This window comes from Klebsiella terrigena (assembly GCF_012029655.1).
Lineage (GTDB): Bacteria > Pseudomonadota > Gammaproteobacteria > Enterobacterales > Enterobacteriaceae > Klebsiella > Klebsiella terrigena.
On record NZ_CP050508.1, the window covers coordinates 1 to 227,371 of the forward strand.

The 227,371-nt window shown below is 58.1% G+C and carries 205 protein-coding genes, 2 tRNA genes, 1 other RNA gene, 2 pseudogenes and 1 other annotated feature (1 of these 211 cut by a window edge); of the genes and pseudogenes, 111 read left to right on the forward strand and 99 right to left on the reverse strand.

Annotated features, from left to right (window positions below):
- From dnaA to HCK03_RS00060, 12 genes are all read left to right on the forward strand, one after another.
- Positions 1–1,404: a chromosomal replication initiator protein DnaA gene (gene dnaA / locus HCK03_RS00005; protein WP_041143335.1), complete on the forward strand. Its 1,404-nt coding sequence runs from the start codon at positions 1–3 to the stop codon at positions 1,402–1,404.
- A gap of 4 nt (positions 1,405–1,408) precedes the next feature.
- Positions 1,409–2,509 (forward strand): DNA polymerase III subunit beta, encoded by a 1,101-nt coding sequence (dnaN, locus tag HCK03_RS00010; RefSeq protein WP_076947911.1) that lies wholly within the window; start codon positions 1,409–1,411, stop codon positions 2,507–2,509.
- Between the two features lie 139 nt (positions 2,510–2,648).
- Positions 2,649–3,722: a DNA replication/repair protein RecF gene (gene recF / locus HCK03_RS00015; protein ID WP_041143333.1), complete on the forward strand. Its 1,074-nt coding sequence runs from the start codon at positions 2,649–2,651 to the stop codon at positions 3,720–3,722.
- Between the two features lie 28 nt (positions 3,723–3,750).
- On the forward strand, positions 3,751–6,165 hold the full coding sequence (gene gyrB, locus HCK03_RS00020) for a DNA topoisomerase (ATP-hydrolyzing) subunit B (protein ID WP_041143332.1): 2,415 nt from the start codon (positions 3,751–3,753) through the stop codon (positions 6,163–6,165).
- Positions 6,166–6,375: 210 nt separating this feature from the next.
- The gene (gene yidA, locus HCK03_RS00025) at positions 6,376–7,188 is read left to right on the forward strand and encodes a sugar-phosphatase (RefSeq protein ID WP_041143331.1); all 813 of its coding nucleotides are present in this window, start codon (positions 6,376–6,378) and stop codon (positions 7,186–7,188) included.
- Between the two features lie 228 nt (positions 7,189–7,416).
- Positions 7,417–8,556 carry a BamA/TamA family outer membrane protein gene (locus HCK03_RS00030; RefSeq protein WP_228283755.1) on the forward strand — a complete coding sequence of 380 codons (1,140 nt, stop codon included), beginning with the start codon at positions 7,417–7,419 and terminating at the stop codon, positions 8,554–8,556.
- Between the two features lie 241 nt (positions 8,557–8,797).
- Positions 8,798–9,487 (forward strand): D-galactonate utilization transcriptional regulator DgoR, encoded by a 690-nt coding sequence (dgoR, locus tag HCK03_RS00035; protein WP_041143329.1) that lies wholly within the window; start codon positions 8,798–8,800, stop codon positions 9,485–9,487.
- Positions 9,484–10,359 carry a 2-dehydro-3-deoxygalactonokinase gene (locus tag HCK03_RS00040; protein ID WP_167690990.1) on the forward strand — a complete coding sequence of 292 codons (876 nt, stop codon included), beginning with the start codon at positions 9,484–9,486 and terminating at the stop codon, positions 10,357–10,359. The genes dgoR and HCK03_RS00040 overlap by 4 nt, the downstream gene beginning before the upstream one ends.
- The gene (locus tag HCK03_RS00045) at positions 10,343–10,960 is read left to right on the forward strand and encodes a 2-dehydro-3-deoxy-6-phosphogalactonate aldolase (RefSeq protein ID WP_167690991.1); all 618 of its coding nucleotides are present in this window, start codon (positions 10,343–10,345) and stop codon (positions 10,958–10,960) included. Before HCK03_RS00040 ends, HCK03_RS00045 begins: the two co-directional genes overlap by 17 nt.
- Positions 10,957–12,105, forward strand: coding sequence for a galactonate dehydratase (gene dgoD, locus HCK03_RS00050; protein ID WP_041143326.1), 1,149 nt, complete (start codon positions 10,957–10,959; stop codon positions 12,103–12,105). The genes HCK03_RS00045 and dgoD overlap by 4 nt, the downstream gene beginning before the upstream one ends.
- Positions 12,106–12,283: 178 nt before the next feature.
- The gene (locus HCK03_RS00055; protein ID WP_167690992.1) at positions 12,284–13,621 is read left to right on the forward strand and encodes an MFS transporter; all 1,338 of its coding nucleotides are present in this window, start codon (positions 12,284–12,286) and stop codon (positions 13,619–13,621) included.
- A gap of 51 nt (positions 13,622–13,672) precedes the next feature.
- The gene (locus tag HCK03_RS00060) at positions 13,673–14,899 is read left to right on the forward strand and encodes a DUF3748 domain-containing protein (RefSeq protein ID WP_167690993.1); all 1,227 of its coding nucleotides are present in this window, start codon (positions 13,673–13,675) and stop codon (positions 14,897–14,899) included.
- A 1-nt stretch (position 14,900) separates the two neighbouring features.
- On the opposite strand, the gene HCK03_RS00065 is transcribed toward HCK03_RS00060, so the two are convergent.
- Complete coding sequence (locus tag HCK03_RS00065; RefSeq protein WP_115191639.1) at positions 14,901–15,233, reverse strand: YceK/YidQ family lipoprotein; 333 nt, start codon at positions 15,231–15,233, stop codon at positions 14,901–14,903.
- A gap of 239 nt (positions 15,234–15,472) precedes the next feature.
- Positions 15,473–15,547 (forward strand) — a sequence feature (ROSE (Repression Of Heat Shock gene Expression) occurs in the 5'-region of heat shock genes and acts as an RNA thermometer to modulate expression.).
- Between HCK03_RS00065 and ibpA the strand changes: the two genes are divergently transcribed.
- From ibpA to HCK03_RS00080, 3 genes are all read left to right on the forward strand, one after another.
- Positions 15,541–15,954 (forward strand): small heat shock chaperone IbpA, encoded by a 414-nt coding sequence (ibpA, locus tag HCK03_RS00070; protein WP_041143322.1) that lies wholly within the window; start codon positions 15,541–15,543, stop codon positions 15,952–15,954. Its footprint overlaps the feature before it by 7 nt.
- A 112-nt stretch (positions 15,955–16,066) precedes the next feature.
- Positions 16,067–16,495: a small heat shock chaperone IbpB gene (gene ibpB, locus HCK03_RS00075; RefSeq protein WP_041143321.1), complete on the forward strand. Its 429-nt coding sequence runs from the start codon at positions 16,067–16,069 to the stop codon at positions 16,493–16,495.
- Positions 16,496–16,684: 189 nt separating this feature from the next.
- Positions 16,685–18,346: a putative transporter gene (locus tag HCK03_RS00080; protein WP_135183792.1), complete on the forward strand. Its 1,662-nt coding sequence runs from the start codon at positions 16,685–16,687 to the stop codon at positions 18,344–18,346.
- On the opposite strand, the gene HCK03_RS00085 is transcribed toward HCK03_RS00080, so the two are convergent.
- Positions 18,293–19,060 (reverse strand): GntR family transcriptional regulator, encoded by a 768-nt coding sequence (locus HCK03_RS00085; protein ID WP_041143319.1) that lies wholly within the window; start codon positions 19,058–19,060, stop codon positions 18,293–18,295. The genes HCK03_RS00080 and HCK03_RS00085 overlap by 54 nt on opposite strands.
- A 298-nt stretch (positions 19,061–19,358) precedes the next feature.
- Between HCK03_RS00085 and HCK03_RS00090 the strand changes: the two genes are divergently transcribed.
- The 5 genes from HCK03_RS00090 to HCK03_RS00110 all read left to right on the forward strand — a co-directional run bounded on the left by HCK03_RS00090 (position 19,359) and on the right by HCK03_RS00110 (position 23,607).
- Positions 19,359–20,981, forward strand: coding sequence for an alpha-glucoside-specific PTS transporter subunit IIBC (locus HCK03_RS00090; protein WP_041143318.1), 1,623 nt, complete (start codon positions 19,359–19,361; stop codon positions 20,979–20,981).
- The gene (locus HCK03_RS00095) at positions 20,978–22,300 is read left to right on the forward strand and encodes a 6-phospho-alpha-glucosidase (RefSeq protein WP_167690994.1); all 1,323 of its coding nucleotides are present in this window, start codon (positions 20,978–20,980) and stop codon (positions 22,298–22,300) included. The genes HCK03_RS00090 and HCK03_RS00095 overlap by 4 nt, the downstream gene beginning before the upstream one ends.
- A 107-nt stretch (positions 22,301–22,407) precedes the next feature.
- Positions 22,408–22,755, forward strand: a complete 348-nt coding sequence (locus tag HCK03_RS00100) for a YidH family protein (protein ID WP_041143316.1) — start codon at positions 22,408–22,410, stop codon at positions 22,753–22,755.
- 7 nt (positions 22,756–22,762) lie between these two features.
- A complete protein-coding gene (locus HCK03_RS00105) occupies positions 22,763–23,107 on the forward strand; it encodes a DUF202 domain-containing protein (protein WP_167690995.1) in 345 nt (114 codons plus the stop codon).
- 59 nt (positions 23,108–23,166) lie between these two features.
- The gene (locus HCK03_RS00110) at positions 23,167–23,607 is read left to right on the forward strand and encodes a radical SAM protein (protein ID WP_166793795.1); all 441 of its coding nucleotides are present in this window, start codon (positions 23,167–23,169) and stop codon (positions 23,605–23,607) included.
- A gap of 7 nt (positions 23,608–23,614) precedes the next feature.
- On the opposite strand, the gene dsdA is transcribed toward HCK03_RS00110, so the two are convergent.
- Positions 23,615–24,943 carry a D-serine ammonia-lyase gene (gene dsdA, locus HCK03_RS00115; protein ID WP_167690996.1) on the reverse strand — a complete coding sequence of 443 codons (1,329 nt, stop codon included), beginning with the start codon at positions 24,941–24,943 and terminating at the stop codon, positions 23,615–23,617.
- A gap of 17 nt (positions 24,944–24,960) precedes the next feature.
- Positions 24,961–26,298 carry a D-serine transporter DsdX gene (dsdX, locus tag HCK03_RS00120; RefSeq protein WP_167690997.1) on the reverse strand — a complete coding sequence of 446 codons (1,338 nt, stop codon included), beginning with the start codon at positions 26,296–26,298 and terminating at the stop codon, positions 24,961–24,963.
- Between the two features lie 226 nt (positions 26,299–26,524).
- Between dsdX and dsdC the strand changes: the two genes are divergently transcribed.
- Complete coding sequence (dsdC, locus tag HCK03_RS00125; protein WP_228283756.1) at positions 26,525–27,511, forward strand: DNA-binding transcriptional regulator DsdC; 987 nt, start codon at positions 26,525–26,527, stop codon at positions 27,509–27,511.
- On the opposite strand, the gene emrD is transcribed toward dsdC, so the two are convergent.
- The 4 genes from emrD to tisB form a co-directional block, all read right to left on the reverse strand.
- Positions 27,508–28,692 carry a multidrug efflux MFS transporter EmrD gene (emrD, locus tag HCK03_RS00130; protein ID WP_041143312.1) on the reverse strand — a complete coding sequence of 395 codons (1,185 nt, stop codon included), beginning with the start codon at positions 28,690–28,692 and terminating at the stop codon, positions 27,508–27,510. The genes dsdC and emrD overlap by 4 nt on opposite strands.
- 175 nt (positions 28,693–28,867) lie before the next feature.
- Positions 28,868–29,701, reverse strand: coding sequence for a DMT family transporter (locus HCK03_RS00135; protein ID WP_041143311.1), 834 nt, complete (start codon positions 29,699–29,701; stop codon positions 28,868–28,870).
- A 69-nt stretch (positions 29,702–29,770) separates the two neighbouring features.
- Entirely contained in the window at positions 29,771–30,217 is a 447-nt protein-coding gene (locus HCK03_RS00140; protein ID WP_076947897.1) for a GNAT family N-acetyltransferase, read from the reverse strand.
- A gap of 88 nt (positions 30,218–30,305) precedes the next feature.
- A complete protein-coding gene (tisB, locus tag HCK03_RS00145) occupies positions 30,306–30,395 on the reverse strand; it encodes a type I toxin-antitoxin system toxin TisB (RefSeq protein ID WP_071844867.1) in 90 nt (29 codons plus the stop codon).
- A gap of 575 nt (positions 30,396–30,970) precedes the next feature.
- Here tisB and ivbL point away from each other — a divergent pair.
- From ivbL to ilvN, 3 genes are all read left to right on the forward strand, one after another.
- Complete coding sequence (gene ivbL, locus HCK03_RS00150; protein ID WP_071844866.1) at positions 30,971–31,066, forward strand: ilvB operon leader peptide IvbL; 96 nt, start codon at positions 30,971–30,973, stop codon at positions 31,064–31,066.
- Positions 31,067–31,167: 101 nt separating this feature from the next.
- Positions 31,168–32,856: an acetolactate synthase large subunit gene (gene ilvB / locus HCK03_RS00155; protein WP_041143309.1), complete on the forward strand. Its 1,689-nt coding sequence runs from the start codon at positions 31,168–31,170 to the stop codon at positions 32,854–32,856.
- Between the two features lie 3 nt (positions 32,857–32,859).
- Positions 32,860–33,150, forward strand: a complete 291-nt coding sequence (ilvN, locus tag HCK03_RS00160; RefSeq protein WP_041143308.1) for an acetolactate synthase small subunit — start codon at positions 32,860–32,862, stop codon at positions 33,148–33,150.
- 1 nt (position 33,151) lies between these two features.
- Here ilvN and HCK03_RS00165 read toward each other — a convergent pair whose 3' ends face one another.
- Positions 33,152–33,943: a DeoR family transcriptional regulator gene (locus HCK03_RS00165; protein ID WP_041143307.1), complete on the reverse strand. Its 792-nt coding sequence runs from the start codon at positions 33,941–33,943 to the stop codon at positions 33,152–33,154.
- Between the two features lie 335 nt (positions 33,944–34,278).
- Here HCK03_RS00165 and rbsK point away from each other — a divergent pair, with 335 nt between their 5' ends.
- The 9 genes from rbsK to nepI all read left to right on the forward strand — a co-directional run bounded on the left by rbsK (position 34,279) and on the right by nepI (position 45,001).
- Positions 34,279–35,199 (forward strand): ribokinase, encoded by a 921-nt coding sequence (rbsK, locus tag HCK03_RS00170; protein ID WP_041143306.1) that lies wholly within the window; start codon positions 34,279–34,281, stop codon positions 35,197–35,199.
- A gap of 26 nt (positions 35,200–35,225) precedes the next feature.
- On the forward strand, positions 35,226–36,542 hold the full coding sequence (fucP, locus tag HCK03_RS00175; RefSeq protein ID WP_041143305.1) for an L-fucose:H+ symporter permease: 1,317 nt from the start codon (positions 35,226–35,228) through the stop codon (positions 36,540–36,542).
- A gap of 11 nt (positions 36,543–36,553) precedes the next feature.
- Entirely contained in the window at positions 36,554–37,570 is a 1,017-nt protein-coding gene (locus tag HCK03_RS00180) for an aldose 1-epimerase family protein (RefSeq protein ID WP_167690998.1), read from the forward strand.
- 82 nt (positions 37,571–37,652) lie between these two features.
- Positions 37,653–38,246 (forward strand): transcriptional regulator UhpA, encoded by a 594-nt coding sequence (gene uhpA, locus HCK03_RS00185; RefSeq protein ID WP_041143303.1) that lies wholly within the window; start codon positions 37,653–37,655, stop codon positions 38,244–38,246.
- A 17-nt stretch (positions 38,247–38,263) separates the two neighbouring features.
- Positions 38,264–39,745, forward strand: coding sequence for a signal transduction histidine-protein kinase/phosphatase UhpB (uhpB, locus tag HCK03_RS00190; RefSeq protein WP_167692377.1), 1,482 nt, complete (start codon positions 38,264–38,266; stop codon positions 39,743–39,745).
- A 9-nt stretch (positions 39,746–39,754) separates the two neighbouring features.
- On the forward strand, positions 39,755–41,083 hold the full coding sequence (gene uhpC, locus HCK03_RS00195) for an MFS transporter (protein ID WP_167690999.1): 1,329 nt from the start codon (positions 39,755–39,757) through the stop codon (positions 41,081–41,083).
- Between the two features lie 213 nt (positions 41,084–41,296).
- Positions 41,297–42,688: a hexose-6-phosphate:phosphate antiporter gene (gene uhpT / locus HCK03_RS00200; RefSeq protein WP_123552575.1), complete on the forward strand. Its 1,392-nt coding sequence runs from the start codon at positions 41,297–41,299 to the stop codon at positions 42,686–42,688.
- Between the two features lie 496 nt (positions 42,689–43,184).
- On the forward strand, positions 43,185–43,637 hold the full coding sequence (locus HCK03_RS00205; protein ID WP_041143299.1) for a DUF1198 family protein: 453 nt from the start codon (positions 43,185–43,187) through the stop codon (positions 43,635–43,637).
- A 176-nt stretch (positions 43,638–43,813) separates the two neighbouring features.
- Positions 43,814–45,001: a purine ribonucleoside efflux pump NepI gene (gene nepI / locus HCK03_RS00210; RefSeq protein WP_076947889.1), complete on the forward strand. Its 1,188-nt coding sequence runs from the start codon at positions 43,814–43,816 to the stop codon at positions 44,999–45,001.
- An 85-nt stretch (positions 45,002–45,086) separates the two neighbouring features.
- Here the strand turns inward: nepI and HCK03_RS00215 are convergent, their stop codons facing one another.
- The 4 genes from HCK03_RS00215 to HCK03_RS00230 form a co-directional block, all read right to left on the reverse strand.
- The gene (locus HCK03_RS00215; protein ID WP_041143297.1) at positions 45,087–46,472 is read right to left on the reverse strand and encodes a carbohydrate porin; all 1,386 of its coding nucleotides are present in this window, start codon (positions 46,470–46,472) and stop codon (positions 45,087–45,089) included.
- Between the two features lie 92 nt (positions 46,473–46,564).
- Positions 46,565–46,867, reverse strand: coding sequence for a PTS lactose/cellobiose transporter subunit IIA (locus tag HCK03_RS00220; RefSeq protein WP_041143296.1), 303 nt, complete (start codon positions 46,865–46,867; stop codon positions 46,565–46,567).
- A 133-nt stretch (positions 46,868–47,000) separates the two neighbouring features.
- Complete coding sequence (locus HCK03_RS00225) at positions 47,001–48,326, reverse strand: PTS sugar transporter subunit IIC (protein ID WP_041143295.1); 1,326 nt, start codon at positions 48,324–48,326, stop codon at positions 47,001–47,003.
- An 11-nt stretch (positions 48,327–48,337) separates the two neighbouring features.
- On the reverse strand, positions 48,338–48,652 hold the full coding sequence (locus HCK03_RS00230) for a PTS sugar transporter subunit IIB (protein ID WP_041143294.1): 315 nt from the start codon (positions 48,650–48,652) through the stop codon (positions 48,338–48,340).
- Between the two features lie 294 nt (positions 48,653–48,946).
- Here HCK03_RS00230 and HCK03_RS00235 point away from each other — a divergent pair, with 294 nt between their 5' ends.
- Complete coding sequence (locus HCK03_RS00235) at positions 48,947–49,888, forward strand: LacI family DNA-binding transcriptional regulator (RefSeq protein WP_041143293.1); 942 nt, start codon at positions 48,947–48,949, stop codon at positions 49,886–49,888.
- 129 nt (positions 49,889–50,017) lie between these two features.
- On the opposite strand, the gene HCK03_RS00240 is transcribed toward HCK03_RS00235, so the two are convergent.
- From HCK03_RS00240 to HCK03_RS00275, 8 genes are all read right to left on the reverse strand, one after another.
- A complete protein-coding gene (locus HCK03_RS00240) occupies positions 50,018–50,308 on the reverse strand; it encodes a YicS family protein (protein ID WP_041143292.1) in 291 nt (96 codons plus the stop codon).
- A gap of 100 nt (positions 50,309–50,408) precedes the next feature.
- The gene (locus HCK03_RS00245) at positions 50,409–51,311 is read right to left on the reverse strand and encodes an EamA family transporter (RefSeq protein ID WP_167691000.1); all 903 of its coding nucleotides are present in this window, start codon (positions 51,309–51,311) and stop codon (positions 50,409–50,411) included.
- Between the two features lie 146 nt (positions 51,312–51,457).
- Positions 51,458–52,891, reverse strand: a complete 1,434-nt coding sequence (gene murP, locus HCK03_RS00250) for a PTS N-acetylmuramic acid transporter subunit IIBC (RefSeq protein ID WP_141335156.1) — start codon at positions 52,889–52,891, stop codon at positions 51,458–51,460.
- Between the two features lie 24 nt (positions 52,892–52,915).
- Positions 52,916–53,818, reverse strand: coding sequence for an N-acetylmuramic acid 6-phosphate etherase (gene murQ / locus HCK03_RS00255; RefSeq protein ID WP_041143289.1), 903 nt, complete (start codon positions 53,816–53,818; stop codon positions 52,916–52,918).
- A gap of 163 nt (positions 53,819–53,981) precedes the next feature.
- Complete coding sequence (locus HCK03_RS00260) at positions 53,982–55,145, reverse strand: multidrug effflux MFS transporter (protein WP_115191648.1); 1,164 nt, start codon at positions 55,143–55,145, stop codon at positions 53,982–53,984.
- Positions 55,146–55,193: 48 nt separating this feature from the next.
- Positions 55,194–56,558, reverse strand: a complete 1,365-nt coding sequence (locus HCK03_RS00265) for an efflux transporter outer membrane subunit (RefSeq protein ID WP_041143288.1) — start codon at positions 56,556–56,558, stop codon at positions 55,194–55,196.
- Positions 56,559–56,561: 3 nt separating this feature from the next.
- The gene (locus HCK03_RS00270; protein ID WP_167691001.1) at positions 56,562–59,669 is read right to left on the reverse strand and encodes an efflux RND transporter permease subunit; all 3,108 of its coding nucleotides are present in this window, start codon (positions 59,667–59,669) and stop codon (positions 56,562–56,564) included.
- Complete coding sequence (locus HCK03_RS00275) at positions 59,669–60,793, reverse strand: efflux RND transporter periplasmic adaptor subunit (protein ID WP_123552569.1); 1,125 nt, start codon at positions 60,791–60,793, stop codon at positions 59,669–59,671. The genes HCK03_RS00270 and HCK03_RS00275 overlap by 1 nt, the downstream gene beginning before the upstream one ends.
- A 377-nt stretch (positions 60,794–61,170) precedes the next feature.
- On the opposite strand from HCK03_RS00275, the gene HCK03_RS00280 reads away from it, so the two are divergent.
- Positions 61,171–61,587, forward strand: a complete 417-nt coding sequence (locus HCK03_RS00280) for a GNAT family N-acetyltransferase (RefSeq protein WP_041143285.1) — start codon at positions 61,171–61,173, stop codon at positions 61,585–61,587.
- Between the two features lie 70 nt (positions 61,588–61,657).
- Here the strand turns inward: HCK03_RS00280 and HCK03_RS00285 are convergent, their stop codons facing one another.
- Positions 61,658–62,305 carry a TetR/AcrR family transcriptional regulator gene (locus tag HCK03_RS00285; RefSeq protein ID WP_041143284.1) on the reverse strand — a complete coding sequence of 216 codons (648 nt, stop codon included), beginning with the start codon at positions 62,303–62,305 and terminating at the stop codon, positions 61,658–61,660.
- 80 nt (positions 62,306–62,385) lie between these two features.
- Here HCK03_RS00285 and HCK03_RS00290 point away from each other — a divergent pair, with 80 nt between their 5' ends.
- Positions 62,386–63,879: an MDR family MFS transporter gene (locus tag HCK03_RS00290; RefSeq protein ID WP_041143283.1), complete on the forward strand. Its 1,494-nt coding sequence runs from the start codon at positions 62,386–62,388 to the stop codon at positions 63,877–63,879.
- Here HCK03_RS00290 and HCK03_RS00295 read toward each other — a convergent pair.
- Entirely contained in the window at positions 63,876–64,790 is a 915-nt protein-coding gene (locus HCK03_RS00295) for a LysR substrate-binding domain-containing protein (protein ID WP_123552568.1), read from the reverse strand. The genes HCK03_RS00290 and HCK03_RS00295 overlap by 4 nt on opposite strands.
- 102 nt (positions 64,791–64,892) lie before the next feature.
- Between HCK03_RS00295 and HCK03_RS00300 the strand changes: the two genes are divergently transcribed.
- Together HCK03_RS00300 and HCK03_RS00305 are read left to right on the forward strand one after the other, a co-directional pair.
- A complete protein-coding gene (locus HCK03_RS00300; protein WP_041143281.1) occupies positions 64,893–65,525 on the forward strand; it encodes a pyridoxamine 5'-phosphate oxidase family protein in 633 nt (210 codons plus the stop codon).
- Positions 65,518–65,988, forward strand: a complete 471-nt coding sequence (locus HCK03_RS00305) for a nuclear transport factor 2 family protein (protein ID WP_123552566.1) — start codon at positions 65,518–65,520, stop codon at positions 65,986–65,988. The genes HCK03_RS00300 and HCK03_RS00305 overlap by 8 nt, the downstream gene beginning before the upstream one ends.
- Positions 65,989–66,008: 20 nt before the next feature.
- On the opposite strand, the gene HCK03_RS00310 is transcribed toward HCK03_RS00305, so the two are convergent.
- Positions 66,009–66,545, reverse strand: a complete 537-nt coding sequence (locus tag HCK03_RS00310) for a carboxymuconolactone decarboxylase family protein (RefSeq protein WP_041143279.1) — start codon at positions 66,543–66,545, stop codon at positions 66,009–66,011.
- Positions 66,546–66,662: 117 nt separating this feature from the next.
- On the opposite strand from HCK03_RS00310, the gene HCK03_RS00315 reads away from it, so the two are divergent.
- The 4 genes from HCK03_RS00315 to HCK03_RS00330 all read left to right on the forward strand — a co-directional run bounded on the left by HCK03_RS00315 (position 66,663) and on the right by HCK03_RS00330 (position 70,556).
- Positions 66,663–67,568, forward strand: a complete 906-nt coding sequence (locus tag HCK03_RS00315; RefSeq protein ID WP_041143278.1) for an AraC family transcriptional regulator — start codon at positions 66,663–66,665, stop codon at positions 67,566–67,568.
- Positions 67,569–67,704: 136 nt separating this feature from the next.
- Positions 67,705–68,754 (forward strand): bifunctional transcriptional activator/DNA repair enzyme AdaA, encoded by a 1,050-nt coding sequence (locus tag HCK03_RS00320; RefSeq protein WP_167691002.1) that lies wholly within the window; start codon positions 67,705–67,707, stop codon positions 68,752–68,754.
- A 107-nt stretch (positions 68,755–68,861) separates the two neighbouring features.
- Positions 68,862–69,671 (forward strand): lipoprotein NlpA, encoded by an 810-nt coding sequence (gene nlpA, locus HCK03_RS00325; RefSeq protein ID WP_076946312.1) that lies wholly within the window; start codon positions 68,862–68,864, stop codon positions 69,669–69,671.
- 24 nt (positions 69,672–69,695) lie between these two features.
- Positions 69,696–70,556, forward strand: a complete 861-nt coding sequence (locus HCK03_RS00330; protein WP_167691003.1) for a DMT family transporter — start codon at positions 69,696–69,698, stop codon at positions 70,554–70,556.
- Here HCK03_RS00330 and HCK03_RS00335 read toward each other — a convergent pair.
- Entirely contained in the window at positions 70,548–71,102 is a 555-nt protein-coding gene (locus tag HCK03_RS00335; protein WP_167691004.1) for an NUDIX domain-containing protein, read from the reverse strand. The two genes, HCK03_RS00330 and HCK03_RS00335, sit on opposite strands and share 9 nt — an antisense overlap.
- 169 nt (positions 71,103–71,271) lie before the next feature.
- Here HCK03_RS00335 and HCK03_RS00340 point away from each other — a divergent pair, with 169 nt between their 5' ends.
- Positions 71,272–72,051, forward strand: coding sequence for an MBL fold metallo-hydrolase (locus tag HCK03_RS00340; protein ID WP_167691005.1), 780 nt, complete (start codon positions 71,272–71,274; stop codon positions 72,049–72,051).
- Between the two features lie 26 nt (positions 72,052–72,077).
- Positions 72,078–73,031: a GlxA family transcriptional regulator gene (locus tag HCK03_RS00345; protein WP_167691006.1), complete on the forward strand. Its 954-nt coding sequence runs from the start codon at positions 72,078–72,080 to the stop codon at positions 73,029–73,031.
- Here HCK03_RS00345 and HCK03_RS00350 read toward each other — a convergent pair.
- From HCK03_RS00350 to HCK03_RS00365, 4 genes are all read right to left on the reverse strand, one after another.
- A complete protein-coding gene (locus HCK03_RS00350; RefSeq protein WP_115191658.1) occupies positions 73,028–74,077 on the reverse strand; it encodes an NAD(P)-dependent alcohol dehydrogenase in 1,050 nt (349 codons plus the stop codon). The two genes, HCK03_RS00345 and HCK03_RS00350, sit on opposite strands and share 4 nt — an antisense overlap.
- Positions 74,078–74,599: 522 nt before the next feature.
- Positions 74,600–75,442 carry an acyltransferase family protein gene (locus HCK03_RS00355; RefSeq protein WP_167691007.1) on the reverse strand — a complete coding sequence of 281 codons (843 nt, stop codon included), beginning with the start codon at positions 75,440–75,442 and terminating at the stop codon, positions 74,600–74,602.
- 496 nt (positions 75,443–75,938) lie between these two features.
- A complete protein-coding gene (locus HCK03_RS00360; protein WP_134528196.1) occupies positions 75,939–76,238 on the reverse strand; it encodes a putative quinol monooxygenase in 300 nt (99 codons plus the stop codon).
- Between the two features lies 1 nt (position 76,239).
- Positions 76,240–77,247 carry a zinc-binding alcohol dehydrogenase family protein gene (locus tag HCK03_RS00365; RefSeq protein WP_167691008.1) on the reverse strand — a complete coding sequence of 336 codons (1,008 nt, stop codon included), beginning with the start codon at positions 77,245–77,247 and terminating at the stop codon, positions 76,240–76,242.
- A 438-nt stretch (positions 77,248–77,685) separates the two neighbouring features.
- On the opposite strand from HCK03_RS00365, the gene HCK03_RS00370 reads away from it, so the two are divergent.
- A complete protein-coding gene (locus HCK03_RS00370; RefSeq protein ID WP_167691009.1) occupies positions 77,686–78,882 on the forward strand; it encodes a porin family protein in 1,197 nt (398 codons plus the stop codon).
- 100 nt (positions 78,883–78,982) lie between these two features.
- On the opposite strand, the gene HCK03_RS00375 is transcribed toward HCK03_RS00370, so the two are convergent.
- On the reverse strand, positions 78,983–80,008 hold the full coding sequence (locus HCK03_RS00375) for a virulence RhuM family protein (protein WP_167691010.1): 1,026 nt from the start codon (positions 80,006–80,008) through the stop codon (positions 78,983–78,985).
- 126 nt (positions 80,009–80,134) lie between these two features.
- A complete protein-coding gene (locus tag HCK03_RS00380; RefSeq protein WP_115191662.1) occupies positions 80,135–80,422 on the reverse strand; it encodes a SymE family type I addiction module toxin in 288 nt (95 codons plus the stop codon).
- A gap of 125 nt (positions 80,423–80,547) precedes the next feature.
- On the opposite strand from HCK03_RS00380, the gene HCK03_RS00385 reads away from it, so the two are divergent.
- Positions 80,548–80,739, forward strand: a complete 192-nt coding sequence (locus HCK03_RS00385; protein WP_041143265.1) for a toxin-antitoxin system HicB family antitoxin — start codon at positions 80,548–80,550, stop codon at positions 80,737–80,739.
- 556 nt (positions 80,740–81,295) lie between these two features.
- Here HCK03_RS00385 and HCK03_RS00390 read toward each other — a convergent pair.
- Entirely contained in the window at positions 81,296–82,531 is a 1,236-nt protein-coding gene (locus HCK03_RS00390; protein ID WP_206110930.1) for a hypothetical protein, read from the reverse strand.
- 127 nt (positions 82,532–82,658) lie between these two features.
- Positions 82,659–82,753, reverse strand: a tRNA-Sec gene (locus tag HCK03_RS00395).
- Positions 82,754–83,204: 451 nt separating this feature from the next.
- On the opposite strand from HCK03_RS00395, the gene HCK03_RS00400 reads away from it, so the two are divergent.
- Complete coding sequence (locus HCK03_RS00400) at positions 83,205–83,942, forward strand: MurR/RpiR family transcriptional regulator (protein WP_167691011.1); 738 nt, start codon at positions 83,205–83,207, stop codon at positions 83,940–83,942.
- A gap of 87 nt (positions 83,943–84,029) precedes the next feature.
- On the opposite strand, the gene HCK03_RS00405 is transcribed toward HCK03_RS00400, so the two are convergent.
- From HCK03_RS00405 to HCK03_RS00420, 4 genes are all read right to left on the reverse strand, one after another.
- On the reverse strand, positions 84,030–85,409 hold the full coding sequence (locus tag HCK03_RS00405) for a family 4 glycosyl hydrolase (protein WP_041143256.1): 1,380 nt from the start codon (positions 85,407–85,409) through the stop codon (positions 84,030–84,032).
- 13 nt (positions 85,410–85,422) lie between these two features.
- Positions 85,423–86,982: a PTS transporter subunit EIIC gene (locus HCK03_RS00410; protein WP_041143255.1), complete on the reverse strand. Its 1,560-nt coding sequence runs from the start codon at positions 86,980–86,982 to the stop codon at positions 85,423–85,425.
- A 201-nt stretch (positions 86,983–87,183) separates the two neighbouring features.
- Positions 87,184–88,887, reverse strand: coding sequence for an AsmA family protein (locus HCK03_RS00415; RefSeq protein WP_041143254.1), 1,704 nt, complete (start codon positions 88,885–88,887; stop codon positions 87,184–87,186).
- 156 nt (positions 88,888–89,043) lie between these two features.
- Entirely contained in the window at positions 89,044–90,435 is a 1,392-nt protein-coding gene (locus tag HCK03_RS00420) for a nucleobase:cation symporter-2 family protein (protein WP_143717649.1), read from the reverse strand.
- A gap of 286 nt (positions 90,436–90,721) precedes the next feature.
- Between HCK03_RS00420 and gltS the strand changes: the two genes are divergently transcribed.
- Positions 90,722–91,924, forward strand: a complete 1,203-nt coding sequence (gene gltS, locus HCK03_RS00425) for a sodium/glutamate symporter (protein ID WP_115191666.1) — start codon at positions 90,722–90,724, stop codon at positions 91,922–91,924.
- Positions 91,925–92,033: 109 nt separating this feature from the next.
- Here gltS and glpK read toward each other — a convergent pair whose 3' ends face one another.
- Entirely contained in the window at positions 92,034–93,542 is a 1,509-nt protein-coding gene (gene glpK, locus HCK03_RS00430) for a glycerol kinase GlpK (protein ID WP_041143251.1), read from the reverse strand.
- A 21-nt stretch (positions 93,543–93,563) separates the two neighbouring features.
- Positions 93,564–94,415, reverse strand: a complete 852-nt coding sequence (locus tag HCK03_RS00435) for an MIP/aquaporin family protein (protein ID WP_041143250.1) — start codon at positions 94,413–94,415, stop codon at positions 93,564–93,566.
- A 444-nt stretch (positions 94,416–94,859) separates the two neighbouring features.
- Here HCK03_RS00435 and zapB point away from each other — a divergent pair, with 444 nt between their 5' ends.
- The 8 genes from zapB (at position 94,860) to HCK03_RS00475 (ending at position 102,936) form a co-directional block, all read left to right on the forward strand.
- Positions 94,860–95,105 (forward strand): septal ring assembly protein ZapB, encoded by a 246-nt coding sequence (zapB, locus tag HCK03_RS00440; protein ID WP_095102595.1) that lies wholly within the window; start codon positions 94,860–94,862, stop codon positions 95,103–95,105.
- Between the two features lie 156 nt (positions 95,106–95,261).
- Positions 95,262–96,251 (forward strand): sulfate ABC transporter substrate-binding protein, encoded by a 990-nt coding sequence (locus HCK03_RS00445; RefSeq protein ID WP_041143249.1) that lies wholly within the window; start codon positions 95,262–95,264, stop codon positions 96,249–96,251.
- Between the two features lie 96 nt (positions 96,252–96,347).
- On the forward strand, positions 96,348–97,109 hold the full coding sequence (locus tag HCK03_RS00450) for a CDP-diacylglycerol diphosphatase (protein WP_041143248.1): 762 nt from the start codon (positions 96,348–96,350) through the stop codon (positions 97,107–97,109).
- Between the two features lie 259 nt (positions 97,110–97,368).
- The gene (locus HCK03_RS00455; RefSeq protein ID WP_135183820.1) at positions 97,369–98,703 is read left to right on the forward strand and encodes an MFS transporter; all 1,335 of its coding nucleotides are present in this window, start codon (positions 97,369–97,371) and stop codon (positions 98,701–98,703) included.
- A gap of 10 nt (positions 98,704–98,713) precedes the next feature.
- Entirely contained in the window at positions 98,714–99,673 is a 960-nt protein-coding gene (locus HCK03_RS00460; RefSeq protein WP_123552554.1) for an aminoimidazole riboside kinase, read from the forward strand.
- Positions 99,674–99,682: 9 nt separating this feature from the next.
- Positions 99,683–100,723 carry an ADP-ribosylglycohydrolase family protein gene (locus tag HCK03_RS00465; RefSeq protein WP_167691012.1) on the forward strand — a complete coding sequence of 347 codons (1,041 nt, stop codon included), beginning with the start codon at positions 99,683–99,685 and terminating at the stop codon, positions 100,721–100,723.
- A gap of 62 nt (positions 100,724–100,785) precedes the next feature.
- Positions 100,786–101,508, forward strand: coding sequence for a GntR family transcriptional regulator (locus HCK03_RS00470; RefSeq protein ID WP_041143244.1), 723 nt, complete (start codon positions 100,786–100,788; stop codon positions 101,506–101,508).
- 123 nt (positions 101,509–101,631) lie between these two features.
- The gene (locus tag HCK03_RS00475) at positions 101,632–102,936 is read left to right on the forward strand and encodes an SLC13 family permease (RefSeq protein ID WP_041143243.1); all 1,305 of its coding nucleotides are present in this window, start codon (positions 101,632–101,634) and stop codon (positions 102,934–102,936) included.
- A 68-nt stretch (positions 102,937–103,004) separates the two neighbouring features.
- Here HCK03_RS00475 and tpiA read toward each other — a convergent pair whose 3' ends face one another.
- A complete protein-coding gene (tpiA, locus tag HCK03_RS00480; protein ID WP_041143242.1) occupies positions 103,005–103,772 on the reverse strand; it encodes a triose-phosphate isomerase in 768 nt (255 codons plus the stop codon).
- A 107-nt stretch (positions 103,773–103,879) separates the two neighbouring features.
- Positions 103,880–104,479: a DUF1454 family protein gene (locus HCK03_RS00485; protein WP_167691013.1), complete on the reverse strand. Its 600-nt coding sequence runs from the start codon at positions 104,477–104,479 to the stop codon at positions 103,880–103,882.
- Positions 104,480–104,591: 112 nt separating this feature from the next.
- Between HCK03_RS00485 and HCK03_RS00490 the strand changes: the two genes are divergently transcribed.
- Positions 104,592–105,020, forward strand: coding sequence for a DUF805 domain-containing protein (locus tag HCK03_RS00490; RefSeq protein WP_041143240.1), 429 nt, complete (start codon positions 104,592–104,594; stop codon positions 105,018–105,020).
- Here HCK03_RS00490 and fpr read toward each other — a convergent pair whose 3' ends face one another.
- The 7 genes from fpr to gmk all read right to left on the reverse strand — a co-directional run bounded on the left by fpr (position 105,021) and on the right by gmk (position 112,989).
- The gene (gene fpr, locus HCK03_RS00495) at positions 105,021–105,767 is read right to left on the reverse strand and encodes a ferredoxin--NADP(+) reductase (RefSeq protein ID WP_167691014.1); all 747 of its coding nucleotides are present in this window, start codon (positions 105,765–105,767) and stop codon (positions 105,021–105,023) included.
- A 139-nt stretch (positions 105,768–105,906) separates the two neighbouring features.
- Positions 105,907–106,917: a class II fructose-bisphosphatase gene (gene glpX, locus HCK03_RS00500; protein ID WP_041143238.1), complete on the reverse strand. Its 1,011-nt coding sequence runs from the start codon at positions 106,915–106,917 to the stop codon at positions 105,907–105,909.
- Positions 106,918–106,979: 62 nt separating this feature from the next.
- Positions 106,980–109,061, reverse strand: coding sequence for an ATP-dependent DNA helicase RecG (recG, locus tag HCK03_RS00505; protein WP_123552552.1), 2,082 nt, complete (start codon positions 109,059–109,061; stop codon positions 106,980–106,982).
- A 4-nt stretch (positions 109,062–109,065) separates the two neighbouring features.
- Positions 109,066–109,755 carry a tRNA (guanosine(18)-2'-O)-methyltransferase TrmH gene (trmH, locus tag HCK03_RS00510; protein ID WP_167691015.1) on the reverse strand — a complete coding sequence of 230 codons (690 nt, stop codon included), beginning with the start codon at positions 109,753–109,755 and terminating at the stop codon, positions 109,066–109,068.
- 138 nt (positions 109,756–109,893) lie between these two features.
- Positions 109,894–112,017: a bifunctional GTP diphosphokinase/guanosine-3',5'-bis pyrophosphate 3'-pyrophosphohydrolase gene (spoT, locus tag HCK03_RS00515; protein ID WP_041143235.1), complete on the reverse strand. Its 2,124-nt coding sequence runs from the start codon at positions 112,015–112,017 to the stop codon at positions 109,894–109,896.
- Between the two features lie 18 nt (positions 112,018–112,035).
- The gene (gene rpoZ, locus HCK03_RS00520; protein ID WP_006817787.1) at positions 112,036–112,311 is read right to left on the reverse strand and encodes a DNA-directed RNA polymerase subunit omega; all 276 of its coding nucleotides are present in this window, start codon (positions 112,309–112,311) and stop codon (positions 112,036–112,038) included.
- Positions 112,312–112,365: 54 nt separating this feature from the next.
- Positions 112,366–112,989, reverse strand: coding sequence for a guanylate kinase (gene gmk / locus HCK03_RS00525; protein ID WP_041143234.1), 624 nt, complete (start codon positions 112,987–112,989; stop codon positions 112,366–112,368).
- 258 nt (positions 112,990–113,247) lie between these two features.
- Between gmk and ligB the strand changes: the two genes are divergently transcribed.
- Positions 113,248–114,924, forward strand: coding sequence for an NAD-dependent DNA ligase LigB (gene ligB, locus HCK03_RS00530; protein ID WP_167691016.1), 1,677 nt, complete (start codon positions 113,248–113,250; stop codon positions 114,922–114,924).
- 5 nt (positions 114,925–114,929) lie between these two features.
- Here ligB and HCK03_RS00535 read toward each other — a convergent pair whose 3' ends face one another.
- On the reverse strand, positions 114,930–115,547 hold the full coding sequence (locus HCK03_RS00535) for a trimeric intracellular cation channel family protein (RefSeq protein ID WP_041143233.1): 618 nt from the start codon (positions 115,545–115,547) through the stop codon (positions 114,930–114,932).
- 276 nt (positions 115,548–115,823) lie between these two features.
- Between HCK03_RS00535 and HCK03_RS00540 the strand changes: the two genes are divergently transcribed.
- On the forward strand, positions 115,824–117,083 hold the full coding sequence (locus HCK03_RS00540; protein WP_167691017.1) for a chloride channel protein: 1,260 nt from the start codon (positions 115,824–115,826) through the stop codon (positions 117,081–117,083).
- Between the two features lie 54 nt (positions 117,084–117,137).
- Here the strand turns inward: HCK03_RS00540 and HCK03_RS00545 are convergent, their stop codons facing one another.
- The gene (locus HCK03_RS00545) at positions 117,138–118,001 is read right to left on the reverse strand and encodes a YicC/YloC family endoribonuclease (protein WP_041143231.1); all 864 of its coding nucleotides are present in this window, start codon (positions 117,999–118,001) and stop codon (positions 117,138–117,140) included.
- Positions 118,002–118,126: 125 nt separating this feature from the next.
- Here HCK03_RS00545 and rph point away from each other — a divergent pair, with 125 nt between their 5' ends.
- Positions 118,127–118,843, forward strand: a complete 717-nt coding sequence (rph, locus tag HCK03_RS00550) for a ribonuclease PH (RefSeq protein ID WP_041143230.1) — start codon at positions 118,127–118,129, stop codon at positions 118,841–118,843.
- A 73-nt stretch (positions 118,844–118,916) separates the two neighbouring features.
- Positions 118,917–119,558 carry an orotate phosphoribosyltransferase gene (pyrE, locus tag HCK03_RS00555; protein ID WP_041143229.1) on the forward strand — a complete coding sequence of 214 codons (642 nt, stop codon included), beginning with the start codon at positions 118,917–118,919 and terminating at the stop codon, positions 119,556–119,558.
- A 38-nt stretch (positions 119,559–119,596) separates the two neighbouring features.
- Here the strand turns inward: pyrE and slmA are convergent, their stop codons facing one another.
- The 3 genes from slmA to coaBC all read right to left on the reverse strand — a co-directional run bounded on the left by slmA (position 119,597) and on the right by coaBC (position 121,966).
- The gene (gene slmA / locus HCK03_RS00560) at positions 119,597–120,193 is read right to left on the reverse strand and encodes a nucleoid occlusion factor SlmA (RefSeq protein WP_076946288.1); all 597 of its coding nucleotides are present in this window, start codon (positions 120,191–120,193) and stop codon (positions 119,597–119,599) included.
- A 125-nt stretch (positions 120,194–120,318) separates the two neighbouring features.
- Positions 120,319–120,777: a dUTP diphosphatase gene (gene dut / locus HCK03_RS00565; RefSeq protein WP_167691018.1), complete on the reverse strand. Its 459-nt coding sequence runs from the start codon at positions 120,775–120,777 to the stop codon at positions 120,319–120,321.
- Entirely contained in the window at positions 120,755–121,966 is a 1,212-nt protein-coding gene (gene coaBC, locus HCK03_RS00570; RefSeq protein ID WP_167692379.1) for a bifunctional phosphopantothenoylcysteine decarboxylase/phosphopantothenate--cysteine ligase CoaBC, read from the reverse strand. Before coaBC ends, dut begins: the two co-directional genes overlap by 23 nt.
- A gap of 177 nt (positions 121,967–122,143) precedes the next feature.
- Here coaBC and radC point away from each other — a divergent pair, with 177 nt between their 5' ends.
- From radC to mutM, 4 genes are all read left to right on the forward strand, one after another.
- Positions 122,144–122,809, forward strand: a complete 666-nt coding sequence (gene radC / locus HCK03_RS00575; protein WP_041143225.1) for a RadC family protein — start codon at positions 122,144–122,146, stop codon at positions 122,807–122,809.
- A gap of 265 nt (positions 122,810–123,074) precedes the next feature.
- Positions 123,075–123,311, forward strand: coding sequence for a 50S ribosomal protein L28 (rpmB, locus tag HCK03_RS00580; RefSeq protein ID WP_002436699.1), 237 nt, complete (start codon positions 123,075–123,077; stop codon positions 123,309–123,311).
- A gap of 20 nt (positions 123,312–123,331) precedes the next feature.
- Entirely contained in the window at positions 123,332–123,499 is a 168-nt protein-coding gene (rpmG, locus tag HCK03_RS00585; RefSeq protein WP_003024094.1) for a 50S ribosomal protein L33, read from the forward strand.
- A 97-nt stretch (positions 123,500–123,596) separates the two neighbouring features.
- Positions 123,597–124,406, forward strand: a complete 810-nt coding sequence (mutM, locus tag HCK03_RS00590) for a bifunctional DNA-formamidopyrimidine glycosylase/DNA-(apurinic or apyrimidinic site) lyase (RefSeq protein WP_076946286.1) — start codon at positions 123,597–123,599, stop codon at positions 124,404–124,406.
- A 24-nt stretch (positions 124,407–124,430) separates the two neighbouring features.
- On the opposite strand, the gene coaD is transcribed toward mutM, so the two are convergent.
- The 7 genes from coaD to rfaQ all read right to left on the reverse strand — a co-directional run bounded on the left by coaD (position 124,431) and on the right by rfaQ (position 131,363).
- Complete coding sequence (coaD, locus tag HCK03_RS00595; protein ID WP_041143223.1) at positions 124,431–124,907, reverse strand: pantetheine-phosphate adenylyltransferase; 477 nt, start codon at positions 124,905–124,907, stop codon at positions 124,431–124,433.
- Between the two features lie 2 nt (positions 124,908–124,909).
- Positions 124,910–125,680 (reverse strand): glycosyltransferase family 2 protein, encoded by a 771-nt coding sequence (locus tag HCK03_RS00600; RefSeq protein WP_167691019.1) that lies wholly within the window; start codon positions 125,678–125,680, stop codon positions 124,910–124,912.
- A complete protein-coding gene (waaA, locus tag HCK03_RS00605; RefSeq protein WP_041143221.1) occupies positions 125,680–126,954 on the reverse strand; it encodes a lipid IV(A) 3-deoxy-D-manno-octulosonic acid transferase in 1,275 nt (424 codons plus the stop codon). The genes HCK03_RS00600 and waaA overlap by 1 nt, the downstream gene beginning before the upstream one ends.
- Positions 126,955–127,045: 91 nt before the next feature.
- Positions 127,046–128,035 carry a glycosyltransferase gene (locus tag HCK03_RS00610; RefSeq protein ID WP_041143220.1) on the reverse strand — a complete coding sequence of 330 codons (990 nt, stop codon included), beginning with the start codon at positions 128,033–128,035 and terminating at the stop codon, positions 127,046–127,048.
- A gap of 30 nt (positions 128,036–128,065) precedes the next feature.
- Positions 128,066–129,160 carry a glycosyltransferase gene (locus tag HCK03_RS00615; RefSeq protein WP_148250695.1) on the reverse strand — a complete coding sequence of 365 codons (1,095 nt, stop codon included), beginning with the start codon at positions 129,158–129,160 and terminating at the stop codon, positions 128,066–128,068.
- A gap of 2 nt (positions 129,161–129,162) precedes the next feature.
- The gene (locus tag HCK03_RS00620) at positions 129,163–130,290 is read right to left on the reverse strand and encodes a glycosyltransferase family 4 protein (protein ID WP_167691020.1); all 1,128 of its coding nucleotides are present in this window, start codon (positions 130,288–130,290) and stop codon (positions 129,163–129,165) included.
- Positions 130,287–131,363 carry a putative lipopolysaccharide heptosyltransferase III gene (gene rfaQ, locus HCK03_RS00625; RefSeq protein ID WP_167691021.1) on the reverse strand — a complete coding sequence of 359 codons (1,077 nt, stop codon included), beginning with the start codon at positions 131,361–131,363 and terminating at the stop codon, positions 130,287–130,289. The genes HCK03_RS00620 and rfaQ overlap by 4 nt, the downstream gene beginning before the upstream one ends.
- 111 nt (positions 131,364–131,474) lie before the next feature.
- On the opposite strand from rfaQ, the gene HCK03_RS00630 reads away from it, so the two are divergent.
- Positions 131,475–132,437, forward strand: a complete 963-nt coding sequence (locus HCK03_RS00630; protein WP_134528132.1) for a polysaccharide deacetylase family protein — start codon at positions 131,475–131,477, stop codon at positions 132,435–132,437.
- A gap of 21 nt (positions 132,438–132,458) precedes the next feature.
- Positions 132,459–133,541, forward strand: a complete 1,083-nt coding sequence (locus HCK03_RS00635; protein ID WP_041143215.1) for a glycosyltransferase family 9 protein — start codon at positions 132,459–132,461, stop codon at positions 133,539–133,541.
- Between the two features lie 26 nt (positions 133,542–133,567).
- Here the strand turns inward: HCK03_RS00635 and HCK03_RS00640 are convergent, their stop codons facing one another.
- The 5 genes from HCK03_RS00640 to rfaD all read right to left on the reverse strand — a co-directional run bounded on the left by HCK03_RS00640 (position 133,568) and on the right by rfaD (position 138,705).
- Positions 133,568–134,737, reverse strand: a complete 1,170-nt coding sequence (locus tag HCK03_RS00640) for an O-antigen ligase family protein (protein ID WP_167691022.1) — start codon at positions 134,735–134,737, stop codon at positions 133,568–133,570.
- On the reverse strand, positions 134,715–135,623 hold the full coding sequence (locus HCK03_RS00645; protein ID WP_123552539.1) for a sugar glycosyltransferase: 909 nt from the start codon (positions 135,621–135,623) through the stop codon (positions 134,715–134,717). Before HCK03_RS00645 ends, HCK03_RS00640 begins: the two co-directional genes overlap by 23 nt.
- Positions 135,623–136,594: a lipopolysaccharide heptosyltransferase RfaC gene (gene rfaC / locus HCK03_RS00650; RefSeq protein ID WP_041143212.1), complete on the reverse strand. Its 972-nt coding sequence runs from the start codon at positions 136,592–136,594 to the stop codon at positions 135,623–135,625. The genes HCK03_RS00645 and rfaC overlap by 1 nt, the downstream gene beginning before the upstream one ends.
- 3 nt (positions 136,595–136,597) lie before the next feature.
- Positions 136,598–137,656, reverse strand: a complete 1,059-nt coding sequence (gene rfaF, locus HCK03_RS00655) for an ADP-heptose--LPS heptosyltransferase RfaF (protein ID WP_135183833.1) — start codon at positions 137,654–137,656, stop codon at positions 136,598–136,600.
- Between the two features lie 83 nt (positions 137,657–137,739).
- Positions 137,740–138,705: an ADP-glyceromanno-heptose 6-epimerase gene (rfaD, locus tag HCK03_RS00660; RefSeq protein WP_041143210.1), complete on the reverse strand. Its 966-nt coding sequence runs from the start codon at positions 138,703–138,705 to the stop codon at positions 137,740–137,742.
- Between the two features lie 213 nt (positions 138,706–138,918).
- Here rfaD and kbl point away from each other — a divergent pair, with 213 nt between their 5' ends.
- The 3 genes from kbl (at position 138,919) to HCK03_RS00675 (ending at position 142,142) form a co-directional block, all read left to right on the forward strand.
- Positions 138,919–140,112: a glycine C-acetyltransferase gene (kbl, locus tag HCK03_RS00665; protein WP_167691023.1), complete on the forward strand. Its 1,194-nt coding sequence runs from the start codon at positions 138,919–138,921 to the stop codon at positions 140,110–140,112.
- A gap of 9 nt (positions 140,113–140,121) precedes the next feature.
- Entirely contained in the window at positions 140,122–141,147 is a 1,026-nt protein-coding gene (gene tdh, locus HCK03_RS00670) for an L-threonine 3-dehydrogenase (protein WP_041143208.1), read from the forward strand.
- A gap of 197 nt (positions 141,148–141,344) precedes the next feature.
- The gene (locus HCK03_RS00675) at positions 141,345–142,142 is read left to right on the forward strand and encodes a glycosyltransferase family 2 protein (RefSeq protein WP_167691024.1); all 798 of its coding nucleotides are present in this window, start codon (positions 141,345–141,347) and stop codon (positions 142,140–142,142) included.
- On the opposite strand, the gene HCK03_RS00680 is transcribed toward HCK03_RS00675, so the two are convergent.
- From HCK03_RS00680 to gpmM, 3 genes are read right to left on the reverse strand one after another with little or no spacing between them, the layout of a single operon-like run.
- Complete coding sequence (locus HCK03_RS00680) at positions 142,139–143,086, reverse strand: divergent polysaccharide deacetylase family protein (protein WP_041143206.1); 948 nt, start codon at positions 143,084–143,086, stop codon at positions 142,139–142,141. The genes HCK03_RS00675 and HCK03_RS00680 overlap by 4 nt on opposite strands.
- 3 nt (positions 143,087–143,089) lie before the next feature.
- A complete protein-coding gene (gene envC / locus HCK03_RS00685; RefSeq protein ID WP_041143205.1) occupies positions 143,090–144,361 on the reverse strand; it encodes a murein hydrolase activator EnvC in 1,272 nt (423 codons plus the stop codon).
- A 9-nt stretch (positions 144,362–144,370) separates the two neighbouring features.
- Complete coding sequence (gene gpmM / locus HCK03_RS00690) at positions 144,371–145,915, reverse strand: 2,3-bisphosphoglycerate-independent phosphoglycerate mutase (protein ID WP_041143204.1); 1,545 nt, start codon at positions 145,913–145,915, stop codon at positions 144,371–144,373.
- Between the two features lie 245 nt (positions 145,916–146,160).
- On the opposite strand from gpmM, the gene HCK03_RS00695 reads away from it, so the two are divergent.
- The 5 genes from HCK03_RS00695 (at position 146,161) to cysE (ending at position 149,397) form a co-directional block, all read left to right on the forward strand.
- Entirely contained in the window at positions 146,161–146,592 is a 432-nt protein-coding gene (locus tag HCK03_RS00695; protein WP_076946268.1) for a rhodanese-like domain-containing protein, read from the forward strand.
- A gap of 109 nt (positions 146,593–146,701) precedes the next feature.
- The gene (grxC, locus tag HCK03_RS00700) at positions 146,702–146,953 is read left to right on the forward strand and encodes a glutaredoxin 3 (RefSeq protein WP_041143202.1); all 252 of its coding nucleotides are present in this window, start codon (positions 146,702–146,704) and stop codon (positions 146,951–146,953) included.
- Between the two features lie 58 nt (positions 146,954–147,011).
- Positions 147,012–147,479: a protein-export chaperone SecB gene (secB, locus tag HCK03_RS00705; RefSeq protein ID WP_041143201.1), complete on the forward strand. Its 468-nt coding sequence runs from the start codon at positions 147,012–147,014 to the stop codon at positions 147,477–147,479.
- On the forward strand, positions 147,479–148,495 hold the full coding sequence (gene gpsA / locus HCK03_RS00710) for an NAD(P)H-dependent glycerol-3-phosphate dehydrogenase (RefSeq protein WP_041143200.1): 1,017 nt from the start codon (positions 147,479–147,481) through the stop codon (positions 148,493–148,495). The genes secB and gpsA overlap by 1 nt, the downstream gene beginning before the upstream one ends.
- Positions 148,496–148,575: 80 nt before the next feature.
- Complete coding sequence (cysE, locus tag HCK03_RS00715; protein WP_041143199.1) at positions 148,576–149,397, forward strand: serine O-acetyltransferase; 822 nt, start codon at positions 148,576–148,578, stop codon at positions 149,395–149,397.
- 182 nt (positions 149,398–149,579) lie between these two features.
- Here cysE and trmL read toward each other — a convergent pair whose 3' ends face one another.
- From trmL to HCK03_RS00740, 5 genes are all read right to left on the reverse strand, one after another.
- Positions 149,580–150,053: a tRNA (uridine(34)/cytosine(34)/5-carboxymethylaminomethyluridine(34)-2'-O)-methyltransferase TrmL gene (gene trmL, locus HCK03_RS00720; RefSeq protein WP_167691025.1), complete on the reverse strand. Its 474-nt coding sequence runs from the start codon at positions 150,051–150,053 to the stop codon at positions 149,580–149,582.
- 93 nt (positions 150,054–150,146) lie between these two features.
- Positions 150,147–151,331, reverse strand: a complete 1,185-nt coding sequence (gene lldD / locus HCK03_RS00725; protein WP_041143197.1) for an FMN-dependent L-lactate dehydrogenase LldD — start codon at positions 151,329–151,331, stop codon at positions 150,147–150,149.
- Positions 151,331–152,104: a transcriptional regulator LldR gene (lldR, locus tag HCK03_RS00730; protein ID WP_041143196.1), complete on the reverse strand. Its 774-nt coding sequence runs from the start codon at positions 152,102–152,104 to the stop codon at positions 151,331–151,333. The genes lldD and lldR overlap by 1 nt, the downstream gene beginning before the upstream one ends.
- On the reverse strand, positions 152,101–153,756 hold the full coding sequence (gene lldP, locus HCK03_RS00735; protein WP_041147484.1) for an L-lactate permease: 1,656 nt from the start codon (positions 153,754–153,756) through the stop codon (positions 152,101–152,103). Before lldP ends, lldR begins: the two co-directional genes overlap by 4 nt.
- 280 nt (positions 153,757–154,036) lie before the next feature.
- The gene (locus tag HCK03_RS00740) at positions 154,037–154,399 is read right to left on the reverse strand and encodes a YibL family ribosome-associated protein (RefSeq protein WP_041143195.1); all 363 of its coding nucleotides are present in this window, start codon (positions 154,397–154,399) and stop codon (positions 154,037–154,039) included.
- Positions 154,400–154,674: 275 nt separating this feature from the next.
- On the opposite strand from HCK03_RS00740, the gene HCK03_RS00745 reads away from it, so the two are divergent.
- Entirely contained in the window at positions 154,675–154,899 is a 225-nt protein-coding gene (locus HCK03_RS00745) for a hypothetical protein (RefSeq protein ID WP_041143194.1), read from the forward strand.
- Here HCK03_RS00745 and mtlR read toward each other — a convergent pair.
- The 3 genes from mtlR to HCK03_RS00760 all read right to left on the reverse strand — a co-directional run bounded on the left by mtlR (position 154,888) and on the right by HCK03_RS00760 (position 158,693).
- Positions 154,888–155,487 carry a mannitol operon repressor MtlR gene (gene mtlR, locus HCK03_RS00750; RefSeq protein ID WP_083708723.1) on the reverse strand — a complete coding sequence of 200 codons (600 nt, stop codon included), beginning with the start codon at positions 155,485–155,487 and terminating at the stop codon, positions 154,888–154,890. The genes HCK03_RS00745 and mtlR overlap by 12 nt on opposite strands.
- A complete protein-coding gene (gene mtlD, locus HCK03_RS00755; protein WP_076946265.1) occupies positions 155,484–156,632 on the reverse strand; it encodes a mannitol-1-phosphate 5-dehydrogenase in 1,149 nt (382 codons plus the stop codon). The genes mtlR and mtlD overlap by 4 nt, the downstream gene beginning before the upstream one ends.
- A 147-nt stretch (positions 156,633–156,779) precedes the next feature.
- Positions 156,780–158,693, reverse strand: coding sequence for a PTS mannitol transporter subunit IICBA (locus HCK03_RS00760; RefSeq protein WP_041143191.1), 1,914 nt, complete (start codon positions 158,691–158,693; stop codon positions 156,780–156,782).
- Positions 158,694–159,231: 538 nt separating this feature from the next.
- Between HCK03_RS00760 and HCK03_RS00765 the strand changes: the two genes are divergently transcribed.
- The 7 genes and pseudogenes from HCK03_RS00765 to HCK03_RS00795 all read left to right on the forward strand — a co-directional run bounded on the left by HCK03_RS00765 (position 159,232) and on the right by HCK03_RS00795 (position 165,715).
- Entirely contained in the window at positions 159,232–159,594 is a 363-nt protein-coding gene (locus HCK03_RS00765; protein WP_041143190.1) for a DUF3302 domain-containing protein, read from the forward strand.
- A 2-nt stretch (positions 159,595–159,596) separates the two neighbouring features.
- Positions 159,597–160,733 (forward strand): HlyD family secretion protein, encoded by a 1,137-nt coding sequence (locus tag HCK03_RS00770; RefSeq protein ID WP_041143189.1) that lies wholly within the window; start codon positions 159,597–159,599, stop codon positions 160,731–160,733.
- Positions 160,734–160,823: 90 nt separating this feature from the next.
- The gene (locus HCK03_RS00775) at positions 160,824–161,432 is read left to right on the forward strand and encodes a glutathione S-transferase (RefSeq protein WP_115191683.1); all 609 of its coding nucleotides are present in this window, start codon (positions 160,824–160,826) and stop codon (positions 161,430–161,432) included.
- Between the two features lie 106 nt (positions 161,433–161,538).
- Positions 161,539–162,927 carry an L-seryl-tRNA(Sec) selenium transferase gene (selA, locus tag HCK03_RS00780; RefSeq protein ID WP_134528113.1) on the forward strand — a complete coding sequence of 463 codons (1,389 nt, stop codon included), beginning with the start codon at positions 161,539–161,541 and terminating at the stop codon, positions 162,925–162,927.
- Positions 162,924–164,762, forward strand: a complete 1,839-nt coding sequence (gene selB / locus HCK03_RS00785) for a selenocysteine-specific translation elongation factor (RefSeq protein WP_167691026.1) — start codon at positions 162,924–162,926, stop codon at positions 164,760–164,762. The genes selA and selB overlap by 4 nt, the downstream gene beginning before the upstream one ends.
- Before the next feature lie 35 nt (positions 164,763–164,797).
- A pseudogene (locus tag HCK03_RS00790) lies at positions 164,798–165,085 on the forward strand (IclR family transcriptional regulator domain-containing protein); the annotation flags it as partial.
- Positions 165,086–165,226: 141 nt separating this feature from the next.
- Positions 165,227–165,715, forward strand: coding sequence for a 4Fe-4S binding protein (locus HCK03_RS00795; protein ID WP_167691027.1), 489 nt, complete (start codon positions 165,227–165,229; stop codon positions 165,713–165,715).
- 18 nt (positions 165,716–165,733) lie between these two features.
- Here the strand turns inward: HCK03_RS00795 and avtA are convergent, their stop codons facing one another.
- Both avtA and HCK03_RS00805 read right to left on the reverse strand, forming a co-directional pair.
- Positions 165,734–166,990: a valine--pyruvate transaminase gene (gene avtA, locus HCK03_RS00800; protein ID WP_041143172.1), complete on the reverse strand. Its 1,257-nt coding sequence runs from the start codon at positions 166,988–166,990 to the stop codon at positions 165,734–165,736.
- A gap of 174 nt (positions 166,991–167,164) precedes the next feature.
- Entirely contained in the window at positions 167,165–169,198 is a 2,034-nt protein-coding gene (locus HCK03_RS00805) for an alpha-amylase (RefSeq protein ID WP_141335146.1), read from the reverse strand.
- A 315-nt stretch (positions 169,199–169,513) separates the two neighbouring features.
- On the opposite strand from HCK03_RS00805, the gene HCK03_RS00810 reads away from it, so the two are divergent.
- Complete coding sequence (locus tag HCK03_RS00810; RefSeq protein ID WP_071844863.1) at positions 169,514–170,332, forward strand: protein bax; 819 nt, start codon at positions 169,514–169,516, stop codon at positions 170,330–170,332.
- Between the two features lie 64 nt (positions 170,333–170,396).
- Here HCK03_RS00810 and xylR read toward each other — a convergent pair whose 3' ends face one another.
- The 4 genes from xylR to xylF all read right to left on the reverse strand — a co-directional run bounded on the left by xylR (position 170,397) and on the right by xylF (position 175,458).
- The gene (xylR, locus tag HCK03_RS00815; protein ID WP_041143169.1) at positions 170,397–171,575 is read right to left on the reverse strand and encodes a D-xylose utilization transcriptional activator XylR; all 1,179 of its coding nucleotides are present in this window, start codon (positions 171,573–171,575) and stop codon (positions 170,397–170,399) included.
- 124 nt (positions 171,576–171,699) lie between these two features.
- Positions 171,700–172,881: a xylose ABC transporter permease XylH gene (gene xylH, locus HCK03_RS00820; RefSeq protein ID WP_041143168.1), complete on the reverse strand. Its 1,182-nt coding sequence runs from the start codon at positions 172,879–172,881 to the stop codon at positions 171,700–171,702.
- Complete coding sequence (locus HCK03_RS00825) at positions 172,859–174,400, reverse strand: xylose ABC transporter ATP-binding protein (RefSeq protein WP_041143167.1); 1,542 nt, start codon at positions 174,398–174,400, stop codon at positions 172,859–172,861. Before HCK03_RS00825 ends, xylH begins: the two co-directional genes overlap by 23 nt.
- A gap of 65 nt (positions 174,401–174,465) precedes the next feature.
- The gene (gene xylF, locus HCK03_RS00830; RefSeq protein WP_123552516.1) at positions 174,466–175,458 is read right to left on the reverse strand and encodes a D-xylose ABC transporter substrate-binding protein; all 993 of its coding nucleotides are present in this window, start codon (positions 175,456–175,458) and stop codon (positions 174,466–174,468) included.
- 372 nt (positions 175,459–175,830) lie between these two features.
- On the opposite strand from xylF, the gene xylA reads away from it, so the two are divergent.
- Both xylA and xylB read left to right on the forward strand, forming a co-directional pair.
- Positions 175,831–177,153, forward strand: a complete 1,323-nt coding sequence (xylA, locus tag HCK03_RS00835) for a xylose isomerase (protein ID WP_076946254.1) — start codon at positions 175,831–175,833, stop codon at positions 177,151–177,153.
- An 88-nt stretch (positions 177,154–177,241) separates the two neighbouring features.
- Complete coding sequence (gene xylB / locus HCK03_RS00840; protein ID WP_167691028.1) at positions 177,242–178,696, forward strand: xylulokinase; 1,455 nt, start codon at positions 177,242–177,244, stop codon at positions 178,694–178,696.
- A gap of 41 nt (positions 178,697–178,737) precedes the next feature.
- On the opposite strand, the gene HCK03_RS00845 is transcribed toward xylB, so the two are convergent.
- Positions 178,738–179,733, reverse strand: a complete 996-nt coding sequence (locus tag HCK03_RS00845; RefSeq protein WP_115191688.1) for an acyltransferase — start codon at positions 179,731–179,733, stop codon at positions 178,738–178,740.
- 179 nt (positions 179,734–179,912) lie between these two features.
- Between HCK03_RS00845 and HCK03_RS00850 the strand changes: the two genes are divergently transcribed.
- The 3 genes from HCK03_RS00850 to glyS all read left to right on the forward strand — a co-directional run bounded on the left by HCK03_RS00850 (position 179,913) and on the right by glyS (position 183,346).
- Positions 179,913–180,218, forward strand: a complete 306-nt coding sequence (locus HCK03_RS00850) for a YsaB family lipoprotein (RefSeq protein ID WP_041143162.1) — start codon at positions 179,913–179,915, stop codon at positions 180,216–180,218.
- A 137-nt stretch (positions 180,219–180,355) separates the two neighbouring features.
- Positions 180,356–181,267, forward strand: a complete 912-nt coding sequence (gene glyQ / locus HCK03_RS00855) for a glycine--tRNA ligase subunit alpha (RefSeq protein ID WP_041143161.1) — start codon at positions 180,356–180,358, stop codon at positions 181,265–181,267.
- Positions 181,268–181,276: 9 nt separating this feature from the next.
- Entirely contained in the window at positions 181,277–183,346 is a 2,070-nt protein-coding gene (glyS, locus tag HCK03_RS00860; protein ID WP_167691029.1) for a glycine--tRNA ligase subunit beta, read from the forward strand.
- A 98-nt stretch (positions 183,347–183,444) separates the two neighbouring features.
- On the opposite strand, the gene HCK03_RS00865 is transcribed toward glyS, so the two are convergent.
- Both HCK03_RS00865 and HCK03_RS00870 read right to left on the reverse strand, forming a co-directional pair.
- Positions 183,445–183,633: a hypothetical protein gene (locus HCK03_RS00865; protein WP_041143159.1), complete on the reverse strand. Its 189-nt coding sequence runs from the start codon at positions 183,631–183,633 to the stop codon at positions 183,445–183,447.
- An 87-nt stretch (positions 183,634–183,720) separates the two neighbouring features.
- Positions 183,721–183,930, reverse strand: coding sequence for a YdgH/BhsA/McbA-like domain containing protein (locus HCK03_RS00870; protein WP_041143158.1), 210 nt, complete (start codon positions 183,928–183,930; stop codon positions 183,721–183,723).
- Positions 183,931–184,328: 398 nt separating this feature from the next.
- On the opposite strand from HCK03_RS00870, the gene HCK03_RS00875 reads away from it, so the two are divergent.
- Positions 184,329–185,948, forward strand: a complete 1,620-nt coding sequence (locus HCK03_RS00875) for an ABC-F family ATP-binding cassette domain-containing protein (RefSeq protein WP_041143157.1) — start codon at positions 184,329–184,331, stop codon at positions 185,946–185,948.
- A 100-nt stretch (positions 185,949–186,048) separates the two neighbouring features.
- On the opposite strand, the gene cspE is transcribed toward HCK03_RS00875, so the two are convergent.
- The 3 genes from cspE to HCK03_RS00890 form a co-directional block, all read right to left on the reverse strand.
- Entirely contained in the window at positions 186,049–186,261 is a 213-nt protein-coding gene (gene cspE / locus HCK03_RS00880; protein WP_004868803.1) for a transcription antiterminator/RNA stability regulator CspE, read from the reverse strand.
- A gap of 261 nt (positions 186,262–186,522) precedes the next feature.
- On the reverse strand, positions 186,523–186,813 hold the full coding sequence (locus tag HCK03_RS00885) for an HTH-type transcriptional regulator (protein WP_041143156.1): 291 nt from the start codon (positions 186,811–186,813) through the stop codon (positions 186,523–186,525).
- A 244-nt stretch (positions 186,814–187,057) separates the two neighbouring features.
- Positions 187,058–188,416, reverse strand: coding sequence for an MFS transporter (locus tag HCK03_RS00890; protein WP_076946250.1), 1,359 nt, complete (start codon positions 188,414–188,416; stop codon positions 187,058–187,060).
- Between the two features lie 438 nt (positions 188,417–188,854).
- Between HCK03_RS00890 and HCK03_RS00895 the strand changes: the two genes are divergently transcribed.
- Positions 188,855–189,565, forward strand: coding sequence for a DUF3053 domain-containing protein (locus tag HCK03_RS00895; protein ID WP_041143154.1), 711 nt, complete (start codon positions 188,855–188,857; stop codon positions 189,563–189,565).
- A gap of 98 nt (positions 189,566–189,663) precedes the next feature.
- On the opposite strand, the gene ghrB is transcribed toward HCK03_RS00895, so the two are convergent.
- From ghrB to HCK03_RS00925, 6 genes are all read right to left on the reverse strand, one after another.
- Entirely contained in the window at positions 189,664–190,635 is a 972-nt protein-coding gene (gene ghrB / locus HCK03_RS00900; RefSeq protein WP_076946249.1) for a glyoxylate/hydroxypyruvate reductase GhrB, read from the reverse strand.
- Positions 190,636–190,659: 24 nt separating this feature from the next.
- Positions 190,660–191,940: an MFS transporter gene (locus HCK03_RS00905; protein WP_041143152.1), complete on the reverse strand. Its 1,281-nt coding sequence runs from the start codon at positions 191,938–191,940 to the stop codon at positions 190,660–190,662.
- A gap of 99 nt (positions 191,941–192,039) precedes the next feature.
- Entirely contained in the window at positions 192,040–192,978 is a 939-nt protein-coding gene (locus HCK03_RS00910; RefSeq protein ID WP_076946248.1) for a sugar kinase, read from the reverse strand.
- Between the two features lie 3 nt (positions 192,979–192,981).
- Entirely contained in the window at positions 192,982–193,731 is a 750-nt protein-coding gene (locus tag HCK03_RS00915) for a sugar phosphate isomerase/epimerase family protein (protein WP_076946247.1), read from the reverse strand.
- Between the two features lie 110 nt (positions 193,732–193,841).
- Positions 193,842–194,858 (reverse strand): LacI family DNA-binding transcriptional regulator, encoded by a 1,017-nt coding sequence (locus HCK03_RS00920; RefSeq protein ID WP_041143149.1) that lies wholly within the window; start codon positions 194,856–194,858, stop codon positions 193,842–193,844.
- A 114-nt stretch (positions 194,859–194,972) separates the two neighbouring features.
- Positions 194,973–195,635 (reverse strand): OmpA family lipoprotein, encoded by a 663-nt coding sequence (locus tag HCK03_RS00925; RefSeq protein ID WP_041143148.1) that lies wholly within the window; start codon positions 195,633–195,635, stop codon positions 194,973–194,975.
- A gap of 167 nt (positions 195,636–195,802) precedes the next feature.
- Between HCK03_RS00925 and HCK03_RS00930 the strand changes: the two genes are divergently transcribed.
- Positions 195,803–198,133 carry a molybdopterin guanine dinucleotide-containing S/N-oxide reductase gene (locus HCK03_RS00930; RefSeq protein WP_041143147.1) on the forward strand — a complete coding sequence of 777 codons (2,331 nt, stop codon included), beginning with the start codon at positions 195,803–195,805 and terminating at the stop codon, positions 198,131–198,133.
- Here the strand turns inward: HCK03_RS00930 and HCK03_RS00935 are convergent.
- Positions 198,096–198,542 carry an N-acetyltransferase gene (locus tag HCK03_RS00935; protein WP_041143146.1) on the reverse strand — a complete coding sequence of 149 codons (447 nt, stop codon included), beginning with the start codon at positions 198,540–198,542 and terminating at the stop codon, positions 198,096–198,098. The two genes, HCK03_RS00930 and HCK03_RS00935, sit on opposite strands and share 38 nt — an antisense overlap.
- Positions 198,520–199,101, reverse strand: coding sequence for a DNA-3-methyladenine glycosylase I (tag, locus tag HCK03_RS00940; protein WP_041143145.1), 582 nt, complete (start codon positions 199,099–199,101; stop codon positions 198,520–198,522). Before tag ends, HCK03_RS00935 begins: the two co-directional genes overlap by 23 nt.
- Positions 199,102–199,259: 158 nt before the next feature.
- Here tag and HCK03_RS00945 point away from each other — a divergent pair, with 158 nt between their 5' ends.
- The 17 genes and pseudogenes from HCK03_RS00945 to HCK03_RS01025 all read left to right on the forward strand — a co-directional run bounded on the left by HCK03_RS00945 (position 199,260) and on the right by HCK03_RS01025 (position 222,984).
- Positions 199,260–199,901 (forward strand): hypothetical protein, encoded by a 642-nt coding sequence (locus HCK03_RS00945; protein WP_041143144.1) that lies wholly within the window; start codon positions 199,260–199,262, stop codon positions 199,899–199,901.
- Between the two features lie 354 nt (positions 199,902–200,255).
- Positions 200,256–201,458 carry an L-lactate MFS transporter gene (locus tag HCK03_RS00950; RefSeq protein ID WP_041143143.1) on the forward strand — a complete coding sequence of 401 codons (1,203 nt, stop codon included), beginning with the start codon at positions 200,256–200,258 and terminating at the stop codon, positions 201,456–201,458.
- A gap of 241 nt (positions 201,459–201,699) precedes the next feature.
- Positions 201,700–203,400, forward strand: a complete 1,701-nt coding sequence (gene eptB / locus HCK03_RS00955; protein ID WP_167691030.1) for a kdo(2)-lipid A phosphoethanolamine 7''-transferase — start codon at positions 201,700–201,702, stop codon at positions 203,398–203,400.
- Between the two features lie 81 nt (positions 203,401–203,481).
- Positions 203,482–203,558 (forward strand) — tRNA-Pro (locus HCK03_RS00960).
- Between the two features lie 33 nt (positions 203,559–203,591).
- Positions 203,592–203,725: non-coding RNA, RtT sRNA (locus HCK03_RS00965), on the forward strand.
- 1,683 nt (positions 203,726–205,408) lie between these two features.
- On the forward strand, positions 205,409–207,016 hold the full coding sequence (gene dppA / locus HCK03_RS00970; protein WP_041143141.1) for a dipeptide ABC transporter periplasmic-binding protein DppA: 1,608 nt from the start codon (positions 205,409–205,411) through the stop codon (positions 207,014–207,016).
- 106 nt (positions 207,017–207,122) lie between these two features.
- Positions 207,123–208,142 (forward strand): dipeptide ABC transporter permease DppB, encoded by a 1,020-nt coding sequence (dppB, locus tag HCK03_RS00975; RefSeq protein ID WP_041143140.1) that lies wholly within the window; start codon positions 207,123–207,125, stop codon positions 208,140–208,142.
- A gap of 9 nt (positions 208,143–208,151) precedes the next feature.
- Positions 208,152–209,054: a dipeptide ABC transporter permease DppC gene (gene dppC / locus HCK03_RS00980; protein ID WP_041143139.1), complete on the forward strand. Its 903-nt coding sequence runs from the start codon at positions 208,152–208,154 to the stop codon at positions 209,052–209,054.
- Positions 209,055–209,064: 10 nt separating this feature from the next.
- Positions 209,065–210,048: a dipeptide ABC transporter ATP-binding protein gene (gene dppD, locus HCK03_RS00985; protein WP_041143138.1), complete on the forward strand. Its 984-nt coding sequence runs from the start codon at positions 209,065–209,067 to the stop codon at positions 210,046–210,048.
- Positions 210,045–211,058, forward strand: coding sequence for a dipeptide ABC transporter ATP-binding subunit DppF (gene dppF, locus HCK03_RS00990; protein ID WP_167691031.1), 1,014 nt, complete (start codon positions 210,045–210,047; stop codon positions 211,056–211,058). Before dppD ends, dppF begins: the two co-directional genes overlap by 4 nt.
- Positions 211,059–211,543: 485 nt before the next feature.
- Positions 211,544–212,116 (forward strand): cellulose biosynthesis protein BcsO, encoded by a 573-nt coding sequence (locus tag HCK03_RS00995; protein ID WP_115191693.1) that lies wholly within the window; start codon positions 211,544–211,546, stop codon positions 212,114–212,116.
- 1 nt (position 212,117) lies between these two features.
- Positions 212,118–212,910 (forward strand): annotated as a pseudogene (locus tag HCK03_RS01000) (cellulose synthase operon protein YhjQ/BcsQ).
- Between the two features lie 19 nt (positions 212,911–212,929).
- Entirely contained in the window at positions 212,930–215,041 is a 2,112-nt protein-coding gene (gene bcsA, locus HCK03_RS01005; RefSeq protein WP_167691032.1) for a UDP-forming cellulose synthase catalytic subunit, read from the forward strand.
- Positions 215,038–217,428, forward strand: a complete 2,391-nt coding sequence (gene bcsB, locus HCK03_RS01010; RefSeq protein ID WP_167691033.1) for a cellulose biosynthesis cyclic di-GMP-binding regulatory protein BcsB — start codon at positions 215,038–215,040, stop codon at positions 217,426–217,428. The genes bcsA and bcsB overlap by 4 nt, the downstream gene beginning before the upstream one ends.
- Positions 217,425–221,477, forward strand: a complete 4,053-nt coding sequence (locus tag HCK03_RS01015) for a cellulose biosynthesis protein BcsC (protein ID WP_115191696.1) — start codon at positions 217,425–217,427, stop codon at positions 221,475–221,477. The genes bcsB and HCK03_RS01015 overlap by 4 nt, the downstream gene beginning before the upstream one ends.
- A complete protein-coding gene (gene bcsD, locus HCK03_RS01020) occupies positions 221,477–221,953 on the forward strand; it encodes a cellulose biosynthesis protein BcsD (RefSeq protein ID WP_167692380.1) in 477 nt (158 codons plus the stop codon). The genes HCK03_RS01015 and bcsD overlap by 1 nt, the downstream gene beginning before the upstream one ends.
- A gap of 11 nt (positions 221,954–221,964) precedes the next feature.
- Positions 221,965–222,984: a glycosyl hydrolase family 8 gene (locus HCK03_RS01025; RefSeq protein ID WP_167691034.1), complete on the forward strand. Its 1,020-nt coding sequence runs from the start codon at positions 221,965–221,967 to the stop codon at positions 222,982–222,984.
- Positions 222,985–223,022: 38 nt separating this feature from the next.
- On the opposite strand, the gene bcsG is transcribed toward HCK03_RS01025, so the two are convergent.
- The 3 genes from bcsG to bcsE are packed head-to-tail and all read right to left on the reverse strand — an operon-like array spanning position 223,023 to position 226,449.
- Positions 223,023–224,702 (reverse strand): cellulose biosynthesis protein BcsG, encoded by a 1,680-nt coding sequence (bcsG, locus tag HCK03_RS01030; protein WP_041143130.1) that lies wholly within the window; start codon positions 224,700–224,702, stop codon positions 223,023–223,025.
- On the reverse strand, positions 224,699–224,896 hold the full coding sequence (bcsF, locus tag HCK03_RS01035) for a cellulose biosynthesis protein BcsF (RefSeq protein ID WP_041143129.1): 198 nt from the start codon (positions 224,894–224,896) through the stop codon (positions 224,699–224,701). The genes bcsG and bcsF overlap by 4 nt, the downstream gene beginning before the upstream one ends.
- Positions 224,893–226,449 (reverse strand): cellulose biosynthesis protein BcsE, encoded by a 1,557-nt coding sequence (gene bcsE, locus HCK03_RS01040; RefSeq protein ID WP_041143128.1) that lies wholly within the window; start codon positions 226,447–226,449, stop codon positions 224,893–224,895. Before bcsE ends, bcsF begins: the two co-directional genes overlap by 4 nt.
- Positions 226,450–226,617: 168 nt before the next feature.
- Between bcsE and bcsR the strand changes: the two genes are divergently transcribed.
- Together bcsR and bcsQ are read left to right on the forward strand one after the other, a co-directional pair.
- A complete protein-coding gene (gene bcsR / locus HCK03_RS01045) occupies positions 226,618–226,806 on the forward strand; it encodes a cellulose biosynthesis protein BcsR (protein ID WP_071844861.1) in 189 nt (62 codons plus the stop codon).
- 18 nt (positions 226,807–226,824) lie between these two features.
- Positions 226,825–227,371 carry the 5' portion of a cellulose biosynthesis protein BcsQ gene (bcsQ, locus tag HCK03_RS01050; RefSeq protein WP_123552502.1) on the forward strand. 194 nt of this gene lie beyond the right edge of the window, so the window shows 547 of its 741 coding nt (coding positions 1–547); its start codon is at positions 226,825–226,827; its stop codon lies off the right edge, out of view.

Here is a 227,371-nt window from a genome sequence, read left to right on the forward strand (position 1 = left end):
GTGTCACTTTCGCTTTGGCAGCAGTGTCTTGCCCGATTGCAGGATGAGTTACCAGCCACAGAATTTAGTATGTGGATACGCCCGTTGCAGGCGGAACTGAGCGATAACACGCTGGCACTGTATGCGCCAAACCGTTTTGTGCTCGATTGGGTAAGGGATAAATACCTCAATAATATCAATGGACTCCTCAATGATTTTTGCGGTGCTGATGCCCCACAGCTGCGCTTTGAAGTCGGCACTAAACCGGCGGTACAGCCGCAGCGCGGCGCGGTAAATAACGTCGCGGCAGCCGCACCGGCCGCGCAGGTTCAGATGGCGCGCGTGGCGCCGACGATCGTCCGCCCAGGCTGGGATAACGTCCCGGCGCCGGCGGAACCGACCTACCGCTCTAACGTCAACGTCAAGCATACCTTTGATAACTTTGTCGAAGGTAAGTCTAACCAGCTGGCCCGCGCGGCGGCGCGCCAGGTTGCGGATAACCCGGGCGGCGCCTACAACCCGTTATTCCTTTATGGCGGCACCGGTTTGGGTAAAACCCACCTTTTGCACGCGGTCGGTAACGGCATCGTTGCGCGCAAACCGAACGCCAAAGTGGTCTATATGCACTCCGAGCGCTTTGTTCAGGACATGGTTAAAGCCTTGCAGAACAACGCGATCGAAGAATTTAAGCGCTACTACCGCTCCGTAGACGCCCTGCTGATCGATGATATTCAGTTCTTTGCTAATAAAGAGCGCTCGCAGGAAGAGTTTTTCCACACCTTCAACGCCCTGCTGGAAGGTAACCAGCAGATCATTCTCACTTCGGATCGCTATCCGAAAGAGATCAACGGCGTTGAGGATCGTCTGAAATCACGCTTCGGCTGGGGGCTGACGGTGGCGATCGAGCCGCCTGAGCTGGAGACCCGCGTGGCGATCCTGATGAAAAAAGCGGACGAAAACGACATTCGTCTGCCGGGTGAAGTAGCCTTCTTTATTGCCAAGCGTTTACGTTCCAACGTACGTGAGCTGGAAGGGGCGCTGAACCGCGTTATCGCTAACGCCAACTTTACCGGCCGGGCGATCACCATCGATTTCGTGCGCGAAGCGCTGCGCGATCTGCTGGCGCTGCAGGAAAAGCTGGTCACCATCGACAATATTCAGAAGACGGTGGCGGAGTACTATAAAATTAAGGTGGCGGATCTGCTCTCCAAGCGCCGCTCCCGCTCGGTGGCGCGTCCTCGTCAGATGGCGATGGCGCTGGCTAAAGAGCTGACGAACCACAGTTTGCCGGAAATTGGCGACGCGTTCGGCGGCCGTGACCATACCACCGTGCTGCACGCCTGCCGTAAGATTGAGCAGCTGCGTGAAGAAAGCCACGATATCAAAGAAGATTTTTCCAATTTAATCAGAACATTATCCTCGTGACGCTATGAAATTTACCGTAGAACGTGAACATTTATTAAAACCTCTGCAACAGGTAAGCGGCCCGTTAGGTGGTCGTCCGACGCTGCCCATTCTCGGTAACCTGCTGCTTCAGGTCTCGGAAGGCGCGCTGTCGCTCACCGGTACGGACCTGGAAATGGAAATGGTGGCGCGCGTTGCGCTGATGCAACCGCATGAAACGGGCGCAACGACGGTTCCGGCACGTAAATTCTTTGATATCTGCCGTGGCCTCCCTGAAGGGGCTGAGATCGCCGTGCAGCTGGAAGGCGATCGGATGCTGGTTCGCTCCGGGCGCAGCCGCTTCTCGCTGTCGACGCTTCCTGCCGCTGATTTCCCTAATCTCGACGACTGGCAGAGCGAAGTTGAATTCACGCTGCCGCAGGCGACGATGAAGCGCCTGATTGAAGCCACCCAGTTTTCAATGGCTCACCAGGACGTTCGCTATTACTTAAACGGTATGCTGTTTGAGACCGAAGGCGACGAGCTGCGCACCGTCGCAACCGACGGGCACCGCCTGGCGGTCTGCTCTATGCCGCTGGGTGAATCGCTGCCTAACCATTCGGTGATCGTGCCGCGTAAAGGGGTGATTGAGCTGATGCGCATGCTCGACGGTGGCGATACGCCGCTGCGCGTGCAGATTGGCAGCAACAACATCCGCGCCCACGTCGGTGACTTCATCTTTACGTCGAAGCTGGTTGACGGTCGTTTCCCTGACTACCGCCGCGTGCTGCCGAAGAATCCGGATAAGCATCTGGATGCCGGCTGCGATATCCTCAAGCAGGCGTTTGCCCGGGCGGCAATTCTCTCAAACGAGAAGTTCCGCGGCGTGCGTCTCTACGTGAGCGAAAATCAGCTGAAAATCACCGCCAATAACCCGGAACAGGAAGAAGCGGAAGAGATCCTCGATGTTTCGTATTCCGGCAGCGAGATGGAAATTGGCTTTAACGTCAGCTACGTACTGGACGTGCTGAATGCGCTGAAGTGCGAAAACGTGCGTATTTTACTGACCGATTCGGTGTCGAGCGTGCAGATTGAGGATGCGGCGTCGCAATCGGCAGCCTACGTTGTCATGCCTATGCGCTTGTAAAGAATATCGGGCTATCTTACTTGCCATTTTCAACCTGGGCTGTGCTCGCCCCTGTCACGTACTTCGTGTACGCTCCAGGGTCTGTGCGCAGTCCGCGTTGAAACTGGCTGCGACGATAACGCCCTGGCTATGAGTTGATATGTCGCTATCCCGATTACTCATCAAAGACTTCCGCAATATCGAAAATGCGGATCTTGCCTTATCTCCCGGCTTTAACTTTCTGGTTGGCGCCAACGGCAGCGGCAAAACCAGCGTGCTCGAAGCCATTTATACGCTTGGTCACGGTCGGGCGTTTCGCAGTTTGCAAATTGGTCGCGTCATCCGCCATGAGCAGGAGTCATTTATCCTGCACGGGCGCTTACAGGATGGCGAGCGTGAAGTCGCCATCGGGCTGACTAAAGACAAGCTCGGCGACAGTAAGGTGCGGATCGACGGCACCGATGGTCACAAAGTGGCCGAGCTGGCGCATTTAATGCCGATGCAGCTGATTACGCCGGAAGGGTTTACTTTGCTCAACGGCGGCCCCAAATACAGAAGAGCCTTCCTTGACTGGGGATGCTTTCACAATGAAACCGGGTTTTTTACCGCCTGGAGCAACCTGAAGCGCCTGCTGAAGCAGCGCAACGCCGCGCTGCGTCAGGTTAGCCGCTATGCGCAAATTCGGCCCTGGGATCTGGAGCTGATCCCGCTGGCGGAGCAGATTAGCCGCTGGCGTGCTGACTACAGCGCCGCTATCGTCGAAGACATGGCGGATACCTGTAAGCAGTTTTTACCTGAATTCTCTCTGACCTTTTCCTTCCAGCGCGGCTGGGAAAAAGAAACGGATTACGCTGAGGTACTGGAGAGAAACTTCGAGCGTGACCGCATGCTGACCTATACCGCCCACGGCCCGCACAAAGCGGATTTCCGCATACGTGCCGATGGTGCGCCGGTCGAAGATACCTTGTCACGCGGACAGCTCAAGCTCCTGATGTGCGCGCTACGGCTGGCACAGGGCGAGTTTTTAACCCGCGAAAGCGGGAGACGCTGTCTGTATCTGATAGATGATTTTGCCTCGGAACTTGATGACGCGCGGCGCGGGCTGCTTGCCAGCCGCTTAAAAGCCACGCAGTCGCAGGTTTTCGTCAGCGCAATAAGCGCTGAGCACGTAATGGACATGTCGGACAAAAATTCGAAGATGTTCACCGTGGAAAAGGGTAAAATAACGGATTAACCCAAGATTAAATGAGCGAGAAACGTTGATGTCGAATTCTTATGACTCCTCCAGTATCAAAGTCCTGAAAGGGCTGGATGCGGTGCGTAAGCGCCCGGGTATGTATATCGGCGATACGGATGACGGCACCGGCCTGCACCATATGGTATTCGAGGTTGTGGATAACGCTATCGACGAAGCGCTCGCGGGTCACTGTAAAGATATCGTGGTGACGATCCACGCCGACAACTCCGTCTCCGTTACCGATGATGGCCGTGGCATCCCGACCGGTATTCACCCGGAAGAGGGCGTGTCCGCTGCCGAAGTCATCATGACCGTCCTGCACGCGGGCGGTAAGTTCGATGATAACTCCTATAAAGTCTCCGGCGGTCTGCACGGCGTAGGCGTTTCTGTAGTTAACGCCCTGTCGCAGAAGCTGGAACTGTTGATCCGCCGTGAAGGCAAAGTCCACCAGCAAACCTACGTGCACGGCGTGCCGCAGGCACCGCTGGCGGTTACCGGCGACACTGATGCTACCGGTACTCAGGTGCGTTTCTGGCCGAGCCACGAAACCTTCACCAACGTGATCGAATTCGAATATGAGATTCTGGCCAAACGCCTGCGCGAGCTGTCGTTCCTGAACTCCGGCGTCTCCATTCGCCTGCGCGATAAGCGTGACGGTAAAGAAGACCACTTCCACTACGAAGGCGGCATCAAGGCGTTCGTTGAGTATCTCAACAAGAACAAAACGCCAATTCACCCGAATATCTTCTATTTCTCCACCGAAAAAGACGGTATCGGCGTTGAAGTTGCGCTGCAGTGGAACGACGGCTTCCAGGAAAATATCTACTGCTTTACCAACAACATTCCGCAGCGCGACGGCGGGACGCACCTTGCGGGCTTCCGTGCGGCGATGACCCGTACCCTGAACGCCTACATGGATAAAGAAGGCTACAGCAAAAAGGCCAAAGTCAGCGCCACCGGCGACGATGCCCGCGAAGGCCTGATTGCCGTCGTTTCCGTGAAAGTACCGGATCCTAAGTTTTCCTCGCAGACCAAAGACAAGCTGGTCTCCTCCGAGGTGAAAACCGCGGTAGAGCAGCAGATGAACGAACTGCTGAACGAATACCTGCTGGAAAACCCGTCAGACGCCAAGATCGTGGTAGGCAAAATTATCGATGCCGCGCGCGCGCGCGAAGCGGCACGCCGTGCCCGTGAAATGACCCGTCGTAAAGGTGCCCTGGACCTGGCCGGTCTGCCGGGCAAGCTGGCTGACTGTCAGGAACGCGACCCGGCGCTCTCCGAACTGTACCTTGTGGAAGGGGACTCCGCGGGCGGTTCTGCCAAGCAGGGCCGTAACCGTAAAAACCAGGCTATCCTGCCGCTGAAGGGTAAAATCCTCAACGTCGAGAAGGCCCGTTTTGACAAGATGCTCTCTTCCCAGGAAGTCGCTACGCTTATCACCGCGCTGGGCTGCGGTATCGGCCGCGACGAGTACAACCCGGATAAGCTGCGCTACCACAGCATCATCATCATGACCGATGCGGACGTCGATGGTTCACACATTCGTACCCTGCTGCTGACCTTCTTCTACCGTCAGATGCCGGAAATCGTTGAGCGTGGCCACGTCTACATTGCGCAGCCGCCGCTGTACAAAGTGAAGAAAGGCAAGCAGGAACAGTACATCAAAGACGATGAAGCGATGGATCAGTACCAGATCTCCATCGCCCTGGATGGCGCCACCCTGCACACCAACGCCAGCGCCCCGGCTCTGGCTGGCGAAGCGTTAGAGAAGCTGGTTGCCGAGTTCAACGCAACGCAGAAAATGATTGGCCGCATGGAGCGTCGCTTCCCGAAAACGATGCTGAAAGAGCTTATCTATCAGCCAACGCTGAGCGAAGCTGAGCTGTCGGACGAACAGGCCGTAACCCGCTGGGTGAATAAGCTGGTGACCGATCTGAACGAAAACGAGCAGCACGGCAGCCAGTGGAAGTTTGATGTTCATGAAAACACGGAGCAGCAGCTGTTCGAGCCGATTGTTCGCGTCCGTACCCACGGCGTCGATACCGACTATCCGCTGGATCATGAGTTTGTGACCGGCGGCGAGTATCGTCGTATCTGCACCCTCGGCGAAAAGCTGCGTGGCCTGATTGAAGACGACGCGTTTATCGAACGCGGCGAACGCCGTCAGCCGGTTGCCAGCTTTGAGCAGGCGCTGGAGTGGCTGGTGAAAGAGTCCCGCCGCGGGCTCTCTATCCAGCGCTATAAAGGCCTGGGTGAAATGAACCCGGACCAGCTGTGGGAAACCACCATGGACCCGGATAGCCGCCGTATGCTGCGCGTAACCGTTAAGGATGCGATTGCCGCTGACCAGCTGTTCACCACCCTGATGGGCGACGCCGTTGAACCGCGCCGCGCATTTATCGAAGAAAACGCCCTGAAAGCGGCGAATATCGATATCTAAGCCGCAAATTCCCCGGTATAGCGCTTCGCTGACCGGGGTAAGCGTTTGATAAACCCGGAATGCACGCTCAACGGCGTCATCCGGGTTTTTTTTGGCCGGAAAAGGGGAATCCCCCTGGCCAACCCATCCCCGTTTTCCCTGGCTTCTGTTGCTGTTTTTTGAGCGGAATCGCGTTAGCATGAGTCAGGACTCATCTTACCTGGGGATCTCATGGCTATTAAACTGATTGCAATTGATATGGACGGCACGCTTCTGCTGCCAGACCATACCATCTCTCCTGCCGTTAAAACCGCGATTGCCGCGGCCCGCGCGCGCGGCGTCAACGTGGTGCTGACCACCGGTCGGCCGTATGCCGGCGTGCACAGCTACCTGAAAGAACTGCACATGGAGCAGCCGGGAGACTACTGCATCACCTACAACGGTGCGTTAGTGCAGAAGGCAAGCGACGGCAGCACTGTCGCGCAAACTGCGCTGAGCTATGATGACTACCGCTATCTGGAACAGCTTTCCCGCGACGTCGGCTCCCACTTTCATGCGCTTGACCGCAATACGCTCTATACCGCTAACCGCGATGTGAGCTACTACACGGTGCATGAATCCTACGTCGCAACCATCCCGCTGGTCTTCTGTGAAGCAGAAAATATGGATCCCAATATCCAGCTGCTGAAGGTGATGATGATTGATGAGCCGGTGATTCTGGACCAGGCCATCGCCCGTATCCCGGCTGAAGTGAAAGAGAAGTATACCGTGCTGAAAAGCGCGCCATATTTCCTCGAGATCCTCGATAAGCGGGTCAATAAAGGCACCGGCGTGAAGTCGCTGGCCGATGCGCTGAATATCAAGCAGGAAGAGATCATGGCGATTGGCGATCAGGAAAACGACATCGCGATGATTGAGTTCGCCGGCGTCGGCGTGGCGATGGATAACGCGATACCGACCGTGAAAGAAGCGGCAAACTTTATTACCAAATCAAACCTTGAAGACGGCGTGGCCTGGGCCATTGAGAAGTACGTTTTATCCTGATTTATCTTCAGGCCCGGCAAACCCGGGCCTGAGCCGCCTGTATTTTCATTTTTTAGCGTAAATTCGCACGTAACCCTCTCATTTCGAATCGAAAACTCTATATTCTCCTGCCCTTGTTTACGCAAATCTGTATCGGCTTCAAAGAGTAAAGCTGGATGGCAACTATACTCAGACACGATGCGGTTTCACTTTGTCGGCCCTGACTTTTTTCACTGGAGAGCATCGCTGTTGAGTACGCTACGCGGCGGCATTCTGTTTTGGATCACATGCTCTTTTATCGGGCAGGTGCAGGCACAGGCGCTCAGCCGTGACAAAATAGACGGTTGGCTGAAGACGCTGGGAGCCAGCGATAAATTTGATGCCGCTAAAGGTATCGACTGGGGCGTGATGCCCGGGCCGTTTTACACTCCCGAGCTGGGTCTGGGAATAGGCACCGCGGTGGTGGGTATGTACCGCCCCGATCCCAGCGATACGGCCAGCCAGAACTCAACCTTAACCCTCAGCGGCTACGCCAGCTCAACCGGCGCCTTCGGCGTCAGCGTGAAAAACTACGCTTTTTTTGCCGAAGATCGGTGGCGCGTCTTTCTTGAAGGATCGCTGGCCAACACGCCAACCTACTACTGGGGCCAGGGCTTTGCCGCCGCCGATGATGACGGCAATAAGGAAAAGTATACCGCTCAGGTCCTGACGCTGCGGCCAACCCTGTACCGACAGCTGGTGGACAACGTTTATCTGGGCGTCGGCTGGTCGCTGGCGGCACAGAACGCCGATCGGCTGGACCAAAACGATTTGCCCAAAATCGAAAGTACCCCGCAGGGGCCGTCGGTATTCAGCTCCGGCGTCAGTATCGATCTGAGCTGGGACGATCGTGATTTTGTCCCGAACCCGCGCAAGGGCCAGTATGCCAACCTGCGCTATACCCACTACGCCCCGGGGCTCGGGAGCGATACGCGGTTCGATGAGTTTCACCTGCACTACAGCCGCTACCAGGCGCTCAGCGAAAAAAGCGTGCTGGCCTGGGAGGCCGATGGCGTATTGACTCAGGGAGACGTGCCGTGGAGCATGCTGCCGCTGCTTGGCAGCGACGAACGGATGCGCGGCTATTACCAGGGGCGCTACCGCGATAAAAACGTGGTCAGCACCCAGCTTGAATATCGCCGTCAGCTGACCTGGCGTCACGGTATTGTGGCCTGGGTGGGCGCCGGCACCATGGGTCCCTCCGTGGATGAGCTAAACAACGGCCGCTGGCTACCGACGGCCGGCGTTGGCTATCGCTTTGAATTCAAACCTCGGGTCAATATTCGCCTCGACTACGGCATCGGTAAAGGCAGCAGCGGTTTCTACTTCCAGGTTGGCGAAGCCTTCTAAGCCTCTTTCCCCGCCCAGCTCTCCGTTCCACCACTCCCTTTAAGCAGCGACCAGCCGGTTCGCGCTTTTTTTATCTTATCAATTGTTCTTTTTGTGATCTAAATTGTAGTACAACATTACAACTTAGTACTACTATGCACCACGTGAGACAACGAAGAGCATCACGTTTGTACTGCAAAGATGAGGCGAAAACCGGCAGTCAGGGTAAAGTAAGGCAGAGTGTTTTCTTAGAGGACGTGCCATGAACCTGACCAAAACCGATCGCATCATCATGACGCTGGGTCGCCAGATTGTCGGCGGTAAATACGTTCCCGGCTCGGCGCTGCCGGCAGAAGCGGATCTGTGCGAAGAGTTTGAAACGTCGCGCAATATTATCCGGGAAGTGTTTCGCTCGCTGATGGCGAAGCGGCTGATTGAGATGAAGCGCTATCGCGGAGCCTTCGTTTCGCCGCGTAACCACTGGAACTACCTTGATACCGAGGTGCTGCAGTGGGTGCTGGAGAACGATTATGACCCGCGCCTGATTGGCGCGATGAGCGAAGTGCGAAACCTGGTGGAACCGGCCATCGCCCGCTGGGCGGCTGAACGCGCGACCTCCAGCGATCTGGCGCAAATTGAAGATGCGCTGAACGAGATGATTGCCAATAACCAGGACCGGGATGCGTTTAACGAAGCCGACATTCGCTATCACGAAGCGGTGCTGCAGTCGGTGCATAACCCGGTGTTACAGCAGCTGAGCGTGGCAATCAGCTCGCTGCAGCGAGCGGTATTTGAACGAACCTGGATGGGAGATGAAGGCAATATGCCGAAGACCCTCCAGGAACATAAGGCGCTGTTTGATGCCATCCGGCATCAGGATAGCGAAGCGGCGGAGCAGGCGGCGCTCACCATGATCGCCAGCTCAACACGAAGGCTGAAGGAAATCACATGACATCTCGCTACATCGCAATTGACTGGGGATCGACCAACCTGCGCGCCTGGCTTTTTCAGGGCGACAGATGCCTGGAGAGCAGGCAGTCGGAAGCTGGCGTAACCCGCCTCAACGGCAGATCCCCGGCGGCGGTGTTTAGTGAGATAACCGAAGGCTGGCGCGACGACGTCACGCCAGCGGTGATGGCGGGAATGGTCGGCAGCAACGTGGGCTGGAAAATCGCTCCTTACTTACCGGTTCCTGCCCATTTTTCCGCGATTTGCCAACAGTTAACGGCCGTTGGCGACAATATCTGGATCGTTCCCGGCCTTAGCGTCTCCCGGGACGATAACCGCAACGTGATGCGCGGCGAAGAGACGCAGCTGCTCGGCGCGCGCGCGATCGCCCCCTCATCGGTCTATGTGATGCCCGGCACCCACTGCAAATGGGTGCAGGCCGACCGCGAGCAAATTCTTGATTTTCGCACCGTGATGACCGGCGAACTGCACCATTTACTGCTGCAACACTCGCTGGTGGGCGCCGGTCTCCCACCGCAGGAAACTTCCGCTGCGGCCTTTTCTGCCGGCCTCGAGCGCGGGCTGAACTCGCCCGCCGTTTTAGCGCAGCTCTTTCAGGTTCGCGCTTCGCACGTTCTCGGCACGCTGCCGCGCGAGCACGTCAGCGAGTTTTTATCCGGTCTGCTGATTGGCGCTGAGGTTGCCACCATGAGCGAAAGCGTGATTGGCCAGCAGATTACCATCGTCGCCGGAGAGGCGTTGGCGAACCGCTACCAGCAGGCGCTGGCCACATTTGGTCGTCAGGCGACGGTCGTTTCCGGCGATACCGCATTTCAGGCAGGTATAAGGAGCATCATATATGCAGTGGCAAACTAAGCTTCCGCTGATCGCAATTCTGCGCGGCATCACGCCGGAAGAGGCGCTGGCGCACGTGGGCGCCGTTATCGACGCGGGATTCGATGCCGTCGAAATTCCGCTGAACTCGCCCCGCTGGCAGCAAAGCATTCCGGCCATCGTCGAGGCGTTTGGCGATCGGGCGCTGATTGGCGCAGGCACCGTGCTGCAGCCGGAGCAGGTTGACGAGCTGGCGAAGATGGGCTGTCGGCTGATCGTTACGCCCAACGTTCAAAGCGAAGTGATTCGCCGCGCGGTGGGCTACGGCATGACCGTCTGTCCCGGATGCGCCACCGCCACCGAGGCCTTCACCGCGCTCGATGCGGGTGCCAGAGCCCTGAAGGTGTTTCCGTCCTCCGCTTTTGGCCCGGATTACATCAAGGCGCTGAAGGCCGTTTTACCGTCAGAGGTCCCCGTTTTCGCCGTCGGTGGCGTCACGCCGGAGAACCTGGCGCAATGGATTGATGCCGGCTGTATCGGTGCCGGACTGGGGAGCGATCTTTATCGTGCCGGACAGTCCGTTGAACGCACCGCCCGCCAGGCTGCCGAATTTGTTAAAGCGTATCGAGAGGCTATGCAATGAAAATAACCAAACTGACTACTTACCGTTTACCGCCGCGGTGGATGTTCCTGAAAATTGAAACCGATGAAGGCGTCGTTGGCTGGGGCGAGCCGGTAATTGAAGGGCGCGCGCGCACCGTCGAAGCAGCGGTACATGAGCTGGGGGAGTACCTGATTGGCCAGGACCCGGCGCGTATTAACGACCTGTGGCAGGTGATGTACCGCGCCGGTTTCTATCGCGGCGGCCCTATTTTGATGAGCGCCATTGCCGGTATCGATCAGGCGCTGTGGGATATTAAAGGCAAAGTGCTGAATGCGCCGGTATGGCAGCTGATGGGCGGCCTGGTGCGGGACAAAATTAAAGCCTACAGCTGGGTTGGCGGCGATCGCCCGGCGGAAGTTATCGAGGGTATTAAAAAGCTGCGCGGAATTGGTTTTGATACCTTCAAATTAAACGGCTGCGAAGAGATGGGGGTTATTGATAATTCCCGGGCGGTAGACGCAGCGGTCAATACCGTGGCGCAAATCCGCGAAGCCTTCGGCAATGAAATTGAGTTTGGTCTTGATTTCCACGGCCGCGTCAGCGCGCCGATGGCCAAAGTCCTGATTAAAGAGCTGGAACCGTATCGTCCGCTATTTATTGAGGAACCGGTACTGGCGGAGCAGGCTGAATATTATCCAAAACTGGCGGCGCAAACGCATATTCCGCTCGCGGCGGGCGAACGTATGTTCTCACGCTTCGAATTTAAACGGGTGCTGGAAGCCGGCGGCCTGGCTATTTTGCAGCCGGACCTGTCGCACGCCGGGGGGATCACCGAATGCTATAAAATTGCCGGCATGGCCGAGGCCTATGACGTGGCGCTGGCGCCGCACTGCCCGCTGGGCCCGATCGCCCTGGCCGCCTGCCTGCACGTCGATTTCGTCGCCCGCAATGCGGTCCTCCAGGAACAAAGCATGGGCATTCACTACAACAAGGGCGCGGAGCTGCTCGACTTTGTGAAGAATAAAGAAGACTTCAATATGGAAGGCGGCTTCTTTAAACCGTTAACGAAGCCGGGGCTGGGTGTGGAAATTGATGAAGCCAGAGTGATTGAGCTCAGTAAAAATGCGCCGGACTGGCGTAATCCATTATGGCGTCATGAGGATGGCTCCGTCGCCGAATGGTAATGCGCGTCATACTTTGCACTGGTGATGCGTTGGCTGCATTTTCTTACCCCAGTCACATACTAACGTATGCTCCAGGGAGTGTGAAAAGTTGCCGCCGTTCCCCGGCACAAATTATTTAGCGCATTACGCTTAAGTTATTAATAAAAAATTCAAATAAACCCTCTGTAAATTACAGGGCATGGTGAGCGGTTTCGCTATGCCCAAAATCTGGAGACAGATTGCTATGGATATTTCAGTAACTGCTGCAAAACCCGGTCGTCGTCGTTATCTGACGCTGGTTATGATCTTTATTACCGTTGTTATTTGCTACGTTGATCGGGCTAATCTTGCCGTCGCGTCAGCGCATATTCAGGAAGAGTTTGGTATTAGCAAAACGGAAATGGGCTATATTTTTTCTGCTTTTGCCTGGCTATATACGCTGTGTCAAATTCCCGGCGGCTGGTTCCTCGACCGCGTAGGTTCGAGGATGACCTACTTTATTGCCATTTTTGGCTGGTCGGTGGCGACGCTATTTCAGGGCTTTGCTACGGGGCTGATGTCGCTGATTGGTCTGCGAGCGATTACGGGTATTTTTGAGGCCCCGGCGTTCCCGACCAACAACCGGATGGTGACCAGCTGGTTCCCGGAGCACGAGCGCGCCTCGGCGGTCGGGTTCTACACCTCCGGTCAGTTTGTGGGGCTGGCGTTCCTGACGCCGCTGCTGATCTGGATCCAGGAGCTGCTGAGCTGGCACTGGGTGTTCATCGTCACCGGCGCTATCGGTATTGTCTGGTCGTTAATTTGGTTCAAGGTCTACCAGCCTCCGCGCCTGACTAAAAGCATCAGCAAGGCCGAGCTGGACTATATTCGCGATGGCGGCGGCCTGGTGGACGGCGATGCGCCGGCCAAAAAAGAGGCGCGGCAGCCGATGACCAAAGCCGACTGGAAGCTGGTATTCCATCGCAAGCTGGTCGGCGTCTATCTCGGGCAGTTTGCCGTCACCTCCACGCTGTGGTTTTTCCTGACCTGGTTCCCGAACTACCTGACTCAGGAAAAGGGGATCACCGCGCTAAAAGCGGGCTTTATGACCACGGTTCCGTTCCTTGCCGCGTTCGTTGGCGTGCTGCTCTCGGGCTGGCTGGCGGACCGTCTGGTGCGAAAAGGCGTCTCGCTGGGCGCCGCGCGTAAAACGCCCATTATCTGTGGGCTGCTGATATCGACCTGTATTATCGGCGCGAATTACACCAACGATCCGGTGTGGATTATGACCCTGATGGCTATCGCCTTCTTTGGCAACGGCTTTGCGTCTATCACCTGGTCACTGGTGTCATCGCTGGCGCCGATGCGCCTGATTGGGCTGACCGGGGGCGTGTTTAACTTTGTCGGCGGCCTGGGCGGGATCACCGTTCCGCTGGTCATCGGCTACCTGGCACAGGGATATGGCTTTGCGCCTGCCCTGGTTTATATTGCCGTCGTGGCCCTGATTGGCGCACTTTCCTACATCGTGCTGGTGGGCGATATTAAACGTGTAGGCTAATTCTTACCGATACTATACCCTGATGCGAACGCCGTGCATCAGGGTAGCTCTATGAAACAAATCACTTTTGCCTCTCGCCATCATCAGTTGACCAATACGCGCGTCTGGACTGCGGACAGCCAGTGGCTGGTTTTTGACGTCCGTCCGTCCGGGGCCTCCTTCACCGGGGAGACGATTGAGCGGGTCAACGTCCACACCGGCGCGGTAGAGACAATCTATCGCGCGCAGCAGGGCGCCCACGTTGGCGTGGTGACCGTTCATCCAACGAAAGATGCCTACGTTTTTATTCACGGACCCGAACATCCGGATGAGAGCTGGCGGTATGATTTCCACCACCGCCGCGGCGTGGTGTCGTTTCAGGGGGAGTGCCGTAACCTCGATGCGATGGATATCACCGCTCCCTATACCGCAGGCGCGCTGCGCGGCGGCAGCCACGTCCATGTTTATAGTCCTGATGGTCAGTTGGTCAGCTTTACCTATAACGATCACGTGATGCACGAGCGCTCGCCGGCGCTGGATCTGCGCAACGTTGGGGTGGCGGCGCCCTATGGCCCGGTGGTACCGCGCGGGCAGCATCCGCGTGAGTACAGCGGCAGCCACTGGTGCGTGCTGGTCAGCCGGACGACGCCTGAACCGACGCCGGGCAGCGATGAAATCAACCGCGCTTATGAAGAGGGCTGGGTCGGTAATCACGCTCTGGCCTTTATCGGCGACACGCGATCGGCAGAGGGTGAAAAGGTCCCCGAGCTGTTTATCGTCACCCTGCCGGATAGCGAACAAGGCTGGAAGCAGCAGGGCGATGCGCCGCTGGCGGGTACCGAGACGACGCTTCCCGCGCCGCCAGCCGGCGTGATGCAGCGACGCCTGACCTTTACTCACCAGCGCCGCTATCCCGGATTAGCCACCGCGCCGCGCCACTGGGTGCGGGCTAACCCGCAGGCGACGGAGATTGCGTTTCTGATGCGCGATGATGCCGGCGTGGTTCAGCTGTGGCTGATTTCGCCGCAGGGTAGCGGCCTGCGGCAGCTCACCGCTAATCGTTCGGATATTCAGTCGGCGTTTAACTGGCACCCGTCGGGCGAATGGCTGGGATGTGTGCTGGAGAATCGGATTGCGCTTTGCCACGCGCGGTCGGGGGCGGTGACCTTTTTGACGGACGAGGGAGAAAGCGCGCCTTCAGCGGATGCGATCGTCTTTTCGCCGGATGGCAAATATCTGGCATGGATGGCGGAGGTGGACGGTTATCGTCAGCTGTGGACCACCGAAGTTACGCCTTAGATCAAGGGGTTGTCATTGATGCTGGCGGGATAACCGAATTGGTCGCCAGCGTCTCTTTTTCGCTTTTTTCTACGCGCGATTTTATCGAGCTATCGGTACGGAACATATCCCACGGCAGCAGCAGCGTATCCATCACCGCGGTGAGGGGCATATCTAGTGCCACCAGGGATTTTGTGCCCCAGTTGGCATCGCTGTTGCCCAGCATCTGCGCGCTGGCTCGCGTTCCCGGGTAGGTTCCTTCCTTGCCGCCGGTATGAGACATCACGCTGGAGCAACCGCTCAAGCCTACCATTCCGCCGAACAGGACCAGCTTTAACAGACCGCTTTTCATCATTCTTCCATTATTGTTTCGGGCATTGAGGTAACCATTTATCGGTTATATCGAGCCATCCTCTGAATGCATAGCGTTATTGCGCCGCACTGTGGCTGGCATCGCATTTTGCCTTTTGTGCTCCCCCCAGTCTAAGCAATCGTCGGCAAACTGCAAAAAAAATTGCGGCATTCGTCTTGAAAAACGCGCCGGGAAACCCATTTTAGAAACGTGGCCCGATGAGAATACGCCTGCGGGGTATTCCGGGTAATAACGACCTGTCCATGATGGAAGGTCATAAAATTCTCGCTGATTTCAGGAGCTATTTATTATGCGTAATTTCGATCTCTCTCCGCTGTATCGTTCTGCTATTGGTTTTGACCGCCTTTTTAATCTGTTAGAAAACAATCAGAGCCAGAGCAATGGCGGCTACCCTCCGTACAACGTCGAGCTGGTAGACGAAAACCATTACCGCATTGCGATCGCCGTTGCCGGCTTTGCCGAAAGCGAACTGGAGATCACCGCTCAGGACAATCTGCTGATCGTCAAAGGTGCCCACGCCGGTGAGCCGAAAGAGCGAACCTACCTCTATCAGGGCATCGCCGAGCGCAACTTTGAGCGTAAATTCCAGATCGCGGAAAACATCCACGTTCGCGGCGCAAACCTGGTGAACGGTCTGCTGTATATCGAACTGGAACGCGTGATCCCGGAAGCGGATAAACCGCGCCGTATCGAAATCAACTAATCCCGTCGGGTCGCCCGCGCGGCCCGATATTAAAACTTGCTCGCCGTCAGGGAGCACGTGCGGGTTAACCAACCCGCGGTATTCACTCGCTTCTTAGAAGGAGAAACACATTATGCGTAACTACGATTTATCCCCGCTGCTGCGTCAATGGATCGGTTTTGACAAACTGGCCAATGCGCTGCAAACCGCCGGTGAAAGCCAGAGCTTCCCCCCTTATAACATCGAAAAAAGCGACGATAACCACTATCGCATTACCCTTGCGCTGGCCGGTTTCCGTCAGGAAGATCTGGATATTCAGCTGGAAGGGACGCGCCTGAGCGTGAAAGGCACGCCGCAGCAGGCGGAAAAAGAGACCAAGTGGCTGCATCAGGGGCTGATAAGCCAGGCCTTTAGCCTCAGCTTTACGCTGGCCGAAAATATGGAAGTCTCCGGAGCCACCTTCAATAACGGTTTGTTGCATATCGATCTCACCCGCAATGAGCCGGAAGCGGTCATCCCGCAGCGGATTGCCATTAGCGAGCGTCCGGCGCTCGACAGCTAATCTGACACCCTCATCAAAGCCTCGATCCGTCGGGGCTTTTTTTTGCCCTGCAGCGTTGAAATGAGCGACAGAAATCGCCTCTACGCACTTTCGATGACCCGCTGATTATTGTGCGCCAGGCTGCATACAGGCCCGGAGGCTTGGGCCATAATCCCTGTAATTACTAATGTTATTCACAGGGAAAATACGATGAGTGATATAGCATTGACCGTCAGCGTTTTGGCGCTGGTTGCGGTTGTCGGATTGTGGATCGGCAATGTCAAAATTCGCGGCGTGGGTTTTGGCATTGGCGGCGTGCTGTTTGGCGGTATTATCGTCGGCCACTTTGTCGACCAGGCCGGCGTGACCCTCAGCGGCCCCATGCTGCACTTTATTCAGGAATTTGGCCTGATCCTCTTCGTTTACACCATCGGTATCCAGGTCGGGCCGGGGTTCTTTGCTTCTCTGCGCGTCTCGGGGCTGCGGCTCAACCTCTTTGCCATCCTCATCGTTATTCTCGGCGGCCTGGTGACCGCCGTGCTGCATAAGCTTTTTAATATTCCGCTGCCGATAGTCCTCGGTATTTTCTCCGGGGCAGTCACCAATACCCCGGCGCTGGGGGCCGGGCAGCAGATCCTGCGCGACCTTGGCGTGCCGCTCGACGTGGTAGACCAGATGGGGATGAGCTATGCCATGGCCTATCCGTTTGGTATTTGCGGCATTTTGCTCACCATGTGGCTGGTGCGCCTGTTCTTTCGCGTCAACGTCGACGAAGAGGCCCAGCAGTTTGATGAGAGCAGCGGTAACGGTCATGCGCTGCTGCAGACCATTAACGTCCGCGTAGAAAACCCTAACCTGAATAATATGGCGATTCAGGATGTGCCGATGCTCAACAGCGACAGGCTGATCTGTTCGCGTCTGAAGCGCGATGAGCTGCTGATGGTCCCGGCTCCGGGCACGCTTATCCAGACCGGCGACCTTCTGCATCTGGTGGGGCGCCCGGAGGATTTACACAATGCGCAGCTGGTTATCGGCAAGGAGGTCTCCACCTCGCTCTCTACCCGCGGTACCGATCTAAAAGTTGAACGGGTGGTGGTGACCAGCGAGAAGATCCTCGGCAAGAAAATCCGCGATCTCAACTATAAGCAGCGCTATGACGTGGTTATCTCGCGGCTTAATCGCGCCGGCGTGGAGCTGGTGGCCAGCAGCCATGCCAGCCTGCAGTTTGGCGATATTCTTAACCTGGTGGGGCGCCCGGAGGCGATTGACGCGGTTGCCGCTGAGCTGGGTAACGCGCAGCAAAAACTGCAGCAGGTGCAGATGCTGCCGGTCTTTATCGGCATTGGTTTAGGGGTGCTGCTGGGTTCTATCCCGCTGTTTATTCCCGGTTTTCCCGTTGCGCTTAAGCTGGGCCTGGCCGGTGGGCCGCTGATTATGGCGCTGATCCTCGGACGAATCGGCAGCATCGGCAAGCTGTACTGGTTTATGCCGCCCAGCGCCAACCTTGCGCTGCGCGAGCTTGGGATCGTGCTGTTTTTGGCGGTGGTTGGCCTGAAGTCGGGCGGTGATTTCATCCTGACGCTGACCCACGGCGACGGCCTGAGCTGGATAGCCTACGGTATTTTCATTACCGCCATTCCGCTGCTGACGGTCGGGGTTCTGGCGCGAATGCTGCTGAAGATGAACTATCTGACCCTCTGCGGCATGCTGGCCGGTTCAATGACCGATCCCCCGGCGCTGGCCTTCGCCAACAACCTGCACGCCACCAGCGGTGCGGCGGCGCTGTCTTATGCCACGGTCTACCCGCTGGTGATGTTTTTACGCATCATCACCCCGCAGCTCCTCGCCGTGCTGTTCTGGGGGATGAGCTAACGGGCTATCGAGGTGGACGCGGCGTAAGTGGTAGTCCACCTGATACTCGCTGGCGTTGCGAAACATAACGGAATAATTGAGAAATTCGCCGCTGTCGCTGTAGGAGAGCGAGGTGATGCGCAGCAGCGGCGTCTGCTCAGGGACATTCATCGATTTTGCCAGCTGCTTGTCCGCCAGCACCGGAGAGAGGCTCTCATAGTTACCGCTAATCGTTAGCCCGCACTCCTTCTCGATGTAGTCAAATTTTGACCCCTCGAGATGCACCAGCGACAGGTTACGAAACAGTTTGACCGGCATATAGCTGTCTTCCAGCATCAGGGACTTTCCGTCCACGTAGCGCACGCGTCGTGAGAAATAGATCCGTTCGTTAATCTGAATCCGTAGCTGGCTGGCAATCGCGGGCGGCGCGGGCATCACCTCGAAAATCAGCACCTGGCTGACCACCTCTTTCCCCTGCTGGCGCAGCACCTCGGCCAGGCCGGTCAGGTTGGTGGTTTCATGGTGCACGTCTTTGCGCGCAACGTAGGTGCCGCTACCGTGGCGACGCACCACCAGCCCCCAGTTCACCAGCAGGTCGATGGCTTTGCGAATGGTCATCCGCGCGACGCCAAACTCCTGCGCCAGCTTTTTCTCTCCCGGCAGCGGGCTGCCGATGTTGAAATCCGATGAATTGAGCCGTAAACGCAATCTTTCAGCAATAGATTTGTAGATCACCAGTAGACCTCTATTCCCGTAACAGAGGGGATTATCAAACCTCTGTTTCGTATTAAAAATCATTAAATTACATATGAATACGCTGACATTTTTGCAGGCTGGAAATGGGTAGCATTGTTGTTGTCTATGTTTTATTCAAAAAGTAGACAACATCGCCGTAATTAAAACCATGAAAGCGATCACGAATCGCACCGACATTGCATGTTGGATGACGGGTAAATTCCTATTCTCGCTTTAGGCCGATACTCAAGATTAATAAGGCCACTAACCCTACTGGTTGTTAAATGAGGATTTTAAAATGCTCAGTCAAATACAACGTTTTGGCGGCGCCATGTTTACCCCGGTTTTGCTGTTTCCGTTTGCCGGGATCGTGGTCGGGATTGCCATTATGTTGCGCAACCCGATGTTTGTCGGCGAAGCGCTCGCGGCCCCCGATAATTTATTTGCGCAAATCGTTCACATTATTGAAGAGGGCGGCTGGACGGTATTTCGTAATATGCCGCTGATTTTCGCCGTCGGCCTGCCGATTGGCCTCGCTAAACAGGCGCAGGGCCGGGCCTGCCTCGCTGTACTGGTCAGCTTCCTCACCTGGAACTACTTCATTAACGCGATGGGGATGACCTGGGGCCACTTCTTCGGCGTCGACTTTTCCGCCGAACCCACCGCCGGCAGCGGCCTGGCAATGATCGCCGGGATTAAAACGCTGGATACCAGCATCATCGGCGCGATTGTTATTTCCGGCTTCGTGACCGCGATCCATAACCGCTATTTTGATAAACCACTCCCGGTTTTCCTCGGTATTTTCCAGGGCTCCTCGTTTGTCGTCATCGTGGCATTCCTGGCGATGATCCCCTGCGCCTGGCTGACGCTGCTCGGCTGGCCGAAGGTGCAGATGGGTATTGAATCCCTGCAGGCGTTTTTACGCTCGGCCGGGGCGCTCGGGGTCTGGGTTTATATTTTCCTTGAGCGGATCCTGATCCCAACCGGCCTGCACCATTTTGTCTACGGTCCGTTTATCTTCGGCCCGGCGGTGGTGGAAGGCGGCATCCAGATGTACTGGGCGCAGCATCTGCAGGAGTTCAGTCAGAGCACCGAGCCGCTGAAGGCTCTGTTCCCGGAAGGCGGCTTCGCCCTGCACGGCAACTCGAAGGTCTTTGGCTCCGTGGGTATTGCGCTGGCGCTCTACTTTACCGCCGCCCCGGAAAACCGCGTCAAGGTTGCCGGCCTGCTGATACCGGCCACCCTGACCGCCATGCTGGTCGGTATTACCGAACCGCTGGAGTTCACCTTCTTGTTTATCTCTCCGCTGCTGTTCGCCGTGCACGCCGTGCTGGCGGCGACGATGGCGACGGTGATGTATATGTGCGGCGTGGTGGGCAATTTTGGCGGCGGTTTGCTGGATCAGTTCCTGCCGCAAAACTGGATCCCAATGTTCCATAACCACGCGTCGATGATGTTTATCCAGATAGGCATCGGGGCATGCTTTACCGGCATCTACTTCGTTATCTTCCGCGCCCTGATCCTGCGCCTCAACCTGAAAACGCCGGGACGTGAAGAGAGTGAAATCAAGCTCTACAGCAAGGCTGATTACCAGGCGGCGCGCGGTAAAACCAGCGCCGCAGGGGCGACGGACACCCGACTGGGCCAGGCCGCAGGCTTCCTGCAGGCGCTCGGCGGGGCTGGCAATATCGAGAACATCAATAACTGCGCCACCCGGCTGCGTATCACGCTGGTCGATATGGCGAAAACGCAAAGTGACGACGTCTTTAAAGCGCTGGGCGCCCACGGAGTGGTGCGGCGCGGCAACGGGATTCAGGTCATCGTTGGCCTGCACGTCCCTCAGGTTCGCGACCAGCTTGAAACCTTAATCAAAGATTCTCTACAGACCGAACAAAACACCATGACGGAGGCAGTATCATGAAAAAATTCTCAGTTGTTATCGCAGGCGGCGGCAGTACCTTTACCCCGGGCATCGTATTAATGCTGTTAGCTAACCAGGACCGTTTCCCGCTGCGGGCACTGAAATTTTATGACAACGACGGCGCGCGGCAGGAGACTATCGCCGAAGCCTGTAAAGTCATTCTCAAAGAGCAGGCGCCGGATATTGAGTTCAGCTACACCACCGACCCGCAGGCGGCCTTTACCGACGTGGATTTCGTGATGGCGCACATTCGCGTCGGTAAATATCCGATGCGTGAAAAAGATGAAAAAATCCCGCTGCGCCACGGCGTGCTGGGCCAGGAAACCTGCGGACCTGGCGGCATCGCCTACGGTATGCGCTCTATCGGCGGCGTGCTGGAGCTGGTGGACTACATGCAAAAATATTCGCCGAACGCGTGGATGCTTAACTACTCCAACCCGGCGGCCATTGTGGCAGAAGCGACCCGTCGCCTGCGCCCGAATGCGAAAATCCTCAACATTTGTGATATGCCGATCGGTATCGAAGGGCGAATGGCGCAAATCGTCGGCCTGAAAGACCGCAAGCAGATGCGCGTGCGCTACTACGGTCTTAACCACTTCGGCTGGTGGACCTCGATTGAGGATCTGCAGGGTAACGACCTGATGCCGAAACTGCATGAACATGTCGCTAAATATGGCTACGTTCCGCCGTCAAACGACCCGCATACCGAAGCGAGCTGGAACGATACCTTTGCCAAGGCAAAAGATGTGCAGGCGCTGGATCCGGACACCATGCCGAACACCTACCTGAAGTACTATCTGTTCCCGGACTATGTGGTGGCGCACTCCAACCCTGAGCGCACCCGCGCAAACGAGGTCATGGATCATCGCGAGAAAAACGTTTTCACTGCCTGCCGGGCCATTATTGCCGCCGGTAAATCCTCTGCCGGTGATTTGGAGATCGACGAGCACGCCTCGTACATCGTTGACCTCGCGGCGGCGATTGCCTTCAACACCCAGGAGCGCATGCTGCTGATTGTGCCGAATAATGGCGCTATCCATAACTTTGATGCCGACGCGATGGTCGAAATTCCGTGCCTGGTTGGTCATAACGGGCCGGAGCCGCTAACGGTGGGCGATATCCCGAACTTCCAGAAAGGGATGATGGGCCAGCAGGTGGCGGTCGAAAAACTGGTGGTTGATGCCTGGGAACATCGCTCCTACCACAAGCTGTGGCAGGCCATTACGCTGTCGAAAACCGTGCCGAGCGCCTCCGTTGCTAAGGCTATTCTTGATGACCTGATTGCGGCCAACAAAGAGTACTGGCCTGAGCTGCATTAATCCCTCCCTCTAACCGGCATCCGTTGGGTGCCGGTTTTCCCTCTTCCCCTGTTCGCGATAAATTACGCTATGCTGGTGCCTGGCCGTGGCACGAACAAGGAACCCTGATGAAAATCTCCCGCGTCGGTGAAGCGCCGGATTACCGCTTTTCACTCGCCAATGAACGCACCTTTCTCGCCTGGATCCGCACGGCGCTGGGCTTTCTCGCCGCCGGGGTCGGCCTCGATCAGCTGGCGCCCGACTTTGCCACGCCGCTGATCCGCGAGGTGCTGGCGCTGCTGCTGTGCCTGTTTGCCGGCGGCCTGGCCATTTACGGCTATCTGCGCTGGCTGAGTAATGAAAAGGCGATGCGTCTGAAGCAGGATCTGCCCTATACCAGAACGCTGCTGGCGATCAGCATTCTGCTGATGATTGTGGTCGTGGTGGTGACGGGGCTGGTGCTCTACGGTGGATAGGCGGCGGATGCGGCGGGAGCGCGACCCTGGCCTGCAGCCGGAGCGCACGTCGCTGGCCTGGTTTCGCACGCTGCTGGGCTACGGGGCGCTAATGGCGCTGGCTATCAAGCATAACTGGCACAGCGCGGGGGCGCTGTTCTGGCTGTTGATTGGCGTGCTGGCCGTGGTGGCTATTATTCTCTGGCGCTATACTCGCAGCCGCAACCTGATGGATATCAGCGAGAGCGATTTTGCACAATCCCGGGCGGTACGTGACAAATTTTTGATCTCCCTCGCAGTGCTTTCGCTGGCGTTAATGTTTGCTGTAACTCATCTACGGCAGATTGTTTTATTCATTAAGGATGTGACATGACAGGACGTTGCCACAGGAGGAGTGCCGCAGAGAGAGAGCTGAAGGTACTGGACGTCAATATTTATCGCCATCACTGCCAGAGCCCGCAGCAATATTATCACCAGCTGCGCCAGCAGGGCGTTGCAGCGATCCGCCTGGTTCCACAGCTTCAGCCGCAAGATGCCGAGGCCTGGGGAGCGTTTCTGTGCGCGGTTTTTGCTATTTGGGTACGCGAAGATATCGGCCGGATGGTGATTTTTCCCTTTGAGAGCGCCCTGCGCGGCTGGTGTGGTGAAGCGGTGCGTCCCGCCGACGCGCCGGTCACGCCTGCGTGTCGCGACTGCCCGTGGCTGAGGCTTTGCGGCGGTGATTGCCCGCCGCTGAATGCGCAAAATAGCCCAAACCCGCTGTGCGCGGGTTATCGCCAGTTTTACAGCATGAGCGCGCCCTATATGCGCGTCATGCGTGACTTACAAAGCCAGCAGCGCTCGCCCGCCGAGCTGATGCCGCTGCTGCGCTGACGGCGGGCTAGCGGCCCTTCGCCAGATACTGTGCCATTTCTTCTTCCGGCACCATGCCGCCGCCGGTGGCCCACACCAGGTGGGTGGCGTTCTGCATCTGCTTCGGGCTAAAGCCGTGCATTTGCTGGTACGCCGCGCTGGCGCACACGTGCTGCGGCCCGGCCATGCCCGCCAGCGCCGAAGGCTCGAGGCGGATATTCTCCGCCTGCGCCAGCCAGCCCAGCATGTCGTACATCGTCTGGTCGTCGAGGGTATAGAGGCCATCCAGCAGGCGCTCCATTGCCCGGCCGACGAATCCCGATGCGCGGCCAACGGCGAGCCCGTCGGCGGCGGTGAGGTTATCGATACCTAAATCCTGCACCGAAATCGCGTCGTGCAGTCCGGTATACACCCCGAGCAGCATGCAGGGAGAGTGGGTCGGTTCGGCGAAGAAGCAGCGCACGTGGTCGCCGAAGGCCAGCTTGAGGCCAAATGCCACCCCGCCAGGGCCACCGCCCACGCCGCACGGCAGATAGACGAACAGCGGATGGTCGGCATCGACCATCCGGCCCTGCTGAGCAAACTGGGCCTTCAGACGCTCGCCGGCGACGGCGTAGCCGAGGAACAGCGTGCGCGAGTTTTCGTCGTCGATAAAGAAGCAGTTAGGGTCTGACTCGGCGGCTTTACGCCCCTGCTCAACCGCTACGCCGTAATCCTGATCGTACTCCACCACCGTCACGCCGTGGCTGCGCAGCTTCGCTTTTTTCCACGCCCGGGCGTCGGCGGACATATGCACGGTGACCTTAAAGCCGATGCGCGCGCTCATGATGCCAATCGACATTCCGAGGTTCCCGGTGGAGCCGACGGCGATGCTGTACTGGCTGAAGAACTGTTTAAATTCAGGCGTGAGCAGCCTGCTGTAGTCGTCAGCAGTGGTGAGCAGACCGGCTTCAAGCGCCAGCTTTTCCGCATGGGTCAGCACCTCATAAATGCCGCCTCGCGCTTTAATTGAGCCGGAGATCGGCAGATGGCTGTCCTTTTTCAGCAGCAGCTCGCCCGCCACCGGCTGCGCAAATTCCTGCTCCAGCCGCGCCTTCATGGCCGGGATTGCCACCAGCTCGGATTCAATAATCCCGCCGGTAGCCGCGGTTTCCGGGAAAGCCTGCGCCAGATACGGCGCAAAGCGCTCGAGGCGGGCGCGGGCGTCCCGGACGTCTTCGCCGCTCAGGCCGACGTAGGGTAAACCCTCGGCCAGGGTGGTGGTTGCCGGGTTAAACCAGGCGGTTTCTTTCAGGGCAATCAGATCCTTCAGCAGCGGGAACTGGGCGATTAAAGTAGTCATGTCAGCGTTTTTCATATTACGTCTCTTGGCGCTCAGATGATGAAAGAAAGCAGGAACGTGCAGGCCAGTGCAAGTAAGGATGCGATAAATGTGGCCGTTGTATAGTATTTGAACGTCTCACTCAGGCTCGCTCCGCAGTATTGTTTGACCAGCCAGAACAGGGAATCGGTGACGATCGTGCAGCCAATTGCGCCTGAACCGATGGCAATGGCGATGATCTCCGGACTCACGCCGGGATAAAGCGGCAGCATCGGGGCAACGATGGCGGTTGCGCCCATCATCGCGACGGTGGCCGAGCCGACCGCCGCGTGCAGGATCAGCGCCACCAGCCAGGCCAGCAGGATGGGGTGCATATGCAGGTTCGACAGGATCACCGCCAGAGAGTCCGCCAGCCCGCTGGTTTTCAGTATCGCGTTGAACGCGCCACCAGCGCCGATAATCAGCAGGATATTGGCAATTGAACCAAAGCCGTTCTCGGTATGGGTTAGCAGGACGCTCATCCCGAGATTCTGACGGATGCCGAGAACGTAGTAAGCCACGAAGACGGCAATAAACATGGCGGTGATCGGGTTACCGATAAACTCCAGCAGCATGTATAGCGTGCCGCCCCTGGTCATATTCAGCTCGGCAACGGTTTTTACCAGCATCAGCGCGATAGGCAGCAGGATGGTAAAGAGCGTAGCGCCGAGCGACGGCAGCGTCTCTTCCTGACGGACTTCCAGGTTAGAAAACTCGGCGGGAACCGGCTTAAACGGCAGGCGGTTGCCGAGAAGTTTGAGGAACAGAGGACCGCCAACCAGCGAGGCCATCAGCCCGACCAGCAGGCCGTAGACGATAACCGTCCCGATATCGGCGCCGAGCTTATTGGCAACGAACAGCGCGGCCGGATGCGGCGGAACCACGCAGTGGACGGCCATCAGCGCGGTACACAGCGGAATCGCCAGCTTCAGCAGCGAGGTGTGGGTCTTTTTGGCGATGGAGAAGGCCAGCGGGATCAGCAGCACGACGCCAACTTCCACAAACAGCGTAATCCCGCAAATCAGACCCACCAGCACCATAATGACGTCAACCGATAGCCAGCGGCAGCGCTGGAGCGTCAGGCCGATACGCTCTGCAGCGCCGGAGACCTCCATCATTTTACCCAGGATGGTACCGAGGCCGACGACCGCGGCAAGGAAGCCCAGGGTTCCGCCTATTCCGCTCTCAATGGCGTTCACCATATCCAGCGGACTCATCCCCATCATTGCGCCGACAAAAAAGCTGGCCAACAGCAGCGCCAGGAAGGGGTGAAACTTCAGTTTGACGATAGTTAACACGATCAGCACGATGCTTATCAGCAGCGTGCTCACAACCCAAATCTGCGACTCCATACCCCACCTCGCCTGTGAATAATCTGCGCTTATTGAACAGAAAAACGCCACCGGCTGACAAACGATATAATTGGCTCTTCAGGTGAATTAGATTGAATCAAATGAGTGATTAACGTCTAAAAATGGCGTTATTTTGCGTTATGGGTCACTTTTACTCATCTTTAAGGCGACGGTCGGCGGCCGTTTTCTTTACAATCAGCGCTGATTACATCGGGGGAGAAGCAGGATGGATGCGCAACAAGAGAGGGGTAACCGGCTGCTCAACGGCTGGCAGCTGTCAAAGCTCTATACCTTTGAGGTGGCCGCGCGGCACGAATCTTTTGCCCTGGCGGCGGAAGAGCTGTCGTTGACGCCCAGCGCGGTGAGCCACCGCATGAACCAGCTTGAAGAGGAGCTGGGTATTCAGCTGTTTGTGCGCTCGCACCGCAAGGTGGAGCTGACCCACGAAGGCAAGCGGGTGTTCTGGGCGCTGAAGTCATCCCTCGATAGCCTCAATCAGGAGATCCTGGACATCAAAAACCAGGAGCTGTCCGGCACCCTGACGGTCTACTCGCGGCCGTCGATTGCTCAGTGTTGGCTGGTTCCGGCGCTGGGCGATTTTACCCGCCGCTATCCGTCGATCTCGCTGACCGTGCTGACCGGCAACGATAACGTCAATATGCAGCGCGCCGGCATCGACCTGGCCCTCTACTTTGACGATTTGCCGTCATCGCAGCTCAGCCACCACTTTCTGATGGACGAGGCGATTGTGCCGGTATGCAGCCCGGACTATGCCCGCCAGCACCAGCTGCAGCAGAATCCCGATAACCTCCAGCACTGCACGCTGCTGCACGATCGTCAGGCCTGGAGCAACGACTCCGGCACCGACGAGTGGTTTAGCTGGGCGCAGCAGTTTGGGATTAATATGCCGCAATCGTCGGGGATTGGCTTCGATCGTTCCGATTTAGCGGTGATAGCGGCGATGAACCACGTCGGCGTGGCGATGGGACGTAAAAGGCTGGTGCAAAAGCGGCTGGAGAGCGGGGAGCTGATCGCGCCGTTTGGCGAAATGACGCTGAAATGCCACCCGCACTACTATGTGACCACGCTTCCTGGGCGCCAGTGGCCAAAAATCGATGCCTTTATCAACTGGCTGCAGAGCCGGGTGCAGCAGGATGGGGAGTCCGGGCAGGACGCTTTGCGCCCGACCCGGAGAGCATCGCCGAAGCCCTAAACCGGCTGCTGATGGCGGCTAAAGCGCGACGCCAACGGCAGCCAGCACAGCATAATCAGCAGCCCCATCAGCATCATCAGCAATCCGAGGCTGCCCTGGCCGGTCTGCGGCATCATGGCCGATAGCCAGGCCAGGACGCCGGAGCCGATATTCTGCAGGCCGCCAACCAGCGCGCCGGCGGTACCGGCGAGGAACGGGAACGGCTCCATTGCGCCGCTGGTTGCCAGCGGAAACAGCATTCCGGCACCGAAGAAGAACAGCGCGGCCGGCACCAGCAGCGTCCAGACGGTCATGACGCCCATCAGCCCCGGGATCCACATCATAATTCCCGCGAGCAGGCAGCAAATCACCGATTGCCACATCAGCGTCGGGAAACGCTTGTTCGGACGCCCGGCGAACCAGGCGCCGAAGAAGGCTGCCGGGATCGGCAAAATAAACAGGATACTGACCGCCATGCTGCTCAAGCCCAGCACGGCGCCCATCAGCACGCCGGAGCAGGCCTCAAAAACGGCAATTCCCGCGAGGCCGCCAACCAGCATCAGCAGATAGCAGTTGAACGCGCCGTTGCCGAAAAGCGTTCTGTAGCTGGTGGAGAGGCGGGTTCGCGGCGCGCCGGCCGGGCGGGTTTCCGGCATCCAGCGCGCCATGCTGAAGGTTACCACGGCGCACAGTACCAGCAGGAAGGCGTAGCAGGCGCGCCAGCTCCAGAGGGTATTGAGGATCCCGCCAAGCAGCGGCGCCAGCAGCGGGCTGACCAGAATACCCATATTCAACAGGCTGTTGGCGTGCCTTAGCTGCGCGCCTTCGTACAGATCGCGCGGCAGGGTTCGTGCCATGACGCCGCCGACGCCGGTGCCCATGCCCTGGATCGCGCTGGCGACAATCAGCACCGTCAGGCTATGGGTGGTGATGGCAACCAGCGTCGCCAGCATAAAGATAGACATGCCGACCAGAATAACCGGGCGTCTCCCCACGCGGTCGGACAGCGGCCCGTAAAAGAGCTGCGATACGCCGTAGGTCAGCAAATAGGCCGCCATCACGCTCTGCACGGCGCCCTCGCGGGCGTTGAGCGAGACGGCCATGTCGGCAATGGCCGGAATATATATGGTCTGCGCCATCTGGCCAACGGCCACCAGCACGACCAGCATCAACAACAAATTGAAGTTCTTATGCCGTTTCATGTCGATGAATACTTTGTGAGTAGAGATAAATGAAGAATATGTGACTGGCACATACCGTAAACGATGGAGGAATCTACCACATAAAAATGACAGAACAACCACCCGGCGGCGATTGTCGGGGAATTAAAGGCAGGTTTTGTAAACAATAATCGGCAACTAATGTTGCCATGATCCGCTAAGAGAGGCGCAGCAGGATCGCGCCGGCCGCGATGCCGCAGGCGGCAGCAATGCGCAGCGGTATGACCCGCTCTTTAAGCAGCACAAAGGCGATGAGCGCGCCGAACAGAATCGAGGTTTCACGCAGCGCGGCAACCACCGCCAGCGGCGCCTGGGTCATGGCCCACAGCGCCAGACCGTAGGAGCCCATGGTGCTGATGCCTCCGAGCAGCCCCTTGTGCCAGTGCTGGCGCAGATAGCGGCTGACTTCATGCCGACGAGCGATCGTCGCCCAGCCCAGCAGGCAGCTTCCGTTCATCAAAAAGGACCACAGCGTGTAGCCCAGCGCAGAGCCGGAGAGCCTGACGCCGGTACCATCAACCAGGGTATAGCCGGCAATAAAGCAGGCGTTAATCAGCGCCAGCACCACGCCGCGGCGCGAGCTGGCGCGCCCGTTGTAGGCCATCGCCAGGATCGCCAGACAGATGACCCCGATGCCCGACCATGCCAGAGGGGAGAGGCGGTCGCCGAGGAATACGACGCTCACTATCGCCACCAGCAGCGGCGCCGTGCCGCGCATCAGCGGATAGGTCTGGCTCATGTCCGACACCTGGTAGGTTTTTGCTACCAGCACGGTGTAAACCACCTGCAGAGCGCTGGAAAGCAGCAGATACGGCGCGCTGGCGAGGGTCGGCTGCGGCGCGAAAGGCAGCAGCAGCAGGGCGATAACCGCCGCCGAACCGCTTACGCTGATGGCCGCGTACATCTTATCGCCGCTCGCTTTAACGATCGCATTCCAGCTAGCGTGCAGCAGGGCGGCGAACAGCAGAATGCAGAAAACGTTTATCGTCATCAGGACAGGGTACCGTAGGGGCGTGAGGGTGAAACTGTAACATGCACCATTTCGCCCAGCCAGAGGCGGCTACAGCGAGCAGAACAGGCGATGCGTTACCCGCGGCTCATCGTAAACCGGACGAAACCCCAGGCTTTCATAGAACGGCCACGCCGACGACGGCGCGTGGGTATTGAGGAAATCGAACCAGGTGCCGGAATGGGTGATAACCGCCACCAGCAGCTGCTGTCCGACGCCCTGGCGCCGGTAGCGCTCGCCGATGTACAGATGACGAATGCGCCCGGCCCGCGGCTGCAGGCTATAGGCGTCAGCGTTCAGCCCGCAAACACCCACCAGCTCTCCACCACGGAAGGCCCCAAGCAGCTTTTCGCCCGGCGCGTTAAAGCGGTTTTCTCCGCTCTGCCAGTTCTCCGCCAGGCGGCGCAGCATATTAAAGTGCTGGGCGAGGCTTTCGCTACGCAGGGCGAGAAAGCCGGCGTCATCCGGCGTGGTGGCAGCAATCAGCAGCGGTGGCATAAGTTTCTCCATCAGTTGGCGCAGGTGAAGGGAGACCGCCTGTAGAGGGGCGGTTTCCCGCCCCTCTCAGGTGCGACCTGAACCTGAATCAGCGGAACTGTTTCAGGACAGCATCAAGCAGTTGCAACACGGCAACCATGAGTTTCAGGATAAGAACGATAATATCCATCGTGCCCATACGCGTCTCCTCGGTAAAGGAGCACAGCCGGCTGGCGTACCTTTCCGCCGCCTGTTGCCAGCCAGGGTCTACGCCGCCTGCCTGAACACGTTGCCGTGCCCGGAAGACATTAGCGTATTTGTTGACGTAACACAGTGTGCTCTTTCAGGGTTAAGGCGCTGACGGCACCACCCGTTTCAGCCAGGACTTGATTGCGCCGGTAAACATGCGGCCCCCGAATGGCACAGAGTGAACGCTTTCAGTATAAGCATTCACTGTATAAATAAACAGTATTTTTCTCGACAAAAATCCACCGCCGATCCATACTCTATTTTATGAAAAACCCTGGCTAAAATTGCGCGAACTTCCGCGAACGCGTATACTTTTGGCGTTGACGTAATACAGTGTGCTTGCGGTTACCAGCCGCAAAAATGCTGAAAAAAACCTCGCTACGGCGGGGTTTTTTGCTTTCTGGCGCCGGGTTAAAAAATTGTGATCCTCTGCGCAAATTTCCGTGGTTGAAAATAAATCCATTGTTTAATGGCCGCAGCTGTGTTTGTATAAATTCAGTTAATTTTTCGACACAAAGGCCCCTAATGAACGCTTCCATGCTGACTTCGACCCTACTAAAAACCGCGCCTGCCGCGGTGGTCGTCGTGCGTGTGGTGGTCGTCGTCGGCAATGCGCCGTAGGGTCCGGAACAACACGATTCCAAACCCCGCCGGCGCAAACCGAGCGGGGTTTTTTTTCGACCCTCGCCCGGTAGGTCGGCTCAGAATAAAAGGACTGGAGCATGGCAAGTTCGGGCACAGCATCACAGAAAATGCGCTTTACCGGCGCGCAGTTAGTTGTTCATTTACTGGAGCGTCAGGGGATCACCACGGTCACGGGTATTCCGGGCGGCTCCATTCTTCCGGTCTACGACGCGTTAAGTCAAAGCAAGCAGATTCGCCATATTCTGGCGCGTCACGAGCAGGGGGCCGGATTTATCGCCCAGGGCATGGCGCGAACCGAGGGCAAGCCGGCGGTTTGTATGGCCTGCAGCGGCCCGGGGGCGACGAACCTGATCACCGCCATCGCCGACGCGCGTCTGGATTCAATCCCGCTGGTCTGCATTACCGGCCAGGTACCGGCCTCGATGATCGGCACCGATGCATTCCAGGAAGTCGATACCTACGGCATCTCTATCCCCATCACTAAGCACAACTATCTGGTTCGCGACATTGCCGATCTGCCGCAGGTGATAAGCGACGCTTTTCGCATTGCGCAGTCCGGGCGCCCGGGGCCGGTGTGGATAGATATTCCTAAGGACGTGCAGACCGCGACCATCGAACTGGATGCATTACCCGAGCCCGGCGTTCGCGCGGCGGCGCCTGAGTTTGACGGCGCCAGCGTACGCGAAGCGGCGGCGATGATTAATGCCGCTAAGCGCCCGGTGCTCTATCTGGGCGGCGGGGTGATTAATGCTCCGGAGCAGGTTCGCCAGCTGGCGGAAAAAGCCAACCTGCCGACCACCATGACCCTGATGGCGCTGGGCATGTTGCCAAAGGCGCACCCGCTGTCGCTCGGTATGCTCGGTATGCACGGCGCACGTAGCACCAACTTTACGCTGCAAGAAGCTGATTTACTGATTGTTTTAGGCGCACGTTTTGATGACCGGGCGATTGGTAAAACCGAGCAGTTCTGCCCGAATGCGCAGATTATTCACGTCGATATCGACCGCTCCGAGCTGGGCAAAATCAAGCAGCCGCACGTCGCAATCCAGGGCGATGTCGCCGAGGTTCTGGCGCAGCTGATCCCACAGGTTGAAGCGCAGCCGCGCAGCGAATGGCGCCAGCTGGTTGCCGATCTGCAGCGCGAGTTCCCGTGCACCATTCCGCAGCAGCAGGACCCGCTCTCTCATTACGGTTTGATCAATGCCGTTGCCGCCTGCGTGGATGACGAAGCGATTATTACCACCGACGTGGGCCAGCACCAGATGTGGACCGCGCAGGCCTATCCGCTGAATCGCCCCCGCCAGTGGCTGACCTCAGGCGGCCTCGGCACCATGGGCTTTGGCCTTCCGGCGGCGGTTGGCGCAGCCCTGGCGAACCCGCAGCGGAAGGTTATCTGCTTCTCCGGCGACGGCAGCCTGATGATGAACATTCAGGAGATGGCCACCGCCGCTGAAAATCAGCTCGACGTAAAAATCATCCTGATGAACAACGAAGCGCTGGGCCTGGTGTATCAGCAGCAGAGCCTGTTCTATCCTCAGGGCGTGTTTGCCGCCACCTATCCGGGGATGATTAACTTTATGCAGATTGCCGCCGGCTTCGGCCTGCAAACCTGCGACTTAAATCATGAAGCCGATCCGCAGGCGGCGCTGCAGGCGATAATTGACCGTCCTGGCCCGGCGCTGATTCATGTGCGAATCGATGCCGAAGAAAAAGTCTATCCGATGGTACCGCCGGGTGCGGCAAATACAGAAATGGTGGGGGAATAAACCATGCAACAGCAGACTCATGACAACGTTATTCTGGAACTCACCGTACGCAACCATCCTGGGGTCATGACCCACGTTTGCGGCCTGTTCGCCCGTCGCGCCTTCAACGTGGAAGGTATCCTCTGCCTGCCGATTCAAAACAGCAATCAGAGCCACATCTGGCTGCTGGTCAATAACGACCAGCGTCTTGAGCAGATGATCAGCCAAATCGACAAGCTGGAAGACGTAGAGAAGGTGACGCGCAATCAGTCCGATCCGTCCATGTTTAATAAAATCGCCGTCTTTTTCGAGTGAACTAGTCGCTCGTCGAATCCGGCGTGATGACTTTTACCGACCCGTTCCGGCAGTGCAGGGCGTAGTCTGCCGGCAGGGGGCGATCGCTGATCAGGACATCAAAGGCCGATAGCGGGGCGATGCTGGCGGGCGCGACCTCATCGAACAGCGCGTAGCGCGCGAGCAGGATTTTGCGTAACCCGCGATCCAGCGCCTTACGTTTAGTGGTGAGATCGTCGGGGTTAAACCAGCTCACGCCAAAATGGTCGTGCACGCCGCTGGCGGAGATAAACACCTTCCGCGGATTCAGTGAATCGAGCGCCGAGGGGTTGTTGGCATCATAAAACGCATCGCTTTTGGCCCGGTAGGTGCCGCCGCAGAGGATCGCGGTGGCGTTAGGCTTTTCATTCAGCGCCACAAACACCCGGTGCGAATAGCAGATCCCGGTAAAGGTAATGTCATCCGGGATCATGCCAATCACCAGCGGCATCTCGCTGCCGTTATCAAAAAAGACCAGGTCGTTTTCGCTGACCAGCCCGGCGGCGAGGATGGCGACGGACAAATCGTCCCGGTGGTGGGGGCTTTTGCCCGCCGGCGCAGCGCTGACCGAGGGCGATGAGGGCTTGTTCACCATCACCACGTAGCCACCCAGCAGAGTCAGCGGCAGCGGTTCGTCATTCTCGAGGCTGAGGTCCCGACGAATGGTCATCACCGACACTTCCAGCATCCGCGCGGCTTCTTTGAGATGGATGCGGTCCGTTTTCTTGAGCAGCTCCATCAGACGCCGGATACGTTCTTTTTGCTTTGTTTCCATTCACCTTCTCCGCGAGTTTGGGCGAAAATGTTCCTTTAGTAACATTATTCGTTCGTCGAAACATTCTGCATTCACACTACTATACTGTGGGCTATCAAGAATTAAAAGCGGGGAACAACGCGGCTATATAATTATAACTATTTTATTTTCAACGTCTTACTGTTGTGGTCCGTATTTGTTGTGTGACGAGCATGCGGAGCCGCTGAACGAAGATGGTTGTTAAATAAACAGCCCGTGATTCTGCAATCGCGATCCTGGTCACAAATGATACGGAAGTAACATGATAATGTTACTATAATATCATTGTTATGTGATTGTTTCTAAGGGGTAGTAAAATGGATATCGCGGTTATCGGCTCAAATATGGTGGATCTGATCACCTACACCAATCAGATGCCTAAAGAGGGAGAAACCCTCGAGGCGCCCTCTTTTAAAATTGGCTGCGGCGGTAAAGGCGCCAACCAGGCCGTCGCGGCAGCCAAGCTTAACTCCAAAGTCCTGATGCTGACCAAGGTTGGGGACGACATCTTTGCCGATAACACGATTCGTAACCTCGAGTCCTGGGGCATTAATACGACCTACGTTGAAAAAGTCCCCTGTACCAGCAGCGGCGTGGCGCCGATTTTTGTTAACGCCAACTCCAGCAACAGTATTCTGATTATTAAAGGCGCCAATAAGTTTCTCTCCCCGGAGGATATTGACCGCGCTGCCGAAGATTTAAAAAAGTGTCAGCTGATTGTTTTACAGCTTGAGGTTCAGCTGGAAACGGTTTATCACGCTATTGAGTTTGGTAAAAAACACGGCATCGAAGTCTTATTAAATCCGGCGCCGGCGCTGCGTGAATTAGATATGTCCTATGCCTGTAAATGTGATTTTTTCGTCCCTAATGAAACCGAGCTTGAAATATTAACCGGGCTCCCCGTGGATACTTACGATAATATTCGCGCCGCCGCCCGCAGCCTCGTCGAAAAAGGGCTCAACAATATTATTGTCACCATGGGCGAGAAAGGTGCGCTATGGATGACGCGCGATCGGGACGTTCACGTTCCGGCGTTTAAGGTCAGCGCGGTTGATACCAGCGGCGCCGGCGACGCCTTTATCGGCTGTTTTGCGCATTACTACGTCCAGAGCGGCGATGTTGAAGCCGCGATGAAAAAAGCCTCGCTCTTTGCCGCCTTCAGCGTCACCGGCAAAGGTACCCAATCGTCTTATCCCAGCATTGAGCAATTCAATGAATATCTGGCGTTAAACGAATAACCCTCTGCACTGTAAAAGGTAGCACTATGAACGATAAAAATATCGTTCAGATGGCCGACGGCTATCTGAATAAAACCCCTCTGTTCCAGTTTATTTTGTTATCCTGTTTATTCCCGCTATGGGGATGCGCTGCGGCATTAAATGATATTTTAATTACTCAGTTTAAAAGCGTATTTGCGCTGAGTAACTTTGCCTCGGCGCTGGTACAAAGCGCGTTTTATGGCGGTTATTTTTTAATTGCCATTCCAGCCTCGTTAGTGATTAAAAAAACCAGCTATAAGGTGGCGATTTTAACCGGCCTGACGCTTTATATCGTCGGCTGTACGCTCTTTTTCCCGGCCTCGCACATGGCAACCTACACCATGTTCCTGGCCGCGATTTTCGCCATTGCTATAGGCCTGAGCTTCCTTGAGACGGCGGCGAATACCTACAGCTCAATGATCGGGCCAAAAGCGCAGGCGACGTTGCGCCTGAATATCAGCCAGACCTTCTATCCGATTGGCGCCGCGGCCGGCATCCTGCTGGGCAAATATCTGGTCTTTTCCGATGGTGAAAGCCTCGAAAAACAGATGGCGGGCATGAACGCCGAGCAGATCCATAACTTTAAAATCCTGATGCTGGAAAACACCCTTGAGCCCTACAAGTACATGATCATGGTACTGGTGGTGGTGATGGTGCTGTTCCTGCTGACCCGCTTCCCGACCTGCAAAGTTGCGCAGACGGCGAACCATAAGCGTCCGTCGGCGCTCGACACCCTGCGCTACCTGGCGAGCAACGCCCGCTTCCGTCGCGGGATTATCGCCCAGTTCCTCTACGTGGGGATGCAGGTTACCGTCTGGTCGTTCACGATTCGCCTGGCGCTTGAGCTGGGGGATATCAACGAGCGCGATGCCTCAACCTTTATGGTCTACAGCTTCGCCTGCTTCTTTATCGGTAAGTTTATTGCCAACATCCTGATGACGCGCTTCACGCCGGAAAAAGTGCTGATTATCTACTCGGCGATCGGCGCGCTCTTCCTCGCCTACGTGGCGCTGGCGCCGAGCTTCAGCGCGGTGTACGTGGCGGTGCTGGTGAGCGTTCTGTTTGGACCCTGCTGGGCAACCATCTATGCCGGGACCCTCGATACGGTTGATAACGAGCATACCGAAATGGCCGGAGCGGTGATTGTGATGGCGATTATTGGCGCGGCGGTGGTGCCGGCGATTCAGGGCTTCGTTGCGGATACGATCCACTCCCTGCAGGTGTCGTTCCTGGTGCCGATGCTGTGCTTCATCTACGTGGGCGTCTACTTCTGGCGTGAGTGCAAAGCGCGCCGTGCGCTGACCGAAGCGACGGCCTCCTGAGGAGAATCATCATGACGACACGTTTAACCCTCTGGCGTCAGCTGTTTACCGAGCATCCTCGGGTACTGCTGGCAAACGATGCCTTTACGGTGACCGCGTTCCGTTACGCCAGCGGCGTAGAGGGCCTGCGGGTGGAGAACTCGCGCGGCCACCTGGTCATTCTGCCCTGGCTGGGGCAAATGATCTGGGATGCCGAATTCGACGGTCGCGATCTGACGATGCGCAATATGTTCAGCGAGCCGAAGCCGGCGACGGAAGTGGTGGCCACCTACGGCTGCTTCGCCTTCCACTCCGGGCTGCTGGCGAACGGCTGCCCTTCGCCGGAGGACGTACATCCGCTGCACGGCGAGATGGCCTGCGCCGCGATGGATGAAGCCTGGCTGGAGCTGGAAGAGAAGAGCCTGCGGGTGACGGGGCGCTATGAATACGTCATGGGCTTCGGTCATCACTATCGGGCGCAGCCTGCGATGGTCTTGCATAAAGAGAGCGCGCTGTTTGATATCCACATGGCGGTCACCAACCTCGCCTCCGTCGCGATGCCGCTGCAGTATATGTGCCATATGAACTATGCCTATGTCGCCGGGGCCCGCTTCAGCCAGAATATCCCCGACGACGCGCTCGCGCTGCGCGAATCGGTTCCGGCCCACGTGCAGCCGACCGAGCGGTGGCTGGCGTTCAACCGGCGTATTCTGCAGGGGGAGGCGTCGCTGGCGGCACTGAACGAGCCGCACGATTACGATCCGGAAATCGTCTTTTTCGCCGACAGGCTCGATCGCTACACCGACAGGCCTGAATTTCGCATGACGGCCCCGGATGGCACCACGTTCATCACCCGCTTCTCCAGCGCGGAGCTGAACTATGTGACCCGCTGGATCCTCTATAACGGCGATCAGCAGGTGGCGGCTTTTGCGCTACCGGCCACCTGTCGTCCCGAAGGATTTCTGGCGGCGCAGCGTAACGGCAGCCTGATCTCGCTGGCTCCGCAGCAGACCCGCGCCTTCAGCGTGACCACCGGCATCGGCGGCTGAGGCGGATAATAGTGCTCAAGGCTTGAACAGCAACGCGCTTATCGTTAAGGTAAGCGCGTTTTTTTATCCGCCAGGAAACGCCATGACCTCCATTGCCCTTATTGACGATCATCTCATCGTCCGCTCCGGTTTTGCGCAGCTGCTGGCGCTGGAAAGCGATTTCCAGGTGGTGGCGGAGTTCGGCTCCGGCCGCGAGGCGCTGGCGGGTCTGCCGGGCCGCGGCGTGCAGGTCTGCATTTGCGATATTTCGATGCCGGATATCTCGGGCCTCGAGCTGCTGAGCCAGCTGCCCAAAGGCATAGCGACCATTATGCTCTCAGTCCACGATAGCCCGGCGCTGGTGGAGCAGGCGCTGAACGCCGGCGCTCGCGGCTTTCTCTCCAAACGCTGCAGTCCGGATGAGCTGATTGCCGCCGTTCGCACGGTGGCGACCGGCGGCTGCTACCTGACGCCGGATATCGCCATGAAGCTGGCGGCCGGCCGCCAGGACCCGCTCACCAAACGCGAGCGGCAGGTGGCGGAAAAGCTGGCCCAGGGGATGGCGGTGAAAGAGATTGCCGCCGAGCTGGGGCTATCGCCAAAGACCGTCCACGTTCATCGCGCTAACCTGCTGGAAAAGCTCGGCGTCAGCAACGACGTTGAGCTGGCGCGGCGCATGTTCGATAGCTGGCAGTGAAGGCGCTATTCTCGCGACTGTTCTCGGTCGTCGGCTGCTTCTTTATCTTCTCCGCCGCGTGGTTCTGCCTGTGGAGCATCAGCCTGCACGTGGTGGCGCGCCCGGACCTCGCGGTGCTGCTCTTTCCCTTCGGTCTGCGCCTTGGCCTGATGCTGCAGTGTCCGCGCGGCTACTGGCCGGTGCTGCTGGGGGCGGAATGGCTGCTGATCTTCTGGCTGGCGCAGGAAGTGGCGCTGGCCCATCCGATAATATTGATGATCGGAGGTCTGCTGACCCTGCTGCCGGTGGCGCTGATTTCGCGCTATCGTCACCGGCGCGACTGGCTGACCCTGCTGCGCCAGGGCGGCGCGCTGATCGCCGCCGCGCTGCTGCAATCGCTGCCGTGGCTCGGCGAAGGCAGCGACGGCCTCAACGCCCTGCTGCTGACGTTGACCGGCGGCCTGACGCTGGCGCCGACCTGCCTGGTCATCTGGCACTATCTCACCAGCACCGTCTGGCGTCCGCTGGGACCCGCGCTGGTTTCGCAGCCGGTGAACTGGCGCGGGCGGCACCTGATCTGGTATCTGCTGCTGTTTATGGTCAGCCTCTGGCTGCAGCTGGGGCTGCCCGCCGAGCTCTCGCGCTTTACGCCGTTCTGCCTGGCGCTGCCGATTATCGCCCTGGCCTGGCACTACGGCTGGCAGGGGGCGCTGATTGCCGCCCTGATGAACGCGATTGCCCTTATCGCCAGCCAGACCTGGCACGACCATCCGGTGGATTTACTGCTCTCCCTGCTGGCGCAAAGCCTGACCGGCCTGCTGCTGGGGGCCGGCATTCAGCGCCTGCGTGAGCTTAATCAGTCGCTGCAAAGCGAGCTGGCGCGCAACCGCCGGCTGGCGGAGCGGCTGCTGGAAACCGAAGAGAGCGTACGCCGCGACGTGGCGCGCGAGCTGCACGACGATATCGGCCAGACCATCACCGCCATCCGCACTCAGGCCGGGATCGTCCAGCGCCTGGCGCCGGAGAACGGCGGCGTCAGGCAGAGCAGCCAGCTTATCGAGCAGCTCTCCCTGGGCGTCTATGATTCGGTGCGCCGCCTGCTGGGGCGCCTGCGCCCGCGGCAGCTGGACGATCTGACCCTTGAACAGGCGGTACGTTCGCTGATGCGCGAAATGGAGCTCGAAGATCGCGGGATAGTCAGCCACCTCGACTGGCGCATCGATGAACCCGCGTTAAGCGAAAGCCAGCGCGTCACCCTGTTCCGCGTCTGCCAGGAGGGGCTGAACAATATCGTTAAGCACGCCAGCGCCAGCGCGGTTACGCTGCAGGGCTGGCAGCAGGATGGGCGGTTGATGCTGGTGCTTGAGGATGACGGCAGCGGGCTGCCGCCGGGCACCGGACAGCACGGCTTTGGCCTGATCGGCATGCGCGAGCGCGTGACGGCGCTGGGCGGGACCTTAACCATTTCCTGCACCCACGGCACGCGCGTCTGCGTCAGCCTGCCGCTGCGCTACGCCTGAGGAACGATGATGTTCACCTTTATGAAATCCCCCCCTGACGCCGCGCCGATAGTCGATAAGCAGGCCATCGACGAACGCTATCGCTACTGGCGGCGCCATATTCTGCTGACCATCTGGCTGGGCTACGCGCTGTTCTACTTCACGCGCAAAAGCTTCAACGCCGCGGTGCCGGAAATTCTCGCCAGCAACGTGCTGACCCGCAGCGATATCGGCCTGCTGGCGACGCTGTTTTACATCACTTACGGGCTGTCTAAATTTTTCTCCGGCATCGTCAGCGACCGCTCCAACGCCCGCTACTTTATGGGCCTCGGCCTGATTGCGACCGGCGTGGTCAATATCCTGTTTGGCTTTTCCACCTCGCTATGGGCCTTTGCGCTGCTGTGGGCGCTGAACGCCTTTTTCCAGGGCTGGGGCTCGCCGGTTTGCGCGCGTCTGCTGACGTCCTGGTACTCCCGTACCGAGCGCGGCGGCTGGTGGGCGCTGTGGAACACCGCCCATAACGTCGGCGGCGCGCTGATCCCGATGGTCATCGGCGCCGCGGCGCTGCACTACGGCTGGCGCGCCGGGATGATGATTGCCGGGATGCTGGCAATCCTCGCCGGGCTGTTTCTCTGCTGGCGGCTGCGCGACCGGCCGCAGGCGGTGGGGCTGCCCGCGGTAGGCGACTGGCGTCACGATGAGCTGGAGATTGCCCAGCAACAGGAAGGGCAGGGCCTGACGCGCAGGGAGATCCTCTACAAGTACGTACTAACAAACCCCTATATCTGGCTGCTGTCGCTGTGCTACGTGCTGGTTTACGTGGTGCGGGCGGCGATTAACGACTGGGGCAATCTCTATATGTCGGAGACCCTGGGGGTCAATCTGGTGACCGCCAACTCGGCGGTAACCATGTTTGAGCTGGGCGGGTTTATCGGCGCGCTGGTGGCCGGCTGGGGTTCGGACAAGCTGTTCAACGGCAACCGCGGGCCGATGAACCTGATTTTTGCCGCCGGGATAATGCTGTCGGTAGGCGGCCTGTGGCTGATGCCGTTTGCCAGCTACGTGATGCAGGCCGCCTGCTTCTTTACCACCGGCTTCTTTGTCTTCGGCCCGCAGATGCTGATCGGCATGGCGGCGGCGGAGTGCTCACATCGGGACGCGGCGGGCGCGGCAACCGGGTTTGTCGGGCTATTTGCCTATCTGGGGGCCTCGCTCTCTGGCTGGCCGCTGGCGCAGGTGATGGACGTCTGGCACTGGAGCGGTTTTTTTGTGGTGATTACTATCGCCGCCGGCATTTCGGCGCTGCTGCTGCTGCCATTTTTAAACGCCCAGGCGCCGAGAACCGCCAGCGAAGCGTGACCTGGCTCTCCTTTTTGCCCCGAGTGTGGCAAAACTAAGAAATTTTCCCGGTTTCACCTGGACGCTGTCTCAGGCAAGCCGCACGGCCAGTTTTTACAATAGCGGTCATTCAATAGCATTTTCCCAAAATAATTCATGTTGCAGGAAGGCGGCAGGCGAGCGTCGCCAACGTACCTGAGGCCTGAGGCATCAAGGGAAAACCTGGAGTGTCCTATGCTGGCCTTTCTAAACCAGGTACGTAAACCGACCCTGGATCTGCCGCTCGACGTGCGGCGCAAGATGTGGTTTAAACCGTTCATGCAGTCCTATCTGGTGGTCTTCATCGGCTACCTGACCATGTACCTGATCCGCAAGAACTTTAACATCGCCCAGAACGACATGATCTCCACCTACGGGTTGAGCATGACCCAGCTGGGGATGATTGGTCTGGGCTTCTCCATCACCTACGGCGTGGGTAAAACGCTGGTCTCCTACTACGCCGATGGCAAGAATACCAAGCAGTTCCTGCCGTTTATGCTGATCCTCTCCGCCATCTGTATGCTCGGCTTCAGCGCCAGCATGGGCGCCGGGTCGACCAGCCTGTTCCTGATGATCGCCTTCTATGCGCTGAGCGGCTTTTTCCAGAGCACCGGCGGCTCGTGCAGCTACTCGACGATTACCAAGTGGACGCCGCGACGCAAGCGCGGATCGTACCTCGGGATGTGGAATATCTCCCACAACCTCGGCGGCGCGGGCGCGGCAGGGGTCGCGCTGTTTGGCGCCAACTACCTGTTCGACGGCCACGTCATCGGGATGTTTATCTTCCCGTCGATTATCGCGCTGGTCGTGGGCTTTATCGGCCTGCGTTTTGGCAGCGACTCCCCTGAATCCTACGGCCTCGGCAATGCCGAAGAGCTGTTCGGCGAGGAGATCAGCGAAGAGGATAAAGAAACCGAAGAGAGCGCGATGACCAAGTGGCAGATCTTCGTCGAGTACGTGCTGAAAAACAAAGTTATCTGGCTGCTGTGCTTCTCCAATATTTTCCTCTACGTGGTGCGTATCGGCATCGACCAGTGGTCAACCGTTTACGCGTTCCAGGAGCTGAAGCTGTCAAAAGAGGTGGCGATTCAGGGCTTTACCCTGTTTGAAGTCGGTGCGCTGGTCGGCACCCTGCTGTGGGGCTGGCTGTCGGATCTGGCTAACGGCCGCCGGGCGCTGGTTGCCTGCGTCGCGCTGGCGCTGATCATTGCGACGCTCGGCGTTTACCAGCATGCCAGCAATCAGTATGTCTATCTGATGTCGCTGTTTGCCCTCGGCTTTTTAGTCTTTGGCCCGCAGCTGCTGATCGGCGTCGCCGCCGTCGGTTTTGTGCCGAAAAAAGCGATTGGCGCAGCGGACGGCATCAAAGGCACCTTCGCCTACCTGATTGGCGACAGCTTCGCCAAGCTGGGCCTCGGGATGATCGCCGACGGCACGCCGGTCTTCGGCCTCACCGGCTGGGCGGGCACCTTCGCGGCGCTGGACGCGGCGGCCATTGGCTGTATCTGCCTGATGGCCATCGTGGCGGTATTTGAAGAACGTAAAATTCGCCGCGAGAAGAAGAAACAACGATTGCAGACCGCCTGAGGCTTCAGGTATGAGTAACTTTGCCCGGCCTTCCCGCCGGGCTTTTTTATGCCTGCTGTAAAGGAGTGGGCATTTAGGCCGCTCCTGACCTACAGATGGTTTTTTGATGGCTTCATCCCTATTTGGAGAAGAACTACCCGGATAGTAGACATGCGTAAAATCAACGGAAGAAATGAGTACGCTGGCAATGACATTTTCATAATCTCCCATCGTTATCAATAAAGAATGAGTCTGTGTACTGCTTGCCGTTTAGGCCATAATAGATGTTGTATTGATAACCGTTTATCCCGTTTCTCCCGTTTTTGCCAACTGCCGTTGGCGGGTCTCTTGCAGCTACCCCCTTAGTCATCCCCCGAATTTAGCCGGTTAAGGGCTCGCGTTCGCAGGCCTGGCTGCATGTCGTTTTTTCCCTTTTTTCAGTTCACTAATCTGGCGCTGCCTGCTGTCGAGACCGGATGTTTCCCGCTATGATGAGCGGCTGATTTAAGGAGAACGTATGGTCTGGATAATACTGGCAACGCTTGGCGTGGTGTTTGTGGTCGGATTTCGGGTGTTGACCTCTGATTCCCGCCGGGCGATCAAACGCTTAAACGAACGACTGGGTATCACGCCGGTTGCGATTGAGTCGATGATCGACCAGTTTGGTAAAACGGCTGGAACCGAGTTTATTCGCTACCTTGAGCGCCCCGATGAGGCCCATCTGCAGAATGCTGCGCAGGTGCTGCTAATCTGGCAGGTCTGCATTGTTGATGGCAGCGAAGAGAATCTGAATAGCTGGTACCGTCTGCTGCGTAAAGCCCGGCTTGCCGCGCCAATCACCGATGCGCAAATCCGCCTGACGCTTGGCTTTATGCGTGAAATAGAGCCCGATCCGCAGGAGCTAAACGCTTTCCAGCTGCGCTATAACCAGCTCTTCCTGCCGGAAGAGGGGGTGTTTTATCTGCATTAATATCACGAGTCATTGCGCTTCCTATTTGTCTCGTCGTTGAATTTATCCATGAATTACGCAGTGGCTATCTGACTGAGCGTGGTAATGAAAGAAAAGTTGTCAAAACGTTAAATTCGTCACAATTTTGATGATAGACTGCGCTGCTTTTCCGTACGTTTTTAGCTTCAGGTTACGTCATGACAGAACATATCCGCACCACGAGCAAATCGCAGACCAATGAAATTTCACGGCCAAACTGGTCGGCGGTTTTTGCGGTGGCCTTTTGCGTCGCCTGCCTGATAACCGTTGAGTTCCTGCCGGTGAGCCTGCTGACGCCGATGGCGCAGGATTTAGGCATTTCCGAGGGGATGGCCGGACAGTCGGTCACCACGACCGCATTTGTAGCGATGTTTGCCAGCCTGTTTATTACGACCCTTATTCGCACCACCGATCGCCGCTACGTGGTGATCCTGTTTTCCGTACTGCTGACGCTCTCCTGCCTGCTGGTCTCCTTTGCCAACAGCTTTTGGCTGCTGCTGGTAGGTCGCGCCTGCCTGGGGCTGGCGTTAGGGGGATTCTGGGCGATGTCGGCGTCGCTGACCATGCGTCTGGTTCCGATGCGGGTGGTGCCAAAAGCGCTGTCGGTTATCTTCGGAGCGGTGTCGATTGCGCTGGTGATTGCCGCGCCGCTGGGCAGTTTCCTCGGCGGTATTATCGGCTGGCGCAACGTCTTTAACGCGGCGGCGGTAATGGGCGTGCTGTGCACGATTTGGGTACTGAAGGTGCTGCCTTCGCTGCCTGGTGAAGCGCCGCATCAGCAGCAAAACATGCTGAGCCTGCTGAAGCGTCCCGGCGTAATGGCCGGGATGTGCGCTATTTTCATGGCCTTCGCCGGCCAGTTTTCCTTCTTTACCTACATTCGTCCGGTCTATATGACCCTCGCGGGCTTTGACGTTGATGGCCTGACGCTGGTGCTGCTGAGCTTTGGGATTGCCAGCTTTGTCGGGACCTCGCTGTCGTCGATGCTCCTGAAGCGCTCGGTGAAAACCGCCTTAGCGACTGCGCCTCTGGTTCTGGCGGCCAGCGCGGCGGTGCTGGTGCTGTGGGGAGAAAGTCAGATTGTGGCCTCCACGGTGGCGATTATCTGGGGCTTTGCTTTCGCCCTGATCCCGGTGGGCTGGTCAACGTGGATCACCCGTTCGCTGTCAGACCAGGCGGAAAAAGCCGGTTCGATCCAGGTTGCGGTGATTCAGCTGGCGAATACCTGCGGGGCCGCGGTTGGCGGCGTGGCGCTCGACCACCTGGGCCTGCTGTCGCCGCTGATTATCTCGGGCGCCCTGATGCTGCTGACCGGGCTGCTGGTGGCAACGAAGGTGCGGATCTAGCTGTCGTTGCCCCGGGGCGCAGCGCCGGCCGGGCAACCAAACCCGGGCCGGGCATTCATGCCGCGACCCGGGACTGCTTTCTGACTTAGAACCACGCCTCGAACATGCCGCCGACGTTCAGCGAGTCCAGCTGATCGCTGCTGGTGCCGTTGACCTTAGCGGTATGTTTATTATCCACCTGACCGCCGGTGACGTAGAAGCGCAGCATCGGCCGGAACTCAGGTCCCATCCCGATAGAGATGTTCTGCGACAGCGTCAGCTTCCAGCCCTTGTTGTCGCCACCCTGATCGTAGTCAACGCGCTGATAGCCGGCCTCCAGCCAGGTTGAATGCACGTCGTTCCAGAAATACATCGGACGAACAATCGCGCCGTAGTTTTTACGGTTATCGGTATTGTCCTTGCCGTTGTCGTAGTCATGGAAGGCCAGCAGGTATTCAACCTGCGCCTGGCGGGTGAACTTATAATTACCTTCGAAGCTGGCGTAGATAGCGGTCAGCCCGTCGGTTTTGTTATAGACGCTGTTATCCGCGTTATCGGAATAGCGCAGGATCACCTTGTTCACGCCGCTGTCGTCGCCGTTGGTGTGACTCAACAGCAGGCCGCCCTGCCAGGCATCGAGCTGCGCGTCGTTATCCACCGCTTTTGAATCAAAGCCGTAGTTGGCGTACACCTCAACGTCAATTGGGCCAGCCTTCATATTGTGGATTTTTGACGTCAGCGCGTAGTGGCCGTCATCGCCGGTTCCCGAGCCGCCGGTACAGGTGATGCGCGACGGGTTGGACTCATCGGCCATCACCTCCGGGCTACAGGACTCAACCTGTGAGACCCCCGCCACGTCAAACTGCACGCCGCCGATATCAAAGTTTTTCACCCCGGCGCCCTGGCCGTCGTGGTTCATCCAGAAGTAGTCGTTGATCCCCTGCTGCGGACGCTGGTGGAAGTCGCGACCGGCCCAGATGTAGGCGTTGGGGTTTGATTCGAGGACGTTAGTGACGCCGACGTAAGCCTTTTTCAGGTTAACTTCGTCGCTCCAGTGGTCGAACATAACGTTAATATCCCAGATAGCGCCCTGGCTGCTCTTAAAGGCTTTGGTTATCTGGAATTCGCCGCCGTTACCTTCGTTGCCGAGACGGCCGATGGCCGACGCGCCGTTGTAGGAGCCGTCGACGCCGACGAACTTCTGATCGCCGGTCTGGAACTGGGCGCCGTAGCGGGCGTAGCCGCTAAACTTCAGGCCGAATGGAATAGCCATATCCGGCGTGGCTGCGGCGGTTTGCGGGTTGGTTTCCAGATCCACCTTCTTCGCAGCGGCGGCATCCATTTTAGCCTGACGGTCGGCCAGCGCTTTATCCACGGCTTTCGCCACAATGGCATCTATTTGTTGCTGAGTAAAATCTTGCGCTAATACAGAAATTGGGCACAGTGCGGCAACGACCGCCATGGCTAATGGCAGCATTTTTACATTATTCATAATTATCTCGCTGGTAATAATTTATATATTAAGATAATAACCATCCCGCCCCGATTAATATAAGGGGTGAGTTAGAGGATGACGTTTATATATTAACGTTGGTATAAGTGAATAATTTCCTGTGAAAACTCGCGAGCCAGCAGCGAATTCATCAGATGGTCCTGCGCGTGGACCATAATCAGCGTCATCGGCTGGCGCGCCTCGCCCGCATCCTGCTCGATAAGCTGGGTCTGCATCTGGTGCGCCCGGCGGGCGTAGCCGTCGGCTTCATTAAGGAGCAGTTTAGCTTCATCAATATTACCGTGGCGGGCAGCATGAATCGCTTCGAAACATAATGAGCGTGACTGTCCCGCATTCACGATAATTTCCATTACCGCATCTTCTAATTCAATCATAATAGTTCCTGAGATCATTAACTTTATTATTTAAAGCGTACGGCGAAAATCCCTTTTCCGCATAATTCCTGATGACGGTGTTATTTTTATCGGACGCTCCGGGAAATACAGCTAAGAGCGTATTTCCCGACTATTACTGACTGACTGTTTCAGCAACCGGAACGGCAGCTTTGGCTTTTTCGACTTCAGTTTTCATTAATGAGCGTTCATAGGCGCGGAGGAATGGCAGGTAAATGACGGCTGACATCACCATGCAAATGACGCACATCACCACCGGGCTCAGGGTCCAGTTGGCGGCCCAGGAGGCGCCGATAGGGGCTGGCGTGGTCCACGGCGTCAGCGAGACCACCTGCGTCAGCCAGCCGAGACGGGTTGCGCCGTAGGCCAGCACTGCGTTGATCATCGGCACGAACACGAACGGGATAAACATCATCGGGTTCATGATAATCGGCGCCCCGAACAGAATCGGTTCGTTAATGTTGAAGAAGCTTGGCACGATGCCCATTTTGCCGATGGTCCGCAGGTGCGCCACGCGGCTGCGCAGCAGCAGGAATGCCAGCGGAAGCGTCGAGCCCACGCCGCCAATCAGCAGATAGTGGTCCCAGAAGCCCTGCAGATAAACGTGCGGTAGCGCGGCGCCAGCGGCCAGTGCCGCCTGGTTTGCCGACAGGTTCGCCATCCAGAACGGGTTCATAATCCCGGTCACAATCAGCGAGCCGTGGATCCCGGCGAACCAGAAAATCTGGCACATCAGCACGGAGAGCAGGATTGCCGGCAGGGAGTCGGAGGCCGACACCAGCGGCTCCAGCAGATGCATAATCGCCTGCGGCAGGATCATACCGGTCTGCGCTTCGATAAACAGGTTCAGCGGATGCAGCGTCCCGATCACCACCAGCACCGGGATCAGGATTTCGAACGAGCGCGCGACGCCGGTGGGCACCTCTTTCGGCAGGCGGATAGTAATATTATTCTGCTTCAGCCATGCGTAAACGCGGGTGGAGTAGATGGCGGTAATTAAGGCGGTGAAGATCCCCTGGCCTGACAGATACTGGGTGGAAATTTTGCCGTCAGCGTAGGGTGCCGCGACCAGCAGAAAGGCCATAAAGGCCAGCAGGCCGGACATCACCGGGTCGAGCTGAAACTGGCGGCCGAGGCTGGCGCCAATGCCGACGGAAATAAAGAAGGTCATGACCCCCATGCTCAGGTTAAACGGCAGCATCAGCTGCTCACGATACTGCTGTGAGAAATCCAGCCAGCCGCGGGCAAAACCGTTGGTGGTGTCGGGTGAAAAAGGAGGAAAGATAAATACCAGCATGAAAGAGCCGATGATCATAAACGGCAATGCGGCAGTGAAGCCATCGCGGATGGCGATAACGTATTTCTGCTGCCCAAGGCGTCCTGCCAGCGGAGTAATAGATTGCTCGATCACGGCAATCATGGACTGATACAGAGAACTCATTTGCACACCTCTTAATGCGCCGCTGCTATCAGCGACAGAGCATAATCCAGGACGTTATCTCCCCGCTGCATTCCGTAGTCCATGGCGTTTATCGGCTGGACCGGAATATTCAGGGAAGCGGCTTTCTCAGATAATGTTTTCAGCATGTATTTTACCTGGGGTCCGAGCAGAACCACCTGGTATTGCGGAAACTGCATGTCAAATTCGGAAACGCCGTAGGCGTCTATCTGCACAGGCAGGTTACGTTCCTTCGCCTCATCGACCATCTTCCTGACCAGCAGACTGGTGGACATTCCCGCAGAGCAGCACAGCATAATCTTGTACATCGACACTCATCCTCAATATGTAAAAAGTTATTGCGTGGATGATTTGATATCAGACGGAAACCGGTTTCCATTTATAAAAAACAGAACTGTGATAACCGTCAAGATCTACCGTGTACGGGGCTGATTAATTAGATTCGGCTCACATAATTCCGTGGTTTTTGCGATGATTTTCCATGAAACGGAAAATCGGTTTCCAAATAAAAAAGGAAACGGATATACTGCCGTTGGTTACTATTGAAGCGATTCAGGTCTAAAGATTTACAGGGATCGGCCCGACCCTGTCAGGGGAGAAAGATGTCTACAATCAACGATGTATCACGGTTAGCTGGCGTCTCAAAGGCCACAGTTTCACGCGTGCTGAGCGGCTCTCGCGGCGTCAAAGAGGCCAGTCGTCAGGCGGTACTGCAGGCGGCGGAAGAGCTCAATTACCGGCCAAATATGATTGCCCAATCATTGTTCAGCCAGAGCACGGGCTGCATCGGGGTGATTTGCGCCCAGGATAATATCAATCAAACCACCAGCTATCTGTATGCCCTGGAAAAACAGCTGAGTCAGCATCAAAAGCATCTGCTGCTGCGCTTCGCCAACACCCGCGACGGGGTGATGAACTCGCTCGAAGAGCTCAGCTGCGGCCTGTGCGACGATATCCTGATTATTGGCGCCCGCTTCCCGCTGAATATTGACCGGCCGGACGTGGCGCTGATTGACTGCCTCGAGAGCGAAGGGGCGAACAGCATTCAGTTTGACCACGCTTTTGCCGCGGAAACTGCCTGTAACTATTTGATTAGCCAGGGGCGACGCCAGATTGCGCTCATCCATCCCGAGGGGAGCGGCTTTGCCGATCAGGTGCTGCTGGGCTACAAGCATGCGCTGGAGAAAAATTTCCTGCCGTTTAATCGCAACCTGGTATTCCTCGACAGCACTTCGCCGTCGGTGGCGGTGCAGGAGCTGGTGAGCAACGCGACGACGTTGAACTTCAATGCGCTGCTGGTTGCGGACGAGCAGCAGGCGCAGCGGGTTGTCCCGCAGCTGCAGGCGTTCAGCCGCGCGGTGCCGGAAAAGGTGATGGTCTTTAGCCTGGCCGGCTCGCTACAGCTGCCGGGTATTCCGACCATTCCGGCGATTGAGTACTCGATGGATGTGATGGCGATGCGGATCGTCAGCTGGCTGACGGAAAAGACGCAAATGCTGGGCGGCAGCATGCTGCGCGGGGATCTTATTATTCCGAAAATCTAAGCTGGCCCGCGCGCGGGCGCACACAGCCGCGAGGCCATGATGAAGTCAAAAAAATACCTGCCAGTGGCGTAACTGACAGGTATTTTTATTTGCGCGGCGGGCGGCCTGCTGGCCGCGTCGCAGGCGGGATCACTGCGCCGGGCAGGTAATCTTGTCGATCGCCGCCTGGTAGTTCTTCTGGTTATTACGCTCTTTTGCCAGGGTTGCCTCACGCACGTAGGTTTGATTCTCTTTCGAGGCGAGAACCTTATTGGCAAAGTCGTTATCGCTAAGCGTTGCCGCCGGGGTGCATTTTTCCTTCACCGCTTTTAATACCAGCTGTTTTTGCTGCTCGAACTGCAGGCTTTGTAGCGGCGATTCGGCCCACGCAGCCGAGGCGCTGAGGGCGCTGACCAGGCACAACATCCAACACGCTTTCATGGCGCTTCTCCTTCAAGGGTGATACCAAACTATATGCGTAGTGCGCAAAACACGCAAATCATCTGGATTATAAATTGTTTAAAATCAGTAAATTGCTTTTCTATGCTGCCCGAACGCGCCGCCGTGAATCCAAGGCTATCAGCACCACCGATGACAGGATCAGCAGCGTGCCGAGCCAGTCCGGCAGCGTAAAGGTGATGCCCAGCAGCAGCAAAGAGAGCAGGGCGCTGCTCAGCGGCTCGGCGCAGCTGAGGATCCCCGCCTTCGCGCCGCCAATCATCTGCGCGCCGTTCAGATAAAGGCTGAAGGTCAGCGAAGTGCCGATCACCACCAGATAAAAGAAGGCCAGCAGCAGGGGGCCGTTGACCACAAAGTTGCTGCCCTGGCCGCCGTAGAACGGCAGCAGCATCGCCCCGCCGAGCAGCATGCTCCAGCCGACGATCGGCAGGGTGCCGTAGCGGGCGATAAGCGTTGACGGATAGGTGGTGTAGAAGGCGGCGGCAAAGGCCGAAGCCACCCCCCAGAAGAGCGCCGCGGGTGAAATAGAGAGCGTTGTCGGGTTGCCGTGGGTTACCAGCAGAAACGTGCCAGCCAGCGAAGTGCCGATCGCTGCCAGCACCAGCGGGCGAGGGCGCGTTTTGCGGGCCAGCGCGAACCAGGCGACGATAATCGTCGGCGACAGGAACTGCAGCACCGTCGCGGTCGCGGCGTTTGATTTTTCGATGGTCATCAGGAAGGTGTACTGCACGGTCAGCGCGCCAAACAGCGAGAAAATCAGCAGGCTGACGGCATCTTTGCGGTTTTGCAGGACGCGGAAAATTTTATCGCCGTGGACGAAAGAGAGCATCAGCAGAATCAGGCCGGCGAACAGCAGGCGCGTCATGGTCAGAAACGGTGATGACATCTGGCTTTGCTGCATAATGTACTGCGCGCAGACGCCGGAACTCCCCCATAGCACGGCGGCTATAAGTACATTCAGCATCCCTTTTTTACTGGAGCCCATCTTTCCCTCAGGTGGTATATCGCGAAAAGGGAATCATAGCATGGGCGCGTTCGGACGGCGGGGAAGGAAATGGTAGTCGCCGTCCGCATAAGCGCGGCGCAGATCGGGGAACGGCCGGCCAGGCGCCCCCTGACCAGCGCTGCGCCTTAGCTCAAATCAACGTTCTTACTGCCGAACAGCCAGGTCAGCGCAAAGCCGCACAGGTATGAGACGGCCAGCCCCGCCGCGTAGACCGCCATCCCGGCGTAGATGCCGCTGCCGGAGGTCATCAGCGGCAGCGCCACCAGGCCGGAGGGCCCAAAGACCGTATTCAGCCCCACCGGCAGGCCCAGCCACGCGATCAGGCCGAGGAAGAAGCCGCCGCAGGCGCCGCCGATGCAGGCGGTGATAAACGGCTTCATCCGCGGCAGGGTGACGCCATAGATCAGCGGTTCGCCGATACCCAGAAAGCCGGGAATAATCGCCCCTTTGATCTGGGTGCGCAGCAGCGAGCCGTGCTTTGCCCGCCAGTAGAGGGCCAGCGCGGCGCCCACCTGCCCGGCGCCGGCCATCGCCAGGATCGGGAACAGCGAGTTAAAGCCCTGCGCATCCACCAGCGCGAAATAGACCGGGACAAAGCCCTGATGGACGCCGAACATCACCGCCAGCAGGAACAGCCCCGCCAGCACCGCTGAACCGAACGGGTTACCGTTGAGGTGCAGGAACAGCCACGACATTCCGGTAAACAGCCAGCCGCCAATCGGCATGATCACCGTAAAGGTGACCGCGCCCATAATCAGCAGCGTGACCGCCGAGGTGAGGATCATATCGAGGTTGGCCGGCATGAAACGCCGCACCTGTCTTTCCACCCATGCGCCGATAATCGAGGCGATCAGCACGCCGATAATATTGCCGCGCGGGTCGATGCCGTGGCCGAAGAAGGTGGTGATCCCGGCGTAAAATCCGCTGGTTGCTTCGGGGTTGTAGCCGAGAACGAACAGCGAGGCGATAATCGCCCCGTTGACCCCGGAGCCGCCAAACGCCTTCTGGGCGTTATAGCCGATTAAGATACTCAGGAAGGTAAACATCCCTTTGCTGAAGATCTTCATATAGCCGATCAGCGCCACCAGGCTGGCGTTAGGGTGCGCATTCTCCAGGACGAAGATTTGTTCTGCCAGGGTAGCAAAGCCGAGCAGCAGGCCGACGGCGATAAAGCCGGGGATCAGCGGCGTAAAAATGGTGGCGAATTTGGCGAGAAACTTCTGTACCCCGCCGGTTTGCTTGCTCTTCAGCGCCTGTTTCTTCTCGGCGGCGACCTCCGCCAGCGACGGGGCGTCCTGCGGCGCATCCTCCAGCATGGCGTTCATCATTTCCGCCGCGGTTTGCGCTTTGCCCGGGCCAAGCACGACCTGAAACTGCTCATCGCTGACGATAACCCCCATCACGCCTTCAACCTGACGGATTGCGGCGCTATCGGCCAGCGCTTCGTCGCGCAGGGTCAGGCGCAGGCGGGTCATACAGTTACCGGCCTGCGCCACGTTTCCGGCTCCGCCGACGTGGGTAAGGATCCGCGCTATCATCTCTTTATTTATTTTTGCCATTGCAGTTTACCTGTCTGTTGGCGCTCAGGCGTTGCCCAGCGCTTTGCGGATATAGCCGCTATTTTTGGCCAGCAGCGACTGCGCTTCTTCGGCGCTAAGATCGGCAAGCACCATCACAATGGCCGTTTTGCAGTGACGGCCGCAGGCGTCCAGCGCGCGCTGGGCGGCGTCGCGATCGCACTCGGTTGCCTCCATGACGATGGAGATCTGACGCTCGATAAGCTTGGCGTTGGTGGCCTCAACGTCAACCATCAGGTTGCTGTAGACCTTGCCGACGCGGATCATTGCCCCGGTCGAAATCATATTCAGTACCAGCTTTTGCGCGGTGCCTGCCTTCAGGCGGGTTGAGCCGGTCACCACTTCCGGGCCGACGACCGGAGTGATAGCGACGTCCGCCAGCCGGGCCATCTCGCCGTGCGGATTGCAGCTGACGATAGCGACAAACGCGTTCTGGCTGTGGGCATACTCCATTGCGCCGATGACGTACGGCGTCCGTCCGCTGGCGGCGAGGCCAACCAGCACGTCGCGGTTGCTGAAATTGAGGTTCTGCAGGTCCATTGCGCCCTGCGCCTTGTTGTCTTCGACGTTTTCCACCGCGCTGAGGATGGCTTTATGCCCGCCGGCGATAATCCCGACCACCTGCTCCGGACGCGTGCCGAAGGTTGGCGGACATTCGCTGGCGTCGAGGATCCCCAGGCGACCGGAGGTGCCCGCGCCGATATAAATCAGGCGTCCGCCCGCCTGCAGCGCGGTGGCGACCTTATCGACAACCTGAGCGATCTGCGGCAAATAGGGGGTAATTGCCTCGGCCACCAGCCTGTCTTCCTGGTTAATCACCGTCAGCATTTCAACGGTAGACAGGGTGTCAATATTGGCGCTATTGGCGTTGCGCCGTTCGGTCAGCAGTTTGCTCAGGTCGATACTCATAACAAAACCTCATTATTCACGGTGGCGGGTATTCTAAGGAATTAATTATTCCATTCATGTGAAGGTTATCACGATTAGCGCACGGCAGATAATAAGATATTTGTAGGTGTGGCGGGGGATTGTGCGGTAATAAAACTGGAATATTTTATTACCGCAGGCTGGGCTAGCGTAGTGCAGCGGGTTTTTTCAGGCTCAGCAGCAGGGCCAGAAAATAGCTTATCGCCATGGCCAGGCTCATTTTCAACATGGTTTCACCGCCGAGTCCGGCGAGCGGCGCGGCGATGCCGCCAAAGACGAACATCAGCGTACCTAACAGCGCGGATGCGGTGCCCGACTGCCCGGCATCAACGGCGTTCATCGCTTCGGCCCCGGCCACGGTGCTGATGCCGCTCATAAACGACACGGTGAAGAACAGGCCGATCAGCGCCGGCAGCGGCAGCTTCAGCCAGGCGAACAGCAGCATGCCGGCGGCGCACAGCACCGCCAGCGTCAGACCCGTGCGCAGCAGGGACTCGGCCGAAAAGCGGCGCGTCAGGCGGGAGAAGATAAGCGCGGCAATAATCAGCCCAATCCCGTTCAGGCCGAACAGCAGGCTGAACTGCATGGCGCTCATGGCAAATTCACTCTGCATCACGAAGGACGACGAGCCGATATAGGAGAACAGGCCGGCCATCATAAAGGCCTGAATCAGGCAGTAGCGCATAAAGCGGCGATTTTTCAGCACCGGCGAGCCGCCCGCTTTACGCGAGGTCGCGGCGCTTTTCGGCGGCAGGGTTTCGTGGAGGATCGCCAGGCTTAACAGCAGCAGTACGCCGCCGATCGCCGCCATCGCCCAGAACAGAATGCGCCAGTCGAAGGCGGTGATAATGTAGCCGCCAAGCACCGGCGACAGAACCGGCGCAATGCCGTTGACGGTCATCAGCAGGGCAAAAAACTGCGTCAGCAGCGCGCCCTGGTAGCGGTCGCGGGCAATCGAACGCGACAGCACCGAGCCGCCCGCGCCGGCAAAGCCCTGCAAAAAGCGCCAGAGAATCAGCAGATGGATATCCTGGGTCAGGGCGCACATCGCCGAGGAGACGATAAACAGCAGCAGCGAGAGGATCAGCGGCCTGCGGCGGCCGATGCGGTCGCTGAGCGGGCCAAAAAACAGCTGGCCGAGGCCCAGCCCGAGCAGCGCGGCGGTCAGCGAGAGCTGGGTTTGCGTGCTGGTGGCGTTCAGCTGGCGGGTGATATCCGGCAGCGCCGGCAGGTAGAAGTCGGTACAGAGCGGGCCGATGCCCGAGAGCAGCCCGAGAATAACCACCCAGGAGAGAGAAATACGCGGCATAGCAGGTCCTTATGAGGATGCCGGGCCCTGCGGCCCGGCGGGAGCAGATCAGCTGGCGCCGCCTCCCAGCGACTGCCAGAGCGTAATGCGGTTTTGCAGATCGGTTTGCTGGAGGGTAATCAGCGTGGCCTGCGCCGACCACAGCGTGCGCTGCGCGGTCAGCACCGACAAATAGTTGCCGATCCCTGCCTGATAGCTGCGGGTGGCGATATCCAGCGATTTCTGCTCGGCGGCGACGTACTGCTGCTGGGCATCCAGCTGCTCGCCCAGCGTTTCCCGGCGCGCCAGGGCGTCGGCGACGTCTTTGAACGCGCTCTGAATACTTTTCTCGTAGGTGGCGATTAGCCCCTTTTTCTCCGCTTCGGCATAGCGAAGCTGCGCCAGGTTGCTGCCGCCGGTAAACAGCGGCAGGCTGATTGACGGCGCGAACGACCACACCTGCATCCCGTGGCTGAACAGCGAAGAGAGCGAATCGCTGCCGACCCCGGCGCTGGCGGTGAGCGAAATGCTCGGGAAGAAGTTGGCGCGCGCGGCGCCAATATCGGCGTTGGCGCTCTTGAGGTTGTGCTCTGCCTCCTGAATATCCGGGCGGCGCAGCAGGACTGACGAAGAGACGCCGGCGGGGATCAGGGCGATGCTGCTATCACCGAGGCTTTGCAGCGTGCCGGGCAGCAGGCTCTCAGGGACGCTTTCGCCGGCCAGCAGGTTGAGCGCGTTTTTATCCTGCGCGACCTGGGTTCGATAGCTGGCGACGCTGGCGCGCGCCTGCTGGTAAACCGCTTCGGCATCGCTGAGATCGCTGGCCGCAGCGGTGCCGACCGCCATCTGGCGGGCGACGATTTTGCGCGAGCTGTCGGCGCTGGCCATGGTTTCTTCGGCCAGCGCCAGGCTGCTGTTGTCCGCCGCGAGGGTGATCCACGCGGTAGTCAGGTCGGCTATCATCGTCAGCCGCGTATTCTGAGCGGTGAATTCGCTGGCGAGCCAGGTTTCCCGCGCCGCGCGGGTCAGGCTCTGGTTTTTGCCGAACAGATCCAGCTCGAAGCTGGAGACCGCCCCGTCGGCTTCCGCCGATGAGGTGAGGCCGCTGGCCACCGTTTTGCTGCGGGTATGGCTCAGCTCGGCGTCAACGGTGGGGAATAGCGAAGCGCGGGTTTCGCCAAACTGGGCGCGGGCGGCTTCGATATCGGCCAGCGCTTTTTGCACGTCGCGGTTGCTGTTCAGCGCGATGGTCACCACCTTTTTGAGCCGCGCGTCGTTCACCACCTGCTGCCACTGGCTGACGACCGTCGTCGCCTCGCCGTGGGCGCCGGGCAGCGTGGCGGGCACCGGCGCCGCCGGACGCTCGTAGTGCGGGTCAAGGGAGACGCAGCCTGCGCTCAGGAGCGCGATAAAAACTAACGTAAAACGAAACATAATCTACTCCTGAGAAGGACGCTGGCGGGTGAAGAACCGCTTCACCAGCACAAAGAACAGGGGAACGAAGAACACCGCCAGCAGCGTGGCGGTTAGCGTGCCGCCGATGATCCCGCTGCCGATCGCCACGCGGCTGTTGGCCCCCGCGCCGGTCGCCACCGCCAGCGGCAGCACCCCGGCGATAAACGCCAGCGAAGTCATGACGATAGGGCGCAGACGGGTTTGCGCGGCGCGGATTGCCGCCCGCGAAAGCGAATAGCCTTCATCCACCGCCGATTCGGCAAACTCAACGATCAGAATGGCGTTCTTCGACGAAAGGCCAATGGTGGTCAACAGCGCAACCTGGAAGTAGACGTCGTTATTCAGATCGCGCAGCCAGGCCGCCAGCGCCGCGCCGAGCAGGCCGAGCGGGATAACCATGATCACCGAGAACGGCACCGACCAGCTCTCATACAGCGCCGCGAGGCACAGGAACACCACCAGAATGGAGATGGCGTACAGGCTCATCGCCTGGCCGCTGGCCAGTTTTTCCTGCAGCGACATGCCGCTCCATGCCCAGGTGGTGCCCGCCGGCAGGCTGTTGGCGAGGGCTTCCATCTTATCCAGCGCCGCGCCGGAGCTGGAGCCGGCGGCGTTTTCGCCCTGGATTTCAAATGCGGCGGAGCCGTTGTAGCGCACCAGGCTTTCCGGGCCGTACTGCCAGCGGGTGGTGGCGAAGGCGGAGAACGGCGTCATGCCGTCATCGCTGCCGCGCACGAACCATTTCCCGAGATCGGCGGGGACGGCGCGAGAATCGCTATCGCCCTGGATATAGACCTTTTTCACCCGCCCGCGATCGATAAAGTCGTTGACGTAGGTGCCGCCCCAGGCGCTGGAGAGGGTGGCGGTGACGTCGCTCAGCGATAGCCCCAGCGCCACCGCTTTGTTGTTGTCGATATCCACCTGCAGCTGCGGCATCTGCGGCAGGTCGTTGGCGCGCACCGACTGCAGCTGCGGGCTCTGATTGGCCGCCGCCAGCAGCTGGCTGCGCATTTTCATCAGGCTGTCGCGATCGGTGCCGCCGCTGGCCATCAGCTCAAAGGTAAAGCCGTTGCTCTGCCCGAGGCCGTCTACCGAAGGAGGCGTCATGGCAAACAGCGAGGCGTCGCGGATGCTGCCGAGCTCTTTAGTGGCGCGCAGGGCAATGGCCTGCGCGGTGTTGGCTGCGCCCTTGCGCTGGGACCAGTTTTTCAACGACACGAAAGCCATCCCGGCGTTCTGCCCGCTGCCGCTGAAGCTGAAGCCGTCGACGGTAAAGATAACGTTGGTATTGGCCTTCTCTTTGGTCAGGAACCAGTCGGTCACCTGACGGCGAACCTCGGCGGTGCGCACGGCGGTCGCGCCTGCCGGCAGGGTGTACTGCACCATGATTTCGCCCTGATCCTCTGCCGGCAGGAAGCTGCCCGGCAGCTTCCACATCGCCAGCGCCATGACGGCGCAAATCAGCGCGAAGGCGCCCATCATCGTCGCCGAACGGCGCAGGCCGCCGAGCACGCGGCGCTGATAGCCCTGCTCCGTGCGCCCCCACAGGCGGTTAAACGCCCCGAAGAAGCCCCTGGTATGCGGCTTAGAGTGGCTCAGCAGCGCGCCGCACAGCGCCGGGGTTAAGGTCAGCGCCACCACCACGGAGAGCATCATCGCCGAGATGATGGTGACCGAGAACTGACGATAGATAACGCCGGTTGAGCCGCCGAAGAAGGCCATCGGCAGGAACACCGCCGACAGCACCAGGGCGATGGCGATCAGCGCCCCGGAAATTTCGCCCATCGACTTTTCGGTGGCTTCCCGGGCGGGAAGCCCCTCATCGCGCATAATTCGCTCGACGTTTTCCACCACCACGATGGCGTCATCCACCAGCAGGCCGATCGCCAGCACCATCGCAAACAGCGTCAGGGTATTGATGGAGTAGCCAAACAGCGCCAGCACGCCGAAGGTGCCAAGCAGCACCACCGGCACCGCCACCGCCGGGATCAGCGTGGCGCGGAAGTTCTGCAGGAACAGATACATCACGCAGACCACCAGCGCGATGGCTTCAAACAGCGTTTGAATCACATCCTCAACCGATATTTTAATAAACTCGGTGCTGTCCTTCGGATAGGCGATGTCGTAGCCCTGCGGCATCTGGCGCTGATACTCGGCAATCTTATCCTTCACCCGCGTCGCGGTATCCAGCGCGTTGGCGCCCGGCGCCATCATAACGGCGATACCGGCGCCAGGGTGGCCGTTGAGGTTCGCCGACGCGGTGTAATCTTCGCTGCCCATTTCAACCCGGGCGACGTCGCTCAGGCGGACGACCGAGCCGTCGCTCTTGCTCTTCACAATGATGTTTTTGAACTGATCGACGGTTTGCAGGCGCGACTGAGCGCGCACGGTGGCGGTAAGCTGCTGGGCGTTTGAGGACGGCAGCGCGCCGATTTTACCCGCCGAGATCTGCACGTTCTGCACTTCGATTGCCGTTTCGACATCAGAAGGCATCAGCGCATAGGAGGCCAGTTTGGTCGGGTCCATCCAGATGCGCATCGCGTATTCAGCGCCAAATACCTGCAGGCTGCCGACGCCTTCCACGCGCGCCAGCGGGTCCTGCATATTGCTCACCAGCCAGTCGGCGATATCGGAACTGGTGGCCTTGTCGGTTTTATCGTACACCGCGAGGATCAGCAGGAAGCTGCTCTGCGATTTCACCACCGTCACGCCGGACTGCTGCACTTCGCTGGGCAGCCGCGATTCGGCCTGCTGGACCTTGTTTTGCACCTGCACCTGCGCGGTGTCCGGATCGGTCCCCTGCTCGAAGGTCACGTTAATGCTCACCGAGCCGTCGGAGCTGCTGGTAGAGGTGAAATAGAGCAGGTTATCCAGCCCGGTAAGCTGCTGCTCGATAACCTGGGTCACGCTGTTTTCCAGGGTTTCGGCAGAGGCGCCGGTGTAGGTGGCGGAAATTTTCACCGACGGCGGCGCGACGTCCGGGTACTGGGCGACCGGCAGCGTGCGGATGGCGAGGATCCCGGCGAGCATAATCAGGATGGCGATGACCCAGGCGAACACCGGGCGTCGAACGAAGAAGCGGGAGAACATCAGGCGTTGCCTCCGCTGTTTTTCATTTCAACGGCTTTGACCTGCTGCCCGGCGGCCACCTTGCTGGTGCCTTCAACGATCAGCCTGTCGCCGCTCTTCAGGCCGCTCTCCACCAGCCACTTATCGCCGTAGGCTTCGCCGGTTGCGACCTCACGCTGGGCGACTTTGCCGTCGGCATCGACCACCAGCGCGGTGGCGTTACCTTTGACATCGCGGGTGATCCCCTGCTGCGGGGCGAGGATCGCATCGTCCATCACGCCCTCATCGACGCGGGCGCGGACGAACATTCCCGGCAGCAGGACGTGCTGCGGGTTGGGGAACACCGCCCGCAGCGTGACCGAGCCGGTTGATTCGTCCACCGCCACTTCGGTCAGCGTCAGGCGGCCCTTCTCGGCATAGGTGCTGCCGTCTTCGAGGATCAGGGTGACGCTGAGGGTATTGGCGTTGGTTGCCAGCGTTTGCTGGCGCAGGCGCAGCAGATCAACGCTCGATCGCGTGAGATCGACGTAAATCGTCTCCAGCCCGCGGATCGTCGCCAGGGCCGTATCCTGATCGGCAGAGACCAGCGCCCCCGGGGTCACGGAGGAGATGCCAATCCGCCCGGCAATCGGCGCGCTGACGGTGGTCCAGTTCAGGTTGATGCGGGCGCTCTCCAGCGCGGCTTTTTTCGACTCGACGCTGGCCTTGTCCTGGTTACAGGTGGACTGCGCGTCATCGGCATCCTGCAGCGACACGCCGTTGTCTTTGACCAGCTGCGTATAGCGGCGGGCCTTCTGGCAGTCGGCAACCGTCAGCGATTGCGCCTGCTTCAGGGCAGCCGCGGCTTCGTTATAGGCGGCGCGATAGCTGGCCGGGTCAATTTGATATAGCGCCTGGCCGGCTTTCACCCTGTCGCCTTCGGTAAACAGGCGCTTTTGAATGATGCCGCCCACCTGCGGGCGCACTTCGGCGCTGAGCGACGCGGTGGTGCGGCCGGTCAGTTCGCTGATAACGGAAACGGGCTGGCCTTTGAGGGTGACAACGCCGACTTCCGGCGTCATTTGCGGCCGGGCAGATGTTTGCGAATTATCGCATCCGACCAGCAGAAATAATGCTATTGCGATGGGTATGATGGTGTATTTCATTATATTTTCTCAGGATAAACGACGTCCGCCCCACTAATTAAATAGTGAGGTGATGGGTTGGGCGCTGAGGCATCTTCGGGTAAACGAAAATGGCTAAAAAGGAACTCAGACGTTCCTGTATGCTGTTATTCGACGACGGCCGCCGGAGCGGTCATTTTTTGGCTTCTCTGCAGATGAGATGGCTCCACTCCTGGTTTTTTTGTGAGAATGATCATTCTCATTTTTTGCTCATTATACGTCTCAAACGGCCAATGAAAAGGTTTTTTTGTCTAAATTTGAATCGTGAAAATTAAGGCAAAAAATAATGGAGGAAATAAGAATTTTTTGTGAAAGTAAGCACCAATAATACTCTTACATAATTTAATCAGGAGGCATTAATGGCTTTAATAATGACGACCAGCATTAACCCCGCGGATCGTGATGAGCTGCTGGCGGGTCTACGGGAATACAACCGGCGCTACCTGGACCCGGCGGAGTTTGGCGACGTGGGCGTCTATGCTCGGGACGCATCGGGCGCGATGCGGGGCGGGTTGATCGGCAAAAAAGTCGGCGGCTGGCTGAGCATTGAGTATCTGTGGGTCAGCGAAGCCTCACGCGGCAGCGGTCTGGGAAGCGAGATTATGCATGCGGCGGAAGACCTGGCGCGGGAGAGGGGCTGCAGCCACGTGCTGGTGGACACCTTCAGCTTCCAGGCGCTGCCGTTTTATCAAAAGCTCGGCTACCGGCTGCAGATGTCGCTGCCCGATTTCCCGCACCCCGGCATGGAGCGCCATTATCTCTCGAAGGCGCTGTAAGGCTGCTGCCGCCCCGGACTGCGGCGCGATGCGTCCGATCCGGGCGACAGAGGGAAAACAGCCGGGGATATCAGCCGCCAATCCCCTGCTGGATCATCGCCAGCGCGTGGCTGACGATGGTTTGCCGGGACATCGTTTTTAAGCGCGGATCGGTGCGAATGCGCGAATAGGGCACCAGCACCAGGCTAATCAGGCTGGTGAACAGCAGCTCCGGCGACAGGGCCGGGTTGAGTTTCCCCTCCTGCTGCCAGCGGCCTATGGTCTCCAGCATTCGGTGATATTTATCGTCGCCAAAGCGGGCGTGCATATGCTGGCGCAGCACCGGCATTTCGCCAATCATCTCCTGCATCCACAGCGGCGCAAACCAGTCGTTTTGCTCCGCCAGCGCGGCGAGCGCCTCGATCAGCAGGGTAAACGCGGTCAGCGGATCTTGCGGATGGGCGATAAAAATTTTGCTGATTTCGCCGCGCAGCGGCATAAAGCGCTCTTCCAGCAGCTGGTCGACTAATACTTCCCGCGAGTTGAAATAGTAATGCAGCATCGCCGGCGTGACCCCGGCCTCTTTGGCGATGGCGTTCAGCGACGTCCGGGCGATGCCCTGGCGGGCAAACAGCGCCAGCGCGATATCCATCAGCTGTTCACGGTTAGCGGTGCCCGGCTTTTTGCCGCGCGGACGGCCTGGACGGCGCGGCGCATCATGGTCTTTTTGTGCTGTCATTTCTTCACTGTCTCTTGACCTGATTCATCATTTCCCTAAATATTAATTATGCATTTAATTAATTTCAAGCGAGTGTTGCTATGACATCTGAAATCGCCGCCCGGCCGGCGCCGTCGATCCGCCTGCTGTTCAGCGCGCTGCTGCTGGTGATGCTGCTGTCGGCGCTGGATCAGACCATCGTATCGACCGCTCTGCCGACCATTGTCGGCGAACTCGGCGGGCTGGATAAGCTCTCGTGGGTGGTGACCGCCTATATCCTGAGCTCAACTATCGTGGTGCCGCTGTACGGTAAATTCGGCGATCTGTTCGGGCGAAAAATCGTGCTCCAGGTGGCGATTGTGCTGTTCCTCGTCGGCTCGGCGCTGTGCGGCCTGGCGCAGAATATGACGCAGCTGGTGCTGATGCGCGCGCTGCAGGGGCTGGGCGGCGGCGGCCTGATGGTGATCAGCATGGCGGCGGTCGCCGACGTGATCCCTCCGGCAAACCGCGGCCGCTATCAGGGCCTCTTCGGCGGCGTGTTCGGCCTGGCGACGGTCATCGGGCCGCTGATCGGCGGTTTTCTGGTGCAGCACGCCTCCTGGCGCTGGATTTTTTATATCAACCTGCCGCTGGGGCTGTTTGCTCTGCTGGTGATCGGGGCGGTGTTCCACAGCAGCAATAAGCGCAGCGCGCACCAGATCGACTGGCTGGGGGCGTTTTACCTGAGCATGGCGCTGCTGTGCATTATCCTCTTCACCTCCGAAGGCGGCAGCGTGCGGCCGTGGAATGACCCGCAGCTGTGGTGCATTCTGGCCTTTGGCGTCGTGGGAATCATTGGCTTTATTTATGAGGAACGGGTGGCCGTGGAGCCGATTATTCCGCTCTCGCTGTTCCGTAACCGCACCTTTCTGCTGTGCAGCATGATTGGTTTCGTGATCGGCATGGCGCTATTTGGCTCGGTGACCTTCCTGCCGCTCTATCTGCAGGTGGTGAAGGCGGCGACCCCGACCGAAGCCGGGCTGCAGCTGATCCCGCTAATGGGCGGCCTGCTGCTGACGTCGATCGTCAGCGGGCGGATTATCAGCCGTACCGGTAAATACCGCCTGTTCCCGATCCTCGGCACCCTGCTGGGCGTGGTGGGGATGGTGCTGCTGACCCGGATTACGATTCATTCGCCGATGTGGCAGCTGTATCTGTTTACCGGCGTGCTGGGGGCAGGCCTGGGGCTGGTGATGCAGGTGCTGGTGCTGGCGGTACAGAACGCAATGCCGGCGCAGATGTACGGCGTGGCCACCTCGGGGGTGACGCTGTTTCGCTCGATTGGCGGATCGATAGGCGTGGCGCTGTTCGGCGCGGTATTTACCCACGTGCTGCAGAATAACCTCCAGCGCCTGCTGCCGGAGGGCGCCGAGCTGCCGAGGGCGCTAAACCCGGAGGCGGTACAGAACCTGCCGACGGCGATCCGCCTTGATTATCTCGACGCCTTCGGCGCGGCCATTCACGCCGCCTTCCTGATGGCCGCCTGCATTATGGCCGTCGCCTTTGTGCTCTCGTGGCTGCTGAAAGAGGTGCCGCTGAAAAAGGCGGCACGCTAGGCGGTTCCGGCGATACGCAGCAGCGCCCGGCGCAGCGCCGGCGCGGCGAAGCTGAGGAACTTGCGTAGCTTGAGCGGGGCCAGATCCCGGCTGGTATACAGCAGGTGCACCGGCGTCGGCTCGGGTTCGACCGATTCCAGAATAAGCTGCAGCTCGCCGCGGGTCAGGCCGTCGATGGCCTGATAGTGCAGCAGCCGCGCCACGCCAACCCCGAGCCGGGCGGCGTCAGCGGCGCTTTCCGGGGTGGTGACCGACAGCACGGCGCGCAGGGTTACCAGCTGGTCAGCCGCTTCGGCGGCGCGAAACCGCCAGCCGCTGTAGGGCATCGGCGATTCAATCGCAATAATCGGCAGCCCGGCCAGCTCGCGGGGGCGCTGCGGCACGCCGTGCTTTGCCAGCAGCAGCGGCTGGGCGCAGGTGACAATGCGCATCTCCCCGAGGCGGGTGGCCACCATGCCGCTATCCGGCAGAGCGCCAATGCGCACCGCCAGATCGACATGGTCACCTATCAGGTCAGCATTACGGTCGCTGAGCAGCAAACGAACGTTAATTTGCGGGTAACGGGCGAGAAAATCGCTCACCACCGGCAAAACGTGCACGCGACCGAACATCGTCGGCGCGGCGATCACCAGCTCGCCCTTGGGCTGCAGATACTCGCCCGCCGCCTGCCGCTCGGCGTTCTCCACCTCTTCAAGGATCCGCCGCGCGGCGGCAACATACTCTACGCCGGCATCGGTTAGCGTAAGCCGGCGGGTGGTGCGGGTCAGCAGGCGTGCGCCGAGCGCGCTCTCCAGCTCGGCAATATTGCGGCTGACGGTGGTCAGCGGCGTATTCAGCGCCCGCGCCGCCGCCGACATACTGCCCAGCTCGGTAACCTTCACCAGCAGCGCCATCGCGCTTAATCGGTCCATTATTATCCCGCCTTACGGAAAGATGATTGCCAGATCACCAGTATTATCATTTGTCGCAGTAGAGTTCATGCTTTGGGCAGTGATACGAGGCGCGGAGGATGTATGACCGGTGACTTTCTTGGTATTGCCATCACCCCGGATGTGATGGACGTCCAGCATGAAATGGGCAGCGACGGGCTGTGGCAATCGCCCCACAGCCACCGCAAGGCGGACCGCTTTACCGCCAGCGAGGAAGCGATGATTACCAGCAGGGACAGCTTTTATCTGGCGACGGTTTCGCAAACCGGCTGGCCCTATATCCAGCATCGCGGCGGGCCGCCCGGCTTTCTGCATCTGCTGGATGAGACCACCCTGGCAATGGCGGATTTTAGCGGCAACCGGCAGTACATCAGCACCGGCAACCTGCGTGGAAGCGCCAGGGCGTGTCTGTTTTTGATGGATTACCCGCGCCGTGCCAGGCTGAAAATCTACGCCACCGTTGAGGTGCTGGCGGCGGATGAGGATCCCGCGCTGCTGGCCCGGGTGAAGCCGGAAAATTACCGCGGCAGCGTTGAGCGTATCTTTCGCTTTCATCTGCAGGCGTTCGACTGGAACTGTCCGCAGCACATTACGCCGCGCTACAGCGCGCAGCAGGTGGCGGAATATAGCCAGACGCTGCAGCAGCGTATTCACGACCTTGAGCAGGAGAATCAGCGCCTGCAGCAGTTAACCCGCACAGGAGAAGATGATGACTGAACAACGCCCGCCGCTGCCGCCGTTTACCCGCGAAAGCGCGACGCAAAAGGTACGTGCCGCCGAAGACGGCTGGAACAGCCGCGATGCGCAGAAGGTGGCGCTGGCCTATACCCCCGATAGCGAATGGCGCAACCGCAGCGAGTTTGTGCAGGGGCGGGCGGAAATCGTCGGCTTCCTGCAGCGCAAGTGGCGCAAAGAGCAGGAGTACCGGCTGATTAAGGAGCTGTGGGCGTGGAGCGATAACCGCATTGCGGTGCGCTTTGCCTACGAGTGGCGTGACGATAGCGGCAACTGGTTCCGCTCGTACGGCAATGAAAACTGGGAGTTCGATGAGCACGGCCTGATGCGCACGCGCTACGCCTGCATCAACGATCTGCCGATCGGCGAAAACGAACGCCTGTTTCACTGGCCCCAGGGCCGCCGGCCTGATGACCATCCGGGGCTCAGCGCTCTGGGGCTGTAAAGCAGGCGTTAACTTACGGGTTAATCGGCTTTCGGGAAATCGACAACCGTATCGTTAACCCGGTTCACCATGTTGGTGAACAGAATGGCGCTGACCGCGCTGATAATCTCGATAGTCTGCTGGTCGCTGAATCCGGCGCTGCGCAGGGCGCTGACGTCGGCTTCCGGCAGGGTACCGGTGGTGCTCACCAGGGTCTGAACGAATTTTGCCAGCGCATCGAGGTGCGCATCCTGCGGATACTCGCCGCGGCGCAGGGCGTGGATCTGCTCGCTGCTGTAGCCGGCTCTTTTGGCCATCATGGTGTGCGCCGCCAGGCAGTAATCACAGCCGGTGGCTTCGCTCACCGCCAGGTTGATAGCTTCCAGCTCTTGTGCATTCAGGCTGCCCTTACTCAGCATGGCGTTATGCGCCAGCGCCTGCTGCAGCGCCGCCGGAGAGTGGCCGCCGATGGTCAGAAAGGCATTCGGCACCTTGCCCATTGCTTTTTTAATCCCGCCAAAAATTTCTGCGGCTTTACCTGTGGCATCTTGTTCACGAATTTCAGCTAAACGGCTCATGGTTAACTCCTGTGTATTTGAGGGTATGTCGTGGCAGTGGGGACATCTTAGGCGCCGGCAGCGTGCTAGACTCGCGCTCTGCGTCTCACCTTTTTGTCTTATCGTCTCAGGAGAGGTATGGATAGTCTCAGTCATCTGCTGGCGCTGCTGGCCCCGCGCTGCGAAGTCAATCTGCACTGCCGTTTTGGCGGCCGCTGGCAGGCCGGCCATGACCAGATGCCCGGCGGCGTGGTGCCGTGGCATTTTGTCCTGCGCGGCGAAGGGCGGGTGACCGTTGGCCATCAAACCCGACATATGCGGGCGGGAGACGTTATTTTGCTGCCGCACGGCTCGCCGCACCTGATGGAAAGCCTGCTCGAATGGGGGCAGATTTTGCCGGTTGCCCACCGCTTTAACGGCACGCTGACCGAGATGCGAACCGGCAGCGACAGCGACGCGCTGGAGATGCTGTGCGGCGAGTTTTACTTTGGCCCGCACGTCAGCTGGCTGTTTGCCGAAGAGGCCGAGCTTGTGCACCTGCATACCGACGAGCGCCGGGAGTGCCCGGAGCTGGAGATCCTGCTCAACGTGCTGGTGCGGGAAAGCCTCGCCGATCGCCCCGGCGGCGGCGCCATCGTTCGCAGCCTCGGCGATACGCTATTGGTGCTGCTGCTGCGCACGCTGCTCGGCACGGAGCAGCCGCCGGGCGGTCTGCTGCGGCTGATGAGCGACGAGCGCCTGATGCCAGCGGTATTGGCGGTGCTGGCGGCGCCGGAGCAGCCGTGGACGCTGGAAACCATGGCCGCGCGGGCATTCCTGTCGCGGGCGACCTTTGCCCGTCATTTCGCCCGCGTCTATCATCTCACTCCCCAGGCGTGGCTTACCCAGCTGCGTATGGCGATGGCCGCCCGCCTGCTGCGCCTGGAGCGGCAGGCCAACCTGGACGTTATCGCCGACCGCTGCGGCTTTCAGTCGCTGGCCTCCTTCTCGAAGGCCTTCAGGAAGCTCTACGCGATGACGCCCGGCGAGTGGCGACGCCGGTAGAGCAAGGTGATGTTGCGCCCGACCGGACGCCGGTTCAGGCGAAAATAGTCGTCCGGTTTTCGGTTGTCGTCTTTAGGGCCGAAGCGCCAGAATCCTGCGCATTGACAGCAGCAATCGTTTAAAGGGGTGTTCAGCCATGCAGGTGATTGATAAAGGGTTATGCGATACCTGGTATGAGGCGCTGGTGGCCCGCTCATCCCAGTACGCCGGGCTGTTTTACGTCGGCGTGAAAACCACTGGCGTGTTCTGCATCGCCACCTGCCGCGCCCGCAAGCCAAAGCGGGAAAACGTGGAGTTTTATAGCGATTTCAAAGCCGCGCTCAGCGCCGGCTTTCGTCCGTGTAAAATTTGCCGACCGACGGAAAACGCCAGCTCTGCGCCGCCGATGGTGGAGCAGGTGATGCAGCAGCTGCGCGCCGCGCCCAAGGTGCGAATCACCGATGACCAGCTGCGTCAGCAGCACATCAGCCCGGAACGCATGCGCCGCTGGTTTAGCCAGAACTACGGCATGACGTTTCAGGCCTTCCAGCGGATGCTGCGGGTCAATACCGCCCTGCAGGAGCTACAGGGCGGGCGCAGCGCGACCGACGTGGCGTTTGATAGCGGCTACGACTCGCTCAGCGGCTTCGGCTATACCTGCAAAAAGCTCACCGGCCGGGCGCCGAGCAAAGCGGGGCGGGTTATCCTGATCCAGCGCTTTACCACCCCCATCGGGCCGATGTTTGTCTGCGCCACCGAGCGCGGGGTTTGCCTGCTGGAGTTTGTTGACCGGCGGATGCTGGAGAGCGAATTTCGCGACCTTCAGCGCCTGCTGGCGGCCAATATTATTGCCGGGGAAAACGCCCATACGCGCCAGGCGGTGGCGGAGGTCGGGGAGTATTTTGCCGGCCAGCGGCAGCGCTTTTCCCTCACTCTTGAGACGCCGGGCAGCGATTTTCAGCAGGCGGTCTGGCAGCAGCTGCGGGCGGTGCCCTACGGCACGACCGAGCATTATCAGGGGCTTGCCGAGCTGATGGGCAACCCGGGGGCGGTGCGCGCGGTGGCCAACGCCAACGGCGCCAACCGGCTGGCGCTCGTTATTCCCTGCCACCGGATTATCGGCAAAGATGGCTCACTCACCGGCTACGGCGGCGGCCTGGCGCGCAAAGAGTGGCTGCTGGCCCATGAGGCGAAATTCAGCAGATGATTTTATTTCCTGTTACTGCTTTTGATGTTTAAAAGCTGACCATAAAGCCGTTATAGTTTCGCACGAAAATAATAATGACTTTCTAATGGACTAACAGGGTGAAAACAATGAAATTGCGTTTACGGACAGCCGCCGTGGTGGTGCTGGCGGGCCTGCTGCTGGCGGGTTGCGATCGGCAAGACGGCGATGCAAAACACATTAAAGTTGGCGTGATTAACGGCGCAGAACAGGATGTGGCGGAAGTGGCGAAGAAGGTGGCGAAAGAGAAGTATGGCCTCGACGTTGAGCTGGTTGGTTTTAGCGGCTCCCTGCTACCGAACGAATCGACTAACGCCGGGGATCTGGACGCCAACGTCTTCCAGCACCGGCCGTTCCTCGAACAGGATAATAAAGCGCACGGCTATCACCTGGTGGCGGTCGGCAACACCTTCGTGTTCCCGATGGCGGGCTACTCGCGCAAGATTAAATCGGTCGCTGACCTGAAAGACGGGGCGACCATCGCCATTCCTAACGATCCGACCAACCTCGGCCGCGCGCTGCTTCTTCTGCAGCAGGAGAAGCTGATTACCCTCAAGGCCGGTACCGGGCTGCTGCCGACGGCAATCGATATCACCGCCAACCCGCACAGCCTGAAAATCATGGAGCTGGAAGGCGCGCAGCTGCCGCGGGTGATCGACGATCCCAAGGTTGATGTGGCGATTATCAGCACCACCTACCTCCAGCAGACCGGGCTCTCTCCGGTGCGCGACGGCATTTTTATCGAGGATAAAAACTCGCCCTACGTGAACATCATCGTCACCCGCGAAGATAATAAAGATGCGCAGAACGTGAAGGAGTTTATGCAGTCCTACCAGTCGCCGGAAGTGGCGAAGGCGGCGGAGACGATCTTCAACGGCGGCGCGGTGCCGGGCTGGTAATCACTCACGCAGGGAGAGCTGTATATGATTCGGCAACGTCAGGCGGATATGCTGCTGGTCGCCGCCACGCTCATCGCCGCCTGCGGGTGGATATTTTCGCGTGAAGCCATCGCCGGGATGCCGGTTTTTGCCTTCCTCGGCCTGCGCTTCTTTTTCGCCGCGCTGCTGCTGCTGCCTTTCTGTCGCGGTTTTCGCGTCGAGAAACGCCAGTGGCCGCAGATACTCATCAGCGGCCTGTGGTTTGCGCTCAACCTCTGCCTGTGGATTTATGCGGTGTCGACCACGCCGTCGCTGGGCGAGGGGGCGTTTATCATGAGCCTGTCGATGCTCTTCGTACCGCTGACCGCATGGGTGATGATGAAAACGCGCCCGGCGCGCGCTTACTGGGAGTGCCTGCCGCTGGCGATCGTCGGTCTTGCCCTGCTGAGCCTGCATATGCCGATTGCCTTCCACCCCAGCCAGGGCTGGTTTCTGCTTACCGCGCTGGTGCAGTCAATCTGGTTCTGCTACACCAGCCGCTGCGCCCGCGAGGTGCCGCTGATTCCGCTGACCGCCGTGCAGCTGGGGATCACCGGCCTGGTGGGGCTGGCAATCTCGGCGGCGGTGGAAAGCTGGGATCGGCCGTTTACCCTGCCGACGTTCGGCTGGCTGCTCGCCAGTATCGTTATCGCTACCAGCCTGCGCTTCGGCCTGCAGATGAAGGGGCAGAAGTACGCGGCGGTTGCCAGCGCGGCGATTATTATGGTGCTCGAACCGCTGCTGACGGTGATTGCCGCCGCCCTGTGGTATCACGAACAGCTGCCGCTGCAGAAGATTATCGGCGGCGTGCTGATCCTGGTCGCCCAGCTGTGGTTCCGCTGGCGCATGCTTAATCCGCTACGCTAAACCACCGCGCTGCTGCGCCATCAGGTGCAGCAGCGGCACCAGCGATAGCCCGTCCGGCATCTCGCCGCGGGCGATAAGCGCCCCGATCTCTTCGAAGGTAAACCAGCCGGTTTCCATCACCTCATCCTGATCGGCGTCCATTCCAACGTACTCCAGATCGCGGGCAAGCCAGGTAATGAACAGCTGGTCGCTGCTGCCGTAGGAGGGGTTGTAGCGGATAATCTCTTCGGCGTTTTTGGCCTGCCAGCCGGTCTCTTCGCGCAGCTCGCGCAGGGCGGCCGCGCGCGGCTCTTCGTCTTCATCGACGCCGCCTGACGGGATGGCCCACACCACCTGGTCAATCAGATAGCGGTAGTGGCGGATCAGCAGCACTTTACCCTGCTGCATTGCCACAATGCCTACCGCCGGGCGCGGGTAGTGGACGGCGTAAAAGTCGCGGCGTTCGTCGGCGGTGATGTCGATAGCCACCTTGCGCATACTGAACCACGGAGTATGGGCAATCACTTCGGCGTCGTGCATATCGTCGGCGGTCAGTCTCTTTTTCATCGGGGCCACTTGTGCAGAAAATTGAGCGTTCAGCACACCATAGCCGGCGGCAGCTGGCAAGCGGGGAAAGTTGGCCCAATCTCATCGATCATTGCCCAAATGCCCATATTGCGCCAGGCTTGTGGGACGTACGATGTTCGCCTGATTACCCCGAAGAGGCATACGCACCATGAACATCACCCACATCCGTAACGCGACACAGATTATTGAATATGCAGGTAAAAAATTCCTGATCGATCCGATGCTGGCGGATAAGGCCGCCTGGCCTGGATTTGCCGGTACCGCCCGCAGCGAGCTGCGTAACCCGCTGGTGGCGCTCCCCTTACCGCTCTCTGCCATTATTGACGTTGACGCCGTGATTGTGACCCACACCCATGAGGATCACTGGGACGCGGCGGCGATCGCCGCGATCCCCAAGGCGCTGCCGGTTTTTGTCCAGCATGATGCCGATGCCCGGCTGCTGCGCGGTCAGGGATTTAGCGATATTCGCTTGCTGTCTGAGAGCAGCGAATTTGCAGGCGTGACCCTGCTGAAAACCACCTCCGGGCAGCACGGGAGCGATCGTACCTATGCCGTGCCGGCGATGGAGGAGCGTCTGGGTGAAGCCTGCGGCGTGGTGCTGCGCCATCCGCAGGAGAAAACGCTGTGGCTGGTGGGGGACACCATCTGGCGCGATGAAATCGAAGCCGACATGATCCGCCTGCGCCCCGACGTGGTGGTGCTTAACGCCGGATATGCCCACGTCATCGGCTTTGGGCCGATCATCATGGGCAAAGAAGACGTGCTGAAAACGCACTTTACCCTGCCGGAAGCGCAGATCGTGGTGGGCCATATGGAGGCGGTGAACCACTGCCTGCTGAGCCGCCGGGAGCTGAGTGAGTACGTGGCTGACAACCAGATTGCTGGGGTGGTCAGCATCCCGCAGGATGGGGAAAGCATGGTATTTTAAGCTCCTGACAGGGAGGGGAGGCAGCGATGAAATTAACCGAAGTGGCGATTGTCGCGGTGGAAGGGTTTAGCCCGTTTCACTACTCCGTTCCCTGCATGCTGTTTGGCGATAGCGTGTCAGAAACGAAGCGTTTTAACCTGCACCTGTGCGCCGAGCTGCCGGGGCTGCTGGCCGCCCGCGACGGCTTTGCGCTTCACGCCCGGGATGATTTTACCGCCCTTGAGCGGGCGGATATTGTGGTGGTGCCGTACTGGGGCGCGGTCAATCAGCGTCCGCCGCAGGCGCTGCTCGATAGTCTGGTGCGGGCGCACGATAACGGCGCTGAAATTGTCGGTCTCTGCCTGGGAGCGTTCGTGCTGGGCTACGCCGGGCTGCTGGACGGCAGGCGAGCGGCGACCCACTGGGAGTTTGAGCAGGATTTTCAGCGCCTGTTCCCGCAGGTGCAGCTGGATATCAACGCGCTGTACGTCGATGACCGGCGAATTATCACCTCGGCGGGCACGGCGGCGGCGCTCGACTGCTGCCTGTATATTATTCGCCAGCGCTTCGGCAGCCTGGCGGCTAACCAGATTGCCCGTCGGATGATCGTTCCGCCCCATCGCGAAGGCGGCCAGGCGCAGTTTATCGCCCAGCCGGTGCCGAAAAGCACCCGCGATGCGCGCATTAACTGCCTGCTTGAGTATCTCCAGCAGCATATTCACGAAGCGCATAATCTCGATTCGCTGGCGCAGGTGGTGGCGATGAGTCGCCGCACCCTGACCCGTCATTTTGCCAAGGCCACCGGGATGAGCATTGCCGACTGGCTAACCGCCGAGCGGCTGCGGCGCAGCCAGATCCTGCTCGAAGCGGGCGAGATGCCCGTTGAGCAGGTGGCGGAAATGGTCGGGTTTCGCTCCGCCGTCACCTGGCGCCAGCAGTTTAAGTCCCGCTTTGGCGTCAGCCCGGGAGAGTGGCGGCGGACCTTTCGCCGCGGGGCTTAGCCGGCGAGGGTCGCGCTGTCGATCACGAAGCGATATTTGACGTCACCTTTCACCATTCTTTCCCACGCTTCGTTGATCTGATCCCCGCGAATAAGCTCAATATCGGCGACGATGCCGTGTTCGGCGCAGAAATCGAGCATCTCCTGGGTTTCCGGGATCCCGCCAATCATCGACCCGGCAATCGACCGGCGACGAAATATCAGGTTAAACACCTCCGGCGACGGATGCGGGGTCGCCGGTGCGCCCACCAGGGTCAGGGTACCGTCGCGTTTAAGCAGCGTGGTGAAGGCATCGAGGTTGTGTGGCGCCGCCACGGTGTTAAGAATAAAGTCGAAGCTTTTGACGTGCGCCGCCATCTCCGCCTCGTTGCGCGATACGACTACCTCGTCCGCTCCCAGCTCTTTGGCCGCGTCACGCTTGGATTCCGAGGTGGTAAAGGCCACCACGTGGGCGCCCATGGCGTGGGCCAACTTGATCCCCATGTGTCCCAGCCCGCCGATGCCGACGATGCCTACTTTTTTACCCGGCCCGACGTTCCAGTGGCGCAGCGGCGAGTAGGTGGTGATACCGGCGCAGAGCAGCGGCGCTACGGCGGCCAGCTGCTCCTGCGGGTGGCGCACGCGCAGCACGTAACGCTCGTGAACCACGATTTGCTGAGAGTAGCCGCCCAGCGTATGGCCGGGCGCATCCTGAGTGGGGCCGTTATAGGTGAGCACCATCTGGTCGCAGTAGTTTTCCAGCCCTTCCTCACACTCTTCGCACTGCTGACAGCTGTCGACCATGCAGCCGACGCCCACCAGGTCGCCCACGACGTAGCGGGTAACGTGGTCGCCGACGGCGGTGACCCGACCCACGATTTCATGCCCCGGCACGCAGGGATAGACTGTCCCGGCCCATTCGGAGCGGGCCTGGTGCAGGTCGGAGTGACAGACGCCGCAGTAGTCGATGGCGATCTGCACATCGTGCGGCCCCGGCTCGCGGCGGGAGATGGCCATCGCGGCCAGCGGCTGGCTGGCGGAATGGGTACCAATAGCGTTGATCTGCATAGCGAAACCTCTTCTGAATAAACGTGCTGAATGGGGCGGAGGGAGGTGCGTGTTTTTTGCGCGGCAACGCTAAGCGTAGCCTGGCTAGCGCCGGACGGGAGGGGAAATATGCCGGTATATATTATTTATTCGGTTACGTTATGAGCAGCTGATTGCGTTGCATTGTTGATGTGAAAACGACGGCCTGGCAGGAGGTTGGTTGCCGGCAGGCTTATGTCGTTAGAAGAAAAAAACGCCGGCTCAGCGGCGTTTTACAGGATGGAAACGTATAGGCTAGGTTCCAAGATCGTGATTAGTCGGTATATGAAGTACCGGCGGCCTGGCTCTCTTAATAAAGGACGCTAGCGCTGAACCGTATCGGATAAAGTGTTTTTCGCACAAATGGCATGAGAGATAACCCAGAATGAGGGCCACAACAAGTGAGGCGAGCTGATTGAAGAGAATGCCGTGATCTTTGAAGTAGCTCGCTATTATCTGCTGCACCGGAAAGCCCCATAAATAAACCCCGTAAGAAATATCTACTTAGGGCTTCAGGCGCAAAATGGCTTTATGTGATGAGATATAGAGCAACGTTAAGAAAATACAGGCATATGCAAAATAGGGGGCGTACATCGTGCCGTGAAAAATATAATATAGTGTTGCGAATCCTACGCAGTGGCTAATTTTTATCTCTATAGCTTCGCGATTCAGTGCCATCATTGCGCCAAATGCAAAGCAGGGAGAAAGCAAATCGACCTCAGGGTTAGGTATCACCCAAGGGAACAGCACTCTGGATGTCAAAAAGGGCTCGACCAGAATGAGGCCAAAGAGCAGGAAGGTCAGCGTTTTGGCCTTGAGCAGCCCTGTGGCGTAGAGAGAAAACAGCAGCACATAGGCAAATACCTCGTACGGGATGGTCCACAGTGAGCCATTGACGACATTTGGATACGGGTTTGTGGAAAATAATCCGGGAAGGGTAAACTGCGGAGTCATCGTCGCGATATTCCACGTATAGCTATACACCTCTGGCCGGGATAAATAATCTGTCGCCAAAAGCGAAGTGAATAACGGCCCAATAACAAACGCGGTCACCAGGCTTGATAGAATGAGCGCAGGCCAAATTCGGAAGAGGCGAGAAATCGCAAACCTGACCAAATCTCCATTATTCATCAATGAGTTAGTAACAACCAGTCCGCTCAGGAAGAAGAATATCTTTACCGCAATTGAACCTGAGTAGTCTGAAGGAATGAGGTGACTGATGAAATCACTTTTACCTGCCTGGGGTGAAATTGCGTAAGCATGACCATAAATCACCATACAAGCCGCAATAACCCTAAATAAATCTATGTTATTGCTGTCTTTTTTTAGGGCATCATAGAGTTTCAATACCACCCCTTATGCATAATATTTTATACATGACCATTCCTGAATTATTATTTTTTAATAATCAATTTGAGTTTTAAATGTGCTTAACACATGGATTAGTTATATTAATTTATTGACTATCAGCCCGTCTGTTTAGCAGGCCTTTATGATTATCATTATCGCCATGACATACACTGTCTTGTTAAGGATGCTTAGCGCGTTGGTATGTTTAAACAGTACGAAATCATATTTATTATTCGCGCAATCATATCAGAATGCTCCGAATAATAAACGTGAAAAAAGTTGCAATAAATTGATGGCTGTCACAGTTTAAATATCAGGACTGGAAGTTGGATGAAAAATATGAGTCTTTTTTTCGCTGTGGACACGGAAAATATTTTTTAATGGCGATTAATTTAGCAATGAGAAAGAGATCGGGAGTGGGGGGCGTTGCTTATAGAGGGTAATTGCGAGAGAGATTTACGGATCCCCCGGGTTGCGGGAGATCCGAGAATAATTATTCAACGGCCGTCAGATAATCCAGGCGCAGCGGCTCGGCCAGCAGGCCGTCCATCTGCGCGATAAAGTCCTGAAAATGCGGCAGGGCGATGTGTTCCTCCAGCGCCGCCTGGCCGCGCCACGACTCGCGCATATAGAAGGTATCCGGCGTATCGCGCAGCTGGAACAGGGCATAATCGACGTTGCCCGGCTCCTGGCGGGTAGGCAGCAGCAGCGCCTGCAGGGCGTGGCGCAGCGCTGCGGTTTTTCCCGGCTTCGCTTTCAGTACCGCGATGATAGAAATCACTTCCGCCGTCATCTTAAAACCCCTCCAGCACGATTTTGCCAACGGCGCGGCCGGTTTCGAGCTGCGCATGGGCTTTCTGCAGGTTCTCCGCGGTGATCGCACCGAAGTGTTCGCCGAGCGTGGTTTTAATCGTTTTATCATCAATCAGCGCGGCGACGCGGGTCAGCAGCTGATGCTGGGCAATAATATCCGACGTTTCAAACATCGAGCGGGTAAACATAAACTCCCAGTGCAGCGAGATGCTTTTGGCCTTCAGCGGCCGGGCGTCGAGGGTTTGCGGATCGTCGATCAGCGCCAGCTTGCCCTGCGGCGCAAGGGCGGTAATCAGCTGCGGATAGTGCTCTTCGGTATTGTTCAGGCTGGCGACATGGGTCACTTCCTTCACTCCGATACGGGCCAGCTCTTCGCTCAGCGGCTTATTGTGGTCAATAACCTGATGCGCGCCGGCGTCCAGCACCCATTTCTGGCTCTCCGGACGCGATGCCGTCCCGATCACCGTCATCCCGGTTAGCCTGCGAGCCAGCTGGGTAAGGATGGAGCCAACGCCGCCCGCCGCGCCGACGATCAGCAGCGTGTCGCCCGCGTTGCCGCCTTCCTGGACGCCCAGGCGGTCAAATAATAATTCCCAGGCGGTAATGGCGGTGAGCGGCAGGGCCGCCGCGGAAGCGTTATCCAGCGAGCGCGGCTTGAGGGCGACGATCCGTTCGTCCACCAGCTGAAACTCCGCGTTGCTTCCCGGGCGGCCCAGCGCGCCGGCGTACCAGACTTCATCGCCCGGTGCGAACAGGGTGACCGCATCGCCAACGGCTTTGACCGTACCAACCGCATCCCAGCCCAGCACGCGCGGCGTATCGGCATCGAATCCGGCGCGCACCTTGGTGTCCACCGGGTTAACGGAAATGGCCTTGACCTCAACCAGCAGATCATGGCCCTCAGCGGTCGGAACCGGCAGCTCGATGGCGTTTAAAAAGGGGATATTGTGGCCTTCTGCCGCTGCGCGGGTAATGGCGATTGCTTTCATATACTCTCCGGTTTTCAAATAGGTTCATCGGTTGAATGCGTCGAGGATAGACCGGCGCCGGCCGGGGAAAAACGGCCCGACGGCGATAAGAGTTATATTCAAAAAGAGAAAATCAGCTCACGGCACAAGGTTAGGACGCTATGGGCCCCGCTGTTTCATATTTGAGAATAATTTTGCGTGAACTTCAAAAATATTAATTCCTCTGGCGTTGAATAATAATATTGCGTTATAGCTCAAAGTTTATGCCTTGACTCTCACTACGCTGCGTGCGACTTTCTTTATATCAAATAATAAACAGAGTTTCATATTTGAGACAAAAATATTCTCATCGCAATATTTAGCTGAACGTTTCACTGCTGAGACAAACTAATTAAAACGACGCTATTTAGCGACGGCGGTCTTCTGTTGCTTATTAAAATATAAAGTGAGGCATGTGCTATGCGTAAAATAACGATCGCGCTGCTGCTGGGCGCGTGTACCGGAGGCTTCGCGCAGGCGGAGCAAGCAAAGCCGTTTCCGCATATCGGCTGGCGCAGCGCCGATAATCTCGCCGGGGTGGATTTCGGCGGCGCCCTGCGGGCAAACTACCGCTATGAAGACTGGCAGGGCAGTAATTATCGCAATCCGCCGCATCTGCGTTTCGATACCTTTCGTATCGACAGCAGCGGGTTTTATAATAACTATTTCTTCGACGCCGGATTCTGGTTTCAGGATCACCATAAATATGCCGTCGACCGGGCCTATGTGGGATATCGTTTAAACGATAATAATAATATTACGCTCGGTATTCCGGGTAAACCCTTTGGCCTTGAACCCTATCCGCAATTCGGCTGGTCCTACGGCATTCCCTTTTATTTAGGCTTTGGCGTTAACGCCGGTAGCGGGGTGAACTATCAATATCACGATAAAAACTGGTCGCTGGATGTAGCTTATTTCCCGTGGATGGCGCCGGAAAACCTGCGCTACGCGCCGGAGGTGGGCGATTACAGCCGCCTGAAGAACACCTTCTACCCCAGCCAGCACCAGCAGCGTAACGAGAAGCGCGATCAGGTTAACGTCCGCATCGCCCGGGAGTTTCGCGGCGGAGGCTGGAGTAACGAGCTGGGCGGCTCGCTGGCGCTGGCGCGTCTGCACAATCGCGAAACGGACGATGACGGCACCTTCTGGGCGGCAGGCCTGCACGGAATGCTGCACAACGGACCGTGGCAGCTCACGTCGCAGGTGATTCGCTATCAGTACGATCCTAAGAACCCCGCGGGCGTCAGCGACGATACGATCCTGATGGGCGGCAACGGCCTGACGCCGGCCTATCTCATCCCGGCCAAGGGTACCACCGCGTCGCTAAACCTCGCCCGCGACGTTGATGTGAAGTGGGGAGCGGTATCAAAGCTGCGTTTCTATAACGACTACAGCGTGCTGTGGAAAGACAAAAGCGGCTGGCAGGATTCGCAGATGAATACCCTTGGGGTGCAGGTATTTGCCCTGCCGGTGATGCTGTGGGTCGACCTCAGCTGGGCGAAGAACGCCAATCCCTGGGGCGGCGCGCTGAACGCTACGGGCTGGACCAGCACCGAGTCCGAGGGCAGCGGCAAATGGTATTTCCGCACTAACGTCAATATTGGGTACTACTTCTGATGAGAAGCTGGGCAGGGAGGCCCTGCTGCGACGGTACGACCGGGAGGATTAGCGCCTCTTTGATCTACTCCAGGCTGTTTGTGGCGCGTTATTTTTCACCTTATTTTTCCCACTGCCGCAAAGCGGTAATATCTTTTTCTCCCTCGGCTTCTTTTAATCGTCGCCGCTGCTCGGCAAACTGACTATATTCGGCCTGTGCCTTTTCGTCGGCTATTTTCTTACCGATTGTACCGGAGCCCTGCAGAACTTCACGATCGTTAAATTGAAGAAACTGATCGAGTTTTTCCTGCCAGTCGTGCAGAAATACCTGTTGTCGACGGCGGGCCTGGTCTTCGGCAAAATCCAGCCACATATTCACGACCCGATTAAGCTCGCTGACTTCATTCTGATTAAGGTAGTTTTTTGCTACCGTGACATCACTTTTACGCACCTCTTCACCTTTATAGCTGGTCAAACCCATATGCGGTTTATTGGCGTCAGCGCGATTTTGGATGAGTTCGGCTGCTGTATAGCCCGTACAGGCGAAATGCAGCTTATTCTGGATGGTTTGAAAAAACTGCGTCGTTTCCTTCAGCGACGGCTGGTAGTCGGCAGCTAACGCAAAGATCTCCCGCACCCGTAAATAAACCCGGCGCTCGCTGGCCCGAATATCGCGGATACGTTCAAGCATCTCATCGAAATAATCAGGTACCGCGGATGGAGCAACGGGCGGATTCTTCAACCGCTCATCGTCCATAACAAAGCCTTTGATCAGATATTCCTGCAGCGTTTGGGTGGCCCATTGGCGGAACTGAACCCCGCGAGGCGAGCGGACGCGATAGCCAACGGCGAGTATTGCTTCGAGGTTATAGTGATCTATCTCTCTGGAAACCTGACGTTTTCCTTCCCGGCGAACTATCCGGAATTTCCGGATAGTTGAGTTTTGACCAAGCTCGCCATCAGAAAAAATGTTTATCAAATGCTCATTAATGGTCCGAACATCTTTATTGTACAACTCGGCCATTGATGCTTGAGATAACCAGATTGTATCCAACTCAAAGCGGCATTCAACACGCACTCTTCCATCACCGCTGGCAAACATAATGAACTCACCTGCCGGGGGTGAAGTTAAGCGTTCCTTTGTCATATAGCCTCCGGGTTAACCTGCTTTGAGTCGTAGAGTATGTCAGAAACAGACCATAAATTTCATTAGACAGGCGAATAACCCGGAGCATCTGGGAGCGAGTACCCAAAAAGTGAAAATTTTCAGGCGTCAGGCAAGATGGAGCGTACTTTTAACGCTTTTAAGCGAATGCTGAATTTTCTGTAATTCGGCTTTGAGCATCTCTTCTTTTTCACTGAGCGCCATCAGCACAATGCAGCCGTCCATTACCTTAACCGTGACCGGCTTCCCGGTATCGAATCCCGCTTCGCGCAGCCACTTGCCGGAAAGGGTAAGACTTGGTGTACTGGTATCGCGACCATTTGGCCGATAGCCAACCAGCAGCTGGCGCTCTGTTCCGTTAACGGTGATATCTGGGGTAGAATACGAATCAGCCATAATCAACTCCTTGATAGTTGGTGAGGTTAGACGCTCCGGCTGTGTTCCCGCACAACGGAGCGTTGTTAGCACAAGAGGCTTTAGGTGGCCTCCTATATGTCGAGATTAGCTAAATAGGTGGCCTCATGTCAACCATATCGCGCGAAAAAAAACCAAAAGGCGGTGGTCAGTCCCCGCAGTTCAAAATGCGTATAGATCCGGCATTGAAGGAACAGCTTGATGCCGTGGCGGCAGAAGAGGGAGTGAGTCTCGCCAGTTGGTTGAAGGAACTGGCGAGGGAAGCGTTGAAAGCTAGAGGGATCGAGCCTAATGGGTAGATATTTATTATGGAATCAACCATCATTAAATCCAATAATATGAAATTCTGCTCCTGAAGACTTGATTGCGTTATCCGAGCTAACTAGTAGTACATCTAGTTGTCTTTTGATATTGTTATTTTGTAATTGTGTATAGTAACTTTTAGTAGTGTGAGGTTGTATAACAATTACTCGTGTTTTTAGATTGTTAGGACTTGTATGTAATGATGATAGTTTTTTTATAAATTCACCGGATTGTATTAACGTGCTTTCGTGCCAACACATTTTATTCTGTGAGTTAGTAGCTCTATCAGTGAGGTCCTGTATGAGATTTTTGCGATTTGAATATCTTAAGTTTTTAACTGCTTGGCTTAAGACTATATCATGAGCGCCTACTGATACTCTTCTTTTAACACTGCTGCTATTGGCAGCCTTGATATGAATAAGTGATATTATCACTTTGCCATTGTGTTCATCAATGTGAATAAAGTCTGCTTTTTCGCCAGCGCCATCATCACAATATAGCCAACCAGTTGGTTTCTCTGTCGTATTAAATTTTTCTGCAGTATCCCAACGACTACTCCAACGATTTTTGCATTCCTATTTTAGATAAGTCGAGTGCTTCAGATGTTAATGGTTTCTCTTGACATATATTAAAATCTTCAAAGTCGGCCCAAATAAAACCATCGTATGTAACATCTTTATAGTCAGTCTTAAACATCCATGAGTTAACGACGGCGTGCCCTGACTCATACCAGCATTTAATTAATTCAGGGTATTTTAGTATTTTTGCATAATTATTAAGGATCTCTTTTTTTTGCGTCGTAATGTATTGTTTATCAACTTCAAAACTCACTTCATAATCTTTAATTAATACTTTTACATTGATATCTCCACAATGAATGTCTTCATAAAATACTTTAAGAGAAAAGGATGTGTTTAAGGTTGGAGATATTTCAACTTTATATTTGGTGGCGATTTTTCTAATTAACTCAGTTTTAGTTAAGCTCATTTCGTAAGGAACGAAATCAGGATCGATTACCGAAAAATCATATGCATCCTTTACACCGTTTAGTTCATTAATTGGGCTTGCTAGAATTCCAATTGGGGATGTATTATTTTGGTTGTTTGAGTTTAACGTATCTAATATTTCGATAACATTTTTTTCAAATGTAGCCCAATCCTTACATGGACCTTTCCATATAGAAGATTTAAAAGGATTTAGGCCTATAGTTTTATTGGTTTTTCCTATTTCTGTTCTTACAGCTGACATCATATATGATTGGTCTTCCAGAGGATCCAAAGATTCCGCAACGCTATTTCCACCTAAAACCTTAGAATCGGCTTTAAATGTATTTTTTCCATGTATACCAAGAAGCCAAAGCATCTTAATATTATCTTCATTAATGAATAAATGATTCAGATGAGAGATCTCAACAGGATGTAAATTAGGTAAATATGAACTTTTAAAGTATTCCCTGATTGAGTCTTTCATCCCTTTGTCTGAAAAATAAAATGAAACATAGGATCCCATTGTTACCGTCAGTACAACATGATTCTCAATGTCTTGTATATCACTCCTTTTTGTCCAACTCGGGGTTTTATTAATGCAGTAAGGTGTAATTAATAAAGACGCTTCGCTAATGAATTCTGATGAAGTAGGGAATTTTTGTATTCCATCGTCATTATTAATTACGGTTTCTATAATTTCAATAACCGCTTCATGTAAGACTTTAGCTGTGTATTTTGCTTTATTGAATCCAACTAAGATGGAGAAAAAAGGCGAAAGTTGCTCTTTTTTAATATCGTGCATAACGATCTCATTAATAATCTTGTTGTTGAGTTTAAATGATTATATGAAATGCACGGGAAATAAAGTGACTCTCGTCACAAGGATGAGTGATGAAGTGTTAATTGATAAAGCCAAAATAGCTAAATTTTGGCGGAAGATCACAGGAGTTGAACCTGCCCGGGACCGCTGGCGGCCCCAACTGGATTTGAAGTCCAGCCACCTCACCGGAGATGACGATCTTCCGCGCCTCGATTGCTACATGGAGGCGGGGCGCATTATAGCTACTTTCAGTCATTTACCACATACCTAAACGCACTTTTTTACTGTTAAAACTGGACTTTACAGAACACTCCTGGGCAAACCCTTTCAAAATCCGTGGCTTACACTTTTTTACATTCTCGCGCGTTAGCGCAATATCGTCTTCAAAGGGGTTGTCGCGTCGATTTGCCCGTCCAAAAAGCCCGCAAAGATGCGGTGAACGATGCCTTATCGTTCAGAAAAGCCTGAAGCGCGGTTTTCCTGGAAGGACGACGGCGGCGTTTTTGCTTCTGGCCGCAGCCGATACGGCAGCGATGAAAGGTTTTTTTATTCCATTTATTCTAAAAAAGTAATATCTGTTTCATTGCGGTGACTCACGCCACAGACAGTTTTGCCGTTCGGTGATAGCGTACTCTGCTGCTGAGAGGAGCCCGGAATGGATTTAGAAAACATCTTTCGTGACGTTAAGCTGAGCAAAACGGAAATGACCGTCCTGCGCTTTATTCAGCACGATCCTGAACGCTGCGTGCGGGAGGGGATCCGTGCCGTCGCCGAGCGCTGTTACAGCAATCCGTCTTCGCTGGTACGCCTGGCAAAGAAGCTCAAGTTCAGCGGCTGGCTGGAGCTGGTCTATTTTATTAAATTCAATATCACCATGCCTAAGCTCGACGTTACCAACGACATCGACTATATGAGCATTCTGCCGGCGGAGCGGGTCACCTCGCTGCTGGAAAGCCTGCAGCAGCACCGCATCCTGGTCCACGGCAGCGGCTTCTCGCAGCTGATTGCGCAATATATTTATAATAAGTTTCTGGTGACCGGCGTTAACGCCAGCCTCGCGCTGTGGCCGGATTATGAAATTCTCGAACAGAAAAACGCCGCTAAATTTGACTCGATCTGGATAATTTCTAAATCCGGGCGCAGCAGTTCGGCGCTAAATTGGGTGAAGGCGCTGGAGGGTAAAGAGATTAACCTGGTCTGCTTTACCGGCGACTATCAAAGCCCGCTGGCCCAGGCGGCGGATACCGCGTTTATTATTCACGACCCGCAGAAGTTTGATGACGATATTTACTGGAGCAACCCATTTTTTGGCTACTGCATATTGGGCTTTGAGCGCTTTCTGAAGATGTGGTTTATTCAGACCGCAAAAGGCAGGACGGGCGACGCCCTCTAGACGCGGCGCTAAAGTACTCCCGGGCTGCGGCGTTGAAGCGGCAGCCCGGGCAACTAACACCCCGCGAGCGAGGGAGACAGGCGAAGATTACCGCCAGTCGGCAAACAGCTTATCGTCGAGATAGGCGTTAGCCAGCTTCTGCGCCAGCGACCAGGAGCCGACCAGCGGGTGGGCCATCAGCGCCCGTATCGCCAGCGACTTATCCCGCTGCAGGATCGCCGCCACCGCCAGCCGTTCATACTCTTTGACGCTGGCGATCATGTTCTTCTGCGCCGTCGGCACGTGCGCCGGGGTGACCGGCTTCAGGCCGTCTTTGCTCAGATCGCAGCTAATCTCAATCACGTCATCCGGGCGCAGGAAGTCGAGGGTGTCGTTGTTGGATATCGACACCACGATACGCTTGGTGGTGGTGCTGTTGACCGCCTCCAGAATATCCAGCGCTACGCCCGCATAGCCGCCGGTATCCGGCTCTTCGATAAACTGCTGCAGGGTGAGCGGCTCGCGGGTATGGAACTTCTCCTGCCGCGACTCATTCTGCATATAGCTGTTTTCCCGGCGCAGGTAGTGCTTCATCCATATATTGAACGCCGCCTCCGGATTGGCCTGTACATCAACGGTATGCAGCTCATCGCGCATATCGCGGTTGATGCGGGCGATCTGCTCCCCGCGGGTTTCGGGCGCTTCCTGAATCGCTTTTAACGCCACCTCGCGGTAGTAGTAATAGTAGAGATATTCGTTCAGCAGCTGCTTGTCGCACAGTTCTACCAGCTCGGGCGAGAAATACTGCATCGCCGTTTTACGATAGAGGTCCGGGCTGGCGATCAGGCGTTCGGTCACGTCCTCGCCGCGCACCGTGAAGTGGGTAAACCACGAGAAGTGGTTCAGGCCGTAGCACTCGACGCCAAGGTCACGCTCGTCGCAGCCGAGGATCTCCGGCAGCTCGCGAATCAGCTCCGACGGCGCATCGCAGATACCGTACACCCGGCGCTTAAAGCCGGACTTGATAATCGCCTCGGTCACCAGACCCGACGGATTGGTGAAGTTAAACAGGATCGCGTCCTCGGCGGCGTGCTCTTCGATCAGCCGGCAGTAGTCCAGAATCGCCGGTATTGAGCGCATCGCCATCGCAAAGCCGCCGGCGCCGGTGGTCTCCTGGCCTAAGGTATTATGCTCAAGCGCAATGCGCTCGTCGCGAATACGGCTTTCGTCGCCGCCGACCCGCAGGGTAGTAATGACGTAGTTGGTATGAGTCAGCGCCGCGACCGGGTCGCGGGTAATACTGAAATCAATATCCGGGCGGATAGCCTGGAAGACGTAGCGGGCGATTTCCCCGAAGACGGCCAGGTTATCAGCGGAGCTGTCGAGAAATACCACTTCCGTTAAACCAATGCGGTGCGCGTTATAAGCCAGTGATTTTGCCAGGAACGCGGAGCGAACGCCGCCCCCGCCTAATACGGTTAATTTCATAAATAACTCCTGATTAATTTTCTGCGAGCCAGCTATCAACCCGAGAACGAACCTGTCCCACCTTGACGCCATAAATAACCTGTACTTCATTTCTGTTGCGCACGACGCCATTGGCACCGGTGCTTTTTAATATATCGTCGTCAACCAGATCCATATTTTTAATCGCCACCCGCAGGCGGGTGAAGCAGTTATCAACGGAAATAATATTATCCTTACCGCCCAGGCCATTAATAATTTCATCGGTGACCGCCGACTTATCGTTCATCTTTTTACGATAGTCCGCTTTGCTATATAGCTTCACATTTTCGTCGTCTTCGCGGCCCGGGGTTTTTAAATTCAGTTTTACTACCAGGGTGCGGAAAATAACGTAGTAGACGGCAAACTGCCCGATGCCGATCAGCACGTAGCCGGGCCAGCGGGTGAGGGAAACCGGCAGCGGCAGGTTATAAATCAGGAATTCGATCAGCCCGGATGCGCCCCACGGACGAACGGTAAAGATGTCGCAAATGGCCTGCGAGGCGGCGGTTAACGTGGCGTGGATCACCCACAGCAGGGGTGAAACAAACAGGAAGGTGAACTCAATGGGCTCGGTAATCCCGGTCAGCATGGAGGTGATAATGGCGGGCAGCAGAATCGCCTTGGCCAGCATTTTCTTCTCAGGCTTCGCGGTGTGGTAAAACGCCAGCGAGGCGCCGGCCAGGCCGAAGATCGTGGTCATCCCCTGCTGGGAGAAGCGCAGGGCGTCGTTCATCACCGGGGTGAGGTCCGGATGGCGCATGTAGGCGAGGAAAATGGCCTGAGTACCGGAAACGACCTGGCCGTCAACGTTCAGCGTGCCGCCGATCTGCGTTAGCTGGAACGGCGACCACACGAAATGGTGCAGGCCGGTGGGGATGAGGAATTTTTCAAAGAAACCGTAGACGAAGACGCCCGCGACGCCGGCATTTTTCATAAACCCGGTTAACGCCGCGATACCGTGGGTCATAAACGGCCAGATCCAGGTGAAGGCGATAGCGTAGAAGATGATGACGGGCGTCATGGCCACCAGGGTCAGCTTCGCACCGCCGTACATCGACAGCGCGCCGGGTAGCTCAATGGTGGAGACTTTATTATGTACCCAGGCGATGGTGCAGCCGAGAATAATACCGAGGAACACCCCCATATCGACCACCACAAACCCTAAGATCTGCGTCTGACCGGTGCCGTAATATTCGCCGTTAATTTTTTCGGCAATGCCGTGAGTATGCTCCAGCCACGAATGGTTGGCGCCCAGAAACATGATAAAACACATGACCGAAACCAGCGCCACTTCCGTTTTTTTATCTTTTGCCAGACCGTAGCTAATACCGACGCAAAAGAGTAAACCGAGATTGCCGAATAATGGCCAGAAGGTATCGCCGAGCAGCTGCCCAAGCTGGTGTAAAAAACTGGTTTCAGAAATTAAGGTTGGGTTGGTTAATACAGAACTGAGTGCCAGAATTAAACCGATGACCGGCAAGAACAATACTGCACCGATCATCGCTCTGGAGAATTTCTGCATATTCTCCAGAGCATGTTGACGTATTGCGGACATAGTTGTTCCTTTTATTTTTGTAGGTACAGGGACTTTAATTATTTTTTTGACTTCCAGTGTTTTGGTTATAGCAATTCTGCTATTTGAAAGGAACAGGTTGCGGGAAATAGGTACAAACAGCCGCAAAATGGCAACAGGTTTCGGGGGAGGGAAATATCGTGGGCCTTCTCCCCGCAGGGAGAAGGCTGGAGGACGAGGAAATTAGGGCGCGACAGGCGCGGGCTGGGCGCCGCTCACCTCACCGCTGCGCATCACCTGCGCAACCTGCTGTTTTTCCATATTGGTTGCGCTGAGCTGACCGTTCACCGTCGGCCTGAGCGGCGCGTCGGCCAGCACGCTGCCGCTGGCGGTTAGCTGGAAATTACCGTCACCGGTAACCGGCAGCGCGGGCCAGCCCCACGCCTGCAGGACGCTTAGCGGTACGCCGCGCCCGTTCAGGCTGAGGTTAACCTGGCGCTGGGGCAGCTGCGACACCGCGGCGGTAGCCTGTAAAATACCGCGCTCGGTAAAGGCGCTAAGCTCGTTGATATTGACCGTTGAGGCGTTGGCGCTGAGCTTGAGCGACGGGCGCCGGACGTCAACGCGGTTAAAGGTGGCGGCAGCGGCGTTGAGCGTCGCGCTGCCGTTCCATACGCCCCAGCGCCGATCCTTCACCAGCTGCAGCTCGCCGCCGTAGCCGTCGAGGGCGGTGACCTGCCACGGGAACTGCGGGTCGATATCGATAACCAGGTTGCGGCTGGCGCCAAATTTCTTCAGCGTCAGGCTCTGTAACCACGTTGGCAGCGGCTCCATCCACAGCTGTTTCCAGTTTTCCGGCAGGGTATATTCCAGCCCGGCAAAAGCGGCGTCATCCAGCACCAGCGCCTTGCCGTCGCGCAGCCAGCGGCCGGAGGTGCGCACCATCCCACCTTCCCAGCGCGAGGTAAACTGACGCAGGGCGATACCCTGCGGCGAGAACTCGGCATTCAGGATAGGATCGAGGAAGTGCAGCGAGCCGTTAATGAATTCGCTGGCGTTCATCGACAGGGTTCCGTCCTCGCTCTGCCAGTCGCCGTGGCTCAGGGTCAGGTTGCGCAGGCTGAGGTCGAGACCGGTGACCGCCCAGTCGGTGCCCTGCAGGCTGGCATCGGTCACATCGAGGCGGCCAATCTGTAGCGAAGGGACGGTGGTCAGCGGGGTGAAGAAGTCAGCCAGCGCCTTATCGCTCTGCAGGCGGGTTTCATTCAGCTGCAGGTTATCGACCAGCCAGCTGCCGTCGGCGCTGCGTTTGGCGTTGCCGGTGAGCGTTCCGCGAGCGATATCGGCCCCAAGGGTGGAGAGCGTGACTTCGCCATTATCGATAGCGCCCTGAATCAGGACGTTGCTGGCCTCAACCCCGTTAAGCGTCAGCGAGCCCGCACTCATCTGAATCTGCGTTTTTTTCCCCAGCACGTTGCCCGCTTCCGGCGCCCACGGGCTGACGCCGCCGGTTACCCGCTGCGCGCTCAGGTCCCAGCCGGTCTCCGGGCTGTTAAACGCCATATTGCGCAGCTGCAGGCGGTCGGCGGCAAAAGGCAGAGAGGCGGAAGAGGGGGAGAGGTTTAACGTTCCGTCGCTGAGCACAATCTCATCGGCATGCAGCGGATCGCTGAACTGGCGGGTGCTGAAGCCGATATCCACCGTTTTGGCAACCAGCGTCGGCGGCTTGCCGTCGCGACCGAACGTCACGTTCTGCAGCTGCAGGTGGAGAGGCGAAGAGAAGTCGTGATCCATCGCATCGAAGGAGACCTGCCAGCCGGTGCCGTCGCTCAGCCAGGCGCTGGCCTGACGCGAGCCCCAGTGAGTCTGTAGCAGGAACCAGGCGGCTACGATGACGACCAGTAGAGCGGTCAGCAGCCAGAGAATCAACTTTCCAGGAAATTTCATGGTCTTACATCCTGAGCGAGGCACATAAGGCTGTTATGCCCGAATTATGCGCAATCCTCAAGACAGGAATTGTGTAATCAGATGATGTGAGGGCGCTAAGGGGGGAAGACTTCGGGCTGCCCCGGCCGCCGTGCGCGACCGGGGAGCACGGTGGGATCAGTTTTTCTCTGGCGGGAAGACCAGGTTCAGCACAATCGCCGTAATACCGCCGGCGGCGATACCGGAGGAGAGCAGGTTCTTCAGCCAGTCCGGGGCGAACTGCAGGATCAGCGGCTGCTGGGAGACGCCGAGACCGACCGCCAGCGACAGGGCGATAATCAGGATCGCCCGGCGGTTCAGCGGCTCGCGGGAGACGATACGCACGCCGGATGCGGCGATGGTGCCGAACATCACCAGCGTTGCGCCGCCGAGCACCGGCTCAGGGATATGCTGCACAAAGCCGCTCACCGCCGGGAACAGCCCGAGTACGATAAGCATCAGCGCTACCACAAAACCGACGTAGCGGCTGGCCACGCCGGTGAGCTGGATCACGCCATTATTCTGACCGAAGCAGGAGTTCGGGAAGGTATTAAATACCGCGGAGACAAACGAGTTCAGGCCGTTGGCCAGCACGCCGCCCTTCAGACGCTTCATGTACAGCGGGCCAGAAACCGGCTGCTCGGAGACGTCGGAAGTGGCGGTGATATCGCCGATAGTTTCCAGCGAGGTGATCATAAACACCAGCATCAGCGGCAGCAGCAGGTTCCAGTCGATCCCCAGGCCGTAATAGAGCGGGGTGGGCACCATAATCAGGCTGCTGTCGGCTGGCGCGGTGTTGGCAGGGAGCATATCGAGCAGCCATGCCGCCAGGTAGCCGGCCGCCATCGCGATAACCAGCGAAGCGATGCGCAGGTACGGGTTGCGCTGGCGGTTAAGAATAATGATCAACCCCAGCACGATACCCGCCAGCAGCAGGTTTTTTGGCGCGCCGAAGGTGTGGTCGGCCATCGCCGAGTAGCCGCCGCCGATGGAGGTCAGGCCGACCTGAATCAGCGACAGGCCGATAATCATCACCACCACGCCGGAGACCAGTGGGGTAATGACGCGTCGTGCAAGGTGCAGGACGCGGGAGAGAACCATTTCCGTGCAGCTGGCCAGCATCAGGGTGCCGAACAGCGCGGCCATCATCGTCGGCACGTCGGCGCCGCCGGTTTTTAGCGCGGTACCGCCCATAATCAGCGGGGCGACGAAGTTAAAGCTGGTGCCCTGGATGGAGAGCAGCCCGGAGCCTACCGGTCCCCAGGCCTTAATCTGAATAATGGATGCCACACCGGAAGCGAACAGCGACATGCTGATGATGTGCTGCGTATCCTGGGCGGGAAGACCCAGAGCCTGACAAATTAATAGCGCCGGCGTGATCACCGCAACAAACATCGCCAGCAGGTGCTGGAAGGCGGCGAACAGCGTTTGTGGAAGCGGGGGGCGGTCTTCGAGGCGGTAGATTAATTCGCTGGTTTGTTTATGCGCAACCGTTTGCGCATTTTCGGGCTCGGCGGTATTCACGGACATCACAAGCAATCCCAAGGTGGCAAAGCGGGAATTTTATCGGACTGTAGTGCAAAAGCAAACGTTTGCCAGTGTTTGAGACAAAATATTTCCGCCGCAAACATGGGGGGATAAGTCATTAACATTTTGTATGCTAAATCGCATCATCAGCAATACAAAATATGTTTCCCTGTTTTTTTATGCCAGTTTCTGCTTAAAATCCGTCCCTGATTACTCATGATGAGAAACAATCGACACCGGGAATATCGTCGCGTGTGAATGGATCATGCGCCTTTAAGGAGCTCTTTTTATGTTTCATCTCGATACCTTATCGACGCTCGTTGCCGCCACGCTGGTGCTGCTGCTGGGCAGAAAGCTCGTCCACACCGTCCCCTTCCTGAAAAAATATACTATCCCTGAGCCCGTTGCCGGCGGCCTGCTGGTGGCGCTTGCGCTGCTGGTGCTGAAAAAAAGCATGGGCTGGGAAATTGATTTCGATATGAGCCTGAAAGACCCGCTGATGCTGGCCTTTTTTGCGACCATTGGCCTGAATGCCAATCTCGCCAGCCTGCGGGCGGGCGGTAAAGTTGTGGGGACGTTCCTGATCGTGGTGGTGGGGCTGCTGCTGCTGCAAAATGCCCTCGGCATCGGGATGGCAAGGCTGCTGGGCCTCGACCCGCTGATGGGCCTGCTGGCCGGCTCCATCACGCTCTCCGGCGGCCACGGGACCGGCGCGGCGTGGAGCAAGCTGTTTGTCGAACGCTACGGTTTTGCCAACGCCACCGAAGTGGCGATGGCGTGCGCAACCTTCGGCCTGGTGCTCGGTGGGCTAATTGGCGGCCCGGTGGCGCGCTACCTGGTCAAGCACTCCTCGTCCCCGGAGGGTTCGCCGGACGATCAGGTAACACCCACCGCTTTTGAAAAGCCGGATGTTGGGCGGGTGATCACCTCGCTGGTGCTGATTGAAAGCATTGCCCTGATCGCAATCTGTCTCACGGTCGGGCGGGTGGTTGCGCAACTGCTGGCGGGGAGCGTGTTTGAGCTGCCAACCTTCGTGTGCGTCCTGTTTATCGGCGTGATCCTCAGCAACGGCCTGGCGCTGCTGGGCTTTTATCGCGTGTTTGAGCGCGCGGTATCGGTGCTGGGCAACGTTAGCCTGTCGCTGTTCCTCGCGATGGCGCTGATGAGCCTGAAGCTGTGGGAGCTGGCATCGCTGGCGCTGCCGATGCTGGCTATCCTGGTGGTACAGGCGGTGGCGATGGCGCTGTATGCGGTTTTCGTGACCTATCGAATGATGGGGAAAAACTATGATGCCGCGGTGCTGGCTGCGGGCCACTGCGGGTTTGGGCTCGGCGCGACGCCAACGGCGATTGCCAATATGCAGGCGATTACCGACCGCTTTGGGCCGTCGCATACGGCCTTCCTGGTGGTGCCGATGGTCGGCGCATTCTTTATTGATATTGTGAATGCGTTAGTGATTAAGCTGTATCTGCTGTTGCCGATTTTTGGTTAAAAAAAAGCCCGGAGGCGCTGCTGTGCGCGCGTCCGGGCGTTTAAACTTGCTGTTTGCATAAGCCGCATCCCCGGTCAGCGCCGCGCCGCCGGGGAGTTCGCTGGCGGGATTACTCTTCGTGCTCTTCCCACGCCAGGGCGCGTTTCACCGCTTTTTTCCAGCCGCTGTAGCGGAAGTTACGTTCGGTGGTTTCGATCCCCGGGCGGAACTCACGCTCGATCACCGCTTTCTCCTGCAGCTCGTCCAGGTTTTGCCAGAAGCCAACCGCCAGACCGGCCAGATAAGCCGCCCCCAGCGCCGTCACTTCACGAACTTCCGGGCGCTCTACGCGAGTGCCGAGAATATCGGACTGGAACTGCATCAGGAAGTTGTTGGCGACCGCGCCGCCGTCGACGCGCAGCGCGTGCAGACGGATACCGGAGTCAGCCTGCATCGCTTCCAGCACGTCGCGGGTCTGATAGGCGATAGACTCCAGGGTGGCGCGGATGATGTGGTTGGCATTGACCCCACGGGTCAGGCCAAAGATCGCGCCGCGAGCGTACGGGTCCCAGTACGGTGCGCCGAGGCCGGTAAACGCCGGGACCACGTACACGCCGTTGGTATCCTTCACCTTGGTGGCGAAATATTCAGAATCCAGCGCGTCGTTGATAAGCTTCATCTCGTCGCGCAGCCACTGAATAGAGGCGCCGGCCATAAATACCGCGCCCTCCAGGGCATAGTTAACTTCTCCGCGCGGGCCGCAGGCGATGGTGGTCAGCAGGCCGTGGGTAGAGGCCACCGCCTTCTCACCGGTATTCATCAGCATAAAGCAGCCGGTGCCGTAGGTGTTTTTCGCCATCCCCTCTTTGACGCACAGCTGGCCGAACAGCGCCGCCTGCTGGTCGCCCGCGATACCCGCGATAGGAATACGCGTGCCGCCTTTACCGCCGATGTTGGTCTGGCCGTATATCTCGGAGGACTTACGCACTTCCGGCAGCATGGCGCGCGGAATATCCAGCGCGTCGAGCATTTTGTCGTCCCAGTCCAGCTCATGGATGTTGAACAGCATGGTACGCGAGGCGTTGGTGTAGTCGGTGACGTGCACGCGTCCCTGGGTCATTTTCCACACCAGCCAGGTGTCCACGGTGCCAAACAGCAGCTCGCCGCGCTTAGCGCGTTCGCGCGCGCCCTCAACGTGATCGAGGATCCACTTCACTTTGGTGCCGGAGAAGTACGGGTCAACAACCAGGCCGGTGGCCTTACGGATGTACTCTTCCATGCCGTCACGCTTGAGCTGCTCGCAGATCTCGGCGGTACGGCGGCACTGCCAGACGATGGCGTTATAAATCGGCTTGCCGGTTTCACGTTCCCAGACGATGGCGGTTTCACGCTGGTTGGTGATGCCGATACCGGCGATCTCGTCGGAGCTGATATCCGCTTTCGCCAGCACTTCAACCAGCGTGGAGCTTTGCGAGGCCCAAATCTCCATCGGGTCGTGTTCAACCCAGCCTGGCTTAGGATAAATTTGTTCAAATTCACGCTGAGAAACGCTGACGATATTGGCATTGTGATCCATCACTACGGCCCGGGAGCTGGTGGTGCCCTGGTCGAGCGCAACGATATATTTTTTGTCGGTCATAGTATGAGTCTCGTAGTCAGATTACAGCGAAGCTTTGTGTTGCGTCGTAGAGGTGGAGGTGCTCTCCTTCTCCTCGACTTCGCAGATGTCGCAAGGCAGGTGGCGGCCAATCAGCTTGCGATAGCCGAACGCGCCCAGCGCGGCACCAACCACCGGCGCACACAGCGGCACCAGGAAATAGGGAATATCTTTGCCGCCGGTGAAGGCGACCTCGCCCCAGCCGGCAAGCCAGGCGAACGTTTTCGGCCCAAGATCGCGCGCCGGGTTCATCGCAAAGCCGGTCAGCGGGCCCATGGATGCGCCGATGACGGCAATTAACAGGCCAATCAGCAGCGGCGCCATCGGGCCGCGTGGGATGCCGTTGCCGTCGTCGGTCAGCGCCAGAATCACGCCCATCAGGATAGCGGTTATCACCATCTCAACCGCGAAAGCCTGCATGAAATTGATATGCGGGTTCGGATAAGTGGAGAAAATTCCTGCCAGGTCAAGACTTTCGACGCTACCGCGCACCATATTATGCGAGTGTTCGAAATCGAGGAAAAGATTGTAATAAAGCCCGTAAACTAAAGCCGCAGCGCAAAAGGCGCCAGCGAATTGCGCAACGATGAAAGGAACAACTTTACGTCCGTCAAAGCAGGCGAACAGCCACAGCGCGATGGTAACCGCCGGGTTAAGGTGAGCACCGGACACGCCCGCGGTCAGGTAAATCGCCATTGCGACGCCCAGACCCCAGATGATGCTGATTTCCCATTGACCGAAGCTGGCTCCTGCGACCTTGAGCGCAGCGACGCACCCAACGCCGAAAAAGATCAACAACCCGGTACCGAGGAACTCTGCGATGCACTGGCCTTTTAGTGTTGATGTTTGGCTCATAATCGAATCCTGAAACAAAGTGGTGATTATTGTAAGTATGAAGGTCGTCGTCGACCACGCTGCCATGTAGGCATAGTGTTAATTTATCGTTAACGAACACAAACGAGAAATATCGAACTCTAAATGTGTGTGCCAGGTCAAGAAAATGAGCGTTTTCGCGCCATAAACGCGTGTTGTAGCACATTAAAGAGCGTTTACGGACGCGCGGTACGAACCCAATGATTAACAATTGCTGCAGAAGTGCCGGGGATTAGCGCCGAATACGCCAGGTAAAGGCTGAAAAGTGTTGCAAACCGCAATCTGCGCGGGTTGTCGCTGGACAGGGAAGGCGGGGATTCATACAATCGACAGCATGACCACTGTAGTGCGCTTATTTTCGTTAAGGCGTCAACGCGTATACGAAACGGACGGTTTCTATCAACGCCTTGCAAGTTCAGGAGAGGTATGACGATGTCATTAGAAGTGTTTGAGAAGTTAGAGTCAAAAGTACAGCAGGCGATTGATACCATCACGCTGTTGCAGATGGAAATCGAAGAGCTGAAAGAAAAGAACAACACGCTGGCGCAGGAAGTTCAGGGCGCGCAGCACAGCCGCGAAGAGCTGGAGCGTGAAAACGGCCAGCTGAGAGAGCAGCAGCAGGGCTGGCAGGATCGTCTGCAGGCGCTGCTGGGCCGCATGGAAGAAGTGTAGCCCTCTCGTCCTCACCCTCTCCTGCTCGGGAGGGGGTTAGCTTTACCCCTTCGTATATTCTCTCAAGTTATAGCCAATCTTTTTTTATTCTTTAATCATTGATTCGCTTTCTGGCACGCTTAGTTCATCACAACACGACATATAGAGAGCGGTGCGATGAATAAGTGGGGCGTGGGGTTAACTCTGTTGCTGGCATCCGCCAGCGTTCTGGCAAAAGACATTCAGCTATTAAACGTATCTTACGATCCGACGCGCGAGCTGTACGAACAGTACAATAAAGCGTTTAGCGCGCACTGGAAGCAGGAAACCGGCGACAACGTGGTGATTCGTCAGTCCCACGGTGGTTCCGGGAAGCAGGCAACGTCGGTCATTAACGGCATTGAAGCCGATGTCGTCACCCTGGCGCTGGCCTATGACGTCGATGCGATTGCCGAGCGCGGCCGCATTGATAAAAACTGGCTGAAACGCCTGCCGGATAACTCCGCACCCTATACCTCCACCATCGTGTTCCTCGTGCGTAAAGGTAACCCGAAGCAAATTCATGACTGGAACGACCTGATTAAACCGGGCGTGTCGGTCATTACGCCGAACCCGAAAAGCTCCGGCGGCGCACGCTGGAACTACCTGGCGGCCTGGGGCTACGCCCTGCACCAGAATCACGGTGACCAGGCGAAAGCCCAGGCGTTCGTGAAGGCGCTGTTTAAAAACGTCGAAGTGCTGGATTCCGGCGCCCGTGGCTCAACGAATACCTTCGTTGAACGTGGGATCGGCGATGTGCTGATTGCCTGGGAAAACGAAGCGCTGCTGGCGGCAAACGAGCTGGGTAAAGACAAGTTTGAAATCGTCACCCCGAGCGAATCGATTCTGGCCGAGCCGACCGTGTCGGTCGTGGATAAGGTGGTCGATAAAAAAGGCACCCGCCAGGTGGCAGAAGCTTACCTGAAGTACCTCTACTCTCCGGAAGGTCAGGAGATCGCGGCGAAGAACTACTATCGCCCGCGCGACCCGGCCGTTGCCAGCAAATATGCCAGCGAATTCCCGAAGCTGAAGTTGTTTACTATCGACCAGGAGTTCGGCGGCTGGACCAAAGCCCAGAAGGAGCACTTCTCTAACGGCGGCACCTTCGACCAGATTAGTCAGCGTTAATCTCTCCCCTTCAACGCCCGGTTAAATAACCGGGCGTTTTCATTTGGTCATCAAATTACGCTACTCTTCCGTTTCTGGCTGAGACAGGAAAACATAATGCGAAGAGTACGATACCTTTTATTGGGGCTGCTGGTGGTGCTTGCGGCGATTGCGGCAGGCGGCTGGTACTGGCTGCACTCCGGCAACCCGGACGCGCTGCGGCGCATCGTTTTGCAGCAGTGCGTGGTCAATCAACAGCAGCAGCAAAACCCGTCCCCTTGCGCCGAGGTGAATCTGAAAGGCGGCTACGTCCTGTTTAAAGACCGCAACGGGCCGCTGCAGTATCTGCTGATGCCGACGTACCGGATTAACGGCACCGAGAGCCCGCTCCTGCTCAATCCGCTGACGCCAAACTTCTTCTGGCAGGCCTGGCAAGGCCGGGAAATTATGAGCGAACGCCGCGGCTCGCCGATACCCGATAACGCGGTTGCGCTGACGATTAACTCCCGCAGCGGGCGCACCCAGAACCATCTCCATATTCATATTTCCTGCCTGCGCCAGGACGTTCGCGCCCAGCTGGACCGCGAGGCCTCGGTGATTAGCAGCCGCTGGCTGCCGCTGCCGGGCGGTTTGCTCGGCCATGAATATCTGGCGCGCCGGGTGACCGAAGCGGAGCTTGCCCAGCGCAGCCCCTTTCTGATGCTGGCGGAAGAGGTGCCCGAGGCGCGTCAACATATGGGACGTTTCGCGCTGGCGATGGCCGAACAGAGCGACGGTTCGCTGGTGCTGCTGGCCACCGAGCGCAATTTGCTGACCCTCAACCGCGCCTCTGCGGAAGAGATTCAGGACCATAGCTGCGCGATCCTGACCTCCCGGTAATTTTCTCCCCGTCGGCGCGCCTGCCGGTATCTTATTGATTCTCATCCCGGTTGCTGCCGGGGTGCGGATCCATACGTAAAATTTATGTGAATTCGATCAAAAGATATAAAGGTATACCTTTATATCTTTTTGCGGATCGTTACACTCTCCTCATAGTCATCTTATTGGATGGCTTATCCATAAAAACGTTTTTATTTCACGTAGTGACATCATCAATTGTTCGACAGATTTGCGCTTTTGAGCGTAAAGGAATTTCAATATGAAACTTTCTATCGTGGAAAAAATCGGCTTTGGTGCAGGGGATATGGCGATAAACGTTGTCATTATTGCGATGCAGCTGCTCCTCGCTTATTTCTATACCGATATCTACGGCCTGAGCGCCGCGGATGTCGGCGTGCTGTTTGTGGTCGTACGGTTGATCGATGCCATTATCGATCCGGCAATGGGGATCCTGACCGATAAGCTTAATACGCGCTGGGGACGCTATCGTCCGTGGCTGCTGTGGTTTGCCGTGCCTTTTGGCTTTGCCGTCTATTTAATGTTTATTACCCCGGATATGGCGTATATGGCCAAGCTGGCGTGGGCCTACGGCACCTATATTCTGATGACCCTCGTCTATACCGCGATTACCATTCCCTATATTTCGATGATCGGCGTGATCACCGACGACCCCGTTGAACGCCTGAGCGCCAACGGCTATCGCTTTGTCATGACTAAGATTGCCGCGTTTTTGGTGACTATCGTGGTGCCGATGCTCGCCGTCTGGCTTGGGCAGGGCAACAAGGCGCTGGGCTACCAGTTTTCGATGGGGCTGATGGGCGCCATGGGCGCGCTGCTGTTTATCTTCTGCTTCCTTACAACCCGCGAACGCAGCGTCCCGGAAATTACCTCTCTCCCGGTCGGCAAGCAGTTTAAGTATCTGCTACGTAACGATCAGTGGATTATCCTCGGCGTGGTGATTTTACTCCTGATGTGCGGCTACGTGATCCGCGGCTCCGTCGCGGCCTACTACGCAAAATACTTCCTGAACGGCGGCGATAGCCTGATTTCGCCCTTCCTGACCACCGGCGTGGTCGCCTCGATTCTGGCAATGATCGCCACCACCTGGGTCACCCGCTTCTGGGACAAAATCAAGATGTTCCGCTATACCCAGCTTGTCACCTTCGTCCTCAGCGCGCTGATGTATTTCTGCGTCGGCCGCGAAAACCTCGTGCTGGCATTTGCCTTCTATTTCCTCATCAACTTCTTCTGCGACATGCAAATGCCGGTGTTCTGGTCATCTATCGCCGAAGCGGTGGATTACGGGGAAAAGAAAACCGGACTGCGCGTCTCCGGCCTCGCGTTTGGCGGCATTCTCTTCTTCCAGAAGTTTGGCATGGGGGTAGCGGGCGGCGTGCTGGGCTTCCTGCTGAGCCATTTTGGCTATCAGGCCGACGTTGAGCAGAGCGCCCGTTCGCTTACCGGCATTGCGCTGATGATGACGCTAATCCCGGCGCTGTTCCATCTGGCGGTGGGTCTGCTGATGAAAAAATATCTGATCAATAACCACTACTACCGCGACATTCAGCGCCAGCTGGCGCAGCGGCAGGCATAAGGAGGCGCAGATGAACGCCATGAATAAAGTCTGGGTTATCGGCGATGCTTCCGTCGATCTGGTTGCCGAAAAGCAGGACCGCTACCTGAAGTGCCCCGGCGGCGCCTCGGCGAACGTTAGCGTCTGCGTCGCCAGGCTGGGAGGGCGGTGCGGCTTTATCGGCTGCCTCGGGGACGATGAGGCGGGGCATTTCCTGCGTCAGGTTTTTCAGGATAACGCCGTGGATGTCTCCTTCCTGAGGCACGATGCGGCGCTCACCAGCGCGGTACTGATTGTCAATCTGGCATCCGACGGGGAGCGCAGCTTCACCTATCTGGTGCACCCGGGGGCCGATACCTTCGTGTCGCCGGCGGATCTGCCGGCGTTCCGCCCGCACGAGTGGTTTTACTTCAGCTCGATAGGGCTAACGGACCAGCCGGCGCGGGAGGCGTGCCTGGAAGGGGCGAAAAGAGCGCGTGAGGCCGGCGGCTACGTGCTGTTTGACGTCAATTTACGCAGCAAGATGTGGCGCGATACCGGCGAAATTCCCGCGCTGGTAGCCCGCTCCGCCGCGCTCGCCTCAATCTGCAAGGTCTCCGCCGACGAGCTCTGCCAGCTGAGCGGCGCCGCCCGCTGGCAGGATGCCCGCTACTACCTGCGCGATCTGGGCTGCGAAACCACCGTTATCTCATTAGGTGCCGAGGGCGCGCTGCTGGTGAGCCCCGAGGGCGAGCAGTGGTTTCCGGCTCCCCGCGTCGAGGTTGTCGATACCACCGGCGCCGGCGACGCTTTTGTCGGCGGCCTGCTCTACACCCTCTCGCAGGCCGATCGCTGGGACGCCGCGCTGCTGGCCACCGCTATTCGGCAGGCTAACGCCTGCGGCGCGATGGCGGTAACGGCCAAAGGGGCGATGACCGCGCTGCCGTTCCCCGACCAGCTAAACACTTTTCTCTCCAGCCACGCGCTGGAACAAGCCATGACCGTGAAATAAGGAGTCATCATGCACGTTGAGCAAAACAAAATACTGGGATGCCTGGTGGGCGCCGCCGCGGCGGACGCAATGGGTGCGGCGACGGAAGTGCGCACTCAGCAGCAAATAAAGGACTATTTTGGCGGCTGGGTCACCACCTTTCAAAAGCCGCCCGCCGACACCTTTGGCCGCTGCAACGAGGCCGGGATGTGTACCGATGATTTTATCCAGGCGAAGTACATTATGGACGCGCTGCTGCGCCATCGGCGGGAGGTCAGCGACGAGGCGATGCGCGAGGCGTTCCAGCAGTGGCTGGCTTACCCTTACTACGCCAACTTTACCGGCCCCACCACCCGGGCGGCGATGAAGGCGATATTTAACGATAACCGCGCCTCGTTGCAGGGCGAGCTGGAGGGCGAAAAGCAGTCCGTACAGATTATTAATAAGGGCAACGCCGAGGCGACGAACGGTGCGGCAATGAAGATTTGGCCTGCGGCGGTGCTGCATCCCGGCAATCTTGACGCGGCGATTGACTGCGCGCTGCAGATTTGTCGCTTTACGCATAACAACGTGCTGGCGATGTCCGGCGCGGCGGCAATGGCCGCGGCCACCAGCGAGGCGCTAAGGGCGCAGACCGATGCCGACAGCATTATCGCGGCAGGGGGTTACGGCGCGCAGCGGGGCTATCTGCTGGCCGAAGAGCGGGGCGCGATGATGGTCGCCGGGCCGTCCGTTGCCCGGCGCATTGAGCTGGCCGTGGCGATCGGTAAGCGGCATCGCCATTGGGAAACGGCGGTGGTGGAGCTTGCCGACATCATCGGCAGCGGGCTGCACGTCAGCGAAGCCGTACCGGCCGCTTTCGGCCTGTTCGCGTGTTGTCCGAATTCTGCCGTAGATGCTATTATCTCCGGCGTTAATATCGGCAATGATACTGATACCGTCGCCACCATGGTTGGGGCGATCTCCGGCGCATTCCATGGCGTGGACGCTCTTCCCGCCGATTATTTAACGACCGTGGATCGTATGAATCATTTCGATTTGGCAGAACTGGCCAGACAGATCGCAGGGTAGCGAATTCACCCTGCCGGGGACGGTAACGCGTCCCCTGCTGGCGAAGACGTGAGGTGCGTAGTTTGCAGGTTGATAAAACGAGCTTTACCCCGCTTTATAAGCAACTATTTTTTATCATCTGTCAGCGGATCCAGAACGGCTCTTTGCCTTTAGGCAGCCAGCTGCCGACGCAAAAGGAGCTGGCCCGGGAGTATCACGTCTCGCTGATCGTGGTGAAGCAGGCCTGGAGCGAGCTTATCAACGCGGGGATTATCTCCTCGCAGCGCGGGAGCGGTTCGGTGGTTTGCGCCGTGCCGGAAGGAGTCAACTACGGCCATACCTTTCGCGGAATTACCCGCGATTTACAGGATGCCAGCGTCGCCGTTGAAAACCGCATCCTCGACATCGCGCCGCGTCGGGCGCGCGACGCCCAGGCCGATGGCCTGAGCCTGCCCGCGCATCAGCACTATCTTTTTATCTCACGCATTCGCTACCTCAATAATCGCCCGTTTAACCATGAGAAGATTTATCTCGATCTGAGCTTCTTTCCCGGTCTTGAGCTCACGGCTGAAGCGTTGGAGCACACCTCGCTCTATTCGCTGCTCAACGTCACCAGCGACTCGGCGATTGAAAAAGTGGACGCCATTTTGCCCTCTGCTGAGCTGTGCGAGAAGCTGCAGGTTGCCGCCAACAAGCCGCTGCTTTCCGTGGCGCGTCAGACGTTTCAGGCCGGGCGGGATATCCCCTTCGAATACTGCCGCTACTACGTGCTGTCGGAATATTTCGGCGAAATTCACTACCACTAGCCGCGCGCTGCGCCGTGCGATAAACCCCAGCGCCGGCGGCCGGCCGATAACCCCACCATATCTGGCATTTACCTGCCTGACCCGGCGTCGTATTCTTGCTGAAAAAAACGACAGGAGACAGGTATGTCGCTCTGGCTTTCTCACCCTCTGTTCCTTCCCTCCCTGATTGTCGGCATTACCATCCTGCTGTGGGCGACCTCCCTGCTGCCGGAATTTATTACCGCGCTGCTGTTTTTCGCCGCCGCGATGATGGCAAAAATAGCGCCGCCGGAGGTTATCTTTGGCGGCTTCGCGTCATCGGCGTTCTGGCTGGTGTTCAGCGGCTTTGTCCTCGGGATCGCGATTCGTAAAACCGGCCTGGCGGACAGGGCGGCGCAGGCGCTGTCGGCCAGGCTAACGGACTCCTGGCCGCTGATGGTGGGCAGCGTGGTGCTGTTCAGCTATGCCCTGGCCTTCGTGATGCCCTCTAATATGGGGCGCATCGCGCTGCTGATGCCGATCGTCGCGGCGATGGCGAAGCGTGCCGGGATTGAGGACGGCACCCGCGCCTGGTACGGACTGGCGCTGGCGGTCGGCTTCGGCACCTTCCAGCTGTCGGCGACGATCCTGCCCGCCAACGTGCCAAATTTAGTGATGAGCGGCGCGGCGGAGGGGTCGTACGGTATTCACCTCAACTATCTGCCGTATTTGCTGCTGCACACGCCGGTGCTGGGCTGGCTGAAGGGCGCGGCGCTGGTTGCGCTGATTTGCTGGCTATTCCCCGGCAGGCCGCATCCGCCGCGGGAGCGGACGCCGCTGCCGCCGATGAGCCGGGATGAGAAGCGCCTCTCCTGGCTGCTGGCGGTGGTATTGAGCCTCTGGGTAAGCGAGAGCTGGCACGGGATTGGTCCCGCCTGGACGGGGCTGGCGGCGGCGGTGATTACGCTGCTGCCGCGGGTGGGGTTTATCAGCGGGGAAGAGTTCTCCACGGGGGTGAATATTCGCACCTGTATTTACGTCGCCGGGATCCTCGGGCTGGCGATTACCGTCACGCAGACCGGGATTGGCGGCGTGGTCGGTAACGCTTTGCTGCACGTTATGCCGCTCGATAAAGAGAGTCCTTTTACCAGCTTCCTTGCCCTCACCGGCATCACCAGCGCCCTGAACTTTATTATGACCGCCAACGGCGTACCCGCGCTGTACACCACCTTTGCGCAGAGCTTTGCCGACGCCACCGGCTTTCCGCTGCTGAGCGTCATTATGATTCAGGTCCTGGGCTATTCGACGCCGCTGCTGCCGTATCAGGCATCGCCTATCGTGGTGGCGATGGCGCTGGGCAAAGTTCCGGCGCGGTCGGGGATGCTGCTGTGTATTGCGCTGGCGGCGGTCAGCTATCTGCTGCTGCTGCCGTTGAACTACGGGTGGTATCAGCTGCTGGGGCAACTATAAAAAAACCCGGCTAGCGCTACGCTAAGCCGGGTTGCGGGTTCATCTCGCCGGGTGACCGGCGTATTGAATTACGCTTTTTTCGCTGCTTCTGCTGCTTTAACGATGACCGCGAAAGCGTCTGCTTTCAGCGATGCGCCGCCAACCAGCGCGCCGTCGATGTCCGGCTGGGTGAACAGCTCTGCGGCGTTAGATGCGTTAACGGAACCGCCGTACTGAATGATGACCTGCTCGGCCACTTTGGCGTCCGCTTTAGCAATGTGGTCGCGAATAAATTTGTGTACGGCCTGAGCCTGAGCCGGGGTAGCGGATTTGCCGGTACCGATAGCCCATACTGGCTCATAAGCGATAACCACGCCTTCGAATGCCGCTGCGCCCTGAGTTTTCAGCACGGCGTCAATCTGACGTGCGCAAACTTCTTCCGTTTTGCCCGCTTCGTTTTCAGCTTCAGTTTCACCGATGCACAGAACCGGGATCAGACCCTGTTCTTTCAGGACGGCGAATTTCTTCGCGATAAATTCGTCAGACTCTTTGTGGTAAGTACGACGCTCAGAGTGGCCGATGATGATGTATTCAGCGCCGACATCTTTCAGCATCTGGGCAGAGGTTTCACCGGTAAATGCGCCGGACTGGTTCAGGTCAACGTTCTGCGCGCCCAGGTGAATATGGCTGCCTTCTGCCGCATGCTTAGCCAGATCGATATACATTTCCGGCGGAGCGATAGCAACAGCACAGCCGGTCACGCCGGCCAGCTCGGTACGCAGGTTAGCCACCAGCTCGTTTACCATGTGGCGGCTGCCGTTCAGTTTCCAGTTACCCATCACTAAAGGATGTCGCATTTTAATTCTCCACGCTATAAGCGAATTAAGGAATATAGCCGCCCCTGGGGGCAGCATGGTCTGTCAAACAGTATAGAGTTTCGTCGTTGGAAAGGCTTTGCTTTTTGTCATTTATTATTGCTCTCCAGCGTTTCAGATAGCGCTAGCTTAATCGGTTCAACAGCGAAGGTAAGCCCCTTTTCGCCGTTGTCTGCTACCACATAGCGGATGGCGCCTTCGGTTTCGGCGAAGTAGCGTTTCCCTTTGCCCGCGGCGAGCAATTTTTGCAGCTTTTGCCCGCTTTGCGCCGGGCTTAATGTCGGGACGAAGGCACGCAGAACGGCGCTCATATACTCCTGCGCTTTCGCCTTTGCCGCTTTCTGCTCCGGCCCCTGAACGGGGAGCCAGGTAATCTGCATCGATTTGATTTTGAGCGTGCCGCGCTCCAGGGCGGTGGAGGCGTACAGGTTTTCGTTAATCTTGCTTGCCGCCCGGGTCAGGTTAGCCCGGTCGCGGCTGGAGCTAATTGCGTGAAATTCGTTGAGCTGCAGTTTGGGGTTATCGGCGTTGAATTTCTCGCGAAACTCGCTGATGGAGATATCAAAGACCGGCGCGCCGGAGAGCAAATAGGGCGCTGCGGAGGAGGATTCTGGCTCGGCGGACAGCGCCTTATGGCCGACAGATAACGCTGTCAGCCCAATCAAACATAAGGTTGCCCACTTCTTCATACCCGTCCTTCCTTTTTTTTCCTGCTGACGATTAAAACGGGAACCGTCGCGCTTGTCAAAAAGTCACCGCTTCAGGGTAAACTACGCCAATGATGATGGTAAGGAATAAAACATGACCCTACAGCAGTGGATGTTCTCAATTAAAGGGCGTATTGGACGCCGGGATTTCTGGATTTGGATCGTTATCTGGGTATTGACCATGAGCGCGCTGTTCACCCTCGCCGGGTCAAATTTGCTGAATCTACAGACCGCGGCCTTTATGCTGGTGTGCCTGCTCTGGCCAACGGCGGCGGTTACCATCAAACGGCTGCACGATCGCGGCAGGTCGGGTCTCTGGGCGCTGCTGATGGTTCTGGCGTGGATGCTGCTGGCCGGGAACTGGGCGGTGCTGCCGGGGGCCTGGCAGTGGGTTGTCGGGCGGTTTGTGCCGACGCTGATTATGGTGATGATGCTGATCGACCTGGGCGCGTTCGTCGGCACCCAGGGCGAAAATAAATTTGGTAAAGAGACGCAGGACGTTCGCTGGAAGGCGGAGTCCTGATCACCAGTAGTGTTCGGCTGTCATATGGCCCGGCCGGCGGCGCAGATGCTTGTTCATCTGCCGGGTCTCCTTCAGCAGCTGCTGGGTATCCCGCACCATCTGCGGGTTGCCGCAGAGCATCACGTGGCTATTATCTGCGTTCATTGCCAGGCCAACCGCCTCTTCCAGAGCGCCGGTTTCGATCAGGAACGGAATACGCCCCGTTAGCATGCCCGGTATGGTTTCCCGACTGACCACCGACTGGATGCGCAGCTTGCCCTTATACCGCTCCTCCAGCGCCTGCATTTGCAGCAGATAGCTAAGATCGGCGGCATAGCGCGCGGCGTGGACCAGCACCAGGTTTTTAAAGCGCTCCAGGTCCTTACCTTCTTCGAGAATTGACAGGTAGGGGCCAATGGCGGTGCCGGTGGCCAGCATCCACAGGGTGTCGCAATCCGGGACCTCTTCCAGCACGAAGAAGCCGGCGGCTTCGCTGACGATCTGCACGTCATCGCCCGGCTTCAGCGCGGCCAGGCGCGGGCTGAGTTTACCCTCCGGAACCGTCACCAGGTAGAATTCAAGATCGGGATTGCTCGGGGCGTTAACGTAGGAGTAGGCGCGCTGGACGCGCTCGCCGTCAACGTCGAGGCCCAGTTTGGCAAACTGCCCGGCGGTAAACGGATGAACAGGGGCCCGTACGTGCAAACTAAACAGCGCGTCGGTCCAGAATTCCACTTTTGTTACTTTGCCGCTAACCCAGTCCGCCATGATCTTCTCCCGTTGCGAAGCGTTGCCTTATCTTCGTTGCAGACGACAAAGATTTCCAGCCCAACGGGGCCGGAAAGCTCTATTGATCAAATAATAGCGTCAGCTTCAGCCTGCCGCTCGCGACCGCAGGCTGAATGGCTTACAGGATGTGCAGCTGGATATCCGGATCTTTGCGATCGAGATAGTGAATGGACTGGATGCGGCGAATGGTGCGTGATTTGCCGCGGATCAGCAGCGTCTCGGTGGTGGCCATATTGCCCTTGCGGGTGATGCCGTCCAGCAGGTCGCCTTTGGTGATCCCGGTAGCGGAAAAGACCACGTTATCGCTGCGTGCCATCTCGTCGAGGCGCAGCACGATACCGGCCTCAATGCCCATCTCTTTACAGCGCGCCAGCTCGTTTTCGCCGATACGGCGGTTCTCTTCGCTGTCGCCCTTGACGTGGTGGCGGGCCAGCAGGCGGCCCTGCATATCGCCGTCCAGCGCCCGGATAACCGCGGCGGAAACCACGCCTTCCGGGGCGCCGCCGATACCGTACAGCACGTCAACTTCGCTATCCGGCATGCAGGTCAGAATAGAGGCCGCCACGTCGCCGTCGGGAATGGCGAAGACGCGCACGCCCAGCTGCTGCAGCTCGGCAATCACCGCGTCATGGCGCGGCTTGGCGAGCACGGTTACCGTCAGCTCGCTGAGCGGCTTATTCAGCGCGCTTGCCACGTTATGCAGGTTTTCGGCCAGCGGCAGATTCAGGTCAATCGCCCCTTTTGCCCCCGGGCCGACAATCAGCTTTTCCATGTACATGTCCGGCGCGTTCAGGAAGCAGCCCTTGTCGCCAACCGCCATGACGGCCAGCGCGTTCGCCTGGCCCATCGCCGTCATCCGCGTGCCCTCGATCGGGTCGACGGCGATATCCACCGCGTCGCCGCTGCCGGTGCCAACCTTCTCGCCGATGTAGAGCATCGGCGCTTCATCGATTTCACCTTCGCCGATGACGATAGTGCCGTCGATATTAATCAGGTTGAGCATAATACGCATGGCGTTAACCGCGGCGCCGTCGGCGGTGTTTTTATCACCGCGGCCCAGCCACTTATAGCCCGCCAGCGCGGCGGCTTCGGTAACACGCGAAAATTCGATGGCCAGTTCTCGTTTCATAATTCACTCGTTCTGAAGGAAAATTGCGCGCGGCGCCGTCTGCTCCTGCGGGAGCAGAGGCGTCAGGCGTTGGAATAGCGTTCGGTTTCCGGCATCCAGCGCTCGATAAGCGCCTGGGCCTGCTGCGGGTAGCGTTGATGAATATGGCGGGCAATGCGCTGAACGTCGGGGATCATTGCCTTATCGCGGAGTAAATCCGCGACTTTAAATTCGGCGGTGCCGGTCTGTCGGGTGCCGAGCAGCTCGCCCGGGCCGCGGATCTCGAGGTCCTTTTGCGCGATGACGAAACCGTCGTTGCTATCGCGCAGGACCTGCAGGCGCAGCTGGGCGGTTTTCGACAGCGGCGACTTATAGAGCAGCACGCAGTGGGAGGCCACCGCGCCGCGCCCGACGCGGCCTCTGAGCTGGTGCAGCTGCGCCAGCCCCAGGCGTTCCGGGTTTTCGATAATCATCAGGCTGGCGTTAGGCACGTCCACCCCGACCTCGATAACCGTGGTGGCGATAAGCAGATGCAGCTCGCCCAGCTTAAAGGCCTGCATGACCGCCTGCTTGTCTGCCGGCTTCATCCGGCCGTGCACCAGGCCGATATTGAGCTCCGGCAGCGCCAGCTTCAGCTCTTCCCAGGTGGCTTCCGCCGCCTGGGCTTCCAGCAGGTCCGACTCTTCAATCAGCGTACAGACCCAGTAGGCCTGACGCCCTTCCTGGGTACAGGCGTTGCGCACGCGGTCGATAATATCGCTGCGGCGGGTATCCGGGATGGCCACCGTGGTGACCGGCGTACGGCCCGGCGGCAGCTCGTCGATCGTCGAGGTGTCGAGGTCGGCGTAGGCGGTCATCGCCAGGGTGCGCGGAATGGGGGTGGCGGTCATGATCAGCTGATGCGGATGGAAGCCCTGCTGCTGGCCCTTTTCCCACAGCGCGAGGCGCTGATGCACCCCGAAGCGGTGCTGTTCATCGATAATCACCAGCGCCAGGCCGCTAAACTGGACCTGCTCCTGAAAAATGGCGTGGGTGCCGACAATCATCTGCACCTGCCCGCTGGCGATGGCATCCTGCTGCGCCTGACGCGCCTTGCCTTTTTGTTTACCGGCCAGCCAGCCAACCTCAACGCCCAGCGGCGCAAACCAGCTGCGGAAGTTGGCAGCGTGCTGCTCCGCCAGCAGCTCCGTCGGCGCCATCAGCGCCACCTGCCTGCCGTGGGCGATGGCCCGCAGCGCCGCGAGGGCGGCAACCAGCGTTTTGCCGGAGCCGACGTCGCCCTGTACCAGGCGCATCATCGGCACGTCGAGCGCCATATCCCGCTCGATCTCGGCGGTCACCCGCTCCTGGGCGCCGGTTGGTTTAAAGGGCAGGGAAGCCAACAGCTTGTTTTTTAGGCCATCGTTGGCGCTGAGCGGCAGGGCGTGAAAGCGCTGGGCGCCGGCGCGAACCGCCAGCATGCTCAGGTTATGCGCCAGTAGCTCTTCCAGGATTAAGCGCTGCTGGGCCGGGTGCTTACCGGTTTCCAGCTCGCTGAGCTGGAGCGACGGCGGCGGGCGGTGCAGGGTGCGCAGCGCCTCCGGGAGACTCATCATTCCCTGCGCCAGCTCGGGCGGCAGCAGCTCGGCGATAGCGCAGGTCTCAAGGAGTTCCAGCGCCTGATCGGTCAGCTTACGCAGCGTGGCCTGTTTGATACCTTCGGTGGTGGGGTAGACCGGAGTCAGGGTCTCCTGCAGGTCGGGGGTGCTCATATCGCCCTGCACGCGGTATTCCGGGTGGATCATCTCCGCGCCGTATTTGCCGCGCTTCGCTTCGCCGTAGGCCAGCACCCGGCGGCCGGCGGCAAGGCTGTTTTTCATCGCGGCGTTGAAGTTAAAGAAGCGCATGGTGAGAATTCCGGAGCCATCGCTTATCTGACAGGTCATCATCCGGCGGCCGCCGAAGGTGATGTTGCTGTTGAGCACTTCGCCTTCAACGGTGGCGTAGACCCCCGGCAGCAGGTCACCGATTTGATAGAGCTGGGTGCGGTCTTCGTAGCGTAGCGGCAGATGCAGCAGCAGATCCTGCACGGTGTGCAGGCCGATTTTCGCCAGCTTGCTGCTCTGCGCTGCGCCAACGCCGGTTAACGTGTTGAGCGGGACAGCATCCAGCAGACGGCTTTGCATCGGTTTACCTCGCTGCCTGCATTGTGGCCCACCACGCGGCGTCGGCTTCGACTTCGCCCTGGCCGTTGACGTGGGGATAGGGAAGGCCTTTCTGTTTTGCCACTCTTGCCAGCACCGGATAGCCGCCTTCAAACAGCAGGCGCTGCTGCTCTTCTTCCGGCAGCATGCTGTTTTCGCGTTTATACATGCCTGCGTTCTGCCGCTGGCGCTGCGCTTCATAGAGAATCAGGGCGGAGGCGACGGAGACGTTGAGCGACTGCACCATGCCCGTCATCGGAATCACGATCTCCTGGTCCGCCAGCGCCAGGGCTTCCGCGGTGATGCCGGTTTTTTCCTGGCCCATCAGGATACAGGTGGGCCGGGTGTAGTCGATTTCACGAAAGTCGACGGCTTTGTCAGAAAGATGGGTGGCAAGGATTTGCATGCCCTGGCCCTTTAGGTAACCGACGGCGTCGCCAATGGTAGGGTGCGTTTTGACCTGTACCCAGCTGTTGCTGCCCGCGGCGGCGGTGACCATGGTGTGCATGCGGCTGCTGGGCCAGATAGCGTGCACTTCGTGCACGCCAACGGCGTCTGCGGTACGAACAACCGCAGAGACGTTATGAGGTTTGTGGACCTGCTCCATGCAGACCGTCAGGTCAGGCTGACGCCTGGCGAGCATCTCACAAATACGCGCATAACGCTGTGAATTCATTACACTTCATCCTTCAAATTGCCTCGGCGTGAGCCGCTGGCTCCCCGGCTTACAGCCTCGCCTTTCGGGACCAGCGCAAGCGCTGTGCAAGACGCTGGCGCGTTTTGCGACCTGGCCCGAATGATTTTGTGTATAAGGCTAGTTTCGGTTACGGGTGACTTTTATCACGTCCGGCATCACGCGAATTTTGCGCATGATATTCGCCAGATGCACGCGATCCCGCGCGGTAAGGCGAATAAAGGCGCTGTACACGCGGCCATCCTTTTCTTCCGTATTCAGGCTTTGAATATTGGAAGCGGCGGTATTGATCGCGGCCGTGAGGTTCGCCAGCGCGCCCTGGTGGTTAAACATATCCACCTTAATTTCGGTGATAAATTCCTGGGCGGTCTCTTTATCCCACTCGACGGCCATAAACTTCTCGGGCTCTTTCTGGTAGCCGCGAATGTTACGACAGGACTCGTGGTGAATGACCAGGCCTTTGCCGGGGCTGACGTGCGCGATAATCGGGTCACCGGGAATCGGGCGACAGCACTTGGCGAAGGTAATCAGCACGCCGTCGGCGCCTTTAATCGGCAGATGTCCGTGGCCTGACGACGATGAGCTTTGCGCCGGCGCGGAGACGGTCTCTCCCTGCTGCAGGTTTCTGGCAACCACTACGCTCATCGCGTTGCCGAGGCCGATTTCTGCCAGCAGATCGTCCAGCGTCGCCAGCTTCATGCGCTCAAGCTCGCGCTGAACGTTCTCTGGCGGGATTTCTGCCAGCTTGCGGCTGCCGCCGAGGGCGTGGTTGAGCAGCCGGCGGCCGAGGCTGACGGAGTCATCGCGCTTGAGGTTTTTCAACAGCTGGCGGATCTTCGCGCGCGCTTTCGAGCTGACGACAAAGTTCAGCCAGGCGGCGTTCGGACGTGCGCCCGGTGCGGTAATGATTTCTACCGTCTGGCCGCTGGAGAGCGGCTGCGACAGCGGATAGGGCTGGCGGTCAACGCGCGCGCCAACGCAGGCGTGGCCGATATCGGTATGCACCGCGTAGGCAAAGTCCACCGGCGTCGCACCGGCGGGAAGTTCGACAATGCGTCCTTCCGGGGTGAAAACGTAAATCTCATCCGGGAACAGATCGGATTTGACGCTCTCGATAAATTCAAACGAGCTGCCTGCGCTCTGCTGCAGTTCCAGCAGGCTCTGCATCCAGCGCTGGGCGCGGATTTGCGCGGTAGTGCTGCTCTCGCCGCCGTGCTCTTTATAGGCCCAGTGCGCCGCAACCCCCATTTCCGCCATCTGGTCCATGTCTTCGGTACGGATCTGTACCTCAACCGGGACGCCGTGCGGGCCGATCATCGAGGTGTGCAAAGATTGATAGCCGTTCGCTTTCGGAATGGCGATGTAATCTTTCATCCGCCCTGGACGCGGCTTGTAGAGGCTGTGCATCTGGCCAAGCACGCGGTAGCAGGTGTCGGCATCGTGGACAATCACGCGGAAGGCGTAGATATCCATGATCGAGTGAAAACGCTGCTCTTTGAGCACCATTTTGCAGTAGATGGAGTACAAATGCTTCTCGCGACCGCTGACGCGACAGGGGATCCCCGCTTCCTGTAAACGTCCTTCGATTTCGGAGAGGATCTTTTGGATCATCTCCTTACGATTGCCGCGCGCCGCTTTAACGACTTCTTTAATGACGCGATACCGATTGGGATACAGCGCTTCAAAGCCCAGCTCTTCGAGCTCGGTTTTAATGTGATGGATACCTAAACGGTGGGCCAGCGGGCTGTAGATTTCCAGCGTTTCGCGGGCGATGCGGCGGCGTTTATCCGGGCGTAGTGAGCCCAGGGTGCGCATGTTGTGGGTGCGGTCGGCAAGCTTGATGAGGATGACGCGGATATCCTGCACCATCGCCATAATCATCTTGCGAAAGTTTTCGGCCTGCGCCTCTTTCTTATCGCGGAACTTGAGCTTATCAAGTTTTGATACCCCCTCTACCAGCTCGGCAACGCTTTTACCAAAGAGCTGCTCCATGTCCTGGTAGGTGGCGGGGGTATCTTCAATCACGTCATGCAGCAGGGCGGCCATCAGCGTTTCGTGGTCGAGTTTCATCTCGGCCAGAATACAGGCTACCGCTACCGGGTGCGTGATATAGGGTTCACCGCTTGAACGTGTCTGACCCTCGTGAGCGTCACGTGCAACGAGATACGCCTGCCGAAGACGCTTGATTTGCTCTTCCGGCAGGTAGTTTTGAATCAGCTGATTCAGGCTTTCAAACAGATACAAGGGCGACCCGCTGCGTTATTAACGACGACCTTCAGCAATAGCGGTAACTGCTTGTAATTCAGCGGCTTCCTGCTCTTGCTGTTCTTGACGATCGCGCACGTCGAGGATCTGGTTGTTGATCAGACCTTCTTCGATTTCGCGCAGTGCGATAACGGTAGTTTTATCGTTTTCTTCCGCTACCAGCGGATCTTTTCCGCCAACCTGCATCTGACGAGCGCGACGCGCGGCGACCAGTACCAGGTCAAAACGGTTACCAATTTTCTCTACAGCGTCCTGAACAGTTACGCGTGCCATACTTAAAATGCTCCACAGATGAAGAAATGACTGGGCATGATACTGAATGTGGGTTCAGTCTGCCAACAGTTTGGTGATTAAAGCGCCATGTCGCTGCTTTTGGCGGCTCATGCGCAGACGTTCGGCGCGGATGATGTTTTTCAGATCGCCCAGGGCGGTATCAAAATCATCATTCACAATAAGGTAATCATATTCCGCGTAATGGCTCATTTCTGCAACAGCCTGCGCCATACGTTTCGCGATCACCTCTTCGCTGTCCTGGCCGCGGCCACGCAGGCGACGGTCAAGCTCATCTTTGGACGGCGGCAGAACAAAAATGCTGCGCGCCCCCGGCATTTTATGACGGATTTGCTGAGCGCCCTGCCAGTCGATATCGAGGAAGACATCAACGCCGGTTGCCAGTACCTGCTCGATCGCTTCGCGCGAGGTGCCGTAATAGTTGCCAAAGACTTCCGCATGCTCAAGAAATGCGTCTTTACCAATCATCGTTCTGAAATCGTCGTGATTAACAAAGAAATAGTGTTCACCGTGCACTTCGCCAGGACGCGGCGCGCGCGTGGTATGCGAAACAGAGACCTGAGAGTCGTACAGCGGTTGGGTTTTTAATAAAGCCTGAATCAGGCTGGATTTACCCGCGCCACTTGGGGCGGAAACAATATAAAGCGTGCCTTGAGCCATGAGAGTCTTTTGTATGTGATGGTCGAAAGAGAAACTACATACGAGCCTATTATACACGCCGCCGCGCTGTGACGTAGTCCCTGTCACACTTTTTCCCTCTGTTTCTTTCATTTTGCCTGCCGTTTCCCTGATTTCTCTGTGAGTTGCCGCAATCAACTACAAACCCTGGAAGCTGGATCGCGGCACGGAAAAGCCCTTATCGCCGGTGATGCCCCGGCGGCGGCAGAATGCCGGTGGGCAAATAAGGAGGGCAGCACAGTGCGAAAATGGCTTTGGGCGATAGGCATAGGGATAACGGCGGGATACGGCCAGTCGGCCTGCCCCGCGTGGACGCAGGCGCAGGCCGAACAGGAGGTCAGCCGCCTCAATCAGCAGGTTGCCGGGTGGAAAAACGACTACTGGCTGCGCGGCAGCAGCGAAGTCGCTGATGACGTCTACGATCGGCTTTTCGCCCGGTTAGTCGAGTGGCGGCGCTGTTTTGCCATCAAAACGCCAATAATCGATGATTTACCGCCGCCCCGGGGCGAGATGCGGCATCCGGTTGCCCACACCGGCGTGCGTAAGCTGGCGGAAAAAGCCGACGTGGCGCGCTGGATGCGGGGCAAAACCGATCTGTGGGTGCAGCCAAAGGTGGATGGCGTTGCGGTGACGCTGGTTTACCGCCGCGGACGGCTGGTGCAGGCCATCAGCCGGGGAGATGGGCGAGCCGGTGAAGACTGGACGGCCAAAGTGCGGCAGATTCCCGGCGTGCCGAGGGTGACGAAGGGCGCGCTGGCAAACAGCGTGCTGCAGGGGGAGCTTTTTCTGCGCCGCGCCGGACATATCCAGAAGCGGATGGGGGGAGTGAACGCCCGGGCGACGGTCGCTGGCGTCATGATGCGGCGGGATATGTCGACATCGTTAGCGGAACTGGGCGTCTTTATCTGGGCATGGCCGGATGGGCCCGAGGGGATGCATCAACGGCAGGCTCTGCTGCAGCAGGCCGGGTTTAGCGAAAGCCGCGGCTTTTCTCAACCGGTGGCGGACGTGGGGCAGGTTGCGCGCTGGCGTGAACGTTGGTTAACGTCAGCGCTACCTTTTGCTACCGATGGCGTTGTCGTACGCCTTGGGAAGGCGCCTGCCGGGCGCTTCTGGTCACCGGGGCTGGGGGATTGGGTCGCGGCGTGGAAGTATCCCCCGGCCATCCGCATCATGGAGGTGCGCGACCTTCGCTTTTACGTCGGGCGTAGCGGGAAAATTGCCGTGGTGGCAGGGCTCGAACCGCAGCAGCTGGACGATAAGCAGGTTAAGCGCGTGAGCGTAGGGTCGGTGGCCCGCTGGCAAAGCCTGGATATTGCGATTGGCGATCAGCTGCAAATCAGCCTGGCGGGACAGGGGATCCCGCGGATAGATAGCGTAGTGTGGCGAACGGCCCAGCGCAGCAAGCCTCAACCGCCTCCGGCGCATTTTAACGCCCTGACCTGCTATTTTTTCTCCCCCGAGTGCGGCGGACAGTTTCTTGCAAGGCTGGTCTGGCTGTCGTCAAAGCCCGTACTGGACCTCGGCAGCGTCGGTGAGTCCGCGTGGCGCGCCGTCCATCACACTCTCCGTATGGAGCATATTTTTTCATGGCTGGCGTTTACCCCTCAGCAGCTGCAGTCAGTCCCGGGGATCTCTGCGCGACGCGGTCAGCGGCTCTGGCACCAGTTTAACCTTGCCCGCCAGCAGCCCTTTCTGCGCTGGGTGCAGGCTCTGGGAGTGCCGGTGCCGCAGGCGGCGATGGCGGGCCTGGCCGGAGAGGGCTGGTCGCAGCTGCTGGCGCGCAGCGAAGAGCAGTGGCGGCGCCTGCCGGGAGTGGGGGATGAAAAAGCGCGTCAGCTGGTGGCCTTTCTGCGGCATCCGGACGTTGCCGCGCTGGCGCAGTGGCTCAGCGGGCAGGGTATCTCCGGGTTTTAGCCCGATCAGTGCGCGTTATGGTTGTAGTGGAAGACCGGCAGACCCAGCTTCCAGCGCAGGGCCAGCATGCGCGCAGTGAAGCCAAACAGCAGGGTGGCGATGACCACCACGTCGTGGCTGCTGACATAGTGCTGCAGGGCGATATACAGAATGGCGGCGGCAAAAGAGATCCCGGCGTACAGCTCTTTTTGAAACACCAGCGGGATGCGCTTACAGAACATATCCCGCAGCACGCCGCCGAATACGCCGGTGATGACCGCCGCGATAGAGGCGATAACCGGGCCTTCTCCCATATCGAGGGCAATCTGCGCGCCGATGATTGAAAACACCACCAGGCCGAGGGCGTCGAGGACTAAAAACAGCCGACGCAGGTGGGGCATAACCGGCGCGACAATCGTGGTGAGCACCGCGGCGACGGCAACAATGATGACGTATTCCGGGTTCTTGACCCAGCCCAGAGGATAGTGGCCGAGCAGAATATCCCGCACCGACCCGCCGCCCAGCGCGGTGGCGGTCGCAATAATGATAACGCCAAAGGTATCCATACGACGGCGTCCGGCCGCCAGAGCGCCGGTCATCGCTTCCGCGGTAATACCAATTAAATACAGAATATGAAGCAGCATAGATCCCCCACGATGAGAGCGGGCAGGTTAGCGATTTGTGCGCAGGATCACGACTGAGATTTTCTAAGGTGAACGGGTTACGCCTTTAAAAAATAATGTCTGATTCTCTCTGTGACCTTTATCGGCGGGGTTATCAGGTTTTTTATTTTAACTTTTAGATTAGAAAAAGTAATGATTAAGGTCAGGCCGATGCTGGTCAGGAATATACGCGACAAATACGTAATATTTAACTCGCTACCCTTATCATTTTATTTTCCTCTTTCAGGGCCTAAGAATATGACCGGAGTAACCGGCGAGAAAAACTACCTGCTGCGCCTGGCGGCCGTCGTTCTGACCGGGGTCCTTGCCGGTCTGTCGGGAATGGTTCTGGCGATGATTTTGCACGCTATTCAGCACCTTGCTTTTGGATACAGCCTCGATCGTCTTATCGGCACGGAGTCGTTTTTACAGGGCGTAACGGACGCCTCCTGGCCCCGACGCTTTACGGCCATTGTCGCCGGCGGCGCGATTGCCGGGTTTGGCTGGTGGCTGCTGGGCCGCTACGGTCAGAAGCGGGTGTCGATTTCCGCCGCCGTCGCCTCGCCCGCGGTGCCGATGCCGGCGGGTACGACAACCCTGCACGCCCTGTTGCAGATAGTCACCGTGGCGCTGGGCTCCCCGCTTGGTCGGGAGGTTGCTCCGCGAGAGATGGGGGCGCTGGGAGCCGGTATCGTGGCGCGCAGAATGGGCCTGCATGAAGATGAGACCCGCACGCTGATTGCCTGCGGCGCCGGTGCCGGGCTGGCGGCGGTATATAACGTGCCGCTGGCTGGCGCCCTGTTCACCCTTGAAGTGATGCTGCTGTCGTTTAGCTGGGAGAAAACGCTGGCGGCCGTGGTGACGTCAGCCGTTGCTGCCTGGACGGCAGCGCTCGGGCTGGGGGATGAGTCCCAGTACCACTTTATCTCCGGCGCGCTCCCGCACGCGTTTATGTGGTGGGCGATAATCGTCAGCCCGCTGCTTGGCGCGGCGGCGTGGCTGTTTCGTCAGGCAACCAGCGCCGCGCGTGCGCGGGTCAGGACAAACTGGCAGATGCCGCTATTTTGCCTGCTGGCGTTTACCCTCCTTGCCGGGCTGAGCCTCTATTTTCCACAGCTGCCCGGCAATGGCAAAGGCCCGATGCAGCTTGCGATCGGCGACGGGCTGGGATTGCATAGCGCGCTGGTGCTTCTGGTCCTGAAAGCGATCGTTATTCTGGCGGTGCTGCGCGGCGGTGCGGAGGGAGGACTGTTGACCCCTGGCCTGGCGGTGGGAGGCCTGGTGAGCCTGCTGCTGAGTATGCTTTGGCAGCAGCTGGTGCCCGGCGGCGACGCCGGCAGCTTTGCGCTGGTTGGGGCTGCAGCTTTTCTGGCGGCGTCAATGCAGATGCCGCTGACGGCGGTTGCGCTGGTGATGGAGTTTACCCATATGGACCATAGCTATCTGGCCCCCACGCTGCTGTGCGCTGCGGGCGCTTTTATCACCTGTCGGATACTGGACGGAAAGTACAGGTTCTGAACTGAAGGGATAAAAAAGGCTGGAAAAACCAGCCTTTAATCGAGGTGCCTGCGATTACTCGATGTTCTGAATCTGCTCGCGCATCTGCTCAATCAGCACTTTCAGCTCGATGGCAGAGTTGGTGACTTCCGCATTAATCGATTTTGACGCCAGGGTGTTCGACTCGCGGTTGAACTCCTGCATCATAAAGTCCAGGCGGCGGCCAACGGCCTCTTTTTTCTTCAGAATGTTGTAGGTCTCTTTGACATGCGCTTCCAGACGATCCAGCTCTTCGGAAACGTCGATACGCTGCGCCATCAGCACCAGCTCTTGTTCGAGACGGTTGTTTTCTAGCTGGACTTCCGCGTCTTCCAGCTTGGAGACCAGGCGCTCGCGCTGCCACTGCAGGATTTCCGGCATATGGCTGCGAACTTTGCCGACTTCGGTGCTGACGCCCTGCAGGCGCTGTTCGATAAGCGTCTTCAGCGCCTGACCTTCGGTTTCGCGGGCGACGATAAAGTCGTCCAGCGCGCCGTTCAGTGCGGTGAGAATATCGGAAGCAATGGCGTCGAGATCCTGCTCCTGAGCGGCCATGACGCCGGGCCAGCGCAGGATATCAACCGGGTTAATTTCCCCTTCGTCGCTCTGCATTTTTACCCAGTTAGCGGCGTTGACCAGCTGCTTTGCCAGATTTTCATTCAGGATAAGCTCACCCTGAGCGCTGGGATCTTGTTCAAAACGCAGGGTACATTCGATTTTGCCGCGGGTCAGACGCGCACGAATACGCTCACGCACCACGGGCTCCAGGCTACGGAACTGCTCCGGCAGACGGAAATAGGTTTCCAGGTAGCGCTGGTTTACCGAGCGCAGTTCCCACGCGGCGCTGCCCCATTCGCCCTTAATTTCACGACGGGCATAGGCGGTCATACTGCGGATCATAGACGTTCCTGTTTTTAAAGGAGAGTGGGGGGGATTATAGCTTTCAGGGCCTTATCAGGATAGGAATAAGCAAGCATTATCCGTATAATGCGCAGCCATATTCGTTTCAAGCCGGAGAGAACATCATGCGTCCAGCAGGCCGTAGCGCTAATCAGGTGCGTCCCGTAACCCTGACCCGTAACTATACCATACACGCAGAAGGCTCCGTGCTGGTCGAATTTGGTGACACCAAAGTGCTGTGCACCGCGTCGATTGATGAAGGCGTGCCGCGCTTTCTGAAAGGCCAGGGCCAGGGGTGGATCACCGCAGAGTACGGCATGCTGCCGCGCGCGACGCATACCCGTAACGCGCGTGAAGCTGCCAAAGGTAAGCAGGGCGGTCGTACCATGGAAATCCAGCGTCTTATCGCCCGCGCGCTGCGCGCTGCGGTAGACCTGAAGGCGCTTGGCGAGTTCACCATTACCCTCGATTGCGATGTGCTACAGGCCGACGGCGGCACTCGTACCGCATCAATCACCGGTGCCTGCGTGGCGCTGGCCGATGCTCTGAACAAGCTGGTCGCCGCCGGTAAGCTGAAAACCAACCCGATGAAAGGCATGGTTGCTGCCGTTTCCGTCGGCATCGTCAACGGCGAAGCGCTTTGCGATCTGGAGTACGTGGAAGATTCCGCAGCGGAAACCGATATGAACGTGGTGATGACCGAAGATGGTCGCATCATCGAGGTGCAGGGCACGGCGGAAGGCGAGCCGTTTACCCACGAAGAGCTCCTGACTCTGCTGGCGTTGGCCAGAGGGGGGATCGAATCCATTGTCACGACGCAGAAGGCGGCGTTGGAAAACTAGTTTTTAAGGCGACTGAGAAGTCGCCTTTTTTTTTGTCCGTAGATCCATAGAAAGCATGATGAGGAGCGAATCCATGAAACCATATCAGCGCCAGTTTATTGAGTTTGCGCTTAACAAGCAGGTTCTTAAGTTTGGCGAATTTACGCTGAAATCCGGGCGCAAGAGCCCCTATTTCTTCAACGCCGGCCTGTTTAACACCGGGCGCGATCTGGCACTGTTGGGCCGTTTCTATGCAGAGGCGCTGGTCGACTCCGGAATTGATTTTGACCTGCTGTTTGGCCCGGCCTACAAAGGCATTCCCATTGCGACCACCACGGCGGTTGCGCTGGCTGAACACCACGACCTGGATTTACCCTACTGCTTTAACCGCAAAGAGGCCAAAACGCACGGCGAAGGCGGCAATCTGGTTGGCAGCGCCCTGCAGGGTCGCGTCATGCTGGTCGACGATGTGATAACCGCAGGCACCGCCATTCGCGAATCGATGGAGATTATCCAGGCCAACGGGGCTGAGCTCGCCGGCGTGCTGATTTCTCTGGATCGTCAGGAACGCGGTCGCGGCGAAATTTCCGCGATTCAGGAAGTTGAGCGCGATTACGGCTGCAAGGTGATCTCTATCGTCACCCTCAAGGACCTGATTAGCTATCTGGAAGAGAAGCCGGAGATGGCCGAACATCTGGCGTCGGTACGCGCCTATCGCGAAGAGTTTGGCGTATAGGTAACAAAGCCCGGGGCGTTATGCCTCCGGGCTTCGGATTACTGCAGCTGTGAGGCGACCAGCGGCCAGCGGGCGTCAAAATCGTCCGTCGGACGATATTTAAACTCGCTGCGCACAAAGCGCGACAGCATGCCTTCACAGAACGCCAGCAGCTGGCTGGCCAGCAAAGATTCGTCGGTGACGAAGCCTTCACCTTCGCGCATTTTCTTTTCGCGCATGACCTGGCGTAGCTGAACCTCAATGCGTTCAAAGAGCTGGTTGATCCGGTCCTGCAGGCGGTCCTGTTCAAACATCAGCGCGTGGCCGGTCAGAATTCGCGTCAGCCCAGGATTACGCTCACCAAACCCAAGAATCAACAGCACGATCAGGCGCAGGCGCGCGGATGTGTCTTTCTCATCTTTTAAAATCAAATTGATGCGCGTAATCAGACTGTCTTCGATAAACTCAATCAGGCTATCGAACATGCGGGTTTTGCTGGGAAAATGACGGTACAGCGCCGCTTCGGACACGCCGACGGACGCCGCCAGTTTCGCCGTGGTAATACGTTGACTACCATCGCTGGATTCAAGCATTAGCGCCAGAGATTGAAGTATTTCCTCGCGACGATTCCTTTTCGCAGTTTGTTTTTCTGCCATGTTTTAAAATACCCCTGAAAATAAGCACTTGTCAGGCAGACATCCACAAAGCGGCCGCAAACGGTCATTTGCGGCGATGTTATTGCATTATTGCGCTTTGGAATGCGGGTTTTGTGTGGACGGGCCTATGCGCGCCCTGAGTGACCAAAGCCACCTTCGCCACGTTCGGTGGTGTCAAAATCTTCCACCAGCTTAAATTCCGCCTGTACGACGGGTACAAATACCATTTGAGCAATGCGCTCGCCGGGTTCAATAGTAAAGCTCTGCTGGCCGCGGTTCCAGACGGAAACCATCAGCTGCCCCTGATAGTCGGAATCGATAAGGCCGACCAGGTTGCCCAGCACTATGCCGTGCTTATGGCCCAGTCCGGAGCGCGGCAGGATGACCGCTGCCAGCGAGGGATCGGCGATATGAATAGCCAGGCCGGTTGGCAGCAGGGTGGTTGCGCCCGGCGCAAGCTCTACGGCGGCGTCGAGACAGGCCCGCAGGTCAAGTCCGGCAGAACCGGAGGTGGCATAGGTTGGCAGCGGAAACTCCTTGCCAACGCGCGGGTCCAGAAGCTTAACGTCGATTTTTTTCATCATAACGGGTCACGATCTCGTCGAGTAATAATTGGCCCAGGAGTTCCTTGCGCTCGTGTGGCAAGCGCTTATCTCCATCCTGCCAGAAAAGGTGTAATGCGTTGCTGTCGCTGTTAAATCCCTGATTTGGCTTAGATACATCATTGGCGCAGATCAGATCGAGATTTTTGCGGTCGCGTTTTTGCCTCGCGTATTCTTCCACATTATTCGTTTCGGCGGCAAACCCAACGACGTAAGGTCGGCTATCCGTTAGCGCAGCGACCCCGGCAACGATATCCGGGTTTTTGATCATTTTTATTGTTAATTCATCATCTTGCTTTTTGATTTTTTTCTCAGCAACGCTGATGGCGCGGTAGTCGGCGACGGCCGCACAGCCAATAAAAATATGCTGCTGCCGAACGCCGCTGTCGACCGCGGCCTGCATTTCTAACGCGGTGGTGACGTCAACCCGCTGCACGAAAGGCGGCGTCGGTAGCGAAACCGGGCCGCTGACCAGCGTGACGTTGGCGCCGCGCTTTGCCGCAGCGGCAGCGATAGCGAAGCCCATCTTACCGGAGCTTTGATTGCTGATATAGCGTACCGGATCCAGCGGCTCGCGGGTGGGGCCCGCGGTAATCATGATGTTGAGATGTTGCAAATCTTTGACAGGCGAAAAATGCGCGGCCGCCATATCGACGAGGGTCAGCGGATCCAGCATTCGGCCCGGGCCGACATCGCCACAGGCCTGGCTTCCGCTGTCCGGGCCCCAGACCAGCAGGCCGCGTGAGGCGATGACCTCAAGATTATGCTGCGTCGCGGCGGCGCGATACATCTGCTGGTTCATGGCGGGTACCACCGCGATTGGAGACGGCGTCGCGAGGCAGATAGTGGAGACCAGGTCGTTCGCCATGCCGGCAGCAACGCGGGCGATCAGATCGGCGGTTGCGGGAGCGAGGATAACCAGGTCGGCCCATTTTCCCAGCTCAATGTGGCCCATCGCGGCTTCTGCTGCCGGGTCGAGCAGGCTATCGGAAACCGGATAACCTGATACCGCCTGCAGGCTGAGTGGCGTAATGAAGGCCTTCGCGGCTTCCGTCATGGCGACCCGTACGTCGGCGCCGCGCTCGCGCAGGCGGCGTACCAGTTCAGGCGTTTTGTAGGCAGCGATGCCGCCGCTGACGCCGAGAACGATCTTTTTACCAGCCAGACTCATCATGATTTTTTCCTGTTGGAGTACACCAGAATTCGCGCATCTTACCACAATCCCGTCGGCGTCGTGTGCCTGCCTGGAATTGACTTTGCGAGCCGCTACGCACGGGTAAAAGCCGGCCGTCGGAAGCGGCGAAAGGCTATGTCACAATGCGGGGCGCACTGGAAAAGAGAGGCTGCGATGGACTTACTGGAACCCCTGCTGCCAAGGGAAAAAATGCTGCTCTACGGTATCGAAGCGCTGTCGGACGTTGAGCTGCTGGCGCTATTTTTACGTACCGGCACCCGCGAGCAGGACGTGATGACGTTTTCGCACGACCTGCTCGCGCGCTTTGGCTCGCTATACGGCCTGCTATCGGCGGACAAGGTGCAGTTTGACAAGATCGACGGCATAGGTCTCGCGAAGTTCGCCCAGCTAAAAGGCGTCGCCGAGCTGGCGCGGCGCTATTTTAGCCGACGGATAGTTGAAGAACCTTCTCTGGTAACGCCGCTGATGACGCGGGAATTTTTGCAAAGCCAGCTGATGGACGAGGAGCGGGAGATCTTTATGGTGATCTTTTTAGATAATCAGAATCGGGTATTGAAACATAGCCGGCTTTTTTCTGGTACTCTTAGCCACGTTGAGGTGCATCCGCGAGAAATTGTACGCGAAGCCATCAAAGTGAACGCCGCTGCGGTGATCCTGGCACATAATCATCCATCCGGTAGCCCCGAGCCGAGTAAGGCCGACAGGTTGATTACCGAAAGAGTGATAAAGTGTTGTGGTTTCATGGATATACGCGTGCTCGATCACCTTGTTATCGGCCGCGGTGCGTACGTATCTTTTGCGGAGCGCGGCTGGATTTAGCCCCGATCACGCGATCCTGCGGGATCTTTGTCTGTTCGGGACTTGAGCACATCGCCGAGTCAGCGTATACTACGCCACCTTTGAGAATCTCGGGTTTGGCATTTGGGCCTGGCAATCGATGGTTCACTTAGACACCCACTCTTCAGGTTGCATCAAGGCGGCATGAAGAATGACGTGTAGAACTGCGATGACCGGGCTGTAAAGCCTGACGAGGCGCCAATACCCCATACGAAGCTCGAGCTAATTTGATTTTTGGAGAATAGACATGTCCCGAGTCTGCCAAGTTACTGGCAAGCGTCCGGTGACCGGTAACAACCGTTCCCACGCACTGAACGCGACCAAACGCCGTTTCCTGCCGAACCTGCACTCTCACCGTTTCTGGGTTGAGAGCGAAAAGCGTTTTGTCACCCTGCGCGTATCTGCTAAAGGTATGCGTGTTATTGATAAGAAAGGCATCGATACAGTTCTGTCCGAACTGCGTGCCCGTGGCGAAAAGTACTAAGTACTAAGAGGAAATAAATCATGGCTAAAGGTATTCGTGAGAAAATCAAGCTGGTTTCTTCTGCTGGTACTGGTCACTTCTATACCACCACGAAGAACAAGCGTACTAAGCCGGAAAAACTGGAACTGAAAAAGTTCGATCCAGTTGTCCGTCAGCACGTTTTATACAAAGAAGCTAAAATCAAATAATTTTAGATTCGATGTAAAAAAAACCCCGCCCTGGCGGGGTTTTTTGTTTTCTGGCCATCCCCATAATAAAGACATCTGCAATACAGCCGGAGACGCTATGCCTGAACTACCTGAGGTGGAAACCAGCCGACGCGGGATTGAACCGCATCTGGTTGGCGCTACTATTCTGCACGCCGCTATCCGCAATGGACGCCTGCGCTGGCCGGTTTCTGAAGAGATCTACCGTCTGAGCGACGTGCCGGTGCTCAGCGTACGTCGACGCGCTAAATACCTGCTGCTGGAGCTGCCGGGTGGCTGGATTATCATTCACCTCGGCATGTCAGGAAGCCTGCGGATTCTGAGCGAAGAGCTGCCCGCCGAGAAGCATGACCATGTCGACCTGGTGATGAGCAACGGCAAGGTGCTGCGCTATACCGATCCTCGACGCTTTGGCGCCTGGCTCTGGACCAAAGAGCTGGAAGGGCATCCTGCGCTGGCGCATCTCGGGCCAGAGCCGCTGAGCGACGATTTCAACGGCGCTTACCTGCAGCTGAGGTGCGCGAAAAAGAAAACCGCCATTAAGCCCTGGCTGATGGATAACAAGCTGGTGGTGGGCGTCGGCAATATCTACGCCAGCGAATCGCTGTTTTCCGCCGGGATCCATCCCGACCGGCTGGCATCGTCGCTATCGCATGAAGAGTGCGAGCGGCTGGTGAAGGTGATTAAAGCCGTGCTGCTACGCTCGATTGAACAGGGCGGCACCACGCTGAAGGATTTCCTGCAAAGTGACGGTAAGCCGGGATATTTTGCCCAGGAGCTGCAGGTATACGGACGCAAAGGCGAGCCTTGTCGTACCTGCGGTACGCCGATTATCGCCAGCAAGCACGCCCAGCGGGCGACGTTTTATTGTCGCCAGTGTCAGAAGTAGGGCATCGCCCCGAAAGCGCAAAGATTAGAGCTTTTTCAGCAGCGCCTGGTGCACGTTAGCCGGCAGGAAGTGGGAAACGTCGCCCTGATGGCGCGCGACCTCCTTGACCAGCGATGAGGAGATAAACGACCACTCTTTGCACGGCATCAGGAAGACGCTTTCGAGGGTCGGCATCAGATGGCGGTTCATATGCGCCAGCTGCATCTCGTATTCGAAATCCGCCACCGCCCGCAGGCCGCGAATCAAAATGTTGGCCTGCTGCGCGCGGGCGAAATTGGCCATCAAATCACTAAAGCCAATGACCTCAACGTTGACCAGGTGCGCGGTTGACTGCTGCGCCAGCGCAATGCGTTCGTCGAGGCTGAACATCGGCTTTTTGCTCGGGCTGGCGGCAATCGCCAGCAGCACTTTGTCAAACATGCTGGCCGCGCGGGTGACGATATCGATATGACCGTTGGTGATAGGGTCGAAGGTACCCGGATAAATCGCTTTTGTGCTCATAATTACACTCTCTCCGAGTAGCCGCGGCTCAGCGCCCACAGCTCGGTGTATTTATTAAACGTATACTGCGCGTTGACCACGGCGAGCAGCCAGCCCTGTTTACCATCCAGCACGCCGCCGCGCAGCAGCAGCGTTTTCACAAATGCCCCCAGCGTATGGCCGAAGATACTCATCAGCGAGGTTTTTTTCCCCTTCTGATGGCGTTCCTGCGCCCAGGCGGTGGCGTAGGCCAGCTGCTTTTGCTGAAAGCCGGAGAAGTCGCGGCAGGTCAGATGCAGCAGGTCGCCGGTCAGTTCGATAATCTGCGCGCCTTTGGCGTCGAGAGATTCGTGTACCAGATTATTGTTATAGCGATAACCAAGGCGCGGGTACAAGCGCATCACGCGATCGGGATACCAGCCGCTGTGGCGCATAAAGCGGCCAAGGAAATAGTTCCGCCGGGCAATGCTGTAGATCGCGCCCTCTTTTGGCGCCGCCAGCGCCTGGCGCAGGGACTGTGCCAGCTCCGGGGTGACGCGCTCGTCGGTATCAATCATCAGCACATAGTCGCCGGTGGCGTAAGCCTGGGCGCGCTGGCGCTGAACGCCGTAGCCCTGCCAGTCGGTGTTGATGTAGACCTGAGCGCCCAGGCTGCGCGCCAGCTCGACGGTGCCGTCGCTGCTGCCAGAATCCAGCAGCACTATCTCATCGGCCCAGCTTACCGACGCCAGGCAGTCCGGCAGCAGATCCGCCGCGTTTTTGGCGATCATCACGACGGACAGTCGGGTCGACATTAGTGGCTCCGCTGTGGCAGATAGGGTTGCAGTAACTGTAGCAGACGGGAGAGCGCGCCCTGGTTTTGATGCAGGACTTCCACCGCGTGACGGCCGTACCACAGGCGGTAATCTTCGTCGGTCAGCAGGTTAGAAACCTGGGTGACCAGTGAATTGAGGTCGGTCACGGTGATCAGACCATCATCCTGCTGCAGCTTGGCGCAAATATCTTTGAAGTTGAAGGTGTGCGGGCCCATCAGGACCGGGATGGCGTGCGCCGCAGGCTCCAGCGGGTTATGACCGCCGCGCTCGACCAGGCTGCCGCCGACAAAGGCGAGATCGGCAATGCCGTACAGCAGCATCAGCTCACCCATGGTATCGCCAATCACCACCTGGGTGCTATTTGACGGGATTTCGCCGGTGCTGCGCAGGGTAAAGCTCATACCCGCTTTCTGCACCATCTCCCGCGCGTCGCCGAAGCGTTCAGGGTGGCGAGGGACGAGGATCAGCAGCAGGTCAGGGAAGGTTTCCAGCAGCTTTTTATGCGCCTGCAGGACGATTTGCTCTTCACCGTCGTGGGTGCTGGTGGCGATCCACACCTGGCGGTGCGGCGCCCACTGGCGGCGCAGGGTGATGGCGCGTGCGGCCAGCTCCGGCGTAACGGAAATATCAAACTTCAGGCTGCCGGTGACCGCCAGCTGGTTGCGCTTCAGCCCGAGGGCGATAAAGCGGCTGGCGTCTTCTTCATTCTGCGCGGCGATAAGCGTAATCCGGCTCAGCAGGCGGCGCATAAACTTGCCCAGTTTGGCATAGCCCTTCGCCGAGCGCTCGGAGAGGCGGGCGTTAGCGATAACCAGCGGGATTTTACGCTTGTGCAAAGCGGCGACCATATTCGGCCACAGCTCGGTTTCCATCACGATAACCAGCTTCGGCTGCACGGTGTTGAGGAAGCGGTTCATCGCGCAGGGGAGGTCGTAAGGCAGGTAGACGTGGTGAACGTCTTTGCCGAACGCGGACATCGCGCGCTCGGAGCCGGTCGGCGTCATGGTGGTGACGGTGATCGGCAGATAGGGATAACGGTGGCGCAGGGCGCGTACCAGCGGGATGGCAGCAAGCGTCTCACCCACGGAAACGGAATGCAGCAGAATCCCATCCGGTGCTACCTTGTTCTGACAAAAGCCATAACGTTCAGCCCAGCGTTTGCGGTAGGCGGGTGCCTTACGGCTGCGCAGCAGCAGTCGCAGCCAGACCAGCGGCTGAATAAGATAGAGTAGGGTGGTATAAAGCAATTCCAAGCGATTTATCCGTTTTATGTTTTAGCGGGCAAATTCTAAGCATTTAGCCCATGTAAAGCTATCCCTTTGGCGGAAACAAAGGGATTCAGCGTCAGGCCGCGTTGCGATAGCGCTTAATACGCAGGTAGCGCCGCCCAAGGCGCCAGCGTAAGCGGAACGTTCTGGCATTTTTCCAGATCAGGTGCCAGATGCCGCGGTCGAAGAACTCTTTAATGATAATATGCTTTTTTGATTCATCTTTCATGCTATCGAAGGTATGAATAATTCCCAGCCCCTCTTTCGCAATCTGCCAGCGGCAGGCGGAAATATGGCGCACCTTATCCGGATAGCGTTGGTTAATGGCGTCGAGCATCTCCAGAATCTTCATGTAGTGGCGGGCAGAGCGCATCAGCGTGTCGTCGTTATCCGGCTTGTGCGATACCGATTCTGAATGGATATAGTAATCGTAAAACTGCTCGCTGGTGTACTGCACGCGCTCGGCCGCCAGCAGCGCCTCGGTGGTCCAGGGAATATCCTGATGGCGCAGGCCCGGCTCGAAGTGAAAACGATGCTGCATGATAAATTCGCGGCGATAGATGTTCAGCCAGGTCACATGCAGGAACTTACGCGAATCCAGCGCCTGTTTTAGCCATACGTGGCCCGGCAGCACGCCGGTAGACGGCAGCCGATCCGGAGGGAGGATCGGGTGGATATCATTTTTGCTCTCGTAGACGTAGCGGCCGTTGCAGGTGGCGATATCGAGATTGCCCTGCTCCGCCATCGCCAGCAGCGTGCGGTACATGCCGGGATAGAGCTTATCGTCGATATCCGGGAAGGCCAGGTATTTACCGCTGGCTACCGCCAGGCCGGTGTTGCGCGCGACCGAGACGCCCTGGTTTTCCTGCTCCAGCACCCTGACGTTTTGTAGCCGCGCTTTCCACGCATCGATAACCGCGAGGCTGCCGTCCGTCGAGCCGTCGTTCACCAGAATCAGTTCATAGCTTTCCAGCTGCTGTTGCTCAAGGCATTCAAAGAACTGCGCAAGGAATTTTTCGCCGTTGTAGACGGCGGCCACGATGCTCAGTAAAGGCGTTTGACTCATAAATCGTTCGATCCTGGTTAAATAACGGCGTCAGGCGCGGCGCAGCTGACGGTACTGCTGACAAATCGTATCGACGCTGAACTTTTCCAGCGCGGATTGTTCGATGACAGGCGGGTTATGGTAAATGCTTTGCATCGTCTGAGCCAGCGCCGGGCCGTTGAGATCGGCGAGGCCGCGGGCTAATTCGCCGGTAAGGATCTCCGTCACGCCGCCCGGGCAGCGGGTGCTGGCAACCGGCGTGTTCAGCAGCAGCGCCTCTACGATAACGTTGCCAAAGCCTTCGCTATCCGAGCTGAGCACCAGCATCCTGGCGTGTTTAATCCACGGCAGCGGGTTTTTATGGAAGCCTTTAAATAGCACGCGATCGCCGACCTGCAGCCGCTCTGCCAGCTGGCGCAGGCGCTGCTCCTGCTCCGGCTTGCCCTGTCCCAGCAGCACCAGCGGCGCCTGGATACCGCTTTGGGCATAGGCCTCAATCAGCCGATCGTGGCGCTTGCCGGGGTGAAAACGCCCGACGTGGATAATATAGTCCCCGGCAGGCTGCTCGCCCGGTAGCTCCGCGCCGGCCCGCAGGGCGGCGATATCAAACGGATTATAAATCGTTTTCAGCTGCGCCGGGCGAATGGCGAACTGGCTAACCAGATCCTCGCCGACCGCATCGGAGACGGTCACCACGTTGCGTCCCTGATAGACGCGCTTGATTTTCTGCTGCTTCATCCAGCGATCGAAGCCGGTACGGTGGCCAAGATAGGAGGTAGAGAAGACGCCGTGCAGGCAGAACCAGACGTTACGCTGCGCGAGCGCGCGGCTGCGGGCGACGATGCGGTCGGTTTTATGCAGATTGGAGAGCACCAGATCGAAATTGCCCTGCAGCTCAGACTCGGCGATGGCCGCATCAAGCTGGCCCGCGCGGCGCGACAGCTCGGTCAGCTTGCGCCACGGCTTTCGGCAGTGGTCGCTAATCACGCGGTAATCCAGCCCTTCCGGCAGCGGGTAGTCGCAAACGTCGCGCAGTGAAAACAGCGAGACGCGCTCTCCCTGGCGCAAAAAATGTTCCGCCAGCGTGAGCACCACTTTTTCCGCTCCGCCGCCGGGCAGGCCGTCGATGACAAACAGTATGCGCATAGCTATTTTACCAGGTCCTGATAGAAAGAGAGCAGCTGCGCTGAGAGCCGCTCGCTGCTGCAGGTCATAATGCGTTCGCGCGCCCGGATGCCTTCCGCAGAGCCAAGTGCGCGGGCGGGGAGCGCGGCCACCGCCTGCTGCAGCGCCGAAATATCCAGCGCGTCGCAAACGAAACCGTTGCTGCCCTCAATAATAAACTCCGATCCGCCGCAGCCGGTGGTGGTAATCACCGGCAGGCCGCAGGCCATCGCTTCGAGGATAACGTTAGGGAACGGATCGTACAGTGTGGGCAGCAGCAGCCCGTCGGCCATCTGGTAGAAGGGCAGGGTTTCTGACTGCATGCCGAAGAAGCGTACCCGCTCCCCGCAGTTCAGCGTTTTAGCCAGCGCCTGATAGCGGCTCTGGTCTTTATCCTTGCCCACCACCAGCAGGTAGCGGTCGGTGGGGGCGATGGCGCGGATCGCCGCCTCCAGCCCCTTGCGTTCAAAGCCGGAGCCCACGTAGATCAGGCAGGTTGCCTGGAGCGGTAGGTTCCATTGGTCACGCAGCGTGATAAAGGCTTCTTCCGTTGGCGGCAGGAAGCGCTGGTTATCAATCGCGTTGTAGATAACGCGGATCTTCTCCGCCGGCAGGCCGAAGTCTGCAATAATTTCCTGTTTAATCATCTCCGCGTTGCAGATGACTCCGCGCAGGTGCGGGTCGTGATACATCTCGCGTTCAGCCTGCATGACGTAGCGGTGGTAGCGATCGGCAAACAGCAGGCGGCTTTTCCAGCCGGGCAGTATGCGCGAGCGCTGCTCCAGCCAGCGGCGATGGACGCCGTCGCCGGCGCGATACAGATCGCAGCCCGGAATACGCTCATGGCTCTGCACCAGGTCGAAATTTTCGGCCTGCCACAGCCGGCGTGCGGCGTCGGCAAAGCCGCGTTCACGGCTGATGCGTCCCCATTTGCGCGGGTTGCAGATGCGAATATTCCACTCGGGCTTCACCGGCCCCTGCCATTCGCGGGTGATGACGTTCAGCTCAAGATTACTGCTATCGAGGGCCTCCAGCGCGCGGGAAACGAAACGCTCCGCGCCGCCGTCGGGGCGATATTTCTGCCGCACCAGGGCGAGCCTGAATTTGCTCATGCCAGCACCTTTTTAGCCGCCGCAATCACCACGTCGGCGGGAATTAAATCGAGATAGCGCTCTTCTGTACCGGTATCAATGTCGTCAGGGTCGGGCAGTGGGCCAAAATCTCCGGCCCAGATGACTTCACCCTTCGCCTGCCACGGGCACCAGAAGGTCAGCTTTGACGGGCCGAACAGCGCCACTAGCGGCGTGCCGAGGGCGGCAGCCATATGCATGGGTACGGAATCAACGCCGACAAATAAGCGGGCGTGGCCGATGACCGCCGCCAGCTGACGCAGGCTCAGCTGGCCAGCAAGAGAGTGCAGGCGGGCGTCCGGGCAGCCGGCGATAATGGTCTCTACCATGCGCTTCTCTTTCGCATCGGGCCCCGACGTTAGCACCACGGCATGCCCCGCCGCCGACAGCGCGTTAATCAGCGCGCTCATCCGCTCTTCCCGCCAGCATTTAAAGAACCAGCGGGAGGTGGGTTGAATGACGATATAGTTACCCTCAAACCCCGCCGGCAGCAGCGCGCGGCTGCTCTCCCAGTCCTGTTCGCTGTAGCCCATGCGCGCCGGCGCGTCGTTAACGGCCAGGCCGAGAGGAGCCAGAATGGAGAGGTTCTGCTCCACCGTATGCAGGCTTTGATGCTGCTGGGTGGAGGCCAGGGCGGTATGGCAGAAGCGCCAGGCCGGATGGCGGCGTTTCGGGAAATCAAAGCCGATGCGCGTGGCGGCGCCGGTTAAGCGGGTAATAATGGCGCTCGGCCACTGGTCGGCAAGGTTGAGCACCATGTCGTAGCGCTGCTGGCGAAGCGTGCGGATCAGCCGCAGCTCCATTTTGAGCTGATGGCCGGTTCCCTGCTTTTTCCAGCGGCGGTCAATCGCGTAAATCTGGTTAACATCCGCGTTCGCCGCGAGCATATCCCGGGTCTCTTCATAAAGCAGCACATCAACGCTGGCCGCGGGATACTGCCGTTTGAGGGCGTGAACGAGCGGCGTGATCAGCAGCATATCGCCGTGATGGCGCAGCTTGATGACCAGGATGCGCGCCGGGTTCACGGCACCGGGAGAGCGGGTTTCAGGCGTCATTCTCTGTTCTTCATTCAGTATCAGGGTTCCGATTCTAGGGGATCAGATAGATTGAGAGAAGCGTTGTCTTGCTCTACCATGACCCGATACGTATGGTCTGAGGACGTTTTCGTGCACAATCCCGCATTTCTCATCACGATTGATACCGAGGGTGATAACCTCTGGCAAAAACATGACAGCATCACCACTGAGAATGCGCGTTATTTGCCGCGTTTTCAGCAGCTTTGCGAAAAGTATGGTTTTAAACCGGTCTATTTAACCAACTACGAGATGGCGATAGATCCATTCTATATCGAATTCGCTAAAGATGTGATTGCCCGCGGCACCGCCGAAATCGGCATGCACCTGCATGCCTGGAACAGCCCGCCGACCGACCCGCTGACCGCCGATGACTGGCGATATAAGCCCTATCTTATCGAATACAGCGATGCGGCGATGCGTGAAAAGGTCGCCTATATGACCCGCCTGCTGGAAGAGACCTTCCAGACGAAAATGGTCAGCCATCGCGCCGGACGCTGGGCGTTTGATGAGCGCTATGCGCGCCTGCTGGTGGAGCATGGCTATCAGGTCGACTGTTCGGTGACGCCCCGGGTCAACTGGAAAACGGCGAAAGGTGCCCCGCAGGGCGATGGCGGCACCGATTATCGCCGCTTCCCGCAGCACGCTTATTTCCTCGACGAGAACGACATCAGCCGGGAAGGACGCTCTTCGCTGCTGGAGGTGCCGATGAGCATCCAGTACAAACACAGCGCCCTGATGAACGGCATTAAGCAGGGCTATGACCGCCTGCGCGGCAAGGTGCGCTCGCCGTCGGTTCACTGGCTGCGGCCGATGGGCGGTAACGTTGAGACGATGAAAAAGGTCGTCGAACAAACGTTGACTCAGGGCAGCGACTACGTCGAATATATGCTCCACTCTTCTGAGTACATGCCCGGCGGCAGCCCGACGTTTAAAAACGAGCAGGATATCGAACGTTTGTATGCGGACCTCGAAAGCTTCTTCAGCTGGCTGGCGCCGCAGGTCAAAGGGATGACGTTGGCGGAGTACTACCAACACAAACAAGCATCGCGCTAAAAAGCCATAAGCAGGGATCGTATGGGTATTCTTAAACAGCTGACGCGGAAGAAAAACGCTTTCTTTCGCAAAATTAAATTTAATTTAATTAACTATCGTTACAGAAATAAGCGTGAGCGTCAGCCGTTTAATCCTGCGCAGATTCAGCGCGTTTTATTTTTACGCCTGGACGACAAGGTCGGCGATATGGTGGTGACCACCGGCTGCGCAAAGCTGCTGTCCGAGCATGGCTATCAGGTTTCCGTGCTTACCGGGCCGATATGCCGGCAAATGCTGGCCGGCGCAGACTTCCTTGAACGGGTCTATTTGTATCAACCCCGGATGGCGTTGGATGAATTACGCGCGGCAGGTTTTGACGCCGTCGTTGATTTTGATGACGTGAAAACCTACGAGCGTTTTAAATTACTCGCGGATTTAGGCGCCCGCTGCAATATCGGTTTTAATAAAGACGAATATAAGCTTTACGATTGGTCAATTGCCTTTTTCGACAGCCAGCGCCATATTTCTGCCCGCTATAAAGAGGTGGCTAGGCTATTTGGCATCGTCAATGAGCATTACCACTATCATCTCCCCGGCGATGCCGCCGAGCGGCAGAGAGTGGAGCATTTACTGGCGCAGGAAAAGGGCCGCGAGATTTGTATCGCCATAAACCCCTTCACCGCCTCAGTCGATAAGGACTTTTGCCGTCACCAGGTCGCGGATCTGATTGAGCGGCTGCACGCTCTGCCTTACAAAGTGAGCGTGGTGATGGTTGGGCATAGCGAAAAAATTCGCCAGCTGAACCTGGATACGGCGCTGTATCTCCCTGATAGCAATATTAATTCAGCGGTAGAGGTGATTCGCTGCTGCGATCTTGTTATCACTGCGGATACCGCGATCGTCCATATCGCCAGGGCATTCGATAAGCCGATGGTGGCGGTCTACAACAAGCGTAAACTCAAAGACACCGGCCTGCCGGGATACACCATCTGGGCGCCGGGATATGACAAGGCGAAGCAAGTCGTCTGCGAAGAAGTTAACGTTGCCGATATGACGATTGATGCCATCTGGCCCGTTATCAAAGTGCAGGTGGATAGCCTGGTGGTTTCCGCCGGACAGGCATAAAAAAGGGCCCCGCCAGGGCCCTTTTTTTAGCGCTTATCTTTCAGGCTACTGCTCAGCGCAATGCCCAGCGGCAGCCAGAACAGGGGCCAGGTTTCCCTGGGATTGCTGATGATAAACATCCCCTGTGAGGCCATAAAAATCAGCGCGTAGCCGAAAATCGCCAGCCCGTAGCGGCTATCCTCCCGCCGTTTACTCCACGCCCGCCACAACCCGCCGGCAATAACCGCAAACAGCAGCAGCAGGCCAATAATGCCGCCTTTCAGCAGCGAGCCGAGATAGACGCTATGGGTGGTGGTGATATGCTCGCCGCTGTAGTTCGTAAAGTCGAGGTCGTAGTCAAAACCGCGTCCCAGCCACGGCTGGCTGGAGACCTCTTCGAGGGTGTGGCGCCAGATGCTGATGCGCAGCCCGCTCTGCGTCCCGAGCTCTTCAAAGCGCGCCAGCAGCAGGTCGCCCACCGGCGTGAAGAAGAAAAGCAGGCCTAAAATTAGCGCTAATGCAGCGACAATCAGCACGTTGCGGCGCGTAAAGACATGCAGGTGCAGGGTGCAGAAAAAGGCCACCAGCAGGGCGATAATCGGGCCCCGGCTTTGGGTCAGAACCATCATGACCAGCATGATGGCCATCGGCACATACAGGAAGTGGCTGCCTTTTTCTTTGAGCAGCATGGCGCAAATGAGAATACCAATACCGCAATAGCCCGCGAGGTCGATAACGTTGGTCGGGCCGGGGTTACCCGGTGACACCGCGCGTTCGGTCAGGACCAGAGTATGGTCGATGACCATGGTCCAGATGGAAATGACCGTGATGCCGGCAACCACGCTCATCAGCGCCAGGCGTCGGGTCTGCGGGGAGCCGAGCAGAGTCGTCAGCAGCAGCAGATAGAACAGCAAATACGTCCCATGGGTCAGGGGAGAGTCGATATGCTGCGGCGTCTGGCCCCAAATGTTGCTCAGCGCATAGTAGACGAAGAATATCAGCAGCAGCGCATAAACCGGCCACTGCTGGCGCGTTTTATCCGCCAGCTGCTGGCGATGGTCTTTATTAAGCAGCGACAGCAGAAACAGCAAAATAGAGAGATGAAGAAGGTTGTTTGCCCTGGTCGATATACAAAAAATTGCGCTGAAAAACAGAAACAAAGGAAAGACAACGGTGTAACCCTGCCTGGCGTAGTTACTGATTTTTAAAGTACTCATCAAAAGAAACCTTTTCGAAAATCGTTTCCGGAACCGCGCTTTCTAAAGAGAAGTTGACGACCCGGATATGGTTTTGTTGCAGCACGTTAGCAGCGTGCGAAAAGGACGGCATGACCAGGTCATCCACCTTATTTTCCAGCCAGGAAGGGAGTTTATCCCGATCCGTTTCGTAGAATCGCGGCTGGTTGAAATTAGTCATATCCAGTCCGCTTATTAGAATCGTTTTGAACCCCAACCACATCAGAATTTGTAGCGCCCAGTAGACAACGGTTCCGGCATCAAAAATGCCGTGCCGAATATCGGTACTAAAGCAAATATCCTCGCGCTGAGGGTGAAAGCGTATCGCCTCGACCGCTTGCCAGGTCTGACGGACCTGGTTTTTCGCGACTTTAGGCCGATAAATTTTATAACAGGCATCTTCAATTAACGCCAAACGGCAGCGCAGCGCTTCGCCGTGGCGGTCGAGAATTTTTGCGATACCGTGCAGGGTGGTAAAGAGCACGAGATCGGGCTGGCTGATGACGGCGCGGATGATGTCCGGTTTTCTATCGTAAAACTCCATATCGACGATGGTATAGATAGAAAATTTAATCCTGTCAGAGAGGTGCCACGCGCCGTTAACCCCCATCACCGGAATGCTTTTCGGCAGCAGCGAAAAATCGATGCTGCGGGTGGAGGGGCCGGTTGCGGTCAGCAGCACTTCGCCGTGCATGCTGTCCTTCATCTCGCTGAGATCGACCAGCGGGACCGTTTTTCCTTTGTACTGCAGGCTGCGGATTTCACCGCCAGGCGCGCGGGTTATCTTTGCCCACGGCCACAGGTTCTCATTATGGCGAAAGGCACGCGGATGCGTGTAGCGATAGATTTGCTTAAACAAGGAGCCCATCAGGCCAGTTCCTGGGAGGTCAACAGTTGCAGAACCCGTGAGGCGCTAATATCCCCCGTGCCGCCGCCGCTTTCCGGGCGCACGACGTACTGGTTTTGCCCATAGCCGCCGATAAGACCCGGATCGGTCGGTCCGTAGAGGGTAAAATTAGGCTTATCGAGCGCGGCGGTTAAATGACTCAGGCCGGTATCGACGGAGACCACGCCGCGGGCGCCGGCCAGTACCTGGGCGACCTGCTCCAGGCTCATGCGCGGCAGCACCTCGACAAAATCATGTCCCTGCGCCAGCCGTTTGGCCCGCGCCTCTTCGTGCGGGGCGCCCCACGGCAGCTTAATCCGCAGGCCGCGGTCGGCGAGCAGCGCGATAAGCGCCCGCCAGTTCTCTTCCGGCCAGTGCTTATCATCGCGGGTGGTGGCGTGCAGGAAGACCAGATAGGGCGCGGCACCGGCCTCTTCCTGACGCAGAAAGTGGCGGGCAATCGCGTAGTCGCCCTGGGATTCTGGCCTGGCGTAGCCGAGGCTTTTGGCAAACAGCTCGCGGGTGCGCTCAACGGCGTGCTGCTGCTTAGCAATGTGGTGGCGGCGGTTATAGAACAGGCTTGCCAGCGGCTCGCGGGCCGTCTGCCAGTCCATGCCGTGCTTCACGCCGTGCGCCAGTCGGGTAACCAGCGCCGCGCTTTTCACCAGCCCCTGGGCGTCAATGATAGCGTCGTACTTCTCCGCCCGCAGCGCCTGGCGGAAGGCTTTACGCTCGGCCTTAACCGGTGCGGAAAACCAGGCCTTGCGCCAGCGGCGAATGGCCACCGGAATCACGCGGTCAACGCTTTGGTGCCAGGAGGGGATCTGGGCGAAGCCCTCCTCGACCACCCAGTCGAAGCGAATTCCGGGGAAGGCCTGCGCGGCGTCGGTCAGCGCGGGCAGCGAGTGCAGGACGTCGCCCATGGACGAGGTTTTAACGATCAGTACCCGCATCCGCTACGCTTCCTCTTTTTCGACTTCGTTCTGCAGCAGCTGATTCAGCTCCTCCAGGACGCGCTGCGGCGTAATATCGATCAGGCTCTGATGATACCCTTCTGCCGCATCTCCTTTACGCACCTTGTGGTAGCCGCTTATCAGGCGGATGGTCCGCGCCTTATGCGACAGCGGCGGCGTAAAGTCGGGGCTGCTTGGGCCATACAGCGCAACCAGCGGGCGGTTGAGCGCGGCGGCAACGTGCATCAGGCCGGAGTCGTTGCTGACAACCGCCGTGCAGGCGGCAATCAGCACCACCGCCTGTTCAAGCTGGGTTTCACCGGCCAGGTTACGGCACCATGCCTGCTGCTGCGTGCTGAGAGCGGCCAGAATATCGTTGCCCGCTTCATGGTCCTTGGCCGAACCGAAAAGCAGCACCTGATAGCCTTCATCGATCAGCTGTTTGGCCAGTTCGGCGTAGTGGTAGTGCGGCCAGCGCTTGGCTGGACCGAACTCGGCCCCGGGGCAGAAGCCGATAATGGGGCGATGGGCAGAAATACTGAAGGCGTTGCAGACCTGCGATTTCTCCCCTTCATGCACCAGCAGCTGCGGCCAGAGCAGCGGTTGCGGCAGATCTTTCGCGCAGCGCATGACGCCTTTGTCGTAGGCTAAGGCCACGTAGCGCTCAACCATCAGCGGCCACGCGTCTTTATCCAGCGTTCTGGCGTCGTTCAGCAGGCCGTAGCGCATCTCACCGCGCCAGCCGGTGCGGTGCGGGATGTTGGCGAAGAAGGGAACCAGCGCCGATTTAAACGAGTTTGGCAGCACGTAGGCGCGATCGTAGCGGCGCTCGCGCAGGCTCTGCCCAAGCTTGCGCCGTTCGCCGATCTCCAGCGCGCCGTGGCCGAGCGGCATCGGAATCGCCTCGTTGACTTCCGGCATCCGTGACAGCAGCGGACGGCACCACGCGGGCGCCATCACGTCGATGATTGCCTGGGGATAGCGCGCCTTGAGCGTGCGATAGAGACTTTGCGACATCATCATGTCGCCCACCCATGACGGGCCAATCACCAGTATTTTCATTCACTTTATCCTTCAAACGGTCTCTGCGTTGGCTACCTGCGTTCACTCCGGTCACTTGCTTTTATCAGCTCCCGGAGATTCACTTAGCTGCCCGAATGATTTTGTGAATTTGTATCGCTGTCGCGGTTGAGCCAGGCCATATATTCCGTTACGCCTTCGGCGACGGTCTTGAACGGTTTGTCATAACCCGCCGCGCGCAGGTTAGTGAGGTCTGCCTGGGTAAATGCCTGGTAGCGGCCCTTCAGTTTGTCCGGGAACGGAATGTATTCGATGCTGCCCTTCTGGTGGTATGCCAGGGTGGCATCGGCTACCGCCTGGAAGGACTCTGCCCGGCCGGTGCCGAGATTGAAAATACCGGACGCGCCGTTTTCCCAGAACCACAGGTTGACCGCCGCCACGTCGCCGACGTAGACGAAGTCGCGCTTGAAGCTATCGCTGCCTTCGAACAGTTTCGGACTTTCGCCATTATTCAGCTGGGTATTGAGGTGGAACGCCACGCTTGCCATGCTGCCTTTATGGCCTTCGCGCGGCCCGTAGACGTTGAAATAGCGGAAGCCGACGATCTGCGAGTCAACTTCCGGCAGGATCTGGCGTACGTATTCGTCAAACAGGAACTTGGAGTAGCCGTAGACGTTGAGCGGCTGCTCGTATTCGCGGGATTCGATAAAGTTGCTGGTACGGCCGCCGTAGGTGGCTGCGGAAGAGGCGTACAGGAACGGGATCTCGCGCTCCAGGCAGTAGTGAAGCAGCTCTTTAGAGTACTGATAGTTGTTGTCCATCATGTACTTGCCGTCCCACTCCGTGGTGGAGGAGCAGGCGCCTTCATGGAATACCGCTTCAATTTCGTCGCCGAACTCTTCGCCCGCCATAACCTGGATCAGGAAGTCTTCTTTATCCATGTAATCCGCGATGTTCAGGTCAACCAGGTTCACAAACTTGGTGCCATCTTTCAGATTATCTACGACCAAAATGTCGGTAATGCCTTTGTCATTCAGGGCCTTGACGATATTGCTGCCGATAAACCCTGCGCCGCCGGTAACGATGATCATAACAGTAACCTTTGAAGTATGGAGTCCAGAGATAATCCGGACATGAATGCTTCTATCATATCACCACATGAGACAGGCTTCAGCCCTTCGCAAAAAAGGTGCTGGGCGAGCGTGATTTATGCTGCAAATAATTCATTCAGGCATGCATCATCTCGTATCAGCGTATAGCTTTGGGTAATATGTGCCAAATTTTGCCGAATCTGGAGAGTTGCAATGCGTGGTGATTTTTATCAACAGTTAACCAATAGCCTGGATACCGCTCGCGCGGAGGGGTTGTTTAAAGAAGAACGCATTATCACATCGGCGCAGCAGGCGGATATCACCGTCGGCGGCAACAGCGTGATTAACTTCTGCGCCAATAACTATCTCGGCCTTGCCAACCACCCGGAGCTGATTGCCGCGGCGAAAGCCGGTATGGACAGTCACGGCTTCGGTATGGCCTCCGTGCGCTTTATTTGCGGGACCCAGGACAGCCATAAAGCGCTTGAGAAGAAGCTGGCCGAGTTCCTCGGTATGGAAGATGCGATTCTCTACTCCTCCTGCTTTGACGCCAACGGCGGCCTGTTCGAAACCCTGCTGGGCGCGGAAGACGCCATTATCTCCGATGCTCTGAACCACGCGTCGATCATCGACGGCGTGCGCCTGTGTAAAGCGAAGCGCTTCCGCTACGCCAACAACGATATGCAGGAGCTGGAAGCGCGGCTGAAAGAGGCGCGTGAGGCCGGCGCGCGGCATGTGCTGATCGCCACCGACGGCGTGTTCTCCATGGACGGCGTGATTGCCAACCTGAAAGGCGTCTGCGATCTCGCGGATAAATACGACGCGCTGGTTATGGTCGACGACTCCCACGCCGTCGGCTTTGTCGGCGAAAACGGCCGTGGCTCCCACGAATACTGCGAGGTGATGGGCCGGGTGGATATCATCACCGGCACCCTCGGTAAGGCGCTGGGCGGCGCGTCCGGCGGCTATACCGCGGCGCGCAAAGAGGTGGTTGAGTGGCTGCGCCAGCGCTCGCGCCCGTATCTGTTCTCCAACTCGCTGGCCCCGGCGATCGTCGCCGCCTCCATCAAAGTGCTGGGGATGGTGGAGTCCGGCGGCGAACTGCGCGACCGCCTGTGGTCCAACGCGCGCCTGTTCCGCGAAAAAATGACCGCTGCGGGCTTTACCCTGGCGGGCGCCGATCACGCCATCATTCCGGTGATGCTCGGCGAAGCGACCGTGGCGCAGAATTTTGCCCGCGAGCTGCAGAAAGAAGGTATTTACGTCACCGGATTCTTCTATCCGGTGGTACCAAAAGGCCAGGCGCGTATTCGCACCCAGATGTCTGCGGCGCATACCCCTGAACAAATTGAACGTGCGGTGGAAGCCTTTACCCGCATCGGCAAACAACTGGGCGTCATTGCCTGAGGGTGTGAGATGAAAGCGTTATCCAAACTGAAAGCGGAAGAAGGCATCTGGATGACCGACGTACCGGAACCGGAAGTCGGCCACAACGATCTGCTGATTAAAATCCGTAAGACCGCAATTTGCGGTACCGACGTACACATCTATAACTGGGACGAGTGGTCGCAGAAGACCATCCCGGTGCCGATGGTGGTAGGGCACGAATACGTCGGTGAAGTCGTGGGTATCGGTCAGGAAGTTCGCGGCTTTAAGCTGGGCGATCGCGTTTCCGGCGAAGGTCATATTACCTGCGGCCACTGTCGTAACTGTCGCGCCGGGCGTACTCACCTGTGCCGCAACACCATTGGGGTTGGCGTTAACCGTCCCGGCTGTTTTGCCGAGTATCTGGTGATCCCGGCCTTCAATGCTTTCAAAATTCCTGACAACATTTCTGACGATCTGGCGTCGATTTTTGACCCCTTTGGAAACGCTGTCCACACCGCGCTCTCCTTCGACCTCGTCGGCGAAGATGTGCTGGTTTCCGGCGCCGGCCCGATTGGCATCATGGCGGCGGCGGTCGCTAAGCACGTCGGCGCGCGCAACGTGGTGATCACCGACGTCAACGAATACCGTCTGGGCCTGGCGCGCAAGATGGGCGTTACCCGCGCGGTTAACGTTGCGCAGGAGAGCCTTGCCGACGTGATGGCCGAACTGGGCATGACCGAAGGGTTCGACGTGGGTCTGGAGATGTCCGGCGCGCCGCCGGCGTTTCGCACCATGCTGGACACCATGAACCACGGTGGCCGTATTGCGATGCTCGGTATTCCGCCATCCGATATGTCCATCGACTGGACCAAGGTCATCTTTAAAGGCCTGTTCATCAAAGGGATTTACGGTCGCGAGATGTTTGAAACCTGGTACAAGATGGCGGCGCTGATCCAGTCAGGTTTAGACCTGTCGCCGATTATCACCCACCGTTTCGGCATTGATGATTTCCAGCAGGGCTTTGACGCGATGCGCTCCGGCCAGTCGGGTAAAGTGATTCTGAGCTGGGATTAAAGGTCCGTTGTCCGCCGCGTTAGCAGACCGATACTCGTTTTGCTAACGCATATTCTGAGCGCCTGCGGGCGCTTTTTTTTATTTAGATTTGGATAACATTTCAAGCGTACTTCATCGTAAAAGCACTATTTCTAAATCGATTTTCGGCCTGTTCGTTTATACATTTTGTTTAATCACCGCTAAACCTTATAAACACTATGCTTAAACTCACTGTATGCCTGCTGACCTGTGATTCCGCCCGCCTGCTGCGGGAGGTTTTGCCCCCGCTATTAGAAGTGGCGGACGAGTGTATTGTCGTTGATTCAGGCAGCACGGATGCGACGCTGGATATCTGCCGGCAGTTCGGATTGCAGGTTCATCACCACGCCTATACCGCCCACGGAGCGCAGATGAACTACGCCACGGCGCTGGCCAGCCATGACTGGGTGCTGTGTATGGACAGTGACGAAATCCTTGATGCCGAGGCGGTGGCTGCCATTCTAAGGCTCAAAGCCGGGGAGGAGATCGATCCTGACTGCGCGTGGCGTCTGCCGCGCTACTGGTATGTTCTGGGGGAGGCGGTCAGAACCATTTACCCCGTTTCATCGCCGGATTACCCGGTCCGCTTATTCAACCGCACCGTGGCGGCCTTTAACGATCGCCCGGTGGACGATCGCGTCGTCGGCCACAGCCGCTCAATCAGGCTGCCCGGCCGCGTGCGTCACGATACCTTCTACTCGCTGCATGAAGTCTTTCATAAGCTCAATAGCTATACCACCCGGCTGGTGAAGCACCAGAAGATCAGGCCGTCGCTGAGCCGCGCCGCTATCAGCGCGATTGGTGCGTTTTTTAAGTGGTATCTGTTCAGCGGGGCGTGGCGTCGTGGGAAGGTAGGGCTGGTGACCGGGCTATACGCCACCTTCTACAGCTTCCTGAAATATTTTAAAGCCTGGTATGCCGAGGGGGATAAACGGGAGCCCGTGGCGGAAAAGCGCCCGGGTTCCCGATCTCTCTAGTTCGTCGGCGTATCCCAGCCCTGCCATTTCAGCTGGTAATACTGCACCAGCGCGCTCTGGCTAATGCTTTCGCTGAGGATGCTAAAGAACCGGCTGGCGTACACCGGCTCAGGCGGATGCTTCGGCTTGCAGTACTTCACGCCGCGGAACGGATTACGCGGCTTCGTTGGCGGCGCTGTCTGCGACGGCGGCGCGGTATTTGGCGTGGAGGTATCCACCTGCGGCTCGTTGAGCAGGCTGCTCGGGCGCACGAGGGTAATGTCCGACGGCAGGCTATAGACCATCTGCTGCAGCACGCGCACCGTGGTGGGGTGCGGGTGGCCGATAGCAATCGCCGAACCGTTACGCCGCGCCAGGGCGATCGCCCGGTTGAACTGAACGCGGATATCCGCTTCATTCTGCGTATCGTCGAGGAACACCTTGCGCTTAATCACCTTCACCCCGGTACCCTGCGCGGCACGCATCGCCTGGCTATTGCCGATGGTCACGCTGTCGAGGAAGTAGAGATTGTAGCGTTCCAGCGCCTGCATCACCTTCTGCATACCGAACAGGCTGGAGGTCATTGCGCTGCCCATGTGGTTGTTCAGCCCCACGGCGTACGGCACTTTGCCATAGGCTTCACGGATGATGCGCTCGATCTCCGCGCTGCTCATATCCGGGCGCAGAGTGTCTTTTTCCAGCGGCTGTTTGCTGAGCGGCGCCATCGGTAGGTGAATGAGCACCTCATGGCCGAGGCCGTGCGCTTTGGTCGCCATTTCACGGGCGTGCGGAGCATTAGGTAACACGGCGACGGAGACGGTGGCCGGCAGCGCCAGCACCTGATTTTCCGTCTGTGGACGATAGCCAAAGTCGTCAATAACAATGGAGAGTTTGCCAGCAAAAGCTGGCGCTGCGAAAGCCAGCGTACCGGCTACCGCGAGTGCAATTCTGCGAAATTGAAGCAAAACTTATCTTCCCAACCACGGCTGTGGATTGACCGCCTGACCCTGGCGACGAATTTCGAAATAGAGCGACGGACGGCCTTGACCGCCGCTGCTGCCGACGAGGGCAATTGCCTGGCCTGCCCGGACCTGAGTCCCGACGCTGACCAGCGCGCTTTGATTATAGCCGTACAGGCTCATATCGCCTTTACCGTGCTCAACGACCACCACCAGGCCGTAGCCCTGCAGCCAGTCGGCGAGGATCACCCGGCCATCGGCAATCGCTTTGACCTCGGTGCCTTCAGACGCGGCGATAACCATCCCCTTCCAACGTAGTTCACCTTGCAGCTGTTCGCCATAGCGGTGAAGCAGCGTGCCGCGAACCGGCCAGTAGGCCTGGCCGCGCGGCGAACCCAGTCCGCCGGTACGGGACATCAGCGAACGTTCGCTTTCAGATGGTTTGTAGGTGGTGCCTTTGCGGGAGGCGTCCTGCTGGCGATCGCGGACCGCCTGCGCTTCGCGGGCTTCGCGCTCCGCGCGAGCCTTAGCCGCCGCTTCTGCCTGGGCAACGCGACCGCGCAGACGCGATTCGTTGGCCCGCATTTCGCCCAGCTGCTGTTGCCCCTGCTGAATGGAGGATTCGAGGCCGGAAAGCGTCTTTTTACGCTCGTTACGCGCCTGCTCAAGCTTGGCCTGCTGCGCGCGCTGCTCGTAGACCAGCGTTTGCTGCTGGCTCTGCTTCTCTTCCAGCTCGGCTTTTTGCGCGGTGACTTCTTCACGCGTTTGCTTCAGCTGCGCGATGGTCTCCTGACGGGCCTGGTTGAGATAGCCGTAGTAGGCCTGGATACGCTGGTTGCGCTGGCCTTCTTCGCCGCTGAGGATCATCTGCATGCCGGTGTGCGGCCCCTGACGAAACGCGGCGTCCAGCTGGGCGGAGAGGTTGCGCTCCTGCGAGGCGCGCTGACGCTCCAGTTTGGCGATAGAGGCGTTCATCTCGTCAATCTGCTTGTTCAGCTGGGTCAGGGTGGCCTGGGTTTCGCGCAGCTTGCGGGCAGCGGCGGAGATGGCTTCTTCCTGGCTCTTTAGCTGAGCGAGCAGGGAAGCGCGCTGCTGTTGCTGCTGCTGTATCGCACGCTGTTTAGCGGCAATATCGGCCTGAATGGATTTTAGCTGATCGCGATCGTCCGCGTGGGCAGGTACGGCGCACAGCAATACGCCAGCGCTAAACGCGCTGGCGTAAAGAACGGATCGCACCGTGGTTGCGATCCATGTATTTGAATAAGTCGCCTTTCCCCTCATGGGGAAGGATTATTCCACGATGAACAGCGGCTTGCCAGTCATCTCTTGCGGGATTTCCATTCCCATCAGCGACAGCATGGTCGGCGCGATATCGGAAAGTTTGCCATCTGCGGCCGCTTTCACGGTTTTATCACCGACGTAGATCAGCGGTACCGGCAGGTTGGTGTGGGCAGTATGAGCCTGTCCGGTAGAAGGGTCACGCATCTGCTCAGCGTTGCCGTGATCGGCGGTGATCAGCAGCTGGCCGCCAGCGGCTTCGACTGCGTTAACCACCTGTTCGACACAGTTATCCAGCGTTTCAACGGCTTTAATCGCCGCTTCCATAACCCCGGTGTGGCCGACCATATCGCCGTTTGGATAGTTGCAGATGATGGTGTCGTACTCGCCGCCTTTGATGGCCGCAACCAGTTTTTCAGTCAGCTCGGCGGAGCTCATTTCCGGCTGCAGATCGTAGGTCGCGACTTTCGGAGAGTTGATCAAAATACGCTCTTCGCCTTTAAACGGCTCTTCGACGCCGCCGTTAAAGAAGAAGGTGACGTGCGCGTATTTTTCCGTTTCGGAGATACGCAGCTGCGTTTTATCGTTTTTGGCCATCCATTCGCCGAAGGTGTTTTCCAGAGAAGCCGGCGGGTAGGCGCAGGCGACTTTGATATCCGCGGCGTATTCGGTCAGCATCACGAAATCGAGCTTAACCGTTTTCTTACGCGCAAAGCCGTCGAAATCAGCGTTGACGAAGGCGCGGGTGATTTCACGGGCGCGGTCAGCGCGGAAGTTCATGAAAATCAGCGCATCGCCGTCTTCCATTGCCGCATCGGCCTGGCCGGCGGCGCGGATCACGGTGGCTTTAACGAACTCGTCGTTTTCATCACGGGCGTAGGCGGCCTGCAGACCGGCAACGGCGCTATCGGCCTGGAACTCGCCCTGTGCCAGGGTCATCAGGTTATACGCCTGCTCGACGCGATCCCAGCGGTTGTCGCGGTCCATCGCGTAGTAGCGACCGATAATAGAGGCCACGCGGCCTTTGCCGAGGGCGGCAAATTTATCTTCGAACTTCGCCAGCGTTTTTTCCGCACTGCGCGGCGGAGTATCGCGGCCGTCGAGGAACGCGTGCAGGTAGATTTTTTCCGCGCCGCGCTCCGCTGCCAGTTCAACCATCGCCATGATGTGGTCTTCGTGGCTGTGAACGCCGCCGGGAGACATCAGGCCCATGATGTGAACCGCTTTGCCCGCAGCCGTCGCTTTGTCTACCGCCGCGGTCAGTACCGGGTTAGCAAAGAACGTCCGCTCTTTGATTTCAACATCGAGACGGGTCAGGTCCTGGTAAACGATACGACCGGCGCCAAGGTTAACGTGGCCCACTTCGGAGTTGCCCATCTGGCGATCCGGCAGGCCCACTTCGAGACCTGAAGCATCAATCAGCAGATGAGGGCGTTTCGCCCACAGCGCGTCCATAACGGGAGTTTTTGCGCTATAAATAGCGTTATCCTGCTGCTCTTCACGGTAGCCATAGCCATCCAGAATGACCAGTACCATAGGTTTTTTAGAAACCGACATTGCGACAACCTCATGCTCAAAGACAGAAAATTTGCGTAATTTTACTACAGCTGAATCGATCAAATCACCGTAAAAGATCAAAGAAAGAGAGCGGCCGCGCCGCAGGGGAGCGGCAAGGGGGAATTTTTTTCGTGGCGTGCCGCAGAAAATGCATTACATCACGCTCACTGGCTGTATTTGCCGCAATGCACAGGTATACTCCTTGCCTGGTTTTTTTATCACTTAGTCGGGAGTTGTAACCCCCCATGCAAGAAATTATGCAATTCGTCGGCCGTCACCCCGTCCTGAGCATCGCGTGGATCGCGCTGCTGGGTGCGGTGCTGTTCACCACCTTTAAAGGGCTGACGTCGAAAATTAAAGTCATTACCCGTGGTGAAGCGACGCGTCTGATCAACAAAGAAGATGCGGTCGTTGTCGACCTGCGTCAGCGTGACGATTTCCGTAAAGGCCACATTGCCGGTTCCCTCAACCTGCTGCCGAGCGATATCAAGGCAAATAACGTGGGTGAGTTGGAAAAGCACAAAGCACAACCCATTATAGTGGTAGACGGTTCCGGTATGCAGGCGCAAGACCCTGCGAGCGCGCTGAATAAAGCCGGATTCGAGAAGGTCTTTGTACTGAAAGAAGGCATTGCCGGCTGGAGTGGTGAAAACCTTCCGCTGGTACGCGGCAAATAATTTACCCCACGCCTCTATGACGTAGCAGGGTTCCCTCCTTGCGGCTAGCCGCTGGGGGAGCGCCTTGCCTGCGGCCTAAAATCCTCAGGGTAAAAACAGGAGTGAAGTCATGGCCAATATTGATATCTATACCAAAGCGACCTGCCCGTTCTGCGTGCGTGCTAAAGCACTGTTGAACAGCAAAGGCGTGACGTTCAACGAGCTGCCGATCGATGGCAACGCGACGAAGCGTGAAGAGATGATCCAACGCAGCGGTCGGACAACGGTCCCGCAGATTTTTATTGATGAACAGCACATTGGCGGCTGTGACGACTTGTATGCGCTTGATTCACGTGGTGGACTTGATCCCCTGCTGCGCTAATTTTGCGTCCACCCAGGCCGGGTAGGCGTATTTAAGGACAACACGAAAGGGTTTTACTATGTCAGAACAAAACAGCACCGAAATGACTTTCCAGATCCAGCGTATTTATACCAAGGATATCTCCTTCGAAGCGCCGAATGCTCCGCAAGTTTTCCAGAAAGATTGGCAGCCGGAAGTTAAACTTGATCTGGATACCGCTTCCAGCCAGCTGGCTGAAGGCGTCTATGAAGTGGTGCTGCGTGTGACCGTAACCGCCGCGCTGGGCGAAGAAACCGCATTCCTGTGTGAAGTACAGCAGGGCGGCATTTTCTCCATCGAAGGCATTGACGGCAACCAGATGGCACATTGCCTCGGTGCATACTGCCCGAACATCCTGTTCCCGTATGCGCGTGAGTGCATTACCAGCCTGGTTTCTCGCGGTACCTTCCCGCAACTGAACCTTGCGCCAGTGAACTTCGATGCGCTGTTCATGAACTATCTGCAGCAGCAGGCTGGCGAAGGTGCCGAACAACATCAGGATGCCTGATGAACGAACTTAATGCTGCAATGACTGTGATCGGTGCCGGCTCTTACGGCACCGCTCTTGCCATCACCCTGGCAAGAAATGGCCATCACGTTGTGCTCTGGGGCCATGACCCTAAGCACATCGCGACGCTGCAAAACGATCGCTGCAACGCCGCTTTTCTTCCCGACGTCTCCTTCCCCGATACGCTGCATCTGGAGAGCGATCTGTCGACCGCCCTGGCCGCCAGTCGCGATATTCTGGTTGTCGTTCCGAGCCACGTCTTTGGTCAGGTTCTGCGCCAGATTAAGCCGCTGATGCGTGCCGATGCGCGCCTGGTGTGGGCGACGAAAGGTCTCGAAGCTGAAACCGGTCGCCTGCTGCAGGACGTCGCGCGGGAAGCGCTGGGGGAAGATATTCCGCTGGCGGTGATCTCCGGCCCAACCTTTGCGAAAGAGCTGGCCGCAGGGCTGCCGACGGCCATCTCCCTGGCCGCGACGGATCCGCAGTTTGCCGACGATCTCCAGCACCTGCTGCACTGCGGTAAAAGCTTCCGCGTCTATATCAATCCGGACTTTATTGGCGTCCAGCTTGGCGGCGCGGTGAAAAACGTTATCGCCATTGGTGCCGGGATGTCCGACGGTATCGGCTTTGGCGCCAATGCGCGTACCGCGCTGATTACTCGTGGTCTGGTCGAGATGTCTCGCCTGGGCGCGGCGCTGGGCGCCGATCCGGAAACCTTTATGGGGATGGCGGGTCTGGGCGATTTGGTACTGACCTGTACCGACAACCAGTCGCGTAACCGTCGCTTCGGCATGATGCTCGGTGAGGGCATGGATGTACAAAGCGCGCAGGATAAGATTGGTCAGGTGGTTGAAGGCTACCGCAATACCAAGGAAGTTCGCGTTCTGGCACAGCGTTTAGGTGTCGAAATGCCAATAACCGAGGAAATTTATCAGGTATTGTATTGCGGAAAAATTGCGCGCGAGGCAGCATTGACCCTATTAGGTCGCGCACGCAAGGACGAGCGCAGCAATTAGCCTTAAAGGAACCTTTGTCACCTCGATGACCCGGTCAGCATAGAACTGGCCGGTCATTATGCTATCGCCTGGAGTCAGCAATGCCGTGTGAAGAACTGGATATCGTCTGGAATAATATTAAAGCCGAAGCCCGGGCTTTAGCTGACTGTGAGCCGATGCTTGCCAGTTTCTACCACGCCACGCTGCTTAAGCACGAAAACCTCGGCAGCGCCCTGAGCTATATGCTGGCGAACAAGCTGGCCTCGCCGATTATGCCTGCCATCGCGATTCGTGAAGTGGTGGAAGAGGCCTATGCCGCCGACCCGGAAATGATCGCCGCCGCCGCCTGTGATATTCAGGCCGTGCGTACTCGCGACCCGGCGGTCGATAAATACTCCACGCCGCTGCTGTACCTCAAAGGATTCCACGCGCTGCAGGCCTACCGCATCGGGCACTGGCTGTGGAATCAGGGCCGGCGTGCGCTGGCCATTTTCCTGCAAAACCAGGTCTCAGTCTCCTTCCAGGTCGATATCCACCCGGCGGCGAATATTGGCCGTGGGATCATGCTCGACCACGCCACCGGCATTGTGGTTGGCGAAACGGCGGTGATCGAGAACGACGTCTCAATTCTGCAATCCGTTACCCTTGGCGGTACCGGTAAAACCAGCGGCGATCGCCATCCAAAAATCCGCGAAGGCGTGATGATTGGCGCCGGAGCCAAGATCCTCGGCAATATCGAAGTGGGACGCGGGGCCAAAATCGGCGCCGGTTCCGTCGTGCTGCAGCCGGTTCCGCCGCATACCACCGCCGCCGGCGTTCCGGCGCGCATCGTCGGCAAGCCGGAGAGCGATAAGCCGGCGATGGATATGGATCAGCACTTTAACGGCATCCACCATACGTTTGAGTACGGCGACGGGATCTAGCGTCAGGCTATCTTAGCTGCCCGCCTGAACCCGGGCGGTGCTCGCCATCCTTACGCGCTGCGTGCACGTGGCGGCGATGCGCGACCCCTTTCAATCTGACTGCGCCGATAGCGCCGGGCATTGCGGGCGGGCGACTTAACCCGCATAAAGCGCAGCGCGCCGCAGTCCGTGAATGGCTCAGCTTAGCTACGCAGCACCGCGCCCGGATACCCCAGCTGGCGCCAGGCTTCATACACCACCACCGACACCGCGTTTGACAGGTTCATGCTGCGGCTGTCCGGCATCATCGGAATACGGATTTTCTGCTGCGCCGGCAGGGCATCAAGAATGCTGGCCGGCAGACCGCGCGTTTCCGGGCCAAACAGCAAAAAATCACCGTCGTGATAGCTCACCGCGCTGTGGGCGGGCGTGCCTTTGGTGGTCAGCGCAAACAGGCGCTGCGGCCTGGCGCTGTCGACAAACGCCGCATAGTCGCGATGCCGCTGAACGGCGGTAAACTCGTGGTAATCCAGCCCGGCCCGGCGCAGACGCTTATCGTCCCAGGCGAAGCCCATCGGCTCGATGATATGCAGGTTAAAGCCGGTGTTGGCGCACAGGCGGATAATATTGCCGGTGTTCGGCGGGATCTCTGGTTCGAATAGTACAATGTTCAGCATGCTGCCCTGTCTCATTAGGCTCTTGATGGCGAGGGCAGAATAGCAGATATTTCCCCGGCCCTCATCCCTGCGGGAGAGCGCCGGGCGGGCGGATTACGCGGCGTTACCCGGCTTGAGCGCGCTGAAGGTCTGCAGCGCTTCGGCGTTTTGCACCAGCGAATCGCGGCTGATTTCGCCGATGGTTTTGGTTCCGGTCAGGGTCATCGCCACCTTCATCTCTTTCTCAATCAGGTTCAGCAAATTCGCGACCCCCTGCTTGCCGTGCGTCGCCAGGGCGTACAGATAGGCGCGGCCGAGCAGCACGCTGTCGGCGCCCAGCGCAATCATCCGCACCACGTCGAGACCGTTGCGAATCCCGCTGTCGGCAAGAATAGCGATATCGCCCTTCACCGCGTCGGCGATGGCGGGCAGCGCGCGGGCGGAGGAGAGAACGCCGTCGAGCTGGCGGCCACCGTGGTTAGAAACCACGATCCCGTCGGCGCCGAAGCGCACCGCATCGCGCGCATCCTGCGGATCGAGGATCCCCTTGATCACCATCGGGCCGTCCCAGAATTCGCGGATCCACTCCAGGTCTTTCCATGAAATAGACGGATCGAAGTTGTTGGCCAGCCAGCCGATATAGTCCTCAAGGCCGGTCGGTTTACCGAGATAGGCGGAGATATTGCCGAGGTCGTGCGGGCGGCCGTTCAGGCCAACGTCCCAGGCCCACTGCGGGTGGGTCATCGCCTGCCAGTAGCGGCGCATCGCCGCATTTGGGCCGCTCATTCCGGAGTGGGCGTCGCGATAGCGGGCTCCCGGCGTTGGCATATCCACGGTAAAGACCAGCGTGGAACAGCCCGCAGCCTTCGCGCGCTCCAGCGCGTTGCGCATAAAGCCGCGATCGCGCAGGACGTACAGCTGGAACCACATCGGCCGCTTGATGGTCGGGGCGACCTCTTCAATCGGGCACACGGAAACGGTAGAAAGGGTAAAGGGAATGCCTTTATCATCCGCCGCACCCGCCGCCTGCACTTCGCCGCGACGGGCGTACATTCCGCACAGCCCGACCGGCGCCAGCGCCACCGGCATGGAGAGCTTCTCTTTGAACAGCGTGGTTTCCAGGCTCAGGTCCGACATATTTTTCAGCACCCGCTGGCGCAGCGCCACGTCGGATAGGTCCTCAACGTTGCGACGCAGCGTGTGCTCGGCGTAGGCACCGCCGTCGATATAGTGGAACAGGAACGGCGGCAGGATACGCTGGGCGGCGGCGCGGTAGTCGCTGGCGGCTGAAATAATCATCACGAGTTCTCCCTGGAATTTTCATTGTGGTCACCGGGCAGGCGGGTAATGCGCGCCTGCCGGGCCTGGTCTTCATCAAAATGTTTAATCGTGGCGTGCACGAAGCCCAAATGGGCCATCATCGCCTGCCGCGCGCCCTCGGCGTCAGCGGCAAAAATCGCGTCCATCACGGCCTGATGCTGCTCGGTCAGGCGGGCGAAAACCGGCGGCACGAGGTACATCCGCTGGCGGCTCTCCTTGACCGACGACTGCAGGAGGTCGAAAAAGCCGCGCATGGTTTGCAGCAGCACCACGTTGTGCGACGCCTCGGCAATCGCCAGATGGAAGCGGACGTCGGCCTGGGAGGCCAGATCCGGGTCTTCGCTCTGGGTGGCTTCAAAGCACAGGCGAATTTTCTCTTTTTCAGCATCGGTTGCCCGCATCGCGGCATGCCAGGCGGTGCTGGCCTCAATGGCGTGGCGGGCTTCGAGAATATCAAAACTGTAGTCGGGGTCGTCGGCGAGCAGCGTTTTCAGCGGCTGCACGATATTCTGTTCCGACCACGCCTCGTGCTGCCAGCGGACAAAGGTTCCGCCGCCGCGCCGGCTCAGCAGGAGCCCTTCGTTAACCAGCATCGCCAGCGCCTCGCGCAGCGAGTTACGCGACACGCCGAGCTGGGCGGCCAGCTGCCTTTCGGCGGGCAGTCGCATGCCCGCCTCGAGGTTTTGTTCTTCAATCAGCTCCCGCACGCGCTGGGCTACGTCATCGGCGAGGCGCTTTGGCATCACTATCACGGGATCATCCAGGTTAAGACGTAGGCCTGCAGCGTGGTGATGACGCCGACCATACAGGTAAAGATCAGGCTATGTTTGACGGTAAAGCGGAACAGGTCGGACTCCCTGCCCACCAGGCCTACCGCCGCACAGGCGATGGCGATGGACTGCGGGGAGATCATCTTCCCGGTGACTCCGCCGGTGGTGTTGGCGGCAACCAACAGGATATCGGAGACGCCAATTTGCTGGGCCGCGGTGGCCTGCAGCGCGGCGAACAGCGCGTTCGACGAGGTATCTGAACCGGTCAGGAACACTCCCAGCCAGCCGAGGAACGGCGAGAAGAAGGTAAACGCGTGGCCGGTATGCGCCAGGGCGAGCGCCAGCGTCGACGACAGTCCGGAGTAGTTGGAGATAAACGCGAACGCCAGAACCATGCCGATGGAGTAAATCGGCAGCGCCAGCTCCTTGAGCGTGCTGCCAAAGGTGATCAGCGCGTCTTTCGGCTTCATGCGCAGCCAGACCACGGAAAGTATCGCCGCGAACAGAATGGCGGTACCGGTCGCCGACAGCCAGTCGAATTTATACACCGCGGCGTAAGGCGTCGCGGCGCTGACCACCGGCGGCATGCGCGCGACCATCTTATCGAGGAACGGTACGGAGATATTGATCACGAAGTCATACATTGCCCCGCCCGGCGCAAACAGGGCCTTGAACGGCGGGATGCTCCACAGCGTGACGGTGGCGGTCAGGAACAGGAACGGCGACCAGGCGCGAACGATCTGTCCGGCGGTGTAATGCGTGCGCGCCAGGGTTTGATCGACCTGCGCGGCGCCCATATCGCCAAAGCGGAAGATGCGCACCGGCTGCCAGCGCTTGAGGAACAGGGTCAGACAGACCAGCGACACCAGCGAGGAGATGATATCCGGCAGCTCCGGGCCAAGGAAGTTTGAGCTGAGGTATTGCGCAATCGCAAAGGAGCCGCCGGCGACCATGACCGCAGGCCAGGTCTCTTTGACGCCGCGCCAGCCGTCCATAATCGCCATAATCCAGAACAGCACGATGATCGTCAGGAACGGCAGCTGGCGTCCGACCATCTGGCCGATGGCGAAGCTGTCGATACCGGTGACCTGGCCGGCGACCAGAATGGGGATCCCCATCGCCCCGAAAGCGACCGGCGCGGTGTTAACGATCAGGCACAGGCCCGCGGCGTACAGAGGATTAAAGCCGAGGCCCACCAGCAGCGCGGCGGTAATCGCCACCGGGGCACCAAAGCCCGCCGCCCCTTCAAGGAAGGCGCCGAAGGAGAAGCCGACGATCAGCATCTGCAGGCGCTGGTCGGGGGTAATGGAGAGAATGGACGAGCGGATAATCTCGAACTGCCCGGTCTTCACCGAAATTTTGTAGACGAATACGGCGGCAATAATAATCCAGGCGATGGGCCACAGGCCGTAGAAGAAGCCGTAAACCACCGAGGTCAGCGCGCGATCGACCGGCATTTTATAGAACAGCAGCGCCACCGACAGCGCAATCGCGACGGTCCAGGTAGCGGCAACGTACCCTTTGAGCTTGAGCTTTATCAGGGCAAAAAAGAAAAACAGAATCGGTAGCGATGCGATAAAGCTTGAGAGCCAGATATTACCGGCCGGATCGTAATTTTGTTGCCAGATGCTCATGCAGGTCTCCATCGGGCCACCACGATGCTGTGCTGAGTCTGCGCTCCTTGCAGGTCACATCGTTTGTAAAATTGGCCCAGCCAATAGGGGGTTGTAGGGTTAGCGACAACGAATGGTTAACCAAATGTTATTAATGAGCAATATGGTTGTGACGAAAAATGATGGATATGTGAACTATTTGACGGTTTAAGAAATAATTGGTTGGGCCAATCGGAGCGGTGTGAAGAGGGAGCGTCTTGAGAATGGAAAATCCCCTCTCCGGGCGGAGAGGGAAGGGGGATCAGAAGGCGATTTTAGAGAAGCCGGTCATTTCCGTGAGCTTCATTTCGCGACCCAGCGCGGTCATCGGGTGCACGATAACCAGGCCACGCACGCTTTTTTTCAGCTTGCCCATATCGGCCTGCTCTTTTTTGGTGATCGCGCGGCGGTGCGGCAGGCTCATGAGCTTTTGCGCTTCTTTGCTCAGCTTCTGGCCCTGAACATCGCGCAGGCGCTCGATTTCCGCTTCAATGGTCTCTTTTTCTTTGTCCAGCTCGGCGTATTTGTCCGCAGCTTCAACCAGCGACATATCGGCCTGCTGATGACGGATGGCGTCGAGACGGTCGCTCAAACGCTTGATTTCATTCTTTTCGACTTCATTCATGGTGATTTAATCTATTAATAAAGGGGGTTCGACGCCATATAGTATGGGCTGTGAGTGCTGTTGTGGGTAGTTATTTATCGAAATCCCGCGGCTTTTCCCCGCGAAGTATCCTGCAAAGTAAATTCTAATCACTTGAATACTAAAAGTATTATTAATAAAATAGCGCTGAGTTTCGATTCTGTGAAGCTCGACGAAACATAAGCACGTTTTCCTTAACCTCGACCCTTTTTTTAGCTAATTCTTAATAAGAGTATCCTTAAGAAGAGGAGGGCATAATGGCGAAAATTGGCGACGGCGTACCGCATATTATCGATAAGACGGTTGATTTTATGGCTTCAAGCCAGGCTTTTATGGAGTATCTGAAGAAATGCCCGCGCTTGCAGCACGTGCCGCGCGATATTCCGCAAAATAAAGAGGCGCTGTTTCTCAGTCGTCTGGAGTATTACAGGCAGCTGTATCGGCCAACCTGCGATGAGCATGAGCGGGAATCAGAGCGTTAGTTTCTGAAAAGCTTTTTTTAAGCTGATTCTCGAAATCAGCTCGGTCAGAGACAGCATCATCGTTGAGCGTACAACCTGCTGGTAGCGCAGCTTCTGCATTGCCAGCAGTTCTTCATCACTCTCATCAAACAGCGGCAGAGGCGGCAGCGCGCTGACGCAGTGCAGCTCACCAAAAGGCCCGAGGATCTCGTCGTCGGTAAAACCGTACTCGTTACCGTCGTGGTTGAGCTCTTCGCGCAGGGCCATAAGCAGCTCGGCGTCTTCGTATTCGGCGCGACTAATCACCCCAAGGCCGTAAATCAGCTTCAGGCGTACGGAAAGGTCGCCCAGCGGCCCGTCGCCGTCCAGCAACGGTTCCACTGCGTATTTCACCGCGTAATCATCTTTGCGGAATACCTGAAGCACCAGGATATTAACCGCCTCAGTGAGTAGCTCGACGGCGGCGATCAGGAAGCTTCGTACGGTTTTGCCAGCATTCAGACGCTCAAGCACGCGGTTTTCAAATGCCTGTGTTTCTTCCATTATTGCCTGCATATCTGACAGGAGTAGTAGTGGGCGCGGTTCGTGCCGCGCCTGTTCGTGCCTCATTTGATGGCGTTATAGTCGTTAACGGCCTCCAGCACCACGTCGCTTGCGGCATCCAGACCGGAAATCTGTGCCAGCGCAGCCTGCGGGCCTTTCTCGGCAATCAGCGCTGCCAGCTCCTGCGCCTGCGGGTCTTCAGCGCAGCGGAAGTGCATCGCAGCGGCGATCCCCTGCACCAGGTTTCGGTGCGGCAGAGCGTATTCCAGCGTGCCGAGCAGCGGCTTAATCAGGCGGTCGCCCGCGCTGAGTTTACGCAGCGGCTGGCGGCCAACGCGCTCAACGTCATCTTTCAAATACGGGTTCTCGAAACGACCAAGAATCTTCTGGATATAGGCGGCGTGCTTCTGGGCATCAAAGCCGTAGCGTTTGATCAGTACCGCGCCGCTCTCTTCCATGGCCCCTTTGACGACGGCGCGAATTTTCTCATCGAGGATCGCGTCGCGAATCGTCTGGTGACCCGCCAGTTTTCCGAGGTAGGCGGTTATAGCATGTCCGGTGTTTAAGGTGAATAGCTTACGCTCGACAAATGCCATCAGGTTGTCGGTTAACTCCATGCCCGGAATGGCGGGCAGAGCGCCCTTAAACTGGGTTTTATCGACAATCCATTCGCTGAAGGTCTCCACGGTGACTTCCAGCGGATCGTGGGTCGCGGACGCGGACGGCGGCACAATACGGTCAACGGCGGAATCGACGAAGCCAACGTGGGCTTCAACCCAGGCTTTGTCTTCTTCGGCCAGCGCGTTAAAGACGTGGCCCTTCAGCTGGGTGGTTCCGCGTACCATATTTTCACAGGCAATGATGTTCAGCGGGGCTTCAAGCCCCTGCGCCCTGCGCTTTACCAGCCCTTTAGCAATGGCCGGGGCGATGCGCTCCAGCACGACCGGGCCGACGGCGGTGGTGACCAGGTCAACGCTGGCAATCAGCTCAACGACCTCATCGCCGATGCTGCTCACGGCGTTGACGCCGGATACGGTATCCACCTGCTCATTTTCGCCGACCACGTGAACCTGATAGCTATGACGGGCGTTAAGGGCATCCAGAACGACCTGATTCACATCGGCAAATGTTAAGGTGATTCCCGCGTCGGCCAGCAGTTTACCGATAAAGCCACGCCCGATATTACCTGCGCCAAAATGTAATGCTTTCATAGTATTAACCTTCAATTAATGTTTTTACCTGAGAGGGCTGGGGTGAGGCTTTTCCCTCACCCTAACCCTCTCTCCGCATGCGGAGAGAGGCTTGTCTCTTTCTCGTTATCCCGGACGCCGGCGTCGGCGCCGCGTCCGGGCAACGGGCTACGCTTTGTTCAGCAGCGCCAGCACTTCTTCTACGCTGGTGGTGTGCGTCAGGCGCTCAATCACCGTCTCATCGTCCAGCGCGTTGGTCAGGCTGGTGATGACCTGGATGTGTTCGTTGTTGCGGGCGGCGATGCCGATGACCAGACGGGCAATGTCATCTTCCTCTTCGCCAAAACGCACGCCCTGCGGGTACTGACAGAACACCACGCCGGTTTTCAGAACGCGATCTTTCGCTTCGATAGTGCCGTGCGGTACCGCGATGGACTCACCCAGATAGGTGGAGGTCAGCTTTTCGCGATCCAGCATCGCCTGCACGTATTCCGGTTCAACGTAGCCGCCTTTAACCAGCTGCTCACCGGCAAAGAGAATGGCTTCTTCTTTGGTCGCCGCGTGACGACCGAGGAAGATATTTTCCGCCCCGAGCCTGAACAGCTGAGTGTCGGCAGCGTCAAAGCTGTCCTTCAGGCTGCCGCGAACCTTCTCTTCGTTATCGGTATGACGCTGCGCCGCGACCAGGCGTTCGGTCAGGCTGGTGTACAGGCCGCTGTCGAGGAAGTTGGTCAGCGAAATATGCTGAGCCTGCGGTACCTGGCGCATGGCGCGTTCGGTCAGGTCGCGGTGGGTAATCACCAGGTCAACGTCAGGCGGCAGGTTGTTAATCGCACAGTTGGTGACGGAGATATTGCCCAGTCCCGCATCCTGTACTTTCTTACGCAGCACGCCTGCACCCATGGCGCTGGAACCCATACCGGCGTCGCAGGCAACGATGATTTTGCGCACGTGGCTCAGGTCGTTAGCAACATCGCCGGCGGCCAGCGGAGTCGCCGCGCCTTTGGAAGCTGACTTCATATCCTGCATACGGCGGGTGGCCGCATCGATATCATCTTCTTCTTTCACTTTGCTGGTTTTCAGCAGAATGGCGGAGACCACGAAGGAGACGGCCATAGCGGCAACAATCGCCGCGATGTTGGCAAAATAGGCACCTTTCGGCGTCATTGCCAGCACTGCCAGGATGGAGCCCGGAGAAGCCGGAGACACCAGGCCACCGTTGAGGATAGTCAGCGTGAACACGCCGGTCATACCGCCGAGGATAACGGCGAGGATCAGACGCGGATTCATCAGCACGTACGGGAAGTAAATTTCGTGAATACCGCCGAGGAAGTGGATGATTGCCGCGCCGCCTGCTGACTGCTTGGCATTACCGCGACCAAAGAACATGTACGCCAGCAGCACGCCCATCCCCGGACCCGGGTTCGCTTCAATCAGGAAGAAGATTGATTTGCCCAGCTCGTGGGACTGCTGAATGCCCAGCGGCGAGAAGATACCGTGGTTGATGGCGTTATTGAGGAACAGGATTTTCGCCGGTTCTACGAAGATAGACGCCAGCGGCAGCATGTCGTGCACCACCATGAAGTTAACGCCTGCCGCCAGTATTTTGGACAGGACTTCAACCGCAGGGCCAATGCCGAGAAACGCCAGAATCGCCAGGATCATCCCGATGATGCCGGCGGAGAAGTTGTTCACCAGCATCTCGAAGCCGGACTTAATCTTACCGTCTACCCAGCTGTCAAAATGCTTAATCGCCCAGCCGCCCAGCGGACCGGCAATCATTGCGCCGAGGAACATCGGCATATCCGCGCCGACGATCACGCCCATTGTGGTAATCGCGCCGACCACGCCGCCGCGCTCGCCGCCAATCAGCTTACCGCCGGTGTAACCGATCAGCAGCGGCAGCAGGTAGGTAATCATCGGGCCGACCAGCTTCGCCAGCGTTTCGCTTGGCAGCCATCCTGTCGGAATGAATAGGGCGGTGATGATACCCCACGCGATAAACGCGCCGATATTTGGCATCACCATATTGCTAAGGAAACGACCAAAGCTTTGCACCTTGATCTTGATATCGGATGACATAAAACACCCCTTTTTCTGTTTTGCTTATCGCGTAGGCTAAAAGCCTGAGGCTTGTTGTTAATGTGGCGGCAGAGGAAGCCGGACCCTGATTGATAAAGCGAAATCTGGCACTGAATCGGAGAACTGTCCAGTGACCGGGTCTTTGTGTGATCTGTGTCACGTGAATATAGGCGATCGCGCGGTGTATATAGTGACTCACGTCACATAATGGCTGTGCAAAAAAGCGGCTTAGGGATAATTTGGTGCCGAAAATGCGCTTTAATGTGACAAAGATCGCAATTTTGTATCTGTGAATAATTGTTTATATGTGATGTTAATCACAAAATATCGTGACTTGTTTTTAGCGCCTGTGATCTCAGACAGATTCGCCATCGTTTCATCCGTCGAAATGTAACGGCAACCCGCCTCGCGCTGGCGATCGATTTTTTGCGCCATATGGTAAAAATGAGATGCGTGAATTATGATCAAATCATCAGTCAGGGTTCTATTTGACTGTCTACACATTGATATAATTTATTAGCGTAAATTCGAGGAAAATATGTTTCTCAATTATTTTGCGCTGGGCGTTCTGATCTTCGTATTTCTGGTTATCTTTTATGGAATTATCATCCTGCATGATATTCCTTACCTGATCGCGAAGAAGCGTAACCACCCACATGCAGATGCTATTCACGTCGCCGGCTGGGTAAGCCTTTTTACCCTCCACGTTATTTGGCCGTTCCTGTGGATCTGGGCCACGCTCTATCGGCCCGAGCGCGGCTGGGGCATGCAGCATCGCCCGGACGGAAGCCTTGCAGAAACGACAGAAGAACAGGACCTGGCGCAGCTCCAGCAGCGTATTGCCGACCTTGAGAAAAGAGTCGCTGAACGCCACTCTTCCGCCCGATCCCCGGAGAAATAACCATGGATCTGCTGATTATTTTGACGTACGTGGCGCTCGCCTGGTCAATATTTAAAATATTTAAAATCCCGGTAAATAAATGGACGGTACCCACCGCAGCGCTCGGCGGGATATTTATTGTTAGTGCGCTAATCTTATTAATGAACTACAACCATCCCTATACTTTCACCGCGCAGAAGGCGGTTGTCTCTATCCCTATTACGCCCCAGGTCACCGGCGTGGTCAGCAGCGTGACGGATAAAGCGAACCAGCGGGTGAGTAAAGGCGAGGTGCTCTTCACTATCGACCCCGTGCGCTATCAGGCAAGGGTGGACAGGCTGCAGGCCGATCTGGTCACCGCGCTGCACGGTATTAACAACCTCAAGGCGCAGCTCTCGGAGGCGCAGGCCAATACCGTTCGCGTTTCCGCAGAACGTGACCGGCTTTACAAAGACTATCAGCGCTACCTGAAAGGCAGCCAGGCGCGGGTGAATCCGTTTTCTGAAAGCGACATTGATAACGCCCGCCAAAACTACCTCGCTCAGGATGCGATGGTGAAAGGCTCGGTGGCGGAACAGGCGCAGATACAAAGCCAGCTGGACAGTATGGTTGGCGGAGAGCAGTCGCAGGTCGTCAGCCTGCGGGCGCAGCTGACCGAGGCAAAATATAACCTCGATCAGACCGTTGTTCGCGCGCCGAGCAACGGCTACATCACTCAGGTGCTGATTCGTCCCGGAACCTACGCGGCGTCGCTACCGCTGCGCCCGGTGATGGTGTTTATCCCCGAACAGAAGCGGCTGATCGTAGCGCAGTTCCGGCAAAACTCGCTGCTGCGGCTGAAAAACGGCGATGACGCTGAGGTGGTCTTTAGCGCCCTGCCAGGGCAGGTCTTTCACGGCAAGCTGACCGCTATTTTACCGGTGGTGCCCGGCGGCAGCTATCAGGCGCAGGGCGCGCTGCAGTCGCTGACCATGACGCCGGGCTCCGATGGCGTTCTGGCAACGATTGAGCTCGATCCGAATGCCGACGTCGAGGCGCTCCCGGACGGTATTTTTGCCCAGGTTGCGGTCTACTCTGACCATTTCACCCACGTTTCGGTGATGCGAAAAGTCCTGCTGCGTATGACCAGCTGGATGCACTATCTCTATCTGGACCATTAAGGCGAGTCCCGGCAGGCGGGCGCGAAGTCTCCCTGCCATTTGCCTGCTCCTGAACCATACTTAGATTTTTGTTGGCGAAAGGAGCAGGCAATGAAACTGATCGGCAGCTACACCAGTCCCTTTGTGCGCAAAATTTCCGTCATACTGCTGGAAAAAGATATTCCCTTCGAGTTCGTCAATGAATTCCCCTACAGCGAGGCCAGCGGCGTCGCAAAATATAATCCGTTAGGCAAGGTCCCGGCGCTGGTCACCGATGACGGTGAGTGCTGGTTCGACTCGCCGATTATCGCGCAATATCTGGAACTGCTCGGCGTGATGCCGGATATGCTGCCGAGCGATCCGAAGGCGGCGCTGAAAATACGCCAGCTGGAGGCGCTGGCTGACGGCGTGATGGAGGCGGCGCAGGCGCTGGTGCGAGAAAAGGCGCGTCCGCCGGCGCAGCAGTCGGAAACGGAGCTGCTGCGCCAGCGCGAGAAGGTGGCCCGCGGCCTGGATGCGCTGGAGGGGTACGCGGCCGACGGCACCCTGCGCGGCGATGAGATTAACCTGGCGTCGATCTCAGCGGCCTGTGCTATCGCCTATCTTAACTTCCGCCGCGTGGCACCGGGCTGGTGCGCGACGCGGCCTCGGCTGATTGCGCTGGTTGAGGCGCTCTTTCAGCGCGCCAGCTTTGCCCGCACGGAACCGCCAAGGACTTGACCCAGGCAGGTAACAGTTTGCGCGTGCAGGCGTTACAATCGTCGCTCAATTGTTGACTCCCTCTCCCGTCGGGAGGGGGGAAAATAACCTATCGCCAGGCTCATTCATGACAACCGATACTCGTGCGCTTTACACCCAACTTCCGGCCACCGACCGTCTGCTCCGCGATCCCGCCTTTTCATCCGTGCTGGCTCAATATGGCCATGCCCAGGTTGTCGCCCTGCTGCGCCAGATGCTGGAGCAGGCGCGGCAGCATATTCGCCTGAGCCAGGCGCTGCCCGACTGGTGCGGCGACTGGGCGCGGGAGGCCGAACGGCGGCTGGCGCAAACGACGGAAAGCGCGCTGCGCCCGGTTTTCAACCTGACGGGAACGGTACTGCACACCAATTTAGGCCGCGCGATTCAGGCCGAGGCCGCGGTGGAGGCGGTTACGCAGGCGATGCGGGCGCCGGTTACTCTTGAATATAGCCTCGACGACGGCGGACGCGGCCACCGCGACCGCGCGCTGGCGGATCTGCTGTGCCGCCTGACCGGCGCGGAAGATGCCTGCATCGTCAATAACAACGCGGCGGCGGTGCTGCTGATGCTGGCAGCAACGGCCGGCGGCAAAGAGGTCGTTCTCTCGCGCGGCGAGCTGGTGGAGATTGGCGGCGCGTTTCGCATCCCTGACGTGATGCGTCAGGCGGGCTGCGTTTTACACGAGGTGGGTACCACCAACCGCACCCACGCGAAAGATTATCGCCAGGCCGTGGGGGAGAATACTGGCCTGCTGATGAAGGTGCATACCAGCAACTACAGTATTGAAGGCTTTACTAAAACCGTAGATGAGGCGGAGCTGGCGGCGGTGGGACGCGAGCTGGATATTCCGCTGGTGGTCGATCTGGGCAGCGGTTCGCTGGTGGACCTGAGCGAGTACGGCCTGCCGAAGGAGCCAATGCCGCAGGAGATGATTGCCGCCGGGGTCAGCCTGGTGAGCTTCTCCGGCGACAAGCTGCTGGGCGGCCCGCAGGCGGGGATTATCGTCGGTGAAAAGGCGATGATTGCCCGCCTGCAGCAGCACCCGCTCAAGCGCGCGCTGCGCGCCGATAAAATGACTCTTGCGGCGCTGGAGGCCACCCTGCGCCTCTACCTGCATCCGGAAACCCTCGCCGAGCGCCTGCCCACGCTGCGCCTGCTGACCCGCACCGCCGAAGCCATCCACGCTCAGGCGGAGCGCCTGCAGCCGCGGCTTGCCGCGCACTATGCTGACTTTGAGGTGCGGATAGAGCCCTGCCTGTCACAAATCGGCAGCGGCTCGCTGCCGGTGGATCGCTTGCCCGGCGCGGCGCTGACCTTCACCCCGCGCGATGGCCGGGGTAGCCGGCTGGAGGCGCTGGCAGCCCGCTGGCGGACGCTGGCGGTGCCGGTGATTGGGCGAGTTAGCGATGGCCGCCTGTGGCTGGATTTGCGCTGCCTTGAAGATGAATCGAGGTTTATGGAGATGTTATTACCATGATTATTGCTACCGCCGGACACGTTGACCACGGTAAAACCACGCTGCTGCAGGCGATTACCGGCGTGAATGCCGATCGCCTGCCGGAAGAGAAATCCCGCGGGATGACTATCGATCTGGGCTACGCCTACTGGCCGCAGCCCGATGGCCGGGTGCTGGGCTTTATCGACGTGCCGGGCCACGAAAAGTTTTTGTCCAATATGCTGGCGGGGGTGGGCGGTATTGATCACGCGCTGCTGGTGGTGGCCTGTGACGATGGCGTGATGGCGCAGACCCGCGAGCATCTGGCGATCCTGCAGCTGACGGGAAAACCGTCGTTGACCGTTGCGCTAACCAAGGCCGATCGCGTGGAGGCGCAGCGCGTGGACGAGGTGCGCGCCGACGCAGAGGCGGTGCTGGCGGAGTTTGGTTTTACGCCCGCCGCGCTGTTTGTCACCGCCGTACCGTCCGGGCGCGGAATTAGCGCCCTGCGTGAGCATCTGCTGCAGCTCTCTGAGCGCGGGTATCCGCAGAATCAGCGCTTTCGCCTGGCGATCGACCGCGCCTTTACCGTTAAGGGCGCGGGGCTGGTGGTCACCGGTACGGCGCTCAGCGGCGAAGTGAAGGTCGGCGACACGCTGTGGCTTACCGGCGTCGATAAGCCCGTGCGCGTGCGCGGTCTGCATGCGCAGAACCAGCCGGTCGAGCAGGCGTGGGCCGGCCAGCGCATTGCGCTCAATATCGTTGGCGATGCGCAAAAAGAGGCGCTAAACCGCGGCGACTGGCTGCTGTCGGTTCAGCCTCCCGAACCGTCCGAGCGGGTGATTGTCGAACTGCAGCGCCACGCGCCGCTCACCCAGTGGCAGTCGTTACATATCCATCATGCCGCCCGCCATATTACCGGCCGCGTATCGCTGCTGGAGGGGAAGCTGGCCGAGCTGGTGCTCGATAGCCCGCTGTGGCTGGCGGATAACGATCGCCTGGTGCTGCGTGATATCTCCGCCCGCAGCACCCTGGCAGGCGCCAGAGTGGTGACGCTCAATCCGCCGCGCCGCGGCAAGCGTAAGCCGGAATACCTGCAGTGGCTGCATACGCTGGCGAGCGTCGACGACGATGCCCTGGCGCTGGAGGTGCATCTTCAGCGTGATGCGGTGCGTCTCGGCGAGTTTGCGTGGGCCCGGCAGCTTAGCGAAACCGGTCTGGCTGCGCTGATGGGCCAGCCCGGCTATCTTCAGGCGGGCAGCAGCCTGCTCAGCGCCCCGCTGGCGGCGCGCTGGCAGAGCAAATTAATCGACGCGCTGACGCGCTATCACGATCAGCATCGCGATGAGCCGGGTACGGGACGCGAGCGCCTGCGGCGCATTGCCCTGCCGATGGAGGACGAAGGGCTGGTGCTGCTGCTGATTGAGCAGATGCGCGAAAGCGGGGTTATCCACAGCCACCACGGCTGGCTGCATCTGCCGGAGCACAAGGCGGGCTTTACCGATGAGCAGCAGGCCATCTGGCTCCGGGTGGTCGATCTGTTTGCCGATGAGCCCTGGTGGGTGCGCGATCTGGCAAAAGAGAGCGGCGTTGAAGAGTCCTTAATGCGTGCGGTGCTGCGCCAGGCGGCACAGCAGGGCATGATTACCGCGATCGTTAAGGATCGTTATTACCGTAACGATCGGATTGTTGAATTCGCCGGGCTGATCCGCGAGCTGGATCTCGAAAGGGGATCGACCTGCGCCGCTGATTTCCGCGATAAGCTGAACGTCGGCAGAAAGCTGGCGATCCAAATTCTCGAGTATTTTGACCGCATTGGCTTCACCCGTCGGCGCGGAAACGATCATATTCTGCGCGATAAGGCGCTGTTTCTTTGAGCCTCATCGGCTAATTCCCGGAGGAGGCGCTTGCCGCGCCCGCCGCCGGGAGTTACCGCTTAACCACCAAATTTATCGCCGTCGGGCAAAAAGCCCTGACCTCGCTGAATATTATCCACGTGGCTGCGCCGCATCTTGAAGCGCTAAACCTCTCTACCGGGGAAACCATCAACTTCTCCAGCCGCGAGGACGATCACGCCATTCTGATTTATAAGCTGGAACCGACGACCGGGATGCTGCGTACCCGCGCCTATATCGGCCAGCATATGCCGCCGCTGACGCGCAACACCATTACGGAGCTACCGGCGATGTACGACGAGCTGGGATTTACCTTGCGCGTGTAGGCAAAAAGCCGGATGTCGTTAGGCAGATGACAGATCTGGCAACAATCCCCGCCGGGATCAAAGCGAAGGCGGCTCATTTTCTGGCACTCTGACGGTAATCAACGTTATGCGGGGTGGAAAATGAACCGTTTTATCACTGCGGATTCGGCCAGATGCATCGGCTGCCATACCTGCGAAGTGGCCTGCGTGGTCTCCCATCAGCACGACCGAAACTGTTCGACCGTTTCTGCAACGCAGTTTGCGCCACGCATTCGGGTGGTAAAGAGCGGTGAGCTCTCCACGGCGACGCTGTGCCGCCAGTGCGAAGATGCGCCCTGCGCCAACGTTTGTCCGCAGGGCGCGATCCGGCGGGAAAACGCGGTGTGGCGGGTAGATCAGCGGCGCTGTATTGGCTGCAAAAGCTGCATGGTGGCCTGTCCGTACGGCGCGATGACCGTCATGATGACCGACGATGGCGTGCAGGCGCTGAAGTGCGATTTGTGCAGCCATAGCGAGGACGGCCCGGCCTGCGTGGCGGCCTGTCCGACCCAGGCGCTGCGCTGTATGACGGCGGAGGAGCTGGAGAGATTAAGCGCCGGGCGCCGTCGGCTGACGGCGCTGGCGATGTAGCGGGACGACAGCGCGCGATTACGCGTCCTGTTCGCCCCACGCGCGTTCAACTTCTTCGGCGAGAATTTTCACGCCGGCTTCAATTTTCTGCGGGTCCGGCACGTAGTTCATCCGCATGCACTGGTGGGTGTGCGGCCAGGGCTTATCAAGGCCCGGGAAGAAGTAGTCGCCCGGCACCATCAGCACGCCGCGCTTTTTCAGGCGCTGATAGAGCAGCTCGGTGGAAATCGGCAGATCCTTAAACCACAGCCAGAGGAAAATGGCGCCTTCCGGCTTATGGATCAGGCAGCGCTCCGCCGGCAGATAGCGGCGAATAATGGCGATGGTTTCCTGAACCCGCTGGTAATAGAACGGCTTAATCACCGTCTCCGACAGGCGCAGCAGATCGTTGCGCTTAATCATTTCGCACATCATCGCCGGGCCCATGCCGCCCGGAGCAAGGCTGATAATGCCGTTCATATTACTGATGGCGGTAACGATCTTCTCGTTGGCGATGATAATCCCGCAGCGGCTGCCCGGCAGACCGAGCTTGGAGAGGCTCATGCACAGCACGATATTGGGGTTCCATAGCGGCCTGGCGTCGCTGAAAATAATCCCCGGGAAGGGAACGCCGTAGGCGTTATCAATGACCAGCGGCACGCCGTGCTGATTGGCCAGCGCATCCAGCTTGATCAGCTCTTCGTCGGTAATCACGTTGCCGGTAGGGTTAGTCGGGCGGGAGACGCAAATCATCCCCGTCTCTTCCGTCACCTGCAGATGCTCAAAATCCACATGATATTTAAACTGGCCTTCGGGCAGCAGTTCGATATTCGGGCGGGTGGCGACGAACAGATCCTCTTCGAGACCCGAATCGGCGTAGCCGATATATTCCGGCGTCAGCGGGAACAGCACCTTACGGGTGGTGCCATCAGCACGGCGTCCGGCAAAGAGGTTAAATAAGTAGAAAAATGCACTCTGACTGCCGTTTGTCAGTGCAATATTCTGTGGTTCAATCTCCCAGCCGAGTTCATCACGCAGCATCTGCGCCAGCAGGCTTAGCAGTTCGCTTTTGCCCTGCGGACCGTCGTAATTACAAAGCGCATCAAGGGCTTTACCGTTAGCCAGCATGTCGGCAAGCAGGTCCTTGAAGTAGTCATTCATTTCCGGGATTTGCGCGGGATTACCGCCACCCAGCATGATTGCACCCGGCGTACGCAGGCCGTCATTAAGGTCTTCCATCAAACGGGTAATGCCCGAATGGCGGGTGAATTTGTCGCCGAAAAGTGAAAATGTCATCGCGAATAATCTGTCGGTATGTCTGGAAAGTGGGTAACCATAACGCCAGCGTTGGCGAGGTGCAAATCTGCGGAAACGGAGAGGGTTTTGTTATTGTGCTGAGTTGTCTGTTTTTTATAGCGATTTATTCTGTTGCGGCACCCTCGATAGCCGAAGGTGCCGCTTATCCGTGGGCTAGCGCTGGCCTGCCCAAACGACCATCACTTTATCATCGCCGTTTTCGCGTACAAAACCGTAGCCCTGCGGCAGGGTGAGGGTGGTTTGCTTGCCCATACCGATAGCCGGGTGGCGGGCGCGGAACTGGCCGAGCTTCTGCCAGTGCGTCACGCTAAGCGCGGCTTTGCCCGCGACGTCCTGCCAGTTCATATCCGAGCGCGTGCCCTGCAGCGGGTCTGAGCCGGTCGGGCCAAAGGGCCGCGAGGACTCATCGCCGTAGAAGATTTGTACCGCGCCAGGGGCGAGCAGCAGCAGTTCGGCCGCCGAGCTGCCGCCTTCGCGGAACAGGCGCGTATCGTGCGATGAGAGGTAGCTCAGGACGTTAAACTGCTGCAGCTTGTCCGCCATTTGCTGCCAGGTCAGGTCCATATTGGCCAGGCAATCGGCGGCCTTCGCCGCCTGATCCTGATAATCGAAGTTAATCATCGCGTCAAAACCGTGGCGATAGTAGTCGCTCTGCATGACGCCGTGGCCCCAGGCCTCGCCGGTCATCCAGAACGGCGCGTTATCCAGCGCCTTATCGGGGTTGGCCTTTTTCCACTCCGCCAGCGCCGCGGTCGCCTGGGTTTTCAGCTGCTGCCAGGCGGCCTGCTCGACGTGCTTGGCGGTATCGACGCGGAAACCGTCAATACCGTAATCACGCACCCACTGGCTGAGCCAGTGGGTCAGGTAGTCGCGCGGCGTGAATCCGGGGATCTCTTTGGCAGCGGTATCCGCTTTCTGATGATAGAAGTTCGGCAGGCCGGAAGGGGTTGTCGATTCCGTTTTCAGGTCCGGCAGGAAGGCCAGGGACATGGTCAGATCGTCAAAGCCGGGGTTGTCGTAGTCGCCGATATCGGTACGGATCCACTGTTTCCCCCACCATTTTTCCCAGCCGGCCTTATCGCTAAAGTTGATGTAATCGTTAAAGCTGTGCCAGCTCTGGCCCGGGCCGGGCTTCCAGTCGGTCCAGCGTTCGCCGAACGTCTTTTTCAGCTCATCGCCCTGCAGATACAGGGAGCCAAATTTGAACTCCTGCATATCGGCGAGCGTCGCGTAGCCGGTGTGGTTCATCACGACATCAAACAGGATGCGCATGCCGCGCTTATGGGCCTCATCGACGAGGCGACGGAGGTCGGCTTCGGTACCCATGTTGGCATCCAGCTTCGTCCAGTCCTGCGCGTAGTAGCCGTGATAGGCGTAGTGCGGGAAGTCCCCCTTGGTTCCGCCGCCAACCCAGCCGTGAATCTGCTCCAGCGGGGAGCTTATCCACAGCGCGTTGACGCCCAGCTGCTGGAGATAGTCGAGCCGGCTGGTCAGGCCCTGCAGGTCGCCGCCGTGAAAGGTGCCGATCTCCTGCATGCCGTCTTTGTGCCGCCCGTAGCTGTTGTCGTTGGCGGGGTTGCCGTTAACGAAGCGGTCGGTGAGCACGAAATAGACCGTGGCGTTATGCCAGCTAAACGGCGCGGTGGCGTCGGTTTCCGCCCGTTCGAGCAGCAGCAGGCCGTTGCTGTTGGGGGCCGGCTGGAGGGTAACCTTCCCGCCGCTCACCGTCGCGATGTTGCCGCTGTAAAAATCACGCACCTTGCTGCCTTCTGCAAAGGTCTGGCCGACGGCAATCGTCAGCGGCTGGCCCTGCCATTTCGGGCACTGGCGCAGCTGGGGCGCCGCCGCTGACGCCGTTTCGGTCTCTTTGAGGGAGATCATCAGCGTTGGCGTGCCGGAGCGGGTATCGACATCGAGGGTGTACAGGCCTTCGCGGAAAACTCGCCACTGCGCGGGCGCGCCGCGGCAGGGCTCCATGGAGAGCATTTGGTTGAGTTTTATGGTTCCGACCGGCTGCCAGCACTGTTGGTCAAAATTTATTTGCAGCGGACGTGTACCCTTCGCCACCTCGTTTTGGCTAATGAATCTGCCGGTGCCTTCTTCGGTAAAGGTGGGAAAGTCAGGGGTGGTCCAGGCGGCGAAGGCCATCCCAGGCAACAGTAGCGACGCGAGAGCAGCGAGTTTCATGCCGAAGTCCTGTAAGCGGTTTTTTGTTCAGTTTGCCCGTCCGACCGCGGGATGAACTCATCCCACTCGTGCTTTTACGGGGAGGATGAAAAGGGGTGAGTGATTCAGTTCAAAAAATAGCCAAAAAATGAGACGGCGCTAGCATTTTCGCGACCTTTTCAGCGTACGGAAACCGATTTCAGGTGACAGCTTTTCGGAATTGGACTATTTCTGTTAGTGCTCTCACTGGGTATTTTTGATACTATTCGCGATTCAATTAACGTTTTTTCGCATAAAACAAGGTGTTGGAATGCATATATCCGACCAGGAGATCTAATGATATCGATTCCCATTCGACGATATGGGGCTGCGATACTCATGTTACTTACCTGCATATTTTCAGGTAGTGTGTTGGCAACAACCCACACGGCAACAACGAGTCATAAAGCCCCGATAGTAAAGAAAAGCAGTAGTGTTAAGGTCAGCAGTAAACAAGAGTATTCTCGCAATAGTGTAAAGAGCAGTTCACTTCCTGATTTGCGAAAATACCCTTCCGGAACACCAAGGAAAAAAGCGTTTCTCCGGACAGTGATGCCTTATATTACCAAACAGAATCAGGTGATTACCGCCGATCGTAACTGGCTTGTTACCAAGCAGTATGATTCCCGCTGGTCGCCGAGCGAGCGCACGCGTCTGAAAGATATAACCTCTCGCTATAAGGTGAAATGGTCTGGCAACACGCGCCGTATTCCCTGGAATACGCTGATGGATCGCGTCGACATTATTCCTAACAGCATGGTTGCCACCATGGCGGCGGCCGAAAGCGGCTGGGGTACGTCTAAGCTGGCGCGCGTAAACAACAATCTGTTTGGTATGAAGTGTGGCGGCGGCAACTGCAGCGGTGCGATGAAAGGCTATTCTCAGTTTGATTCTGTAGAGCAGTCGGTTCAGGCCTACGTGACCAACCTGAACACGCATCCGGCGTACAAATCCTTCCGCACCTCCCGCGCGCAGCTGCGTAAAACGGACCAGGAAGTGACCGCCAGCACGATGATTCATAAGCTGAAGGGCTATTCGACCAAAGGGTCGAGCTATAACAACTATCTCTTCGCGATGTATCAGGATAACCAGCGTCTGATTGCCGCACATATGTAATGCAAACCCTATAATGAAAAATGCCCGGCGCGCTTGCCCGGGCATTTTTTTCGCTCTTTTCCCGCTACATCATCACTTCGCTGTGCCGGTCGCGGTACTCCTTCGGCGTGACGTCGTACTCTTTCTTAAACACGGAATAGAAATACTGCAGCGACGGGTAGCCGCACATCTGCGAGATTTCATTAATCGACAGCGTCGTCGAAACCAGCAGGCTGCGCGCCTTCTCCAGTTTCTCGCTGTGAATGACCGTATGAATGGTTTCGCCCACCTCCTCTTTAAAGCGCTTCTCAAGGTTCGATCGCGAGATCCCGACGGCGTCCAGCACCTGCTCAACCTTGATGCCCTTGCAGGCGTGATTGCGGATGTAGTGCATGGCCTGGATAACCGAAGGGTCGGAGAGGGAGCGGTAGTCCGTCGAGCGTCGCTCAATGACCCGCATGGGGGGAACCAGCCTGCGCTGCAGCGGCAGCGCTTCTTTATCCAGCAGGCGGTGCAGCAGCTTTGCCGCCTGATAGCCCATCTGGCGGGTGCCCTGGGCCACTGACGATAGCGCCACGCGCGACAGGTAGCGGGTCAGCTCTTCGTTATCGATGCCGATGACGCACAGCTTTTCCGGTACCGGAATATGCAGCAGCTCGCAGGCCTGCAAAACGTGGCGCGCGCGGGCGTCGGTAACGGCGATAATCCCCGTTTGCGGCGGCAGCGTTTGCAGCCAGTCCGCCAGGCGGTTCTGCGCGTGCTGCCAGTTTTCCGGCGCCGTCTCCAGCCCCTGATAAACCACGCCGCGATACTTCTCTTTTGCCACCAGCTGGCAAAATGCGTGCTCGCGCTCGACGGCCCAGCGCTTGCCGCTGGAGGTCGGCAGCCCGTAAAAGGCGAAACGATGAACCCCTTTCTCTTTCAGATGCAGGAAGGCGCTCTCAACCAGGGCGGCGTTGTCGGTAGCGATATAGTGAACCGGCGGGTAGTCCTCAGGGCGATAGTAGGAGCCGCCCACGCCGACGATCGGTACCTCGACGCCGGCCAGCAGCTTTTCAATTTCGGGATCGTCATAATCGGCGATCACCCCGTCTCCCAGCCACTCTCTGATGTTCTCTATCCTGGCGCGGAAGTCCTCTTCGATAAAAATGTCCCACTCCAGCTGCGACGCCTGTAAATATTCGCCAACGCCTTCCACAACCTGCCGATCGTAGGCCTTGTTGGCGTTGAATAACAGCGTAATACGGTGACGCTTTTCAAACATAATCTCGTTCCCTGGTCTCTCTTGCTGGCCATACAATACCGGCCAATGCCCGAACTATTACAAGCTACTTATGCGTAAATCTGGCGGTAGCGCAAATAATTCGGGCATTCTGCTGTCCAGCGCCTCAGGCGCGCCGCTTGGTGGCGGAATCCATCCACACCGCCAGCAGCAAAATGGCGCCTTTAACGATGTATTGCCAGAAGGTGGCGACGTCCATCATGCTCATGCCGTTATCCAGCGCGGACATGATAAAGGCTCCCATCACCGCCCCGGCCACGCTGCCTACGCCGCCGGCAAGGCTGGTGCCGCCGATAACGCAGGCGGCGATGGCGTCAAGTTCGGCAATGTTGCCCGCGGACGGAGAGCCGGCCCCCAGACGCGAGCTGAGGATCAGCCCGGCAATCGCCACCATCAGACCGTTAATGGCGAATACCGCCAGCTTGGTCCGCTCTACGCTGATGCCCGACAGGCGGGCGGCCTCAATGTTGCCGCCGATGGCGTAAATCCGCCGACCAAAGGCGGTGCGGGTGGCCAAAAACATACCGGCCAGCAGCAGCGCGGCGAGGATCAGCACCGGCGTAGGGACGCCGCGATAGTCGTTCAGCAGCCAGATTGCGCCGAGGACAAAAACGGCGGTAAGGGTCTGGCGGCCGACGGCAGCGGTGGAGGCGGAGGTGGTTAACCCCAGCGCCTGGCGACGCAGGCGGCCGCGCCACTGCCAGATAATAAAGGCGGCCATGCCGACAACGCCGATACCGAAGCCAATGCCGTCCGGCAGGTAGCTCTGGCCGATTTGCGACATCGCCGGGCTGGTCGGGGAGACCGTGGTGCCGTTGGTGATGCCGATCAGAATCCCGCGGAATGCCAGCATGCCGGCAAGAGTGACGATAAACGAGGGCACCTTGCGATAGGCGACCCACCACCCGTTCCAGGCACCCAGCAGCAGCCCCATCGCCAGCGTCACCACAATAGTGAGCGGCAGCGGCCAGCCGAGCCAGACGTCGAAGATGGCCGCCGCGCCGCCGAGAAGCCCCATCATTGAGCCGACGGAGAGGTCAATCTCGGCGGAAATAATCACGAAGACCATTCCCACCGCGAGGATCCCGGTAATGGCCGTCTGCCGCAGCAGGTTAGAAATATTGCGCGCGCTCAGGTAGGCGCCGTCGGTAACCCAGGTAAAGAACAGCATGATGACCACGATGGCGGCGATCATGACGAAAACCTGAAGGTTCAGGCTCTTTAATCCGGGCAGGGCGGCGGAGGCTGATGGGGCCAGTTTTATCTCAGACGGCGTGTTTTTCGACATGGTGTTCGCTCCTCAGTGCGGCTTCCATTACCTTTTCCTGGGTCAGACCCTGGTTGATTAAGTTGGCTTTCAGTTTGCCTTCGTGCATGACCAGCACCCGATCGCTGAGCCCGAGCACCTCCGGAAGCTCCGACGAGATAACGATAACGGCGATCCCCTGCTGCACCAGCTGATTAATCAGCTTGTAGATTTCGTATTTCGCGCCGATATCAATGCCGCGAGTTGGCTCATCAAGAATTAAAATACGCGGGTTCAGCAGCAGGCAGCGGGCGAGGATCGCCTTCTGCTGATTGCCGCCGCTGAGCCGGCCGATGGCCAGATCCGGCGATGAGGTTTTGATTTTTAGGCGCTGGATAGACTGCTGAATGCACAGCTGCTCCCCGGCGTCATCGAGGCTGCTTAGCGGGCCGCTAAACTGGTCCAGCGCGGCCAGGGTGATGTTCTTGCCGACCGCCATCACCGGCACGATGCCGTCTTTTTTACGATCCTCCGGCACCATAGCGATACCCTGAGCAATCGCCTGCTGGCAGTGATGAATCGCCACCGGCTGGCCGTCGATATAGATTTTTCCCTCCCAGCGGCCCGGCCAGACGCCAAACAGGCACTGGACGGCCTCGGTACGCCCGGCGCCGACCAGCCCGGCAATGCCGAGGATTTCACCGCGATGCAGCGAAAAGGAGATATCGTTTACTCGTTTAATATGGCGATTGACCGGATGCCAGGCGGTTAAATTCTCAACGCGCAAAATCTCGTCGCCGCGGGTATGCGGCTCGCTGGGGTAAAGGGCGGTCAGCTCGCGGCCGACCATCATGGTAATAACATCATCTTCGTTCATGCCGCTGGCGTCGCGGGTACCAATATGCTGGCCGTCGCGAATCACGCAGATGGTGTCGGAGATCGCTTTGACTTCGTTGAGCTTGTGGGAGATATAAATACAGGCGATGCCGTGATTTTGCAGATCGCGAATAATGTTCAGCAGGATTGCCGTTTCCTGTTCGGTTAATGAAGCGGTGGGCTCATCGAGAATCAATAAGCGCACCTGCTTGTTGAGCGCTTTGGCAATTTCAACCAGTTGCTGCTGGCCAAGACCTAAATCCCCGACGCGCGTATCGGGTGATATCGCCAAATTGACCTGAGCCAGCAGCTTCTGGCAGCGTAGGGTCATGGTTTCATAATCCAGCAGGCCGTGACGGGAAATTTCAGCGCCGAGGAAAATATTCTCCAGCACCGTGAGATGTTTTACCAGCGCGAGCTCCTGGTGAATGATGGCAATGCCCTTACGCTCGGTATCGCGAATATGGGCGGCCTGCAGGGTTTCGCCAGAGAAAATAATCTCGCCCTCATAGCTGCCGTGCGGATAAATGCCGCACAGCACCTTCATCAGGGTGGATTTTCCGGAACCATTTTCGCCACACAATGAGACAACTTCCCCGGCGTTAAGCCGCAGACTGACATTATCAACGGCCTTCACCGCGCCGAAAGATTTGGTAATGTTCTTCATTTCAAGTAACCAGGACATAGATGCTCCGCATAAGCGATATCCGGCTGGACGAGAATAACGCCCCGGTTAAGGGGCGTCGGGGGTTACAGTTCGCTCTTTTTGTGGAAACCGTCTTTAATCACCGTTTGTTCAATATTGTCTTTATTCACTTCAATTGGCGTCAGCAGACGCGACGGGACGTCTTTCAGGCCGTTGTTTAAGGTAGTGTCAGCGTGCGGCACCTTATCGTTACCGAGCTCAACGGCAATTTCTGCCGCGGTGGTGGCAAGCGTCACGATGGGCTTATAAACCGTCATCGTCTGGGTACCAGAGATAATGCGCTTCACTCCGGCGAGGTCGGCGTCCTGACCCGAGATCGCCACTTTCCCCGCCAGCCCCTGGGCGCTTAACGCCTGGATTGCCCCGCCGGCGGTGGCATCGTTTGAGGCCACGACCGCATCAATTTTGTTATTGTTGGCGGTCAGCGCGTTCTCCATTATTTTTAACGCGTTTTCCGGCAGCCAGCCGTCGACCCACTGATCGCCGACAATTTTGATTTTGCCCTGATCGATATAGGGCTTGAGCACCTTCATTTGCCCGGCGCGGAAGAGCTTGGCGTTATTATCTACAGGCGAGCCGCCCATCAGGAAATAGTTTCCCTGGGGGACTTTATCGACCAGGCTTTTGGCCTGCATTTCGCCGACTTTTTCGTTATCGAATGAAATATAGAAATCAATATCTGCGTTATTAATCATACGGTCATAGGCGAGAACTTTGATTCCCTCCTGCTTCGCTTCTTTAATAACGTTACTTAAAACCTGACCGTTGTAAGGAATAATGACAAGAACATCAACGCCGCGATTTATCATATTTTCAATTTGCGACATTTGCGTTTCTTCGTTGCCGTTGGCAGACTGTACAAATACTTTCGCGCCTAATGATTCAGCCTTGTTGACAAAAATATCGCGATCTTTCTGCCAGCGCTCCAGTCGAAGATCGTCAATGGCCATACCAATTTTAACTTCTTTAGCAATACCCGCCATGCTGGTCAGAATGAGTGAAGCGCAGAGCGTGAGGCAAAGGTTCTTTATCTTCATAATAATAATACCTTTTTGTAAAGTGCAGGATAAAACGAGCGGTAAAAGCAGACGGCCTGATACGCTGAAGATTCTTAACGGGGAAATGGGTGCTGGCAATTACCTGTGCTTATTTTGGCGTTATGAAATTTAGTTTATTTGCTGATTTATGACCGCGATCTTATTTTAATCTTTAAGGCCTCAGGGATTGTGCCGATCTTTCATTGGGATAGGCCATAAATAGCGAATAAGCCGGTTATTTTTGCGATCTGGCGCACGTTTGCGGATTCTCTTAACGGCGGTGTGAAATAACGTAATTGAGGAAAGTAAAACAGCAATTCTATATTGGCTTATGAATTATTACCCGCCGCATCCCTGAATATGGAGTTCATTATGCAGACCTATTTCGATCAACTCGATCGCGTTCGTTATGAAGGCACTAAATCCACTAACCCGCTGGCTTTCCGTCACTACAATCCGGATGAGCTGGTGCTGGGTAAACGCATGGAAGAACACCTGCGGTTTGCGGCCTGCTACTGGCATACGTTCTGCTGGAACGGGGCCGATATGTTTGGCGTCGGTTCCTTCAACCGTCCGTGGCAGCAGCCGGGCGACGCCCTGGAAATGGCAAAACGTAAAGCCGATGTCGCCTTTGAGTTTTTCCACAAGCTGAACGTCCCGTACTACTGCTTCCACGACGTTGACGTCTCCCCGGAAGGCGCGTCGCTGAAGGAGTATCTCAACAATTTCGCACAGATGGTCGATGTGCTGGCGGCAAAACAGGAGCACAGCGGCGTGAAGCTGCTGTGGGGCACCGCGAACTGCTTTACTAACCCGCGCTACGGCGCAGGTGCGGCAACTAACCCGGATCCGGAAGTGTTCAGCTGGGCGGCGACGCAGGTCGTGACCGCCATGGATGCCACCCACAAGCTGGGCGGGGAAAACTACGTCCTGTGGGGCGGCCGCGAAGGGTATGAAACGCTGCTCAATACCGACCTGCGCCAGGAGCGTGAGCAGATTGGCCGGTTTATGCAGCTGGTGGTTGAGCACAAGCATAAAATTGGCTTCCAGGGGACGCTGCTGATTGAGCCGAAGCCGCAGGAGCCGACCAAGCATCAGTACGACTACGACGCCTCCACCGTCTATGGCTTCCTCAAGCAGTTCGGCCTGGAAAAAGAGATTAAGCTGAATATCGAAGCGAACCACGCGACGCTGGCAGGCCACAGCTTCCACCACGAGATTGCCACCGCCATCGCGCTGGGCCTGTTTGGCTCCGTCGATGCCAACCGCGGCGACCCGCAGCTGGGCTGGGATACCGATCAGTTCCCGAATAGCGTGGAAGAAAATGCCCTGGTGATGTATGAAATTCTCAAGGCCGGCGGTTTCACGACCGGCGGGATGAATTTCGATGCCAAAGTACGTCGTCAAAGCACCGATAAGTACGATCTGTTCTATGGTCATATTGGGGCGATGGATACGATGGCCCTGTCGCTGAAGGTTGCAGCGCGCATGATTGAAGATGGCGAGCTGGATAAGCGCGTAGCAAAACGCTATGCCGGCTGGAACGGCGATCTGGGCCAGCAAATCCTCAAGGGGCAGATGACGCTGACGGAAATTGCTCAGCATGCCGCGCAGAATAATCTGGCACCGCAGCACCAGAGTGGACACCAGGAGCAGCTGGAAAATCTGGTGAATCACTATCTTTTTGATAAGTGATGACAATGCCCGGCGCGTCCGGGCATAGGCTATTTAGCACGCTTTTCGCGCCACGCTCAGCCGTGGCGCGCTGTTCAGGAGAGTCGGTATGTACATCGGGATTGATTTAGGTACCTCGGGCGTGAAGGCCATTTTGCTCAATGAGCAGGGTGAGGTACTGGCTTCGCACACGGAAAAGCTCAGCGTATCGCGCCCGCACCCCTTATGGTCCGAACAAGATCCCGAGCACTGGTGGCTGGCAACGGATAGCGCGATCAAAGCGTTGGGAGAGCAGCACTCCCTGCGCGACGTGAAGGCTATCGGTATCGCCGGGCAGATGCATGGCGCCACGCTGCTGGACAAGCAGCAGCGGGTGCTGCGTCCGGCCATTTTATGGAACGACGGGCGCTGCGGCGAAGAGTGCGCCCTGCTGGAAGAGCGGGTCGGGCGGTCGCGGCAGATCACCGGCAACCTGATGATGCCCGGCTTTACGGCGCCGAAGCTGCTGTGGGTTAAGCGACACGAGCCGGACGTCTTCAGCCAGGTTGATAAGGTCCTGCTGCCGAAAGACTATTTACGCCTGCGTATGACCGGCGAGTTCGCCAGCGATATGTCTGACGCTGCCGGGACGATGTGGATGGACGTGGCAAAGCGCAACTGGAGCGACGAGATGCTCGCCGCCTGCGGCCTGAGCCGCGATAACATGCCCGCGCTATTTGAAGGCAGCGAGGTGACGGGATCGCTGCGCCCGGCTATCGCCGCGGCGTGGAATATGCCGCAGGCGCTGGTGGTGGCCGGCGGCGGGGATAACGCCGCCGGTGCCGTTGGCGTGGGCATGGCGGACGCGGGACAGGCGATGCTATCGCTGGGGACCTCCGGCGTTTACTTTGCCGTCAGCGAGGGGTTTCTCAGCAAACCCGAAAGCGCGGTGCACAGCTTCTGCCACGCGCTTCCCGGGCGCTGGCATTTGATGTCGGTCATGCTCAGCGCGGCATCCTGCCTCGACTGGGCGGCTAAGCTGACCGGCCTGGGTACGGTTCCGGCGCTGATCGGCGCGGCCGAGTCCGCCGATGAGCGCGCGGGCCCGGTGTGGTTTCTACCCTATCTTTCCGGCGAGCGTACGCCGCATAACAACCCGCAGGCGAAGGGCGTCTTTTTCGGCCTGACGCATCAGCATGGCCCGGCGGAGCTGGCGCGTGCGGTGCTGGAAGGGGTGGGATATGCGCTGGCGGACGGTATGGATGCGGTCCACGCCTGCGGCATCAGGCCCGAGAGCATCACCCTGATTGGTGGAGGCGCGCGCAGCCCCTGGTGGCGGCAGATGCTGGCTGACATCAGCGGACAGCAGCTGGATTACCGTACCGGCGGCGACGTTGGACCGGCGCTGGGCGCCGCGAGACTCGCGCAGCTGGCGCTGCATCAAGGGGAGTCCTGGGCGGATCTGCTGCCCCAGCTGCCGCTTGAGCAGGCTCACCGTCCGAATAGCGAACGCGTCGCGCTCTATGCTCCGCGTCGCGAAACCTTCCGCCAGATTTATCAGCAGCTTCTCCCGCTGATGTCGTAGCGGCGATCCGCTCCCGCGCGGGAGCGGGTTTGACCGTGGCGCTAGCTCACCAGCCGACGCGTGTCGATGCGCTGCACCAGCGCCGACAGCAGCAGGCTGCCCAGCAGGGCGGCGCTAAAGATCCACAGAATATCCAGCAGCGGCCAGCGGGTGAGCTCCAGGCCGCTGGCCCGCAGCGCGTGGATAATCAGCGCATGAAAACCGTAGATCCCCAGAGAGTGGCGAGCGATGAGCGCCAGAACGGGGATTTGACGCGCGTTAAGGGTATTTTTCGCCAGCGTCAGCAGGGCTACCGCGCACACAAACACTGCCGGCCCGCAGTATAAATACCAGGTATCGCCGAAGTCGCCGCGCCACTTGAGCTCATGCAGCGTTCCGCGCGATATCACCCAGACGGCGCTGGCGAACAGCGCGGCACACAGCAGAGTCAGCCATTTTTTATCCGTCTCCATCATGCCAATCGCCCGGCCAAGCACGCCGTACAGCACGTAGTAAAAGGCATCGCCGCTGATATAGAGATTGAGCGGCAGCCATTCGATACCGCCCGCTTTTACGCTGACCATATTGGGGTTGGCGAGGATGCCGATGACCAGCATCAGCGCCAGCAGCATTTTACCGCTGGCCTGCTTAACCTGAATAAGCGGCGAGAGCAGATAGATGACGATAATCGCGAAGAAAAACCACAGGTGATAGAACACCGGCTTTTGCAGCAGGTTTCTTAGCGAGAGCTCGACGTTGATATGGGTAAACAGGGCGATGTAGAGCAGCGACACGGCGCTGTAAAACAGCACGCACAGCACGATGCGCAGAAAGTGCCGCGGCTGGGCGCTGCGTTCGCCGAAAAACAGGTACCCAGACATCATGAAGAAGAGCGGGACGCTGACGCGAGAGGCGGAGTTGAGCAGGTTGGCCATATCCCATTCCACCAGGCTGATGGCGTGGGGATGGGTGATGTACCAGGTGGTGCTGTGGATCATCACCACCATCATGCATGCGATACCGCGCAAACTCGTAATCCAGTTTATTTTTTCCTGCATCAGTACCTCAGTGGTTCCTTCTTAAACAGGGTCTGACTTCCCTGATACCGCGGTGTCGCAATGGAATATTCTGAGTTTGCCGCCGCATGCTTGTAGAGATGTGGAGAGATTCGCACAATGTCCGGGTGATTTCACGTAATCTGAACGATAACAATTTGCTAACAAGGCGGTCGAGGAAAATGGTGATGAAATGTTTCTTTTCTGGACTGCTGCTGCTTGTGCTCGCCGGCTGCAGCCAGACGCCGTCCCAGCCGCCACAAAAAGCGCAAAGAGCGCGGATTACGCCGCAAATTACCCTGAATATGGAACAGCTGTGTAAGGATCAGGCGGCAAGACGCTACAGCACCGGGACCAGGCTGGTTGACGTCAGCCATTTTGAACAGTTCCAGGGAAGCTATGAGCTGTCGGGCCATACCGAGCAGAATGAGCGCTTTATCTGTTCTTTCGATCCAGACGGGCAGTTTTTACATCTTTCTATGCGCTAAATGCCCCGCAGCTGCCGCATGATGGCGTTAATTTCCCCAATTTTGCTTAAACAACGCCGTTTCGTACTGTATATCTCGCAGCCAGCGGGTATACTGATCCCTTCCTTTAAATCCACACGTATCCAGCACGAAATAATATGCAAAAGTTTGATACCAGGACCTTCCAGGGCCTGATCCTGACCTTACAGGATTACTGGGCTCGTCAGGGCTGCACCATTGTTCAACCACTGGACATGGAAGTTGGCGCCGGCACCTCCCACCCAATGACCTGCCTGCGCGCGCTGGGGCCAGAGCCGATGGCGACTGCCTACGTGCAGCCTTCGCGTCGTCCGACCGACGGCCGCTATGGTGAAAACCCGAACCGCCTGCAGCACTACTATCAGTTCCAGGTGGTCATTAAGCCATCGCCGGACAACATCCAGGAGCTGTACCTCGGGTCTCTGAAAGAGCTGGGTATGGATCCGACTATTCATGATATCCGCTTCGTGGAAGACAACTGGGAAAACCCAACGCTGGGTGCCTGGGGTCTGGGCTGGGAAGTGTGGCTGAACGGTATGGAAGTGACGCAGTTCACCTACTTCCAGCAGGTGGGTGGTATGGAATGTAAGCCGGTCACCGGCGAGATCACCTACGGTCTGGAGCGCCTGGCGATGTACATTCAGGGCGTAGACAGCGTTTACGACCTGGTCTGGAGCGACGGCCCGCTGGGTAAAACGACCTACGGTGACGTGTTCCATCAGAACGAAGTCGAGCAATCAACCTATAACTTTGAATACGCCGACGTGGACTTCCTGTTCTCCTGCTTTGAGCAGTATGAGAAAGAAGCGCAGCAGCTGCTGGCGCTGGAAAATCCGCTGCCGCTGCCCGCCTACGAGCGCATTCTGAAGGCCGCCCATAGCTTCAACCTGCTGGATGCGCGTAAAGCCATCTCCGTCACCGAGCGTCAGCGCTATATTCTGCGCATCCGCACCCTGACGAAAGCGGTGGCAGAAGCTTACTACGCTTCCCGTGAGGCCCTTGGCTTCCCGATGTGCAACAAAAACAAATAAGAGGCGGCCATGTCTGAGAAAACTTTCCTGGTGGAGATCGGCACCGAAGAACTGCCACCAAAAGCCCTGCGCAGCCTGGCTGAGTCTTTTGCTGCGAACTTTACCGCGGAGCTGGACAGCGCTGGCCTCGCCCACGGCACCGTTGAGTGGTTTGCCGCCCCGCGTCGTCTGGCGCTGAAGGTGGCTAATCTGGCCGCTTCCCAGCCGGATCGCGAAATCGAAAAACGCGGCCCGGCGATTTCTGCGGCGTTTGACGCGGAAGGTAAACCGAGCAAAGCGGCCGAAGGCTGGGCGCGCGGCTGCGGTATCACCGTCGAGCAGGCCGAGCGTCTGGCGACCGATAAAGGCGAATGGCTGCTGTATCGCGCCCATGTGAAAGGCGAAAGCGCGGAAGCGCTGCTGCCGAACATGGTCTCGACCTCCCTCGGCAAGCTGCCTATCCCTAAACTGATGCGCTGGGGCGCGTCGGACGTGCAGTTCGTGCGCCCGGTTCACACCGTGACCCTGCTGCTTGGCGACAAAGTCGTGCCGGCGACCATTCTCGGCATCGACTCCGATCGCGTGATCCGCGGCCATCGCTTTATGGGCGAGCCGGAGTTCACCATCGATAGCGCCGAACAGTATCCGCAAATCCTGCTGGAGCGCGGTAAAGTTATTGCTGACTACGAAACGCGTAAAGCCACCATTAAAGCTGGCGCGGAAGAAGCGGCCCGCAAGATTGGCGGCAACGCCGATCTGAGCGAAAGCCTGCTGGAAGAAGTCACCTCGCTGGTGGAATGGCCGGTGGTGCTGACGGCGAAATTCGAAGAAAAATTCCTCGCGGTGCCTTCTGAAGCCCTGGTTTACACCATGAAAGGCGATCAGAAGTACTTCCCGGTTTATGCTGACGACGGCAAACTGCTGCCGAACTTCATCTTCGTGGCAAACATTGAGTCCAAAGACCCGCAGCAGATCATCTCCGGTAACGAGAAGGTTGTGCGCCCGCGTCTGGCCGATGCCGAATTCTTCTTCAACACCGACCGTAAAAAGCGCCTGGAAGATCATCTGCCGCGTCTGCAGACCGTCCTGTTCCAGCAGCAGCTGGGCACCCTGCGCGATAAAACTGACCGTATTCAGGCCCTTGCCGGCTGGATTGCGGGTCAGATTGGTGCAGACGTCAACCATGCGACCCGCGCGGGCCTGCTGTCGAAGTGCGACCTGATGACCAATATGGTCTTCGAGTTCACCGATACTCAGGGCGTGATGGGCATGCACTACGCGCGCCATGATGGCGAAGCGGAAGACGTTGCCGTGGCGCTGAACGAGCAGTATCAGCCGCGTTTTGCCGGCGACGATCTGCCGTCTAACCCGGTTGCCTGTGCGGTGGCGATTGCCGATAAGATGGATACGCTTGCCGGTATCTTCGGCATTGGTCAGCACCCGAAAGGGGACAAAGACCCGTTCGCACTGCGCCGCGCTGCGCTGGGCGTGCTGCGTATCATCGTTGAGAAGAACCTCTCTCTGGATCTGCAAACCCTCACCGAAGAAGCGGTACGTCTGTATGGCGACAAGCTGACTAACGCCAGGGTTGTTGATGAGGTTATCGACTTTATGCTCGGTCGCTTCCGTGCCTGGTACCAGGACGAAGGCTACGGCGTTGATACCATCCAGGCGGTACTGGCTCGTCGCCCGACCCGTCCGGCTGATTTCGATGCGCGCATGAAGGCGGTTTCGCACTTCCGTACGCTGGAAGAGTCCTCGGCGCTGGCGGCAGCCAACAAGCGCGTCTCCAACATCCTCGCAAAATCTGAAGAGACGCTGAACGATACCGTTCACGCCTCCGTGCTGAAAGAAACCGCAGAGATCAAGCTGGCTACCCATCTGGTCGTGCTGCGCGATAAGCTGCAGCCGTTCTTCGCCGAAGGCCGCTACCAGGAAGCGCTGATCGAGCTGGCCTCCCTGCGTGAACCGGTGGATGAGTTCTTTGAGAACGTGATGGTCAACGCCGAAGATCGGAACGTGCGCATCAACCGACTGACGCTGCTGTCCAAACTGCGCGAGCTTTTCCTGCAGGTAGCGGATATTTCTCTGCTGCAGTAAGTGCCTTTTGGCAACAAAAAAACCTGCCTTCTGGCAGGTTTTTTTATGGCGCGAAGATGCTCATGGCGCCATCTGCTCGCCTACAGGCTGGCCCTTAACTACTCCAGGTTGCCTGCCGTCAGGCTCTCTTTATCGAAAGCATGGCTGACGTTAATGCGGTTTTGATGCATCGACGTATCGATGCTGGAGCCTGCTTCCGGCGGTACGGCATGACGTTCTGCTGCCATGACGCCGGTTGATAGTGAGGCTGCCAGAAACAGGGCGGTCATCACGCTGATATTTTTCATTTTAGATTCCTTTTCATCGTGTTGTCGTTGTCGCCTGTATGCTTGATTCCGGCGGCCGGCACTCTCAAAAAGCGCCATCAATGCGACTTATTTGGTCAGTTCTGCGGTCATATGAACGCGGTTGTTGAACTGGGCGCTGGTAATTTTGTAGGACGCACCCTGCTCAGCGGCCTGGGCGGCAATTTTAGCTTCTGCACGGTCCAGGGTAGAGGCGGTGGTGCTGATGCTCTGAGCAAATGCGCCGAAGGACATCAGAGAAAGTGCGGTAACTGCAACGAAAGTTTTGATGGATTTCATGGTCGTATTCCTGTGGTTGTTTGTCTGTAATAGGGCGTTGTGCCCTGATGTGATAAATAATAGACCGATCGTCGGGTGATTAAAATCGGAACAATTTGCGCATATTGTTCAAAAAAATAGAACAAAATTTGATCGATAAATCCCGGGCGCTCATCGTTATGACCGGCGATAAATGTGTCCGTCAGTTGGCCCATCGGCGCGGCTACTTTTGCCCCGTACCGGCGCGGGCGCTGAAAAAATAATCTTGAAATGTGGGGGACGGTGTGGCTATTCTGTGTCCCGACGAATCCCTCGTCTTACTGAGAGCACACCGAAAATGGATAACCACGCCTGCTGAATTCACTCCTTGCCAGCACCATGTGCGGCAGGGGAAGTATCGATTTCATTCAGGAGTGCTTATGGCCCATTGTGCCCAATCCCCCGCTTTTATTTTGCATCAGCTCACCTGTCAGTTTGCGACGGGAGACACGCTGTTTGGCCCGCTAAATTTATCGTTAGAGACATCATTCTGCGGCCTGGTCGGCCGTAATGGCGTCGGCAAAACTCGCCTGCTTCGGCTGCTGGCGGGCGTCGACTCTCCTTCCGGCGGACATATCGAACGCTTTACCTCGCTGGCCTATGTTGCCCAACATCCGGCAATTGCTTCCAGCACTACCCTGGCCGACCTGCTGGGTTACGAGCCCATCTTCTCCGCCCTGCGGCGGCTTGAGCGCGGGGAGGGATTCGCTGACGACGTCGAGAGCCTGGAGGGTTTCTGGGATCTGCGCGAGCGTCTGAGCGCGGCGTTCGCCGATGCCGGCCTGCCGGCGTTTTCTCCCGAGCGCCTCGCCTCGTCGCTGAGCGGCGGCGAGCGGGTGAAAGCGCTGCTGTGCGGAGCCTTTCTCTCGGGCGCGGACTACTTGCTGCTGGACGAGCCGACCAACCACCTCGACGGGCAGGGCCGCGAATGGTTGTATCGGCAGCTGGAGCGCTGGCGCGGCGGGGGAATTATCGCCAGCCACGATCGTGAACTGCTGGCGCGAATGCCGCGCATCCTTGAGCTCACGCCGACGGCGCTGCGAAGCTATGGCGGGAGCTACGCCGACTATCGGCAGCAGCGCGATGCCGAACAGCAGGCCGCACGTGCCGCGCTGGAGCATGCCGCGACCGAACGCCGCCGCACCCGGGCGCGAATGCAAAAAGAGCATGATGCCAGCCAGCGGCGATCTGCGCAGACGCTGCGGGTTGTCGATACGCTGAATATTGCCTCGTTTGAACGCGTGAAGTACAAAGGCGCGGCGAAGGAGCGCCCCGGAACGCTCCATCGGCAGCATCGGGAACAAAATAGCGCGCTCAATACCGCCGTCGCTCAGGCGCACGAGCGGGTAGAAGATGAGGCATCGGTGATGTTCACTCTGCCGGGAAGTCAGATCGCCGCCGGTAAACAGGTCCTGGTGCTGGAGGATCTACGCCTGGCACACTCGGCTGCAGCGCCGCTGAGCTGGCGTCTTGATGGGCCGATGCGCGTAGCGCTGCGCGGGCCTAACGGCTGTGGAAAAACTACGTTACTGAAAACGCTGGTCGGTCTCGAGCAGCCGGTTTCTGGAGCGTGCCGACTGTCGGTTCATGCGGCGTGGCTGGATCAGCACCTGACGCAGCTGGACCTGTCGCTATCGGTTTTAACGCACCTTAATCTTGACGATACGCCGCTGGAGGAGGGCGTGCTGCGCAGCCGGCTTGCACAGCTGCAGCTGGGGGCGGATAAAATCAATCTGCCGCTGGCGGCCCTGAGCGGCGGAGAACGGCTGAAGGCGGCGCTGGCCTGCGTACTGTGGCGGCGGGACGCGACTCAGCTTCTGCTGCTCGATGAGCCGACTAACCACCTGGATTTAGCCTCAGCCCAGGCCATTGAAGCGGCGCTGGCGGGATTCCCCGGCGCGATGCTGGTGGTGTCGCATGACGAGGCGTTCCTGCAGGGGCTGAAGCTTACCCACGCTTTAGCGTGGCGAGACGGCGGCTGGCAGCTTGAGCCGTATTAAAACGAAAAAAACCGCCATGCGAAGTGGCGGTTTCCTGATATTCAGATAAAAAAAATCCCCGCCGCGAGGCAGGGATCTTGAATTCTGAGCTTATTTAAGCTTACAGGCTGGTAACGTTGCCAGCTGCCGGGCCTTTAGCGCCGCTTTCGATGGTGAAGGAAACTTTCTGACCTTCATCCAGAGATTTGTAGCCATCGTTCATGATAGCGGAGAAGTGTACGAACACATCTTTAGAACCGTCATCAGGAGTAATGAAGCCGAAACCTTTATCAGCGTTGAACCATTTTACGATACCAGTCATTTTACCGGACATAGCGAAATACCTTTAAATAATAAATTAACCTTTCGGCGATACGGTCTGGACTACAGATTTGAAGCTATAAAGGGAAAGTTCACTACCGGGGTATCTAGGATAACCGCTCAAGGACTACTCTATACTAATGCTCTGTGGTCTGTACATCAAACCTGCGAGCATTAACTCATTTTTGAGGTGCGATAGCAAACGTTTTTTTCATAGAAATTAAAACGGTCCCAAATCAGGACCGTAATCAGTGTCCAATAACATTATAGAACTTCACTCGAGAATCTGCCTTGAAAGCTTTGGGCTTGCCTGGATCAGACGCATTAACTTGAGCTCAGTCGAAGAGGGCTTGATGCGTCTTGATTCCCACTCCTGAACCATCGACACGCTGACGCCCATGGCATCGGCGAAATCGTCAATTTTCAGACCGGTCCCTTTACGGAGCAGGTCAAATTCGCTGAAAGCGGTTGGCTTGCGGGCTGGGGCGGTCGTTCGGGGCAGATCTTTGAAAACAATTTGTTCCAGGCTGCTCAGTAATTCAAATATTGGATCTTTATATTCCATTGAGAACTCCTTCCTGTCGCACAGTAAAGGGTAGGGTTTGTCGCTGCTTATTAAGAATAGTCAGGAAAAAGCGTCAAGAACGGTAACGGGGGTGATTATATGCCAGCAGGCCTTCGCTTACCGCCGGATAGCCCAGCGGCAGCGGGGGGTAAGCCGATGATTAATCATCATACGCGCGGCTTTGGAAAATATTTGTAAACGGCAGAGAAAAAGCGAGGCCAGCGGCTTCCCGCTGGCCTTGCGGTCAGGCTTTCTGCAGATTTTCAGCATCGGCCTGGGGCGGGGCAGGCTGACGCAGGCTCATTTTGTATTTAACCAGCAGGGCGAGGGCGGATAAAAACGCCGGGATCGCCAGCAGGCTGAAAATAGTCGTGAAAGAGAGCTGCGCCTGCATCAGGAATACGCCGCTGAAGGCGCCGAGAATGCCGCCAAAGCGCCCGATCCCCAGCATCCATGCGACGCCGGTGGCGCGGCCCTGAGTGGGATAAAACCCGGCCGCCAGCGCCGGCATAGAAGACTGCGCGCCGTTCATAATGCTGCCGGCGATAAATACCATCACCCCCATCAGCACCAGGCTGCCGGTGGAGAAGCCCACGAGGCAAACGAAAATACCGGTCAGCAGCCAGCCGACGGCGACGACCTTATTGGGGTTGATCTTATCCATCAGCGCGCCGAGGATCAGCACGCCAATACCGCCGCCCAGCGGGAACAGCGCGGTGATAATCGACGCCTGGCTCATGGTTGCGCCGGTTTCACGAATCAGCAGCGGCAGCCAGCTGGTCAGCAGATAGAAGATCAGCAGACCCATAAAGTAGGTCAGGCACAGCATCACGGTACCGACGAGATAGCGTGGAGAGAAAATGACCGCCAGAGCCGATTTCTCTTTAACCTGGCCGGCCTCACGCAGCTCAAACTCCACCCCTTCCGGCAGCGGCGCAATACGCCGGAGGATTGCCGCAATACGCTGTGCGGGCTGGCGCTTAACGACCATGTAGCGCGCCGATTCCGGCAGCAGGAAGATAAGCGCCACGGCGAGCAGCAGAGGCATCACGCCGCCCAGTACCAGCACGCTTTGCCAGCCGTAATGCGGGATCATCCAGGCCGAAAGAAAACCGCCCAGCGACGATCCCATCGGGAACCCAACGAACATCAGATTGACCATTAAGGCCCGGCGGCGCTCCGGCGCGTATTCGCTCATCAGCGTCGCGGCGTTCGGCATCGCGGCCCCCAGCCCCAGCCCCGTCAGAAAGCGCAGCAGCGTCAGCTGGTTCAGGCTGGTAGCGAAAGCGGTAAGCAGGCTAAAGCTGCCAAACACCACGATCGACATCAGCAGGACCTTCTTGCGGCCAATGCGGTCGGCCAGCGGCCCCGCGGTCAAGGCGCCCACCGCCAGGCCGACCAGCGCAGCGCTCATTACCGGGCCCAATGCCGATTTTTCTACGCCCCACTCCTGCACGAGGTCTGAGGCGATGAAACCGATTATCGCGGTATCGAAACCGTCCATAGCAACGGTGATAAAACATAAGGCCAGAATCATCCACTGGTACTTCGTGAACGGATGTTCATTGATAAAAGCCTGAATATCGATGGTTGTCTTATTCATACGGCATTCCTGGCAGGCAGAGCGGGGGACGAAACGGCTGTTCACGCCTCCCTCGCTGTCGTTAATCGTATTTGTGCGATAATCGAACGCAATGCCGTTAATCGCTCATTAATCAAAACACTGAACCCGACAGCAGGCAACGCGGTCCGGCCAGGAAGCGTGCGATTATCGTTCTTTTCAGGGATTTAAACGCAATGGTTGAAAATTAAGTTTAATTAAATCAATTTGTTGTATCTTAATTTTGGGATTTTGGTTATGGCGGTAATTGTGATGTGCTTAACAGACGATAGCGGTTGTCGATAAAACGCCGCCAGCGGGCTATTTCCTGCGGAAGATTGTCAGGAAAGTGTATCCTGCGAGGCTGACCTGGACTATCCTTGTCAGCGTCTGGCACGTGTGTGTCTGTTTGCGCTTTTTTTGGCTGAAAGGAGTAAAAAAATGGCGACAGGAAAGTCCTGCTCTCGCTGGTTTGCGGCTGTTGCGGCCTTATTAATGGTGGTTAGCCTGAGTGGGTGTTTTGATAAAGAAGGCGATCAGCGCAAAGCGTTCATCGACTTCCTGCAAAATACGGCTATGCGGAGCGGCGAACGTCTGCCGACGCTGACCGCCGATCAGAAAAAACAGTTCGGACCTTTTGTGTCCGATTATGCGGTGATTTACGGCTATTCGCAGCAGGTAAGTCAGGCGATGGATGCGGGTCTGCGCCCGGTGGTAGACAGCGTGAACGCGATTCGCGTCCCGCAGGACTATATCACCCAGCGTGAACCGCTGCGTCAGGCAAACGGCGCGCTCGGCGTACTGAGCCAGCAGCTGGAAAATGCCAAAATGCAGGCCGACGGTGCGCATAGCGCGCTGAAGCAGGGTGACGATCTCAAGCCGGTCTTTGACCAGGTTTACAACAAAGTGGTTACCGGCCCGGCAAATGCCCTGCAGCCGCTGATCCCTGCGGCGCAGGTCTTTACTCAGCAGCTGGTGCAGGTGGGTGATTTTGTTGCCCAGCAAAATACCCAGGTGAGCTTCGTGGCAAACGGGATCCAGTTCCCGACCTCGCAGCAGGCCAGCCAGTACAACGCATTGATTGGCCCGCTGGCGGCTCAGCACCAGGCGTTCAATCAGGCGTGGACGGCAGCCGTTAACGCGACGCGCTAGCCGCTGACCGAGCCCGGTGAAGGTGCTTATCGCGCCATCATCCGGGTTTCTTCCCGGCTGACGCGACGCTCAGCCGGGCGAGAATGTCCCTTTCCTGCCTATTTTACCTGCGGGTTCACGCAGTTCTTATCGACGTTGCCCTGCAGCGCATCAATCAGGTTATCCACCGCACAGGCCGCCATGTTGTAGCGCGTTTCATGGGTGGCGGAACCAATATGCGGCAGCGCGACGACGTTAGGCATGCTGAGCAGCGGGGAGTCCTGCGCCAGCGGCTCCTGTTCAAACACGTCGAGACCGGCGGCATGGATTTCGCCATTCTGCAACGCGGCAACCAGCGCTTTCTCATCGACGACCGGACCGCGTCCGGCGTTAATAAAGATGGCAGATGGCTTCATTTTGGCGAACTTCTCCGCATTGAACAGATGATGAGTCTCAGCGGTCAGCGGCAGGATCAGGCAGACAAAATCGGCTTCCTCAAGTAGCGTATCGAGATCGCAGTAGCGGGCGTTGAAGCGCTCTTCCGCCTGCGGATGCTGGCTGCGCGCGTTATAGAGGATCGGCATCCCGAAGCCGGCATGCGCGCGCTGGGCCAGCGCCATGCCGATGCGTCCCATGCCAACGATACCCAGCGTTTTGTGGTGCACGTCGCTACCGAACCAGTCCGGCCCGATGCTTTTGGTCCACTCACCCGCCTTCACGCGATTAGCGACTTCCACTACCCGGCGCGAGGTGCTGAGTACCAGTGCCATCACCGTATCGGCAACGGTTTCGGTCAGCACGGTGGGCGTATGCATCAGCAGGACCCTGCGGGCATTCAGCGCCGCGACGTCGAAGTTGTCGTAGCCCACGGAGACCGTTGAGGCCGCACGAAGATTGGGCATTTTCTCCAGTAACGCGGTATCAACTTTTTCGCTGGAGCCCAGCAGGCCCTCGGCCTGGGCAAACGCCTCGGCGTGCTGCGCGATGGTTTCGGCGCTCAGGTTTTTCACCCGGGTGACGGCAAAGTGTTTTTCCAGACGCTGCTGCAGGTCGTCGGGAAGCGTTTTATAGAGAATAACGGACGGCTTCATGCGGATCTCCGTAGTATTAGGATGTCAGGCGTGACGAGCGCCAAGCGGAAGTTTTTGATTATTAGCAGGCTTAACAATTAAAGTAAGCCATACCGCGACGAAAAGCGCCACTCCCATGAAAATGTACGAGGCGGACGGGCTGCCGGTCGAACCGTTCAGGTAGCCGACAAACCACGAGCCAAAGAAGGAGCCTAGCGCGCCCATGCTGTTAATCAGCGCCATCGCGCCGCCCGCTACGTTGCGCGGCAGCATCTCCGGGATGATGGCGAAGAAGGGGCCGTAGGGGGCGTACATCGCCGCGCCGGCAATCACCAGCAGGGTATAAGACGCCCAGAAGTGGTTCGCGCCGACCGCCCAGGAGCCGATAAAGGCCAGCCCGCCAATCAGCAGCAGCGGCCAGACGAACAGCTTACGGTTCTGCATTTTGTCCGAGGCCCAGGAGACGACGATCATCGCAATCGTTGCCGCGAGGTAAGGTACCGAGGAGAGCCAGCCAACCTCAACCATGCCCATGTTTTCACCGCCGCTGCGGATAATTGACGGCAGCCACAGCACGAAGCCGTACACCCCGATACTCCAGGCAAAATACTGCATGCACAGCAGCACGACGTTACGTGAGCGGAAGGCCTCGCTGTAGTTACGCACGGCTTTGATGCCCTGCTGCTCGCGTTCCAGCTGCTCCTGCAGCGCGGCTTTTTCGCTCTCGGAGAGCCAGTTCACCTGCGACGGCTTATCTTTTACCAGCACCCACCAGCAGAAGGCCCAGAGCACCGCCGGCACGCCTTCAATAATGAACATCTCGCGCCAGCCAAAGGACTGAATCAGGTAGCCGGACACCACTGACATCCACAGCACCGTGACCGGATTACCGAGGATTAAAAAGGTATTGGCGCGCGAGCGTTCGGATTTAGTAAACCAGTTGCTGATGTAAATCAGCATCGCGGGCATCACCGCGGCTTCGACGACGCCGAGAATAAAGCGGATAGCGGCCAGGGCCGGAATGTTGTGCACCATGCCGGTCAGCGAAGCGCAGGCGCCCCACAGGATCAGGCAGATAAAGATAAGTTTTCGCACGCTGCGGCGTTCAGCATAGATTGCCCCAGGGATCTGGAAGAAGAAGTAGCCGAGGAAGAAGAGGGCGCCCAGCAGCGATGAGACCCCTTTAGTGATCCCCAAATCTTCGGTAATGCCCGCCGCGGAGGCGAAGCTGAAGTTGGCACGGTCGAGATACGCCAGGCTATACGTGATAAACACGATAGGCATGATGTACCACCAGCGTTTTGTTGCATTGGTTAAGCTGTTCATAGGCTTGCCTCTGTATGTGAGGTAACACTCACCGATAGAAGGTGTCTTATGCCGCGCTGTATGTAGGGTACAGAGTGGCTACCATCGTTGCATTAAACGTTATTCGCCCAGTGCGTCGCGCGTCGGTAATCCTTCGCTGTCGCCCTGAACCTGAATCGCCAGCGAGCCGATTTTGTTCCCGCGCCGTACCGCCTGATCCAGGGTTTTGCCTTCCAGCAGGGCGCTAATGACCCCGACGGCAAAGCCATCGCCCGCGCCGACGGTATCGACGACGTTATCGACCTTAACGGCCGCGACGGCACCCTGCTCACCCGCGGCGGTTTTATACCAGGCGCCGTCGGAGCCGGTTTTGATGATCACGGCGCGCACGCCGCGGTTGAGATAGAAGTCCGCGATAGCCTCCGGCGTTTGCTGACCCGTCAGGATTGTCCCCTCCTTCAGGCCGGGTAAAACCCAGTCGGCCTGGAACGCAAGATGGTTGAGCTTCTCCACCATTTCGCCTTCGCTTTTCCACAGTACCGGGCGCAGGTTGGGGTCGAAGGAGATGGTTTTTCCCTGAGCCTTCATCGCGCCAGCGGCACGATCCAGCAGCGCATATGAACTCTCCGACAGCGCGGCGGCGACGCCGCTGAGGTGCAGATGGCGAGCGCTGGCGAAGTAATCGGGGTGGAAATCATCCGGCGACAGGTGGCTGGCCGCCGAGCCTTTGCGGAAATATTCCACAATGGGATCGGTTCCATTTTCGACTTTAGATTTCATCTGGAAGCCGGTTGCATAGCGCGGGTCCTGGGCTACGCCGCGGGCGTCAATCCCTTCTTTTGCCAGCGAATTAAGCACAAAGCGACCGAAGCTATCCTCGCCGACGCGGCTGACCCAGCCGACCTTCAGCCCCAGGCGAGCCAGGCCGGTGGCGACGTTCAGCTCGGCACCGGCGACGCGCTTGATAAAGCGTTCAACCTCCGCGAGATCCCCGGTTTGGGTCGCCACAAACATAGCCATCGCTTCGCCGATGGTAATGACATCCAGGTTGTTTTCCATGGCTTAATCCTCGCGTAAAAGATTGACATAGCGGCGGGTAACGGCCGTCAGGTCATGGCCGACCAGCGGAAATTCGATACCGCGCGGGGCATCAGCAGGCAGGTTATCCAGCAGCGCCAGCCAGCGCGGAGCGGCCTCATCGGGCGGAACGGCGCGGAACTGCTCGCGATGCGGCTGGGCCGCCTTAACGTGAATATAGCTGACGGCGGGCGCGAGATGGCGGGCGGCCTCTTCCGGCGAATCGCCGACCCACAGCCAGTTGCCCATATCAAACGTCAGCGTCACCGGCAGGTTATTGACCCGGCAGATGGCTTTAAACCGCTGCATCGGCGCCAGCTGGCCGCAATCGGTTTGGTCATTTTCCACCACCAGCGCCATCCCGCTCGCCTGCAGCGTGCTGCGCAGGGTCTCCAGCTGATGGTTATGGATGAAGTGGCCGAGGGAGAGTTTTAACCATAAGGCGTTGAGGGTTTGCGCTTCCTGCAGCAGCGCCGCGAGGTTCGGGTTAAGCGACCCGTCGGCGGCGAACAGGGCTTCCGGCGCGGAGTAGCAGACCAGCAGGCCGTGGCTTTCAATCTCCGCGGCGAGGGCCGGCAGCCGGTTCAGTTCCTCTGCGCTGAATAACTCGCGGCGGATCTCCACGCCGTCGGCGCCGGAACCGGCAATGAACGGCAGTACGGCGGACTGTCCGCCAAGCTCTCTAACGCGATCGTTGCCATAAGCGGCGGTCACGACAATGATTTTTCTGGCCATCTGACAAACTCCCGGTGGTTCTGTAGCGAATCTCTCTATTACGCTAGATGGGACCGGTTCCAAAGGAAAGGGGAGGATGTCTAATTTATGATCACCATCACGAAGGAGAGCTAACGGGAGGTCGATCCGCGGACGATCAGCTCCCCGGAAAATACCCGCTCACAGATCGGCTCATGGCTGCCTTCGATGCGGCGTACTACCTGCTCAACGGCGGCGTAGCCTATTTGCCACGTCGGCTGTTTGAGGGTGGTGATGCCGACGCCCGCCAGCTCCGCCCACTCCAGCTCGTCAAACCCGAGCAGGCCGATATCGCTTCCCCAAATCAGGTCAACGCGCTTCAGCGCGCGTGCGACCTGCAGCGTCAGGGCGCCGTTGGCGGAGATAACCGCTTTGCGCATCCCGCGATGGCCGGAGTGAAACTGGCGCAGCACGCTGTCCAGCATCGCGCCGTCGTTGAGCGGGACTTCGGCATTTTCCGCGACGATCCCGGCGTGGCGCTGAAGGGTGGTGCGAAAGGCGCTCAGCCGCTCGCGTCGCGTGTTGACGGAGCCCAGCGGCTCGCTCAGAAACAGCAGCGCCTCGAAGCCTTTTTCCACCAGATGCTCGGTGGCGGTGGTGGCGGCCTGGGTGTTATCCAGCCCGACCACGTCGCAGGCAAAATCGGGAATTTTTCGGTCGATTAGCACCATCGGCAGCGCCGACTGCTGCAGGCGATTGAGCCCCTCTTCGCGCATGCCGACGGCGTTGACCACAATCCCCTCAACCTGATAGCTGCGCAGCAGGTCGAGATAGTGCAGCTCCTGGTCCAGCTCGTTGTTAGTGTTACAGACCAGCAGGGTAAACCCTTTTTCGCGGCAGGCGGCCTCGATGCCGCTCAGCACGTTAACCGAGTAGGGGTTGGTAATATCGGCGATGATCAGGCCAATCAGCCGGGTGCGGCCGTGCTTAAGGCCGCGGGCCATCAGGCTGGGGCGATAGTTAAGTTCGGCAATCGCCTTTTCAATGCGCGCCAGCAGGTCATCGGAAAGCAGATGCTTTTCGCCGTTGAGGTAGCGTGAAATGCTGGTTTTACCGGTCTTTGCGGCTTTTGCCACATCGCTAATGGTTGCTCGCGCCGCTTTCGCCATGATGGCTTCCTTTGCTGAAATCTGGAGAACACCTTAGCGCGAAAATTCGCTATATCAAGCATTTTGCCCGGTAAGCGCGTCTTACCGGGCGCAGGAGGGAGCGATGAAACGGGATTACTGCAGCGGGCTGAGGGTAATTTCCACGCGACGGTTCTGCGCTTTGCCTTCCGCAGTGCCGTTGCTGGCGATCGGATTGGCCGGGCCCATGCCGCTGGTACGGATACGGTTTGCCGCCACGCCCTGGGTGATAAGGGCGCTGGCAACGCTATCCGCGCGCTGCTGCGAGAGGCGCATATTCAGATCCTGGCCGCCGCTGCTGTCGGTATAGCCGACCACGTTAACCGCCGTCTTTTCGTACTCTTTCAGCACCATCGCGACGCCGGTGAGCGTATTGGCTCCCGCCGGTTTGAGGTTGGCGCTGCTGCTATCAAAGGTGACGTTATTGGGCATATTCAGCACGATATTATCGCCATTTCGCGTCACGCTGACCCCGGTTCCCTGCATTTTCTCGCGCAGTTTGGCTTCCTGTACGTCCATATAGTAGCCGATGCCGCCGCCAAGCGCCGCGCCCGCCGCTGCGCCGATCAGCGCCCCTTTACCGCGGTCGTGTTTGGAAGAGGAGAGTGCGCCAATACCTGCGCCGACCAGGGAGCCGATGCCCGCGCCGACGCCGGATTTTCCTGCTTCACGTTCGCCGGTATAGGGGTTGGTTGTACAGCCAGAAATGGCCAGTGTGCCGCTAACCATAGCCGCAATCATCAGTACGCGTTTTTTCATATTATTTCCTTAATCCATTTTATTCTTTGTCACAGCGCGCGTGACGGTTGATTATGACGCCCGGATGCGGAGAAAATTCCCCGGATAACGTCTCTATTTGTAAGTAACCTTGAACGGCCGAATAACAGGCCGCCACAACACCTGCATTCGCTAACCAGGAGCTCGCTTTGCCAACCTCATCTGCAACTGAAACCATCCTCACCGCGGCCCATTGGGGACCGATGCTGGTTGAAACCGATGGTGAAAATGTCCTCTCCTCCCGCGGCGCGCTGGAAACCCCCTTCGCAAACTCTCTGCAAACCGCTGTGCGGGACCAGGTTCATAGCAAGACCCGCGTGCGCTACCCGATGGTGCGAAAAGGCTTTCTGGCCTCACCGGATAGCCCGCAGGGCGTACGCGGACAGGATGAGTTTGTCCGGGTGAGCTGGGAGCAGGCGCTGGATCTTATTCATGCCCAGCATCAGCGGATCCGCGAGAGCTACGGCCCGACGTCGATCTTTGCCGGCTCCTACGGCTGGCGTTCAAACGGCGTACTGCATAAAGCGGCGACCCTGCTACAGCGTTACATGAGCCTGGCCGGCGGCTATACCGGCCACCTCGGGGATTACTCCACCGGCGCGGCGCAGGCGATCATGCCGTACGTGGTGGGCGGAAATGAGGTGTATCAGCAGCAAACCAGCTGGCCAATGGTGCTGGAACATAGCGACGTGGTGGTGCTGTGGAGTGCTAATCCGCTGAATACACTGAAGATTGCCTGGAATGCCTCCGATGAGCAGGGAGTGACGTGGTTCGATCGGCTGCGCAAGAGCGGCAAGCGGGTGATCTGCATCGATCCTATGCGATCGGAAACCGTTGATTTCTTTGGTGAAGATATCGACTGGGTGGCCCCGCATATGGGAACGGACGTGGCGATGATGCTCGGGATCGCCTCGACTCTGGTCGAAAACGGCTGGCAGGACGATGCCTTCCTGGCGCGCTATACCAGCGGCTATGAGATTTTCGCCCGCTACCTGACCGGCGAAAGCGACGGCGTGGCGAAAACCGCCGAGTGGGCCGCAGAGATTTGCGGCGTAAGTGCGGCTAAAATCCGCGAACTGGCGAAACTGTTCCATGAAAATACGACGATGCTGATGTCCGGCTGGGGCATGCAGCGTCAGCAGTTCGGCGAGCAAAAGCACTGGATGCTGGTCACGCTGGCCGCGATGCTGGGGCAAATTGGCACCCAGGGCGGCGGTTTTGGCCTCTCCTACCATTTTGCTAACGGCGGCAATCCGACCCGGCGGGCGGCGGTACTGGCCTCCATGCAGGGCTGCGTGGCGGACGGTATTGAGGCGGTGGAAAAAATTCCGGTGGCGCGCATTGTCGAAGCGCTGGAAAACCCCGGCGCGCCCTATCAGCACAACGGCATGGACCGATGCTTCCCGGATATTCGCTTTATCTGGTGGGCGGGCGGCGCCAATTTTACCCATCATCAGGATACCAACCGCCTGATCCGCGCCTGGCAGAAGCCGGAGCTTATCGTCATTTCGGAGTGCTTCTGGACCGCTGCGGCCCGCCACGCTGATATCGTCCTGCCGGCGACGACCTCGTTTGAACGCAACGACATGACCATGACCGGCGATTACAGCAACCAGCATCTGGTGCCGATGAAGCGCGTGGTTGCGCCACGCGACGAGGCCCGGGATGACTTTGAGGTGTTTGCCGATCTCAGCGAGCGCTGGGAAGAGGGCGGCCGCGCGCGCTTTACCGAGGGGAAAAGCGATATCCAGTGGCTGGAAAGCTTCTACCGCACCGCGGCCCAGCGCGGCGCGAGCCAGCAGATTACGCTGCCGCCGTTCGAGCAGTTCTGGCAGGATAATCAGCTGATTGAGATGCCGGAAAATCCCGACAACGCCCGCTTCGCCCGCTTTGCCGCCTTCCGCGCCGATCCGCAGGCTAATCCGCTGAAAACGGCGAGCGGAAAAATCGAGATCCACTCGCCGACGATTGCCGGTTTTGCCTATCCCGACTGCCCGCCGCACCCGATGTGGCTGGCGCCGGACGAATGGCACGGCAACGCGCAGCCGGGCCAGCTGCAGGTGCTCTCCGCCCATCCGGCGCATCGTCTGCACAGCCAGCTGAATCACACGGCTCTGCGGGAGCAGTACGCGGTTGCCGGCCGCGAGCCGTTAACCATTCACCCGCTGGATGCCGAGGCGCGGCAGATTGCCGACGGCGATCTGGTGCGGGTATGGAATTCGCGCGGCCAGGTTCTGGCCGGCGCGGTGGTGACGGAGGGGATCCGCCCCGGGGTTATCTGCCTGCATGAGGGCGCCTGGCCGGATATCGACCCGCAGGTGGGGATCTGTAAAAATGGCGCGGTGAACGTGTTGACCAAAGATATTCCGACTTCGCGCCTCGGTAACGGCTGCGCCGGAAACACGGCGCTGGCGTGGCTGGAGAAATACACCGGCCCGGCGCTTACGTTAACGGCGTTTGATCCACCGGCCAACGCATAATCCACGTCGGCTGCAGGGTATCGTCCTGCCATGCGCAGTCTTCTATCCGGAAGCCCTGCGCATGGTAGAAATTCACCGCCTGTAGGTTTTTTTGGTACACCTCGAGGCTCAGCCAGGCATAGTGCCGCTTGACCTCGTCCACCAGCGCGCGGCCGATCCCCCGGCGCAGAGCCGTCGGGGCGACGAAAAGCGCGCCGACAAAGCGTGACTCCAGCACGCTGATAAAGCCTTTTATCTCATCGTCTTCTTCCCACACCCAGGTACTGGCGGCGGGAAGGTAAACGTCGCGCACGACCGCAACGCTTTCATGCCAGTATGCCTCTTTGATAAACGGATGCGCATGAATCGTGCTTTCCAGCCATAGCGCCAGCAGCGGGCCGATCTCTTTAGTTTCCCACTTGCGGATCATCCGCACCTCCGGGGTAACAGAAGCAGCTCGTGACGTGATCGTTCACCAGCCCGCAGGCCTGCATAAAGGAGTAGCAGATAGTCGAACCGACAAACTTGAAGCCGAGTTTTTTCAGCGCCTTCGACAGCGCGTCGGAGGCGGGGGTTGTCGTTGGGATTTCCGCCAGCGTAGCGGCGTGCGATATCTGCGGGTGGTTATCGACAAAGGACCAGACAAAATCGCTGAAGGAGTCGCCCTTTTCTTCCAGCGCAAGAAAGGCCCGCGCGTTGCCGATAATGGCCTGAATTTTTCCGCGATGGCGAATAATACCGGCATCCAGCAGCAGACGCTCGACGTCGGCCTCATCCATCGCGGCGACGCGAACCGGGTCGAACTGGTGAAACGCACGGCGATAGTTCTCACGTTTTTTTAGCACCGTAATCCATGAAAGCCCGGCCTGCTGGCCCTCAAGGCAGATCATTTCGAACAGCTTCCGGGCGTCTCTTTGCTCTACGCCCCATTCGCTATCGTGATACTGAATATAGAGAGGGTCCTGGCTAACCCATCCGCAACGCTGCATGTCTTTCTCCCTTAGTAATAAAACTTACGCGTTCACCTTGACGGCTGAAAGATAAAGATAATAGTTAATACAGGGATACCACTCCCAAATACAGGGGTATCAGATCCCATAAAAAACACAGCAATACTTCCGGTTTGGCTCTTTATGGAGTCGCTTTAATGATAATAAAGAAATGCAATGGCTTGTGGGGATACTTCCTCCCGGCGTGCGTATCCGTGTGGGTATCGTGCGTCAGTACGGCGAATGCCTGGCAACAGGAATATATCGCTATCGATACAAAAAGTAATACACCTGAACGCTATACGTGGGATAGCGATCACCAACCGCGCTATGAGGACATTCTGGCTGAGCGCATCAATTCAACCGGCGAGGCCGCCGGATTCGCCCTTAACCAGGCGCTGGCACCGCCGGATACCGGGCACGGCATGAGCGTGGGCTGGAACTTTACCTTAGCCAACGGCGTGACTTCAGGGCCGGTGGCAAGCCTGCGCAGCGATCTGCAGCCGCCTCCCGTTCGCCGCGCGGCGGAAAGCAGCTACGTGAACACGCTCGGCTGGCGCGTAGATTATCAGCAGCTGTGGGGTATTCATCCCTGGGCGCAGGTGAGCTACAACCAGGCGCTTTCTTCAGAGCTGCCCTGGCCAACCCGTACCCAGGACGGCGGCTGGCGGGATGTCACCTTTGGGGCGGATATGTCGCTCAATTCGCACCTTGCGGCATGGGCGGCGCTCTCGCAGGCGGATAACCTGCCAACCGGGGCAAACTATCAGTACCTGATGGGGGTCAGCGCCAATTTTTAAGCCCTCTTTCCGGACGGCTTCCGGCGACCTGCGCGCACGCCGCTGGCATAAGATCGCCGGGCGTGCCGCTCGGCTACGCTGTGGCTATTTTGCTTCTGTAATGTGAATTATGTCGTCCATATGTAGCATGTTTGGCACCACTTTTTAACTTCGCGATCACAGAACTGGCGCGGCGTGGTGAGATAGCAGGCACTAACTTATTCCCTGCCGTCGAGCCCGCGCCCGTTTCTCCATGTCATTCATTCCGGCATTTATGCATTTCATTCCGTGCTGACGGCATTTCATGCCTTTTCTCCCCTGGGATTTTGGGGACTTCGCTATTGTGGCGGCAGTTAATATTTCAGGACATCTGCCATGAACGCTACCACTACTCAATATACCCGCTGGCTCACGCTGTTCGGCACGATCGTGACGCAGTTCGCGCTCGGATCGGTTTATACCTGGAGTTTGTTCAATAGTTCTCTTTCCGCCAAGCTGGACGAGCCGGTAAGCCAGGTGGCGTTCTCCTTTGGCCTGCTGAGCCTTGGCCTGGCGCTCTCTTCCTCCGTCGCCGGTAAGCTGCAGGAACGCTTTGGCGTAAAACGCGTGACGATGGCGTCCGGCGTGCTGCTCGGGCTCGGTTTTTTCCTCACCGCCCACGCCAACAGCCTGATGATGCTGTGGCTGAGCGCCGGTCTGCTGGTGGGCCTGGCCGACGGCGCCGGCTATCTGCTGACGCTCTCCAACTGCGTGAAGTGGTTCCCCGAGCGTAAAGGGCTGATTTCCGCCTTCTCCATCGGCGCCTACGGCCTCGGCAGCCTCGGGTTTAAATTTATTGATAGCCATCTGCTGGCCACCGTCGGGCTGGAGAAGACCTTTATCATCTGGGGCGCGATTGTGCTGGTGATGATTGTTTTTGGCGCCACGCTGATGAAAGATGCGCCGAACCATACCGCCAGCACCCGCAATGGGGTGGTGGAGAATGACTTCACGCTGGCGCAGTCGATGCGTAAACCACAGTACTGGATGCTCGCGGTGATGTTCCTGACCGCCTGCATGAGCGGCCTGTACGTTATCGGCGTGGCGAAGGATATTGCGCAGGGGATGGTGCATCTGGACGTGGCGACGGCGGCGAATGCGGTGACCATTATCTCTATCGCTAACCTGAGCGGACGCCTGGTGCTGGGGATCCTGTCGGATAAAATTTCCCGCATCCGTGTGATCACTATCGGTCAGGTCGTTTCGCTGGTCGGCATGGCGGCGCTGCTGTTCGCCCCGCTGAACGCCACAACCTTCTTTGCCGCGATTGCCTGCGTGGCCTTTAACTTCGGCGGTACGATCACCGTGTTCCCGTCCCTGATCAGTGAATTCTTCGGCCTGAACAACCTGGCGAAAAACTACGGGGTGATTTATCTGGGCTTCGGTATCGGCAGCATCTGCGGGTCGCTGATTGCGTCCCTGTTCGGCGGATTCTACGTCACCTTCTGCGTGATCTTCGCGCTGCTGATTCTTTCGCTGGCGCTTTCCACGACGATCCGCCAGCCAAAAAATGAAGTTTACAGCGCTGCACACGCCTGACGGCGTGTCATTCGGCGACGGGCTACCAATTCACTAAGCTAATAATGCCAATCCGACCAGATATTTTGTAAATATTTGGTTGGATCACATTCCCTCCTGATACTTTTCCCTTCCTCTGTGGTCTACTTACCGCGCTTTGTAGAGGTTTCTCATAACCAACCTTAACGCACTCTATTAACCTGCTTGCTTATATCGCGTAAGTGAGGGGTGTTCTATCTCATCTTTTTCCAGGTTTTCTTGCATGAAATATATTAGAACGATGACGCAGCAGACGCTCAGTATATGGCTGGCGCTGTACATCGGCTGGTTTATGAACGTTGCCGTTTTTATCCGTCGCTTCGACGGTTATGCTCAGGAATTTACCTTCTGGAAAGGACTTTCCGGGCTTGTGGAACTGGTTGCGACCGTGCTGGTGACCTTCTTCCTGCTGCGTATTCTGTCGCTGACGGGACGGCGGTTATGGCGAATATTAGCCACGCTGGTGGTGCTGTTCTCCGCCGCCGCCAGCTACTATATGACCTTCCTCAACGTGGTCATCGGCTACGGTATTATTGCCTCGGTGATGACCACGGATATCGATCTTTCCCAGGAAGTGATCGGCTGGCATTTGATTCTTTGGCTGGTGCTGGTTAGCGCGCTGCCGCTGCTGTTTATCTGGAATAACCGCTGCCGCGACACCCTGCTGCGGCAGATCCGCACGCCGGGCCAGCGGGTGAAGAATATTGCCATTGTGCTGCTCGCCGGGCTGATGGTCTGGGGACCGATTCGCCTGCTTGAGGTCCGCCAGAAGAACGTTGAGCGAAATTCAGAAGTGGATATGCCGAGCTACGGCGGGGTGATTGCGAACTCCTATCTGCCCTCGAACTGGCTCTCCGCGCTGGGGCTGTACGCCTGGGCGCAGGTCGATGAATCCTCCGATAACGGCTCCCTGATTAACCCGGCGAAGAAATTCACCTACGTTGCGCCGCAGGGGCTGGATGATACTTACGTGGTGTTTATCATCGGCGAGACGACCCGTTGGGATCACATGGGGATTTTGGGCTATAGCCGCAACACCACGCTGAAGCTGGCGCAGGAGAAAAATCTCGTGGCCTTCCGCGGCTACTCCTGCGATACCGCGACCAAGCTCTCGTTACGCTGTATGTTCGTTCGCGAAGGCGGGGCGGAAGATAACCCCCAGCGTACGCTGAAAGAGCAAAACGTGTTTTCTGTTCTGCACCAGCTGGGCTTCACCGGCGATCTCTACGCCATGCAGAGCGAGATGTGGTTCTACAGCAATACGATGGTGAACACTATCGCCTATCGCGAGCAGATTGGCGCCGAGCCGCGTAACCGCGGTAAGAGCGTTGATGACATGCTGCTTATCGATGAAGTTAAGCGCTCGATGGTGAAGAACACCCACGGCAAGCACCTGATTATTCTGCATACCAAGGGTTCGCACTTTAACTATACCCAGCGCTACCCGCGCAGCTTTGCCCAGTGGAAGCCGGAGTGCGTTGGCGTGGATAGCAAATGTTCGAAAGCAGAGCTGATTAACTCCTACGATAACAGCGTGAGCTATGTCGACCACTTTATTGTTAGCGTGCTGGATCAGCTGCGCGATAAGAAAGCGATTGTCTTCTATGCCGCCGATCACGGTGAGTCGATTAACGAGCACGAGCACCTGCACGGGACGCCGCGCAAGATGGCGCCGCCGGAGCAGTTCCGCGTGCCGATGATGGTGTGGATGTCGGATAAGTATCTGGAAGCGCCCGACCATGCGGCTTCGTTTGCCCGACTCAAGCAGCAGGCGGCGATGAAGGTCCCGCGTCGTCACGTTGAGCTGTACGATACCATTATGGGCTGTCTCGGCTACACCTCGCCGGACGGCGGGATTAACGAGAATAACAACTGGTGTCGCGTTCCCGGTGCGAGCAAAGCCGTGAAGGAGCCGCAAGAGTGATGAGTTTCTCGCCGCTTGAGTGATTTTTTCATAATAAGGCATTGACGGGTGTGGGTCTCAGCAGTAAGATGCGCCCGCATTCGGTGATTGGCGCAGCCTGGTAGCGCACTTCGTTCGGGACGAAGGGGTCGGAGGTTCGAATCCTCTATCACCGACCAAATTTAAAAGCCCGCTCTTAGAGCGGGCTTTTTTACGTTTGTGGCCCGACGAGGATGAGAACCTCCGGGGGCAGAGGTTCGACTCGAGCGCAGCGAGAGAACGTTGCTTTAGCAACGGCCCGCAGGGCGAGCCACGTAGTGGCGAAGTCATCCTCTATCACCGACCAAATTTAAAAGCCCGCTCTTAGAGCGGGCTTTTTTACGTTTGTGGCCGGTGCGGATGTCAGTCAGTCAGTCAGTCAGTCAGGAGGTGTTCCGTTCACCGGACGTCTGGCAGAACATGCAGCCCCGGTGCCAGGTGACCGGGTTAAGGGGAAGATAACCGTCTTCCCCTTAACAATCCCCGCGGTCCCGCACGGAAATCGGTGCTGCGCACTGCGCTCACCTCCCGACCTGCAGCCTGCGGTCGGCTCAACTCGACCTGCTCGCCCGTTCCGGGGCTCGCTCCTGTCTCGATTCGCCTCTTGCCGCCATCCATGGCGGCCAGCCCTTGTCTTGCGGCCTCCGGTTCGCCGATTTCAGCGGGGAGCCAGGGCCCCGCTGCACGCCTTTTCTTCACTGGACGCGCAGCATCGCGGAGGGTGGGGGAGGGGGGAGATGAATGGAGGCTATGGTTACTTAACTGCATGGCATGATACGCGTTGAACGGGCTTTTTTACGTTTGTGGCCGGTGCGGATGTCAGTCAGTCAGTCAGTCAGGAGGTGTTCCGTTCACCGGACGTCTGGCAGAACATGCGGCCCCGGTGCCAGGTGACCGGGTTAAGGGGAAGATAACCGTCTTCCCCTTAACAATCCCCGCGGTCCCGCACGGAAATCGGTGCTGCGCACTGCGCTCACCTCCCGGCCTGCAGCCTGCGGTCGGCTCAACTCGACCTGCTCGCCCGTTCCGGGGCTCGCTCCTGTCTCGATTCGCCTCTTGCCGCCATCCATGGCGGCCAGCCCTTGTCTTCCGGCCTTCGGGTCGCCGATTTCAGCGGGGAGCCAGGGCTCCGCTGCACGCCTTTTCTTCACTGGACGCGCAGCATCGCGGAGGGTGGGGGAGGGGATGAGGCGATGATATGAAGTAAGAGTATGAAAGAAGGTATGAGGCGATGAGTGCTTAACTGAACGGCATGATGTGTGTTGAATGAGTTTAGCCGGTGCGGATGTTTGTCAGTCAGGAGGTGTTCCGTTCACCGGATGTCCGGCCGGGAGCCAGAGCCCCGCTGCACGCCTTTTCTTCACAGAACGCTCTGCATGGCGGAGTCAGGAAGGGTCGGTACTATGCGCGTTGAGCGGGCGCGCTATTCCAGCCGACTCGTTAAAAAGGCGCTGATCCCCGTTTCTATCCGCCTGTTTATCGTTTTGTGACATCTTCCATTGTATTTTTTTATATATGAACCGATCTTTTTTCGCGAAGCTTATGGATAATGGCAGCATTTTCCGCTGTGCGTTTTAACGTTAGCGCTATTAATCGCTCACATATTGGTCACATAGTAATAAATTTTGACCATTTGCCAGAATTGCTTATCACTACATGTTGAAAGGTATTAAGGGGTTTATGCTGGCTCATTGCCGGTAGCATAAATTTCTCTGCTGAAAATAGGCTCATGGAGTTTTTTTAATCTTTGCCTGCGGTTTCTCACCCCGGATGTAAAACCAGGTTGGCTGTATTGACGTTTTCCCATTCTGTTGACAGATTGTAGGGCATGAGGGGCATTTCATGGAGAATCCGCACTGCAACTCAGTCGTTTTTGTGAAAGGAATCCCCATCTCTCTCAGCGCCCTCGGGCACAACCGACCAGACCGGGTAAAAAATAAATAAAGGTCTGGCGGAAATATGCAAACAACATCACATCTGGAGCAGAATAATGAGTATTTCCTTGAAAAAGTCAGGGATGCTGAAGCTTGGCCTGAGCCTGGTCGCTCTGACCGTTGCCGCAAGCGTACAAGCTAAGACCCTGGTTTACTGTTCTGAAGGTTCGCCGGAAGGCTTTAACCCACAGCTATTCACCTCTGGTACCACCTATGACGCCAGCTCGGTGCCAATCTATAACCGCCTGGTGGAATTCAAAACCGGGACCACCGAAGTTATTCCTGGCCTGGCTGAAAAATGGGAAGTGAGCGAGGATGGTAAAACCTATACCTTCCACCTGCGTAAAGGCGTGAAGTGGCAGGACAATAAAGACTTTAAACCAACCCGCGATCTTAATGCCGATGACGTCGTGTTCTCATTCGATCGTCAGAAAAACGCGCAAAACCCGTACCATAAAGTCTCTGGCGGCAGCTATGAATACTTCGAAGGTATGGGCCTGCCGGACCTGATTAGCGAAGTGAAGAAAGTGGACGACAATACCGTCCAGTTCGTGCTGACTCGTCCTGAATCTCCGTTCCTCGCCGACCTGGCGATGGACTTCGCCTCTATTCTGTCAAAAGAGTATGCTGACAACATGCTGAAAGCCGGCTCGCCGGAGAAAGTGGACCTCAACCCGATTGGTACCGGTCCGTTCCAGCTGCTGCAGTACCAGAAAGATTCGCGCATCCTCTACAAAGCCTTCCCGGGCTACTGGGGCACCAAGCCGAAGATCGACCGCCTGGTCTTCTCTATCACGCCTGATGCCTCCGTGCGCTACGCCAAGCTGCAGAAAAATGAGTGCCAGATCATGCCGTACCCGAACCCGGCTGACATCGCGCGCATGAAAGAAGATAAAAACCTTACCCTGCTGGAGCAGCCGGGTCTGAACGTCGGCTACCTCTCGTTCAACACCGAGAAGAAGCCGCTGGATAATGTCAAAGTCCGTCAGGCTCTGACCTATGCGGTCAACAAAGAAGCGATCATCAAAGCCGTTTACCAGGGCGCAGGCCAGGCGGCGAAGAACCTGATTCCGCCGACCATGTGGGGCTATAACGACGACGTTAAAGACTACAGCTACGATCCGGAAAAAGCGAAAGCGCTGCTGAAAGAAGCCGGCATGGAAAAAGGCTTCACCATCGACCTGTGGGCAATGCCGGTACAGCGTCCGTACAACCCGAACGCGCGCCGTATGGCTGAGATGATTCAGGCCGACTGGGCCAAAGTTGGCGTCCAGGCCAAGATCGTGACCTACGAGTGGGGCGAATACCTCAAGCGTGCGAAAGCGGGCGAGCATCAGACCGTGATGATGGGCTGGACCGGTGATAATGGGGATCCGGATAACTTCTTCGCGACGCTGTTCAGCTGCGCGGCGGCGAAAGACGGCTCCAACTACTCCCGCTGGTGCTACAAGCCGTTTGAAGATCTGATTCAGCCGGCTCGCGCAACCGACGACCATAACAAGCGTATTGAACTCTACAAACAGGCCCAGGTAGTGATGCACGATCAGGCTCCGGCGCTGATTATCGCTCACTCCACCGTATTTGAGCCGGTGCGTAAAGAAGTCAAAGGCTACGTGGTCGATCCGTTAGGCAAACACCACTTCGAAAACGTCTCAATCGAATAATAAACAGTGTGGTCCCCCTCTCCCTTCCCGGGAGAGGGAATTGACAATTGTGAGCAATGCAGACGTCCTGTCACCAGGCAGAACGTCACTATAGAGAATCCGGGTTATGTTGCAGTTCATCCTCCGACGTTTGGGACTTGTCATCCCGACATTTATCGGTATTACCCTTCTCACCTTTGCCTTTGTGCATATGATCCCCGGTGACCCGGTGATGATTATGGCGGGCGAACGTGGTATTTCCCCTGAACGTCACGCTCAGCTGCTGGCCGAAATGGGCCTCGATAAGCCGATGTGGCAGCAGTATGTCCACTATATCTGGGGCGTGCTGCACGGCGATTTAGGCATCTCGCTGAAAAGCCGTATTCCGGTATGGGAAGAGTTTGTGCCGCGCTTTAAGGCCACGATGGAGCTGGGCGTCTGCGCGATGATTTTCGCCGTCGTCGTCGGTATTCCGGTTGGCGTACTGGCTGCGGTAAAACGCGGTTCTATCTTCGATCACACCTCCGTTGGCCTCGCGCTGACCGGCTACTCTATGCCTATCTTCTGGTGGGGCATGATGCTGATTATGCTGGTCTCGGTGCAGCTTAACTTGACGCCGGTCTCCGGGCGTATCAGCGATACCGTATTCCTTGACGATACCCTGCCGCTGACCGGCTTCATGCTGATCGATACCGCTATCTGGGGCGAACCGGGCGACTTTATCGATGCCGTGATGCATATGATCCTGCCCGCCGTGGTGCTGGGCACCATTCCGCTGGCGGTGATTGTGCGTATGACCCGCTCGTCGATGCTGGAAGTGCTGGGTGAGGACTATATCCGTACCGCGCGCGCTAAAGGCTTGACCCGGATGCGCGTCATTGTGGTCCACGCGCTGCGTAACGCGATGCTGCCGGTTGTCACGGTCATCGGTCTGCAGGTGGGCACGCTGCTGGCGGGCGCCATTCTGACCGAAACTATCTTCTCCTGGCCCGGCTTAGGGCGCTGGCTCATCGACGCGCTGCAGCGCCGCGATTATCCGGTAGTGCAGGGCGGCGTTCTGCTGGTAGCGACGATGATTATCCTCGTCAACCTGCTGGTCGATCTGCTGTACGGCGTGGTGAACCCGCGTATTCGGCATAGGAAGTAAGGGGCCATCATGTCACAAGTTACTGAAAATAAAGTTGTCGCCGCACCGGTGCCAATGACCCCGCTGCAGGAGTTCTGGCACTATTTCAAACGCAATAAGGGCGCGGTTGTCGGCCTGGTGTACGTGGCGATCATGATTATCATCGCCGTATTTGCCAACTTCCTGGCACCGTATAACCCGGCAGACCAGTTCCGCGACGTGCTGCTGGCGCCGCCGGCCTGGCAGGAAGGCGGGAGCTTCGCGCACCTGCTGGGTACCGACGACGTGGGCCGCGATATCCTGTCGCGCCTGATGTACGGCGCCCGCCTGTCGCTGCTGGTCGGCTGCCTGGTGGTCGTGCTGTCGCTGATCCTCGGCGTGGTGCTTGGCCTGGTAGCGGGCTATTTTGGCGGGGTGGCTGATTCCATCATCATGCGTATCGTCGACATCATGCTGGCGCTGCCTAGCCTGCTGCTGGCGCTGGTGCTGGTGGCTATCTTCGGCCCGTCGATTGTCAACGCCTCCCTGGCGCTCACCTTTGTCGCCCTGCCGCACTACGTGCGTCTGACCCGCGCGGCGGTGATGGTTGAGGTGAATCGCGACTACGTCACCGCTTCACGCGTGGCGGGGGCGGGAGCGCTGCGTCAGATGTTCGTCAATATTCTGCCTAACTGCCTGGCGCCGCTGATTGTTCAGGCCTCGCTGGGCTTCTCTAACGCCATTCTCGACATGGCCGCTCTTGGCTTCCTTGGCATGGGTGCGCAGCCGCCGACACCGGAGTGGGGCACCATGCTCTCCGATGTGCTGCAGTTCGCGCAGAGCGCCTGGTGGGTCGTCACCTTCCCGGGTGTCGCGATCCTGCTGACGGTGCTGGCATTTAACCTGATGGGCGACGGTCTGCGTGACGCGCTCGATCCCAAACTGAAGCAGTAAGAGGTTCGAGATGGCGTTATTGAATGTTGATAAATTATCGGTGCACTTCGGCGACGAAGGGACGCCGTTCCGCGCCGTAGACCGCGTGAGCTACAGCGTAAATCAGGGTGAAGTGGTGGGCATTGTCGGTGAATCCGGCTCCGGTAAATCGGTGAGCTCGCTGGCGATTATGGGGCTGATCGATTACCCCGGCCGGGTGATGGCGGACAAGCTGGAGTTTAACGGCCGCGATCTGAAGCGTATCTCCGAGAAAGAGCGCCGCCAGCTGGTGGGCGCCGAAGTGGCGATGATCTTCCAGGACCCGATGACCAGCCTCAACCCGTGCTATACCGTGGGCTACCAGATTATGGAAGCCATCAAGGTGCACCAGGGCGGCAATAAAAAAACGCGCGTTCAGCGGGCGATTGACCTGCTGACGCTGGTGGGCATTCCCGATCCGGCATCGCGCCTCGACGTCTATCCGCACCAGCTCTCCGGCGGGATGAGCCAGCGCGTGATGATTGCGATGGCGATTGCCTGTCGGCCCAAGCTGCTGATTGCCGATGAGCCAACCACCGCGCTGGATGTCACCATCCAGGCGCAGATCATCGAGCTGCTGCTGGATCTGCAGCAGAAAGAGAATATGGCGCTGGTGCTGATTACTCACGATCTGGCGCTGGTGGCCGAAGCGGCGCACAAAATTATCGTGATGTACGCCGGTCAGGTTGTGGAAGCCGGCGACGCGAAGGATATCTTCCGCGCGCCGCGCCATCCGTATACCCAGGCGCTGCTGCGCGCGCTGCCGGAGTTTGCCCAGGATAAGGCGCGGCTGGCGTCGCTGCCGGGCGTGGTTCCGGGGAAATATGACCGCCCGAATGGCTGCCTGCTCAATCCGCGCTGCCCGTATGCCACGGACCGCTGCCGCAGCGAAGAGCCAGAACTGAACCTGGTGGACCACGGACGTCAGTCCAAATGCCACTTCCCACTCGATGATGCCGGGAGGCCAACCCTATGAGTACCGAACAGGCCACCGCGCAACAGCTTCTGTTGCAGGCCATCGATCTGAAAAAATACTACCCGGTGAAGAAGGGGATATTTTCCCCTGAAAGGCTGGTCAAGGCGCTGGACGGCGTCTCCTTTACCCTCGAACGCGGCAAAACGCTGGCGGTGGTAGGGGAGTCAGGCTGCGGGAAATCCACCCTCGGCCGCCTGCTGACGATGATTGAAATCCCGACCGGCGGCGAACTGTACTATCAGGGACAGGATCTGCTGAAGCACGATCCCCAGGCCCAGAGCCTGCGTCGGCAGAAAATCCAGATTGTGTTCCAGAACCCGTACGGTTCGCTGAACCCGCGTAAAAAGGTGGGGCAGATTCTGGAAGAGCCGCTGCAGATCAACACGTCTCTGAGCAAGGTGGAGCGTCGCGAGAAGGCGCTGGCGATGATGGCGAAAGTGGGGCTGAAAACCGAGCACTACGATCGCTATCCGCATATGTTCTCCGGCGGCCAGCGTCAGCGTATTGCTATCGCCCGTGGTTTGATGCTCGACCCGGACGTGGTGATTGCCGATGAGCCAGTCTCCGCGCTGGACGTGTCGGTGCGCGCGCAGGTGCTGAACCTGATGATGGACCTGCAGCAGGATCTGGGGCTTTCCTACGTGTTTATCTCCCACGATCTGTCGGTTGTTGAGCACATCGCCGATGAGGTGATGGTGATGTATCTCGGGCGCTGCGTAGAGAAAGGTTCGAAAGAGCAGATCTTCAGCAACCCGCAGCATCCGTACACCCAGGCGCTGCTGTCGGCCACCCCGCGTCTGAATCCGGACGATCGCCGGGAGCGCATTAAGCTGACCGGCGAGCTGCCAAGCCCGCTGAATCCGCCGCCGGGCTGCGCGTTTAACGCCCGCTGCCGCCGTCGCTTCGGCCCGTGCACCCAGCTGCAGCCGCAGCTGAAGGAGTACGGCGGTCAGCTGGTGGCCTGCTTTGCCGTTGACCAGGACGAAAACCAGGAAAAACGCCCGGTGTAATGACCCCGCTGCTGCCGAAGGACGAAGGCTGTCGGCAGCAGCCCTATTGTCCTGCTTCCCCTTTTTGCGCCGAAAAAGGCGCCCTCTGTTCTTAGAAGAATCAGTCATTCGACTTATATATAGAACGCCATAAAAAGTCTAAAATATATAATACGGCGTCAATTTAATGCTTATTGTGCTTATCACAGATTGAAGGCCGGAATAAAAAACTGGTTATTTTCATTGGTGAGGTGAATGTGAACTGCGCCTTAAGATACCTCCTAAAAAATGGAGCTATCATTTCAGATAAGAAGTGATAGGGTAACCGCATAACTATCAGTGCATTAAAGCCACTCGAACCCATATCCAGATAAAAACCGTCGCATAGCCGATCGTCCTGATCAACTTAACTTTATGAAAAACAATAAAATACACTATGCTCTAGAAGTATAGGGTCCAAATAAAAACAGCTAAAATATAATGAATTTAAAATCATGGGGTTATCTATGAACCATTATGATGATTTGCAGCGCTTCAAGGAAAAGACTCGTACACAAAGTCTTCATTTCAAGGACCTTTCATCACAGTCAGCCGCCCGGGAGCAGGGAGATTGGGTCATTCTCAATCAGCTTGCGCCTGGGGAAAAAGAATCCTCGCTGGCAATGGGAGGATCGGTCTCGCTACCTCTGCCGCAGCAGGTCCCCGCGGATACGTTTCTGTGGGTTGAGGCTGCACCAGCGCAGGCCGCTCCCGAGCCAACTCCGCCGATCCTGACGCCAGAGCCGACGCCCGCGGCTGCTGTCGTCGTGCCGGCTGCCGTTGCGCCGTCCCCGGTTGCCCAGGCCGCTGCCCCGGCGGAGGCGGTTCCGGCGATCCCCGCTGCTGCACCAATCCCCGCCCCTGCACCGGCTACAGCGCCCGCGCCTTCAATGAGCCCGCCGCCATCCGCTGCGCCTCGTCCGCTGCCGGCCGCGGAAGGCTATGCGCACTTATTTGCGACGAAAGTCGCTGAACCTGCGGCTAAAGATAAAGATCAGCCGCTTAAATCTCTATTAGAAAGGATTGCGACATGCCGCTGATTTGCGTGTGTTCTCCAAAAGGCGGCGTAGGAAAAACGACCCTCGCAGCAAATCTGGCCTACTCGCTGGCGCGCGCGGGTAGCAAAGTCCTGGCACTGGATTTTGACGTCCAGAATGCGCTGCGCCTGCATTTTGGCGTCCCGCTTAGCGATGAGCGCGGGTACGTGGCGAAGTCGCTCGAGCTGCACGACTGGAGCCAGTGCGTGCTCAGCGCGGGCAGCAATATCTTCGTGCTGCCCTATGGTGACGTCACCGAAAAGCAACGTCAGGCGTTTGACGAACGGCTCGCCAGCGATCCGCATTTCCTGACGCGCGGGCTGTCGGCGCTGCTCAACTACCCGGGACTGATTATTATCGCCGATATGCCGCCGGGTCCCTCCGCGGCGCTGACGGCGTTAACGCCGCTGGCCGACCTGCATCTGGTGCCGCTGCTGGCGGACACCGCCTCGATGTCAACGCTATCCCATGTGGAAAAGCAGCGTTTAACCGGCGGTGAACTCAATCACAAGCTCGGACACTTTTTCGTGATAAACCAGAGCGATACTCGCCGCCAGGTGAGTCGCGACGTGGTTGCGTTAATGGAGGAGAAGCTGAGCGACCGCCTGCTGGGCATTATCCACCGTGATGAAAGCGTCGTAGAGGCAAATGCTTCCCAAAAGTCGATTCTCGACTTTAGTTCATCCTCTGCAGCCGCCTTTGATATTGAAATCATTGCAAAAAAAATCTCTGCGCTGTTGGGTATCAATATTGGCGACGGCACGGTGCACAGCCAGCCTCGCATGTCAGGGCTTTAACTTATTGCAGGGCTGCTGAATGAAAAAGTCACTTTTCTGGTTGCTGGTATTGCTGCTGTCGCCGGTTGCCGTACTGGTCGTTATCACGCCGATGGACAGCCAAAAGCAGTATCTTTTTGGTCTGCTGAGTATCGGTATTCTGTTCTTAATGGGGTTCAGTAAGAATCGCAGCATTTCCGTCATTATGGTCGTGACTTCGCTGCTGATGTCTACCCGTTATATGTATTTCCGCCTGACACAAACCCTGCATTTTAACTCCGGAATCGAAACGATTCTGGGGATGGGGCTGTTTTTGGCGGAAGTCTATATCTGGGTGATGCTGCTGCTGAACTACCTGCAAACGATCTGGCCGCTGAAGCGCGAAATCGTCCCGCTACCGGACGATATGAGCACCTGGCCGACGGTCGATATTTATATCCCCAGCTATAACGAGCCGCTCGAGGTGGTTCGCGATACGGTGCTGGCCGCGCAGTGCATTGATTATCCAGCGGATAAGATGAAAATTTATCTGCTGGATGACGGTAAGCGCAGCGAGTTTGCGGTGTTTGCCGCCGACGTTGGGGTCGGGTATATCACCCGTAACGACAACAAGCATGCCAAAGCGGGCAACCTGAACCATGCGATGACCCTGACGCAAGGCGAGCTTATCTGCGTGTTCGACTGCGACCACGTCGCCACCCGCGTCTTCCTGCAGGCCACGGTGGGCGGCTTCCTCAAGGACCCGATGCTGGCGCTGGTGCAGACGCCGCACTACTTCTACTCGCCGGACCCGTTTGAACGCAACCTCTCCGTTGGGCGCAATATTCCCAATGAAGGGATGCTGTTTTATGGCCCAATCCAGCAGGGCAACGACAACTGGAACGCGACTTTCTTCTGCGGCTCCTGCGCCGTTATTCGCCGTAAAGCGCTGGAGCAGATTGGCGGTTTTGCGGTAGAAACCGTCACCGAAGATGCCCACACCGCGCTGAAGTTTCAGCGCCTGGGCTGGAAATCGGCGTTCCTCGATATCCCGCTGGCGGCAGGTTTAGCCACCGAACGCTTAGTGGTGCACGTCATTCAGCGAACCCGCTGGGCGCGCGGTATGACGCAAATCTTCCGCCTCGATAACCCGCTCTTTGGCCGCGGGCTGACCATCCAGCAGCGCCTGTGCTATCTCAGCGCCATGCTCTACTACCAGTTTGCGCTGCCGCGCGTGGTTTTTGTTACCGCGCCGCTGGCCTATCTGCTGTTTAACCTGAATATTATCTACTCTTCGGCGAGCCTAATCGTCTCGTATGCCCTGCCGCACCTGTTCCTGGCCATCTACGTTGGCTCGAGAATGAACGGCCGCTACCGCTACAGCTTCTGGGGTGAAATTTACGACATCGTTCTGGCATTCCACCTGGTGCTGCCGACGCTGGTGACGATGGTTTTCCCCAAACGCGGCAAATTCAACGTGACCGATAAGGGCGGCCTGCTGGACGTCGGCTATTTCGACTTTACCGTGGTCAGGCCGCATCTGGTGGTGGCCTGCCTGCTGGGCGCGGGCGTCGTGGTGGGTATCGTGCGCGCCATCGGCCATGACTACTTCGGCTCCGATCCCAACGTTATCGCGCTCAACGTCGGGTGGGGGATCTACAGCCTGATCTTCCTGCTGGCGGCGATTGCGGTGGCGCGGGAAACCCGCCAGGTGCGTAAAACGATCCGTATTGATGTCGATATCCCGGTGCTCATCCACTATGCCAGCGGCATTGTCTCCCGCAGCCATACCGCCGATCTGTCGATGGGCGGCTGCCGTATCGCCGTGCCTGACGATCGCCACCTGCAGGATAAAATCGAAGAGATTGAGCTGATTCTGCAGTCAGGAGCTATCTCTATCCCGGCAGAGCAGGTCACCGCGGATGCGCGCTTTATACGCCTCAAATTTGATGAAAATATCCCGCTCTCCCTGCGCCGCGAGCTGGTGCGCGTGGTGCTGGCCCGCGCCGACGCGTGGATTAATCCGCCGCGTCCGCAGGATAAGCCGTTCCGCTCTTTCGCCACTATCCTGCGCTGCGTGTTTGAGCTCTTCTGGCTGACCTGGAAAACGCGGCGCGACCGCCGTCGGCAACCTTCCGCTGCGCAGGCCGCGCAGGAGGAGGGGCAGCTATGAAGCGATTAACGACCCTTGCGCTGCTGGCGGGAATGCTCTCAGCCCCCGCGCTGCATAGCGAAGAGGCCCCGGCCGATCCCTCGGCCCCGCTGAACTTCCCGCTGCCGGAGGCGGCGACCGATAGCGCGCCTGATGAGGGCGCGGCGCCGACGCCGGCACAAGCCGAATCGACGCAGGAGCCGGCTTCCCTGCCGGCGATGCCGCCGGTCAGCAGCCCCGCTCCGGAAGTGGTGCCGCTAACGCCGATCGTCGGCGGTAGCCTGAATCTGGCGCAAATGGGAATGCCGGACGGCATTATGCTCAGCGGCGGCCAGCTGCAGGGCGGCGCGAGCTTTACGCTGCCCTCCGATCAGGTGGTCACCCACGCTGAGCTGATGCTGGACGTCCGGGTTTCTCCGGAGATGGCCGCCCGCAACGCCACCCTGCAGCTGATGCTCAACGGCCAGCCGCTGGGTACGGTACCGCTGGGCACGGACGGCGCCGATATCTCGCACTTCCAGCTCGATATCCCGGCCGCGCTGATGGTTTCGAGCAATAATTTAAGCTTTAAGGTGAACGACGGCGACGCCATGCAGTGTCTGCTCAACGCGCGCGACACTTCCGGCATCACCGTTTTACCCGCCTCGCGCTTTAGCTGGGAAAGCCAGCCGCTGAATATCAGCAACGACCTGAGCTTCTTCCCGCGGCCGTTCTTCGACAGCATGCAGATGACCCCGGCGGATATCGCGGTCGCCTACCCGCAAAACGCGGGTGCGGATATCTTCAGCACGGCGGCGCTGCTGTCGTCATGGCTGGGCATTCAGGCGGACTATCGCGGGATTGCTTTCAACGCCCTGCGCGACCGTTTGCCGGAGCGAAACGGCATTATCATCGGCCACCCGGGCGACCAGGTGGGCGGTTTGACCCTGCCGCAAACCGACAAGCCGCTGCTGCAGGTTGTTGATAACCCCGGCAACCCGAGCTACAAGCTGCTGCTGATCGTCGGGCACAACGATGCGGCGCTGCGCGCGGCGGCCTGGCGGCTGACCCGCGGCAATATTGCGCCGCAGACCGCGAGCATGACGGTGGAGCCGCAGGCCATTCCGCTGGGTAAACCGTACGACGCCCCGCGCTGGATCCCAACCGATCGGCCGGTCAAAATCAGCGAGCTGCTGCGTAAAGATCAAAGCACCACGGTGAGCGGAGTGTGGCATGAGCCGCTGCGCGTCGCTTTCCGCGCGGCGCCGGATCTCTACCTGTGGGATGGCGAAACCATTCCTCTGCAGATTAGCTACCGCTTCCCGTCCGAAAGCTGGATCAACGAAGACAAGTCGCTGCTGAGCGTCACGCTGAACAACACCTTCCTGCACAACCTGCCGATGAACAAGCAGGGGCCGCTGGAGAAGCTGTGGCGTTACATGGGCGGCGATGCCCGCCAGGAGCGCTTTACCATCCCGCTGGCGCCTTACCTGATCTACGGGGATAACCAGCTCTCGCTCTACTTCAACGTGGTGCCGAAGGATAACGCCCCCTGCTCGGTGCTGCTGAATAACAACATCAAGAGCCGCATTACCGACGACTCATGGATTGATTTGAGCAACACGCGGCACTTCTCGCTGCTGCCGAACCTCTCCTATTTCGTCGGCGCCTCCTTCCCGTTCTCGCGGCTGGCGGACTATTCGCAAACCGTGCTGCTGCTGCCGGAGCAGCCGTCGGATACGCAGGTGGCGACCCTGTTAAACCTGGCCGCGCGTTCGGGTAACGCCACCGGCACGGCGCTGGCCAACAACCGGGTAGTGCTGGGGGTTCCTGAGGGCGGCGCGGGCCTGCAGTACCTGCGGGATCGCGACGTGCTGGCGGTCAGCGCCCTGGACCAGAAAACCTTTAACCAGCGCCTGCTGGCGGACTCTCCGTACAGTCCGGTGGATAACCAGCTCAGCGTCCGCGAGTCGGGAGGCTGGGCGAAGGTGCAGCGCTGGCTGACCGGCGACTGGACCTCCGCAAGCGTCGATGCTGACCGCTACTTCTCCTCCAGCAGCGCCTGGCGCGGCTTTATCAGCTACCGTTCGCCGTGGAATTCCCAGCGTACGGTGGTGGTGGCGATGGCCAGCAATGACGATCAGCTCGCGAGGCTGAAAAGCGACCTCGACTCGCCGCGGATCAACGCCGGCATTCGGGGCGACACGGCGGTGATCACCAGCGATAACGGCGTACGCAGCTTCCAGGTCAGCACGCCGTTCCCAAGCGGGCAGATGCCCTGGTACATGATGGCTATCTGGTACGCTAACCAGCATTCCGGCCTGCTGGCGATCCTCGGGCTTCTCGCCACATCGATAATCGGCCTGGCGTTAACCGCCATGTTTAAACGGCATGCTCGCAAGCGTTTGAGTTCGGGGGATGGCCAATGAAACGAGCGATCAAAATGAATAGCAGGGCAACCCGCAGACTATCGACCTTCTGCCTGTCAGGCGCGCTGACGCTGGGCGCATTTGGCGATGCCCTTGCCGCGAGCAACGATGCCGCGCTGCAGGCGCTTTTTGCCCAGGCCAACTACTGGCATGAAAAATCCCACGACGAACTGGCGATGGAGTCGCTGCAAAAGGTGCTGCTGGTGGATGCCAACAACACTCAGGCTCTGTACCTGATGGCGCTCTGGGCGCAGCAGGGCGGCGATCTTCAGGCGGCGGCGCAGTGGCGGGCGCGGCTGGCGAAAACCTCGCCGAACAGCGCCAGCCTGCAGGAGCTCGACAATGCCAAAAAAATGACCCAGGTGCCGCAGGGGCAGCTGAGTCTCGCCAGGCAGCAGGCGCGCAGCGGCAACGTGCCCGCCGCCCTCGCCACCTGGCGCAGCATGTTTAACGGCAACGTTCCGCCGTCGGGACTGGCGGCCGAATACTACATGACGATGGCCAGCGATAAAGCGCTCTATTCGCAGGCGATTGGCGAACTGCGCCAGTACGTGGCGCAGCATCCGCAGGAGAACGCGCCGCGCGTGGCGCTGGGTAAAGCGCTGACCTGGCGTGAGGACACCCGTCGGGAAGGGATTGCGATGCTCGAGCCGATGGCCAGCGGCAGCAAAGATGCCGACAGCGGGCTGCGCCAGGCGCTGCTGTGGCTGGGGCCGCAGTCCGGAGATCAGCAGTTTTACGACACCTGGATGCAGCGCCACCCGCAGGATACCGAGGTGCAGAACTACTATCGCCAGCGGCTCAGCGGCCAGGCGCGCGGGGAGGGGTATGCCAACCTCAACAGCGGCAATACCACCGCCGCGAAGCAGCAGTTTGAACAGGTGCTGCAAACCAACCCGCAGGATGCGGATGCGCTGGCCGGCATGGGCTATATCGCGCAGCGTAACGGCGATTTCCAGGCGGCATCGCAGTATTTGACCCGGGCGGCGGATCTCGGCGGCGATGATTCCGCCGCGCGGCGCCAGCAGGCTGCCGATGCGCTGTTCTACGGCCAATTGGCCCAGGCGCAGCAGGCCTATAAGCAGGGCAATATCAGCCAGGCGCTGGCGCTTTCCGCCCCGCTGGCCCAGCAGAGCGGGACGCAAGGCACCTCGGCAAAACTGTTCCGCGCCGACGTTCTGAGACATAACAAAGACCTGCCGCAGGCCGAGCAGACGCTGCGTTCGCTGCTCAACGAGCAGCCGCAAAACGGCCCGGCGCGGGAGAGCCTCTATTACGTTCTGCGCGAGCAGAATAAAACGGCGGAGGCGCAGGCGATGCTGCGCACCCTGCCGGAGAGCCTGCAGCAAAAACTGCAGCCGCGCGTGGTGACCGGTATGCCGGGAGATTCGCTGCGCCGGCAGGCGCAGGAGCAGGCCAGCAGCGGTAACGTGAGCGGCGCTATCGCGCTGCTGCGTCAGGGCGTATCCCGCTACCCGGATGACGCCTGGATGCGGCTTGATTTAGCCCGGCTGCTGCAAAAATCGGGCAACGAGAGCGAGGCCGCCTCGACGATGGCTGCGGCCTGGCGTCCCGGCGCCAGCAGCACCTCGCTGTACGCCGCGGCGCTTTATGCCAGCGAAAACGGCGGCTGGCAGCAGGCGCAAACGCTGCTGGGGCGTATTCCCGCCGCCAGCCAGACCAGCCAAATGCGCGATCTCCATCAGCGGGTGAACTACAACCTGCAGCTGGTGACGGCGCAGAACTACCTGGCGCAGGGCAATACGGTTGCCGCCTCCAACACTCTGCGGGCGATGGCCGCTACGCCGCCGAAATCGCCGGCGGACGTCGGCAAGCTGGCGCGGCTGCTGGCGCAGAGCGGCGATGTCACGACCGCCGTCTCGCTGGTACGCAACAATATTAGCGGCGGGATCTCGGGCAACGCCGGCGATTATGCCGATCAGGTGACGGTGCTGAATCAGGCGGGTCTGACCCGCGAAGCGCAGAACCTGCTGACCAACCCGCAGCTGCAGGCCAGCAGTACGCCGACGCAGCTGGCGAGCATTCGCAATGGCTATGTGATTAACGAAGCGGATCATCTGCGCGAGCAGGGGAACTACGCCGCGGCGTACGACAAGCTGATGGGCGCGATGCAAAGCGACCCGCAAAATACCGACCTGATGTTCGCGATGGCGCGCCTCTACCAGAGCGGCAAAATGAACAAAGAAGCCGGGGTGGTTTACGACTATCTGATGACCCGCGATACGCCGGATCAGGCGGCGCGCAGCGGGGCGATTGACGTTGCGCTCTCGTCCGGCGACAGCCGCCGTGCGGAGCAGCTCGCCGGCGGCCTGCGCCAGGATAATTCGCCGGACCGCCTGCTGCTGCTGGCGCGGGTCGAAGAGGCGCAGGGTAACCATCAGCAGGCGATGACCTATCTGCGCAGCGCGCGCGGCAAGCTGCTGGGCTTACAGAGCAGCAACAGCGCGCAAACGCCGACCGTTGGCGGCGTGCTGGCGGCGGATAACCCCTTTGTGGGCGTCTCCCGCACGCCGACGGCGACGCGGACGGCCTCCACCTACGGGCAGTATATGCCGTGGCAGGTCTCGCAGGTATCGGCCGGTGCCGGGACCTCGCTGCCGGGGATCCAGCGTCCCGACCTGCCGGTAGAAACCGCGCAGACCCGGATGCTGCGTCAGGTGGATACCATGATGGAGTCGCTGCAGGAAAAAACCGGCAGCTGGCTGCAGGGCGGCATGGAGGTGCGCGGGCGCGATGGCGAATCCGGTACCAGCAAGCTGACGGAAATGAAAACGCCGCTGACCTGGTCCTCGTCGCCGTTTGGCGATTCGCGCTTTGATTTCACGGTCACGCCGATCACGCTAAATGCCGGGACCGCGACAGGCGATGCGTGGCGGCGCTACGGCGCGAACCCGCTCTCTAACGCGGTCTCCAATATGATTAGTACCGTGACCAGCGAGCAGGCGGCGATTGCGGCGATGACGCCCGCCGAGCAGGAGACCTACTTTGCCAGCAATCCAGGGGCCTCGACGCTGAGCTCGCTGGGGACGCTGAACGCCTCAGATTTTAACGCCACGACCAGCAGCGGCATGGAGAACCTGGCGAAGCTGGGAGCCTATGATTCCGGTCAGGTTGCCAGCTATCTGGCCTCCTCCAGCCTGAAACCGAACGTCGACCAGGCCAGCGGCTCAACGGACGCGCAGAAGGCCAACGGCGTTGAGCTGGCGCTGGCGCTGAGCGGGGATAATTACCGCGTGGATATCGGCAGCACCCCGCTGGGCCAGGATCTGAACACCGTCGTCGGGGGCGTGAAGTGGTCGCCGAAGCTGACCAACTATCTGTCGCTGATCCTCACCGGCGAGCGCCGCTCGCTGACCGACAGCCTGCTCTCCTACGTCGGCCTTAAAGACTCCTACTCGGGGAAAAACTGGGGCCAGGTGACCAAAAACGGCGGTACCCTGCAGCTGAGCTACGATGACGGCGACGCCGGTTTCTACGTCGGCGGCGGGGGCTATAGCTATATTGGCGACAACGTTGCCAGCAACACCAGCGTTAATGCCAACGCCGGGGTCTATCTGCGGCCTTACCACGACGAGTATCGTCAGCTGCAAACCGGCCTGAGCATGAGCTATATGGACTACTCGAAAAACCTGAGCTACTTCACCTACGGCCAGGGGGGCTATTTCAGCCCGCAAAACTACGTGAGCGTCTCGCTGCCGGTCAACCTGACGGAGAAATACGATAACTGGACGATGAAGCTGGGCGGTTCGGTGGGCTACCAGTCCTATAGCCAGGATAAGAGCGCCTACTTCCCGACCAACTCCGAGTGGCAGCAGACGCTGGAAACCGCGGTAACGAACGGGTACGCCAAGGAAGCTTACTACTCGGCAACCTCGAAGAGCGGCATTGGCTACACCCTGCGAGCCGGTGCGGATTACAAGGTAAACAAACAGATGACCCTTGGCGGCCAGGTAGGCTATGACACCTTCGGCGATTATAACGAAAGCACCGCCGGTCTTTATATCCGCTATATGTTAGGAGATAACTGATCATGACGGAAAATAATAACGCCGAGGCGCTGGCCTGGTTTCAGCAGCAGCAGACTCCTGCCGGATGGTTCGATCTCTTGATCGTAATGGTGGATGGCATGCTCAGCAACGCGGGTGAGCTGGAGAGTCAGCCCTTTCTGCGCCAGATGGGTGAGGAACTGGCGGACAACTATCCTCTGCCGGAATCGGAGACGGTCGGCCAGCTGGAGGCCAATATCAACCAGCTGCTGAGCCGCTTCAAGTGGGGCGTGGTCAGCGTTGACGTCGGCGACGACGGGCTGCGGCTCCGCCATCGGGCGATCCCGGTCAGCCGCGACGAAGCGCGTCGCGTGCGCTGGTGTAATGCATTCTGTGCCATACTCGAAGGGCTTTATTCCCGCTGGCTGAGGGGGCAGGGCGGCGGCGCGCACGTTGTGTTGCAGCGTGAGCGGCTGTTTTCTGTGTCTGACGTTCAGTTTCTCTACTTTCATCCATAACGAGTGCACTTATGTCCTTGCGTGCTTTAGTCGCAGTCATGGTTACGACGACGATGATGGTGCTTCCCCGCGCGTGGGCAGATACCGCCTGGGAAAGCTATAAATCCCGTTTTATGATGGCCGATGGGCGAATCGTTGATACCGGCAACGGCAGCGTTTCTCATACCGAAGGGCAGGGGTTCGCCATGCTGCTGGCGGTCGCCAAAAACGATCGCCCTGCCTTTGATAAGCTGTGGCAGTGGACGGATAAAACGCTGCGTAATAAAGACAACGGGCTTTTTTACTGGCGCTACAATCCCGTCGCGCCGGACCCTATTGCGGATAAAAACGATGCGACCGACGGCGATACCCTGATCGCGTGGGCGCTGCTGCGCGCCCAGCAGCAGTGGGGTGATAAATCCTACGGCATCGCTTCAGATGCCATCACCGCGTCGCTGCTGAAGTCTACGGTCATCACCTTTGCCGGTCATCAGGTGATGCTGCCCGGTGCGAAGGGCTTCAACCGCAACGATCATGTCAACCTCAATCCCTCCTACTTTATTTTCCCCGCATGGCAGGCCTTTGCCGCGCGTACGCACCTGACGGCGTGGCGTAAGCTGCAGAGCGACGGGAAGGCGCTGCTGGGTAAAATGGCGTGGGGTAAGGCGCAGCTGCCCAGCGATTGGGTGGCGCTGAGAGCGGACGGCAGAATGGAGCCGGCAAAGGAGTGGCCGCCCCGGATGAGCTACGACGCGATTCGCATCCCGCTTTATCTCTCCTGGGCCGATCCGCAAAGCGCCCTGCTGACGCCGTGGAAAAGCTGGTTTCAGAGCTATCCGCGGCTGCAGACTCCGGCGTGGGTCAACGTCAATACCAACGACGTGGCCCCGTGGTTTATGGCCGGCGGCCTGCTGGCCGTTCGCGACCTGACCACCGGAGAAGCGCAGGACGATCCGCAGCTTAGCGCGCAGGATGACTATTACTCTGCCAGCCTGAAGATGCTGGTCTGGCTGGCGAAGAACGACCGCCGCCAGGCAGCTACCGGTGTCTGAACGGGCCGCGGGGGTGAAACCCTGCGGCCTTTTTCGTTTTACTGCGGGTACGGAACCCAGCTTCCGCCGTTCAGCTGTACGTAAGGTTTCCCCTGATACTGAATGACGATGGCGTTGGCGTTCTCCGATACCGCGGCGCTCTGCGGCAGGTTGGCGGTGTACTGCGGCCAGTTCACGTTATCCTGGGTAAACATTTTGCCGTCGAGGGCGCGAACCACCAGCTCAGAGATCGCCAGATAGCTGCTCGGCTGATCGATAACCAGCGGCGCGCCCTGGCGCGGCTCCTTCATGCCGAAGAACTTCACCGCGGCCGGAACGTTAGTAATTGACGGGCTTGGGATATCGCGCAGGCCGGAGACCTGCATTTTATCGCCCTTCAGCGCCCCGCCGTGCTCCGGCACCACCACCACCATAACTTTACGGCCCGACTTTTCCAGCCCGGTAAAGAAGTTGTCCAGTTCATCAAAGAGCTTCTGGGCGCGCACCTTGTAATCGGCCGTTTTGCTCTGGCCCGGGAAGTGGTTGCCATCGTGGAGCGGCAGAATGTTGTAGAAGGTCGCGGTGCGCGCATCGCCCTGCTTATCTTCCGTTTCCAGCCAGCGGTTCAGGGTCGCCAGATCGTCATACACCGGCGAGCCGTCGAAGGCCTGCAGGCTGACCGGCAGACCTTTCTGGTCCATCAGCGGGCTTTGCATGCCGCCCAGGCTGCGCAGCTCCTTCAGGAAGTCGCCAAACAGGCCGTTGTGGCCCAGCATCAGCTGCTGGTTGAAGCCAAGCTTCGCCAGGTTTTCAAACAGGTAGCACTCGCTGCCCGACGGCTGATACAGGTTGGAGTGCGACAGCTGGCCGCAGCTGGCGCGGAGCAGGCGAACCGCCGCCGGGCCGCTGTAGGAGGTCGCCGAGTTAAAGTTTTTGAACACGATATCAAAGTGCTTCCACAGCGGATGGTCCATCAGCCCGGCGGCTTCGATATCGGACCATGACAGGGAGCAGATATTAATCACCAGCAGATCAAACGGCTGGGCATCCGCCGGCAGCTGCTGCGGGAACGGCGTTTTACGCTTCTGCTCCGAGGCATAGAACGCATTCAGCCAGCTGGTGAGGTTGGCGGAAGTCGGCGGTTCGGTCTGCGGCGGAATATCGCCGTTAGCGGAAGCGCTGCCCGCCGCTGTTCCCCCGGCGTTGGTGGCGGTGATGACCGCGGTGGTTGCCGCCGCCGTCGTCGGCTGGCCGGCTGGCCACAGGGTAAAGGAGGGGAGCAGCGGGCTGACGGCGAGCCATATCATCATCGCCGAGACCAGCACCGTGACGCGCAGCCACTGGCTGATAAACAGCCACAGGACCAGCAGCACAAAGAAGGCGCCGACCATATTCCAGTTAATAAAGCGGGTCACCAGGTCCCAGATATAATCCGCGCTAAAGCCGGCAAGCTGGGAGCCCTGGCTGAAAATACTCTCCGGGCCGGGCAGCCAGGTGTCGTGCCAGAACAGCGCGATACCGACCGGGATCGCCACCCAGTGGCGCAGGCGGTGCAGCTTATATTTCGGCAGCGGTACCAGCAAAAAGGCGAGAAACACCAGGTTAAGCATCGGGTGGAAATTAAGATATCCCGCCCACAGCAGAGCAAACTTCACCAGAAAGTAGAAATTCCACCCGGCAAGGCCGCGCCAGTATTGCCAGAGCGGAAGCGGCGTTGCGGTAGTTTTTGGATTGGTCATTTATTCACTTTGCCTTGCTTAGCCGTCGCATCCCGGCGCAGTACGCCAGCCGGTTTAACGTAACGGGGTTTAAAGAACATCAATCGTAAGGTGGTGCGGATACGGCGCTGGTAGTGGCGCGTAAGGTAACCTAACGGGAAAAACAGCAGCGCGCAGAGCACCACCAGCTGAATAATATCGCTAAGAGACATCATGACTTTTGCTCCACGTCGGTGGACAGCCGGTGCGGCTCGGGTATCCGGCGCCAGCTGCGCCCGTCGTGGGTGGCGTTGATCGCCTCGTTTTTGCCTACCGTAATGGGCAGCGGCGTGTTCCATTTATCCGCCGTGATGCCGCGCATCAGCAAGATTTCTGCGGTGATTTGTTTATCTTCAAACCAAATCATGCGGTTAGAGAATATGTCACCGGTAGGAAGCGGGAAAATATGGTTCAGCGCCGTATCCAGATCGTTGACGCGACAAAATGAGAGAAACAGCACCAGCCGGTTGTTGCCGATGGTCATGATATCGCCCATGCGGTTGGGCTTGCAGAGCGTCAGCGCCTGCTCAACGCGCAGGCCCGGCGCCGGACGTAGCGCAACCATCACGCCTTTGCTGTCCGCAGGCAGCATGGTGTTGGCCATGATGTTATAGACCGCGGAGCAAAAGTCGTCCCACTTCTGATAGCCGCGCAGCTTGAGCGGCTGGCTCCAGGCTATAAGGGTGGCGAAGTCTTCCGGAATATGGCGGCTAAATTTCTGTTTCTGAACGCTCTCAATGAGCGTCAGGCAGCGCGACAGCGGCGCGCCGCTGGGGATGACCATATTAGCGCCGCTACTGAGTAGCAGTCGTTCATCGGTAGCGCGCAGGCAGGGAGTCTGTTCGCGGACAATGATTTTTAATGCACTTCCGCGCTGGCGGCGCAGGGTATGAATATGGCGCCCCAGCTGCTCGATCTGTACATTTTGCGTTACGCTGAACAGCAGGGTTGCCGCCTGCGCCGTTCTGGCGGCATTAAACACGGCGTCGTTGGTATCAAACAGCGTCCAGTATTCCGACAGCGCCGGGGCACCCTCAAGGACGCGTAAATTGCTTAATACGATCTTTTCATCGCTGCGCGGCTGGACGATTGTTTCTTCTTCCTGCGCCAGCCGCCATCCGGCCTGGTCTTGTAAAACAACCAGCTGCTGCTGCGCGCTCATTCCCTTTTCACTGCCCCACCAGGCAATATCAAACAGGAAGTTATCGCCCTGATAGCGGATGCTGGCGAGACCAGAAAGAGAACGATACTGATATAATAGCGGAGACAGCTGCTTATCATTATCATTACCCGAATTAAGTACTAATAAGGCACAATTGTGGTATTTGGCCCATCGCGATGACTTTTCTACCCATTTGCATAATTGTTCACTTTTAATATTTTGCCAGGCATTTTCAGCGCATAGCAGAATAAATAGATAATTGCCAGGTTCAAGCGAACAGAGTAAATCACGATGCATTTCTTCTAACCCTTCCGTGAGGTTCGGTAGGGTAAATAACACGATTTTTTCCGGGCCGTTGTGATTATCTAATGAAATGATTTTACTTGGTTTCTCACCCATTACGATCGCTGCAACCTTGCCGTCTTTAGCCTGCGCGGCCAGCGTATGGTTGAGCAGACTTACCGCATCAACATAGCGGTCAACGTTGAGCCACCATACCCCGCCAACGGGCATATGGCTGACCTCGTCCCATAATGACGAAATACCCAAAGTATATACGATATCCACGACGCCCCTCACCAGCCCTGATTTACACTGGATTAGTTTACTAGCGAAAGCGGCAGAGTAAACCTAACATTGAAATTAAAGAGCATCGGTCTTAGCATATAGAGCAATTTAAGAATGAGCCCGGTACACTTCGGTTATTATTTATGTGTTGTTTGAATGGACAGAGAAATGCCAGGAAAAGAGCCTGTAGTGCCCTCAGATGCAACGCTGGGTTATACCTTTCAAAATGATTTCCTGGCGTTAAGCCGGGCATTTTCCCTGCCTGAAATTGATTACCACGACATTTCCCGACGCGAGCAGCTAGCTGCGGCGCTGAAACGCTGGCCACTACTGGCAGAATTAGCAGAAAAAAAGTAAAAAGTAAGGACGCCGTCGATGGCTATTCTTGGATTACAGGGCATCCGTGGCGGCGTGGGCACAACGTCGATTGCCGCGTCGCTCGCCTGGGCGCTACAGCTGCTGGGGGAAACGGTACTGGTGGTTGATGCCAGTCCGGATAACATGCTGCGCTTTTTTTTCAACGTCGATGCCGACCATCGTGAAGGTTGGGCGCGCTCCTTAATTGACGGCGGCGACTGGCGCGATGCCGGTATGCGCTACACCTCCCATATTGATATTTTGCCCTTTGGTCAGCTGACGCCGGGTGAAAGAGAACATCTCGACAGGCTCTACCCGACGCTGGATCCCCTGGCCGCTATCGTGCAGCAGCTCGGCCAGCAGGGCGATCGTCGCTGGGTGCTGCTCGATTTACCCGCCGATTTTTCCCCGCTGACCCGCTCGCTGCTCGACGTCTGCGACCGTACGCTGGTGGTGGTGCATCCGGACGGCAACAGCCATATTCGCCTGCATCAGCAGGCGCTGGCGGCGAATCGCGATATTCTGATCAACGATCTGCGGGTGGGCAGCCAGCTGCAGGAAGATT

What these genes read in the sequence shown, in the direction of transcription:
- pyrE (WP_041143229.1), top strand. Translation starts at nt 118,917, where the DNA reads ATGAAACCATATCAGCGCCAGTTTATTGAGTTTGCGCTTAACAAGCAG.
- mtlR (WP_083708723.1), bottom strand. Translation starts at nt 155,487, where the DNA reads ATGAGGCACGAACAGGCGCGGCACGAACCGCGCCCACTACTACTCCTG.
- rbsK (WP_041143306.1), top strand. Translation starts at nt 34,279, where the DNA reads ATGGATATCGCGGTTATCGGCTCAAATATGGTGGATCTGATCACCTAC.
- HCK03_RS00870 (WP_041143158.1), bottom strand. Translation starts at nt 183,930, where the DNA reads ATGAAATCCATCAAAACTTTCGTTGCAGTTACCGCACTTTCTCTGATG.
- HCK03_RS00450 (WP_041143248.1), top strand. Translation starts at nt 96,348, where the DNA reads ATGCGAAGAGTACGATACCTTTTATTGGGGCTGCTGGTGGTGCTTGCG.
- HCK03_RS00915 (WP_076946247.1), bottom strand. Translation starts at nt 193,731, where the DNA reads ATGGCCAGAAAAATCATTGTCGTGACCGCCGCTTATGGCAACGATCGC.
- HCK03_RS00370 (WP_167691009.1), top strand. Translation starts at nt 77,686, where the DNA reads ATGCGTAAAATAACGATCGCGCTGCTGCTGGGCGCGTGTACCGGAGGC.
- dut (WP_167691018.1), bottom strand. Translation starts at nt 120,777, where the DNA reads ATGATGAAAAAAATCGACGTTAAGCTTCTGGACCCGCGCGTTGGCAAG.
- rpoZ (WP_006817787.1), bottom strand. Translation starts at nt 112,311, where the DNA reads ATGGCACGCGTAACTGTTCAGGACGCTGTAGAGAAAATTGGTAACCGT.
- uhpA (WP_041143303.1), top strand. Translation starts at nt 37,653, where the DNA reads ATGACCTCCATTGCCCTTATTGACGATCATCTCATCGTCCGCTCCGGT.
- HCK03_RS00305 (WP_123552566.1), top strand. Translation starts at nt 65,518, where the DNA reads ATGACTGAACAACGCCCGCCGCTGCCGCCGTTTACCCGCGAAAGCGCG.
- bcsB (WP_167691033.1), top strand. Translation starts at nt 215,038, where the DNA reads ATGAAGCGATTAACGACCCTTGCGCTGCTGGCGGGAATGCTCTCAGCC.
- HCK03_RS00095 (WP_167690994.1), top strand. Translation starts at nt 20,978, where the DNA reads ATGAAAAAATTCTCAGTTGTTATCGCAGGCGGCGGCAGTACCTTTACC.
- HCK03_RS00330 (WP_167691003.1), top strand. Translation starts at nt 69,696, where the DNA reads ATGATTCGGCAACGTCAGGCGGATATGCTGCTGGTCGCCGCCACGCTC.
- ibpA (WP_041143322.1), top strand. Translation starts at nt 15,541, where the DNA reads ATGCGTAATTTCGATCTCTCTCCGCTGTATCGTTCTGCTATTGGTTTT.
- recG (WP_123552552.1), bottom strand. Translation starts at nt 109,061, where the DNA reads ATGCAAAGCCGTCTGCTGGATGCTGTCCCGCTCAACACGTTAACCGGC.
- HCK03_RS00135 (WP_041143311.1), bottom strand. Translation starts at nt 29,701, where the DNA reads ATGACGATAAACGTTTTCTGCATTCTGCTGTTCGCCGCCCTGCTGCAC.
- tag (WP_041143145.1), bottom strand. Translation starts at nt 199,101, where the DNA reads ATGCAGCGTTGCGGATGGGTTAGCCAGGACCCTCTCTATATTCAGTAT.
- xylF (WP_123552516.1), bottom strand. Translation starts at nt 175,458, where the DNA reads ATGAAGATAAAGAACCTTTGCCTCACGCTCTGCGCTTCACTCATTCTG.
- HCK03_RS00065 (WP_115191639.1), bottom strand. Translation starts at nt 15,233, where the DNA reads ATGATGAAAAGCGGTCTGTTAAAGCTGGTCCTGTTCGGCGGAATGGTA.
- HCK03_RS00770 (WP_041143189.1), top strand. Translation starts at nt 159,597, where the DNA reads ATGGATCTGCTGATTATTTTGACGTACGTGGCGCTCGCCTGGTCAATA.
- HCK03_RS00220 (WP_041143296.1), bottom strand. Translation starts at nt 46,867, where the DNA reads ATGATTGAATTAGAAGATGCGGTAATGGAAATTATCGTGAATGCGGGA.
- dppD (WP_041143138.1), top strand. Translation starts at nt 209,065, where the DNA reads ATGGCGTTATTGAATGTTGATAAATTATCGGTGCACTTCGGCGACGAA.
- HCK03_RS00055 (WP_167690992.1), top strand. Translation starts at nt 12,284, where the DNA reads ATGGTGAGCGGTTTCGCTATGCCCAAAATCTGGAGACAGATTGCTATG.
- HCK03_RS00435 (WP_041143250.1), bottom strand. Translation starts at nt 94,415, where the DNA reads ATGAGCCAAACATCAACACTAAAAGGCCAGTGCATCGCAGAGTTCCTC.
- HCK03_RS00310 (WP_041143279.1), bottom strand. Translation starts at nt 66,545, where the DNA reads ATGAGCCGTTTAGCTGAAATTCGTGAACAAGATGCCACAGGTAAAGCC.
- eptB (WP_167691030.1), top strand. Translation starts at nt 201,700, where the DNA reads ATGAAATATATTAGAACGATGACGCAGCAGACGCTCAGTATATGGCTG.
- glpK (WP_041143251.1), bottom strand. Translation starts at nt 93,542, where the DNA reads ATGACCGACAAAAAATATATCGTTGCGCTCGACCAGGGCACCACCAGC.
- dppF (WP_167691031.1), top strand. Translation starts at nt 210,045, where the DNA reads ATGAGTACCGAACAGGCCACCGCGCAACAGCTTCTGTTGCAGGCCATC.
- fucP (WP_041143305.1), top strand. Translation starts at nt 35,226, where the DNA reads ATGAACGATAAAAATATCGTTCAGATGGCCGACGGCTATCTGAATAAA.
- gpmM (WP_041143204.1), bottom strand. Translation starts at nt 145,915, where the DNA reads ATGTCGGTTTCTAAAAAACCTATGGTACTGGTCATTCTGGATGGCTAT.
- gmk (WP_041143234.1), bottom strand. Translation starts at nt 112,989, where the DNA reads ATGGCTCAAGGCACGCTTTATATTGTTTCCGCCCCAAGTGGCGCGGGT.
- HCK03_RS00600 (WP_167691019.1), bottom strand. Translation starts at nt 125,680, where the DNA reads ATGTCGACCCGACTGTCCGTCGTGATGATCGCCAAAAACGCGGCGGAT.
- HCK03_RS00850 (WP_041143162.1), top strand. Translation starts at nt 179,913, where the DNA reads ATGGTGATGAAATGTTTCTTTTCTGGACTGCTGCTGCTTGTGCTCGCC.
- dppB (WP_041143140.1), top strand. Translation starts at nt 207,123, where the DNA reads ATGTTGCAGTTCATCCTCCGACGTTTGGGACTTGTCATCCCGACATTT.
- HCK03_RS00455 (WP_135183820.1), top strand. Translation starts at nt 97,369, where the DNA reads ATGAAACTTTCTATCGTGGAAAAAATCGGCTTTGGTGCAGGGGATATG.
- HCK03_RS00345 (WP_167691006.1), top strand. Translation starts at nt 72,078, where the DNA reads ATGAAATTAACCGAAGTGGCGATTGTCGCGGTGGAAGGGTTTAGCCCG.
- HCK03_RS00740 (WP_041143195.1), bottom strand. Translation starts at nt 154,399, where the DNA reads ATGAATGAAGTCGAAAAGAATGAAATCAAGCGTTTGAGCGACCGTCTC.
- rfaQ (WP_167691021.1), bottom strand. Translation starts at nt 131,363, where the DNA reads ATGACGCCTGAAACCCGCTCTCCCGGTGCCGTGAACCCGGCGCGCATC.
- HCK03_RS00695 (WP_076946268.1), top strand. Translation starts at nt 146,161, where the DNA reads ATGCAAGAAATTATGCAATTCGTCGGCCGTCACCCCGTCCTGAGCATC.
- ivbL (WP_071844866.1), top strand. Translation starts at nt 30,971, where the DNA reads ATGAACGCTTCCATGCTGACTTCGACCCTACTAAAAACCGCGCCTGCC.
- HCK03_RS00360 (WP_134528196.1), bottom strand. Translation starts at nt 76,238, where the DNA reads ATGACGGCGGAAGTGATTTCTATCATCGCGGTACTGAAAGCGAAGCCG.
- glpX (WP_041143238.1), bottom strand. Translation starts at nt 106,917, where the DNA reads ATGAAACGAGAACTGGCCATCGAATTTTCGCGTGTTACCGAAGCCGCC.
- HCK03_RS00460 (WP_123552554.1), top strand. Translation starts at nt 98,714, where the DNA reads ATGAACGCCATGAATAAAGTCTGGGTTATCGGCGATGCTTCCGTCGAT.
- HCK03_RS00105 (WP_167690995.1), top strand. Translation starts at nt 22,763, where the DNA reads ATGCGGCGGGAGCGCGACCCTGGCCTGCAGCCGGAGCGCACGTCGCTG.
- HCK03_RS00300 (WP_041143281.1), top strand. Translation starts at nt 64,893, where the DNA reads ATGACCGGTGACTTTCTTGGTATTGCCATCACCCCGGATGTGATGGAC.
- avtA (WP_041143172.1), bottom strand. Translation starts at nt 166,990, where the DNA reads ATGACATTTTCACTTTTCGGCGACAAATTCACCCGCCATTCGGGCATT.
- HCK03_RS00935 (WP_041143146.1), bottom strand. Translation starts at nt 198,542, where the DNA reads ATGATCCGCAAGTGGGAAACTAAAGAGATCGGCCCGCTGCTGGCGCTA.
- uhpC (WP_167690999.1), top strand. Translation starts at nt 39,755, where the DNA reads ATGTTCACCTTTATGAAATCCCCCCCTGACGCCGCGCCGATAGTCGAT.
- HCK03_RS00865 (WP_041143159.1), bottom strand. Translation starts at nt 183,633, where the DNA reads ATGAAAAATATCAGCGTGATGACCGCCCTGTTTCTGGCAGCCTCACTA.
- glyQ (WP_041143161.1), top strand. Translation starts at nt 180,356, where the DNA reads ATGCAAAAGTTTGATACCAGGACCTTCCAGGGCCTGATCCTGACCTTA.
- HCK03_RS00485 (WP_167691013.1), bottom strand. Translation starts at nt 104,479, where the DNA reads ATGAAGAAGTGGGCAACCTTATGTTTGATTGGGCTGACAGCGTTATCT.
- HCK03_RS00925 (WP_041143148.1), bottom strand. Translation starts at nt 195,635, where the DNA reads ATGAAAAAACGCGTACTGATGATTGCGGCTATGGTTAGCGGCACACTG.
- HCK03_RS00100 (WP_041143316.1), top strand. Translation starts at nt 22,408, where the DNA reads ATGAAAATCTCCCGCGTCGGTGAAGCGCCGGATTACCGCTTTTCACTC.
- HCK03_RS00765 (WP_041143190.1), top strand. Translation starts at nt 159,232, where the DNA reads ATGTTTCTCAATTATTTTGCGCTGGGCGTTCTGATCTTCGTATTTCTG.
- HCK03_RS00905 (WP_041143152.1), bottom strand. Translation starts at nt 191,940, where the DNA reads ATGAACAGCTTAACCAATGCAACAAAACGCTGGTGGTACATCATGCCT.
- slmA (WP_076946288.1), bottom strand. Translation starts at nt 120,193, where the DNA reads ATGGCAGAAAAACAAACTGCGAAAAGGAATCGTCGCGAGGAAATACTT.
- gltS (WP_115191666.1), top strand. Translation starts at nt 90,722, where the DNA reads ATGTTTCATCTCGATACCTTATCGACGCTCGTTGCCGCCACGCTGGTG.
- HCK03_RS00490 (WP_041143240.1), top strand. Translation starts at nt 104,592, where the DNA reads ATGACCCTACAGCAGTGGATGTTCTCAATTAAAGGGCGTATTGGACGC.
- HCK03_RS00405 (WP_041143256.1), bottom strand. Translation starts at nt 85,409, where the DNA reads ATGAAATTAACCGTATTAGGCGGGGGCGGCGTTCGCTCCGCGTTCCTG.
- HCK03_RS00275 (WP_123552569.1), bottom strand. Translation starts at nt 60,793, where the DNA reads ATGAAATACACCATCATACCCATCGCAATAGCATTATTTCTGCTGGTC.
- HCK03_RS00415 (WP_041143254.1), bottom strand. Translation starts at nt 88,887, where the DNA reads ATGAAATTTCCTGGAAAGTTGATTCTCTGGCTGCTGACCGCTCTACTG.
- HCK03_RS00245 (WP_167691000.1), bottom strand. Translation starts at nt 51,311, where the DNA reads ATGGGCTCCAGTAAAAAAGGGATGCTGAATGTACTTATAGCCGCCGTG.
- HCK03_RS00545 (WP_041143231.1), bottom strand. Translation starts at nt 118,001, where the DNA reads ATGATCCGCAGTATGACCGCCTATGCCCGTCGTGAAATTAAGGGCGAA.
- ghrB (WP_076946249.1), bottom strand. Translation starts at nt 190,635, where the DNA reads ATGAAGCCGTCCGTTATTCTCTATAAAACGCTTCCCGACGACCTGCAG.
- dsdC (WP_228283756.1), top strand. Translation starts at nt 26,525, where the DNA reads ATGGATGCGCAACAAGAGAGGGGTAACCGGCTGCTCAACGGCTGGCAG.
- nepI (WP_076947889.1), top strand. Translation starts at nt 43,814, where the DNA reads ATGACAGAACATATCCGCACCACGAGCAAATCGCAGACCAATGAAATT.
- rph (WP_041143230.1), top strand. Translation starts at nt 118,127, where the DNA reads ATGCGTCCAGCAGGCCGTAGCGCTAATCAGGTGCGTCCCGTAACCCTG.
- HCK03_RS00060 (WP_167690993.1), top strand. Translation starts at nt 13,673, where the DNA reads ATGAAACAAATCACTTTTGCCTCTCGCCATCATCAGTTGACCAATACG.
- tpiA (WP_041143242.1), bottom strand. Translation starts at nt 103,772, where the DNA reads ATGCGACATCCTTTAGTGATGGGTAACTGGAAACTGAACGGCAGCCGC.
- HCK03_RS00320 (WP_167691002.1), top strand. Translation starts at nt 67,705, where the DNA reads ATGCAGGTGATTGATAAAGGGTTATGCGATACCTGGTATGAGGCGCTG.
- HCK03_RS00890 (WP_076946250.1), bottom strand. Translation starts at nt 188,416, where the DNA reads ATGAATAAGACAACCATCGATATTCAGGCTTTTATCAATGAACATCCG.
- HCK03_RS00845 (WP_115191688.1), bottom strand. Translation starts at nt 179,733, where the DNA reads ATGCAGGAAAAAATAAACTGGATTACGAGTTTGCGCGGTATCGCATGC.
- trmL (WP_167691025.1), bottom strand. Translation starts at nt 150,053, where the DNA reads ATGCTGAACATTGTACTATTCGAACCAGAGATCCCGCCGAACACCGGC.
- glyS (WP_167691029.1), top strand. Translation starts at nt 181,277, where the DNA reads ATGTCTGAGAAAACTTTCCTGGTGGAGATCGGCACCGAAGAACTGCCA.
- lldD (WP_041143197.1), bottom strand. Translation starts at nt 151,331, where the DNA reads ATGATTATTTCAGCCGCCAGCGACTACCGCGCCGCCGCCCAGCGTATC.
- HCK03_RS00615 (WP_148250695.1), bottom strand. Translation starts at nt 129,160, where the DNA reads ATGCGCATACTGTTTGTCATCGACGGCCTGCCCGGCGGCGGAGCGGAA.
- HCK03_RS00350 (WP_115191658.1), bottom strand. Translation starts at nt 74,077, where the DNA reads ATGCAGATCAACGCTATTGGTACCCATTCCGCCAGCCAGCCGCTGGCC.
- rfaD (WP_041143210.1), bottom strand. Translation starts at nt 138,705, where the DNA reads ATGATCATCGTTACCGGCGGCGCAGGGTTTATCGGCAGCAATATCGTC.
- HCK03_RS00260 (WP_115191648.1), bottom strand. Translation starts at nt 55,145, where the DNA reads ATGCCGCGTATTTCTCTCTCCTGGGTGGTTATTCTCGGGCTGCTCTCG.
- HCK03_RS00240 (WP_041143292.1), bottom strand. Translation starts at nt 50,308, where the DNA reads ATGAAAGCGTGTTGGATGTTGTGCCTGGTCAGCGCCCTCAGCGCCTCG.
- HCK03_RS00795 (WP_167691027.1), top strand. Translation starts at nt 165,227, where the DNA reads ATGAACCGTTTTATCACTGCGGATTCGGCCAGATGCATCGGCTGCCAT.
- tdh (WP_041143208.1), top strand. Translation starts at nt 140,122, where the DNA reads ATGAAAGCGTTATCCAAACTGAAAGCGGAAGAAGGCATCTGGATGACC.
- kbl (WP_167691023.1), top strand. Translation starts at nt 138,919, where the DNA reads ATGCGTGGTGATTTTTATCAACAGTTAACCAATAGCCTGGATACCGCT.
- HCK03_RS00760 (WP_041143191.1), bottom strand. Translation starts at nt 158,693, where the DNA reads ATGTCATCCGATATCAAGATCAAGGTGCAAAGCTTTGGTCGTTTCCTT.
- fpr (WP_167691014.1), bottom strand. Translation starts at nt 105,767, where the DNA reads ATGGCGGACTGGGTTAGCGGCAAAGTAACAAAAGTGGAATTCTGGACC.
- grxC (WP_041143202.1), top strand. Translation starts at nt 146,702, where the DNA reads ATGGCCAATATTGATATCTATACCAAAGCGACCTGCCCGTTCTGCGTG.
- dgoR (WP_041143329.1), top strand. Translation starts at nt 8,798, where the DNA reads ATGAACCTGACCAAAACCGATCGCATCATCATGACGCTGGGTCGCCAG.
- bcsG (WP_041143130.1), bottom strand. Translation starts at nt 224,702, where the DNA reads ATGACCAATCCAAAAACTACCGCAACGCCGCTTCCGCTCTGGCAATAC.
- HCK03_RS00910 (WP_076946248.1), bottom strand. Translation starts at nt 192,978, where the DNA reads ATGGAAAACAACCTGGATGTCATTACCATCGGCGAAGCGATGGCTATG.
- rpmG (WP_003024094.1), top strand. Translation starts at nt 123,332, where the DNA reads ATGGCTAAAGGTATTCGTGAGAAAATCAAGCTGGTTTCTTCTGCTGGT.
- HCK03_RS00645 (WP_123552539.1), bottom strand. Translation starts at nt 135,623, where the DNA reads ATGGGCTCCTTGTTTAAGCAAATCTATCGCTACACGCATCCGCGTGCC.
- mtlD (WP_076946265.1), bottom strand. Translation starts at nt 156,632, where the DNA reads ATGAAAGCATTACATTTTGGCGCAGGTAATATCGGGCGTGGCTTTATC.
- HCK03_RS00180 (WP_167690998.1), top strand. Translation starts at nt 36,554, where the DNA reads ATGACGACACGTTTAACCCTCTGGCGTCAGCTGTTTACCGAGCATCCT.
- HCK03_RS00825 (WP_041143167.1), bottom strand. Translation starts at nt 174,400, where the DNA reads ATGTCCTGGTTACTTGAAATGAAGAACATTACCAAATCTTTCGGCGCG.
- HCK03_RS00340 (WP_167691005.1), top strand. Translation starts at nt 71,272, where the DNA reads ATGAACATCACCCACATCCGTAACGCGACACAGATTATTGAATATGCA.
- HCK03_RS00640 (WP_167691022.1), bottom strand. Translation starts at nt 134,737, where the DNA reads ATGAGTACTTTAAAAATCAGTAACTACGCCAGGCAGGGTTACACCGTT.
- bcsF (WP_041143129.1), bottom strand. Translation starts at nt 224,896, where the DNA reads ATGATGTCTCTTAGCGATATTATTCAGCTGGTGGTGCTCTGCGCGCTG.
- ilvN (WP_041143308.1), top strand. Translation starts at nt 32,860, where the DNA reads ATGCAACAGCAGACTCATGACAACGTTATTCTGGAACTCACCGTACGC.
- radC (WP_041143225.1), top strand. Translation starts at nt 122,144, where the DNA reads ATGGACTTACTGGAACCCCTGCTGCCAAGGGAAAAAATGCTGCTCTAC.
- HCK03_RS00745 (WP_041143194.1), top strand. Translation starts at nt 154,675, where the DNA reads ATGGCGAAAATTGGCGACGGCGTACCGCATATTATCGATAAGACGGTT.
- HCK03_RS00040 (WP_167690990.1), top strand. Translation starts at nt 9,484, where the DNA reads ATGACATCTCGCTACATCGCAATTGACTGGGGATCGACCAACCTGCGC.
- gyrB (WP_041143332.1), top strand. Translation starts at nt 3,751, where the DNA reads ATGTCGAATTCTTATGACTCCTCCAGTATCAAAGTCCTGAAAGGGCTG.
- HCK03_RS01025 (WP_167691034.1), top strand. Translation starts at nt 221,965, where the DNA reads ATGTCCTTGCGTGCTTTAGTCGCAGTCATGGTTACGACGACGATGATG.
- HCK03_RS00420 (WP_143717649.1), bottom strand. Translation starts at nt 90,435, where the DNA reads ATGTCCGTGAATACCGCCGAGCCCGAAAATGCGCAAACGGTTGCGCAT.
- HCK03_RS00635 (WP_041143215.1), top strand. Translation starts at nt 132,459, where the DNA reads ATGGGTATTCTTAAACAGCTGACGCGGAAGAAAAACGCTTTCTTTCGC.
- lldP (WP_041147484.1), bottom strand. Translation starts at nt 153,756, where the DNA reads ATGAGCATCTGGCAACAAAATTACGATCCGGCCGGTAATATCTGGCTC.
- cysE (WP_041143199.1), top strand. Translation starts at nt 148,576, where the DNA reads ATGCCGTGTGAAGAACTGGATATCGTCTGGAATAATATTAAAGCCGAA.
- xylH (WP_041143168.1), bottom strand. Translation starts at nt 172,881, where the DNA reads ATGTCGAAAAACACGCCGTCTGAGATAAAACTGGCCCCATCAGCCTCC.
- HCK03_RS00375 (WP_167691010.1), bottom strand. Translation starts at nt 80,008, where the DNA reads ATGACAAAGGAACGCTTAACTTCACCCCCGGCAGGTGAGTTCATTATG.
- nlpA (WP_076946312.1), top strand. Translation starts at nt 68,862, where the DNA reads ATGAAATTGCGTTTACGGACAGCCGCCGTGGTGGTGCTGGCGGGCCTG.
- selA (WP_134528113.1), top strand. Translation starts at nt 161,539, where the DNA reads ATGACAACCGATACTCGTGCGCTTTACACCCAACTTCCGGCCACCGAC.
- HCK03_RS00620 (WP_167691020.1), bottom strand. Translation starts at nt 130,290, where the DNA reads ATGAGCAAATTCAGGCTCGCCCTGGTGCGGCAGAAATATCGCCCCGAC.
- zapB (WP_095102595.1), top strand. Translation starts at nt 94,860, where the DNA reads ATGACGATGTCATTAGAAGTGTTTGAGAAGTTAGAGTCAAAAGTACAG.
- HCK03_RS00090 (WP_041143318.1), top strand. Translation starts at nt 19,359, where the DNA reads ATGCTCAGTCAAATACAACGTTTTGGCGGCGCCATGTTTACCCCGGTT.
- HCK03_RS00380 (WP_115191662.1), bottom strand. Translation starts at nt 80,422, where the DNA reads ATGGCTGATTCGTATTCTACCCCAGATATCACCGTTAACGGAACAGAG.
- HCK03_RS00265 (WP_041143288.1), bottom strand. Translation starts at nt 56,558, where the DNA reads ATGTTTCGTTTTACGTTAGTTTTTATCGCGCTCCTGAGCGCAGGCTGC.
- HCK03_RS00675 (WP_167691024.1), top strand. Translation starts at nt 141,345, where the DNA reads ATGCTTAAACTCACTGTATGCCTGCTGACCTGTGATTCCGCCCGCCTG.
- HCK03_RS00950 (WP_041143143.1), top strand. Translation starts at nt 200,256, where the DNA reads ATGAACGCTACCACTACTCAATATACCCGCTGGCTCACGCTGTTCGGC.
- dppA (WP_041143141.1), top strand. Translation starts at nt 205,409, where the DNA reads ATGAGTATTTCCTTGAAAAAGTCAGGGATGCTGAAGCTTGGCCTGAGC.
- dnaN (WP_076947911.1), top strand. Translation starts at nt 1,409, where the DNA reads ATGAAATTTACCGTAGAACGTGAACATTTATTAAAACCTCTGCAACAG.
- HCK03_RS00225 (WP_041143295.1), bottom strand. Translation starts at nt 48,326, where the DNA reads ATGAGTTCTCTGTATCAGTCCATGATTGCCGTGATCGAGCAATCTATT.
- HCK03_RS00885 (WP_041143156.1), bottom strand. Translation starts at nt 186,813, where the DNA reads ATGGAATATAAAGATCCAATATTTGAATTACTGAGCAGCCTGGAACAA.
- HCK03_RS00390 (WP_206110930.1), bottom strand. Translation starts at nt 82,531, where the DNA reads ATGCACGATATTAAAAAAGAGCAACTTTCGCCTTTTTTCTCCATCTTA.
- HCK03_RS00140 (WP_076947897.1), bottom strand. Translation starts at nt 30,217, where the DNA reads ATGCCACCGCTGCTGATTGCTGCCACCACGCCGGATGACGCCGGCTTT.
- HCK03_RS00335 (WP_167691004.1), bottom strand. Translation starts at nt 71,102, where the DNA reads ATGAAAAAGAGACTGACCGCCGACGATATGCACGACGCCGAAGTGATT.
- HCK03_RS00230 (WP_041143294.1), bottom strand. Translation starts at nt 48,652, where the DNA reads ATGTACAAGATTATGCTGTGCTGCTCTGCGGGAATGTCCACCAGTCTG.
- HCK03_RS00165 (WP_041143307.1), bottom strand. Translation starts at nt 33,943, where the DNA reads ATGGAAACAAAGCAAAAAGAACGTATCCGGCGTCTGATGGAGCTGCTC.
- dgoD (WP_041143326.1), top strand. Translation starts at nt 10,957, where the DNA reads ATGAAAATAACCAAACTGACTACTTACCGTTTACCGCCGCGGTGGATG.
- envC (WP_041143205.1), bottom strand. Translation starts at nt 144,361, where the DNA reads ATGAGGGGAAAGGCGACTTATTCAAATACATGGATCGCAACCACGGTG.
- HCK03_RS00810 (WP_071844863.1), top strand. Translation starts at nt 169,514, where the DNA reads ATGATATCGATTCCCATTCGACGATATGGGGCTGCGATACTCATGTTA.
- mutM (WP_076946286.1), top strand. Translation starts at nt 123,597, where the DNA reads ATGCCTGAACTACCTGAGGTGGAAACCAGCCGACGCGGGATTGAACCG.
- HCK03_RS00465 (WP_167691012.1), top strand. Translation starts at nt 99,683, where the DNA reads ATGCACGTTGAGCAAAACAAAATACTGGGATGCCTGGTGGGCGCCGCC.
- selB (WP_167691026.1), top strand. Translation starts at nt 162,924, where the DNA reads ATGATTATTGCTACCGCCGGACACGTTGACCACGGTAAAACCACGCTG.
- yidA (WP_041143331.1), top strand. Translation starts at nt 6,376, where the DNA reads ATGGCTATTAAACTGATTGCAATTGATATGGACGGCACGCTTCTGCTG.
- secB (WP_041143201.1), top strand. Translation starts at nt 147,012, where the DNA reads ATGTCAGAACAAAACAGCACCGAAATGACTTTCCAGATCCAGCGTATT.
- HCK03_RS00270 (WP_167691001.1), bottom strand. Translation starts at nt 59,669, where the DNA reads ATGTTCTCCCGCTTCTTCGTTCGACGCCCGGTGTTCGCCTGGGTCATC.
- tisB (WP_071844867.1), bottom strand. Translation starts at nt 30,395, where the DNA reads ATGGGCACGATGGATATTATCGTTCTTATCCTGAAACTCATGGTTGCC.
- HCK03_RS00280 (WP_041143285.1), top strand. Translation starts at nt 61,171, where the DNA reads ATGGCTTTAATAATGACGACCAGCATTAACCCCGCGGATCGTGATGAG.
- HCK03_RS00920 (WP_041143149.1), bottom strand. Translation starts at nt 194,858, where the DNA reads ATGGCGAAAGCGGCGCGAGCAACCATTAGCGATGTGGCAAAAGCCGCA.
- HCK03_RS00875 (WP_041143157.1), top strand. Translation starts at nt 184,329, where the DNA reads ATGGCCCATTGTGCCCAATCCCCCGCTTTTATTTTGCATCAGCTCACC.
- HCK03_RS00945 (WP_041143144.1), top strand. Translation starts at nt 199,260, where the DNA reads ATGATAATAAAGAAATGCAATGGCTTGTGGGGATACTTCCTCCCGGCG.
- HCK03_RS00315 (WP_041143278.1), top strand. Translation starts at nt 66,663, where the DNA reads ATGGATAGTCTCAGTCATCTGCTGGCGCTGCTGGCCCCGCGCTGCGAA.
- HCK03_RS00295 (WP_123552568.1), bottom strand. Translation starts at nt 64,790, where the DNA reads ATGGACCGATTAAGCGCGATGGCGCTGCTGGTGAAGGTTACCGAGCTG.
- xylB (WP_167691028.1), top strand. Translation starts at nt 177,242, where the DNA reads ATGTACATCGGGATTGATTTAGGTACCTCGGGCGTGAAGGCCATTTTG.
- uhpT (WP_123552575.1), top strand. Translation starts at nt 41,297, where the DNA reads ATGCTGGCCTTTCTAAACCAGGTACGTAAACCGACCCTGGATCTGCCG.
- cspE (WP_004868803.1), bottom strand. Translation starts at nt 186,261, where the DNA reads ATGTCCGGTAAAATGACTGGTATCGTAAAATGGTTCAACGCTGATAAA.
- HCK03_RS00045 (WP_167690991.1), top strand. Translation starts at nt 10,343, where the DNA reads ATGCAGTGGCAAACTAAGCTTCCGCTGATCGCAATTCTGCGCGGCATC.
- HCK03_RS00385 (WP_041143265.1), top strand. Translation starts at nt 80,548, where the DNA reads ATGTCAACCATATCGCGCGAAAAAAAACCAAAAGGCGGTGGTCAGTCC.
- xylR (WP_041143169.1), bottom strand. Translation starts at nt 171,575, where the DNA reads ATGTTTGAAAAGCGTCACCGTATTACGCTGTTATTCAACGCCAACAAG.
- dsdX (WP_167690997.1), bottom strand. Translation starts at nt 26,298, where the DNA reads ATGGAGTCGCAGATTTGGGTTGTGAGCACGCTGCTGATAAGCATCGTG.
- dppC (WP_041143139.1), top strand. Translation starts at nt 208,152, where the DNA reads ATGTCACAAGTTACTGAAAATAAAGTTGTCGCCGCACCGGTGCCAATG.
- HCK03_RS00235 (WP_041143293.1), top strand. Translation starts at nt 48,947, where the DNA reads ATGTCTACAATCAACGATGTATCACGGTTAGCTGGCGTCTCAAAGGCC.
- rpmB (WP_002436699.1), top strand. Translation starts at nt 123,075, where the DNA reads ATGTCCCGAGTCTGCCAAGTTACTGGCAAGCGTCCGGTGACCGGTAAC.
- HCK03_RS00285 (WP_041143284.1), bottom strand. Translation starts at nt 62,305, where the DNA reads ATGACAGCACAAAAAGACCATGATGCGCCGCGCCGTCCAGGCCGTCCG.
- HCK03_RS00995 (WP_115191693.1), top strand. Translation starts at nt 211,544, where the DNA reads ATGAACCATTATGATGATTTGCAGCGCTTCAAGGAAAAGACTCGTACA.
- trmH (WP_167691015.1), bottom strand. Translation starts at nt 109,755, where the DNA reads ATGAATTCACAGCGTTATGCGCGTATTTGTGAGATGCTCGCCAGGCGT.
- murQ (WP_041143289.1), bottom strand. Translation starts at nt 53,818, where the DNA reads ATGAGTATCGACCTGAGCAAACTGCTGACCGAACGGCGCAACGCCAAT.
- HCK03_RS00540 (WP_167691017.1), top strand. Translation starts at nt 115,824, where the DNA reads ATGACCGGAGTAACCGGCGAGAAAAACTACCTGCTGCGCCTGGCGGCC.
- HCK03_RS00215 (WP_041143297.1), bottom strand. Translation starts at nt 46,472, where the DNA reads ATGAATAATGTAAAAATGCTGCCATTAGCCATGGCGGTCGTTGCCGCA.
- emrD (WP_041143312.1), bottom strand. Translation starts at nt 28,692, where the DNA reads ATGAAACGGCATAAGAACTTCAATTTGTTGTTGATGCTGGTCGTGCTG.
- bcsR (WP_071844861.1), top strand. Translation starts at nt 226,618, where the DNA reads ATGCCAGGAAAAGAGCCTGTAGTGCCCTCAGATGCAACGCTGGGTTAT.
- HCK03_RS00290 (WP_041143283.1), top strand. Translation starts at nt 62,386, where the DNA reads ATGACATCTGAAATCGCCGCCCGGCCGGCGCCGTCGATCCGCCTGCTG.
- coaD (WP_041143223.1), bottom strand. Translation starts at nt 124,907, where the DNA reads ATGAGCACAAAAGCGATTTATCCGGGTACCTTCGACCCTATCACCAAC.
- murP (WP_141335156.1), bottom strand. Translation starts at nt 52,891, where the DNA reads ATGGCAAAAATAAATAAAGAGATGATAGCGCGGATCCTTACCCACGTC.
- HCK03_RS00365 (WP_167691008.1), bottom strand. Translation starts at nt 77,247, where the DNA reads ATGAAAGCAATCGCCATTACCCGCGCAGCGGCAGAAGGCCACAATATC.
- HCK03_RS00445 (WP_041143249.1), top strand. Translation starts at nt 95,262, where the DNA reads ATGAATAAGTGGGGCGTGGGGTTAACTCTGTTGCTGGCATCCGCCAGC.
- dsdA (WP_167690996.1), bottom strand. Translation starts at nt 24,943, where the DNA reads ATGAAAAACGCTGACATGACTACTTTAATCGCCCAGTTCCCGCTGCTG.
- HCK03_RS00805 (WP_141335146.1), bottom strand. Translation starts at nt 169,198, where the DNA reads ATGAAACTCGCTGCTCTCGCGTCGCTACTGTTGCCTGGGATGGCCTTC.
- HCK03_RS00410 (WP_041143255.1), bottom strand. Translation starts at nt 86,982, where the DNA reads ATGTCCGCAATACGTCAACATGCTCTGGAGAATATGCAGAAATTCTCC.
- recF (WP_041143333.1), top strand. Translation starts at nt 2,649, where the DNA reads ATGTCGCTATCCCGATTACTCATCAAAGACTTCCGCAATATCGAAAAT.
- HCK03_RS01015 (WP_115191696.1), top strand. Translation starts at nt 217,425, where the DNA reads ATGAAACGAGCGATCAAAATGAATAGCAGGGCAACCCGCAGACTATCG.
- ibpB (WP_041143321.1), top strand. Translation starts at nt 16,067, where the DNA reads ATGCGTAACTACGATTTATCCCCGCTGCTGCGTCAATGGATCGGTTTT.
- HCK03_RS00535 (WP_041143233.1), bottom strand. Translation starts at nt 115,547, where the DNA reads ATGCTGCTTCATATTCTGTATTTAATTGGTATTACCGCGGAAGCGATG.
- rfaC (WP_041143212.1), bottom strand. Translation starts at nt 136,594, where the DNA reads ATGCGGGTACTGATCGTTAAAACCTCGTCCATGGGCGACGTCCTGCAC.
- ilvB (WP_041143309.1), top strand. Translation starts at nt 31,168, where the DNA reads ATGGCAAGTTCGGGCACAGCATCACAGAAAATGCGCTTTACCGGCGCG.
- xylA (WP_076946254.1), top strand. Translation starts at nt 175,831, where the DNA reads ATGCAGACCTATTTCGATCAACTCGATCGCGTTCGTTATGAAGGCACT.
- HCK03_RS00400 (WP_167691011.1), top strand. Translation starts at nt 83,205, where the DNA reads ATGGATTTAGAAAACATCTTTCGTGACGTTAAGCTGAGCAAAACGGAA.
- HCK03_RS00080 (WP_135183792.1), top strand. Translation starts at nt 16,685, where the DNA reads ATGAGTGATATAGCATTGACCGTCAGCGTTTTGGCGCTGGTTGCGGTT.
- HCK03_RS00475 (WP_041143243.1), top strand. Translation starts at nt 101,632, where the DNA reads ATGTCGCTCTGGCTTTCTCACCCTCTGTTCCTTCCCTCCCTGATTGTC.
- bcsA (WP_167691032.1), top strand. Translation starts at nt 212,930, where the DNA reads ATGAAAAAGTCACTTTTCTGGTTGCTGGTATTGCTGCTGTCGCCGGTT.
- HCK03_RS00205 (WP_041143299.1), top strand. Translation starts at nt 43,185, where the DNA reads ATGGTCTGGATAATACTGGCAACGCTTGGCGTGGTGTTTGTGGTCGGA.
- coaBC (WP_167692379.1), bottom strand. Translation starts at nt 121,966, where the DNA reads ATGAGTCTGGCTGGTAAAAAGATCGTTCTCGGCGTCAGCGGCGGCATC.
- HCK03_RS00775 (WP_115191683.1), top strand. Translation starts at nt 160,824, where the DNA reads ATGAAACTGATCGGCAGCTACACCAGTCCCTTTGTGCGCAAAATTTCC.
- HCK03_RS00610 (WP_041143220.1), bottom strand. Translation starts at nt 128,035, where the DNA reads ATGAGTCAAACGCCTTTACTGAGCATCGTGGCCGCCGTCTACAACGGC.
- HCK03_RS00895 (WP_041143154.1), top strand. Translation starts at nt 188,855, where the DNA reads ATGGCGACAGGAAAGTCCTGCTCTCGCTGGTTTGCGGCTGTTGCGGCC.
- gpsA (WP_041143200.1), top strand. Translation starts at nt 147,479, where the DNA reads ATGAACGAACTTAATGCTGCAATGACTGTGATCGGTGCCGGCTCTTAC.
- rfaF (WP_135183833.1), bottom strand. Translation starts at nt 137,656, where the DNA reads ATGAAAATACTGGTGATTGGCCCGTCATGGGTGGGCGACATGATGATG.